Below are 192,012 nucleotides of genomic sequence, written 5' to 3' on the forward strand. Positions count from 1 at the left end.
GCCATGTATCCGCCCAGTGCTATCAGCCCGATGAAGAAGCAGCGCCGAAAAACCGCTTCGCTAATCGCGTGGCGCAGGCGTTGCCCTATCATCATGCCCAGCAGCGCGGGAATCAGCGCTAGCATCGACTGCCAGAGATTGATGCCCTGTAGCCCCATCCCCTGCATCAGCTGTAGCGCCAGCCCCAGCGTGGAGACGGTAAACGCCAGCCCCAGCGCCTGCACCAGATCGTTTTTATTGAGCCGCAGGCATTGCAGGTAAGGCACGGCGGGAATGACGAAGACGCCCGTTGCCGCCGTGATAGCGCCGGTGATATAACCCACCAGCGGCGACAGCCAGACTTCATGACGACCGGGCTGTGGCAAGGTGGTCGCTACGATGCCCCACAGGCCATAAACCACTAAAATGCCGCCAAGTGCCGCGCTGGTCCATGACGATGATGAGGTTAACGCCGGCAGACCATTCCAGAACGTCCCAATAATGATCCCGGCAAACAGCGTCCAAAACCGTTTAATCAGGTTGAGAAAGGCGGGGCCGCAGGCAAGTTGCCAGATGTTGGTCACTAGCGAAGGAACAATCAAGAGCCCCGCCGCGCTGGCGGCGGGCATCACCAACGTTAACAGGCCCATCGCGATGGTCGGCAATCCCAGACCAATTACGCCTTTCACCACGCCAGCCAGCAGGAACACCACCATCATCGTCGTCATTCATCGCCTCGGTTTGTTGCACCATAGTAGGAAGAACCCTACGCAGGAATAGTCTGATGAGGGCACTACTGGTGTCTATGCGGATTGTATTGAGGGTGATTCAGGGAAAATTTGAGGTAGGGGGCGGATTAAGAGTCTTGGAGTCACATCTTTATGCCGGCTCAGAGACCGTTTCGTGCGCAACAATACCGTTATTCTCATGCTACCTCGTAGCACGCGCCCGACATAGGGGGCTACGCCAGCCCCCTATGAACCCCGGCTTTTGGCGGAAATTATGCCGCTAAAGCGGTGCCATCGGTGTTCATGACCGCTAATCGAGCCACGAGTGACGCGTTTACTCGCCCCATAAATGAGGCTCGCCCTTCGGGCCAGCACAAGTGCTGTTCAAAAACGTCTCTGACGTTTTTGTCCGACGCGGCACTGGCTTTCGCGGCATCCGTGCCGCTCACTCGGCGGCCACGCCCACCGATGCATAATTTTTTACGCCCGATAACAGTCAATCCTGCTGGCATCCCACACCGTGTATAAGAAACAGCCCAGAGATTGTGGTCAGCCGTTATTAGCAAGCCACAAAATTTAGTAATTCTGGTTCTGTCGTGCGCGGCCTACGGCCTCACCCAGTTGCCATACGGCCATCGCGTAGTGGGTGCTGTGGTTGTAGCGCGTGATGGTGTAGAAGTTCGGCAGTCCGTACCAGTATTGGTAACCCGTGCCGATGTCCAGCCGCAGCAGGCTGGCTTCACTGTATCCCGCCAACGAATGCTGTGGCGTTAATCCCGCCGCCTGGAGTTCCGTGAGCGAGTAGCGGGTATTGAAACCGTTCGGGAGCAGCGGAGCCTGACCGTTTGCCTGCACCGCCACAGGCGCGCCTTTCACCCACCCGTGTGCTTTGAAATAATTGGCTACGCTGCCAATCGCGTCCACCGGATCCCACAGGTTGGTATGTCCGTTCCCGTCGAAATCCACCGCGTAGTTCTTGAAGGATGACGGCATAAACTGCCCATAGCCCATCGCGCCCGCGTAAGAACCGCGCAGGCTGAGCGGATCGTTGCCTTCTTTACGCGCCATCAGCAGGAAGGTTTCCAGCTCGCCCGCAAAGTAATCGGCACGTCGCGGGTAATCAAACGCCAGCGTGGCCAGTGCATCAATGATGCGCGTTTTCCCCATCACTCGGCCCCAGCGGGTTTCAACACCAATAATGCCAACGATGATCTCAGGCGGAACGCCGTAAATGTTCTGAGCGCGCTGTAGCGCATCCTGATATTGATTCCAGAACGCCACGCCGTTCTGCACGTTGTCTGGCGTAATAAACTGATTGCGGTAGCGGTTCCAGGCACCGTTCGGCCCTGAAGGCGGGCGCGATGTCGGGGCTTGTTTATCCATCAGGCGGATCACCCAATCCAGACTTTTCGCCTGCACCAGCACATCATGCAGCTGCTGGCGGTTAAAGCCATGCTCCAGCACCATTTTATCGACAAACCGCGCGGTAGCCGGGTTAGTCGCAAAATCACCGCCTAGCGGATGAACATTGTGTGCGGGTTCAAGCAGGAAGCCACCTTTAAAAGGATTACCTGAAGGCGCTTCTGCGGGAGGAGGGGCCGGCTGACTGCTACAGGCCGAGAGCAAAACGAGCAGAGGGAGAAAACGAACCAAATGACGCATCAGATATCCGTATAGCCAGGTAAGAAATCAATACAGGCTATGGTAAAGGATTGTCTGATGTGAAAAAACCAGCCAGAGGTGAAAAAAATGCCGCGCGCCGCTCAAATAGAAGGTCGACGCGCGCGTTATTACATCCGAATCAGTTTTTCTTCACGAACTCGGACTTCAGCTTCATCGGGCCGAAGCCGTCGATTTTACAATCAATATTGTGATCGCCTTCCACCAGACGAATGCCCTTCACACGGGTGCCGATTTTCAGCGGCGTTGAGCTGCCTTTGACTTTCAGGTCTTTAATGACCGTTACCGTATCGCCATCCGCCAGCAGGTTGCCGTTGGCATCTTTCACCACTAAAGCGTCATCCTGCGCTGGCGCATCACCTGCCGCCGACCACTCATTTCCGCATTCTGGGCAGTTAAGCATTTCGCCCTCTTGCCAAGTATATTCAGAACTGCATTTTGGACAATGAGGTAACTGTTGCATGATAAACTCCTGAAAAATTCACAATAAAAAAGCAATAAATATCATTAGGTAACTACCATATTTTCGATATTTTACCCTTTTATGCGTATTTTTGATAGTCAAGCCGCGTTTATCGTGACTTTACTGTCCTTCCAATACCGTTTCGCTTCTTGCCGCCAGAAACGCAAGCAAGTCTTCTTGCGTTAGCGCTTTGGAATACAGCCAGCCCTGCGCATAAGCGACACCAAGGCTTTTCAGATAGGCTTCCTGAGCCGGAGTCTCAATCCCTTCGGCAACAATATGCAGATTAAGGCAGTGCGCCATGCTGACAATATGAGACAGCACAATATCAGTCGGTGAATGGTCACTAATATTCCCGACAAAGGACTTGTCGATTTTAAGCTTGTTGGCTTTTACCCGCTCAAGATACGACAGCCCGGAATAGCCAGTACCAAAATCATCAATCGCGACATCAATGCCTTTTTGTTGATACAGCTCTACCATCGGCGCCGCTTTCTGGGGTTCGATCATCGATGATTCGGTTAATTCGACATTAACATTAGCACCGTCGAGCTCGTATATGGCAACCTGCTCCACGAGATAATTGAAAACATCAATATCTTCAAACTCCGCCGCTTCAAGATTGATAGAGACAAACATCTCAGGATAACGCTGTCTCAGCACGCTGGCCGTTTGTAGCGCCTCATTGATAACGAAAAACGTTAAGTCTTTCATTAGCCCAACCTGACGAATCATGGGAATGAAAGAATCCGGCGTAATCAGGCGTCCATCCGAATGACGCCAGCGTATCAGGGCTTCACACCCCACGACCTGAGCGGTATCCAATTTAATAATCGGCTGATAATGCAATTCAAACTCTTTTTGCCTCAGCGCCTGATTGAGAACATAGCGCGGGCTTTGAATGACCAGTGACTTTCTGGAGATAACCTCGGACAGCAGCAGGGAAATCAGCATAAAAATGGGCAAAGCAGAGAAGAAAATCGTTAGGTAGAATGAAAGTTTCACGGGTTTATCCGCCCTGACCATCAAAGCCAGATCGCTATCTGGCAGCGGTTTCAGGACGTAATATTTATCGTCAATATAAAATCTATCGGGATTATTTCCCCCTGCGGTCAAACGGGAATAAATAGAGCTACTCATCGAATCCGACAGAATAACCCGGCCGTCCAGCTTATTTTTCTCCAGTAATGCGTACCGGATATTATAGCTGTAGGAAGGCACATCCAGAAATGAGCGTGGATTCAACACCACAAGATGACGCGTGGCACCAACATAAATCATCGGCTTATTTTTATTCAGCGGACTTTCAACTTTATACCAGATGTTATAGATATCTTTATAACGAAAATCGGGTTCCGGAAGAAACATCGTATTAATGTCGTTCATCATCGAAGAACAGCGCGGCCGATTCCCATCGATATAGACTACATCCTGAATATAATCATTGTCGTAAGCCACCTTTCGCAATAAACCCAAATGAAAATTATCACAATAAGGTGGAAAGCCTTCTTCTAAAATATCAAGTGCGGAGGTGGCCTGCTGAATAATTCTCCCGGCATGTTCAACCGTAACGTTAGAAAAATCATCCACTTCGCGTTCAAACTGCCTGAGCGAAAACGTTGAATAAGCCGTAAGCACTAACGCAAAAAGCGCCACCAGAGTAAAAAACAGGCTGGAGGATAATAAGAAAAAGCTTTTCTTAAAATAGAGCGTTTGAAAATAGGCTAGCAGGCTTTTTTTCATAGGAGCGACGCATCATTATTATGAAGAATCCAACATAGCACACAACCCTCTCCCACAATGTATCGATATCTCAAATAATTCTGATTTTAAGACATCGGTAACCGTCGGGTTCCGCAGCGCCTCTCAGGCAAAGGCGACATCGCTATTTGCTTTTCTATTTGCTTTCCTATTTACCTTAGAAAACAGCCAGTTGCTTTCTATCACTTTTTTCTTATCACTATCGCGCTGTGATTTAATTGTAATGAGAACCATTATCATATTAACATAGCGCCCTATTATTGACCGTCGATACGTTTTTTCTATTTCTGCCCATGATATCTGACCACGCCACGCCCTCTGCTGAACTGACGCTCGAATCGCTCTATGGTTCGCATCATGGCTGGCTGAAGCACTGGCTAACGGGCAAGCTGCAATCCTCTTTTGACGCCGATGATATTGCTCAGGACACTTTTCTGCGCGTGATGAACGGCGAGTCGCTGACCGCAATCCGTGATCCTAAATCCTTCCTGTGTACCGTTGCCAAACGCGTGATGGTCGATCTCTTCCGCCGCAATGCGCTGGAAAAAGCCTATCTGGATAGGCTGGCGCAGTTGCCGGAGGCGCTTGCGCCCTCACCAGAGATCCAGCAACAGCAGCTTGAGACGCTCCAGCAGGTGGATCTCATGCTCGATGGCCTGAGCCACAAAGCACGACAGGCGTTTTTGCTTTCCCAGCTTGATGGCATGGCCTACGCAGAGATCGCCACACGGCTGAATGTCTCCGTCAGCTCCGTCAAAAAATACGTTGCCAAAGCCACGGAGCATTGCCTGCTGTTCCGTCTGGAGCACGGGCTGTGAGCCTGACGCTAACCGATTCCCAGCGTCAGGCCTTGCGCTCCGCCTCGCATTGGTATGCGGTACTGAACGACGAACGCGTGAGCCCTCAGCAAACTGAGAAATGGCAGCAGTGGTATGCGCAAAATCGGGATCACCAGTGGGCCTGGTCGCAGGTAGAAAATCTGCGCAGCCAGATGAACGTCGTGCCTGGCAACGTAGCCCACCGCGCCCTTCAGGATACGCAGCTTACTCGCCGCCGAGTGATGAAAGGTCTTTTGCTGCTGTTGGGCGTTGGTGGCGGGTGGCAGCTTTGGCGTTCCGACACCGGAACGGGCCTTCGCGCCGATTACACCACGGCAAAAGGGGCAATCCGTCAGCAGCGTCTGGAAGACGGCACGTTGCTTTCGCTGAACACCGACAGCGCCGTCGATGTTCGCTTCGATCCACAGCAGCGGCGTATTCACCTCTGGTACGGCGAAATCGCGATTACCACCGGACAGGATGCCAGCAGTCGCCCTTTCTACGTGCAAACACGACACGGGCAATTAACCGCACTCGGCACTGAATTTACGGTCCGTCAGGAAGCCGACAGCACGCTACTGAGCGTGCAACATCATGCGGTGAAAGTCGTACTGGCCGACGATCCGACCCAAGAGCGCATCGTGCATCAGGGCGAAAGCCTGCGCTTCAGCGCGCGGGCTCTGGGTGAAATCCAATCCGCAGAGGAAGAAGACAGCAACTGGGCGCAGGGCATTCTCAGTTTCAGCAATAAGCCGCTCGGAGACGTGATAGCGACGTTATCGCGCTATCGTCACGGCGTGCTGCGCTGTAGCCCAGAGGTCGCGACGCTGCGGTTAAGCGGCACCTTCCCGCTGAAAAATACCGATACGGTGTTACAGGTCATCGAGAAAACACTTCCTGTTAAAATTCAGTACATTACTCGTTACTGGGTCAATATCCTTCCCGCAAACTAAACGATAACGAAAAAAATTATCATTCTTGATTGTCCTTTTTCTCCCTCTCGTTCGACTTAGGTGCATAGAACAAAAATGATGATGGAGATGTTATGACGCTCTTACGCGCCTTTCGTAAAGCAACCCCTTTAGCCATGGCGATACAGCTCAGCCTGTTGTCGACGGTCGGTCTTACGACAGGGATGGCCCACGCCGCGACGGCTCCCACCACCGCACGCTACGATATTGCTGCTGGCGAGTTAGACAAAGCGCTCAACCACTATGCCGCCCGTAGCGGGATTACGTTGTCGGTCGATGCCAGCCTGACGCAGGGAAAACGCAGCAACGGCCTGCACGGTGACTACACCCTTGACGGCGGTCTGAAAGCCCTGCTAGCGGGTAGCGGTCTGCAACTCAAGGCGCTGGGCGATAACGCCTGGACGCTGGAACCGATCCCTACGGCAGCGGAAGAAACGCTGACGGTCGTGGGCGACTGGTTGGGGGAAGCGCGTGAAAATGACATCTTTGAACACGCCGGCGCACGCGATGTCATCCGTCGTGAGGACTTCGCCAAGACCGGTGCCACCACGATGCGCGATGTCTTAAACCGTATGCCGGGCGTGTATGCGCCGGAAAATAACGGCACGGGCAGCCACGATCTGGCCATGAATTTTGGTATTCGCGGTCTCAGCCCGCGCCTTGCCAGCCGTTCCACCGTGCTGATGGACGGCATTCCGGTGCCGTTTGCGCCCTACGGTCAGCCACAGCTTTCCCTCGCGCCCATCTCACTTGGCAATATGGACGCCATTGATGTCGTGCGCGGCGGCGGTGCCGTGCGCTACGGACCACAGAGCGTCGGCGGCGTCGTGAACTTCGTCACCCGGGCGATCCCGAAAGAATTTGGCATGAGCGCTGGCATAGAAGGTCAACACAGCCCGACGTCTTCACAGCACAACCCGAAAGAAACGCACAACCTGCTGGTTGGCGGCACGGCGGATAACGGTTTTGGTTCAGCGCTGCTCTATTCCGGCACGCGCGGCAGCGACTGGCGCGAGCACAGCGCGACGCGCATTGACGACGTGATGCTGAAAAGCCGCTACGCGCCAAACGACGTGCACACGTTTAACAGCCTGCTGCAATATTACGATGGCAGCGCCGATATGCCAGGCGGCCTGTCGCGTGCCGATTACAATGCGGACCGCTGGCAGTCAACGCGTCCGTACGATCGCTTCTGGGGGCGTCGTCAGCTCGCCAGTCTGGGCTATCAATACCAGCCGGATCAGCAGCATAAATTCAATATTCAGGGTTTCTACACGCGCACGCTGCGCAGCGGCTATCTGGAACAGAATTCCATCATTACCCTGTCGCCACGTGAATATTGGGTACGTGGCATCGAACCGCGCTACAGCCAAAGTTTTACCCTCGGCTCTTCCGCTCATGAAGTGGGCGTCGGCTACCGTTATGTCAGCGAATCCACCCATGAGGTGCGTTACTTCACCAGCACCGCCAGCAAGACGCTGCCAAGCGCCAGCAGCCCTATCGACCGCGAAACCCGTGCGGGTACAGAAGCGCACGCCTGGTACATCGACGACCGCGTTGATATCGGCAACTGGACGATTACGCCGGGAATGCGCTTTGAGCACATCAAATCTCATCAGGACAACACGCTGAAAGGCACAGGCGAAGCGGTCAGCTACAACGCCCCGCTGCCTGCCTTGAACGTGCTCTACCACGTTAACGAGAGTTGGAATCTTTATGCAAACACCGAAGGATCATTCGGCACCGTACAGTACAGCCGAATTGGCAAGGCTGCTCAAAGCGGCAAAGTGGAACCAGAAAAAGCGCGCACCTGGGAAGTCGGTTCCCGCTACGACGACGGCGCGCTGACGGCAGAAATGGGCGTTTTTCTGGTTAACTTCAATAACCAGTATGACTCCAATCAGACCAACAACACCGTCACCACGCGGGGAAAAACCCGTCATTCCGGGCTGGAAACACAGGCTCGTTATCATTTCTCCGAGCTGTCACCCCGCTTGGACGCGGTGTCAGTTTATGCGCGCTATGCCTATGTGAATGCTGAAATTCGCGAAGCGGGCGATACCTACGGCAATCAGGTGCCCTTCTCTTCAAAACACCGGGGAGGATTCGGCGTCGATTATCAGCCGGGCAACTGGACGTTCAACCTGAACAGCGAGTTCCAATCCAGCCAGTTCGCCGATAACGCTAACACCGTTGCCGAAAGCGCCGATGGCAGCGCCGGACGTATCCCCGGCTTTATGCTGTGGGGCGCACGCGCAGCTTACGACTTTGGCCCGCAGTTCTCCGATCTCAATCTGGCCTTTGGTGTGAAAAACCTGTTCGACCACGATTACTACACACGCTCGAACAGCGATGACAACAACAAAGGGATTTATGCCGGTCAGCCCCGCACCTTCTATATGCAGGGCTCGCTGAAATTCTGATCGCCATACGCGCTCGCCGGGCAGCCGCCCGGCCTGACTAACGATCATGACTTATTCGATCACGATAATGACCACTGTGGGGTTACGCTATGTCTGCTCTACTTCGCGTTGCACTGATTACCACGCTTTGCCTGTTCGGACTGGGCCGCGCCAATGCGGTAACCGTGCAGGATGAACAAGGTTCCTTTACGCTCGACACGCCGCCTCAGCGTATTGTGGTGCTGGAACTGTCTTTTGCCGATGCGCTGGCAGCAATAGATGTCAGCCCGGTCGGCATCGCCGATGACAACGATCCCGATCGGATCCTGACAGAAGTCCGCGAACACCTTAACCCCTGGCATTCCGTAGGCACGCGCGCACAGCCAAGCCTGGAAGCCATCAGCGCATTGAAGCCGGATTTGATTATCGCCGACAGCAGCCGTCATAGCGGCATTTACACGGCGCTGAAAGCGATTGCGCCGGTGCTGCTGCTGAAGTCGCGCAACGAAACCTATGAAGAGAACCTGCACTCAGCGGAGATCATCGGCAAGGTGTTGGGGAAAGACAGCGTGATGCAGGCTCGTCTGGCCCAGCATCGCGAGACGATGAAGGCCTACGCCGCCCAGCTTCCCCAAGGCACAAATGTGGTCTTCGGCACCTCACGCGAGCAGCAGTTTAACCTGTACTCCAGCGATGCCTACACCGGCAGCGTGCTGGCCGCACTTGGCCTGAACGTCCCGAAACCCATTAACAATGCGCCGATGGCTTCCATCAATCTGGAACAGCTGCTGGCGATTAACCCACAGTGGCTGATCGTGACGCACTATCGCGAAGAAAGTATTGTGAAACGTTGGCAGCAGGATACGCTCTGGAACCTGCTGGAAGCGCAGCAAAAGCAGCAGATTGCCGCCGTTGACAGCAATGCCTGGGCGCGGATGCGCGGTATTTTTGCCGCGGAACGCATCGGCAGCGATACGGTGAAAATTTTTAAGCACCAGCCCGTTAGCGTCAGCAGCGAGCAATGAGGCAAAGTTTTCACCCATTCTGGCGTTGGGGATTGCCAATAGCGGCACTGCTGAGCGTGTTCTGGCTTAGCCTGTTCTGTTATTCCGCGATCCCCATCCCTGCCTTGAGTGCCCTCAAGGCGCTGTTGACGGGATCGTCCTCTTCGCTCCCCGAGGCGCTCGTGCTCAACCTGCGCCTGCCACGCAGTCTGGTTGCCGTACTGATCGGCGCCAGTCTGGCATTGTCCGGTGCCCAGCTTCAGACGTTGACCCATAATCCTCTGGCTTCTCCTTCTCTGCTCGGCATCAACAGCGGCGCGGCGCTGGCAATGGCGCTGACCAGCGCATTCAGCTCTTCACTCTCCGGTTACCCTATCGCCTTTGTTGCCGCCTGCGGCGGCGGCCTGTGCTGGCTGATGGTGATGGCCGCAGGCGGCGGCTGGCGACAAACGCTCGATCGCAATCGGCTGATTCTGGCGGGCGTCGCGCTTTCCGCGCTGTGCATGGCCTTAACGCGGATTACGCTTCTGCTAGCGGAAGATCACGCCTATGGCATTTTTTACTGGCTGGCGGGTGGCGTATCGCACGCGCGCTGGGTGGAGTTCTGGCAACTCTTCCCGTTTGTCATCATTGTCACCCCGATTGTCCTGCTGCTGTCTAACCAGCTTAATCTGCTGAACATCGGTGACGTGAGCGCCCACACGCTGGGCGTCAACTTAGGTCGTCTGCGCCTGATCCTCAATCTGGCTGTGCTGATTCTGGTGGGTGCCTGCGTGAGCGTCTCCGGTCCGGTCGCGTTTATCGGTCTGTTAATTCCGCATCTGGCGCGTTTCTGGATCGGTTACGACCAAAGAAAGCTGCTCCCCATGAGCATGCTGATGGGTGCGGCGTTTATGTTACTGGCCGATCTGCTTGCCCGTGCGCTCGCCTGGCCGGGTGAACTGCCTGCTGGCGCGGTACTGGCACTGATCGGCGCTCCCTGTTTCGTGTGGCTGGCAAGGAGGCGAGGATAATGCGCCCCATGATTGTGTTCATCTCGATTACGCTGCTGCTACTCGCCACCAGCATTCTGTCGCTGCGTATGGGCGCGATTCCGCTGCCGTGGTCGGCGCTGATGAGCGGCTGGCACAACGCCAGCGAACACCACTATGTACTGACCCAATACCGTTTGCCCCGCGTGCTGCTGGCGCTGTTCGTCGGCGCAGCACTGGCTATTTCCGGCGTGCTGGTGCAAGGGATTGTGCGTAACCCGCTAGCATCGCCGGATATTCTCGGCGTGAACCACGCGGCGAGTCTGGCAACCGTCGGCGCACTGATGCTGGTGCCTGCGCTGCCCGTGATCTGGTTACCGCTGCTCGCGTTTATCGGGGGCATCGCCGGGCTGCTGCTCCTACGGATCATCGCGGGAACATCATCCCCGATGCGGCTGGCACTCATCGGCGTCGCGCTGTCTGCCACCTGGGCAAGCGTCACCGACTACCTGATTCTCTCCCGTCCGCAGGATATCAACAACGCGCTGCTGTGGCTGACGGGTAGCCTGTGGGGACGTGACTGGTCATTCGTCATGGTCGCGCTACCTGTCCTCTGCGTATTGATTCCGCTCAGCCTACGTTTTTGCCGCGATCTGGATTTGCTCGCGCTGGGCGACGACCGCGCCAGCACGCTGGGCGTGAATATCGGACGCATTCAGCTTTGGGGGTTAGCGCTCGCCGTCGCGCTCGCCGCAACCAGCGTGGCCGTGTGCGGGCCTATCGGCTTTATTAGCCTCGTGGTGCCGCATCTGATCCGCTATCTGGTGGGAGGGCGGCACCGTTGGCTCCTCCCAACTTCTGCCGTTGCCGGTGCGTTGGTACTGCTGCTGGCCGATCTGCTGGCGCGCACGCTAAACCCGCCGATGGAATTACCCGCAGGGGTGCTCACTGCCATTATCGGCGCGCCCTGGTTTTTTTGGCTTCTCGTGAGAATGCGCTAAATGGAACTGACAACACAAAACCTGACGGCGGGCTATGGCGACAAGCGTATTCTTGACGGATTGTCGCTGTCGCTGCCCGCCGGAAAAATTACCGCCCTGCTCGGCCCCAACGGCTGCGGCAAGTCAACGCTGCTGAAGTGTTTTGCCAAGCTGCTTACCCCGGAATCCGGCGCTATTCAGCTCGACGGCAAGCCGCTCTCTGCGTTTTCTGCCCGCCAACTCTCACGCCATCTGGCGCTGTTACCGCAGCAGCATTTGACGCCAGAGGGGATCACCGTGCGTGACATGGTGGCCTACGGGCGCAGCCCTTGGCTATCACTGTGGGGACGGTTATCGCAGGACGATCGCCAGCGCGTGCAGCTCGCAATGGAGAAGACGCACATCGTCGACCTCGCCGACAAACGGTTAACCGATTTGTCCGGTGGACAGCGTCAGCGGGCGTTTCTGGCGATGCTGCTGGCGCAGGATACGCCCGTCGTCCTGCTCGATGAACCGACAACCTACCTCGATATCAATCATCAGGTCGAGTTAATGAAGCTGCTGCATGAACTCAATCAGGCTGGCAAAACGGTCGTGACCGTCCTGCACGATCTGAATCAGGCCAGCCGCTACTGCGATCATCTGGTGATGCTGGCAGGTGGACGTGTGATGGCGCAGGGCTCACCGCACGAGGTAATGAAACCGGCATTACTACAGCAGGTGTTCAGCATTGATGCGGAGATCCACGCCGAACCCGTTTCAGGACAACCGATGTGTGTGGTGCGGTGATAGCGGGTCATGTTTTTTATCCAGCATTCGTGGGCATAACCATCTCATAAAAATATTTATGCCCCCTCAAAAATAGCCTTGTTAGCCGTGAGCCAGCAGAACCGCTACTCTGCCTGTGTGACATGCGATCAATACGCGTAATGGAAACAACATCATAGCGATCAGCTCAAACCATCAGGACTTAAGGAAGCGTGATATGGGATTAAAATTGCATCATCTTAATGATTCACGGTCTGTGCGTATCCTCTGGCTGTTTGAAGAAGCAGGGATACCTTATGAGCTTGTCAGATATCAGCGGGATGAAAAAACGCATTTAGCACCGGCCTCCTTGAGAGCGATCCATCCTTTAGGTAAATCACCGTTGATTGAAGAGGATGGCAAGATCATCGCAGAATCCGGCGCTATCGTTGAATACCTGATCAATCGCCACGCAAAACACCTGGCCCCGGATGCAAGCGCGGCCGAATACATTGACTACCTTCAATGGATACACTTTGCGGAAAGCTCCGCCATGCTCCCGGTTTTATTGAAGATCTTTGGCGAGTTTGAAAAGAATACCGGCACCACGCTGAATTTCCTCGAAGATTACGCTGACAACGAATTCGAGAAAGTCTTTTCATTCTTAGACGATGCGTTATCTTCACGGGAATTTATCGTGGGCGATAAGCTGAGTGGCGCAGATATTATGCTGGGCTTTGTTATTAACACCGTCGTGGAGAGACTCGTTCCCGGCACGCGCTTCCCGAATATTCAGCGCTACTCACAGCGCCTGAAAAATCTGCCGAGCTGGCAAAAAACTCAGGCCATTGAATCACGCGCAGAATAAGGGAGCAGCGCGAGGCATCACGCCATTGGGAATACTTGCGTACCGCCTCGCGCGACCAGACTATTGTGGAAAACTGGCCTCCACTTATCTTTTTCACACGGATAAATCAGCCCAATATAAAGAGTTGTATAGTCCTTCCCGCCCTCCTCTGATTAGTTAAGTTAAAAATAATTAGCATGTTAATCACCTCAGAAATCAATCATGGTAAGTGATATACACCATACGATAACCGCTATTGACTCATTGATTAAAAAATGCAGAAATTACCCACCCATAAGGAAAAAGGATTTATGGGGCAGGATTATGGATAACATTAGGGAATAAATAATGGCGAATTTGATCTATCTAAAACTCACTGGCATCAAACAAGGTCTTATCTCTGCGGGCTGTTCAAGTGCAGACTCCATCGGCAATAAATATCAGGCTTCCCATGAAGATGAAATTTTTGTTTATGAATTAATGAATCAGATAACGAGGCAAGATAACGTTTCTTTGTATCCCGTCGAAATAAGAAAGCCAATAGATAAAGCCACCCCACTTCTGGCTCAGGCATTAAGCGATAACGAAAAACTAACCTGTGAATTTCTGTTTTACAGAACGTCCCAATCCGGTGGCAACGAGCTCTACTTTAAAATGGTGCTGAGAGATGCAGTTATTACAGGTATACAATTTCATTATCCGAATTCATTAACACATAATGAGGTTCAACCTCATGAAAGCATTTCTTTTAAATTTGCATCAATCGAATGGGAGCATGTAGTAGCAAGAACCAGTTCTTACATTTTATGGGAAACAGTAAAATACTAACATCTGACAGTGAAATATTCTAAACATTGCTAATACCATTTAGAATATTTCACATATAAAAAAACAACAATAAATACCCATATAACGGTAAGACAGAATCCGCAGTTTGGAAAAAAACTAACAAAAAAAACACCACCTAAAACAATGGCGACAACAGGTACAAAATAAAAAAAAGACTGACCTAACCATTCAACAATCCATTTCATTTTTTTAAAACCTGGTTTAGCAAATAAATGACATCATCTTCATTATAATAACCGGAGTTAGTCATGTATATTATTTTTGACATTTCAGGTTCAATTAAAAAATACAATGACTCGATTTTTTCATTATATAACTCCCAATAATACTCTGGCTCTATATTTTTTAATCTTCTTGCTGCCATCGCTGCTTTTTGCATTTTTCCATAAAAACTTCCCACCTGTACAACAGCCAGACTACCTTTATTAATAATTTTAGTATGTGAATCATTAAAATCTCTCGATGTTCTGACTATTTTAGCGATTACATAAGCAAGGGATAATTTGCTAAATTTAATGGAGGCGTGTTCAGCTATTTTTTTTGCAACCTCCTGTAAAATACTATTTTGTTTTTCCTCGCTTATTCTCATTAGCTTTTTTTTGAAAAAAATCTCAACCATATCAAGAACAACATCATCTCTTAGATACACCTGCTTAACAGCAATAAGCATTCTGTAATCTTCTTTCCTTAACTGCCGACAAACATCTTTATAATCATCGAAAAGACAAGAACCATACCAACTTACTCTTTCTACTCCAGAATATAAGGTATCCGCAGTTTCCCTAAGATCCTGCTTAATTTCCACAAGTGCATTCTCAACTTTCAACGCAATAATTCGGTCTGCTTGCATTTTTTGTTTCAGATAAGCAATAGTCATCCCGTACCTCATAAAATTTGACTTTAAAATCCTTTTACTTAAAATGATACCTTATGTTGAGGAAAATAAGAAGGATGGATAAAGTGAAAAAAACAATTTTATTTTTAATAATTAGCGTGATATATATAATCTTTTTATTTGAGCTAGTGTTTAAATACTTACCTGAAAAGATTTACTTATTTATTGCAAAGCTAACCAACCCATTTAACATAATGAATTCGTCTTTAGATTCATTAATTATCTTCCTTGTATTAATAGCACTACTTTTATCATGGCTGACAACTAAATTAATAGTAAAAAAACTCACACCTAGGTAAAACCATTCACTATCTATAATGAAAACTTAAATGCAATTAACTTTACAACCGTAATCATGCGTATACTATAATAATTACTCTCAACTTTTAAAACGCAAAAAAATAATTATAGAAAAAAGAATAAAAACACTATTAAACTTGCAACTACATTTCCATTTTTATAAAAATCATAAACAGAAAAAAATAGGCTCATGAAGAAAGGAAGATACATTGCTTCCCAGCATAAACGTGCAACTATAAAAATATAGTCTGCAAAGGACTCGGCTTTCTTTGTTAGGGTATTAAATTTAAAATCATCGCTTTTGACATACACATAGTTATTTTTCAGACGAAGTAGCTCTCTGACAGTCAATCCTGATTTTAAGATTAGTGCTCTTTTATCCATCATCCATTCCCTTGGTTATCTGTTCTGCTAATCAGCTAAATTTTCGCCCTTTGGCCCAATTCCTGTTTGCGAAGCGCTTTACGGACAGATGACTTTAACGCGTTATCCAGGCTGAGACCTTCTTTTGCTACTGCAATCTTACCCTATGGTTGACTGCGGTATTAGGCAGAAATGTCACCCATTATAAGCTCAATAACATTGATTGTTCCCCGACTTGACTCAACCCTCACCTCATTGACCTTATACCTTTTCCAGGCAAACTTGCGAGCCGCCTCGCGCGCCTGAGCAATAGAGGAAAAATCGCATACGCATCCCGGTCCCAGTCTGGTAACGTCGTCTGACGCCAAATAACGGCCACCAGTGGTAAGATAGCGCATTCGTGGGTGATGTTTTTCATCCGTCAGTCAGTATACTTCTGGCATTCCATTTCAATGCTCAGGTGACGTGCCATCAGCAAGGTTTTTCATCAAACCCAGCGCCATCACCTGAACGAACAAAAGCGTTAAGACTGAGTAAAATCACTATGAAAGATTCTACCGACAAGGATTTCACTGCCCACACACCCATGATGCAGCAGTACTTTAGGTTAAAGGCTGAACATCCGGAAATCCTGCTGTTTTACCGCATGGGCGATTTTTACGAGCTGTTCTATGACGATGCCAAGCGAGCTTCTCAACTGCTGGATATCTCGCTGACGAAGCGCGGTGCCTCCGCAGGGGAACCGATACCGATGGCGGGCGTTCCTCACCATGCCGTTGAAAACTACCTTGCCAGACTGGTGCAAATGGGCGAATCCGTCGCTATTTGCGAACAGGTTGGCGATCCCGCCACCAGCAAAGGTCCGGTAGAACGCAAAGTTGTACGTATCGTCACGCCAGGAACCATCAGCGACGAAGCGCTATTGCAGGAAAAGCAGGATAACCTGCTAGCCGCAATCTGGCAGGACTGTCGGGGGTTCGGTTATGCCACTCTGGATATCAGCTCAGGACGTTTCCGCGTGAGCGAACCAGACGATCGGGAAACCATGGCGGCTGAGTTACAGCGCACCAATCCGGCAGAGTTACTCTACCCCGAATCTTTCGAGTCCATGGATTTGATCGAAAATCGCCACGGGCTGCGCCGTCGTCCGCTGTGGGAGTTTGAGCCCGATACCGCACGCCAGCAGCTTAACCTGCAATTTGGCACCCGCGATCTGACCGGTTTCGGCGTAGAGCAGGCCAAGCTCGCATTACGGGCCGCTGGCTGCCTGCTGCAATACGCAAAAGACACCCAGCGCACCTCGCTGCCGCATATCCGCGGGATTACCATGGAGCGCCAGCAGGACGGCATCATCATGGACGCAGCCACCCGCCGTAACCTTGAACTGACGCAGAATCTGTCCGGCGGCGTGGAGAATACGCTGGCCGCTGTACTGGACTGCACCGTGACGGCAATGGGCAGCCGAATGCTGAAGCGCTGGATTCATATGCCCAGCCGCGATATTGATGCGCTCAAACAGCGCCAGCAGGCCATCAGTGCATTGCAGGACATCACGCCCGATCTGCAACCCTATCTGCGACAGGTCGGCGATCTGGAGCGTATTCTGGCGCGACTCGCGTTGCGCACGGCACGCCCACGCGATCTGGCACGTATGCGCCACGCTTTCCAGCAGTTCCCCGATATTCGTGAGCAGCTTGCGCCACTGGATACCGATTCCGTTCGTCGTCTGGTCAGCCTGATTGGGCAATTTGATGAGCTACGTGATTTACTGGAGCGCGCCGTTGTCGAAGCACCGCCCGTGCTGGTACGTGACGGCGGTGTCATCGCGCCGGGCTACCATGCAGAGCTTGATGAGTGGCGCGCGCTGGCTGACGGTGCCAGCGATTATCTGGATCGTCTGGAAATTCGCGAGCGCGAAAAACTGGGGCTCGATACGCTAAAAGTCGGCTTCAACGGCGTACACGGCTATTACATTCAGGTCAGCCGTGGTCAAAGCCATCTGGTGCCGATCCACTATGTACGCCGCCAGACGCTAAAAAACGCCGAACGCTATATCATCCCTGAACTGAAAGAGTACGAAGACAAAGTTCTGACCTCGAAAGGCAAAGCGCTGGCGCTCGAAAAAGCACTCTATGATGAGCTTTTCGATCTGCTGTTACCTCATCTGGCTGAACTTCAGCAAAGCGCCGCCGCATTGGCAGAATTGGACGTTCTGACGAATCTGGCCGAACGGGCCGATACGCTGAATTACGTCTGCCCGACGCTGAGTGATAAGCCCGGCATCAAAATTACGGGCGGTCGTCATCCCGTTGTCGAGCAGGTGCTTCGTGAGCCGTTTATTTCGAACCCCCTATCGCTAGCACCACAGCGTCGTATGCTGATTATCACCGGCCCCAACATGGGCGGGAAAAGTACCTATATGCGTCAGGCCGCACTGATTGTACTGATGGCGCATATCGGCTGCTTTGTGCCTGCGGATCAGGCGGTCATTGGCCCCGTCGATCGTATTTTTACTCGAGTGGGTGCCGCCGACGATCTGGCTTCCGGCCGCTCTACCTTCATGGTGGAAATGACGGAAACAGCGAATATTCTGCACAATGCCACGGAAAACAGTCTGGTATTGATGGACGAAATCGGTCGCGGAACCTCAACCTATGACGGCCTGTCGCTGGCCTGGGCCTGTGCCGAAAATCTGGCGAACCGCATCAAAGCGATGACGCTGTTTGCAACGCACTACTTTGAACTGACCACTCTGCCGGAAAAAATGGAAGGCGTGGTGAATGTGCATTTAGATGCGCGCGAACACGGTGATACCATCGCCTTCATGCACAGCGTACAAGATGGCGCAGCCAGCAAAAGTTATGGCCTTGCCGTCGCCGCACTGGCTGGCGTACCGAAAGAAGTGATTAAGCGCGCGCGCCAGAAGCTGAAGGAGCTGGAAACGCTATCGAATAATGCTTCATCCAGCCATATCGATGGCGCGCAGCTAGCGCTGCTGAGCAATGACGAACCGTCACCGGTAATGGAAGCGCTGGAAGCCATCGATCCTGATGCGCTCACGCCGCGTCAGGCGTTGGATTGGCTTTATCAGCTAAAGAAAATGCTCTAACCCGTAATCGATACGAAAAAGGCACTGGAATCAGTGCCTTTTCTTTTTAACGCTGCGTTAGTCTATCTGTGTATCGCAGTTTGCTCGCGCGTTCATGCGGGCGTTATCGCTGCTGTTAGGCACCACCGCTTTCACCATCTGCCCTTCTTCCATTGATGGAATCACGGCAAAATGCGCGGTAAAGGAAACCAGCACCGGTTCACCTGCCGACGCCGTCGTACGAAGGTACAGCCTTTCCAGCACGGCATTACTCGCCACCACAAACGTTTTTCCGGTTGCGCAGTCAGAGAACGTTGCTGCATCAGCCAGATAGCGGTACATGCCCTTCATCGACATCGGCGTATCCGGCAATGCCTGCTCGGTTGCCGTCAGTTGGCGAGGAAGCGAAGAATTGATGGGCAACCCTTCCCGATCCAGCATTTCAAGAGAGTTATCAACCGGGCGGAAGTAACGTTTTTCGCCCACGCTATCCGTCAACACCAGCTTGTCTGCGGTGCGTCGCCATTGCCCATAGGACGCGAACGTGTTGTTGCCCTCTCGTGTCGTTTGATATTGTTCGCGAAGAACAAAAGTCCCGTCTTTTTCCAAAAACAGTGACGTATCAATCCCTCCGCAGTCCGCGCAGGGTAAAACGCCACGATAACTTTGTGCCATTGGTTTAAGGGGTTCTTCCTGAACTTGCGAGCGGGTATGACACCCGATCAACCCAGAAATCCCTGCAATCAACAGCACACCGATAGCCAGTTTTTTCATCATTATTTTCCTGCCGTCTCTGCCCTGTTTTTATCGTTCTTACTCAACGATCTGGAATATATCCAATCCGTTATCATCCCTGAGTCTGAGGAATTTTCCACTCAGAAAATGCTATTTCCAGACTATTCTTATCGTCAGACAACCAGATCGTGCCGTCCTGTATCGTTGCCTGCAATGACATCGTGCGTTGAACCAGTCCGGCAAGCTGAGCCAGCTGATTATCATCCAGACAACGAATAGCCAGATTCTTGTACCCAGAGACCTTGCCCGATATCGCACTCCACCAAACCTGTGCCGCACGCTCGCTGTAGGCGTACAACACCACGGCACGGGACTGATTGCAGGCCTTCTTGAGCCGTTTTTCATCCGGCAGGCCTAGCTCAATCCACAGTTCCAGTTCCATCGTATCGTTACGCCGCCAGATTTCCGGCTCATCATCTGCGCTGAGCCCTTTGGTAAAACGCAGGTTTTCATCAGCATGGCAAATCCACGCTAAAAGCCGCAGCATCATACGCTGCTCGGTTTCAGACGGATGCTGCGCTATCGTCAGGTTCGCGTCGTGAAAAAAATTCCGATCCATATCGGCAATATTGATTGCTGCTTTGTAAACCGTTGCTTTTAATGCCATCAGTAACCTCGTCTTTATTCCCTCCTAGTTTACTTGAGTTAGCGCCATCCTCACAGTAAAGGTGATATCTGCCACGTAACCGATAGATTAGGCCTCTAAGGACTACTGATATCCTGTTAGTGCCTATGCTATAGTCGGTTTGATAAATAGAGTTTATCTTCGTAGGCTTACAACATCGCGCACCGCAGCTAGTGATGATGCATGAATATCTACCGAGCTAAGCTTTTAAGGGAGGATATAGTGCAAGAATACTGTGAATTAGTACGTCGCTTATACGCAGAGATCGCCAGTGGCGATCTGGGCTATATACCCGATTCGCTGGGTTGTGTTTTAAAAACCCTGGATGGCATTGCCGCGAATGATGCGTTGCCATCCTCCGTCAGGGAACAGGCCGCTTTTGCCGCCGCTAACTTATTGGTGAGTGATTATGTCAATGAGTAATGAATATCAACCCATCAACTGTGATGATTACGACAGCCTGGAAGCCACCTGTCAGCAGAATTTGACGCTGACGCTGGAACTACGCAATGGTGAAGTTGTGACCGGTAAAGCCAGTGATATGATCTCACGTAAGCAGGTCGAATACCTGGTGATTGAAGCCTCAGGCACAACGCGCGAGCTACGTCTCGACCACATCGTCAGTTTCAGTCATCCTGAAATCGGGAAGGTCGTCGTCAGCGAATCCTGACAGACTTCTCCTTTCATTCAGCGGCAAACGCTGAACCAATGCTTCCCAAACGGACAACGCAGGTTGTCCGTTTTTATTTCAGCGCTAACGTCAGGCTTTTCCCTCAGCTTTTTTCCCCTGGCTTATTTTTCCCAAACTTACTTTTCCCAAACAATGCGCCATACAGGCTGGTTTTCTCTCGCCTGCCCTTCTCGCGTGACGAATCGTCCCACAGCCGCAATCAGTTGCTCGTTGTAGAACACCAGCGGCGTACGGTCGCGCCACCAGGGCGGAACGCCCAGCTCCTGCCAGAGTTTCTTGATTTGTCGCCCGTGGGCTCTGCCGACAATATGCACGGTTCCCTGGGTCGAAAAACGGATACTCACTGACTCATCTTTTTCCGGCGCGCGAACCGCCACGCCGCTCTCGGCCAGTGACAGCGTGCCCAGATTATCGGGTAGCGACAACGGGCATGACGGCGACGGCCACGGGATAATTTGGTCTTTTAGTGACGGCATCAGCGGCAGCAGATAGAGATGCTGACGAAAACGGCGAACCTGCATCTGATTCAGTTGTAATATTGGTTCTGCATCCTGACGGCTCGTCGCCACCTCATCCCAGAGTCGCTGTAGCTGTTCACGCGCGGGCATCATCGCCTCTTGCTGCGCCAGCCAGCGACGCAGGAGTGCAAAACGACGCACCGGACTTAGCGTTACCAGACCGTCAATATTCAGCGCGCCATCCGGCTGGCATAACGCCTGCAATGACTCCTCCAGCAGCTCATCTAGCAGCTGTTCCTGTTCGGCACAAAGTTGGGCGCTACGCGCTACGGCGGAGGAGAAATGCGGCCAGCGCTGCGTCAATCGCGGCAAGATCTGACGACGTAGAAAATTGCGGTCGAAACGTTCATTCTGATTGCTGTCGTCTTCAATCCAGTCAAGCTGGTGCCGCTGCGCATAGGTTTCCAACTGCAAGCGAGAAATGCCTAACAGCGGACGCACAAGACGATGATGACCGAGCGTACTTTGAGCCGCCATCGCAGATAATCCGGCAGGCCCGCTGCCGCGTTTAAGCGCCAGTAAAAATGTTTCGCTCTGATCATCCAGATGCTGCGCCGTCAGCAAGGTTTCCCCGTCTTGCAGATGCGCTTGCAGCGCCTGATACCGTGCCGTTCGGGCCGCAGCTTCGATACCGCCGTTCTGCGCTTCAACCGTCACCGACAGCGAGGCAAACGGCACCTGCCAGCGTTCACACTGCTGACGACAATGTTCAGCCCAGCTATCGGCCAGCGGATTTAAACCATGATGGATATAAGCCGCACGAATGGGTAGCCCAGAACGCTGACGCAGAGCCACCAGCAGATGCAATAGCACGCTAGAATCCAGACCACCGCTGTAGGCCAGCAAGATCGACCGGCATCCGGCTGTTTGCGTCGCGATCGTCTGGAGCAATCGATCATCAGGTTCGGTGCAGTCCACGGTATCAGATCTCATACAGTTCTAAAGGCAAGCCGTCAGGATCGGAGAAAAAGGTGAAGCGCTGCTGCGTTTCAGGATCGATCCGGACAGGTTCACAAATAACGCCAGCCTGTTCCAGCGAGGCAACAGCCTGTTCTATGTTAGCCACCGCAAAAGCCAGATGGCGCAGGCCGCAGGCTTCCGGGCGACTCACGCGCGCAGGTGGGTGAGGGAAAGAAAATAGCTCAATGGTATAACGCCCATTCAGCGAGAGATCCCCTTTCCACGACTGCCGCGCTTCACGGTAGATCTCGTTGTTCAACGTAAACCCTAGCACACCACAGTAAAACGCCTTGCTGCGTTCATAGTCAGAGGCAATAACCGCAATGTGATGGACATCAAGCAGCTTTAGCATGCTTCAAACCCTCATAGCAAAAAATCCGCTGTCATTTCTGACAACGGATTTTCAAAGTAACGCCAGAATCGCCTGATTGATAACACATCAATCAGACAATCTCCTTATCAGCAGTAGCCACTGTACTTAACAGTAACCATAGTTCATCAAACGCTGATAACGGCGGTTCAACAGCTCTTCTTCTGTCAGGCCGTCGAGGTCGAGCAGGTCGGCCAGCAGCTGTGCTTTCAGAGACTCTGCCATCGCTGGGACGTTACGGTGCGCCGAACCTAACGGCTCAGGGATCACGGTATCGATCAGCTTCAGCTCTTTCAGACGCGGTGCAATAATGCCCATGGCTTCTGCTGCCAACGGCGCTTTATCTGCACTCTTCCACAGGATAGACGCACAGCCTTCCGGTGAAATCACCGAGTAGGTGCTGTACTGCAGCATGTTGACCTTGTCGCCCACGCCGATAGCCAATGCACCACCGGAACCACCTTCGCCGATAACGGTACAGATGATTGGCACACGCAGCGTCGACATTTCACGCAGGTTGCGCGCGATAGCCTCAGACTGACCGCGTTCTTCTGCGCCCACGCCCGGATAAGCTCCCGGCGTGTCGATGAAGGTGATGATCGGCATCTTGAAGCGATCGGCCATTTCCATCAGGCGCAGCGCTTTGCGATAGCCTTCCGGTGCAGGCATGCCGAAATTACGGCGAATCTTTTCTTTGGTCTCACGCCCTTTCTGATGACCAATGATCATCACCGGACGCCCATCCAAACGAGCAATTCCACCAACAATGGCTTTATCATCGGCGTAGGCGCGATCGCCAGCCAATTCATCAAAGTCGGTAAAGATATGCTTAATATAATCAAGCGTATAAGGACGTTGTGGATGGCGCGCTAATTGCGCAACCTGCCAGGCACCCAAATCGGCGAAGATTTTGCGCGTCAGTTCAACGCTCTTCTCACGCAGGCGCTGGACTTCTTCGTCCAGATTAATATCTAATTTTTCGTCTTGACGGCTGACTGCGGTCAGCGAGTCAATTTTCGCTTCCAACTCTGCAATCGGCTGCTCAAAATCAAGAAAATTCAGACTCATAGTATTCCTATATTAGTCAAATTCCAGTTCCACCTGCTCATTACCCACTAATGTGCGCAGCTCGTTCAGTAGCGCATCGGCAGGCGTTACACGCCATGCTGCGCCGAAACGTAGTCGGGCGCGCGCATCTTCACGCTGGTAATAGAGATGCACTGGGATCGTCCCCGATCGGTGGGGTTCCAACGATTGGCGGAGACGGTTTAATAGCTGGTCATCAATTTGCCTGTCAGTCAGCGAGATAGCAAGCCCGCGCGCGTATTTTTCCCGCGCTTCACTGATATCCATTAACTCTCGGACGGTCATTTTAAGCCCGCCGCTGAAGTCATCAAAGCTGACCTGTCCACTGGCGATAAGGATACGGTCTTTCTCAAGTAAATGCTGATATTTTTCCAATGCATCGGTAAACAGCATTATCTCAAGACGACCGGAACGATCGTCCAATGTACAGACACCAATACGGTTACCCCGCTTGGTGACCATGACGCGGGCCGCCAACACCAGCCCAACGGCAGTGGTCATTTTACCCCGATCCGTCGGGTGCATATCTTTCAAACGCACGCCACCAGCATAGCGTTCAATTTCCTTAATATATTGCGTGATCGGGTGGCCGGTCAGGTACAGCCCCAGCGTTTCCCGTTCACCATCCAGCACCACCTGCTCCGGCCACGGCGGCACCGTGCTGTAGGATTGCTCAACCTGTTCAGGCGCATCGGCCAGCACGCCGAACATATCCACCTGACCAATCGCTTCCGCTTTCGCATGCTGATCGGCGGCCTTCAGCGCATCAGGCAATGAATTCATCAACGCGGCACGATGCGGCCCCAGACGGTCAAACGCCCCAGACATAATCAGCTTTTCCAGCACGCGGCGGTTCAGCTTTTTAATGTCGGTACGCGCGCAGAGATCAAACAGCTCTCTAAAATAGCCACCCTGATTACGCGCTTCGATAATCGCCTCAATCGGGCCTTCACCCACGCCTTTAATCGCACCGATGCCGTAAACAATCTCGCCATCGTCGTTAACGTGGAAGTGATACAGCCCGCTGTTGATGTCCGGAGGCAGGATTTTTAACCCCATCCGCCAACATTCGTCGACCAGACCGACCACTTTATCCGTGTTGTCCATATCGGCCGTCATTACGGCCGCCATGAATTCTGCCGGATAGTGCGCCTTCAGCCATAGCGTTTGGTAAGACACCAGCGCATAGGCCGCGGAGTGAGATTTATTAAAGCCATAACCGGCGAATTTTTCCACCAGATCGAAAATCTTAACCGCCAGTTCGCCGTTTACGCCGCGAGATTTGGCACCATCTTCGAAGCCACCACGCTGCTTCGCCATTTCGACCGGGTTCTTTTTCCCCATCGCACGACGCAGCATATCCGCACCGCCCAGCGTATAGCCCGCCAGAACCTGCGCAATCTGCATGACCTGTTCCTGATACAGGATAATGCCGTAGGTCGGCTCCAGCACAGGCTTGAGTGACTCGTGCTGCCATTCGATATCAGGATACGAGATCGCTTCACGGCCATGCTTACGGTCGATGAAGTTATCTACCATGCCGGATTGCAACGGGCCGGGACGGAACAACGCCACCAGTGCGATCATATCTTCAAAGCAGTCAGGCTTAAGGCGTTTGATCAGGTCTTTCATGCCGCGCGATTCAAGCTGGAATACCGCTGTGGTTTCCGAGCGTTGCAGCATGTCGAAGCTTTTCTTATCGTCGAGCGGAATCGCCGCAATATCAATCGGCTCCAGCCCTTGCTTCGCGCGACGGGCGTTAATCATTCCCAGCGCCCAGTCGATGATGGTCAGCGTACGCAGGCCAAGGAAGTCGAACTTCACCAGCCCGGCATATTCCACGTCGTTCTTATCGAACTGGGTAACCGGATGGTTGCCTTCCGCATCGCAATACAGCGGCGCGAAATCGGTAATCTTGGTGGGGGATATCACCACCCCACCCGCATGTTTACCGGCGTTACGCGTTACCCCTTCGAGCTTACGCGCCATATCGATGAGAGCCTTAACTTCCTCATCGGCTTCATAAATTTCCGGCAGTTGCGGTTCAGCAGCAAACGCTTTTTCCAGCGTCATGCCCGGATCGGGCGGCACCAGCTTTGAAATACGATCGACAAACCCATAAGGGTGCCCAAGCACGCGCCCTACGTCACGAATAACCGCTTTCGCCGCCATCGTACCGAAGGTGATAATCTGCGATACCGCATCACGCCCGTACATTTCCGCGACGTGATCGATGACCTTGTCGCGTTTTTCCATACAGAAATCGACGTCAAAGTCAGGCATGGAAACACGTTCAGGATTGAGAAAACGTTCAAACAGCAGGTCGAATTCCAGCGGATCCAGATCGGTGATTTTCAGCGCATAGGCCACTAACGAACCCGCACCGGAACCACGTCCCGGTCCAACAGGTACATCGTTATCCTTCGACCACTGAATAAATTCCATTACGATCAGGAAGTAGCCGGGGAACCCCATCTGGTTGATAACGCCCAGTTCAATATCCAGACGTTCATCATATTCAGGCCGACGCTCAGCGCGCACTTCCGGATCGGGGAACAGGAATTCGAGACGCTCCTCCAGCCCCTTTTTCGAGCACTGAACCAGAAAGTCTTCCGTACTCATGTCGCCCGTTGGGAACTGCGGCAGGAAATATTCACCCAAACGAATCGTTACGTTACAACGCTTGGCAATTTCAACGCTGTTCGCCAGCGCTTCGGGGATATCCGCGAACAGCTCGCACATTTCTTCTTCGGAACGCATGTACTGCTGTGGGCTGTAATTACGTGGACGCTTGGGATCGTCAAGCGTGTAGCCATCGTGAATGGCCACGCGGATTTCGTGAGCGTCAAAATCATCGGTGCTGATAAAACACACTTCATTGGTTGCCACCACGGGCACCCCGTGCTTCGTCGCCAGTTCGACGGCGGCGTGCAAATAGCTTTCTTCATCGGGGCGGGACGTGCGGATCAGTTCCAGATAGTAACGCTGGGGGAAGTGTTCCTGATAAAAGGCCAGACACTGTTCGGCCTGCGTCTGGTTACCACGCAGCAAAAATCGACCGACATCACCCCGGCGGCCGCCAGACAGTAAAATCAGCCCTTCCTGATGTTCAACAAGCCAATCCCGGTCAATCGTCGGCCCGGCAGCGCCATAGCCTCGTTGATAAGCGTGGGAAATCAGCAGCGTAAGATTCTGGTAGCCAGCATTATTCATGGCCAGGACGGTAAGATGCGCGAGCTCATCCCCCAATTCGTCGCTTTCGACACAGAAATCTGCGCCGATAATGGGCTTGATTCCCGCGCCATGCGCGCCGCCATAGAATTTAACCAGCCCACACAGGTTGGTAAAATCAGTAATCGCCAGCGCTGGCATGCCGAGTGCCGCCGCTTTTTTTACCAGCGGACCGACTTTGGCCAGCCCATCGATCATGGAATAGTCACTGTGAACACGCAGGTGAACAAAACGTGGTTCGGCCATCTCCAGATCCCAGAATTTATCGATTAGTCAGCATGGCAACGGCACGCTTACGTGCCCACGCCATACCGAGAGTTAATGATGATGTTTACGCCAGACCTAATGCACGTCTGACTGGCGCGAAGCTCCGACGGTGAAACTCAGTGGCACCCAGTGCGGCCAGTTTCTCCAGATGAAAAGCCGTTGGATAGCCTTTGTGTTGGGCAAAACCATAAGCAGGGAAGCGTTGATCCAACTCGACCATCTCACGATCGCGAGTCACTTTCGCCATAATCGAGGCCGCGCTGATTTCTGCCACGCGGCTATCCCCTTTTACGACCGCCTGAGCGGGCATCGGCAAAGCCGGGCAACGATTGCCATCAATGAGAACAAAATCAGGCACGACAGCCAACCCAGCAACCGCACGCTGCATTGCCAGCATGGTAGCATGCAGGATATTCAATTGGTCAATCTCTTCCGGTTCCGCACGGCCAAGGCTCCACGCCAATGCCTTCTCTTTGATTTCATCATAGAGCGACAGTCGACGTTTTTCACTCAGCTTTTTGGAGTCCGCCAGCCCGACAATTGGCCTAGTCGGGTCAAGAATCACCGCAGCCGTCACGACCGCACCAACCAGAGGGCCGCGGCCCACTTCATCAACACCAGCGATACAGCTCGCCTGCGGATAGACAAATATTTCACTCATGATCTTATTAACATGGTTTTATTAACACGGCTTGACTAATTCCAGCACCGCCTGAGCCGCTTGCTCATCGGCGTTACAGCGGATCTGCTGGTGCAAATCCACAAACGTCGCGCGTAGCTCAGCCATTTTTTCTGTATCGGCAAACAGAGGCAGCAGCGCAGCGGCCAGCTTGTCCGGCGTACAGTCCGTCTGTAGCTGTTCGGCCACCAGCTCACGTCCCGCCAGCAAATTCGGCAGAGACACCCACGGTGTTTTGACAAGGCGCTGCGCCAGCCAGAAGGTAAAGGGCTTCATGCGATACCCTACAACCATCGGACATTTAGCCAGCATGCACTCCAGCGCTGCCGTACCCGATGCCAACAGAGCGGCATCACTGGCAATCATGGCTTCTCGCGCTTGCCCATCCAGCAGATGTACGCGTAGATCGGGCGCCACGCTACTTTTTATCCGCTCGAACTGTTCACGGCGCTTGCTGTTGACCAGCGGAACCACGATTTCCAGATCGGTAAAATGCTGGCGTAGTAACACAGCCGTATTGAGAAAATCTTCGCTAAGCATTTCAACTTCTGCACCGCGACTGCCCGGCAGCAGCGCCAGACAAGGTACATCCGGTGCAATACCCAGCGTCGCACGTGCAGCCAGCTTATCGGGGTGCAGCGGCATCGCATCGGCCATCGTATGACCGATAAAGCGACAAGGTACATTGAAACGATCGTAAAACGCTTTTTCAAAAGGCAAAAAAGCCAGCACCAGATTGGTCGCTTTACCTATTTTGAAAACGCGTTTTTGACGCCATGCCCATACGGAAGGGCTGACGTAGTGAATGGTATTGATACCGCGCTTTTTAAGGTTGCCCTCTAGCGTGATATTGAAATCAGGTGCATCAATGCCCACGAAAACATCAGGTTGAAGCTCGCTAAAGCGCTGGGTTAAATCTCGCCGAATTTTCAGCAGGCGGGGAAGCCGTCCAAGCACCTCAACAATGCCCATGACAGCCAGTTCTTCCATCTCGTACCAGGCTTCACAGCCTTCGGCCTGCATACGTGGCCCGGCAACGCCGACAAACCGCGCATCAGGCACCTTTTCTTTAAGCGCCCGGATCAGGCCTGCGCCAAGGATGTCGCCGGAAGTTTCTCCGGCGACCAGCCCAATAGTCAAAGGACGTGATGACATGGATTAACGAATGATGCCGCGAGTAGAACGGGCAAAGAAATCGGTAAACGCCTGCACAGCCGGGTGTTCCGCCGCCAGCGCTTCAATTTCCGGTTTCACTTCGTCCAGTGTTCTGCCGCTGCGGTAGAGGAGCTTGTACGCGTTACGAATCGCGTGCAGGGTGTCTTTTTCGAATCCACGACGCTTCAGGCCTTCAATATTCAGGCCAAACGGCGTGGCGTGGTTACCCTGCGCGATCACATACGGCGGCACGTCTTGCGCTACACCGGAACATCCGCCAACCATGACGTGGGCACCGATAATGCAGAACTGGTGCACGGCCGTCATCCCACCGATAATCGCAAAATCATCGACGGAAACGTGGCCACCCAGCGTCGCGTTATTCGCCAGAATACAACGATTGCCCACTACGCAGTCATGTGCGATATGCGTGTTGATCATCAACAGGTTATCGCTACCGACTTTAGTCAACCCGCCGCCCTGTGTCGTGCCACGATGAATCGTGACGCTTTCACGGATGCGGTTACGATCGCCAATCTCAACGCGGGTCGGTTCCCCGGCATATTTGAGATCCTGATTCACTTCACCAATTGACGTGAACTGATAGATTTCGTTGTCGCGACCAATTTTAGTGACGCCATTGACGACGACATGTGATTTCAGCACCGTCCCCGCACCGATCTCAACCTGAGAACCGATATAGCAGAACGGGCCAATATGAACGCCAGCACCAATAATGGCACCGTCTTCAACAATCGAACTAGGGTGAATAAAGGCGGTTTGATCAATCACGTTATCAGGACTCCCGACGGCGAGCACACATCATTGACGCTTCACAGGCCACTTCGCCATCAACTTTGGCAACACCTTTAAAGCGCGCAACGCCGCGACGCTCTTTGATGAATTCAACTTCAAGGATCATTTGATCGCCTGGCTGCACGGGGCGCTTAAAGCGCGCTTCGTCTACAGCGGCGAAATAGTACAGCTCACCCGGTTCCAGTTTACCTACGCTTTTAAACGCAAGAATACCGGTGGCCTGAGCCATGGCTTCCAGAATCAGCACGCCGGGAAAAATCGGTTTGCCCGGGAAATGGCCCTGGAAGAAGGGTTCGTTGAAAGAGACGTTTTTCACCGCCCGCAGAAACTTCCCTTCTTCAAAATCCAGTACCCGATCAACCAGCAAAAACGGGAAACGGTGCGGTAATAATTCTAAAATCTCTTCAATATGCAGAGTATGAGTGTCAGTAGTCAAAATACTCTTCCTGTCCATAAAAACTGATGCCATCAACAACACGGCCTGCGCAGACCCTAAATTAGGTGTCTTCAGGCAGGCCGCAAATAAAACGCGAGTGATTAAACGTTATCGACTTTTCGTTCAACGGCTTTCAACCGTTTGCTTATCTCATCAATATTCATCACCAGCGCTGCAGTTTTGCGCCACACTTTGTTGGGTTGCAAAGGAATGCCCGAAGAGTATACCCCAGGTTCTGTGATTGGTCGCATGACCATCCCCATTCCCGTTACCGTCACTTTATCGCAGATCTCCATGTGCCCGTTAATCACGCTGGCACCACCGATCATGCAATAACGACCAATCTTCAAGCTCCCCGCCATAATGACGCCACCCGCTACCGCGGTATTGTCGCCAATCACAACGTTGTGCGCAATCTGACATTGGTTATCAATGATAACACCATTACCAATGACCGTATCATCCAACGCACCACGATCGATGGTTGTGCTCGCACCGATCTCAACCCGATCGCCAATTCTGACTGTACCCAGCTGTGGAATCTTCACCCAGTTACCGCGATCGTTAGCATAGCCAAAGCCGTCAGAACCGATCACCGTTCCCGACTGGATCAGGCAATGCTCACCCAGTTCAACGCGGTGATAAATCGTTACATTTGCCCATAAACGCGTACCGGCACCAATGCGGGCATCTTTACCGATAAAACAGCCAGGGCCAATGACAACGCCATCACCCAGCTGTGCGCCAGATTCGATAACGGCATTTGCACCAATAGACACGTTCTGGCCCAGCGTCGCGTCTGGAGCAATAACCGCACTCGGTGCAATATCAGTTGCTGGTTGCGGTGTCGTATCCAACAGTTGCGCCATACGCGCATAGGTCAGATAGGGATTCTTCACTACCAGCGCCGCAACCTGACAGTAAGGTAAATCCGCTTCCGTCAGCACGACCGCTGACGCTTGCGTCCCGGCCAGTTGCTCACGGTAACGACTGTCGGAAAGAAACGTAATTTGCCCAGTTTTTGCTGAATGCATAGAAGCAACACCGGTGATGACGATATCGCCATCACCGTGTAATTGTGCATCCAACTGTTGAGCTAACGCGTCCAGTCGAATTGAATACATGTATTATTTAACCTGTTTCAGCACATCGGCAGTAATGTCTTTCGCATTGGCGACATACGCAACTGCGTTAGCGTCAATCACAACATCATAACCTTCTTTGGTGGCAACGGCTTTCACCGCATCCTGAATACGGCTCAGGATTTTGTTACGTTCTTCCATCTGACGGCGGCGGTTGTCTTGATCAAAAGCCTGCGCTTTAGTCGAGAACTGCTCGCGCTGCGCCATGACGTCCTTCTCCATTTTGCTGCGCTCGCTCGCTTTCATGGTAGAACCATCACGTTGCAGTTTCTGCATCTTACCCTGTAAATCGTTTTCCATCGATTGCAGTTCAGAAGCACGACCTTTGAATTCGTTTTCCAGCTGTTTGCCAACGGTTTCACGCTGCGGCAGCTGTTGGAAAATGCTGGAAACGTTAACAACGGCAATTTTGTCAGCAGCCTGAACGCTGGCTGAAGCAGCCAATGCTAAACCGAGGCCTGCGGCACATAACCACTTTTTCACTATAAACTCCTCAACCTAACCTAATTTGTGTCTTAACACTTTAATTATGAGCATCGCGTCATGGTATGAAGGTCTTATGTTCGACCATTCATACCCATGAACTATTCATATCAACGAAAGGCTCGTCTCAACGAATCATGATGCGACATTCCCTGCATACGACCTATTGACGTCACACTACCAGGTTTTGCCAATGTTAAACTGGAATTGTTCCGACTTGTCTCCATCGTACTTTTTAACCGGCTGGGCATAGGAGAAGACCAATGGCCCAAGCGGAGACATCCATTGCAACGCGATACCGCTGGAAACACGGAAGTTACTCGCCTTGCTGTAATCCGGCACGCCCGCGGCAATCGTTGCAGGTGTATTTTTCCAGTTGGTATCCCATACCGTACCGCCATCCACAAAGAAGGACGTACGTACGGAGCTCGCATATTTATCGCTGATAAACGGTGTTGGCACGATCAGTTCCGCACTCAATACCGCCATCGCGTTACCGCCAACGGCATCATCCAGATTGGTCGAATCAATCGGACAATTGGAATAAGACGTCGCACCCGCAGCACACCGGTAATACGCCGCTTTAGGACCAATCGTATTCGACTGGAAGCCACGTACCGTACTGGAACCACCCGCATAGAAGTTGTCGTAGAACGGCACTTCTTTGCTACCGATACCATCCGCAAAGCCTGCGCGCGTACGGCCCATTACCACCCAGTTACCGCTATCGCTCAACGGGTAGTAGCTCGCCGAATCAAACGTCAGTTTGTAGTATTCGTTGTCCGAACCCGGTACGGCAATCTTGGCATTCGCAGACGCACGTGTGCCTTTCGTCGGGAAGTAGCCGCGATCCAGATTGTTATACGACCATCCGGTATTCAGGAAGAAATCGTTCGCTTTGAAGTCAGCGCTAGATTTATTCCCTTCCTGAACCACAGATGGATTAACGCCCACGGAATCCAGATAACGCCACATCGCCACCTGCGGTCTCATATCCGACAGATCGTTATGCACATAATCCAGACCGACACGCAGTGAGTTATTCTCGTTAATCGGGAAGCCCAAGGTGCTGCCAACGCCATAACTCACGTTAGTGTAGTCGGACAGATCGGCGTCTGATGCCTCAAATTTGTTATAGAATATGCGCCCACCGAGGCTAACGCCATCGACGGTAAAGTACGGGTCGGTCAGTGACAGCTCAACATACGTCTGGTAGTCGTTTTTAGTCCCGCTGATACCAACGGAGTTACCCGTTCCCAGCCAGTTGTCCTGCTGGACGCCAGCCTGGAAGCTCACGCCACTTTCTGTACCGAAACCGACACCAAAGTTGAATGTCCCCGTATTACGCTCTTTGACTTTATACGTGACATCAACCTGATCGGCCACGCCGGGAACACGCTGCGTTTCTACATCAACGCTTTCAAAGTATCCCAGACGGTTTAAACGCTCTTTGCCCTGCTCAACCAGATCGTTGCCTAACCAGGCACCTTCCATCTGACGCATTTCACGGCGCAGAACGGAGTCTTTAGACGTGTCGTTACCGTCAAAGCGGATATGACGCACATAGAAACGGTTACCGGCATCAACGTTGATGTTTAATTTCACCGTCTTGTCTGCGTCATTAATTTCCGGCTGTGTGACCACACGTGGATAGGCATAGCCATAACGACCCAGTAGCTTCTTGATGTCCTCTTCCATCCGGGTCACTTTCGTCCCGTTGTAGAGTTCACCCGGTTCAATCTTCGTCAACCCTTCGATTTCCGCAGAGTGACCAGCCAGATTGCCTTTCACCGCTACACCGGACAGCTTGTACTGCTCGCCTTCCGTCATATTGATGGTGATGTAGATGCCTTTTTTATCTGGCGTCAGGCTCACCTGTGTGGAATCGATGTTGAAACGCGCATAGCCGCGATCCAAATAGAAACTCCGTAACGTTTCCAGATCGCCAGACAGTTTTTGTTTCTGGTATTTACGATCGCCGACCACGTTCCACCACGGCACTTCATCACGCAGTTGGAAACGAGAGATCAATTCGTCGGAACTGAACGCTTTGTTACCGACAATATTAATCTGCTGGATCTTGGCGGAAACGCCTTCCGTGAAGACCAGTTTCAGGTCTACGCGGTTACGCGGGAGTGGCGTGACAACGGCTTTAACCGACGCACTGTACTTGCCCACGCTGTAGTAGAAATCTTCCAGTCCTTTTTCGATGCTGGTGAGCGCAGTGCGGTCTAACGCTTCACCGACTCGCACGCCAGAGGCCTCCAGGTTTTCTTTCAGCATGTCGTCTTTGACTGACTTATTGCCGGAAAACGTGACGCTGGCGATGGTTGGACGTTCTTTCACCTGCACAATCAGCGTTTCGCCATCGCGCAGGACACGAACATCTTCAAAATTTCCGGTCGCAAACAAGGCACGGATGGTGTTACCGATATCATCGTCACCGATGGTATCACCAACGCGGACTGGCATACTGAGTAATGCCGCCCCGACGGCAACCCTTTGCAGGCCCTCGAAATGAATGTCCTTCACTACGAACCCGTCTGCACCGTATACGGTTGCGCTGCTAAACAGCAGCGACGCTATGAGCAACTTTTTGATCGCCATCGTTGTTATGCGTTTTTCCTAACCTAATCCCGCGCCTAGAGACGAGAGAAATCATTGAAAAGTGCGAGTCCCATTAACAACATCAGCAACACTGTACCAATGCGATAGCTAACGTCCTGCACACGCTCAGAAACCGGCCTGCCCTTCAACTTTTCAACCGCAAGAAAGAGCAGGTGTCCACCATCCAATACCGGCAGAGGGAACAGATTGATGATCCCCAAATTGACGCTGATTAAGGCCAAAAACATCAGGTAATAAATCAATCCATAATCTGCTGACATTCCTGCGCCCTGAGCAATCGAAATGGGACCACTCAGGTTGTTCAGCTTAACATCCCCCATAACCAGTTTCCCTAACATACTGACGGTCAATTTCATCAGTTGCCAGGTTTTATCTGTTGCCTGGTAGATCGCACTGAACGGCCCATACTGGCGCACAGTCCTGTATTCTTCAGGCAGCGGCGTCACACTTGGCATAACGCCTGCCAGCCCTTCAACTCTGCCACTTCCCACAGATTTGCTGTCTGGCGTTAACGTCAACGGGACTGTTGAGCCGTTGCGCTCCACCTCCAGAGCAATAGATTGTCCGGGGTTGTCACGCACGGCGATAACAAAATCACGCCATTGCGCTAGCGCCTGCCCGTCGACTTTAACGATCCTATCTCCGACTTGCAAACCTGCTTTTTCCGCCGCCGACCCAGCCTGCACCTGATGCAGTACCGGCTCAATTTGCGGCCCACGCGGAATAATCCCGAGCGAAGCGGCAGGATCTTGCTTATCAGGCTCAAACTGCCACTCGCGTAAATCCAGCGTTTTCTGAACGACACGGTCAGAGCCTAAAGGTGCGGTTCCGATCACAACATCGCTATCGCCGATTTTACCGATCAGGGCCAGACGCGCAGTATCCCAATCAGGCGTTTCGATACCGTCAACGGACTTTAGTTCCGTTCCCGCCGACATTTCCGCCTGCGCCGCAATGGAGTTGGGCAGTATTTCACCCACTACCGGACGCACGCCCGGTACGCCGAGAATAAACACCAGCCAGTACGCCACAATGGCAAACAGGAAATTGGCAATCGGACCCGCGCTAACGATAGCCGCACGCTGCCAGACCGTTTTGCTATTAAATGATTGGTGACGAAATTCTGGCGCAACGGTGTCGACGCGCTCATCCAGCATCTTCACGTAGCCGCCAAGCGGGATCAGCGCAATCACAAATTCTGTACCGGTACGATCGCGACGACGCCATAGCGCGCGTCCGAAACCGACGGAGAAGCGTTCGACCTTCACACCACAGCGGCGCGCTACCCAGAAATGCCCAAATTCATGGACAGTGACCAGCACACCCAGTGCGATGATAAACGCGGCAAGATTCCAGAGAAAACTCAGCATAAATAGCTCTACCGCTTTATTCTAAGCCACTTTAAACAGCAGCAGCATCAGGCAAGAGAACACAGGAACCGCAGCAGTCAGGCTGTCGATACGATCGAGCACACCACCGTGCCCCGGAATCAAATGGCTACTGTCTTTGATGCCCGCCTCGCGTTTGAACATACTTTCCGTCAAATCACCCAACACCGAGGCCAGCGCAGCGGCGATAGAACATATCAACAACGTCGATGGCGCTACCGTTAATGGCGCATACAGGCTAAACAGCACAGAGATGAGCGCAGAGGTTGCCAGGCCACCGAGAAAGCCTTCCCAGGTTTTGCCCGGCGAAACTTTTGGCGCGAGCTTACGCTTACCAAACAGTTTACCGAACATGTAGGCACCGCTGTCCGCTCCCCACACCAGCAGCATGACGTACAGCAGCCACCAGGCACCAGCAAATGGGTTAATCGCGTAATTGTAATGACGAAGCGCGACCATGCCCCAGAAAAACGGCACGATCGTCATGATACCGAATACCAGTCGCAATGTACGCGAATGACGCCAGAATGAGGCGGAAGCCGGATAGAACAGCACCAACAGCAGCGCGACACCCCACCACACCAGCGATGACCAGAGCGCGATACTGATTTGCGGAATATGGACGGAATAATGGTAGGCCGGGAGTGATAACAGCATCAGCGCCAGCAAGAAACCACACAGGATCGCGAGCCACAGGCGTTGACCATAAGAGGCAAACCCTGCCAACTGACCCCATTCCCATGCCGCCAGCATACAGACAGCCAGCGTAACAAGCGTGAATCCCAGAGGAGGCAGCAAGAAAAGTGCTGCAATAACAATCGGGATCAAAATAAAAGCAGTAATCAGGCGATACTTCAGCAAAAGTTCCCCCTAGGATGCATCAGCATCGATAGGTGTTGTTCCCCCGAAGCGGCGCTCGCGTTGTGCAAAAGCATTCAGCGCACCTTCAAAGACTTGTTCATCGAAATCAGGCCAGAGGACATCAGTAAAGTAAAGTTCAGCATAAGCAATTTGCCACAGAAGAAAATTACTGATGCGGTGTTCTCCACCGGTTCTGATCACCAAATCAACCGGAGCCAGATCATGCAGACAGATGTACTGACATAATGACGCTTCATTAATGCTATCAGGGCGTAGAATGCCTTCCTGCACCTGCTCTGCAAGTTGCCGTACTCCCTGAATAATATCCCAACGGCCGCCATAATTCGCGGCAATATTCAGTGTGAGCCCCTGATTCTTTTCCGTCAGTGCTTCTGAACGGCGGATTCGCTCTTGTAAACGCGGACTGAAGCGGCCGATATCGCCAATCACCCGCAAGCGAACATTGTGCTTGTGCAGGCTTTTCACTTCGCTATCCAGCGCTCTGACAAACAGTTCCATGAGTGCGGAAACTTCCTGCGCCGGACGGTTCCAGTTTTCACTGCTAAATGCGTAAAGTGTCAGCGCGTCCAGCCCTTGGCTCACTGCAAAACTGACTGAACGCCGCACAGCCTTTACACCAGCCTGATGGCCAAAAATCCGCATTTTCCCCCGGCTTTTTGCCCAGCGACCATTGCCATCCATGATAATGGCAACATGCCGCGGCCCGGCGGGTGGCAGATCGTTAGTATTTTTTTGATTATCGGACGGCATAACGCGTACTTATTTCCTCAAGCAAGAAATACAACAGTCCTTCCGTAACATCAGACCCCGTTAGCGCAAAAAAAGCCGTGAACGATCACGGCTTAGCTTCACGGTCGATTAAACAACTTTCGCATAATCAACCATTGAGTGGCGCAGACTATACCACCTCCACCGCACATGAACAAATTGTGCCACGGCGCTATCCCGCTATCGCGCGTAATGTGTCAGGGTCTGTGTTGCGACCTGTCTGGCCCAGCGGTCAATAAACAGAACATCATCAACGCTGGTGGGTTCTGGTAATGTAAGTTGTTCAATAACATGCCGATTTACCGCCGCAATATCCGTAAAACGGATCTGCGACTGCAAAAATGCCGCTACCGCAATTTCATTTGCGGCATTTAATGTCGTAGTGGCCGACTGACCATGATTACAGGCATCAATAGCGAGCTGTAAACAAGGATAGCGTGCATAGTCCGGTGCCAAAAATGTCAGCGCGCCAATCTGGCAAAAATCTAACGCTTTTGCACCCGATGCCACACGTTCGGGATAAGCCATTGCATGGGCAATCGGCGTGCGCATATCGGGCGATCCCAACTGCGCCAGAACGCTGCCATCACGGTAACGCACCATCGAGTGAATCACCGACTGCGGATGAATAATGACTTCCATCTGTTCGGCAGAAGCATTAAACAACCAGCGCGCTTCGATGTACTCCAGCCCTTTGTTCATCATCGTGGCAGAATCGACCGAAATTTTGCGCCCCATTGACCAGTTTGGATGCGCACACGCCTGATCTGGCGTCATGTCTGCCAGCGCCGACACCGGAGTTTCACGAAACGGCCCACCGGAACCGGTCAGAACAATACGTTCGACCCCATGCTGCGACAATGAAGCGTAGCCTAATTGACGCTGAATTTGCTCAGGTAAACTCTGAAAAATCGCATTATGTTCGCTATCAATCGGTAAAAGCTGTGCGCCACTTTGCGCCACGGCGTCCATGAACAGACGTCCGCAGGTAACCAGTGATTCTTTGTTCGCCAGCAACACCTGTTTTCCGGCATGAATTGCCGCTAGTGTTGGCAATAACCCTGCCGCACCCACAATCGCGGCCATGACCTGATCGACACCCTCTAATGCAGCAAGGTCACACGCGGCCTGCTCGCCAGCCAGCACTTCCGTTTTGCAACCATATTCCGCCAACTGCTGGCGCAGGGCAGTTGCAGAGGCTTCATCAGCCATTGAGGCATAGGCGGGTTGGAAAGTGAGGCACTGCTCCAGCATCAATTTGACGTTGTACCCGGCGGATAACGCGCGTACGGCAAATTTATCGGGATTGGCTTTAATGACGGCCAGTGAACTGACGCCAATAGAGCCAGTGGAACCAAGAATTGTCAGTTGCTTCATTAAAAATGCTCTGAATAACCGGATTTGATGACAGGAAGGTACACGAGTCTGAGACGATTACCATGATATATCTCCGCTATCGATCACAGTCACGATAGCCGCAGACACATACACAGCAAAAAATTGTTTACTACCCAGAGGGGCTAGCCTTCACCCATTCCTTGTATAACCATAAAATAAAGCGCCGCCGGAAAAAGAGGGCAAGCCCACAAATTCCCTGCGACGCACTATTCAACAGGCTGATTAGAACTCCATCAGCTCCGCTTCTTTCTCTGCCAGAGCGACGTCCACTTTCTTAATGAAGTTGTCAGTCAGCTTCTGCACGTCGTCCTGAGCGCGACGTTCTTCATCTTCACTGATCGCTTTATCTTTCAGCAGCGCTTTCAGTTTGTCGTTAGCATCACGGCGCACGTTACGCACAGAAACGCGCCCCTGCTCTGCTTCGCCACGAACCACTTTGATCAGGTCTTTACGGCGCTCTTCCGTCAGCGGTGGCAGCGGAACACGGATTACGGTACCAGCAGAAGACGGGTTCAGGCCGAGGTCGGAAGCCATGATCGCTTTCTCAACTGCCGGGCCAAGTGAACGGTCGAATACGGTGATTGCCAGCGTACGGGAATCTTCTACGACAACGTTAGCAACCTGACGCAGTGGCGTTGCGCTGCCATAGTATTCAACCTGGATGCCATCGAGAATGCTAGGCGATGCACGGCCGGTACGGATTTTGCTGATCTGATTTTTAAACGCTTCAACACATTTGTCCATGCGCGTTTCAGCATCTTTTCTGATTTCATTAGTCACGTTGTGAACCCTTGAAAACTGGTTGCCTGGCAGGCCATGTCAGTACATGACCCGGTGAATAATTAATGCCAGCGCGCGGCTGGCGTATGGCGCAATACTGGGGAGTATAGTACCCCATAATTAGCGTGAGCCGTTATTACTGACTAATCAACGTCCCTTCTTTTTCACCCATGACAACGCGACGCAGTGCGCCAGGTTTGTTCATATTGAAAACACGGATGGGTAAATTATGGTCGCGTGCCAGCGTGAACGCGGCAAGATCCATCACTTTCAGCTCACGTTCTAACACGTCTTGATAGGTTAGCGTTTCGTACATCGTCGCTGAAGGATCTTTCACTGGATCGGCAGAATAGACGCCATCGACTTTGGTCGCTTTCAATACGACATCCGCTTCAATCTCAATGCCGCGCAGACAAGCCGCAGAATCCGTGGTGAAGAAAGGGTTGCCTGTTCCAGCGGAGAAGATCACTACGCGGTTATTACGCAGCAGGCTAATCGCCTCTGCCCAGCTGTAGTTGTCACAGACGCCATTCAGCGGAATAGCAGACATCAGGCGAGCGTTCACATAGGCACGGTGCAACGCATCACGCATTGCCAGACCATTCATGACGGTCGCCAGCATTCCCATGTGGTCGCCCACAACGCGGTTCATACCCGCTTTAGCCAGACCCGCGCCACGAAACAGGTTACCACCGCCGATAACCACACCGACCTGAATGCCTAACTCAACCAGTTCTTTCACCTCCTGAGCCATGCGATCCAGAATGCTCGCATCGATACCAAAACCTTCAGTTCCCTGTAAAGCTTCGCCACTGAGCTTCAGCAGGATTCGTTGATAGACGGGTTTTGCATTGGTTGCCATGGTGTTCTTATCCTACAGGCTGTCGTCGTATTGGGGGGTTGTAAAAATCAAAACTGTTCTACTCGGCTCCTATCTGAATGCAGGAAACCAAGCGAACTAAAACTCTTTGGGCTGGATAAAAAGGAACCGCCAACTGGCGGCTCTTTTTTTTGCTATTAAGACTGCTTACTCATTGCTGCAACTTCAGCAGCAAAGTCAGTCTCAACTTTCTCAATACCTTCACCCACTTCGAAACGGATGAAGTTAGTCACGTCAGCGTTGTGCTCTTTCAGCAGTTGACCAACAGACTTAGCTGGATCCATAACGAAAGGCTGACCCGTCAGAGAAACTTCGCCGGTGAATTTCTTCATACGGCCTTCAACCATTTTCTCTGCGATTTCTTTCGGCTTGCCAGACTGCATCGCGATTTCTAACTGAACCTGGTACTCTTTTTCTACCACTTCAGCAGATACGTCTTCTGGCTTAACGAATTCTGGTTTGCTTGCTGCAACGTGCATAGCCAGGTGTTTAACCAGCTCTTCGTCAGCGCCTTTAGCGGCAACCAGAACACCGATGCGCGCACCGTGTTGGTAGTTACCCAGAACTTCGCCTTCAAGAGCGGAAACGCGACGAATGTTGATGTTCTCACCAATTTTCGCAACCAGTGCAACACGCTCTTCTTCGAACTGTGCTTTCAACACGTCAACGTCAGTGATTTTGCCTGCAACCGCAGCGTCCAGCACTTTGTCAGCAAATGCCTGGAAACCACCGTCTTTAGCAACGAAGTCGGTCTGGCAGTTAACTTCCAGGATCACAGCGTAGTTACCGTCGATCTTAGTCTTGATCACGCCATCAGCAGCAACGTTACCTGCTTTCTTAGCTGCTTTAATTGCGCCAGATTTACGCATGTTTTCGATTGCCAGCTCGATGTCGCCGTTAGCTTCAACCAGCGCTTTCTTACATTCCATCATGCCCGCAGCGGTACGCTCACGCAGCTCTTTTACCAGGGATGCGGTAATTTCAGCCATTCTAAAATCCTCGGAAGATTTGTTCTGCCTGGTCGTCACGACCAAACAGCTTTAAAAGTGAAAAAGGGGCCATAAAAAGGCCCCTAACCAAACTAGTACTACCTGGTTAATAAGGGCTCAACGAGCCAGACTTATTATTCAGCTTCTACTAAGCCTTCTTCTGCCTGCACAGCCAGATCTTGAGAACGGCCTTCGCGGACAGCAGTAGCAACAGCGCTCAGGTACAGGCTAACTGCACGGATTGCGTCATCGTTACCAGGGATGATGTAGTCAACGCCATCTGGATCGGAGTTGGTATCAACCACTGCGAATACCGGAATACCCAGGTTGTTAGCTTCTTTGATTGCGATGTGCTCGTGATCTGCGTCGATAACGAACAGCGCGTCTGGCAGACCGCCCATATCTTTGATACCGCCCAGGCTGTTTTCCAGCTTGTCCAGTTCACGAGTGCGCATCAGCGCCTCTTTTTTGGTCAGCTTGTCGAACGTGCCGTCTTGAGATTGGGTTTCCAGATCTTTCAAACGTTTGATGGACTGACGAACGGTTTTCCAGTTAGTCAGCATACCGCCCAACCAACGATGGTTCACGAAGAACTGATCGCAGTTGTTGGCTGCATCTTTTACCGCTTCGCTTGCTGCGCGCTTAGTACCAACGAACAGAATTTTGCCTTTGCGAGAAGCAATTTTGCTCAGCTCAGCCAGAGCGTCGTTGAACATTGGTACAGTTTTTTCAAGGTTGATGATGTGAACTTTGTTACGTGCACCGAAGATGAATGGCTTCATTTTCGGGTTCCAGTAACGGGTCTGGTGACCAAAGTGTACGCCAGCCTTGAGCATATCGCGCATGGAAACAGTTGCCATGATTACCTCTATTAATTAAGTATGGGGTTATGCCTCCACATGTCCCATTGCGCCGACCCCATCCGGTGAAACACCTCAGGAGCACCCCGGCGAACGTGCCGACATGTGTGTGTTATTTACACAAAGTGAGTTTAGTCGATGTGGTTGAATACCGTATAACCGATATCCAGCCGGATCATCGGCGCGCTTTATACCATAAATCCCCCAGCGACACCAACATTTGTTATTCAATCGTCCACAAATCAGAATGATAGTTTGGCAAGCCAGCGGCATGGCTGGTAACATAAGTTATTAGTTATCGCTCTTAATTTTTGTGCTTAACAGGCACCTGCGGACAATCATCAATGGCAATTTCAATTAAAACTCCTGAAGACATCGAAAAAATGCGCGTAGCTGGTCGTCTGGCTGCCGAAGTCCTGGAAATCATCGAACCCCACGTGGTACCCGGCGTGAGCACTGCCGAATTAGACAGAATCTGTCACGATCACATCACCAACAAGCAGCAGGCCATTTCTGCTTGTCTGGGCTACCACGGCTTCCCGAAATCCGTCTGCATCTCCATCAACGAAGTGGTGTGCCACGGCATTCCTAGCGAAGAACGCATTTTGAAAGACGGCGATATCGTCAACATCGACGTCACCGTGATCAAAGACGATTTCCACGGCGATACGTCAAAAATGTTTATCGTCGGCAAACCCACCATTCTGGGTGAGCGCCTCTGCCGCATCACGCAGGAAAGCCTCTATCTGGCACTGAAAATGGTTAAGCCGGGCATTCGCCTGCGCACGCTGGGCAAGGCGATCCAGCAGTTCGCGGAAGGGAATAACTTCTCCGTAGTGCGTGAGTATTGCGGTCACGGCATCGGCAAGGGCTTCCACGAAGAGCCACAGGTGCTGCACTACGATGCAGACGACGGTGGCGTCGTGCTGCAAGCGGGTATGGCATTCACGATCGAGCCTATGCTCAATGCCGGTGATTACCGTATTCGTACGATGAAAGACGGCTGGACGGTAAAAACCAAAGATCGCAGCTTGTCGGCACAGTACGAGCATACTATTGTGGTAACCGATAACGGCTGCGAAATAATGACGTTGCGAAAGGATGACACCATCCCCAACATCATCACGCATGAACAGTAAACACTAAGCCGGCAGATGCCGGCTTTTTTATGGGCTGCGCTATGACAGATAACCGCTTTTCGCCAGACAGTACACCACCTGACGCTGCCTCATCAAACAGCCCTATAGACCCCATTGCACCCGCACAGTTGCCCGCTTCACCGCTGACCTACGCGGATGACATGCTCGATTGTCAGACGTTAAAACAGCAGTTGGAACTGTTTCAGCTTTGGCTCGGTTCAGAATTCCGCTCCGGAGTCAGCGCAGAAAAGCTGATTGATGCCAGAACCTTGTTCATCGATCGCCTGTTGCAGCGGCTATGGTATTTCTACGGCTTTGAAAATATCGCGCAAACGTCACTGGTCGCCGTAGGCGGATATGGCCGCGGTGAGCTACACCCGCTTTCCGATATCGACGTGCTGGTATTGAGTCAGACAGCGCTGAGTGAAGAACATTCCCAGCGCGTCGGCCAATTCATCACCCTACTGTGGGATTTGAAGCTGGAAGTCGGCCATAGCGTCAGAACGCTGGAAGAGTGCTTACAGGAAGGACGCGCAGATATTTCCGTCGCCACTAACCTGATCGAATCCCGCATGATATGCGGCGACGTTGCCCTATTTCTCTCGCTGCAAAAAAACGTATTCAGTGATGAATTTTGGCCGTCAGACACGTTTTTCCCGGCAAAAATCGCCGAACAGCAGGAACGCCATCAGCGCTACCACAGCACCAGCTACAATCTGGAGCCCGACATCAAGAGCAGCCCAGGCGGGCTACGCGACATTCACACGCTGCTGTGGGTCGCGAGACGCCACTTCGGCGCGACCTCGCTCAATGAAATGGTAGGTTTCGGCTTTCTAACCGAGGCGGAACGTAAAGAGCTGAACGAGTGCCAAAGCTTTTTGTGGCGAATCCGCTTCGCCCTGCATCTGATCCTGCCGCGTTACGACAACCGGCTGCTGTTCGACAGACAGTTGAACGTCGCACAGCTGCTGCAATATCAGGGTGAAGGCAACACGCCAGTCGAGCGCATGATGAAGGATTTCTACCGTATGACGCGTCGCGTCAGCGAGTTGAACCAGATGCTGTTGCAGCTCTTTGACGAAGCGATTCTGGCGCTGGACGCGAGTGAAAAGCCCCGCCCGATTGACGATGAGTTTCAGCTACGCGGCAATCTGCTGGACCTGCGCGATGAAAACCTGTTTATCAAAAAACCGGAAGCCATTATGCGCATGTTCTACCTGATGGTACGCAACCGTGACATCAGCGGCATTTACTCCACCACGTTGCGCCAGTTGCGTCATGCTCGTCGCCATCTCGCCAGCCCGCTTTGCACCATCCCAGAAGCGCGCCAGCTGTTCATGAATATTCTGCGCCACCCGCATGCAGTAAGCCGTGCGCTACTGCCAATGCATCGCCACAGCGTGCTGTGGGCATATATGCCGCTGTGGGGGAACATTGTCGGTCAAATGCAGTTCGATCTGTTTCACGCTTATACGGTGGATGAGCACACGATCCGCGTTCTGCTCAAGCTGGAGAGCTTCGCCGACGAGGATACGCGACCACAGCACCCGCTGTGCGTCGAGCTCTACCCTCGCCTGCCGCAGCCCGAATTATTGCTGCTGGCCGCGCTGTTCCACGATATCGCAAAAGGTCGCGGGGGCGATCACTCGGAACTGGGCGCGCAGGATGTGCTGGAGTTTGCCGCGCTGCACGGGCTGAACTCGCGTGAAGCTCAGTTGGTTTCCTGGCTGGTGCGCTGCCACCTACTGATGTCCGTCACCGCACAGCGTCGCGACATTCAGGATCCCACCGTCATTCAGCAATTTGCTACGGAAGTGCAGAGCGAAACCCGTCTGCGCTATCTGGTTAGCCTGACGGTTGCCGATATCTGCGCCACCAATGAAACGCTGTGGAACAGCTGGAAACAGAGCCTGTTGCGTGAACTCTATTTCGCGACGGAAAAACAGCTGCGCCGCGGCATGCAAAATACGCCAGATTTACGCGAACGCGTCCGGCATCACCGCTTGCAGGCACTGGCGCTGCTGCGTATGGACAATATTGATGAAGAAGCGCTGCACCACATCTGGAGCCGCTGCCGGGCCGATTATTTCCTGCGCCATTCGCCAAATCAGCTTGCCTGGCACGCGCGCCACTTGCTGGAGCATGATGTCAACAAACCGCTGGTGCTGATCAGCCATCAGGCCAGCCGTGGCGGTACAGAGATCTTTATCTGGAGCCCGGACAGGCCTTATCTTTTCGCGGCGGTCGCTGGCGAACTGGATAGACGCAACCTCAGCGTGCACGATGCGCAGATTTTTACCAGCCGCGACGGCATGGCGATGGATACGTTCATTGTGCTGGAACCGGACGGCAGCCCGTTGGCGCAGGATCGGCATGAAATGATACGCCACGCGCTGGAACAGGCGCTGACACATCGGCACTATCAACATCCGCGCGTGCGCCGACCGTCACCCAAGCTGCGACACTTCAGCGTACCAACCGAAGTCAACTTTCTGCCGACACATACGGACAGACGTAGCTACATGGAGCTCAGCGCGCTTGACCAACCGGGGCTGCTGGCACGTATCGGTGAAATTTTTGCCGATCTCAACCTGTCGCTGCACGGTGCACGCATTTCCACAATCGGCGAGCGGGTAGAGGATCTTTTCATTCTGGCCGACAGCGACAGGCGGGCATTAAAGCCGGATTTACGCCTTAAATTGCAAGAACGGTTGACAGAAGCCCTTAACCCAAACGATAAAGTACCATTGAGTTAATTTTTACAATCAGGAAAGAGAAATCAGGATGCACCAACAATTACAGAACATCATTGAGACGGCTTTCGAGCGTCGCGCTGAAATCACTCCGGCAAACGCAGACACCGTCACGCGTGAAGCCGTCAATCAGGCTATCAGTCTGCTGGATAGCGGCGCCCTGCGCGTTGCAGAGAAAATCGACGGCCAGTGGGTTACCCATCAGTGGCTGAAGAAAGCCGTGCTGCTCTCTTTCCGTATTAACGATAACCAGGTAATGGAAGGCGCAGAAACTCGTTATTACGACAAAGTGCCGATGAAATTTGCAAACTATGATGAAGCCCGTTTCCAGCGTGAAGGGTTCCGCGTAGTGCCTCCCGCCAGCGTGCGTCAAGGTGCGTTTATTGCACGTAATACTGTACTGATGCCGTCTTACGTCAACATCGGTGCTTACGTTGATGAAGGCACCATGGTGGATACGTGGGCAACCGTCGGTTCTTGTGCTCAGATCGGTAAAAACGTTCACCTGTCCGGCGGCGTCGGTATCGGCGGCGTTCTGGAGCCGCTGCAGGCTAACCCGACCATCATCGAAGACAACTGCTTCATCGGCGCGCGTTCTGAAGTGGTAGAAGGCGTGATCGTAGAAGAAGGTTCCGTCATCTCCATGGGCGTGTTCATCGGCCAAAGCACCCGTATTTACGATCGTGAAACTGGCGAAATCCACTATGGCCGCGTACCGGCTGGCTCCGTTGTGGTTTCCGGCAACCTGCCGTCCAAAGATGGCAGCTACAGCCTGTACTGTGCCGTCATTGTGAAGAAAGTGGATGCGAAAACCCGCGGAAAAGTGGGTATCAATGAGTTATTACGCACCATCGACTAAACTAGAAGCGGCGGGTTAATCACCCGCCGTTTTTTTATGTACGAACGATAAGTTATTTATATGTTCCCTAAATACTTCGGTATGGCGGGTATACCCTAAATAATTCGAGTTGCAGGACAAAACGTTAGCGTTTTGAACAACGCAAAGCGTTGGCCCACAGGGCGAGGCTCATTTATGCGCCTCGTAATGCGGCAAGAGAAGGAGTCCCGATGAGCTTACTCAAGTAAGTGATTCGGGTGACTGAACGCAGCCAACGCACATGCAGCTTGAAGTATGACGAGTATAAACAGCGTAGGTTCTCGCTGGCATGATAATCAGGACTATCTAAAAACCGAGAAGGTGACGCTATGTATGACAATCTAAAAAGCCTGGGCATTACCAATCCCGATGATATCGATCGCTATAGCCTGCGTCAGGAAGCGAACAACGACATCCTGAAGATCTATTTCCGTAAAGATAAGGGCGAGTTTTTCGCTAAAAGCGTGAAGTTCAAGTATCCGCGCCAGCGCAAGACCGTCGTGGCAGATAACTCTGGACAGGGCTACAAAGAGATCAACGAGATCAGCCCAAATCTGCGCTATGTGATTGATGAATTAGACAAGATCTGCCAACAGGAACAGGTTGAAGTCGATCTGAAACGCAAAATCCTTGACGATCTGCGTCATCTGGAAAGCGTCGTTTCCAACAAAATTACCGAAATCGAAGCGGATTTAGAGAAGCTGACCAAGAATCGCTAAGGCGATGATCTCCACAGGCCGCAAACGAAAACGGGAGCACGACAGGCTCCCGTTTGTCATTTCAGCACGGCATCACTGTGCGTCAACTAAATCAGCCCATGCTTCAACCCACGGGCATGACATCACTTCTGGTTCTGGATGCTCAACAGCATCAATTTCCAAAACATCACCCAGGCGCTTAGCACCGATTTCCTGCAATAGCGCATCGAAAAGATGGCCACCCGCGCAGAAGTTCGGGTAACTGCTGTCACCCAGCGCAATCACGCCATAGCGCAGCGCAGGCTGGTAACCGCCTTTTTCACGCAGTGCGGCGTAAAGCGGAACAATAGAATCAGGCAACTGGCCTTGTCCCGTCGTCGACGTGACAACTAAAACCGTCTGCTCGCGGTAGTCCAGCCAGGATTCCAGCGTCGCATCTTCAAAGACCTTAACCTCGTGCCCACGATCTCTGAGAATATTTTCGGCTTCTTCGGCCACCAGCAATGCATTCCCGTAGACCGTACCAACAAAAATACCAATCTGCGCCATGCTTCTGACTCCCTTTTTAATTCGATATATGTAATACAAAAATAAGACGGTGGTAATAAGACCGCTATTACTCGACGAAATGCTCGCTATCCTGACCTGAGTCGGCAGGAAACTCAACCCCTTCAAACTCAGGGAGAATCCCCTGCCAGCCAAACTGAGTCATCACCCCCTGCCACGGCGCATCCCAACGCGCCTGCAACGTCAATGGCTGCCCGCTCACCGGATGATTCAGCTGTAACTCGCTGGCATGCAGCATGAGCCTGCCGCAGGAGAAGTGCGATTCCATACCGCGATTGTGTCGCAAATCGCCGTGCGCGGTATCGCCGATAATCGGATGGTGGATATGTGACATATGACGGCGGAGTTGGTGCTTACGTCCGGTCTGTGGCTTCAGCTCCATCAGACTGTAGCGTGCCGTTGGGTAACGGCCGATGGCAACCGACATCTCGACCTGCGCCAAGGAACGGTAATGCGTAACAGCAGGCTGCGGTGCCTTATCAGGATTGGTAAACTTGTCGGCGATCTTGTCCAGCTCTTCGGTGAGCGCATAATCGATCACACCATCATCCAGCACATAGCCCCGCACAACGGCATGATACATTTTCTGCATCTGATGCGATTCAAACTGCTGGGATAACGCACGTGCGACCTCGCTGGACAGCGCGAGCAGCAACACACCGGATGTCGGCCTGTCGAGACGATGAACGGTATACACGTGCTGGCCGATCTGATCGCGCACGGTCTGCATCACCACGACTTTTTCTTTGCGATCCAGCCAACTACGATGGACTAACCAGCCGCTGGGTTTATTGACGGCAACCAGATGCTCATCCTGATAAATAATCTCAAGCATCGTGCGCTGCGCCATCCTGTGCATCCGGGCGGAACAGCTCATCAAGCAGCCCGATACGCAACAGAACCGCCGCCGTCTCTTCTGGCGACCCTTCCAGCGCTTCTTCAAAATAAGGCAGTAAAACCAGCTCAGCGGGCAGTGCTAGCTCGCTGTCCAATAAGGCATGCATGCGCGGCAAAAAGACCCACTGCAACCACTCTTCGGGTTTCATGGTATCGAGGCTGAAAGGCTCCGTGCTGTTAAACGCCTCCTCTTCCGGCGGAACAACCTGCCAGAAAGGGCTTTCCCTCAATGCGCGCTCAATATCGAATAATGACTGACGAACCTGGTTCTCTCTACTCATGCGGTTTCTCGCCCTTGACGCCTACAGTAATGGCGGCAAAGCATAGCACTGATATCAGCCTGACCCAATCGTCGCATTTTAGCTATATGCTATCGATGATAACCCCTCAATCCGATCGTCAGAGGCAAAAAATTGGGGGTACTGATTGCTCAGTACCCCCGGTTCGTTTTATAGCTATCCCGCTACACATTTGCATCCCTGCTCATCCGTGAAAACTTTTCCTTTTTGGTCGTCCTAACCCACAATCCTTGCTGGCGTCCCACTTTCGTCCTGACGTTTCCATCCTGTATCTTCCGTGATTCAATCCCTTTAGGCTCCTGCCCCACCGATATTCCTAATCGGCTCTCGGTCTCCTTCCTGGAGGTGTCCCTGATTTCATCCTGAAACCATGTTTCTTCCTGAAAACCGTTCTTCTTCCTGAAAACAACGCTTCTTCCTGAAGCGACTGTTTCTTCCTAAAACAGTGTTTATCCTTAAAACAGCGTTTCTTCCTAAAACAATGCCTCTTCCTGAAACAATGTTTCTTCCTGAAAATAACCCGAGTGCAGTAACGTTATTTTGTTACCTATAGTAACGGTTACACACACTGTAACCGGTTACTAACTTAAGTAATAAGATGTATTAATTGTCAGCTTTCAGCAAGGGGTAATTGACAGTGTTTCTCAACACCCCTTAAGTGACCTTGCGGATTTTTCTTATAATTAACTAATTAATAATGAAAAAATTAAAATGAAACATATTTTCAACATTAAAGATAAGACATTTCTTACAGAGAATGTAAGAGATCTCTCACAAAGCAGAAAGTGAAATTCGATTAACCATTAGACCGCTAATGGATTAAGGCCAGAAAGAAACACCGCTAGCGTTGGCGCTAAGGTCTGACGCTTTTTGGTGCCGAATTCTTCCAGGATGATTTCCCCGGAAACATTACACAGCGACACCATTGTCAGCTCTGAATCAGTCGTTGCTAAAAACAGCGTCGGCGTGAGCTTAAGGCGCTTCTGCGTTAATAAATGACCAATCAGATTCTCCTGCATCCGGGTGAAATCCTCTTCGCTCCACACCTGCAACAGCTGGCACGATAGCGAATCAAACTGCGCCGTCATATCCCCGGCATACTGCGCGGTGTAAAAAGCATGAACATCAGGATGCAGGCTGATTTCCAGCGCACGTTCCACACCATCCAATGCGGCTGAAGGCACAAAAGGCTGTGGCAACCAGTAAACCGTATCGTCATGATTCTCGACAATACACGGGGAAGGTATACCGTAAAGTGCTTCACTGGCGGGCAAATGCCCCTTTTCCTGCTGCCAGCAGGCAACATAGCGCTGGGTGAACGCCGTCAGCGCTGAAACAACCTCATGCTCCATAATTTTTCTCATCACTCTTTTAGTCAGGTTACACTATTCGCCATCACGCTTATCACATCAAGGTAACAGCATGTCCGTCTATGACAAGCATCAAGCCCTGAGCGGGCTGACACTGGGCAAACCCACTCCCTATCATGACCGCTATGATGCCGCACTTCTGCAACCCGTGCCACGTAGCCTGAACCGCGATCCACTCGGCATTTATCCTGACAGCCTGCCTTTTCATGGCGCGGATATCTGGACGCTCTATGAGCTTTCCTGGCTGAACAATCGCGGCGTGCCTCAGGTAGCCGTTGGTGAAATGCATCTCAATGCGGAAAGCCTGAATCTGATTGAATCAAAAAGTTTTAAGCTGTATCTGAACAGCTTTAATCAGACGGCATTCGACAGTTGGGAAAGCGTACGCGCAACGTTAGCCAAGGATCTGGCGCATTGCGCACAGGGGGATGTCAGCATCACGCTTTTCAAACTCAGCGAGCTTGAAGGCCAGCCGATAGCGGGATTCACAGGCGAGTGCATCGACGACCAGGACATTCAGATCGACAGCTACGACTTCAACGCCGACTATCTGGCGACCAACGAACAGGACGCACCAGTCGTTGAAGAAACGCTGGTCAGCCACCTGCTGAAATCCAACTGTTTGATCACCCATCAGCCCGACTGGGGCTCGGTACAGATTCAGTACTGCGGCAAGCGCATCAACCGTGAAGCGCTGCTGCGCTACATTGTCTCATTTCGTCATCATAACGAATTTCACGAACAGTGTGTGGAACGAATTTTTAACGACATCATGCGTTACTACCAGCCGGAAAAACTCAGCGTGTATGCCCGTTATACCCGCCGCGGCGGGCTGGACATCAACCCGTGGCGCAGCAACACCTCGTTTAACGCGCCAAATGGCCGCCTACCGCGCCAGTAACCGACCGATAAATCACAGCTCCGCACGATAAGATACCCTAAATAATTCGAGTTTCAGGCAGGCGGCAAGCGAAGGAATCCCGATGAGCTTACTCAAGTAAGTGATTCGGGTAACTGAACGCAGCCAACGCACATGCAACTTGAAGTATGACGGGTATATGCGTAGCGTCACGCAAGTTAGGGGAGAGACTGCCGCCAACATTGGAAAAAATGATGGCAGCGCGTTAAGGTGGTGTGCCAGACAACAAAAGATCCATAACGTCTGAACGGTGCTCAAGTAGGTTTCATTTAGGCCGCGGTATTTAACGCATGCGCGTAGCGCCTTAAATGAATGACATTCGTGCCGTGCTGCTGAAACGTCGAGCGTGTAACAATGGAACGTGCTCTCGGCAGCCAGCATGGCATCGCGAATTATATTGCGTTTCAAGGAGCAAAATTGATTACACATATCAGCCCATTGGGATCGATGGATTTGTTATCGCAGTTGGAAGTGGACATGCTGAAAAGCACAGCCAGCAGCGATCTCTACCGTTTGTTTCGCAACTGTTCCCTCGCCGTACTGAATTCCGGTAGCCAGACAGATAACAGCAAAGAGCTGCTGTCTCGTTATGAAGATTTTGATATCAACGTGCTGCGCCGCGAGCGCGGCGTCAAACTGGAATTGGTGAACCCGCCGGAAGACGCCTTCGTTGACGGCAACATCATTCGAGCCTTGCAGGCTAACCTGTTCGCCGTATTGCGCGACATTCTGTTCGTCAATGGCCAAATCGCCAGCGCAGGTCGCTATCAGAACCTGAATCTGGAAAATTCCGCCCATATCACCAATCTGGTGTTCTCTATCCTGCGTAATGCCAGAGCGCTCCACGTCGGGGAAGAACCGAACATGGTGGTTTGCTGGGGCGGCCACTCGATTAATGAAATCGAATACCAGTATGGCCGTAAGGTAGGCAGTCAGCTCGGCCTGCGTGAACTGAATATCTGCACGGGCTGCGGTCCGGGTGCGATGGAAGCGCCAATGAAAGGTGCCGCCGTCGGTCACGCGCAACAGCGCTATAAAGAAGGACGCTTCATCGGCATGACTGAACCGTCCATCATTGCCGCTGAACCACCGAATCCGCTGGTCAATGAACTGATTATCATGCCGGATATCGAAAAGCGTCTGGAAGCGTTTGTCCGTATCGGACACGGCATCATTATTTTCCCCGGCGGGGTTGGAACGGCGGAAGAGTTCCTCTATCTGCTGGGCATTATGATGAACCCGGAAAACAGCGAGCAGGTGCTGCCGATTATCCTGACCGGGCCGGAGGAAAGTGCAGACTATTTCCGCGTACTGGACGAATTCATTGTTAGCACGCTAGGCCGTCAGGCGCGTCGTTACTACTCGATCATCATTAATGATGCCGCAGAAGTCGCCCGTCAGATGAAGAAAGCGATGCCGCAGGTGAAAGAAAGCCGCCGCCACACGGGCGATGCCTACAGCTTTAACTGGTCACTGCGCATCGCACCCGATCTGCAACTGCCTTTTGAGCCGACACATGAAAATATGGCCGACCTCAACCTGCATCCTAATCAGCCCGCTGAAGAGTTGGCTGCCGCGCTGCGTCGGGCGTTCTCCGGCATTGTGGCTGGTAATGTGAAGGAAGTCGGTATTCAGGCGATTGAGCAACGTGGGCCGTACAAAATTCACGGTGACCCGCAGATGATGAAAAGCATGGATACGCTGCTACAGGGCTTTGTCGCACAACAGCGCATGAAGCTGCCCGGCAGCGCCTATATCCCCTGCTACGAAATCTGCTCCTAACGGTTTACCGCTCGGTCGTACCTCTGTGGGGAAGCCTGGCTTCCCCCTCTTATCACATCAGGAATTACGCGATGCCCGTCCATTTGCTGATTGTCGACGCGCTCAATCTGATACGTCGCATTCATGCGGTACAAGGTTCTCCCTGTATCACAGCATGCCAACATGCGCTGCATCAACTCATACAAAACAGTCAGCCTACGCATGCTGTCGCCGTCTTTGATGATGAAGATCGCGATACCAGCTGGCGCCACCAGCTCCTGCCGGACTACAAAGCAGGACGCACGCCAATGCCGGAGAATCTGAAGCAGGAACTCCCGCAGATTAAAGCGGCATTTGCCGCCGTTGGCGTAGCAAGCTGGCATAGTCCCGGCAATGAGGCCGACGATCTGGCGGCTACGCTGGCCGCCAAGCTATCATCCGCAGGTCATCAGGCAACGATCGTGTCGACTGACAAAGGGTATTGCCAGCTACTGGCACCACACATTCAGATCAGGGATTACTTTCAGAAACGCTGGCTGGATCTGCCGTTTATCGAACAGGAATTTGGTGTGTCACCGCAGCAGCTTACGGACTACTGGGGGCTGGCGGGCATTAGCAGCAGTAAGATTCCGGGCGTCGCAGGAGTCGGCCCTAAAAGTGCCACACAGCTTTTGCAACAGGCCGGGAGTCTGGAGGCATTGTATCAGCAGTTGGATACCGTACCAGAGAAGTGGCGTAAGAAGCTGGAACAGCATAAAGAAATGGCGCTGATCAGTCGTCAGGTCGCGACGCTACGTACCGATTTAACGCTTAATGGCAATCTACAACAACTGAGGCTGCCAGTGCAGAATAGCGCTCAGCCGCATTCTCACTAGCAGATAAATACGGATGCGTACCTGAGTGACTCCCAGATACGCACCAGATCGAGACTATCGCTCGTCGCGACGGCCGGGCACTGCGCTCCAGAAACGACGAACATGCACGGTGATTTCTTCACGGTCATGATACAAATGCTTGGCATGCACTTCAGCATTAACGCCATTTTCGCTTAGGCGTTCGCGCAGCACGGCAAGATTCTGCGATACCTCTTCATAGCGCTTCTTCATCGGCAACTTCAGGTTGAATATCGCTTCACGACACCAGCCTTTGATCAGCCAATCACTCATCAGGCTGGTGACTTTCGCCGGTTTCTCCACCATATCGCACACCAGCCAATACACGTTATTACGCGGTACCTCGAAGCGGAAACCATCCGCCTGATGGTGCATCACCTGTCCGGTGTCCATCAGGCTCGGTGCCATTGGGCCGTTGTCTACCGCATAAACCATCATGCTGCGTTTAACCAGTTGGTAAGTCCAGCCGCCGGGGCAGGCACCTAAATCCACCGCGTACATACCGCTGCCCAGACGCTCATCCCACTCGTCGGCAGGAATAAAGACGTGAAACGCTTCTTCCAGCTTCAGTGTCGAGCGGCTTGGTGCATCAGAAGGGAACTTGAGGCGTGGGATCCCCATATAAAACGGTGAATTGTTATTGCTATAAGAGTAACCTGCATAGCAGCAGCCGGGCGCAATGAACAGCACATGGAGCACCGGACGATCTGCTTTTTCATAACCCAGCAGAATTTTGTGTTCGCGCAATGCCGCGCGCAGCGGCACGGTGAATTTACGGCAGAACTTCATCAGCTCTTTGCTTTCATTGGTATCGGGAACTTCGACGCGAAGCTCTCCCGCGCGTTCAATCGCTCCCGTCAGCATACCAACGATCGGCGTGATGCGGTCTTCTGGCGGCAGGTCGCGTAGCAGTTCACCGCTCACGAACATCTGGCGAGCAAAAATCAGCTCATGAAACGGTAGCGTTTTGACCAGACGTTCGGCATCTTCATGCTGATAGCATTCAAACACGACGTAGCCACTATTCTCTTTTACCCGTGCGAAGCCGAACGCATTATGCTGCGTGGCTTTTTCCGTTATTTCTGCCGCACACTCTTTCTCAAACCCAGGACGGCAATACAAAATGACTTTATTCATGGCGTTCAGCCTTTCTCTTCAGACGCAGTGCGCCAATCAATAATAATATCCACCCCACCAGAAAACAGGCTCCGCCAATCGGCGTCACATAAACCCACAGTTTCAGGTGAGAAAGCGCCAGACAGTACAAACTTCCGCTGAAGAGTACCGTTCCCAACGCCAGAAAAACGCTGCTCCAGTAAAACCACAGATTGGTTCGCTGTTGCATCGCAACCGCTAGCGCCAAAATCGCCAGCGTGTGAAATGCCTGATATTCAAGGCCGGTTTTCAACCAACCCAGCTCCGTTGCACCCAGCGTTTTGCTGAGAACGTGAGAGCCAAACGCGCCCAGCGCGACAAAAGTGAAGCCACTGATAGCAGCAAACACCAGCATGAAACGACTATTCATCGTATTTACCTATCATCGTAGTTATCTACGTGAGTTATTCCGCCAATCTTCGACAGCCAGCTGACACGGCTTCAGCGCGTGCCGTTGTCATAGCGGAAGCGAAATTTTTCCTGTTCGCTGGCTGCCCGCGCCAGAATCCAATGGCGAAAGGCGGCTATTTTACCCAGTTCTGCCTGACTGTCATGACATACCAGATAAAAAGCATTCCGGCTGACCAACACATCGTTAAACGGACACACCAGTCTCCCCGCTTCGATTTCCGTCTGCGCCATCACATTATTTGCCAGCGCGACGCCCTGCCCGTGGATGGCCGCCTGCAACACCATCGCGCTGTGGCTAAAAATCGGCCCTTGCTGCACGTTAATCTGCACGCCAAGCTGGCGCGTATAGGACAGCCAGTCACGACGCGACGCATCGTGTAGCAGCGTATGTGCAACCAGATCGTCCGGCGTTTTTAACGGATGATTCCCCGTCAGCAGCACCGGCGAGCAAACTGGCAACAGATATTCGGCGTACAGCTTTTCTACCCGCAGCCCCGGCCAGTTTCCCCGACCGTAGAAAATCGCGACATCCACATCATCCGCCAGACGATCTTCATCGCGATCCACCGCCTGAATACGCACATCAATCCCCGGGTAGTCGGAGTTAAAACTCGAAAGACGCGGCACCAGCCAATGAATGGCAAAGCTGGGCAGCAGACTGACCGTTAACGCGCCTTTGGCGCTGCGGGATTGCAGCTTACGGGTTGCCTCATTCAAAGAGGAGAAGATCTCTTTGATATCAAGATAGTAACTTTGCCCCTCTTCCGTCAGTAGCAGGGAGCGATTACGACGGCGGAATAATTTAAGCCCCAGGAAATCTTCCAGTGACTTAATCTGGTGGCTGACGGCAGCCTGCGTAACAAACAGTTCTTCTGCCGCTTTGGTAAAACTTAAATGGCGAGCCGCCGCATCAAAAACGCGCAATGCGTTGAGCGGAGGGAGACGTTTTGACATGAATGAAATCTTTTGGTTTACGCTAAATCAGCGATTTATCAGGCACATTCGTACCCAATAACGCTTAAGATGCAGAAAGGCGACAATCGGAAATCGCCCCAGCCGATCCGCTGTCTACACGATCAAAATAATCGACAGCGACCAACCTCTCCACAACGAAAAGATGACGGGTACATATATTAGTTTTTGTAATCCGAGACATTATAATTTGTCCGTTGAGGATGTACCAGCAAATACCTATATTAGCGCAACTTCCTGGGCCGGAACGAAAAGTGCGGAGGGGTGACCTGAGGTGCTTTTGGCTTGTGGTTGTGATGTTGTGTTTGCTATTTGTTTGTCTGCCTTTTGCAGATGTGGTAGCGAGTCTACCCTATTCACTTCCTGTACATTTACCCTGTCTGTCCAAAGTGATTTTTTGTGTAGCACCGCAAATTGCGGTGCTTTTTTTTGCTTACGATTCACGCCTGAATGCCATGGCACGCTGATCTAGCATCTGGCACAGCTTAACAGGCAACGTGTGATGATGGGCAATCGGCACTATTTCCCTTTCGCCATTTCTTTCACATTATCACGGTTAATTTGCTGCTGCTGACCGTAGGCATCGGTATAGCTGATCATACCCGTCTCATCATCAACCTTCGGTTTCCCCTCTGCGACGATGGTACGACCGTCATTGGTATGCATGACGTAATTACTGGAACAGGCTGCCAGAGAAAACGCCATCACGATAGCGGCAAAAATAGAAATTTTATTCTTCATAGTTAACCCTCAATGAATTTAAATGTTTTCTAGTTAACCTTATTCATCAGGAAATCCTGAAAATTAACACTTTAAAGCGTAGCAATAGTTGCTTTTTTTTCCATAAAATCGCATTAGGCATAGTCCTAAACTTGTCTCTCTCGACAAAATGGGACAGGATCTGCCCTCCAAAAGAGGATGCTCATGACACCATTTAACCCCGCCACCTTTCGCCAACAGTTCCCCGCTCTCCAGCATTCAACTGTCTATCTTGATAGCGCCGCGACCGCACTGAAGCCGCAGCCCGTCATTGATGCTGTGCAGGCGTTCTATGGCAGCGAGAGTGGTACGGTGCATCGCAGCCAGCATCGCGGCGCGCAGGCGTTAACGCAGCGTTTTGAAGGCGCTCGTGAGCAAGTTGCCGCGTTGCTCCACGCAGACGATCCGCGTTCCATTGTCTGGACCAGAGGCACGACGGAAGCGATCAATCTGGTCGCGCAGAGCTATGCGCGCCCTCGCCTTCAACCGGGCGATGAGATCGTCGTGAGCGAAGCGGAACATCACGCTAACCTCATTCCGTGGCTGATGGTGGCGCAGCAAACGGGCGCGAATATCGTGAAGTTACCGATAGGCGCGGACTTGTTGCCGGATATCGAACAGCTCGCCACGCTGATCACGCCAAAAACCCGCCTGCTGGCGCTGGGACAGATGTCAAACGTGACGGGTGGCCAGCCCGATCTGGCGCGTGCGATTGCGCTGGCTCACCGCTATGGTGCGGTGGTGATGGTTGACGGCGCGCAGGGCATCGTTCATTGCCCACCCGATGTGCAGGCGCTGGATATTGATTTCTACGCATTTTCCGGACACAAGCTTTATGCCCCAACCGGGATTGGCGTGCTGTACGGCAAAACCGCCTTGCTGGAAAGCATGATGCCGTGGCAAGGCGGCGGGAAGATGATGACGCAGGTGTCCTTTGACGGTTTCAAACCGCAGGCAATTCCACAGCGCTTTGAAGCGGGAACCCCGCACATTGCCGGCGTGCTTGGACTGTCTGCGGCACTCGACTGGCTGACTACGCTGGATTGGCACGCCGCAGAGCAGCATAGCCAGCAGTTAGCGCAGCTTGCCGAAACGTATTTAGCGCAGTTCCCCGGCTTTCGCGGCTTCCGTAGCCCACATTCCAGCGTGCTATCCTTTGATATTGCCGACGTACACCACAGCGATCTGGTAACGCTATTAGCCGAAAGCGGCATCGCACTGCGTGCCGGACATCACTGTGCGCAGCCGCTCATGGACGCACTCGGTGTCAGCGGCACGCTCCGCGCTTCGTTTGCCCCGTATAACAACCAACAAGATGTTGCTGCGCTGATCGCCGCAGTGGGCAACGCCCTTGAATTACTGATCGACTAAACCATGACCCAGACAACTGACACCCCGCATCCTTTTGGCCACCACACCACTGTCGCCGACCTGCTGGCGCGCTTCGATGCCTGCCGCGCATGGGAAGATCGCTATCGGCAGCTCATTTTGCTGGCAAAAGCGTTGCCAACGTTGCCAGACGAGCTGAAAACCGAGGAGATTTCATTATCCGGCTGTGAAAATCGCGTCTGGCTGGGTTATCAACGTCAGGAAGACGGCAGGCTGCATTTTTACGGCGACAGCGACGGGCGCATTGTGCGGGGATTACTGGCGGTCTTGTTAACCGCCGTAGAGGGAGAAACGCCAGAAGCGCTATTGCAGCAGGATCCGCTGGCGCTGTTCGATAAGCTGGGGCTTCGCGCGCAGCTCAGCGCTTCGCGTTCAAGCGGACTGGCGGCGCTGGCCGCCAGAATCAAGGAGATTGCTGAACAAGAGGCTGCGGACAAATAGCGGCATTCGAGCTATTTATTTCTGCGGCGCAGACGCTCTTTCCCTTTTCGCTATCATCTTCTTCAGCGCATGAGATACCGCAACAAACCCAAAGGTTGCGGTGACCATCGTCGCAGCGCCAAAGCCTGACGCACAATCCATACGCATCACCCCATCAGCCGTACTGCGCGACGCGCAAACGGAACCGTCAGGCTGCGGATAAACCAGCGGTTCACTGGAAAACACGCAGTCGATGCCCAGCTTTCCTTTGCTGTTCTTCACCACGTTAAAATCGTGCTTTAACCGCTCACGCAGCTTAGCAGCTAGCGGATCCTGAATCGTTTTCGCCAGATCGACCACCTCAATGCGGGTCGGATCGATCTGCCCGCCCGCACCACCGGTTGTCACCACCGAGATCTTATAGCGGCGGCAGTAGGAGAGCAGCGCCGCCTTCGGACGCACGCTATCGATGGCGTCAATCACATAGCTGAAGTTCTGGTCGAGCAGCTCGGCCACATTTTCTGCGCTAATGAAATCATCCACGCAGGTGACGCGGCATTCCGGGTTGATCGCCAGAATACGTTCGGCCATCACTTCCGTCTTCGACTGTCCGGTGTGCTGACGCAGCGCGTGGATCTGCCGGTTGGTGTTACTGACACACACATCATCCATATCGATCAGCGTGATCGCGCCGATGCCGGTACGTGCCAGCGCCTCAGCCGCCCAGGAGCCAACGCCACCAATACCAATCACGCAAACGTGAGCCTGAGAAAACAGCGCCAGCGCCTGTTGACCATATAACCGCGCGGTGCCGCCGAAGCGTTGCAAATAGGCTTCGGATAATTGCGTACTCATTCAACCAACCTTACGAAAACAAAATCACAGGAAAATAAAACCGCGAGAAAAAGCGGCTCAGGATAGCGCTAAACCCGCACGACATCCACCAGACAGCTCATGGCGTTCGGTCCCTGCGTCAGCGGCGACGTGCCGATATCCAGCGTCAGTACATTCGCATTGCCTGATTGCTCAACCGGATGCCACGTTTTCTGGCCGAAGCCGGGCTCAAACCAGGCTCCGGTGGACATAATCACCACGCCCGGCGTGACGCCGTCGGTAATCTGTACGCCCGCCAGAATACGGCCACGCGCGTTTCTGACTTCCACCTGCGAGCGATCGACAATATCCCGCGCAGCGGCGTCCTGCGGGTGCATATAAAGCGTCTCTTTTCCTGCGGTCTTATTCGCGGCAACCTGCGGTGTAGCGGCCAGTTGGCTGTGCAAACGGTCGGACGGCTGAATGGAAATAAAGTGCAGCGGCCATTCTTCCGTGCTTTTGGCACCCAGCCATTCAACGGGAGGCTGCCATTCAGGATGCGGCGCAAAATCCGCATAGCCATAGCTGGCGATGGCTGAGCTAAACAGTTCAATTTTACCGCTTGGCGTGCTGAGCGCGTGCTGCTGCGGATCGCGGCGGAAATCCTCAAAGAACACAAACGGCTTTTCATCCATCGGGATTTCCACATGTCCCTGCTGCCAGAAATCCTCAAATGACGGCCAGCGGTCAGCGGCATCTCGCTGCCTTGAACGGCATTCCTCATAAAGGTGTTCTAGCCACTGCTGCTCACTGCGATTTTGCGTGAACGCGTCGCCATACCCCAGACGCTCTGCCAATTCGCTGAAAATATCCACGTCATTACGCGCCTGATGCTGCGGCGCAATCGCCTGATGCATGGCAAAGATAAAGCGATCGCGAGACGACCCACCGATATCATTACGCTCTAGTGTCGTGGTGACGGGCAGCACGATATCCGCCATCTGCGCCGCGGGCGTCCAGACGATATCCTGCACAATCACCGTATCCGGCTTACGCCAGCCGTCCACCAAACGGTTCAGTTGCTGGTGATGATGGAACGGGTTACCGCCCGCCCAGTGAATCAGATGGATATCGGGATAAGTATGGGTTTCGCCCTGAAAGGTATAAGGCGTTCCCGGATGTAAGAGCATATCGGCGATGCGCGCCACGGGGATCGCCTTCCCCGCGTTCGGGGTTGACGGAGAAGCCGGCGCAGGCGTTGAAATACGCTCGTTGCCGACGCTGTTCATCGAACCGTGGCCGAAGGAGAATCCGCCGCCCGGTAATCCCACCTGGCCCAGCATGGAAGACAGCGCAATCATCATCCAGTAAGGCTGTTCGCCACGATGGGCACGCTGCACGGAGTAAGAGCAGGTAATGAAGCTGCGTACGCCGATCAGTTGCTGCGCCAGACGTCTAATGCGCTCGGCGGGAATGCCCGTGATATCGCTGGCCCATTCGGGGGTTTTCACCACGCCGTCGCCACGACCATGTAAATAGTCACTCAGTTGTTCATAACCGACGCAGTAGCGTTGCAGGAAATCCTTATCGTCAGCGCCCAAACGCTGAATCTCATAGCCCAGTGCCAGCATCAAGGCGACATCGGTATTCGGACGGATAGGAATCCACTCGGCATTCACAAATTCAGGGCAGTCATCGCGCATCGGACTGATGTTGATGACCGGAATTCCTTTCGCCACCAGCGCTTCCAGCGCGGGCTTAAGCGTGTGGTGCCCGGCCCCGCCGGATGCCACCTGTGCGTTTTTCAGCGCCAGACCGCCAAACGCGAGGAAAATATCACAGTGTTCGGCGACGCTGCGCCATTCGGTGACCTTGCCCGTCAGCGGATGAAAGGTGCCAATCACGTACGGCAGGAAGAACTGCGCCGCACCCCAGCTGTAATTGCCCTGCTGGTCGACCGCGCCGCCGCCGGAGAAATAGAAGCGTCGAACCTGAGAACGCGCGTGGTGATAGCGCCCGGCAGACGACCAGCCGTAAGAACCGGCAAACATGCCGTCCGCACCGTAGCGATCGCGAATACGGCGATTCTCCTGCGCGACCAGATCGAGCGCGACGTCCCAATCCACTTCAACGAAATCTTCCCGGCCACGCAGCGTTCTGTCGCTGTTTTCGCGTTTCTGAAGCCAGGAGCGACGCACCGAAGGCCGACGGATACGTCGGTCGGAATACACCAGCGGCACGATGGAATCGAGCATGGCGGACGGTGCCGGATCGTCGGCAAATGGCTCGCAGCGAATCAGCTTGCCGTCTTCAACCACGGCGGTAAACGCGCCCCAGTGCGCAAGATGTGGATAACGTTTAATCGCCATGACAACCTCAGGATAAGTAATTAGCAGGCTGGATAATAACCCGAATTATCGGTGTCCCCAACAGCAAGAAGCGTGAATAGCTTATGCGTAATGTGACATTACTTATCCATATTTAAACGTTCGTTTAAAACACACGTTGGGCTAGGGTTTAACCAGAAAATAAAGAGGTGGTTCAGGATAATGCCGATCACTTAAGAACCGAGATACACGGAGCGACCACGGGGCGAGGTATCCCTACGGGAACCTCATCCCAGTGTTTCTCCTAAAATGAGGCTCAAGTGATCCGCCTTAAAATTCAGGCAGTTTTATTATTTTTTCGTTATTCAAACCAGGAACGCAGCATGAAACCCATTACGCCACACAGCAACGGTAATGACGTTATTTCATTACTGTCCCGATGTTGACTTAATTCAACCTGATTTCTCTTCATCCTGAAGAGAACGGTTTTTTTCACCCAAAACACATCACTCAAAACACGCCATTAAAAAAATAAAGGCGGAGCGCACAACGCTGCCCTCTGCATACGGATGGGAAATATGAAAAAAAATCTATTCTTATCAGCGTTGATTCTGACCTCCTCGCTCTTCGGCCTTGCCGCACAGGCAGAAACGTTGACGCCAAAGCGCGGCGGCACGCTGAACTTTTTGGCCGAGCCTGAACCGCCCGTATTAACCAGTCTGGTTAGCACCAGCGGCGCAGTGATGAAGGTCAACGCCAAGGTGATTGAAGGTCTGTTGAATTACGATTTCGATATGAAGCCGACCCCGCAGCTGGCAACCAGTTGGTCAGTAAGCCCGGACGGCAAACAATATACGTTCCATTTGCGTAAAGGCGTGAAATGGCATGATGGGCAAGACTTCACCTCTGCGGACGTCGCGTTTTCTATTCTGACCGTCAAAAAATACAATTCACGCGGTCAGGGCACGTTTGCTAACGTCACCGAAGTGAAAACCCCGGATCCGTATACCGCGATCCTGGAACTGTCAAAACCCGCACCTTACCTGCTGAGCGCGTTCTCCGCTAACGAAGCGCCTATCGTGCCGAAACACTTATACGAAGGCACAGACATTCTGTCGAATCCCCACAATACCGCACCGATTGGAACCGGCCCGTTCGTCTTCAAAGAATGGGTTCGTGGCAGCCATATCCTGTATGAACGTAACCCGAACTACTGGGACAATCCCAAGCCTTACGTCGATAAACTGGTGGTGAAGATTATTCCCGATGCCGCCACTCGTACGATTGCGCTTGAAACCGGCGCGCTCGATCTGGGAAGCGACTCTCCCGTTCCGCTGAGTGAAATTGAACGCATCAAGAAAAACCCCAAGCTGGGCATTGAAACCGCTGGCTACGGTTACAGCCCGACGCAAACCCGCATCGAGTTCAATCTGGATAACCCTTACCTGAAGAACCTGAAGGTCCGCCAGGCCATTGCGCACAGCATCAATATTGATGTGTTGAAAAATGTGGTGTGGTACGGCTATGCGGTCAGTTCACCGACGCCGATTACGCCAGAACTGGCGCAATTCCATGATGCAACACCGTCACCTTATGGCTTCGATATTGCCAAAGCGAACAAGCTGCTGGACGAAGCCGGCTTCCCACGTCAGGCAAACGGTATCCGCTTCACGCTGGTACATGATTTCATGCCTTATGGCGATAGCTTCAAACGCGTGGCGGAATACCTCAAATCCGCACTGGCCAAAGTGGGGATTGACGTCACCATTCGCTCACAGGATTTCGCCACCTTCGTTAAGCGCGTTTATACCGACCGCGACTTTGACTTCAACAATGGTTCCATCTCGAACCTGTTCGATCCTGCCGTGGGTGTGCAGCGCCTGTACTGGTCAAAAACCTATCAACCGGGCGTGCCTTTCGGCAACGGCTCACATTACAGCAATCCAGAAGTAGACCGTTTGCTTGAGCAGGCCTCGGTAGAAACCAACCCTGAAAAACGCGTGGAGCTCTACAAGCAGTTCCAGCGCATCATCGCCACGGATATTCCCGATTTGAACCTGCTCCAAATTAAGCGCCAGACGATTTACAACAAGCGCGTACATAACGTCGTCACGGATATTCAGGGCGTCAACGGCAGTCTGGCCGACGTGTGGCTGGATCAGTAATCGTAATACGGCATTCCCCTGCGCAGGCAGGGGAACTCTCATGAAGGTATGTGATGAATAAAGTAGAACGAATCGGGCGCGTACTGTGGCGTACCCTGCTTCACGCGCTGCCAACGGCGATTGGCATTATCATTCTGGTGTTTTTCCTGTTGCAGTTGGTGCCGGGAGACGCCGTTGATGTGCTGGCTGGCGAGGCAGGCAATGCAACCGAAGCGACCATGGCACACCTGCGCGCTCAGTTCGGTCTCGATCAGCCCATACTGCAACAGCTTTCGGTTTATTTGGGCAATTTGGCGCAGTTCAGCCTCGGCTTTTCGCCTCGCTACAACGCGCCGGTAATGGATCTGATCCTGTCACGGCTGCCGGGCACACTGTTCCTGATGCTGCTGTCACAGGTTTTCGCCATCATCATCGGCATAACGCTGGGAACGATCATGGCGGTGTGGGCGGGTAAATGGCCCGACCGCCTGCTCTCGCTGATCGCACTTCTGCTCTACTCCACGCCGGGATTCTGGATCGGCTTGATGACGCTGATTCTGTTTTCCGTACATCTTGATTGGCTACCAAGCGGCGGCAATATCACCATCGGCGCGAACCTCACTGGCTGGGCATATTTCAAGGATATGTTGCAGCATGCCATCCTTCCGGTTGTGGCACTGAGCAGCTTTTTTATCGCCATTTATGCCCGCCTGACCCGCGCGGCCATGTTGGAAATTGCCCAGCAGGATTTCGTGCGCACCGCTCATGCCAAAGGGCTGTCGCCGCTGTGGGTTACCGTCAGGCACATTCTACGCTGTGCGCTGCTGCCTATCACGACCGTTGCCGGTATGCACTTCGGCAATCTGCTGGGCGGAGCGGCGGTGGTCGAAACGGTTTTTAGCTGGCCGGGACTGGGCCGTCTGGCGCTGGAAGCGGTAATGGCACGTGACTTCAACGTCTTGTTAGGCGTCCTGCTGCTTTCCGCCTTCTTAGTCATTTTGGCTAACGTGCTGGTGGATTTACTGCAATCCTGGCTCGATCCCCGAATTAAGGCGCGCTGATATGAATCACCTTTCTCCTGAAAATCTCACACCAAAGAAAGCCGCAGCGGACGGCGTTAGCTCAGCAGCAACTCGCCCGTTAAAAATGCCTTTTCGCCTGTCACCCGAGGTGCGTGCATTTATCCGCAACCCCGCCGGGATGGCTGGCCTGCTGTTGCTGATTACGGTATTTCTGATGGCCGCTTTCGCACCGTTGCTGTATCCCGGCGATCCGCTGGATATGGTCGCTCAGCCTTTCTTGTGGCCGGGCGAAAATCCTGATTTCCCATTGGGAACCGATTCGATGGGCCGGGATGTCGCCGCCGGAATCGTCCACGGTTCACAGGTTTCTTTGCAGATCGGCTTCTCGGCGGTCATCGTCAGCCTGTTAATTGGCACCGTCGTCGGCGCGCTGGCGGGCTATTTTGGCGGTCGGGTTGATGACCTGCTGGTTCACATCACCGAACTGTTCCAGACCTTCCCGACCTTTTTGCTGGTCGTGGTGCTGGTCGCCATCGGTTCGCCCTCGGTGACGCTGATTTCTCTGGCCATCGGTATTGCCTCCTGGCCGACGATTGCACGTCTGGTGCGGGCCGAGTTTCGCTCGCTGCGTGAAAGCGATTTTGTATTAGCCGCACGCAGTCAGGGATTTTCCAGCCTGCGCATCATCTTTCAGGAAATGCTGCCGAACGCGCTGCCGTCGATCATCGTCACCACGTCGGTCATGGTCGCCTCGGCCATTTTGATTGAATCCGCCCTCTCCTTCTTAGGCTTTGGCGATCCGAACCGCGTGAGCTGGGGCAGCATGATCGGCGCTGGCCGGGAATCGCTGCGTACCGCCTGGTTTCTTACCGCCTTGCCCGGCACCGCACTGGTCTTAACCGTGCTGTCACTGAATCTGGTGGGCGACGCGTTGAACGATGCCCTGAATCCACGGTTACGGGGGAGAAGCGCATGAAACCGCTGGTCGATATTCAAGATTTACGCGTTGATTTTCCCGGTCATCAGGCCGTTCGAGGACTCAACCTGACGATTAACGCCGGAGAAACGCTGGCGCTGGTCGGCGAATCCGGCTGCGGTAAATCCGCGACGGCGCTGTCCCTGATGCGATTGGTCGCCGAACCGGGAACAATCAGCGGCCGCATCCTGTTTGATGGACAGGATCTACTTACTCTACCAGACCGGCAGATGCGCCAGCTGCGTGGTAATGCGCTGTCGATGATTTTTCAGGAACCGATGACCTCGCTCAATCCAGTACTTTCCATCGGGCAACAGATTAGCGAAACACTGCGGTTGCATGAAACGCTGACGCCCACACAAGCACGGACGCGCGCCATCGAGCTGTTGGATCTGGTCAAGATCCCTGAACCAGCGCGCCGGGTGGATGACTACCCACATAACCTGTCTGGCGGACAGCGTCAGCGCGTCATGATCGCTATGGCAGTGGCTTGCCGTCCGCGTCTGCTCATTGCCGATGAACCGACCACGGCGCTGGATGTCACTATTCAGGCACAGATTCTGGCGCTGCTGGATAACCTGCGTCGTGAATTCTCGATGAGCCTGCTGCTGATTACCCACGATCTTGGGCTGGTGGCGCAATGGGCCGACCGTGTAGCGGTGATGTATGCCGGGCAAAAGGTAGAAGAAGCACAGGCAGCCGACCTGTTTCAGTCATCCACACACCGTTTCGCCCCCAAGCACAGCTACACGCGCGGCCTGTTAGCGACATCGCTGCACATGGATCAGGACAGGCACTACCGCACCCATCGGCTGGCGGAAATCCATCACGCGCCAACGGATGAAGGCTTTACGCTGCTGACGCCGCCCACCTTAATTCACCGAGCCACCGATACGAACCAGCCACCGCTGCTCTCGCTGAAAAATATTCATACTCGCTATTCAACCGCGCAGGGCAAGGTGCTCGCCGTTGACGATGTGTCACTGACTATTTTGCCCGGAGAAACGCTCGGTCTGGTGGGCGAATCCGGCTGTGGTAAATCCACCCTGTCCAAAACCATTCTGCGCCTGCTACCGCCTTCACACGGGCAGATCGTGTTCGATGGGCAAGACATCACGACGCTAAAAGAATCACGGCTGAAAGCGCTGCGTCAGCGGGTACAGATGATTTTTCAAGACCCTTACGCGTCGCTGAATCCACGCCACAGCATTCAGCATATCCTTGAAACGCCGCTGATTGTGCACGGCCTTGGCGATCGTGCGCAGCGACAGCAGGCGATCAAAAATATCATCGATCGTGTTGGTCTGCCGCAAAGCAGCCTGAGCCGCTATCCCCATGAATTTTCCGGCGGGCAGCGCCAGCGTATCGGTATTGCCCGTGCGCTGGTGGTACGTCCTTCGCTGGTGATTTGCGACGAGCCGGTGTCCGCACTCGATGTCTCTATTCAGGCGCAGATCCTCAATCTGTTGGTTGAGTTAAAAAACGACATGGGCCTGTCGCTGCTGTTTATTTCCCACGATCTCGCGGTAGTACGCTATATCGCCGACCGGGTCATGGTGATGCAAAACGGGCGCTGCGTGGAAAGTGGCGATCACCACAGCATCTGGCATCAGCCACAGCACCCGTACACCCGCAAACTGATCGATGCCGTCCCCGGCGGCGGGCAGCGCGAAGCGTCTGTATCTCCACAACTGATGAGCAGGCAGGCGCATGGATAAGCACAGTGAACGCCAAGTGAGTACATCAATCGCTATTGACCAAGCAGCGATGGAATCGGTCATTCAGGATTTTTTACCTGAGCTGATTGCGATTCGGCACCATATTCATCAGCACCCAGAAATCGGCTTTGAAGAGATTTCTACCGCGCAACTGGTGGCAGAAAAGCTGACGGCATGGGGGCTTGCTGTCACCACCGGCATCGGTGGAACGGGGGTCGTCGCCACCCTACGTGGCCGTTATCCCAGTGAAGACAGCATCGGCCTGCGGGCAGATATGGATGCGCTGTATATCAATGAGAAAACGGACCTGCCCTATGCCTCGGTGCATGCTGGGAAAATGCATGCCTGCGGACACGATGGACACACCACCATGCTGCTGGGTGCCGCACGCTATTTGTCTCAGCACCCCGACTTTGCGGGCACGGTACATTTTATTTTCCAGCCCGCGGAAGAAGGATTAGGCGGCGGGCTTGCCATGCTCAATGACGGCCTGCTGACCAGGTTCCCCTGCAACCGGCTGTTTGGCCTGCATAACAAGCCCGGTATCGAGGTAGGTCAATTCGCGATTCGCAGCGGTCCGATGCTGGCGGCCAGCGACACCTGGCAGGTCACGTTTCACGGCACGGGCGGACACGGCGGTTCAGGCGTGCACCTTTCTATCGACCCGACGCTGCCCGCCGCGCAATTTATGCTTGGCCTGCAAACCATCGTCAGCCGCAACGTCCCTGCGACGGAGGCAGCGGTGCTCAGCATCGGTCATATTCAGGGCGGTGATATCCATGCCCCGAACGTTATCCCGGATAGCGTCGTCCTTAAAGGAACCGGACGGAGCTATTCGCCGAGCGTGCGCCACCTGCTGGAAACGCGCCTGCGAGAGCTGGCACACAGCACTGCACAGGGCTTTGGCGCAACGGCCGACGTGCATTATGAACGGCAGTATCCCGCGCTGGTTAACGACACGCACGCCACGCAGTTAGCCGTTAACGCTGCCGCGCAGGTAGTCGGATTCGAACAGGTTAACACCGCAATGACGCCGCTGCTGGGTGCAGAAGATTTTGCCTACATGCTGGAGCAACGCCCCGGCGCCTTCATGATGCTGGGGAACAGCGACAAAAATGCGCCCAACGTGCATCACCTACATACCCCGCACTACGACTTTAATGATGCGCTGATCCCATTAGGGATCCGCTATTGGGCGACATTGGTTTATCAAGAACTGGGTTTACCAAGGACTGACGTTATCAGGAACCGAGTCTAGCGGGAGCGCATTTCCCCACGGTCTCAATATAACAATGCATGACGTCGGTGCATCCGACGACGAGCGTGAGCAAAAAGGATGAATCATGGTGGCGTTATTGAAAACTAAAGATCAAAGCAAAGAAAAAGAGGCTGACATTAAGCAGCGCATCCTGCGTGAGGCCATCACGATCTTCGCCTGCAAAGGCAGTGAGCTAACGACGATTCGCGAAATAACGGAAGCCACCAACGTGAATGTGGCGTCGGTGAATTATTACTTTGGTTCGAAAGAAGGGTTACTGCGTGCCGTATTGGACAACGTTCTCGGCCCGTTAAATGACGAAAGAACGCGCCTGCTGGATGAGGTGGAAAAGGCTAATCACGGTGATGAACTGCCCGTTGCCGCGCTGCTGGATGCGCTTTTGCGCCCGCTGGTTAAAACGGCTCGCACGCCCGACGGCGGACGCATTGTCGTTCGCCTGTTACAGCATCTGCGGGCTACGCCGGGTCTGGAGGTCACAGCCCTGCTTTCGGCGCAGTTCGATCACGTCGCTCACCGTTTTATCGATGCCTTCTCCCGTGCGTTACCGGCGCTATCGCGCGCGGAGGTGATCTGGCGTTATGAATTTGCCCGCGGTGCCGCCATGCACGTGTTAACCGACGCCGATCCGCGTTCTGGCCGTCTGGCGCTGCTCTCCAAAGGGCTGTGTGACAACCGCGATGACGATCGCGTGCTATCGCACCTATTACGTTTTGTCGAGGCGGGTTTTACCGCCAAACCACTGACTGAGACATTCCTTCAGTCCTGATTTTTCGTTATTCGTAACACGTTTAAACCGACAGGAAACAGACATGAGCAGAGAAAAAATTGAAGGGTCATTCGTTGCCCTCATTACACCTTTCAATGACGATGGCAGCGTGGATTTCGGCGCATTTGAAGCGTTATTAAAATTTCAGGAAGACAACGGCACGGCTGCCGTTTTGATTATGGGCTCAACCGGGGAAGTGTCCATGCTGTCCCCAGATGAGAGAAAAGCGATCATCCGCCGAACCGCACAATACAGCACCAGAAAAATGAAGCTGTTCTATGGCTGTACCGGTAACAATACCGATACCACCATTGACTATGTGCGCTATGCACATGAAAACGGCGCAGACGGTGCCATTATCGCCGCCCCTGCCTATATCTGTGCCAGCGAGAGTGACATCGAAAGCTACTTTCTGGAAATTGCAGATGCGACCGATTTGCCATTAGGGATTTATAACAACCCACCACGTGTAAAAACGGATCTGCACTGGACATCGCTGCTGCGTATTTTCCAACACCCAAACTACGTCATTCATAAAGAATCCACCACCCGCGTGGGCCAGGTTGCACAAGTACTGGCAGGCAATCCCGATGTGTCGGTAATGTGCTGCGATTCGCCCAATCTGGGTTTAGTCGTGCCAACAATGTCACTGGGAGGCCATGGAACTGCCAACATGACGGGCAATATTGCACCGGCAGAACTGGCCGAAATTTCGCGCCCGTGGAAAAACGGCGAGGATGCAGAACGCTTCCGTAAGGCATATCAGCATTTGCTACCGCTGCTGCACTATACCTACTCGGCAATCAATCCCGTGGCGGTGAAATCGTTGATGAAGGCAGTCGGATTACCGGCAGGCAGCCTGCGTCGTCCATTGCGGGGCTTGCAGGGCGAAGCGTTGGAATCAGGCGTTCGTATCGTGAACGAATTAGGATTGAGCAGCAAATACGGCTTTAACCGCTGATTCTGTTCTGGCGCGTGGAGAGCAAGTGTTTCATCTCAGAAGTGGTTCATCCTAACACCACTTCTGAGATTTCAGACGAAAGAACGATTACTGTGGATTGTTGACTAACAGCGATCCTGAACTGTTCGTCGGGCTGCTTTGCGCGTTCTTCAACACCCAGACCCGGCCATAGTGGTTGTAGAAACCCGCCGAGTGACCTGCATCCGGCCCAATGCCCTGATACATATCGAAGTGCTGGCCTTTAATCGCCCCACCGACATCCAGCGCGATCATCAGGCGCATTTCATACTTGCCGGTGAATTTGCCAACGTTGTCCAGCAGCGGCACTTCCATTAACAGAGCCGTGCCTGCCGGAATCAGCGAACGGTCAGAGGCGACGGAGGCTTTCGCCACCAGCGGCACCGCGCTTGCCCCTTTGACGGGCGCAGACATCATTGGCTTAAAGAACACAAAGGAAGGATTCTGCTCAAACAGTTCACGCACTTCATACTCGGTGTGCTGCTCCGCCCACTTGCGGATGGCCTGCATCGACATCTCTTCACGCGGCACTTCACCACGGTCGATCAGCACTTTACCAATACTGCGGTAAGCGTGGCCGTTTTTGCCCGCATAGCCGAAGAACGTCAGCGGGCGTCCATCGCCAAAATCAATATAGGCGCTGCCTTGTACTTCCATCATGAAGTTATCGACCAGCGAATTGGTCCAGGCGAGAACCAGACGCTCATCCAGCGCACCAGCATAAATCCCGGCACGATCTGGCAGTCGGCGGTTCTTTTTGCCCTTTGGCGGCATAGCATATAAAGGATGACGGAATTCGCCCTGACGGGTATGGCGCGCCTGCAACACCGGCGTGTAGTAACCGGTAAACTGCACGTTACCAAAGTTATCAACGCCTTCCATCTGCCAGGCGTTCAGACCAAATTTACTCAGCTCGCGAGTATCGGCACCGGACATCATCCAGCTTTCAATCGCCTGAAAGGTCGTATTATTGCGCGAGTACAGACTAGGTGACGCCGACCGAATTTCAGAAACCTGAGTCATGAAATCCCGTGCGTTGACCGGTTTTCCTTTGGCATTAGGTTCATTCACCAATTCCAGAGGCTGGTTGAGGTGACCATCTTTATATTGCTGCCCGCGATCGGTTGGCCTGGATTGGCACCCCGCCAGAATGGCAATGACCACTGCGGTCAGCATGTATTTTCCCCACCGTCCCTTCATCTTTGCGCTCGCTTTTTACATCAAAAAATTTACCGTCGAACGATAACAAACGGCTATCGATAAAGGAATGGGACAGCATATAAATCCACGGTTCGAGCGTATGCCGTTCGGCACGCGGCGTAGCAAAATCCAGGAGTTCTGCTTATCGCCACACAGCGGTCATAAAACAACCTATCAGGTGGTAAATCAATCACCTGACAACCCAATGCCGCGCTTTTTATAGAAATAGGTTGCATCAATGCTCATGGAGAGTATAGTGCGCATCCACGGACGCGGGGTGGAGCAGCCTGGTAGCTCGTCGGGCTCATAACCCGAAGGTCGTCGGTTCGAATCCGGCCCCCGCAACCAATTGATGTGAGTCGTCCATCAAGAGATGTGAAAGCAGTAAAAATAAGTCATACGGACGCGGGGTGGAGCAGCCTGGTAGCTCGTCGGGCTCATAACCCGAAGGTCGTCGGTTCGAATCCGGCCCCCGCAACCAATTGATGTGAGTCGTCCATCAAGAGATGTGAAAGCAGTAAAAATAAGTCATACGGACGCGGGGTGGAGCAGCCTGGTAGCTCGTCGGGCTCATAACCCGAAGGTCGTCGGTTCGAATCCGGCCCCCGCAACCAATTAAGGTTCTTTAAATTAAGAACTGCGCGATAAAGCACCTTAACGGGTGCTTTTTTGTTTTCTACGCATTATCTGTTTCTACGAACTACCTATTTATACGTACCATGCCCCAGACATCATTCCTCTGAACCGCGCCAGTTAGGCGCGGTCATCGTGCGTTCTATATCTGCAACATCAACTACCGCTCAGCCTGACTGGCAAAGTAGGCTTTAATTCCTGCAAAAATGGATTCCGCAATTTGCTGCTGGAAATGGCTGGTACGTAGCTTGCGCTCTTCTTCCAGATTGCTGATAAATGCCGTCTCAACCAGAACAGACGGAATATCCGGCGCTTTCAGTACCGCAAACCCGGCCTGATCAACACTGTTTTTATGCAAACGATTCACCCTGCCCAGTCGGGTCAGGATCTCTTTACCAAACTTCAGGCTGTCGCCAATCGTTACGGTCTGCACCAGATCGAACATAGTGTGATCCAGATAGCGATCGCCACTCATGCTCACGCCACCGATCAAATCCGATTCGTTCTGGGTCTCTGCCAGGAATCTGGCAGCAGTACTGGTTGCCCCTTTCTTCGAGAGAGCAAAAACCGACGATCCTCTTGCCGATCGATTGGTAAACGCATCCGCATGAATCGAAATGAACAGATCGGCACGCTGCTTGCGCGCTTTCGCCACCCGCACGCGCAGCGGAATGAACACATCTTCATTACGCGTCATATAGGCTTTCATATTGGATTCATTGTCGATCAGCTTACGCAAGCGACGGGCAATTTGTAGCACGATGTCTTTCTCGCGCGTTTTATTCTTGCCAATCGCACCGGGATCTTCACCGCCGTGGCCGGGGTCGAGCATGATAATCAGCGGACGATCCCGCCCGGCTTTCCCGGCTTTCGGCGCTTCTGCTGGCAGCGTACGTTCCAGATCGCCTTTGTTGTAATCCTCCAGCAGCGCCAGCAGCGGATCGTCTTCGTTGTCGTAGCGCCCTGCGGCGGGATACAAATCCAGCACCAGTCGGTGCTTGAATTCAGCCACTGGCCCCAGCGTAAAGACTTTAGTCGTCGCCTGCTGCTTGAGCTCCAACACCAGGCGCACCGTGGTTTTATCAAACTGGCCGATGCGCGCTTCTTTAATCAGCGGGTCGTTATCTGAGTTAAACTGGCTGGCTATCTCCTTCAGTACGCTGTTCAGATGAACATTTTCGATATCCACCACGATGCGTTCAGGATTACTCAGACTAAACTGTTTATATTTCAGCGGGTGATTAGATTCCAATGTGACGCGGGTATAGGCGGAGGACGGCCAGACGCGCACGGCCACGACCTGCGTCGTCGCTGCTATTCCTACACCACTTACGCTTAACAGCCAGGTTGCTGCTGCGCTTTGTAATAGACGCCGTCGAGTCAGATGATGATTCGAATGAGACATGCCACTCCGATCTGATTGCTGTGCGCTATCCTGCATTGTTGTGTTGCGAATGCTCGGGATAAGCCATTAAAAAATGAATAAAGGTAAAAATTGTCAAAAACTTTAACGAATCTGCTCCACGCTGTCATGCAAAAATCCTTTGCATGCCCGTCATACTTCAAGCCGCATGTGCGTTGGCTTCTCTTGCTCACCCCAGTCACTTACTTATGTAAGCTCCCGGGGACTCGCGCGGTTGCCGCCTTCACGCAACTCGAATTATTTAGGGCATGGTAGCAAGATGAAACAGAATCCTGACTTTTCTGGTTAATACTTCCTCTTGCCTTTTACGCCATAAAGAATAAAAATACAGAAATTACGAATAAAAATGCAAAGAGGGCTCGCAGTGAAGGAACGGAGTACAGAACTGGTTCAGGGCTTCCGCCATTCAGTTCCCTATATCAATGCCCACCGTGGCAAAACGTTTGTCATCATGTTAGGTGGCGAAGCCATTGAACATGCCAACTTCTCTAGCATCGTAAATGATATCGGGCTGCTACACAGTCTGGGGATCAAGCTGGTGGTCGTTTATGGCGCTCGCCCGCAGATCGATGCCAACCTGACAACGCATCACTACGAGCCTCTCTACCATAAAAATACCCGCATCACCGACAGCACCACGCTGGAGCTGGTCAAGCAGGCGGCGGGAATGCTGCAGTTGGACATCACCGCCCGACTGTCGATGAGCCTGAACAACACGCCGCTGCAAGGCGCCCACATTAATGTCGTCAGCGGTAACTTTATTATCGCGCAGCCGCTTGGCGTGGATGACGGCGTGGACTACTGCCACAGCGGCCGTATTCGCCGGATTGATGAAGAAGCCGTTCACCGCCAGCTGAATAGCGGTGCAATTGTGCTGCTCGGCCCGGTTGCGGTTTCAGTCACCGGTGAAAGTTTCAATTTAACCTCGGAAGAGGTCGCGACCCAGCTCGCTATTAAGCTGAAAGCGGAAAAGATGATCGGTTTCTGCTCCTCGCAGGGCGTGACCAATGAAGAAGGCAACATCATTTCCGAGCTGTTCCCTGACGATGCGCAGCAGCGTATTGATGCACTGGAACAGGCTGGTGATTACCATTCGGGTACGGTCCGGTTCCTGCGCGGCGCGGTCAAAGCCTGCCGCAGCGGCGTACGCCGTAGCCACCTGATCAGCTATCAGGACGACGGCGCGCTGCTGCAAGAGCTGTTCTCACGCGACGGTATCGGTACGCAGATCGTAATGGAAAGCGCCGAGCAGGTTCGCCGTGCGACCATCAATGACATTGGCGGTATTCTGGAGCTGATTCGCCCGCTGGAAGAGCAAGGCATTCTGGTCAGACGCTCGCGTGAGCAGTTGGAAATGGAGATCGACAAATTCACCGTCGTGGTACGCGATAACCTGACTATCGCCTGCGCCGCACTGTATCCGTTCCCGGAGGAAAGCATCGGCGAAATGGCCTGCGTCGCGGTTCACCCGGATTACCGCAGCTCATCACGCGGCGATATGCTGTTACTACGCGTTGCCGCTCAGGCACGTCAGCAGGGTCTACAAAAGCTGTTCGTGCTGACGACACACAGCATCCACTGGTTCCAGGAGCGCGGCTTTTTACCCGCCGAAGTGGAAATGCTGCCGAAGAAAAAGCAGGCGCTGTATAACTACCAGCGTCGCTCAAAGATTCTGGTGCTAGATCTCTGAGTTATTCCACTCGATAACACTTCTCGTGGCCGATCGTAAAATCGGCCACGTTGTTTTCATTCGCTCACGCTGTTTTCATTCGCTCACGACGTTTTCATCCGCTTATGGCTGTTTGCCAAACTCACAGCTTAGCGTTGTCCACTTCCTTGCCTGTTCACTCAGCGTAAATCCTAACCCCAGACGATCGGATACCCACATGCGCCCATCGCGCAGCTCTAGCTGCTCGTTGAAGAGCGGATTCAGCCACTCGAAGTGTTCCAGCCAGGGCTCAATCGGATAGGCCGCCGCCAGATGCAAGTGCACTTCCATCGCAAAATGCGGTGCCAGTTTACGACCGTGCTTCGCGGCCAGATCCATGATTTTCAGGAAAGGCGAAATTCCCCCCACGCGCGGTGCATCCGGCTGGACGAAATCACTGGCGTTACCGAGGATCAGCTGTTCGTGCTCGCGGAAGCTGGTCAGCATCTCGCCAGTCGCAATCGGCGTATCCAGCGCCGCCGTCAGCGCCGCATGGCCTTCCACATCGTAGGCATCCAGCGGCTCTTCAATCCAGATCAGGTTAAAGGCTTCCATCTTTCTGCCCATCCGAATCGCCGTTTCACGATCCCACTGCTGATTGGCATCCACCATCAGCGGGAAGTCATCTCCCAGCGCTTCGCGCACCGCCGTGAGGCGACGGATGTCCTCCGCCGTATTCGGCTGGCCGACTTTCAGTTTGATCCCGCCGATACCGCTTTCACGGGAGATCACGACATTTTTTAATACCTGATCCAATGGCGTATGCAGGAAGCCGCCGGAGGTGTTGTAGCACTGCACGGAATCACGGTGTGAGCCGAGCAGCTTCGACAGAGGCAGGCCTGCACGTTTGGCTTTCATATCCCACAGCGCGATGTCGAGCGGAGAAATCGCCTGCACCGCCATCCCACTACGGCCAACCGATGCGCCAGCCCACAGCAGCTTGGTATAGATCTTATCGATATCGTTTGGATCTTCACCCAGCAGATTATCGGCAATCTCTTTCGCATGGGCATAAATGCCCTGTCCGCCCGCCCGCTTGGAGTAGCTGAACCCGACCCCTTCAAATCCATCACGACTGCGGATTTCCGCAAAAATAATGGCGACTTCGGTCAGCGGTTTCTGCCTTCCGGTCAGTACTTTCGCATCACTCACCGGCGTTGCCAGCGGCAAAAACGCCAGAGAGAGTTTTACCCATTCGATTCGATCGCCCGACTCGGCCGCCGTTCTGACGTTCGTGACTTTTGCATAGCTAACCGCTGCTGAATTTGCACTGATGGTCATGTCTCACCTCGTAAAATGATTGCGCTAACATTCATAAACAGAAGGAAGATAGCGATAAATGAAGAAAAAACATGCAATGCAGATCACATAATAATCATTATCACGATAAAACCATGCATCGAGAGACAAAATTAATGATTGCGCAATCACCACAAAAAGTAAGAGGATACAGCGGGAATACAGCCCAGCTAGCCCGAAAAGGCGAGACAATTCGGCAGGTTGTCAGAAACACAGGCGACTGGTAAACCGATGTGCCATCAACGATAATCCAGCGACATGTGAATGCGCGCGCAGCCTCAGAAGGGAACCCGTGATTGAAACGCGATAAGAACGCCAGCAGCATGCCGCCACGTGCTCCCACGCTTGAAGATGTGGCGCGTGCCGCAGGTATTTCGCCCATGACCGTCAGCCGCGCGTTGAACAATCCGAAGATTGTTCGTGCAGAAACCGTGAACAAGGTGATGGAAGCCGTCCGCGCCACGGGTTATATCCCCAATATGTTAGCGGGCGGGCTCGCCTCCCGACGCAGTAAGCTGATTGCCGTCGTGGTGCCGCAAATCAATAACAACATGTTCGTTGATACCGTTCAGGCGATCAGCGATGAGCTGGCCGCACGCGGTTACCACATGCTGCTGTGCGTCGCTGGCTATACCAATGAATCCGAGGCAGAGCTTGTCGCTACCCTGCTTTCTCGTCGCCCGGACGGCATCGTCCTCACCGGTATTCACCACACGCCCGAGCTCAAACGTCTTCTGCTCAACGCCACGATCCCCGTCGTCGAAATCTGGGATCTCACCCCGACGCCGCTCGATATGCTGGTCGGTTTTTCTCATGAAAGCATCGGGAACGCCATCGGGCATTATTTGCTGGGTAAAGGACATTCGCGCTTTGGCCTTGTCTGGACTGAAGACGCACGTGCCGGATTGCGTAAGAAAGGGATTTACGACGTCATACAAAAACAGCCGGGAAGCTACGTGCGTGAAGCCATTGCCCCGTGGCCTGCGACGATGGCGTTAGGGCGGCAAGGGCTGAGCGATCTGCTCGCCGATGGCGAGGACTTTGATGCCATTATTTGCAGTTCCGATACGCTGGCACAGGGCGTGATGATCGAAGCCGCCGTCAGAGGATTAGCCGTACCGAAGCAACTGGCAGTCATGGGATTTGGCGATCTCGATTTCGCTGCACACAGCACACCGACCATTACCACGGTCAGAGTCGATCGCTGGAAGATCGGCACCGACGCGGCGGCAATGCTGGCAGAAAAGATTGAGGGGAAAAGCGTGCCCTCCCCTATCGTGGATATCGGTTTTTCGCTGATTGAGCGCGAATCCGCCTGACGTTCTATTCATTTGACGTTCTAATCACCTGACGTTCTATCCGCCACACGTCAAACTGCATGTATGTTGGCTGCGCTTACCGACTCGGTCTGTCGTGGATCTTACCAGTCTGCAACGCAAATGCGTTCAGGTGTGTCGCCATTCAGTCAGTGCGCTAATTCTCTCTTCCAGGCCGCTATAGCGCTGCGTTGGCGTTTTCACCGCGCGACAGAGAATGCGGACATCGGTATAGAGTGACAAACGCTGGCGTGCACGCGTGATGGCGGTATACACCAGCTCTCGCGTCAGCACTGGTAAATAGTGGTTCGGCAGCACCAGCGCCGTATGATCAAACTCCGATCCCTGCGATTTATGCACCGTCATCGCATAGGCCGTTTCATGCGGCGGCAGACGGCTTGGCGTAACGTCTTTGGTTTCGCCATTTGGCAACGGGAAAAATACGCGCAGTTCCCCGTTGTCTCCCGTCATGGCAATACCGATATCCCCATTGAACAGGCCTAATGCGGCATCGTTACGTTCAATCATGACCGGTCGGCCGGGATACCAGCGGTTAAGCGGATTACGGCTACGCTGAATCAGCCCAGCCTGATGCAAAGCCTGCTCGATGCGCTGATTCAGCCCTGCGACGCCAAATGGCCCTTCGCGCAATGCACACAGTTGGCGATAGCGCTGGAAAGCAAGCAGCACAGCGTCCGGCGTGGCTCCCGCCGCCACAAGCTGTAGATAATCACGATACCCTTCGACGCACTGTGCCAGCATGGCCTGATACTCTTCAGCCTCGGTTAACGGGCTACAGGTAATGTCGGCAAACTCGCCGTTTAACACCGCACGCACACGAACATCATCGCCGCCGTTCACGGCTAGCGCCAGTTGGCCAATACCGGAATGCGGATCGAAACGGTAGCTCCGGCGTAACAGACAAATACTGTCACTGACTGTCGTTTGCCCTTCAGGACCGCTTTCATCCAGCTTACAACCCGTCAGCCGCTGCAATTGCTGCGCCCGTGCACGGCTATAGCCAGCCTCGGCAAAACGACAAATATCGCCCAACACCGCTCCCGCCTCGACGGACGCCAGCTGATCACGGTCACCCAGAAAGATAATTCTGGCGTGTGGCGGAAGTGCGGCGATCACATTTGCCATCATCGGCAAATCGACCATCGACGCCTCATCCACAATCAGCACATCCAAATGTAGCGGGTTCTCCTGATGATGACGCAGGCGCTGGCTGTCTGTCACTGCCCCCAAAAGCCGATGCAGCGTTGTCGCTTCCTGCGGAAACGCATCCCGCAACAAAGGATCCACCGCAAGACGGTGCAGAGCCTGTCCCAACGACTCCGTGAGCCGCGCAGCCGCTTTCCCTGTCGGCGCAGCCAGTTGAATACGTAACGTTTCTCCCGTATTCAGCTCAATTAGCGCCGCCAGCAATTTGGCCACCGTCGTGGTTTTCCCCGTTCCCGGCCCGCCGGAAATCACCGCAATGCGGCGCGTCAAGGCGACAGCCGCAGCGACCTTCTGCCAGTTAACTTCTTCGCCCACGTCAGGAAAAAGCCGATCCAGAACCGCTCGGATCGCAGGTTCATCGACGAGGACTGTATCGCGCTCGCTAGCGATAAAGCGCGCCACGCGCCCTTCACTCTGCCAGCTACGCTGTAAGTACAGCTTTTTTCCTTGCAGCACCAGCGGCGTCGGCTGGCTGCCGTCGCTGACGGCATCGGACGCCAGTAAGCGCTGCCGCCATGCGGCAACCGTGTTTAGCCCTGCCTCCGTGAGCAGCTGTTGGGCCAGCTCAGGCTCGCGGCCGTCAAACAGCGTCTGCGCCTGCAAGTTTTCCAGCGGCAAACACACGTGCCCCGCGCCCGAATGTGCACTCAGGCAGGCAGCGGCCAACAGCAGATCGGGCTTTGTCTCATCTGCCAGCATTCTGGCGAACTGAACATCCAGCGGGCGCAGTAACCGCCGCGCCAGTGCCGTTTCAAGTAACGCAATCATGAGGGAATTCCTGTATCAGCATCGTCAGGCGTCTTTCCCTTAAAGAGCGCATCAAGCCCGAAAACAAATTCAGCAGAGGGACGACAGGCAAAGATGCCATTGCCGGGGTGAGATTCTTCAACGCCGCGTAAAAACAGATAAAACACTCCGCCAAAGTGGCGCTCATAGTCATAATCCGCAATGCGATGACGCAGATAGCGGTGCAAAGCCAGCGTGTAGAGCTGGTATTGCAAGTCATAGCGATGTTCGGCCATCGACTGCATCATGGCCGTTTGGGTGTACGCACTGGCATCAGGGCCGAGCCAATTGGACTTATAGTCCAGCAGGTAATAGCGCCCTTCCCAGCGGAACACCAGATCGATAAACCCCTTCAGCATGCCTTTCACCTGCTGAAAAGAGAGAGCCGGACAGCGTGCAGATAGCGGGTCGTGATGTTTCGCCAGCCGATCGAGCTGCGCCGCCTGTATTGGCGCATCAATCGGTATATAGAACTGTAATTCGGCCTGCTTATCGGCGTTCGCCAGCGTCGATAGCGCGATCCCTTGCTCATTAAGCGGCGTATGCAAAAGCGTATCCATCCACGCCTTTAACACCGGGTGCCAGTGCGCTTCAAATCCTTGTAGCTGCAACTGCTCGGCTAGCCAGTCATCCTCAACGGGCTGAGTAAAATCCAGCGTTTCAAACAGGCTATGCAAAAACGTTCCCGGACTCGCGCCGCGCGGGAACGTATGGGGCGTCAGTTGGGTTTCATCCGCCTCCTGACGCTCGCCTATTGCTTCGATATCCAGACGCGGCACCAGATCCTGCGCGCTTGCAGAACCCTGCTGCTGAAGCCCCGAATAGCTGGTTACTCGCCAGCCGTCGCGCAGTTGGCGTTCGATGTGGCGAGCCCGCAGCTCCGCCAGTTTCGGTCTATCCGGCTGCCAACGCTGTTCTTCCGTCGCCTGTAGCGGCGTTAATGCGATACCGTCGCCAACCATGCCTTCCAGCTCGCTGACTAACGTGGCAGCTTCAGCTTCTTTACCGCGCTGGAGTAAATAGCCCAGCGCGCTCTGGTGCATATCGCTGCTGCCGTCTTTCTTACGCGATCGCTGAACCGGCGCAACGCCTACGCTACAGTGGTAGATAGAACGGGTTAGCGCGACATACAGCAAACGTAAATCTTCCGCCAGCCGCTCTTCTTCCGCTAGCGTCTGGCTTTCTTCATTGTTTTGCAGATCCAATACGGCCTGATAGCTCTCGCGATCGTGATAAATCCCCTGATCCTGCACGCGGAAGTTGCTGATGAAAGGTAGCCATACCAGCGGGTATTCGAGCCCTTTCGATTTATGGATCGTCACGATCTGCACCAGGTGACGATCGCTTTCCAGACGTAGTTGCTGATTCTCTGCCTGCGGATTAGGCTGAACAATCTGCTGTGATAGCCAGCGCACCAGCGCATGTTCGCTATCAAGGGTTGCGGAGGCATCCTGCAATAACTCACCGATATGCAGAATATCGGTAATGCGGCGTTCACCCTCCGCACTCGCCAGCAGGTTCTCCGCCAGCTGATGTTGGCTCATCAGCGCACGCAGCATCGGCAGTACACCGCGCTGACGCCACAGAGCACGGTAGCCTGCAAATTCATCGACCAACGCATCCCACACGGCTTCGCTTTGCCCTAATGCATCAACCTGTTCGGCATCCAGCCCCATCAGGGCCGTTGCCATCGCACTGCGTAACGTGCGCTCATGTTCCGGTGCCAGCACCGCCTGCAACAGCCACAACATATCGCTGGCTTCCGGCGTGCTGAATACGCTGTCGCGATTGGACAGATAGACAGAGGGAATGGACAAACGGCTCAGCGCGTCACGAATCAGCGAGGCTTCACGCCGGCTACGCACCAGCACACTCATGTCGGACGCCTTGACCAAACGGCGGGAGTCATCAGTAACCAGCCAGGCTTCATTGCGCTGACTGGCCGCCAGCCAGTCACGAATCTGCGCCGCACACTGACGCGCCATCTGCTGTTGATAATCTCCTACGCCAATCGGTTCTGAACCCGTTAGCCAGAATTGCAGCGCAGGCTGAGGTTGCCCCGCGACCTCAAACACCAAACCGCGCTTAGACTCAGCAGGCTTGACCGGCAGGAAAGGAATGTTTTGAAAAATAAAAGGAGAGTCGAGGCGTTCAAACAGACGATTAACGCCATGTACCATTTGGTGCGACGAGCGCCAGTTCGTACCCAGCGTATAATGCGCGGCGACTTCTCCGCGCGCGTGCATGTAGGTAAAAATATCCGCACCGCGAAACGCATAAATAGCCTGCTTAGGGTCACCGATCAGCAATAGCCCATACTGCGGCTGCCCGACGTATAGTGTTCGGAAAATACGGTACTGTTGAGGATCGGTATCCTGAAATTCATCGATCATCGCCACCGGATAGCGTTCGCGAATGGCGCTGGCAAGCTGTTCCCCGCCAGGCTGTTGCAACGCAACATCCAAACGGCTCAGCAGATCGTCAAACCCCAGTTCTGCTCGCTGTCGTTTTTCCTCACTCACCGACTCGCGGATCGCCGACAGCGCGCGAACAATGACTAAATCGCGCAGCGACAGCGGCGCTTCAAGCAGCCGTTCGGTCTCATCAAAGAGAGCATGAAAAGGTGGTTCGCCTTTCTTCGTTTTCTCGATTAGCGTTTGCTGGGAAAATCTCACCAGATCTTTCGGCAGTTGGTAATCCAGCGTCGGCTGCTCTGCCCACAGCGTGACTTTCTGTAGCCAGTTGGGAAGATGCTTACTGCTGTAGCTGCGTTTATCGACGCCAGAAGCACTAATCAGCGCTTCCAGATCCGCGGCTGACGCCTGCCAGCGTTGCTTGTACGCATCGATCGTCGCCACGATCTTCTCATGTCGACTCAGCAGCGTTTCGTCTTCTTCTGGCGGCAAGCGAAACGCAGGCGCTTCACCGTGCAGATAAGGCGCCAGATCGGCCAACAGGTTTTCCGGCCCTTTCCACTCCAGACCAACAATACGTGCGACCTCGACTGGTAGCGGATAGCAATAACGACGCCAAAAATCAGCGCAGGCCTGACGGCGCAGCGGCTGTTCATCTTCTATCAGCACCTGTTCGAAAAGCACGCCGGATTCAAACGCATTAGTACTGAGCATACGCTGGCAGAAGCCGTGGATCGTGTAGATCGCCGCTTCGTCCATTTGTCGTTCGGCCGCCAGCAATACGTCGGCCGCATCGCGGTGATCCGAAATCTCCGCCAGCAGCTGCGCTAGCGACGTATCTTTAGGCTTCTCTGCCTCTTCACCCTGCGCGCTTTTACGCAGGCAGGCGATGCGCAAAGCATGAATTCTGGCACGAATACGCTCCCGCAATTCTTCGGTCGCAGCCTCCGTAAAAGTCACAACCAGAATTTCCTCGACCAGTAGTGGACGTGGATACGCGGCTTGCTTCCCCAGCCCCAATAGCAGGCGCAGGTAAAGCGCAGCCAGCGTATAGGTTTTCCCCGTTCCGGCCGACGCCTCAATCAGCCGCTCCCCGAGGAGCGGCAACGTCATAACGTCTAATGATTGCGGCGCGGCATTTTTCATTCTGCTGAAACCTTACCGACCGCTGTCGATGCTGCTGGCGCAGGGATCATCGTAGGCGCTTTCTCACGCGGTAACGTTTTCTGCAATGAAGACGCATCCGCGTAGGTATGCCATCCTTTCGGTGCGGCATAGTCGGCTTTACCATGATGGCTGCCGGAAACCTGCGATAGAATCGCCAACCCTTCAGGCTTCAGCGCCTTCTGGAAGAAGTCTGCCAGCTGCGTGACCGTCAGCGGTTTGATTTGTTCGAGCAGTTTCTCGCGTGAATCAAAAGCGAAATTTTCCCGATCCAGATCGCGACGCAGTCGGCTAGCCTCTTCGCCTAAGGTTTGCGGACGCTGGTTCAGCTCATTCATCACGCCTTGCTTATACTGTGTGAACTCTTCTTCACTCATTTCACGCAGTCGTTTTTGCGCTTTCAGGTAAAAATCTTCATAGCGCTGATACAGATAAGCAGGCTGTTTGCTGTTACTTTGCAGCAAGAAGGCAATGCCCATCTGTCGGCCGACCGTCGTCGGGAAGGCAAACACCGCGTAACCCAGTTGCTCTTCCGTTCTCAGTTGGCTGTAGAACCAAGGCTGAACGATCTGCCCCAGCACCGAGCTATACGCCATGCTTTCCGTTTCCGAATACCCCGTCGGTACATACACCGCTGCTAACGCAGAATCCGTGCTGCTGCCCGGGCGCTGTAGATTAGCAAGCTGCGGCTTACTGACTTTGACATCATCGCTGCGCGACAGATTCTCACCACCAGCCTTCAGATGCGCCTTCAGCGTATTCGCCAGCTCGGTAACTCGCTCTGGTGCCAGATTGCCGACGACCAGCATTTCCGGTGTGGCTTTTTGCAGCAGGTCTTTGCGGTAGTTAACCACGTCCTGTAAACGGATATCCTTCAGCAGGTTACGACGTTCTGCGCGCTCAAAGTAAGGCAATTGCGATATCGCCTGAACCGGCTGTAACGCCTGTTCAAAAGCTTTTGATTTCTCTACCGCATCCAATTGCTGTATGTACCAGGATTTCGCCTGCTCCAGTTGTGCTTCCGTCGAGGTAAAGGAGGCGTAGCCATCCGCCAACGTCAGCAGTAACCGTGGCAAATGCTGGGTATAGCCATTGGCGCTAATCACCAGACCATCATTGCTACGGGTGGAGAAACTGATGCCACCGATCGAAGCCTGATAGCTGAGTTCATCCAGCGCCAGACCTGCCAGATAATCGTTTAACGCAAACAGCACCTGATTACGGGCGGTACTGCGCGCTTCCTGATTACGCAGGAACAGCGTGATTTCCGCTTTTGGCTCATCAGCGAAATAGTGGCTTGGCATATACAGCACGCGCAGCCCCGGCTGGTTCAGCAGAAGTGTCGGTTTAGTGATCGCCTTATCGGCTTTGATCAGGGAGAAATCATCCGGGATATAAGGGTTGATCGTCGGCAACGACAGTGACATTTTCTGCCCCAGCGTTTTCCATTTTGCGAATGTTGCTGACGGGATTTTATTCATCTCGTACGGCGCATCGACAAAATAGGCCACTTTATTATGCGGCTCATTCGGGCTGATGACCCAGACGCGCGCGTTCTGCGGCGTCATCTCGTCCAGTCGTGCGGCGATAGCTTTCGGATCGTAGCGATCGGCAACATACTGCGCATCCAGCGTATGTTCGACCGGCACGCGCAACATGGTATCAACCAACCATTCGATGTAGTCCATATCACGGCTGATGGACGGATAGCGGAAATCCAGATCCAGAACATGCGCGATCTCATCAAAATAGCGCTGCTGAATCCCTTCTGTGCGAATTTGTTGCAGGTAACGGAATATCGCAGCGATCACTTCATCACGCTGTGCCAGACCTTTATCGGTCAGCGAGGCTGAAATAGCGAACATGCCGCCATTACGGTCGATGATCGGCGAAGAACCCGCACCGATAGACTCAACCAGCCCTTCCTTTTGCAACCAGTCAGAGAGCGTATTCTGGCTGCGGTTGCCGAGCAGATAGCTTATGTAGGTATCCGTCTTGCTGCGAAATTCCTGGCTAATATCGCTGACGCGAAACTCAATGCGCAGCTGTTTTCTCGGCTGAGCAGGAACATAGTGAATCATTACGCCGCGCTGCTTTTCCGTCGTCACAGGAACGGTAACCGCAGGAACGCTGGCGTTGTGATTAGGAATGCGCCCGAAGGTATCAACCGCCAGTTTCGCCAGTTCAGGCAGAGGTTGATTGCTGTAAATCACCCCTTTCATCAGGTTGGCGGAGTAGTATTGCTGATAGAACTTCACCAGCTCATCATGCAGTTTGCTGCCGGGTTTATCGCTCAGGGTTTCAAGATTCCCCCCCGAAAAACGCGCGCTTGGGTGCGCCGGGTTCAGCGTTTCCGCCCCCACCTGCGCCATGCGGTGACCGTCGCGCGAACGCGCCATCGTTAATTCCGCATTGACCGCATTACGCTCACGATCGGCATTCACCGGATCGAGCAGCGGTTCCGCAATCGCGTCCGCCATCCGATCGACAGCTGGCCGCAGTGCGTCATTTTCCACTTCCAGATAAAACGCCGTGCGGTAAGACGCCGTGCTGGCATTGTGGCTACCGCCATGCTTTTTCAAAAACTCGGACAACGCCTCTGGCTCTGGGTAACGTTTCGATCCCATCAGCACCATGTGTTCGAGGTAATGCGCTAATCCTAGTTGATTATTGGGATCGTCAAGCGAGCCAATAGGCAACGCCAGTGATGCCAGCGATTTGGGTGCCTGTGGATCGGAAACCAGCAGAACGGTCATTCCATTATCCAGTTTGATCGCCTGATATTGCCGCGGATCTTTTTCGCTTTTTCGAATCGTCTGAGCCAGCGGCTGCCAGCCCGTCTCAGCCCAACTCGCCGGAAGCCAGAATGTGAATAAAAGAAACCACCCGGTAATCCAGACCCACTGTTTACGCATGCAATTCTCCAACCTCATATCCATCACTTTTCACGTTGCAGTGCGTTATCTTCTCGCACCTCGAAATCGACTCGGGCATTACCCAAAACAAACTCATCACGCCAGATTAGAGCGGAACGGTGGCAGTAGCCAGATTTGCGCCGCTTCAATCACCTCATTCATTCGCTTTTCATCCAACTCACGGATAATACGTTGCAGGTAATAATCCTCCCCCTCACCCCGCATTCCCATGTTGCCCTGCCAGGCTTGCAGTAAACGGGCGCGCGCTTTGTTCTGCGCCTCCTCATCCGACCGCAGGCTATCGCTTTCGCGATCATAACATTCAGCCAGCCAGGCACTCCCCGCTTTATTGAGCAATAACAGCGGCTTGCTCATTCCCTGACGATAGCCATCCAGCATGACAGATAAATGTTCTCTGGCCTGCAATTCCGACAAGGCAGCAAAGCGCCACGCCGTCTCTTCCCGCCCATACAGTCGACTTTCACCCTGCCCGCCCGTTGCACAGTAGGCCAGATGCTCCAACCACAGCGTAATGCCATCCTTCATCGAAAGCGTGCCCGGACGCCAGCGCAGCAAACCATCCGGCTGCACCTGATTCAGCCAGCCGCTGACGCGCACGCCGTCTAGGAGGATATCGACTTCCCGACTCACCGACAGCGACGGCGTTAATTCATCACGCACACGCGCAGCCAACTGCGCCATCTCCTGCTGCTGTTCCTGCCAGTAAATTTCGCCGAACGCGCCATAGGGCAACTCACCCGCGGCTCTGGCACGGCGATACAGTTTTTCGGTATCGCCTTCATTAATCAAGGTATTAAGCAACTCGCTATTCAACTGATAGCGGTTAAGGCTATCAACCACAAAGGGCTCTTCATCCAACAGTTCATCGCTGTGCAGCATAAAACTCACACCAAGCCGCAGTTGAAAAAAGGCTCGCACAGGATGACGATAAAAACGCTTCAAATCGTCCAGGCTGACATCCCTATCATTCGCTCTTGCGGACAGCGCTTCGCGATCGAAATCAGGCTGAGCCTCCCCTTGTCGGTTCGCCGCCGCCAGCCACTCGGCCGCAAAACTCAACGGCTGCGGTGCAGACAGGAAGTTATTCGCATCAAAAGGCATACGGCTATGTTCGCGGCAAAGGTGCTTCACCACGCGCTCCGCGCTGCTATCGATATCCAGCGCTTCATCACCCGGCAGGACGTAACTTTGTGCGATATATTCCGTCAGTTCGCTGACCAATACGGAAGGATAGCGACGCGTATTATCCTGAATCGAGCGCCCGATATAGCTGATATAGAGTTTGTGCTGCGCCGATAGAAGCGCCTCAAGAAACAGATAGCGGTCATCATCACGTCGGCTACGATCGCCGCGCTTGATTTTCCGCCCCATGAGATCGAACCCGAGCGGTGGCAGCGTTCGAGGATAAACGCCGTCATTCATGCCCAACAAACACACGACCTTGAACGGAATGGAACGCATCGGCATCAGCGTACAAAAGTTGATCGAACCAGCAAGAAAACGCTGGCTGAGCCGCTCCTGATCGAGACGCCGCGACAGGTCATCACGTAACCGGGAGATTGGCACCTGTTGCGGATAATGCGCCATCGTGCCCATACCAATCACGTACTGCCACTGTTTTTCAACTAATGCCAGCGCCGCTTCGGTTTCGCTGTCAGCATCAAAGAAGGTTTCGATCAGCTCTCGACACAGCGGTAGCCAGTCGACAAGCACGCGCGGCTGAGACAGGCGCTGGCGCCAGTGGTGGATCTGCATCAGCAGTTCGGCCAGTTGACCGGCCAGTTCCGCAATCAATCCGCTGGATTCATCATAAGGCAACACGCCCTGCCAGTCGCCGACCTGGCTGTCCATCGCATAGCCCAGCAGCATTCTCGTCAGGCCGAAACGCCACGTATGTTGCCCTGTTGGCGGCAGCATCAGATCGCGTACGTTGTCGTCATCCAGTCCCCAGCGCACGCCGGATTCCACCACCCACAGGCGCAGACGCCGTAGCCCTTCTTCCTGAATACCGAAACGCGCAGCCAGCGCGGGCACTTCAAGCAATGCCAAAACTTGTTCCGCCGTAAAACGGCTAGTCGGTAAATCCAGCAGGCTGATTACCGCCTGCAAGGCGGGATGCGCATGTCGCGCACGCTGATCGGAGATGGCAAAAGGCAGGTAGCGATTATCTGGCGCGTTGCCAAACACCGCCTGAATAAACGGCGTATAGCTGTCGATATCCGCCATCATCACAATGACATCGCGCGGCATCAGTTCAGGATCGTCAGCCATCATGGCCAGCAGCCGATCGTGAAGCACTTCAACTTCACGCTGCGGGCTGTGGCAGGCGTGAAAATCGATCGAACGATCGTCGAGAGCCAGCAAGCGTTTTTGCATGCTGGTGTTCTGCGTTTCGTGGCTGACGGCCACTACCGCGTGGTCTTCCAGCTCAAGAATGTCGCGCTGCAAGGTTTGCAGCAAATTTTCGCCATCCGACTCAACAAAAGCGTCGATCTCCTGCACGCTATCCAAATCAGCCAGCAGATACAGGTTATCGCGCCCCAGCTTTCCCCACGATGCCAGCAGCGGATTATTAATCGACTGTTTACCGTCGTCGTTGAACAACGTTTCTGCCTGTGAAGGATCGCGAAAGAGTGGGCGGGTTTCATCAGTCTGCTCGCCATCAAAGCGATGTAAGCGGCGGTTGCGGGCTTTTAGCTTCGCCAGAAATTTATAATCCTGAATGTCACTCCAGTAATGGCGACAAGGATTGGTAAATAACAGGTGCACATCAATATGACGCGCCAGCGCGTTCAACGCCTGTAAATAGATGGGGGGTAACGCCGAAATACCGCAGATAAAAACGCGTGGCGGCAGGCCTTTCGGGCACGTTTTTGCCTGTTCTAACGCAGTAATAAAGCGTTGATACAGAATCGCATGGTGCCATTCGGGCTGCGCCAGCTCGCGCGTATAATCCACCAGCGCACGCCACAGCGCGGACTGCCACAGCTGATTCCCGCCGAGATCGTCAACCTGTTTCCCTTCTTGCCATGCCTTGATCCATTCCGGGCGATAAATCAGGTATTGATCGAAAAGATCCGCTACGCGTCCGGCAAGCTGATGCAGCTTGCGCTGGTTATCGTCATCCTGCAAATAGTGGTTAAGGGCCGCAAAATCAGGCTGAGCCAACAAATCGGGAAGCAAATGCATGAGCTTCCACGTCATCGCATCCTTGCTGAAGGCGCTTTCTTTTGGAATATCCGGCAGCACATGGCGACACATATTCCACAAAAAAACACCGGGCAGCGGGAATTGAATATTGGCAGCAATCCCGAAGTGTCCAGCCAGTTCAATTTGCAGCCACTGCGCCATCCCCGGGCTTTGAACTAAAATCACTTCCTGCTGGAAGGGATCCGCAAGCGGCTGACGTTTTATCAACTCAACCATCAGTCTTTTCAAGATATCTAACTGATTAGAGTGATAGATTCTAAACATTCTGGCTCCTGCTCGCCGCGGCTTACGATTTATAGTTCATAGTTTACCCAGGTATGCCTACCCAACAGGCGATGACAGGCAAAACCAACGGTTTAGTGTAGCCTGATAGCGGCGTGGCGTCATGACTCTTGCCGTTACCTGACGGCATTCTCCATTCTGGAGCTGCTCTGACACACTAAACTGCCAGTTTTTACTCGCAAGAGGCGCGGTATTATCAATATCAGACGGATTATACCGTACACCCGCTTCATAGGCCTCCAACTGCTGCATCGCAAATCGCCAGGCCTGACGCTGCTGCAACTGGTGTTGAAATGACTGCTGCAAGATTTGGTGATATTGCAGTAGCCCCATCAGCGACACGGCAAACAGCAGCGCCGCCACCAGTGTCTCCGGCAGGCTAAAGCCGGATTGATGGCTCACAATCCCCTTGTTCAGTGCGCTATTCCGTTGCATCACAGCGTGTCACCTCCTTATCAGGACAAAAATCCAGCCAGCCGTTACCCAATGGTTGAATCGCAATCTGTCCCGACGACAGTGCCGAAAAGGACACCCGTTGGTACAACGTCAACGGACGCGCTGAAGCGGGAAGCGTTCCTTCTCCACGCAGTAATCCTTGATCCCCATCCGAGGCCGCACGCAGGCACACCACGAGCTGTTCTGCCGGCAGCCGCTGACACTGCCAGTTTTCCGTTAGCGTCCCCCACCGCTGTCCCCTTCCCCAATTCAGCGAGGACAATGCCTGATTGAACGCCCGCAAATAGTGCCGTTCATCGTTCCCCATCTGAATGGCAGCATCAAGCTGGCGCTGCAAACCAGACATCAACAGCAGGCCGATAATGGCGATGAGCAGCACCATAGCCAGCGTTCCACTTCCCTCCTGATGTCCTTTTCTCATTGGTTACGACCAAGAATAAGGCGGGTGGTATGCTGCCGAACGGCAGGACGCTTGGCCCAATAGCCAGCGAGCTGTAATTCATACAACGCCGCATCATTTTGTGCTGACAGGCGCTGTAACCGGAACACCGTGAGCACCACCTCTTGCGGATCAAACAGCTTCTCCCACCTGTCGCCCTGACAGTTATGCGCCCCACTCTGAATTTCCAACGACCGACCACGCAGGCGATAGCCAAAAGACTCAGCATCCTGCTGTTCCCCACCATCCCAAACCCCATTGCGGTTCAGATCGTAAGAGACATTCAGACAGCTGTTTTCCGCCTCGCCCGGATACATCCCTATGCTAATTGCCTTTCCCTGACAGGTTCCCGCACAAAAACCAGCACGACGGATATCTTTCTCAACCCCCATCGCCACCTGACTGAACAATTGCTCCAGCCGGAAAAGCTGTGCGCTGTCCTGACTTTGACTGCGCAGCAGAGGGTACAACTGCGCCGCCGACAGCATAATCAGACTCCCTAAACTCAGTGCTAACAGGATTTCTGGCAGAGTGAATCCACGCTGCTTATACTCCGGCCTTGGTTGCCTCAATGTTGTTTGTTTAAACACGAGCGGTTTCAGCATAGGGGAATCGCCAGGACAACCTGCGCCTCGCTGCACAGACGTATACGTCCTCTCACCGAGATGATGAGGCGTAGCTGACCCGCAGAATTTGACAACGAGATGTGCCCAGCCTGTGCCGCGTTACGCAAGCCAAAGAACGTAAAAACGTTGCTTGTGAACTTTGCCAGCACGACATCCTGCGTGCGGCGAACGAACTGCCCCGGATGGTTCTCACGGCACGTCTCCTCTGCCTGCTTTTCATTCTGCCCCGCCACCATGCACCATAGTTCTCCCTGCGGTATGAGCTTCACCGTACGGGTTTCGTTATGCCAGTAAGCATTCGCCTGAACCCGACTCAAAAAGTCCAGCAGTTGCTGCGCACTCTGTTCCAGACGGATTGCCTGCTGATACTGCATCCAGCCATGCAAACCACCGCCCGCCATTAGCGCCACAATCGTCAGCACCACCAATAATTCAAGCAAGGTGAACCCTCGCCGTTGTCGATTCCCTGTTTTCATGGCGTCAGGATAGTGAGTCTTATCTGTAAAAACAGCGTGTTAACCGCGTTATACGCGGCGGCTCGCAATGTTTTACTGCAACGGTGTAACAACAGAAAAAGCGTGCGGGGAGGTAGGGAAAATACAATGAAAAAACGGCGCCTGCTTGTATGGAAGACGCCGTCTGATAGGGTATATCGTTAAATCAGTGCTCGATACGCATCCAGTTCTTTTACCGTCATAGGTAACCCCTGACGCAGGAGACAATCCAGATACTCGTCCACATCAAATGGAGGCTTTCTGAAAGCTGTGCGCGAAGTTCGAACGGCTTTAAGTACCAGTGCAGAATTGAGATCAAATAAATCGGCAATAAACTCGTCTGGGTGCATGGCTTCCACCGCAAACTCGGAAAGTGCCGTTGCTGGAAAATCTTTCAGATTTGCCGTGACGATAACTTCTGCATTAGCGCGTATCGCAGCGGCCAATACATGTCGATCATCCGCATCAGGTAAAACCAGAGCAGGGATAAGTTGTTCGAAACCAGTCACATTGGCATCAGGTAATGCCTTATTCATCAAATGCTCAATGTTCCTGAGCTTATCCATCGTTACGTCTGCATTATTTAGCAACAAATTTCGCTGCCACTCTTCCTGAATTAGTGCCGTCCACTTTGGCTGATATAGCCCTGTTAAACCAAGATGCATGAGCAAATCCCGTAGCAAAGATGGATAAATGACACACGCATCAAGTACCACAGGATAGGGGGAGTGATTCATTAGTAAAACCCGAATTCCTGACTTCGGTCTGTCAGCTCCTGCATGGCTTGCATACTTTCATTTTCACGCTGTTCTTTGTATTGCATCAAATCAGCAAAAAGCACGCGGCGATGACGACCTGTTTTATGGAAAGGAAGATGGCCTTCTTCCAAAAGCTTCACCATATGTGGCCGTGAAACATTCAGAATATTTGCCGCTTCTTGTGTCGTTAACTCAGCCTGCACAGGGACAATCTGGACAGCATTACCCGCCGCCAGTTCGCCAAGGATACTCATCAAAAGCGTGAGTGCTGAGGTAGGCAACTCGATCCGATGGGCAATGTCGTGCGCATCCTGAATCGAAATTTCCTGTGTTTCCAGCTTCGTAGACAGGTAAGTTGCAAGCTGCCTTTGTCCACGGATAGCGGCCTCCATTTCTTTTGGAGCCGGAAGGCTCAAACTATTTAGAGGAGTATTTTTCATCAAGTATTCCAGCGTTCTTCGGTTCGTGAGTTTCTTAGTAGCAATATCAGCCCCAAGGGCTGACATCGTTAAAGCAAACATTAATCGAAATAAACGAAAATCGCAATATTCGAAACGATTAATTTTCACACATGGTAGGATCAGGAAGCGATAGGTTCGTTGCACGAAGAGAAATAGCAAAAAGGGCCGCATTACGCGGCCCTCGAAAACATGGGAGAGGCTTTAGATCGCAACCGGTGCTTTGATGGCGGGATGTGGATCGTATCCCTCGATTTCAAAGTCCTCGAAGCGGTAGTCGAACAGCGTATCCGGACGGCGCTTAATCACCAGTTTAGGCAGCGCGCGTGGTTCACGGCTCAACTGTAGATTCGTCTGTTCCAGATGGTTGTTGTACAGATGCGTGTCGCCGCCAGTCCAGACAAAATCACCGACATCCAGATCGCACTGCTGCGCCACCATATGCACCAGCAGCGCATAGCTGGCGATATTGAACGGCAGGCCGAGGAAGATATCGCACGAGCGCTGATAAAGCTGGCAAGAGAGTTTGCCATCCGCCACGTAGAACTGGAAAAACGCGTGGCACGGTGCCAACGCCATTTTGTCCAGTTCACCCACGTTCCAGGCAGACACGATAATACGGCGAGAATCTGGATCTTGTCTCAACTGGGTCAGAACATTCTTTAACTGGTCGATCTCACGACCGTCGGCAGCGCCCCACGAACGCCACTGTTTGCCGTAAACCGGCCCCAAATCACCGTTCTCATCCGCCCATTCATCCCAAATACTGACTTTATTTTCATGCAGATAAGCAACATTGGTATCGCCGTTCAGGAACCAGAGCAGCTCATGAATAATCGAACGCAGGTGGCATTTTTTGGTGGTAACCAGCGGAAACCCGTCCTGCAAGTTGAAACGCATCTGATGGCCGAAAATAGAACGCGTGCCCGTGCCGGTACGGTCGGCTTTCGGCGTGCCCTCTTCAAGCACTTTTTTCATCAGATCCAGATACTGTTTCATACTACCTCACCACAAATATTAAAGAAGGACGGCGGATTATTGCTGTGCAGGCTGACGGCGGTAGGCCCAGACCATCATCAGAATACCAGCGATCACCATCGGCAGAGACAGAATTTGCCCCATGCTGAACAGGCCACCGAACAGCCCCAGCTGCGCATCCGGCTGGCGGAAGAATTCAGTAATGATTCGGAACATGCCATAACCGATCAGGAAAAGCCCTGAAACGCTGCCCATCGGCCGAGATTTACGAATAAAGATATTCAGAATGATAAACAGCGCCACTCCTTCCAACATCATTTGATACAGCTGGGAAGGATGACGCGGCAGCATGCCGTACTGATTGAAAATCGCCTGCCATTGCGGGTTACTGACGGCCAGCGCCATATCTTCGCCGCGCGAACCAGGAAACAGCATGGCCCACGGCGTATCCGTCGTCACGCGTCCCCACAGTTCGCCATTGATGAAGTTGCCCAGTCGGCCAGCGCCAAGCCCGAAAGGAATCAGAGGGGCAATAAAATCAGCAACCTGGAAGAAATGGCGTTTGGTGCGATGAGCGAACCACAGCATGACGCAGATGACACCCATTAAGCCGCCGTGGAACGACATACCGCCATCCCAGACTTTGAAAAGATAGAGCGGGTTTTCAAGAAATGACGGGAAGGCATAAAACAGGACGTAGCCCAGACGCCCACCGACGAAGACCCCAAGGAACCCCATATACAGCAGGTTTTCGACTTCATCTTTGGTCCAGCCGCTCCCCGGTTTATTCGCCCGACGCACCGCCAACCACATGGCAAATACAAAACCCACCAGATACATCAGCCCATACCAGTGCAGCGCCAGCGGGCCGATTGAGAAAATCACGGGATCAAACTGAGGAAACGCCAGATAGCTTGTCGTCATCATTCACCACATATTTTATTGTGTTATCCCTACTTTTGGGATCGTCATTGATAGGCAAAAGGCAGGAGAATGAATCTGTTCCTGCGAACCGCGGTGGCGAATCATAGCATACGCGCCCACGCTCGTTGATCGCGGAGGGGAAAAGTTCTGTAAAACATTGAGTCGTTGTTAAACATTTACTCGCAATTAAATCTTGATATATCCGTCAATACCGCACCGCGACGGATTAGCGTCCGCCGCGAATCAAGCCGCCCAATCCGCGCTCTTCCATGAAGATCGCCGCCCACTGTCGGACTTCCGTCGCGCTCTGCGCACCGAGCAATTGCTTCACTAACGCCTGCGATTCCGCCAGCGTAATTTGGCGCAGCAGATATTTAATTCGTGCAACGCTACGTCCATTCATACTGAGCGAGCGATACCCCAGCCCGGTTAGCAGCAGTGCACCAAGCGCTTCACCCGCCATTTCACCACACACGGAAAGCGGAATATTATGCCGCTCACACTCGACGGCGATCATATTCAACGCCTGCAACATGGAAGGATGCAGACTATCATAAAGCGATGCTACATGAGCGTTGTTACGATCTACCGCCAGCAGATACTGCGTCAGATCGTTGGTACCAACCGAAACAAAATCGATGCGGGAAGCCAGATGAGGGAGCAGGAACAGCATCGACGGGACTTCAATCATGATCCCAATTCGCGGTTTGGGCTGCGGGAAGCCCAGCAATTCTTCTACTTCGCCCGCAGCCTGATCGATCAGGCGACGCGCTTCGCTGATTTCATCCAGACTGCTGATCATCGGCAGCAGGATATTGAGATTGCCACTATGCGCGTTGGCACGCAGCATCGCGCGCACCTGAATCAGAAAAATTTCAGGCTGATCGAGCGTAATACGAATGCCGCGCCAGCCAAGGCAAGGGTTCTCTTCGCTAATAGGCAGATAAGGCAACGGCTTATCTGCGCCGATATCCAGCGTGCGCAGCATCACGGGGCGCGTAGGGTAAAGCGCCAACATGCTTTGATATTGCGCCATCTGCTCATCTTCAGACGGAAATCCGCTTTGCAACATAAACGGAATTTCCGTGCGATACAGACCCACGCCATCAACCTGATTGATAAAGCGTTTTTCGTGTTCAGCGCTGAGCCCCGCATTCAGCATGACCTGAATGCGTTCGCCGCTTTTCAGTACAGCAGGCTGTTCCATCTCGCCTTCGGCCAGGCGAGTCAGCTCATTTTCTTCCGTCAACAGACGCTGGTATTCCTGTACCAGCACGGGTTCAGGATCGACCAGCAGCTCGCCGCGATAACCGTCGATAATCAGCTGTCGCTGATGCAACAGTTCGGGCTGGATGTCTGCGCCCACCAGCGTCGGAATGCCCATGGCACGGACGAGAATCGCCGCATGCGAATTCGCGGCACCGTCATAGACAACAACGCCCGCCAGACGCTCCGGCGGCAGTTCCGCCAGCAGCGTGGCGGTTAATTCATCCGCCACGAGGATAAAGCGCTCAGGCCATTGCCCCATGATTTGCGCGTTATCGTCGAGATGGAACAGCAGCCGCTGCCCCAACGCACGCAGATCGCCCGCCCGTTCGCGTAAATAAGTATCCTGCAAATTGGTGAACTGTGCGGCAAAGCGCTCGATCACCAGCTTCACGGCCCACTCGGCGGCATTGCCCGCATCCACTTCCTGAAAGAGTTCTCGCTTGAGCCGCGCATCGTTCAGCAAGTGCGAGTACAAATCGAAAATCGCCGCGCTCTCTTTCTGCGCGCTGGCGCTAAACCGCTTGCTGAAGCGACGGAATTCCGCCGTTGCCTCTTCCAGCGCCTGCGTTAAACGGGAGCGCTCACGCTCGCTGTCCAGACTCGATGCGGGGAAAACCTGTTCCAGAGAAGGCTGAGTACAATCCTGCCAGCCGGGGGCGATCGCCACGCCGGGTGCAGCCACCAGCGCCTTAACGCGCGTCTGACGGTATTGACCGAATAGCGTTTTTATCTGTGAAAGGGAAAGAATAGCGGCCATCTGCGTGGCCAGCGTCACCATGAACGATTCTTCGTTTTTATCAAACTGACGATGTTCACGCTGCTGCACCACCAGTACGCCCAGCAGGTGGCGACGGTAGATAATAGGAACGCCAAGAAAAGAGCGGAAATGTTGCTCTTTCACGGCGGGGATATATTTGAAACTAGGGTGTGCACGCGCATCGGCCAGATTGATGGGCTCAGCACGTTGCCCGACCAACCCGACAATACCTTGCCCAAACGCCAGCGTAACCGTGCGCCCGCGCGGCTTTTTCAACCCGCGCGTTGCCATCAGGTAATAACATTGACGATCGTGATCGGCCAGATAAATGGAACAGACTTCCGTGTCCATAGCCTGACAGGTCTCATTGACCAGAATGTCCAGCGCATCACTAAGGCGGGCCGTTGCCGCAACGTTTTCGACAATTTCTCGCAAGCGCGTGAGCATAATGTGCCTGAATTACCCTCTTTTTCGCCGAGGACCAGATGGGGTAACCACCCGAGCCGCAACACTCTCCTGAAGCAGTATCACCGGATTGATAAATTCCTTCATCACGCGACGATACACATCTCGCTTAAAAGAGACGACCTGACGTACCGGATACCAGTAACTCACCCAGCGCCAGCCATCAAATTCCGGCGTGCCGCTGCTCTGCATATTGATATCCGACTCATTACACATCAACTGTAGCAAAAACCATTTCTGCTTTTGGCCGATACAGACCGGTTTTGTATCCCAACGCACCAAACGCTTTGGTAATTTATAGCGTAACCAGTTACGGGTAGATGCCAATACGCGCACATCCTTTTTTCTTAACCCGACTTCTTCAAACAGTTCGCGGTACATCGCCTGCTCAGCACTTTCACCGGGGTTAATTCCCCCCTGCGGAAACTGCCAGGAGTGCTGACCATAGCGCCGGGCCCACATCACCTGCCCCTGCCGATTACAAATTACAATACCAACGTTTGGGCGGTAGCCATCATCATCGATCACCGACTACCTCGATAAACATCAATGCAAAGATGACCTGATTGTTTCACACTCCCGTCAGGTGGTAAACCACTGCTTAGAAAGCATGTGATACGAATAAAAGTAAGATAACCCACAGATAAGATCAAAGTTATAAACATGTGAAGACCGGAATCGGCAATTTATTCACTTTTTCTGTGGACATCTTTGTGCAGAACCCATGAAGAAGTGAGTAAAACTCATTTCTCATGAAGAAAAAATATTAATGCGAATTAAAAAATAATGCTTTCTATTCATTAAATTACAAACCATCTTACGTGAAACAGTAGACCCTTATTTTTTGTTCAAATGGCATACAACGCAAGATTGGCGAAAGATCGCACTATGACGATTTTATCCACAGGGAATGCCTCAAAGTCAGGCAATAAATAGGCAAAAACAGCAAAAAGGTCGGGAGTCAAGGCTGTAAATCGAACCAGTAATTCATGTTTATGTGGGTTATCCAAGAAATCTGTGGATAACCTAGTGTAAGATCCTGTTTATTGTCGGTGGCTATACGTGCACAGTTTGCAAAACGGTGTTAAGTGATCGCCATCACACTAAAAAAAAGCACTACGAATCATGCTATTATTGTTTTTCTCCACAGTCTTGCAGGCTGTGCACTGGTACTCTCTGTCTATTGTGTTTTTTTTGAGCGAAAAAATATCGAGCTATACGCTATGAATTCACCCACGGTTCACACGACTGCGCCGGCAAGTGAGCACACGTTGCTGGAACGCGCGCAATCCCTCGCGGGTTATAATCTCGCGGAATTAGCGGACATCGCTCGCCTGCCCCTTCCCGCTAACCTGAAACGCGACAAAGGCTGGATTGGTATCTTGCTGGAGCGTTTTCTGGGTGCAAGCGCAGGCAGCAAACCCGAGCAGGATTTCCCCGACATCGGCGTTGAACTCAAAACCATTCCTATTGATGAACAGGGCAAACCGCTGGAAACCACGTTCGTCTGCGTCGCACCATTAACAGGCAACAGCGGCGTGACGTGGGAAAGCAGCCACGTGCGACACAAGCTCGCGCGGGTCCTGTGGATTCCGGTGGAAGGCTCGCGGCACATTCCGCTGGGGGAACGCCGTATTGGCACACCGCTGATCTGGAGCCCCAATGAAGAAGAAGAGGAACAGCTGCGCTGCGATTGGGAAGAGTTGATGGATCTGATCGTGCTTGGCCGGGTAGAAAGCATCACCGCTCGGCATGGCGAAGTGCTACAGCTACGCCCCAAAGCGGCAAATAGCCGGGCATTAACCGAGGCGATTGGCGAATTTGGTCAACCGATTCTGACCTTGCCACGCGGGTTCTATCTGAAGAAAACCTTTACCGCGCCGCTACTGGCCCGCCACTTTATGCAGCTCAGCCGTTGAATTTCATTAGCGCGATGTTCTATTAGCACGATGCTTCATCAGCGCCCCGCTTCATCGTACACTAGCCTTATACGCCGCACTCTATTACGCAGCAATCGTGCGACAAGGGAATCGATCTGGGAAAAGCCTGACGCCACCCCAGATCAAAAGGGACGCCAGCACACGGCTGCAATGCGAAGTATGAACGTTATATCTCTACGACATCACACTTTCGCTTGCCTACGCCCCGAGCTGGCAGAGTATAATATCGTTTACGTTTCGTTTAAGGTGTATTGATATAATGTTTGATTGGATTGTTGATCCGAACGCATGGTTAGCATTGGGAACGCTGACTATTCTGGAAATCGTTCTTGGGATCGATAACATTATTTTCCTGTCTCTGGTTGTCGCCAAACTGCCTAAAGCCCAGCAAAACAAAGCTCGCCGCATCGGGCTGATGGGCGCGATGTTAATGCGTTTGGGACTGCTCGCTTCTATTGCCTGGGTCATGCGTCTGACCGACCCGCTGTTTACCGTCGCTGGCAATGAAATCTCCACACGTGACCTGATCCTGTTCTTCGGGGGACTCTTCCTGATCTGGAAGTCGAGTATGGAAATTCACGAAACCGTCGAAGGCGGTTCAGAAGACCATACTTCCAAGGTGTACTCTTTCTTTGGCGCGATTGTGCAAATCATGATGCTGGATATTATCTTCAGCCTGGATTCGGTGATCACTGCTGTCGGCCTGTCTGACCATCTGTTTATTATGATGGCAGCGGTCATTATTGCCGTTCTCGTGATGATGTTCTCTGCGCGCCCTATCGGCGAGTTTGTCGAACGCCATCCATCCGTCAAAATGCTGGCCTTGTCGTTCCTGATCCTGGTCGGGTTCACCCTGATTCTGGAAAGCTTCGACGTTCACGTACCGAAAGGCTACATCTACTTCGCCATGTTCTTCTCGATGTCCGTCGAGGCGTTGAACCTGCTGCGCAGTAAAAAAGAAAAAGCAGCACACTGATCGCCGCATAGCGAGCGTTCAAAGCGCTAGACGTCATAATCAGGCGGCGATCAGTCGCCTGATTACATAATATTAATTCCCTCCAAACACATTTTTTCCATTATTCCTACGTTATCCCCCGCAACCATTTGCTAGACTCACCTTAGATTTTGGCATTTATGAACGGGTTAATATGATGAAAGTACGGATGAAAATGGCAATCACACTGGCGTTATTATTCACTCTGGCAGGCTGTTCCAGTGACTACGTGATGGCGACAAAAGAGGGGCAAATGCTCCTGACGCAGGGAAAACCCGTGCTGGATAAAGATACCGGGCTGCTCAGCTATATCGATGAGCAAGGTAATCAGAAACAAATCAACAGCGATCAAATCTCCCAGATCGTGCAGCGCTAACGGCAACGTTAGCCCGATATTCACCCCATCGAATGACGCTCTTCGGCAAAATCCTGCTGAAGGGCAACAGAAGAGACTTCCCCACTCGCCACGGCTTCGTTTATAGTCGAATTCAGGTGTGTTTTCCCAAACTCATTGGAATCGCAGCAAATCATGCGGAAATGAGGGGAAATACGCCTGCTATTTTCAGACATAAGGAAGCTGGCAATGCAATATCACCGTATTCCCCATAGTTCTTTAGAAGTGAGCGTGCTGGGTCTTGGTACGATGACCTTTGGCGAACAAAACAGCGAAGCAGACGCTCATGCTCAGTTAGATCACGCCATTGCCGCAGGTGTTAACCTGATTGACACAGCAGAAATGTACGCCGTTCCCCCGCGCCCGGAAACACAGGGGCTAACCGAGAGTTATATCGGTTCCTGGCTGAAATCCCGTGGCGGACGTGAAAAATTGATTGTGGCCAGTAAAGTCTCCGGCCCCGTGCGCGGAAACGATCACAGCATCCGGCCACAGCAGGCGCTGGACAGAAAAAACATCCGTGCCGCGCTGGATGCCAGCCTGCAACGCCTGAATACCGACTATATCGATCTCTATCAGTTGCATTGGCCACAGCGCCAGACCAACTGCTTTGGCAAGCTGAACTATCAGTATACGGATGACAAACCGCAATATACTGAAGACAAATCGGTCGTCACGCTGCTGGAAACGCTGGAAGCGCTAAATGAACAGGTGCGTGCCGGTAAGATCCGCTACGTCGGCGTCTCCAACGAAACCCCGTGGGGCGTGATGCGTTATCTGCATCTGGCGGAAAAGCATGACCTGCCGCGTATCGTGTCGATTCAGAACCCCTACAGCCTGCTGAACCGCAGTTTCGAAGTCGGCTTAGCGGAAATCAGCCAGCATGAAGGTGTGGAACTTCTCGCCTATTCATCACTGGCATTCGGTACGCTGACGGGGAAATACCTGAACGGCGCGAAACCCGCTAACGCACGCAACACGCTGTTTAGCCGCTTCACCCGTTATACCGGCCCACAGGCTCAGGCAGCAGTTGCCGAGTACGTAGCGCTGGCGCAAAAGCACGGTTTGGATCCGGCGCAAATGGCATTGGCGTTTGTGCGTCAGCAGCCGTTCGTCGCCAGTACGCTGCTGGGCGCGACGACACTGGAACAGCTGCAAATCAACCTCGACAGCCAGAACCTGACGCTGGACGGCGAGATCCTCGACGAGCTGGAAGCCATCCATCGCCGGTTCACGTTCCCAGCGCCGTAAACGCCAAAATCGGGGCCACAGGGTTCATCGGCATTTTGCCGTGATCCGGCGTAAAAAATTATGCTGAGGAGATAGCTGGCTTCAGATGAGCCGCAGGACGCGGCGAAAGCTTGCGCCACGTCGGACAAAAACGTCAGAGACGTTTTTGAACAGCACTCGTGCTGGCCCGAAGGGCGAGCCCCATTTATGGGGCGAGTAAACGTGTCGCAAGCGGTCTGCTAAGCCGGATATCGACGAAGGTACCGCGCCAGCGGCATAATTCCCGCCGAAAGCCTGGGGTCACGGGGCGAGCGGCGTGTGAGCCGTCCCGTGTCGGGCGCGTGCTACGAGGTAGCATGAAAATGACGGTATTGTGGCGCACGAAACTGTCTCTCAGTTTGCATAGAAATATGGCTAAGAAACACTTAATCAAGGGTTGAACTATTTTTAGGCTGAAACAACGGAACGTCTTTACCGGTGATATAGCGCTTACGCAGCCAGGACGATATCCCATCCATAATCATCACTATCGAGACTAAAATCAGGGTGATAAACATCACCACATCCCAGTTCCATAAGCGCATATTCTCCGCATAAACCAGACCGATGCCTCCCGCACCGACAAAACCTAGCACGGCGGCAGAGCGGGTATTCGATTCAATCTGGTAGAGGCTGAGCGCCAGAATAATGGGGAACGACTGTGTGAAGATACCAAAGCGGTGTTTTTGCAGCGCAGTGGCACCTAGCGCGCTCAGGCCTCGTCCGGGTGAACGTTCGACGGCTTCATGCCCTTCCGCGTAGAGCTTGCCGAGCAGGCCAATATCCTGCATCACGATGGCCAACAATCCCGCCAGCGGCCCCAGCCCGACGGCTCGCACGAATATCAGCCCCCCAATTGCCATATCAATACCGCGCATCATGTCCAACAGACATCGCACCAGCAGCGCAATGGGCCGTAACCCGCGACGCTGCATGATGTTACGCGCCGCAAAGAAGGAAAGTAGCAGTGCGATACAGGTCGCGGTTACCGTCCCCGCAAACACGATCGATAGCGTGATGGCAATTTGCGACAGGTAGTAACCAAAGGGCCAATTGAGAAAATCATGCCAGACAAACATGCGTAAAAAATAGCGTCCCAGCTGCGCCGAGCCATTGACCCACTGCTGCCAGCTGATGCCAAAAGTCTGGAAAAAGAACAGGTAATACAGCGTGACCGCCAGCGCCAGCAGTGCAATTCGGCGTAGATAGCGCGACTGCATGCGAAACAGGTCGGGATGCTGCTGTTTCAATTTATCGACATCAGGCGACGTCACGGTTCTCATATCACTGTCCTTCTACCACGCGGCGGCGTAAATAGCCGGATAAACCATCCAGCAGCGAGACCACAACGAGAATCAGCAATAAGGTCATACTAACCTGATCGTAGCGATCGAGCTTAATGTTGGTCATCAGTTCCTGGCCGATGCCGCCCGCGCCAACCAGACCAAGAATCGTGGAGGAACGGAAATTAATCTCCATACGCATAAAGCTGTAGGAGAGAAAAATCGGCTTTACCTGTGGCCAGAAGGCGAAACGCATAATCTGGAGCTTACTGGCACCACAGCTTGCCAGACCGCGTACTGGCCGATCGGAAGCACTTTCCAGAGACTCATAAAACAGTTTGGTTAAGCTGCCGACGGTGTGCAGTGCCAGCGCAATAAAGCCGGGCATGGCTCCAATCCCAAAAGCCATGACAAACATGACCGCCCAACCCAGCTCCGGCATGGTGCGTAAAAACGCCACCAGCGCGCGAATAGCCACACGCAGTAACATCGAGCTTTGCGTATTCGCGGCGGCACAGAATGCCAGCATCGTGGCAACCGCCACCGCAACGATCGTGGAAGCCAGCGCCATTTGCAGCGTTTCCCAGATCAGCGGCAGCTGTATCGGCAGCCGATATCCCCAATAAGCCAGAGAGCCTTCGGTATGAGCGTTCGCCAGAAGCTGCTGCCAGTGCAGCACAGGTAGCGTATCGTGCAAGTAGCTGAAAAAACTCGGCAGAGAAGACCAGATGGTTGCGGGGCTGAATTCAGCGACCTTGCCCGCCCCCAGAAACAGGCAGGCCAGCAGCAAAGACCACAGTAGCGCCTCGCGCTTCTGTCGCCCTTTAATCTGTTGATAATATTGTTCAAAGTCATTCTTCAAAACAGTGTCCTGTTTATCGGGCGATATGTCATGCCCTGGCTTTGATGAGCGGACCGAAATGTTGCCGCCCGTTCGATGTCACGTCCGAACGGGCGTTTAGGGAACGGCGAAGCGCCTGTGCTCGATCAGCGATTGCCCTGCGTCAGTTCGCGCTTCATGTCGATGATGTGCTGGTAATCATTCAGGCTTGCCGGGCCGATATGCTGAGTCCCGCCCATCGCCTTGGTAAAGCATTCATGCTGATCTTTATCCAGCTTCATCACCGCAGTAATGACCTTCTGTTTGAAATCCGCAGGCAGCTTGTTGCTGACCAGAATCGGGCCGTTCGGGATCAGCGGGGATTGCCAGATAATCCGGATCTGCTGCATCAGGTTCGGATGATCCATACGAATCAGGCGGGTAAAAGCGCCGGCGGTGTAGCCAGTGTTGTAATCGCCCACCATTGATGTCCAGGCGACGGCACCGTCAAATTGGCCGTTCAATACGCCCAGAATGTCTTGCTCATGGCCGCCAGAAAACGTCACGCTGGAAAAGAAATTGTTGTATTTGTTGTCGTTATTCCCGCCAAATTTCTGTTTGAAAATCTGATTGGGCACCAGAAAGCCCGAGGTGGAATCGGGATCGGCAAAACCAAAGGATTTCCCTTTCAGGTCTTCCAGCTTTTTGTACGGGCTGTCGGCTTTGACCACCACCACGGAGTGGTAGCCGCGTGACAGATCTTTATCGTCAACGGCGATGCCGACGATATCCACTGCGTTAGGATCTTTCAGATAGACAGAGGCGAAAGCCGACGGCGACATACTCAAAACCAGATCGACTTTTCCCCCCAGCAATCCCTGAATGACGCCGGAGTAATCCGAAGCGTTACGCAACCGGGTCTCAACCCCCAGCTCTTTATCAAGGAACTGTTTGACGCACTGGTTATCACCGATCTGCTGTGTCGCATTTTGCCCGCCCAAAATACCCAAATTCAGCTCTTTGGGCGTCCCCGCCGCCGTCGCGCTGAAGACGGTCAGTGAGCTGGTTAACATCATCGCCAAACCAAAGATCTTGCTCATTGTTATCACCTGTTCTCGTGTCAAAGGCCATCGTGTTAAACGCACACCGTCTTAAATACACATCGTGTTCAATGCATATCGCATTAATGTGCGTTCAGTTCATCGCCATACAGCGTATGAAGCAGCGGCTCATCCAATTGCGTTGGATGCCCGTCAAAAACAATGCGCCCTTGGGCGATCCCGATAACCCGCGTGCAGTACTGCTTCACCAGATCCACCGAGTGCAGATTAACCATCACGCTAATCCCCTGCTGACTCACTTCCCGTAAAACATCCATGATGCGGCGGGTATTTTTGGGATCGAGCGACGCGACGGGTTCATCGGCCAGCAAAATTCTGGGCTGCTGCATGAGAGCCCGACAGATAGCGACACGCTGCATCTGGCCGCCAGAGAGGTTTTCCGCACGTTGTAACGCCTGCGGCAGCATATTTAACCATTGCAACAACTCGATGGCGCGAGCGCGGTCCTCGTCGGAAAACACACGAAAAAGTGACTTGAGCGTGGAGGTTTGGCTAAGGCGACCCAGCAAGACATTGGTGAGGACATCCAGCCGCGGCACCAGACAGAAATCCTGAAAAATCATGCCGCAATGGGCGCGCCATTGGCGTATCTGGCGCGAGCGTAGCTTGATAATATCCTGTGGCTGCTCACCGCTGTAATTGATGATTTCACCGCCAGAGGCTGAAATCGTGCCGTTTAACAAATGAAGCAGCGTCGATTTTCCCGCCCCGGAACGGCCAATGACGGCAACGAATTCTCCCGTGTGCAGATCGAAGTTAACGTCATCTAGCACCCGGTGTTGTGGAGACCACACTTTCCCCACGCCACGAACGGACAGAACCTTTTGTGGCCGAACGGGCTGCAACTGCGTTTTGAATTCGAGGCCAGATTTCAATTGTGCCTGTGCCATCTTGATATCCACTGTGGTGAGGTAGCCCCCTCATTAAGAACAGATGGCGTGATGGTTTAATGAACGCTAAATGATTAAATAATGACCAATTGAAACGATTTGTGAGGCTATCCTTAGCCGCGCCAACATCCGCTAATAAGCAAATCAATCGATTAGTACACCTTCTGCCCTTTTGCCCACACATGACGAATATGAACATGGCCGTGAAGCGTATGAGCCAGAACCAGATCGGCACGCCCTCCTTCAGCAATCACACCGCGATCGTGTAGCCCAATCGCGCGGGCGGGATTGCGCGTCAGCAAGGTGATAGCGCGCGGCAGGTCATAAGGATTGCTCTCATCCTGTGCCAGACGAAAGGCAGCATCAAGCAGGCTGGCGGGGTAGTAATCGGAAGAGAGAATATCCAGCAAACCCTGCTGCGCCAGCTGGCTGGCGGATACGTTGCCCGAATGCGAACCGCCGCGTACCACGTTAGGTGCGCCCATCAACACCAGCAACCCTCGGTCGTGTGAGTATCTCGCCGCCGCCTCAGTGGTGGGAAATTCAGCAATCGCACAGCCCACCTGAAGGGATTCGTTAACGTGTTCTACCGTGGCATCGTCATGGCTGGCTAATGCGATCCCTTTTTTACGGCAGAGTGCCGCGATCGCCAGCCGATTGGGCTGAGACCAGCAAGCGGCCAATCCCCTCTGTTCTTCTTCAAACGCGTCCATCTGTAGGTTACTGAGATGATATTTTCCCTGAAAATATTCGCGGTATTTCTGCAACGATGTGTACTGACGCTGGCCGGGCGAGTGATCCATCAATGACACCAGCAATAGGTCGGGGGTATTCATCAGTTTTTCAAACAGCGGCACCGTGGCGTCGTACGGCAGTTCGCAGCGCAGATGCAGCCAGTGCTCGGCGCGGTTTAGCCCTTTTTCCTGTCCCTGACGGATCGCCTCAACCATTTTGTTGAGATTATCGAAACGATGACCACCATCCCGCACGTCCCCCACGGCAATCGCATCCAGCACGGTGGTGATACCATTCGCCACCATCAGCGCATCGTGGCTGCTCATAGCCGAGTAGGCTGGCCAATCCACTTTTGGCCGCGGGGTAAAAAATTTATCGAGATTATCGGTATGCAGCTCCACCAGCCCCGGCAGCAGGAATCCCCCTTCGCCATCAAAAGCCCCAGGCTGCTGGCTACATGCGCTGCTGACGTGAACAATGACGCCGTTTTGCACGTCCAGCGATCCGTAAACCACCTCATTTTCCAATACCAAACGGACATTATTGATAATCATGTTGCTGCACCCCGGGATAAGGTTGCATAGCGTGTAAATGCGTGGCGAGCCGGTTACGCGCCGCACCGTCATGGAAAATACCGACAATCGCCGCCCCGCCCTCACGGGCTTCTTCAATCAGTTGAACCACCACATTGCTATTGCCGCTGTCCAGCGACGCGGTAGGTTCATCCAGCAGGAGAATGGGGTAATCGGCGATAAACCCTCGGGCGATATTCACCCGCTGCTGTTCTCCCCCGGAGAAGGTCGATGGCGGTAGCGACCAGAGTCGTTCTGGTACGTTGAGCCGCGCGAGCAACTGTCTGGCGCGATCCTCACACTCAGCACGCTTCAGACCGCGTTCCAGCAGAGGCTGAATGACGACATCCAGCGTAGAGACGCGGGGAATCCCCCGTAAAAACTGGCTGACCCAGCCAATGGTATCGCGGCGAATGGCAAGAATTTGCCGTGACGGAGCGTTCACTAAATCGACCCAGTGCTGGTGATGCTTAACCCAGATATGGCCGCTGTTAGGCTGGTAGTTGGCATACAGCGAGCGGAGCAGCGTCGACTTGCCACTGCCGGAATGACCATCCAGCACCACGCATTCCCCTGCCTTGACCTCAAAATTGGCGTCATGCAACACGGGCAAAGCGGCACCATGCTGATTGTGTAACACGAAGACTTTATAAAGATGCTCAACGCGAAGTTGTGTGTTCATGGCGTGTTCCGATTGATTACAACCTGATTCACCCGCGCTGGCGCGGGATTCGTGAGGCTTCCATCAGCTCAGGACTGACGAAACCAGCAGTTGCGTATAAGGGTGTCTGGGGTCGTCCAGTACGCGGTCAATCAGGCCGCTTTCGACAACCCGCCCTTGTTTCATCACGATCAGGTGGTGAGCCAGCATCCTTGCGACGCCCAAATCATGCGTCACGATCACCACCGCCAGATTCAGTTCACGCACCAGCGTCCGTAAGAGATCCAGCAAGCGAGCCTGTACGGAAACATCAAGGCCGCCGGTCGGTTCGTCCATGAAGACCAACTTAGGGCGCGTCACCAGACTACGGGCAATTTGCAGACGCTGCTGCATACCGCCAGAAAAGGTGGTAGGCAGATCGTCAATACGCGCGACGGGGATCTCAACGTCCTGTAACCACCGGCTTGCCTGCTGGCGAATCTCACCGTAGTGGCGCTGCCCGGCGGCCATCAGCCTTTCACCAATATTGCCGCCGGCCGAAACCTGCGGGCGCAGGCCATCAAGCGGATACTGATGCACCACGCCCCATTCGGTGCGCAGCAGACGTCGCCTCTCACTTTCGCTCAGGCGATATAAATCGCGTCCCTGATAGTTAATCGTTCCCTGCTGTGGCGTTAAACGTGCCGAGATAGCCTGTAATAGCGTGGTTTTTCCCGAACCCGATTCGCCGACGATCCCCAACACTTCCCCGGGAAAAAGCTCGAACGAGACGTCTTCAAAGCCCTTTTCCGGCGCATAAAGGTGCGTCAGGTTATTGACCGCCAGCAGCGGCTGTTCACTGCGATTCATGGTTTTGTTTCTCCTGCTGCTGACGGCAATAATCGGTATCGGAGCAGACAAACAGACGCGATCCTTCATCATCTATCACGATTTCATCAAGGTAGCTGTCATGCGACCCGCACAGCGCACAGGGCTGATCCCAGCGTTGTACGCAGAACGGGTGATCGTCAAAATCCAGACTTTTCACGTCACAGTAAGGAGGCAAGGCGTAAATGCGTTTTTCTCTGCCCGCGCCAAACAGTTGCAGCGCGGGCATCCGGTGCATTTTGAGGTTATCAAACTTGGGTATGGGCGAAGGATCCATCACATAGCGGTCGTTCACCTTCACCGGATACGCATAGGTTGTCGCAATATGACCATAGCGAGCGATATCTTCATATAACTTCACCTGCATGATGCCGTACTCTTCCAGCGCATGCATTTTGCGCGTCTCGACCTCACGCGGCTCAATAAAGCGCAGCGGATCGGGAATAGGCACCTGATAGATTAGGATTTGATCTTCTTTCAGCGGCGTTTCAGGAATGCGGTGGCGCGTCTGAATCAGCGTGGCCTCAACGGTGCGCTCGGTGGTCACCGCCCCGCTCACGCGCTGGAAGAAACGTCGGATAGAGACGGCATTGGTCGTGTCGTCCGCGCCCTGATCGATCACTTTCAGCACATCGTTTTCACCAATCAGACTGGCGGTGAGCTGAATGCCGCCGGTTCCCCAGCCGTAGGGCATCGGCATTTCCCGTCCGCCAAACGGCACCTGATAGCCGGGAATCGCTACCGCCTTCAAAATAGCGCGCCGGATCGTGCGTTTGGTTTGCTCATCAAGATAGCCAGGGTTATAGCCGCTTAATTCATGCATCTTTGCCCTCCTGATACTCCTGACGCAGACGTTTCAATAATTCCAGCTCGGCCTGAAAATCGACGTAATGGGGTAATTTGAGGTGGGAGACAAATCCCGCCGCCTCAACGTTATCCGCGTGCGACAGCACAAACTCCTCATCCTGCGCCGGGCTAGTTACCCGTTCGTGATGCTCTGCGGTTTGCAGCGCACGATCCACCAGAGCCATCGACATGGCTTTACGCTCCGCGCGCCCAAACACCAACCCGTAGCCTCGGGTAAAGTGCGGTGCTTCCTCATCCCTGTCGGTAAACCCGTTAACCATTTCACATTCGGTCAGCAGGATTTCGCCGATTTCCAGCGGAAAACCCAGCTCCTCCGGCACAATCTCTACCGTGACAAAGCCGGTGCGGATCTCTCCGGCAAAGGGATGAGTGCGGCCATAGCCGCGCTGTGTCGAGTAGCTCAACGCCAGTAGAAAGCCTTCATCTCCCCGCACCAGCTGTTGCAAACGTGCCGAACGCGGAGCGGGATAACTCGGCGGATCGCGGGTGATATCGCACGGTTCGCTGCCGTCATCCTCTTCCCTGACGGCAAAGCCTTCGCGGGTCATCAGATCAAATATCAGCGGACATGTTGCTTCCAGCGGTATCTCTGCCATGGACGGCGCGGGGGTATCACCGTTGGCAAGCAGCGTGAAATCCAGTAAACGGTGAGTGTAATCATAGGTAGGGCCGAGAACCTGACCGCCCGGCACATCTTTGTAGACCGCGGAAATGCGTCGCTCAATCCGCATGTTTGCCGTCATTAGCGGCAGGCTGTCCGCCAGACGCGGCAGCGTCGTGCGATACGCGCGCAGCAGAAAAATAGCTTCCACTATATCGCCACTGGCCTGCTTGATTGCCAGCGCCGCCAGTTCACGATCGTAAATACCGCCTTCGGTCATCACGCGAGCGACCGCCAGCCCGAGCTGTTGTTCAACCTGCTGGCAGTCAATTTCCGGGATATCACGATCCCCACGACGCAGATCCTCCTGTAAGCGATGGGCATTCTCTATCGCTTTCTCTCCCCCTTTCACGGCAACATACATCAGCAGACCTCCACATGGGTGGTGCGCGGTAATGCCATCAGGGCATCGGCACAGGTGAACATCAGATCGATACCTTGAGGAAAGGGATCGGGACGGTGACAGAGATAGCGCAGCATGTCCGGTGGCAATTGCGGATCAACGACGCGTGACGTTTCCAGCCCCGGCCCGCTCAGGCGCAGCGGCGTACCGCCGGTCAGGCCACTGACCTCGATGATGACCGTGGTACTCTTTTCCGGTGACATGACGTCACCCGCAGAAAACCGCGACAGCGCGATGGCTGACGAGACATGAAGCAAGGCGAAGGCCGCCGACTCATCGCGGGTCAATATCGCACCGGTATGAAAACGCAGGTTGCTACGGAGGGATTCATCATCCAATGCATCATCCAGCCAGAGCGGCGTATCGCGATCGACCAGCGTCAGCATCACCGCCGTCGAAGCGGGAGAGAGTCGCCCCCAGCCTTGCTGTAACGGTAAGGTCACCGTTACGCCCGGTTCGCTTACGGCTTTGAGGATGCGCCGAAAAGCACACTGCGCGTCAGCCACTGGCTGCGCAAAGCTCGCCTGTATAGACATCAGTTATCTCCGCGAACCAACGTGAAAAAATCGACCTTGCTGCTGGCGATTTCACGCGCGCGCTGTTCACACAGTTCGGCACGCTGCACCGCCAGAGGGGTGATGAGATGCTCTTGCAACCGATCGTGGTTTTCCGGCTGTTGCAACAGCGCATCAATAACGGCACAGCGCTCGGCATGGGCTTTATCGCGACCGGCCACATAGCTGTATCCACATGTACCGTCTGCCAAACGCACCACAGCACGGGTTATCGTCATATCTCCCAAAACAAAGCGCTTGCCCGTTCCCCCCATTCTCGCCTGTAGGCGAGTCAGGCCAATTTCAGCGGCGCGCAGCAGGGCGTACTGCGGGTGTAAATTGAGCGCGTGCCAGCGCTTTTCCAGCTCGACCACCGGGCTGAATGCCAGCACCGAGAGCCAGCGTTGACGGTGTGTTAGCGTATCCATCTAGTGCTCCAGCGTCAGTTCGATCATATCGCCGCGCGTCAGGCTGACGGAGTACTCGGCGATCTCACCGCTTGCGGTTTTATTCAGCGTGCGCAAGCACAGCAGCGGTGCCTGCGCGTCGATTTCCAGCAGCCGACTCTCTTTAGCCTGAGCCAGACGCGCACTGATGCGAGTCTGTGTGCGAACCAGCACCTGATTCAGTCGCTCGGTAATAAAGTCGTGCAGCGAGCCGCTATTGAACTGCTGTAAATGCGGCCACCAGGAAAGATTGGGCAGGAAATGGTTAATGACACAGACGGGAATACCGTTCACCCGGCGCAGCGTGCGCAAGTGGATGACGTTATCGCCTTCGCCACAGCCCAGCGTGGTGGCGATCTCCTGACTGGCAGGACTCAGCATCGCAAAGAGTCGTTCGCTGGAGGGATTACTGCCTTGATCCAGCAGGTTCTGGCTAAAGTGAGCCTGCGCATGCAGCGGGTAGTCATAAGGTCGCATCAGCACCAAAATCCCCACACCGTGACGACGTTGAACCAGCCCTTTTTTCACCAAATCATCTACAGCCCGGCGTAACGTATGGCGATTAACGGCGTAGTGCGTCGCCAGCTGCTTTTCAGAGGGAAGGTAGTCGCCACATTTGTAGCGTTCGCGTAGCGCTTCTTCTAACCGGGCGGCAATCGCCTGATAGAGCGTGGTCGGATGTCTGGACAACTGCATCATAAAAAATCTCCCAGAAACAAGGGGCATTAATACGATTCGGAAGGCGAATGCTGGAATGCATAAATATTGAACAATATTGGCGGGGGAACATGTCGATATCGTTAATCAGACATGGCACAAAAATGAACTTTTTTCGATAGGCTGCTAACGATGTATGGCTATCGGCAGCGCATTATTTCACTGGACGACAGCCCTGTATCAAACGCCCCACACACGGCTTTACCCGCGCGTGGGGGATGATTTTCAAGTATCAGAATGTGAGTCCAAACTGCATGTTGGCGCTGTTTTCGCTCATTTTATCGCTCACCAGGCCCTGGTAGCCCAGCAACAGCGTCGCATTCTGCCTAATCGCCAGCGTGACGCCCGCCCGCACTAGCAGCGCATCGCGATCGTCAGTGGCAGAGTGGACGGTATAAGCATCGCCGCCTTGCACAAAACTCAGCCGCGTTTGATTACGATCCGGCGTCAGGCGTCGCTGATAGCCCGCATCGGCATAAAGCCGAACAGGCGAGAGTGAAGACCAGCGCGCCTCACCGCGTAAGCCCAGCGTTGAGTATCCCGCCCCGCTGTCCTGACGTTCCCAGCGCAGCGCGGCGGCGCTACCGTGTTCCTGACCACCCGCGAGATCGAGCCAGGCATACGAGAGGTTGCCATAAGGCTCGACGCTTAAGCTGTCATTGAACGCAAACCGATGGCTTCCTTCTGCAAATCCCTGAAAAAGGTGCGCATGATAATCTGCCTGCGCGCGGCTCGTGAGTCCGGGCACCTGAATGTCTCGCTCGCTGCCCATATCCAGATAGCTGTAGACCAGACCGGAGCGCCATGCGATGCCGCTATAGCCCGTTCCCCAATAGCTGCCAACGTGATAAGCCGTCACATCGTTACTGGCGGCACGCGCATCGGTTTTGATCTTGCTTTTCTCTGCGCCGACAACGACACCCAGCGTGCTGCTTTCACCGACGGGGCTACCGTTACCGATTAAGAAGCCATAGCCGCTGTGGTTAACGCGTGAGGATTCAGCGGTCTCATCGAACTGACCTTTGTTCGCCCACGTACTCAGCCAAAGCGACTGTGCATTTTCATCGTGCAGTGCGCTGTTGATCTCGCCTCGCACGTACCGGCTACGCTGGAGCAATGCGGCACGCGAGGCGGCATAGATCTCGCCATCGAGGTTATCAAAGGCAGCTCGTGCGGTCGCTTCACTGCGGCTGTTCGCGATAGCAGAGAAAACCGGCCCACTATTCTGGCTCTCGATCGTCTGCGCAACGGCGCGTTGATTAAGACTGGTAGCAACGTCATTAAAGGCGCGATTATTGCGTACCACGTCCAGATAAGCCTGCTTGTTGCCATAGCTCAGCGTATCTTGCAGGAAAGGCTGGGTTGAGTTGGACGTTAAACCATCAAAGCTGCCGCTCAGGGTGCCACCGACATTCAAGAGGGTAAACCGATCGCCCAATGACTGCGAAGGCGCATCCAGCACCACGGTGCCCGCCAGTGTCGCATCCCGTGTAACATTCAGGCCATCGGCGTTCCCCTGCTCATCAATCTCATAGTGATAAAGACTGCCGGGCTGAAACACCACATTGCCGACCGTTAATGTGCCAACGGATGCGCCGGGCGAAAGCGTGGAGCCATTCTCAAGCGTGACGGTGCCGGCGATGTTGCCATGCCCGCCCAGCGTCGCCGCAGATTGCACCCAGACATCCCCCGCCAGACTGCCGCTCCCCTGCGCCACTTTGCCTACCACGACGCTGCCGCCTTCGACAATGGTCGGCCCGAGATAGGTGTTATTGCCCGTCAGATAAAGCGCCCCTGCGCCTTGCTTACGCAAGCCGACATCCAACTGATACAGAGGACTACTGCTGGTCGTATTTTTCACCTGTGCGATGTCATTGCTCCAGGTGCTGGAATATCCTTGCGTATCAACCCCGTAGATCGCGTAGTTACCGTTAAACGTTCCACTACTGAGATCGCTATTGCTTAGCCTCTGGGCATTCAATGCGCCCGGCCCCTGCACCGCTTTATACGCATTAACCATCCCCTGACCAAACAGCGACTGGTAATCCTCCGTCGTAAGCACATTGATATTTTGCGCACTGGCACGGGCACGAATCGCGCTGCGCACCTGTTCATCCGTAAGATTATCGAAGAACGCATCCTCTCTGACCCGCGCCAGAAAGACGGTCATTTCCTCATCGCTAAACGTAACGGCATTGCCCGTCGCGTAAACATTGAGGTCACTACTGAGATAGTTTTGATGGTCATCGTAATTCTTGTGAATGAGCAACACCGCACGCGGGGTGTTACTCCCCGTGAGCGGCGTCGCCGTAGACAAAAGAATATCAGCGAGCTGCTTACCGTTCAGATAGGGAAACGCCTCAGATGCCAGCGCGGCAACACCCGAAACATAGGGCGTCGAAAACGACGTGCCGCTGAATTTGTCAGTGGTGTTCGCATCTCTGGTAGAAACGATATTCACGCCCGGCGCAAGTAGCGTATAAGCCGATGCCCCAAGTCCCAGGTTACTAAATGATGCAATAAACGCCGCGCTGGAAGGACGCTGAGAAGGGTCGTAAGCCACAACACTTAGCCAGTTATTGGCAATCGTATTGTCAATGCCGTAGGCATCTAATAGCGTTGGCAGCCCAGCATTAATCGATGGCGTCAGATGGCCTTCGTTCCCGGCAGCAAACACCGTTAACTGGCCCTGTTTTGCCATCTCCGTACCAATCACCATATTGTTATTGATGATACCGTCCAGCAATTCAATCTGACGATCGGCGCTAAACGTCTGCACCGTGTCGTTAAATATGCTGTATCCCCAGCTATTATTGACGATCTTGATATCTGGACGATCGAGTACGCTAAGCTGGGCGTTAACCAATGTATCCGATGAAAAAGTGGTTCCTAACGGCAGCAGCGTCGCCTGATAGGCGATGCCGTGAATGCCGCTATCGTTTTTCGCCGCACCAATGACGCCCGCAACCGCGTAGCCATGAGATGTCCCATTCCATGGCGATGAGATCCACCCCGCGCCCGAATCCACCCGTCCGGCAAATTCATCACCGCTCAGTTCGCCGGTAGCATCAATGACCGCAACGCCAACGCCTTTCCCCGAGAAACCTAGACTGTAGGCTTCTGCCGCGTTGATCGAATCCAGTGCGGCACCGTTACGCTCATACTCCGCCGTGCGAAAATTATCCGCGCCCCATAATATTACAGGACAAAACAGCAGTAACCCCATCGCAAGCACGCGGTAACGAGCACCATCACGACCACCGTTCATACCGGCATGGCGCGACGTCGCCGCGATACATATTTCATTGTTTTTACATGAATTACTTTTAAAGAAATGGTTGTTAAAAGGATTATTTTTGAAAGGAGGGATTTTCCACATCGAGAGCATTAACGACACCCTGTTCGAACATAAATGTGATTGTCACTCTATGTTACTAGTACAAATAATCATAACGCATGAAGGTAACAATCAATGAATTTCATGAGGCATTCGGTTACAGGTAAAGCGGTCAGACCGAAAAGGAAAATACGGAGAAGGGGTGAGAGGAAAAGGACGATCAAAAAACGGGCCTCAGCCCGTTTCCTTAAGCGACGCCAGTTTACTTCAGCGTCTGCAACAGACTCTTGCGCTGGTTTTCCAGCGATGTGACGCGGCTACATACATCATTGCCGAAGCGCTGGAACTCCAGCTCCTGATTGTTCCACTCGGCCTGAATCGCTTTCTGCAAACCACCGAGGTTGCCCATCATCGCCTGTAGCGGGTTGCCGCCGCTGGACATCTGTTTCACGCCCATTTCGTTCAGGCTGTCCTGCAAGACGCCGCCCATGCTTTGCTGCACAAGCTGCTTGCCATCTTGCTCAACTTGCTTAATCGCCTGATGGTGAAACGTCAGGCCATCGGTGCGGTGTTCGATAATTCGGTTCATCTGCTGCTTGAGCTGTTTATCCAGCGTAGTCAGACGATTGCGCACATTGCTGTCGCTGCCAAGCTCCTGCACGATCACGTTATCCAGCGCGACCCGCGCTTTTTCAAGATGCTGCTGCGCGCCCTGATCGATCCACGGCAGCTGCTGGCGTAAATCTGCCTGATAGGCTTTGGCCTTCTGGCGCTGTTCGGCGTTCAGAGTCAGCGGCGTACCGTTACGGACGATATCGCCCTGCGGGGAGAGTTGTAAATTGCCGCTGGCACCCACGACCTGTACGTGTTGCGGACTGATAATAATGTCGTCCTGCGGGTTCACGTTGCACTGGTAGGCTGCCTGCGCTTGCCAGGACAGCAACATCAATAAACCCAGGGTTATTTTACGCGACATATTTTCTCCTGAAGAAAACAACGGCAGTAGCGGGAGAGCGGTAATCCGCCCGTTGAGGAGGCGGATAACGCCTGAGCCAGAATCAGCTCAGGCATGCCTTGATAAGACCAAGGATTACAGCAGGTGTTCTGGCAGATCCCACCAGATATCGAACAGGTTGCTGACTTTCACGTCAGTCAGTTTCTGCTCTTCCAACCAGCGGCTAACCAGTTGGCGATGCTCTTCGGTGCAGTGACCAATTTTTTGCAGACAGATCAGACCTTCCCAGAGCAAATAACCGCTGCCTTCAAATGCCAGTCCTTGTGGTTCAATGACGTCGTCAACGAACTTATCCATCAGCTGATCGATATCTTCTACGCTAGTGCCTTCTGGAAAGCGGAAGCTGACAGAAAAACCTAATTCCTGAAACTCATCGATATGAAGCTTTTTACGTAAACGACGGCTACGAGCTTGTGCCATTTTATTTTATCCTCTCAAACATCAGATCCCACACGCCATGCCCCAAACGCTGGCCACGTGCTTCAAATTTCGTCAGCGGGCGGGACTCCGGCCGCTCAACGTACTCATTATTATTGGAAAGATTACGGTACTCGGTGACAGAGGTCATCACTTCGAGCATATGTTGCGCATAAGGTTCCCAGTCTGTTGCCATATGGAACACGCCGCCGACTTTCAGCTTACTCCGTACCAGTTGGACGAAAGGTACCTGGACGATACGGCGTTTATTATGGCGGGCTTTATGCCACGGGTCTGGGAAGAAGAGTTGAACCATGGACAGTGAGCCATCCGGGATCATATTCATCAGCACTTCGACCGCATCGTGACACATCACGCGCAGATTGCTGATTCCCGCCTCCTGTGCGGCAGCGAGACAGGCCCCCACGCCCGGCAGGTGAACTTCGATACCGAGGAAATTCTGCTCAGGGTGCTGTGCCGCCATCGTCACCAGCGAGGCGCCCATTCCAAACCCAATTTCCAGCACTACCGGCGCGTCACGACCAAATAGCACGTTAAAATCGACCAGCTCGGTCTGATATTCCACGCCCATCACCGGCCAGTAGTTATCCAGCGCCAGCTGTTGCCCGTTCGTCAAACGCCCCTGACGGCGGACAAAACTGCGGATACGACGCATCGGGCGCCCATTTTCATCAAATTCCGGTGAAATGACGTTGTTAATCATAAAGAGTGCTTACTTGCTGTCCGATTTCATTAAGGAAACGCGCATTATGCAAGGATACCGTGGTTTAGCAAGCCCACTGCCTCGGAAAGTTCCGGTTTACAGCACATTCACTCTGTGCTGGAATCGCTGTCAAACTTTTTATCTGTCGGATAGTGACCCCATTTTATGATGCAAGCGCAACAGTTCGCCCATCAGGTGCTGGACTGGTATCAACGCTATGGCCGCAAAACCCTGCCGTGGCAGCTTGAGAAAACTCCCTATAAAGTATGGCTATCCGAAGTGATGTTGCAACAAACGCAGGTCACCACGGTTATTCCCTATTTCCAACGCTTTATGGAACGCTTTCCGAACGTAAACGCACTGGCGGCAGCCCCGCTGGACGAAGTGCTCCACTTGTGGACAGGGCTGGGCTACTACGCCCGCGCGCGCAACCTGCACAAAGCGGCACAAACTATCGTGTCACGTCACGGCGGCGAATTCCCTACCACCTTTGATGAAGTCGCGGCATTGCCAGGCGTCGGACGTTCCACCGCCGGCGCGGTGCTGTCGCTCGCTCTCGGCCAGCATTACCCCATTCTCGACGGTAACGTGAAGCGCGTGCTGGCACGCTGCTACGCCGTTGACGGCTGGCCGGGCAAGAAAGAGGTCGAAAAGAAACTGTGGGCACGGAGTGAAGACGTCACGCCAGCCGAGGGCGTCAGCCAGTTTAATCAGGCGATGATGGATCTCGGTGCGATGGTCTGTACCCGCAGCCGTCCCAAGTGCGAGCTGTGCCCGCTGAACACCGGCTGCATTGCCTACGCCAACCATAGCTGGGCGCAATACCCCGGCAAGAAACCGAAGCAGACGCTGCCGGAGAAAACCGGCTGGTTCCTGCTGATGCAACAGGGTTCTCAGGTCTGGCTGCAACAGCGCCCTGCCGTCGGCCTGTGGGGCGGGCTATTTTGCTTCCCACAGTTCAGCGAACGTCGGGAATTGGAACTCTGGCTGCAACAACGCGGTCTGAATCCTGATGGATTGCAACAGCTTGTCGCGTTCCGCCATACCTTTAGCCATTTTCATCTGGATATCGTTCCGCTCTGGCTGGGCGTATCGCAGACCGACCGCTCACAAAACCGGTCCTGCATGGATGACGATGCAGGTCTCTGGTATAACTTAGCGCAGCCGCCGTCTGTCGGACTGGCCGCCCCGGTAGAACGCTTGCTGAGGGAGTTGGCTCACCCGCAGTCAACACATTTGAAAGCCTGCGAAATTGATGAGGAAGAAGCATGAGCAGAACGATTTTTTGTACTTTTTTACAACGCGACGCCGAAGGGCAGGATTTCCAGCTCTACCCCGGCGATCTGGGCAAGCGCATCTATAACGAAATTTCCAAAGAAGCCTGGGCGCAGTGGCAAACCAAACAAACCATGCTGATCAACGAGAAAAAACTCAGCATGATGAATGTTGACGACCGTAAGCTGCTGGAACAGGAAATGATCAAATTCCTGTTTGAAGGGAAGGACGTACACATCGAAGGCTATACGCCTCCGAGCCACTGAGATTGCGGGCTTTCGGGCCCGCTTACGTCCCCATTCCGACACGGCTTGTTATATGAAGAAAATGTTAGCTCTGCTGGTGATTGCACCACTGCTGGTTTCCTGTTCAGGAAACAAAGGGAATGCCAACGACGAAGAGTTTCTCAAGGATACCAACGCCTTCGATATTTTGATGGGCCAGTTCGCCAACAACATCGAAAATATCTGGGGGATGAATGAAGTACTGATCGCCGGCCCGAAAGACTACGTCAAATACACCGATCAATATAAGACGCGTAGCCACATCAACTTTGATGCCGGTTCAATCACGATCGAAACCATTTCGGCCACCAATTCCGTTGCCAGCCTGCGCCAGGCGATTATCACGACCCTGCTGATGGGCGATGACGCCAGTAACACCGATCTGTATTCCGACGCTAACGATATTCAAATCAGCCGCGAACCGCTGCTGTACGGACAGGTGCTGGACAACACTGGACAGCCGATCCGCTGGGAAGGCCGTGCCGCCAGCTTTGCAGATTACCTGCTCCAGAACCGTCTGCAAAAACGCACCTCCGGCATGCACGTTATCTGGTCGGTCACGATGCAGCTCGTCCCTAACCATCTGGATAAACGTGCGCACAAATACCTGCCGCTGGTGCGTAAAGCCTCCGAGCGTTACGGTATTGAAGAGTCGCTGATTCTGGCGATTATGCAGACAGAATCGAGCTTCAACCCTTATGCCGTCAGCCGTTCCGATGCGCTGGGTCTAATGCAGGTGGTGCAACACAGCGCAGGACGCGACGTTTTCAAGATGAAAGGGAAATGGGGACAACCGAGCCGTAGTTACCTGTTCGATCCAGAACAAAACATCGACGCGGGTACCGCCTATCTGTCGATTCTTAAGAATAGCTATCTGGCCGGCATTGAGAACCCGACGTCGAAACGCTACGCCGTCATCACCGCGTATAACGGTGGCGCAGGCAGCGTATTGCGCGTCTTCTCCAGCGATCGCGATCGCGCCGTGGGCATTATCAACAACATGTCACCGAGCGATGTCTACCAAACGCTGACGACGAAGCACCCGTCTGGTGAATCACGTCGCTATCTGTACAAAGTGAACACGGCACAGAAAAATTACCGCCGCTAATTCACGCGCACCACAGAACGCCGCGCTACCGAGTTTACTCCGGCAGCGCGGTTTCATCAGACCAGATATCTACAGTAACGTTGTTGATAAACACAATGACCGCGATTCCTTTACCGTTTATTACCGCACTTCTGCTGGTTATTTTGTTTTTTCGCATCCAGTTTCTGGCTATTCACAACCATTCCCATAACAAGAACACCAAAAAACGCAGTGCAACGGCAGAAGCGGTACTCATCGGCGTAAGCTGTCTTGCCCTGACGCTGGTGGCGTTACGCTGGGGCAGTCATGTTGCCTTACCCGTGTTTATTCAACCCGCGATTGCCGCATTGATTCCGCCGCTGCTATGGCTGTGCCTTTTCCCCCACGGCAACAAGGCATCTGAGGACGTAACCCGCAGACATCGACGCGATCTCTGGCATCTGTTACCGCCTTTACTCATCCTTGGCGCAGGCGCCATCCAGAACAGAATAACCGTTCCGCTTATCGATCTGATGCTGGTGAGTATTTACTTCGGTTATGGGGCAGCACTGATTTACCGCGCTCGCCGTCTGCAAACGTCATTACCTAGATGGAAAAGCGCGCCGTTTATCGCCGGGCTGTATGTGCTTATCTCCGGCGCTATCGACACCGTCATTGCTCTGGATATCGCGTTCTACAGCGGCAATAGCGCGACAACCATCATCACCGCATTCCACATCATTATGCTGGTGATATTGACCCTGCTGATCGTCACATACCGCACGTCTGCGCAGGCAGGGCTTGTCGTTCCACCTGACCAGAAGCCTGAAGCCGTACCCGCCACCGAAGACGAACACCAGCTCGCGAAAGCGTTAGATGATTTCATCCGCACTCACGCGCTGTACACCGATCCGGGCATGACGCTTCAGCGCCTGAGCAGGCGTATGGGCATACCGCTCCGACGCCTGTCCGAAACCATCAACCGCGTTCACGGTCGTAATTTCTCGCAGGTGATGAACGAATATCGCATCGAGGAGGCTAAGCGCCTCCTCAGCCAAACAGATGATCGAATCACAGATATCATGCTGGCCAGCGGGTTTCAGACTAAATCAAACTTCAACCGCGAATTTCTGCGGCTAACGGGGGTAAGTCCGAGCGTCTGGCGTAGTCAGTACCCACTTCAGGAACAGACTACGGCTTCCGCCACGCCGCCTGAAGAAAATCGCTGACATCCTTCCCAACTTCCTGATGGATCTGCTCACGGGAACGCTCACCGCCGTCGAGACAAATCATGCCGTCGCCCGGGTTCTCGGCGTTGATGATTTCAACGGCGCCCGGTTTACAAAGCTGCATAAAACTAAAATGCGTTGCGTCGGCAATTTCTTTATACGCTGAATGCGCTGGTGACAGCTTCTGCGCCAGATCGTGGGATTCCAGCCTGGCGGGTAATTCCTCATTGGGATACCCCGCCGCCATAATCAGGACAGGAATGTTTATCGCCGCCAGACTCTCTGCGGTAAACCCTCGCGCCAGCCCCATATCCAGCGAAATCACGGCGCTAATACGTGGATCTGCGAGTGATTTATCAAGCTGCGCAGGCGATGCGGCATTTTTTGCAACCTGCATCTTTTCATACACCTTGCAGGACGCCAGCCCAGCGTGCGTCAGGCAATCCTTCTCAAATTGCTCCGTACTAAAGCGCCCACCAGCCATCTCAAGTACCGTCCATCCTCCCAATGAGTGACCCACGGCGGCAATACGCTTCGCATCAACCTGCCCCGTTTTTTCTGGCGTGGCGAGTAATGCCGTAATCACGCGACTGAGGTCATGAGGCCGTTGCCACAATGCCTGAGCCTTCTCAACTCGCATATCTTTAAAGGTGGTTCCGGGGTGGTTGGGCGCGGCGAGAATATAGCCTTGTTTAACCAACGCCTGTGCCAGCCAAAATTGATTAAACCAACTCCCGCCGTAGCCGTGTGAAACGACAATCAAGGGATGCTCACCGGACTCAGGCACGGCATTTTTACTCACGGCGATGCCGGGAAAAACAATATTTTCACCAATGGTTGTCGTCTCCGATGGTGATGAAGCCGGATAAAATACGGCGACGTCCAACGGCCTGTTAGTGGCCTCATCCGCTAACGTTATTTGTTGAAACCCAATGCCCGTGTTTGCCATCACAGCAAAGCTGAGTAGTAAGTTCGTAAGTAGTCCTATCGTGATACGCCATGTCATACCTATTTCTCCGAAGTTTCTGCACTGTGAAAAATAGCATTTATAACAATGACTTTCTTGCCGATGCGACCTAAAACGCCATTTAGTACCTCTGTTTAATACACAAAAAACTACGGCCAGCATGTGCTGGCCGCATTCCCTGATATTGGCGCAAAATTTACCCGCCTTCTTTCCTGCTTTAGGAAGTCCGTTGGGTATAGAACCAAAAAAGTCTGTTAACGCTTAATTTTTTTGAATTGCTGTGTAGTAGCCGTTAACGCGGTTTCTGTCGGCAGCCGCTCCATAGAGCTGGCACCGTAAAAACCATCGCACTGCGGGCAGTGATCCATAATGAACTGTGCGTCCTGCGGTGTTGAAATCGGTCCGCCGTGGCACAGCACAATCACATCCTTACGGATGGATTTCGCTTCATCCGCCCAGTGATTAATCAACGGCACGCAATCCGCCAGATTAAGTGCGGTTTCCGCCCCAATGTTGCCGCCGGTGGTTAACCCCATGTGCGGCACAATAATATCCGCCCCCGCTTTCGTCATCGCGACGGCATCTGCCGCACTGAACACGTAAGGCGTGGTCAGCATGTCTTTTTCATGCGCCAGACGAATCATGTCCACTTCCAGCGCATATCCCATGCCGGTTTCTTCCAGATTGGCGCGGAAATTACCGTCAATCAGACCAACGGTTGGGAAGTTCTGCACGCCAGAAAAACCCAGCGCTTTCAGGTCATCCAGAAACTTATCAAACTGACAGAAAGGATCGGTTCCATTTACGCCCGCCAGCACTGGCGTGTGCTTCACAACGGGCAGCACCTCTTTCGCCATATCCACAACAATCTCATTCGCATTGCCGTAAGCCAACAGGCCAGCCAGCGAACCTCGTCCCGCCATGCGATAGCGCCCGGAGTTGTAGATCACGATCAGATCGATACCGCCCGCTTCTTCACATTTCGCGGAAAGGCCTGTTCCTGCACCACCGCCGATAATCGGTTCGCGGCGCGCGATCATTTCGCGGAATTTTGCCAGCAGTTCCTGACGATTCATGCCTGACTTCATACTTTTTCCCTTCTTATTTCACTAATTCCCGAAACGCATCAACAGCGGCATGGGCAAATAAAGGATCGTTAATATGGAAAGGCAGACGAATAATCTGTCGTCTTGCCGTTTGCTGCACGACGCTCTCCAGCGTGCTGATAAACGCGTCGCGTGCTTCCGGGTGCCAGAATGCCTGATCCGGTGCATCCAGCGCGGAGAAGCCACCTTCCGGAATCAGGAAGCGCACCTCGCCTTCACAGCGGTTCAGCTTCTCCCCAATCCAGCGCGCCATCGCGATATTTTCATCTATCGTCGTCCGCATCAGGGTGACCTGCGCGTTGTGGTTGTAGAACAGGCGATGCGCGTATTTCTCCGGCACGCTGGCGGGAGAACCAAAATTCACCATATCCAGCGCGCCGCAGGACGCCACGTAAGGCACCTGCGTCTTGGCTATCGCATCAAACCGTTCCGGTCCGCAGGCCAGCACGCCATCAAACAGTAAATCGCACACCTCAGTCGTGGTGAGATCGAGCACACCAGTGAGCAAATGGCTGTCCACCAGCTTTTCCATCGCTTTCCCACCGCTGCCCGTCGCGTGAAAGACCAGACAGTCAAACTCCGCTTCCAGCAATGCACTGGCTTCCTGAATGCACGGCGTCGTGACACCAAACATGGTCAGGCCAATCGCGGGCTTATCGTCATGATGTTCCTGAATATGAAACTTCACGGCGCCGGCGATCTGGTGCGCGGCGTTGCCGAGAACCTGACGAGAAATGCGGTTCAGGCCCGCCACATCGGTAACGGAATACATCATGCTGATATCGCTGGCACCGATGTAACCAGAGATATCGCCGGAAGCCATCGTCGAGACCATCAGCTTCGGCATACCAATCGGTAACGCCTGCATCGCGGGCGTAATCAGCGCGGTTCCGCCGGAGCCGCCGAGACCCAGCACCCCGGCAATATCATCGCGGGACAGCATGAAGTGCTCAAACGCAACGGCCATGGCGCTAATTGCCTGCCCTCTGTCATGGCAAAACACCGCCGATGCGCCCTGCGGATGGTAAGAGGCCACCGTTGCGGCGCTGATATCTGTCGCCTCTGACACCCGTGTATCTGCTGACGGCGGTGTCGTTGACAGATCGACCGTGACGGTTTTTAAGCCCGTAGCGGCAATCAGATCGCGGACGTAAATCTGTTCTTTTCCTTTAGTATCAGCGGTACTTGCAATATAAACGCTGCCAACTTCACTTCCCACTTGGTATCCCTCCCACCGTTAGAAAAAAAATTAACAGATTGATATAAATGATAATTACAAGAAACAAAAAACAGATAAGATTAATTTGTCGCCATATTGAGACTTGAGTATCAGAAAGACAAACCATTAAATACCCAAATGAGACAAAAGTCTCAAAATGTTATGTATGGCATTACATTAACAGTAAGAAAGCTTGACGTGGCACAAGAATCACTCAATTTGCTATAGTTCAGGCGACAACGCCGTGCTGCCCGATAGCGTCCGGCCCGAAAATTCAATGAGGTCTATGTGATTGAACGGGATGAAAAACTGACATCAACACGGGCGAAAACCCGTCGTTTACTAATTGATACTGCCATGAATATGTTCGATCAAGGCATATTCCCTTCCATTACGGATGTTGCCGCTGCGGCTCAGCTTTCACGCGCGACAGCCTACCGCTATTTTCCGACGCAAAGTGCGTTAGTCTCCGCCGTTGTCGGTGAAAGCCTCGGTCCGATTCTGGCGTGGCACCCGACACAGCCGGATGCCAGCGAACGCGTTGCCGAACTGCTGCGCTTTGCTTACCCAAGGATGCTGGAACATGAAGGTGCGCTGCGTGCCGCACTGCATCTGTCACTGCAACAATGGGCCGATCGCCGCTCTAATCGCCTGCATACAGATACGCTGACGCGCGGCAATCGTAAACGCCTGCTCAAGATTGCTACTGAACCGCTGGAAGGGAAAATCACGCCGGAAGCACAACAGCGGGTGATTTATGCCTTATCGCTTATTTATGGTTCGGAGGTTTTCCTGGTGCTGAAAGATATCTGGCATCTGGAAGAAGATGGCATTCAGGATGTCACGCAGTGGGTCGCCAAAGCCATTTTACGGCAGGCGGAAGAAGACGCCGCACAGGCAGCTTCACAGAAAACCTAACGAACACATTTATGCTGCGTCCCGCCCTGTCACCGGATACGCAGCAACGGAAGAACACACGTTGCCAAGGGAACACATGATGCTGAAAGGTAAACGCGCGATTGTCACCGGCGGTGGCCGCGATTTTGGACAAGCGGTATCCGTCTGGCTGGCTCGCGAAGGGGTGAAGGTCGATCTTTGCGCCCGCAAACTGGCTGATGCGCAGGCCAGCGCCGACATCATTCATCAGGAAGGCGGCACGGCACGCGCGTATCAGTGCGATATTGCCAACCCTGATTCGGTCAGAGATTTTTCCGCACAGCTGCTGGAAGACAGCACGCCCGTCGATATTCTGGTACTCAGCGCCGCCCAATGGCTGGAAGGCGCATTGGGGGAAGAAGACACCGATACGGATATCGTCAGCACTATCAACTCCGGCCTGACCGGTTCTATCCTGCTCACCAAAGCGCTATTGCCAAGCTTACGCCGTTCACAGGGTGCCGACATTCTGGCGATGGTTTCCGTCTGCGGCATCCCGCAGTTCCACGACTCTATCGCCCACCCCGCCTTCTTCGCCGCCAAGCACGGTATGAGCGGTTTTAGCCAGAATCTTGCGCATCATGTCGCACAGGAAAATATCCGCGTGACGGGATTTTATCCACCAGATTTTGAGGTCACCGGCTTTGATGACAATCCCGCTAGCGGGGAAAAAATGGGCGAGCATCTGCTGAACGCCCGCTCGATATGGGAAACCATGCGTTTCGTGCTCATCCAGCCGCGCAGTTGCCATATCAACGCTATCCATTTTCAGGGGCCGACGCGCGCAGATGTAGGCGCGTAAACTGTCGCTTTTTTGCTTTTCCCGTCCTGGATTTGATCGCCTAACCGGGGCGGTAATATTTCCCGTCTGATACCCCGCACCCCACACCATCACGCTCTGACACACTTTCCTTCTCTCCATTTTTTGCCACAGCACACAGGAAAAGGTAGCATCGCTGCCGTTGTTTTCTGCCATGCGGCGGACAGGAATGTCCGACATAAAACAAATGTCACAGGCGAAAACATAACCAATTGAATTCGAAATAATAATAGCGAACGCATCGCCAAGAGATGCGTGATAGACAGGAAAGCACGGACACCAATGACACAACATTCCTCCCCTCATGGCGAGCGTCAGGCCGCCGAGCAACGTCTCCACGAAAAGGGTTATCACCAAAGTCTCGGCAATCGCCATGTGCAGATGATCGCCATTGGCGGCTCCATCGGCACCGGGCTGTTCCTTGGCGCAGGTGCGCGTCTGCAAATGGCAGGGCCAGCGCTGGCGCTGGTCTATCTGGTTTGTGGCATTTTCTCCTTTTTCATCCTGCGCGCGCTGGGTGAACTGATCGTGCATCGCCCCACCAGCGGCAGCTTCGTGTCGTACTCGCGTGAGTTTCTGGGGGAAAAGGCCTCCTACGTGGCAGGCTGGATGTACTTCCTCAATTGGGCGATGACCGGGATCGTCGACATCACCGCCGTCGCGCTCTACATGCACTATTGGGGCACGTTTGCCGATGTCCCGCAGTGGCTGTTCGCGCTGGGTGCACTGTCCATCGTCACGTTGATGAACCTGATTGGTGTGAAGTGGTTTGCCGAAATGGAGTTCTGGTTTGCACTGATTAAGGTCGCAGCCATCGCCATTTTTCTGGTGGTCGGCACGGTTTATCTCGGTACCGGCAGCCCGTTGGATGGCAACACGCCCGGCCTGCACCTGATTACCGATAACGGCGGCCTGTTCCCGCACGGCATTCTGCCCGCTCTGGTGCTGGTTCAAGGAGTAATATTTGCCTTTGCCGGTATCGAGATCATCGGCACCACCGCAGGCGAATGTAAAAATCCAGAGCAGGTGCTGCCGAAAGCGGTCAATAGCGTCATCTGGCGTATCGGTCTGTTCTACGTCGGATCCGTCGCGCTGTTGGTTTGCCTGCTACCGTGGAACGCGTATCAGGCAGGACAAAGCCCGTTCGTGACCTTCTTCAGCAAGCTGGGCGTTCCCTATATCGGCACGATCATGAATATCGTGGTGCTGTCCGCCGCGCTGTCCAGCCTGAATTCCGGTTTGTACTCGACGGGACGCATCTTGCGCTCGCTGTCGCTGGGTGGTTCGGCTCCCGCTTTCCTGTCGAAAATGAGCAACCAGTCCGTTCCCTATACCGGTATTTTAGTCACGGTCGGCATCCACATTATCGGCGTGGTGCTGAACTACGTGGTGCCGTCGCAGGTATTCGAGATTGTCCTGAATATCGCCTCGCTCGGTATTATCTGCTCCTGGGCATTCATCATTCTGTGTCAGATGCAGCTGCGCAAAGCGATTCGTCAGGGGAAAGCCAAGCCGGTGGCGTTCAAAATGCCCGGTGCGCCTGTGACATCATGGCTGACGCTGGCTTTTCTGGTGAGTGTGCTGGGATTGATGGCGTTTGATTACCCGAACGGTACCTGGACGGTTGCGACAATTCCGGTACTGGCGATCATGCTGATTATCGGCTGGCGCGCGCTGAAAAAGCAGCGTGAAGCCGTGAAGCTCGCCGACCCGCAGGAATCCAGCCTGCGTTAAGACAGAAAAAACTCAGGCTCGTTTCCGAGCCTGAGTGTCTTAGCTTACCGCTATCCGTAATTACTGTTCTACCACGTAACCGTACAGGCGCTTGCTGCCATCTTCTTCTGCGACGCTGTAAACGCCCTGCAATTCCGGCGAGAAGCCCGGCAGCAGGTTAATGCCCGCTTCCAGCGCCAGAAAATAGCGCTGTACCGCCCCGCCCCAGGTTTCCCCCGGCACGACACACAGTACGCCCGGCGGATACGGCAATGCGCCTTCCGCTGCGATACGCCCTTCTGCTTCGTCGATAGGAATCAGCTCGATATTCCCGCGCACAAATTCCCTGTTGGCATCCTGTGGCAACATCACCACGGATGGAAACTCGGTTTTGCGGAACATCGCTTTTTGCAGATCTTTCACGTTGTGCTGAGCGTAAAAATCATGCATTTCCTGACACAGCCGACGCAGCCGGTAACCGCGATAGCGCTCTTTGTATTTTTGATACAGGCTAGGCAGCACTTCACTCAGCGGTGCATCGCGGGCGATCAGCGTCTCGAAATGCACCAGCGCATTCACCAGTTCCTGCATTTTTGCAGCGTCTTCCGCTGGCGTTAGCAGGAACAGGATCGAGTTCATGTCGCATTTTTCAGGGATGATGCCGTGCTCGCGCAGGTAGTTGGCCAGAATCGTCGCCGGAATACCAAATTCGGTATAATCGCCGCTGATCGCATCAATACCCGGCGTTGTCAGCAGTAACTTGCAAGGATCGATAAAATACTGATCCTCCGCGTATCCTTCGAACGCATGCCATTTCTCGCCCGGCTCAAAATTGAAGAAGCGCACGTCCTGCGCGATGGTCTCCGTATCGTGATCCTGCCAAAGCGCCCCGCCCACCGTCACAGGCACGAACGGTTTGATGAGCGAACAACGCGTCAGCAGCTGCTTACGCGCCTCAATGCCCAGCTTCACGCAGTCCATCCACATACGACGCCCGCTTGCCCCTTCGTGCATTTTGGCATTGACGTCTAGCGCGGCGAACAGCGGGTAAAACGGGCTGGTCGAGGCGTGCAGCATAAAGGCGTTATTCAGCTGCTTATGGTTGCAGAAACGGCGCTGACCTTTGATGTGCGTATCTTTTTTGTGGATCTGCGAGGTCTGGGAGAAGCCGGCCTGCTGCTTATGTACCGACTGCGTCACGAAAATGCCCGGATCGTTCTCATTCAGATCCAGCAACAGCGGCGAACACTGCTCCATCATCGGGATAAACTGCTCATAGCCGACCCAGGCGGAGTCAAACAGAATGTAGTCGCACAGGTGCCCGATGCTATCGACGACCTGACGCGCGTTATAAATCGTGCCGTCATAGGTGCCAAGCTGAATGACGGCCAGACGGAACGGGCGCGGCTCGTTGGCGCGTTCCGGCGCGACTTCCGCGATCAGCTTGCGCAGATAGGCTTCATCAAAACAGTGCGCATCCACGCCGCCGATAAAGCCGAACGGGTTACGCACGGTTTCCAGATAAACTGGCGTCGCACCCGCCTGAATCAGCGCGCCGTGATGGTTGGATTTATGGTTGTTGCGGTCAAACAGCACCAGATCGCCGCGCGCCAGCAGCGCGTTCGTCACCACTTTGTTCGCCGAGGAGGTACCGTTCAACACGAAATAGGTTTTATCGGCATTAAACACGCGCGCAGCGTGCTTCTGCGCCTTCTTCGCCGCCCCTTCGTGGATCAGCAAATCGCCCAGTTTGACGTCCGCGTTACAGATGTCCGAACGAAACACGTTCTCACCGTAAAACTCAAAAAACTGACGCCCCGCCGGGTGCTTGCGGAAGAACTGACCGCCCTGATGCCCTGGGCAGGCAAACGTCGTGTTTTTCATGTTGACGTATTTGGTCAACGTATCGAAAAACGGTGGCAACAGCGTATCCTGATAGGCTTTCGCCGCTCGCTCCAGCACGTTGGCGTGCTCGCCGTCGTCATCAAGAACCAGCCATTCGCTGCCCGCAGGCAGAACATCCAGCTCTTTATCTTCATCAGGCTCTTCGACAAACGCCGGAATACTAAAACCGGTGTGCTGCAATATCGACAGAATACCGCTACGGGCTTCCTCAATAGAAACCACGACCGCCGCCACATCCGTGAAATCGGTCTGACTCAACGCGACAATCTCGCGCGTTGTGATTAAACGGGTGGCAACCGCTGCATTCGCCGCAATTTTTAACTGTTTCATGTAACCAAACCCAAACGGTTAAAGGTAAGTGTACGTGCCTGGAAGACACCGTTCAGGGATAACAATCCCGACCAATCACAATGCCAATCAATAACGACAAGCGTATGATCCCTACAGGTAAACTGTAGGCTAAGAATGGAAAAACTGGAGCCAGCACCATCCGATAGACATCAGTAAAAGCAGAGGCGTACTCTATTTTTACTCATGCCTAACAGCGAGCGAACGAACGCCTCACCGCATGGTGAAGGAGGATAATCGACGGGGAGAAAAGTAAACCGTGCAGCGGTGAGAAGAAGAAACGCGCAGCGACGTCATCAACGAACTGGCGCGAGCATGCGACACCATGAGCAATGAATCTGACATATCGGCGATCCTCTTTAGCTAACGCTAACTACGCTTAAAGGGGCGTTCAGGTGAACGAGACGTTAAAAACCGCGCAATAGTGGCATTATTCTTCATCAAATTCAACAATCCAGCCCGCACTCAACACGGTAAAAGTGCAACGAAACATGCCGCGCGAATCAGAAATAAACATTACCACGCTAAGCGTGCTGAAAGGATCGCCAGAAACTGGCGAGTAAATAATACAATTGCCTGAAAATAGCGCAGGCGCTCCGCTTTGTGACAGAAACCCATTGACGCCACGTGGCCAATACGGTTTAATGCGCCCCGTTGCCCGGATAGCTCAGTCGGTAGAGCAGAGGATTGAAAATCCTCGTGTCCTTGGTTCGATTCCGAGTCCGGGCACCACTAATTTAAAGAAACCAGCCTAACGGCTGGTTTTTTGCTTTTGGGGATTGGGTTCTGAACTGGGTCTCGTTCTCTACGAGCGCTATCTATCCCGCCTCCCCTTCCCCATGATTCGAGCCCATACTCTGATAGCGTGACGGCCAGATCTCCTCCGGCTGCTTTCCCAATGCGCAGGCAATTAATCTCTCACCTTTAGGCCAATGCCTTGTTAAGAAATTATCTATGGGGTTGAATCGATGGCTTCTGTTTACTCTGATGAATATCAAATCGTTATCAAGGCATTACGTGAAGCACGCATTGCCAAAGGGATCACGCAGGTAAACCTGGCGCTAGCGCTGGATCGCCCTCAATCGTTTATCGCCAAGGTTGAGAACGGGGAAAGAAGGTTAGACATTGTAGAATTCATCCATATCGCCCGTTTACTTTCTCTAGAACCCGCCAGCATTATTGCTAAGATCCCTGCAAAATATAAAGCGCTTGGTTAAAGAGGAACACGGCAATGAAACGCCGGATTAGCATTGCCGTGGGCAAAGACGATTATCAGGTTCTGAGTACTGCCGGAGTCAACATTTCTGGTCTGGTGAATAACGTCATAGGCAAAGAAGTCCGCCGCATCAAAACTGAAGTGTGGAAGAAGGAAAACCGCGAAGGAATGGGAGAAGTCGCCCAATTGATCGCACAAAATGGTTCCTTTGCGGATGAAAATAGGAACTGGTGATCGTGTAATTCGTTGCTTCTCAATATAAATGATCCAGCTATTACAAAGCGTTTGTCGATGTACAAAACGATATTTTCGAGACACCAAAGCGGCGTATAGTCATTCCGCTTATAGATGCACATCACCTGTCTGAGAAAGTGAATAAAACGTTGTTTCCTCTGATTCGCATCGACGGCGAAGATTATCAGTTGATGACCACTGAACTATCGAGCGTTCCCGTTGAGGTCATTGGTGAGGTTATCGCGGATCTTGGTGAGTATGCTGATGAGATTAAGGATGTGATTAATCTTATATTTTGGGGGATTTGAGATGCATCAATAGCATTTGAATCGAATCTTATGTGTAACGGTTCTGCGAAATGGACTTTCAGGCTATACATTAAAAATGTGAATAGTGCACACACGTTCACTTAGTCGCACACTGGAAAGATAAAATACCCTTTTGGTAAGAAAATGGTTTATTTAACTAATTTTTATTAAATAGCTCATGAAAAAACAAATCAAACAGTAAATTATAAATACATCAATTTATTTTTGTGATTTATAATTAATAAAATATTAAATTATTTATTAAAAACGATCTCTAGCAATTTAATTTTATTTAATATATAATTAGATTTTTAACAAAAAACAACTCATTCGAGAAATAATATTATGATGGATAACTCTAAATTGATTGAGTTAGTTTCTAGGAAATTATTTAATTGGATAGGCTATCCAATCTTTAAAGAACTATTCTTAGATAATAGCACAAGCCCTGTATATATATCCGGAGGAGCACTTCGGAATTCAATAATGAAAACCGATAATGAGATTAAAGACTATGATTTCTTTATTGACACTGAAGATTATTATGAAAAAATAAGAACACTTAAAAAATATGGTAAGGTTTTAGAAACCCCGTATGGAGCTCCTCGATGGTATCCTGAAAATTGTAGTATTTATGCCGATATAATGCCAATAAATTCATTTACCCCAGGTTTGTGGAAATGTTTAGACATTACAGATGTTCTCAATCAGTTTGATTTTACAATGAACGCGATTGCATTAGAATTGAGAACACTAAAACTATTTGATCCAGTTAATGGAATAAGAGACGCCTCGGAAAAAAAGCTTAAGATGGTTAGATTTGATTATCCCACAGGTCCTTTCCTTTATGGTCAGAAAATAGATAGGAATGCTGTATTATGGATACGAGCAATACATTACGCAAGTGTATACAATCTAGAAATTGAACCAATCACATTTTCATGGATGAAAAAAAATAGGGAATTTAAAGATAGCATACATCTTTTTTCGGAAGTTTTTTTCAAACCAGAACAAGATTTTTTGCTAAAAGGGCTAATCTGATCATGGAAAAGAAAATATTAAATAAACTTCCTCCATTTCCATGCCGTATTATTCCTGAAATAATACGGCATGCTACTGGCAAGGAAGTTATTACCTTCGAACCAATACCAATAGGCGTAATGACATATAAAACATTATGTAAAACAAAAGATAATTTTAAATATATTTTAAGAGTGTATCCTCATGGTAGAGAAGACGTGTTAGAAAAGGAATTACAGATAATAGCACGCTGTAGAGAATTAGGGTTATCAGTTCCTAATATTATAGCAACCTCTTTGAATGGTCCAGATATAGGGTTGAGGTATTTTGTTTACCCGAGAATAGAAGGAATGATGCTTTCATCATATCTTAAAACTAAAAACCCTCAAATTGATTACATAGGGAATCAGCTAATAGCCATATTTGACAAACTATCATCATTACAAATAAAAAATTCAGGGGAGTTGATAAATGGCTACAGTGCGAATTATTCATATTGGAGTGAATTTTTAGCAGACTCAATAGAAAATGGCCGAAATGCTTTTTATAATAGTAATTGCATCCCTAAAGAAAAAGTAAGACAAGTGGAAGATATGGTTATATCCTGTCTAAAAACCCCCATTACATCTGATAATTATTTTATATGGGGAGATACAGGCATTGACAATATACTAGTTGAAAAAAACGGAAAAATATCTGGACTAATAGATTTTGAAAGTTGCTTATCCGGCCCCAAAAATTGTACTCTTGGATATTTTTTGAATACACTAACACCTAAAATTAAAACTCATGAATCGCTAGCTAACCATTTAGTAAGTAAAAGCAATGCGTTAAATGAAGAAATTTATTCTTTTAGCCTATTGAGAGCATATAGATTAGCTAAATTCATTAATAGACCACTTCCTACAGGAATAAAAAGAGATCTTTTGATTGATATATTCCCGGGGTTAAAATGGGCATCTGATTTTTTCACTGACAAAATAGGTGTAGCATAAGAATGAGCGAATACTCAACTCAAAAAGAGAAGGCATCATTATATTTAATTTTATTATTCATAAGTATAGCTGTTGTTTATGGCACACTAAAATGCATAGAAATACTACAAAGCAAGCAAGTCGAGTTATTATCGGCACCTTTTACTCCTTCAGAAAATTTCGATTATTCAGCCATACCATCATTTATTTATTTTAATCATGATAAAAATGAATTTTTTATCAAAGGGGCATTAACAGGAGAGAACGAAGAAAAAATATTTATAATTGCCACATCTAAGTGTCAAGGAGATAAGATTCAGTGCATATCTTTTTCAATGTTTAAATCAGCATTAACATTAATCATTTCAAAATCAGATAATCTAAAAAACAAATTATCAGAGTTGATATTTTACATTGCATTATTAGGAGGGGCGTTGGGTTCTATCTTGAGGCTTTTTATAGATTTTGTTGGTAATGCCTCATATAAAAACACATTGGATTTTAAACGGTGGTGGCCACTATATTTTACGAGGCCAATTACAGGTTCAATCCTAGGATTAATAGTTGTAGTATTATTAAAATCAAATATAATTTCATTAACATTAAATACCAGCCACCCAGAGTCATTATGGTGGTTGGGTTTATCCATTATTTCTGGATTCGGTACAATTGATGCAACAGAAAGATTAAGATTGACTTCAAAAGCAATTTTTGGCGAAAATAAAAAAGAGTAATAGAGTAATAGAGTAATCAAACCCCCTCCTTCTGATATAATACATCACAAGGAGGATAATTTTAACTTAAAAAACCGCCAAACATCACCACCACAGAATAATCATGAATAAACGATGGTTTTCCCTGTAAAGTTTTTATTATACACCCCCAAAATATACGCATTATACTATCAAAAAAATAAAAATCACCACCGTATATATGAGTATTCAGCTCAACAGTAAGCATCCAATAAAACGAACCATTCATTTTTTGAGATTCACGGGCACAATATTAATGTCAAATTGATACCCCCCCACCAAATCCCCCAACGTTACCATCAACATCATCGGATCGATCGGCGAAGGTTCAAACCCCACGCGTAGGTAAAATTCCCGCGCTTCATCAGATAGCGCATGAACCAGCGTCCCGCGAATGCCGATAGTATCCGCCACCTGAATAACCCTCAGCCCGGCATCACGCACCAGCGCCCGGCCAACACCCTGACCATGCAATGATTTATCTACCGCCAGACGTCCCAGTACTACCACTGGAATCGGATCGGGCATATTGCGGCGAAAGCGTCCGGGGGCGGCATTCGTTGCCACAGCACGGGAAGCCAATGAGTAATACGCCAACACTTTTGAATCATCGCAACTGACGAAAGTTCATGATGCACCAGTGACCTGATTTTTCATCCCCCGTTGTTTTAGCCAGTTGTCCATGGACTCCACGCCACAGCAGAATGAGGAAAATTCATGCTTGGCATGAAATAGCTCAGGGACGGAGATCATTTTTTCTGTTCCCACGGATCGGGCGTTTGCATGGTTTTACGCAATGCAGCATTCGGTGAGGCGACCTGATCCAAGCGGGCGAGGAATTCCTGATAAGCGTCAGGATCAGCCATGATGATGCGCTGATCGATAAGGTCGCGTTCGGCAGGTTTGATGCATAAATTCAATGTTTCGCGTTTAACAGAAACGCTATTCGTGGCTGGCATGATGTTATCTCTGGCACACGATTTGGATATTAATTACACAGATAACGTAACACTAATGTCATTACGATTTATCGACGTCGCAGGAAATTGAACCGAAGGAACGAGCCGGACATTTCTTTATCGCATGTGGCCCATTATTTTAGTAGACAGCAGAAGGCGACCCGCTGTCACATGACATTCGCATAGAAATGAGCATACACACTCAATTCAATTCCCTGGTTCCATACCCTACGACCACCTTTCCGGCAGCAAGGCTTTTTGTTACCACGGTTCCCGCGCCGACTTTTACGTTATCACCTAATGTAATGCCGCCTAGCAGAATGGCATTGGCACCAAGCTCCACCTGATTACCCAGTACCGGGCTTTTGGTGACATGACCTTCACGGTTTATCACGCTACCAATGGTGACCCCCTGCCGTAATGTACAGTTCGCCCCGATGATTACATCGGAATTCACCACAATACAGTGCGGATGATATATTTTCAGCCCAAAACCGATTTGAGTTCTGTGCGGAATTTCCACACAGAACAGCCACTCATTAATCACTTTATTCAGGACAACAAAAGGAACGCTGATAATTTTCAGCAGCGCGTTTGATGACTGGTAAATGGTTGAAAGGCGAAACAGCAGTATGACTAGTTTAGCTTTAATACTGCCCGCCGCTTTTATTTCACACCATACATGGCCGATATTTTTCAGCATATGAATATCTATTCTTAATTCCGTGCTCAGCGCACCGTTACCGTGGAAATTCGATACCAACCGTCAGCTTGCTTGCCCTCGTTGGCGAGATTAATTCGCGATACTCCCTTTGCGTCCAGCATCGCCATTTCAATATTATACTGCCCAGCTGGCAGCGCTTCCGGCATCGCCAATTGGTAGACGAAGGTATGCTGCCCTGGCAACCAAGTGCGGATGTCATCAGCCGTTTTTCCCATACTCATTACGGTGTTGGCATCATTCACCACACGATAGGCCACATCATATTTCAGATAAATGGGCGCTACGCCGTCGTTAAACCACTGCTGGTTTAACGTCAGGCTCTGCCCTTGTGCCAGTTCAGACTCATGAGTTAACGAGGCCAGGCGAAAACGATAGCCGAGTTTGGTCAGCGCGTTATCCACAATGTCCCGATATTCCGTCGGCACGCTGCGCGATTTCAGATTAATGGTGCTGGCATGCTGTGCCAACGCCCAGTCAAAGGCCACCTGCACTTGCGCACGAGTATAGTGCTGCACGCTCTGCCACTCCGACATATGACCACAGATTTCCAGACTCACCGGCGCACGTTGCCACGCAGCGCTAAAATTGGGATAAAGCGCCTCCGCGTTTTGCAGCCGCTGCGGGTAATCATCTTGCATGTGGCTCCATGTAGTCGAAAAATTATGCCAGTCTCCCCAGCAATCCGCGCGCCATCCAGCACCTTGCTTCACTGCGTTGGCCAACGTGTCGCCGCCGTTAATGAGCATAATTTTTGGGCTGTTGGGAAACGCGGCAAAATACATTTCCACGTACTTATCCAACTGAGCTGATGTGTAGCGTTCAATCAGCGGCGTAATGGTCGGGAAATTGGTGTTGTGCCACTCGCCCCATGACCCCACCAACCCAATATCGATATAAGCCAAATTCGAATTACCGTCATAGCGCTGCCCAAAAGCATTAAGCAAACGCTGGCTGTATTCGATAAACACCGGGTCGTCCAGATCCGGCGCAAAGGTTTTTTTGTCCGGCGTCCATTCACCCTTGATGCCTTTTTGGATCAGCCAGTCAGGAATCTTTGAACCACTGGCAGGCTCATCAAGCGCCATAAAGCGCAACCCCACGTTCATCGGCGGTTGATGCTGGCTAGCCAGTTCGAAAATAACGTCCACAGCTTGAAAATTATATTGGCCTTCTACCGGTTCGAGTTCATTCCAGTACAAGCGATCGTATTCAATGCCGGTGTCGGGATAATCAGCCAGCGACAACGTTGTACCATTACCCTTGTTAAAGCTGGCGACGCCAGTACCTGGGTTCGTTAGCGGGCCAGTTAGCCCTCTGGGGGTGACGGTCGTCATCACGCCATCGGCCACACCCAATACAGAAAATAGCAAACCTCCTACAGCGATAATTTTACAATGCACTTATGACTCCTTATTTCCACATCAGCAGAAACCGGAGGTCAGTGATCCTTCAGGCTGAGCCACCAATCCCAAATTCCTAAGTGGAAATGTGGGAAAATATCAATACCCAAGGCAGACTTAATCATGTAAAGCATCAATAGCGCCGCAAGCATGCAGGACAAGCCAGTAAACAGAATCAACACAGTCAGCAGTATGCGAAATAGCGTTGACTCTTTGCGTGGACGCTTGCGGTGATCCAGACCGAACAAAAAAACGAAGTAATAGCGCCTGTTCAAAAAAGGGAAACTCTTACGCACGTCGACCCAATGCATTGAAGATGCCGTAATCGACATCACCGCCTGCTCAACAGCCAGCCGCTGTTCCGAGGTCAGCTCTGTATCGGTTTTTCCATCAAGGGCTTCATAGAAGCGCTCAATGACTAACGGGCGTTTATTCGATTCATTCACTATTAACCTATTGATTTGTTTACTGCGGTGTAAACGGTCATCGTTTTTTCCGCGATGTGTTGCCAATTATACCTTTGTAAATATTCAGAGTAATCAACAGATAACGATTTAGAGCGCAACGTGATTTTTTCGGATAAATCAGCCACATCTCCTACATTGAAATACGTTTCTGGCGCTAATTTCACCTCCAGATTGGCTGGAATATTGCTGACCACGACAGGCAATGAGAATGACATGGCCTCCAGCAACGCAATGGGTAACCCTTCATGATATGACGACATCACAAAGAGTGATGCCTGTGAGAAAACAGTTTGTAGTTCCTGGCCGGTTAAAAATCCGGTCAGGATCACATTCGGGGTTTCATGGGCTAACTGTTTTAATCGCATGCTATACGCAGTGGGGTGATCGGCATCGCCAACCAAAACCAGTGGCATCGTAACGCCCGATTGCCGATAGGCCGCGATAAGATCATGCAGGCCTTTTTCTTCCACGAAGCGGCCAACCGCAACCAAATAGTGTTGTGGCTGAAGAGAAAAACGCACCAATGTTTGATGGATAACGTCCGCAGTAAGTCGCTGGGGTAGATTCACACCGTTATAGATAAGATGGGCATCATTGCGACCATATTTCTGCTTGATCATATTATTAATCACTTCGGAGATCACAATCACTTCATTGGCATATTTCACGGCAACCTTTTCACCCAGCAATAAAACTTTCTTTGCCAGGAATCCCCATTTATGGCGGTCATAGTCTGGGCCATGATGAGTAAAAACCACTTTTTTACCCAGCAAACGCAAAAGCGGCACCACCAGACCCGGGCCAATAGCGTGAACATGCACCACCGTGGACTGATCAAAGCAGGTGATAAATGCCGCCAGCACCGAATGAACGATAGCCTCTAATGAACGCTTTTTCGGCGACAGTAAAGCGCGAGTCATCACGCCTCGATATTGTGATTTTTTATAATTCACATAAGGTGAACGTGCGAGAACGCAAATATCCACGTCGAATTGCTTTTTAATCGTCGGATATAAATTTTGGCAATGTGTTTCCACACCACCCAACACGTTTGGAATACCACGTGTTCCCAGAACGGTAATTTTCGTAGTCATATTATTTTTCGATTACTATTTCCCGATAAAGCGCCAATAGAGATTCTGTGTGTTTACGTAATGAATATTTTTCGCGAAGACGTTGGCGCGCATTTAATCCCATTTCTCTGGCTTTTTGCGGATTCACAGCCAGGTCATCCAGCACATCGGCTAATGCCTGCACATTGCCGGGTTCGAATAAAATGCCGTCTATCTTATCGCGAATTTGTTCAGGTATACCGCCAATACGCCCGCCTACCACCGGTTTAGCAAATGCCATCGACTCCAGTACCGACATTGAACAGTTTTCATAGTATTCGGAAGGAACCACCACCGCGCGTGCATATTTAATCAGCCGGTTAAGTTCTTCGCCCTGCTGTTTGTAACCCAGGAATTCCGCATGCGGAAATTGCGCGACCAAATCGTTATACAGCGGCCCGCTGCCCGCAATTTTTAACGGAATTTTATTCCGCATTTGCTGATGCGCCCTGGCAAGCGTAGCAACGCCTTTCTCCCGACTCAGGCGACCAATAAACAGCAAATAACCGTCGTCTTTAACATCCTCCGCCGGCAGGCTGTCATTAATGCCGTTCACAATCACGTCAATACGAACATTCGGCAGTTTGCGCATTAATTGGTTACGCAGAAATTCGCTGGGCGAAACGATCACATCCAGCGCCTGATAGTTTTTGGCAATATTCTGCCAGGCGCCTTCTAACGAAAGCAGCAGACTTTTCGATGCAGAACCTTGCTGGCACCGATATTTAAAAGCGTTAAATACCGAACCGGTTAAACACGCGTCACAGACTTTGCCATCGCGCAGCATGGTGTACGAAGGGCAGATAATCTTGTAGTCATGAGCCGTTAACACGGTTTTACACCCAAACTGACGGGCAATTTTAATCAACGACGGCGTGAGCTGGTGGTAGATATTGTGAAAATGAACAATATCCGGTTTTTCTTTACGCAATAACACCAGCAATTTATTACATGCCTCAGCATTATGAATAAAGTTAACCGCGGTTTTAATTGCCCCAATCGCGTTGCTGTTTTGATGATAATCCACATTACTGACAAAATAGGGCGCGTAGTCTGACGGGAAGTTATTTTCATGCTGCATAGAGAAAGCGATAACGTCAACGCCAGCCTTTTTCAACATATCAATCTCTTGAAAATAAACCGTTTCAGCGCCGCCCTTAATATAGAAAAATTTATTGACCAATAAAACTTTCATCATACCTGCCTATTCATGAATAACCTTGCTGCCTGGTGGTGTCATAGGGTCGCGCACGGGTCTGGTTAACCCTTTTATCAATCCCGCAGAAAACACAGCCAGGTTCACCACACTCTGCCCCCCGTTCAGCAGTGAACGGTTCTTAATCGTTTTTAATGCCACAAAAGCGAGTAACGGCAGCAACGCGATGCCAATAACAGCGGCGTTAAACGTCAATAAACTCATCAACAGCACCAGCAAATAAACCGCAAAAACTGCCTCGTTTTTAACGATATGCAATGCCTCACGGAAATAAGGCATCCCCCATGCGCTGCGTAAAAGCTCGCCCGGCGCCCAGAGAAAACCGTTCCGCCAACGATATTGCAGCATTTTATATGTTGGCATGGTGTACGACGTGTGACGGAAATAAGGCACATTAAGTCGATGTAATTTATAGTGGGCATAGCGCAGGCGAATGCCTAATTCAGCCTCTTCATAACCATGCAAGCTGCGGTTGGTGAGATAACCTATTTTTTCAATTGCCGAGCGGCGGTATAACCCCCCACCGCCTAAATGACCGCAGTCGCCCAACGGATATATTTTATGAAGGCGCTGTTTACGTGATGTAAACTCATAGTTCGCCGCGCCATCCATCTCTACCGTTCCAGCCACGCCGGCGTAATCTGGATATGCGGTTAAAAATGCGATGCCCTGCTCAATAAAGCCATCTTCCAGCTCCATATCGCCGTCCATGAGCAGTAAATAATCCCCCTGACTGTACAGGTAACCAAGCTGATGCCCCACACCGCAGCAGCGTTCGGACGGTTCAGTCAGCGACACCACGGTAACGCCTTTGGCGCTGGCAAGCTGCTGCGTGTTGTCGGTTGATAAGCTATCGGCAACAATGATTTTATGGGGGTAATCCACAATATGGCGACGAATACTGTCGATGGTTTTTTCGATGCATTCCGCCTCATTGAATGTCTTAATACTCACTGAAATAAAAGGTTTATCACTCATACAGTTTTCCGATATAACGGCGGACAGAATGGCGAATCACCAGACTTGAGCCCAGGGATAAATAAAATAGGAATTGCAGCATGGGAATAATCATCAGGATCTGGCTATAAGGCAGACTCAACAGGCACCCAACAGCAAAAACGTTAAAGGCCGGAGAAAAACTCAGCAGCTGCAGATCCTGTTGGTCTATTTCATTACGCTCCAGTACTGGCTTTGGTTGCGTAATCATTAAGATATAAATAATTAACCCGATGAAAAATAGCGTTCCAATCACGCCGACTTCCCATAGCAGCACACTTAATGAAGTTGAATCAATGATCAGGTTATAGATGATATTCAAAAAGCCGGGAGAGACAGCGCTGCCGCTATTTGTCGCATTTAATCCATAGCCAAACAACGTGCCGGAGATCCCCCACATATCGTGATTTTTCAGCCAGAAAAATAGCGTAGTAAGACGCCCAAGTTCCCCGGATTCCATAATGTAGCTGGTATCAAAAATATAATTCAATGAATCCAGAAATACGCTCATCGCGCTTTTCGTCGGGTCGCCACCAAACGCCGAGGAGTAACCCGAGGCCAAAATGGTAATCGCCACGGTAATCAGCAACGCCATGCCAGTGAAAATCAGCAAAATTGCTTTCAGGTTTACGCTATTCATGCCTTTGATGTAGCTCGGCATTAACCAAACCCAAGCCAGTAATAACGGTGAAATCAGGATCACAAATTTCACTTCCCCCAGGATACACAAGCTAAATCCCAAAACGATATGCAGCGCCGTGGATTTAAATGACGTCAGACCATGTTTAAATTCCGAGACTTTCAGCAGCATAATCAACAGGCAGAACAACCCCATCGCCGCAGTATTTCCCCCGCCCATCGGGTCGCCGCCGAAAGTGCCGACTACCGAGTCCCATTTTTCGTCTTCTCCTCGCAATGCTACCCGCCGCGGCAAAACAAACAACACCTGATAAATCACCACCGGGAACTGCGCGTAGAACACCCAATACAAACTGCGGGTCACGCGATAAATCTGTGATTCGCGGCAAAATCCCAGCAGCAGGCAAAACATCATCAGCGACAATGCAACCTCGTTTTTAAACCCAACGATAGTGACGGTTATTCCGCCCTGTAACAGGGTAGATAATCCCGCCATCGCCAGAAAAGAGAGGTAAAGCGTGAGAACCATCAATTCCTGCGTATCCAAATGCAATCTATCGTAGCGAGTCTGCATAATCAGCAACCCCACCATGTTCAGCGCCAAAATAAAGGGTAACCACAGCACCGCCAGCAAACCGGTGAAATACTGCGTCAGTCCGCAGAATACCAGCGTGATAACAACATAAACCTGTAGGTAAAGCCCGGTATTCAAGATCATGGTTCTGTCATCATATTTTTCAGTCCATTAGCACGTTTGTTTACTTTGAGATAAATAAACGCGTAACGTACAAACGTCAGCACAGAAAAAAGAATTATTGATGTGGCATAGTGATTATAAAAATAAGGTAAAATTACAAATGCGATTAATACCACACTCAATTGTTCTAATTGAATACGCAAAAAATAGCGATGAGAGCCAAATATTAGTTCAATCACCGTCAGCGGACACACCGCCAGCGCCGGAAATAAATAAGGCAACATATAGCGAGAGGTTGGAATGGAGTTAATCCACTCCTCGCTAAAAAAAAGATGCATCACCAACGGATAGAAAATAAACACGCCTAGCGTGCAGACCACCCCCGACATCAATAATACCAGACGAATTTTTTTGAACTCATCATAGTTAAAACGTTTGTTTCTGAAATCGGCAGACCAGTTTGAAAAAATAGAATGACGCACCGCATTACCGATGATCACCACCGGAGACAAACAAAAACGGCTCACCACCGAGAAATACCCAGCCGTCAACGCGGAAAACCAAAAGTTAATCAGCATAATCGGTAAATTGCTATTAACCATCGCCAACACTTCGGCGCTGCCAACGCGGGTGAGATGATGAGAATGTTGATGAAAGAAAGCCCTATTACGTTGCGGACTAAAATGTCCAAACGTAACGGTGCGAATATTGAACGAGAACAGAATACAGCCGCTAATCAGCACCATCATGGCGCAGGCCCAGGACCAATAAAACGCGGTGGTATGTGAAGTGAACACCAGCGAAAGCACGACCACCACCGAGACAGCGAGTCGCTGAAAGGCCAGAAAACGGTAGTTACCCTCGCGCAGCGACAAATTCTCCGAGATCAGCACCAGCGCATAGGACAGCGTGAGCAGATAGAGAAAGAACACATTTCGCTGAAACAGCCATGCGGTCAACATCGCATAGGGCACCGCGGTAAGCAGGCTTTGCAGTGTGCTGAACACCACACTCTGCGCCAGTTCACTGTCTTGCTGTTTCGGAATCAGCAGTTGCGATGCAAAGGTACAGACCTGCGCCCCCACCAACACGATGCTGTAACTCAGCGCGTAGATCCCCACCTCGGCCATGTTGTATTTATGCGAAATCAGCCAGATAGACAGCGCGCCAATTAGCTGTGAAACCACCGATGAACCCGCAATGGTAGAAACGCTTTTTAGTAAACTCATCTTTTTAATAAACTCACAGGTGACCAGTACTGTCGATTAGCGCATTCATACGATGGTTCAGGGAACGTATCCCCTCTTTGGTTTCGAGGTTTTTATCCGCAACCCGATTCATTACCGCGCCAATCAGCACCGCGCGGTGCTGTTTAACTTTCTCAATGGCATTAAGCACATCACCCGTACGCCACTCGCCGGCTTTCAGCACAAAAACCACCCCGTCTATTACCCGGCTAATGAGTTGACTATCCTGCGTTTGATTCACTGCGGCCACATCAACGATTATTCGCTGATAGCGAGTTCTCAGCTCCGCCATCAACGTCACGACATGTTCGGACGACAGCATCAGTAAAGAAGACATCAAGGCATTGCCACGCGGCAGGAAGCTCAAATTTTCACTGATTGTCACCAGTGCGGCATCCAACGGTGATTGCCCTTGCAGCAGTTCTGCCACACCGATAGCGGAAGGGGGCGCCAGGTCTTGCGTCAGCCCGTCGTCGTTAAAAAAATCCAGGTCGATAAGCAGCGTTTTTTGGTCAGCGCTAAAAGATGTCGCCAGCAAATGCGCCAGCAACGATCGCCCTTCGCCATGCTCTGCCGAGTTGATGGCAATGGCCTGGCAGGATGGATGCGATAACAAAATGTGGGTTCGCATGCTGTGGACAATATCAACGTACAGCGGCGCTTTGGTTATCAAACGCACAACCTGTGCGCGCTTCACGCCACTGGCGAAGATGCGAATTTCCCCCACCGGCGCCACATTCAGGCGCTTTTTCATCTGGCTGATACTGTTGATTGAATTATCCAGCGCAGCTCTCACGATGAAGTAAACCACCGAGAAAATCAGGGTTAGCATGACCACCATAACCAGCAGCATCGCTTTATTAGGTTTCGACGGGTGGTCCGCCGGTACGGCAGGGTCGTAAAGTACCGCGTCCGGTTCTAAATAGTTACCTGCCAGCGTCTGCTCTTTGGTGCGTTGATAGAGCGCCTTATACAGCTCTTTTGTTTTATCCAACGTGGTGATCAGGTTATTGTATTCATCACGTTTAGACGCCAGCGTTTGGAAATCCGCTTTCTGTTTCTCCAGTAGTTGCTGATAATATTTTTCATCCCTCAACGCCGCCTGATACTGCTTATTTAGCCCCGCTTCCAGTTCGAGTAACACGGTGTGGGTCTGCTCTTCAATCGCCTGAACCTGGGCTTCGGCTTCTAAAATTTTGGTATGCTTCAGCCCGTAGCGTTTCCGTAACTCGTATAAAGAACGCCGAGCCTGAATCAGCGCAATGCGCAAATCCTGAATTTGGGCATGATTAGAAATATCAGGCAGAGAAATGATGTTTTCCAGCGACGCATCCACGTTCAAACGCACGCTGTTGTAATTCGTTTCAGCCCTGATGCGACGTTGGGTGGCATCCGCTAACTTGGTGGTGACGATCCCCAGTTGTTCAGTTTCGAAGCCATCCACGCCGCGGAAAGTCAGCAGCCCTTCTTTCTTCAGAAATTGGTCGATGACGGCCTGTTGCTCGACGACTTGCTGCCACACCTCTTCCATCTGTTTTTGGTTCAACGTTTTGGCTTTCAGTGTCTTGAGGTGCTTTTGCCTGGCTGTATAGTCAATAAATGCCTGCGCCGCGCCGTTAGCGATGTCGGCCGCCAGCTCAGGCGACGCCGATTCGTATGAGATAGTGGCAAGGTGCGTGGTGCGAACGCCAGTGATAGTGAGGTTTGCCACTATCGAATCCAGTGCGTGATCGACCCGCTGTTGCGCATCGCCACGGTTATCCGCGTTTTTGTCTGTACCGCCGTTAAACGCTGGGTTTTGGTCCAGCTTGATGTCTCGCACGGCTTGTTCCAGCACAATACGTGACTGCATCAAGGCATACTGGGTTTCGTAATAGCCGCTACGGGTGGAATCATAACCATCGACCTGCGGTAAAGGCGAAACGTTATCCTGCTGCGCTTTAAGCAGTACCGTTGCGGTCGACACATATTTGGGCGTGATCATGCTAATCAGCGGGTAAGCCACTACCGCCATAACCAGGCCGGCCAGCATGATCTTCCAGCCGTTCTGTTTGATTTCTTGGGCAAATCTGGAGAAATCGATGATGCTTTCCAGTTTTCTGCCATTTTCCACGATAGATAGACTCATGGTCAGAAAAAGCTCATACCGACAATCACGGTATCGCCAGGATGAACGACGCGTCTTACATCAACATTTTCAATCAGTTGATTGCTATTCGATAGACGAATACCCACATCCTTGCGGTCTGCACGATCGGTAAATCCGCCGGCCAGCGCCAGCGCTTTTTCAACGGTTAAGCCCGGCTCGTAGACATACCCGTTCGGTTTCTCCACTTCACCAGTGATATAGAATTTCCGGAACTCGGCGATGCTGACCGTCACCATCGGATTTTGCAGATAGTCGCCGCGTAGGCGATTAGCCAACTCCTCGCCCACCTGCTCTGGCGTTTTCCCTTTCAACACCAGTTGACCAATGTAGGGGAAGGTAATCGCACCGCTTTTATCCAGCATGAACTTCATCGTCATATCCGGTTCGCCGTATACCAGAATATTGACAGCATCGCCTTCATCTAACGGATAACCGGTGGTTTCGCTTTCAGGTTTGTCCATTTGCCGCTGGCTCGGCGGGGAGCATCCCGCTAGCCAGACGCTGAGGCACAGAAAAATGCACAGTTTTATTATTTTCACGTTAGATCTGTACCTTAGCCGTAAACATAATCAGAGAGTTATCACGGCCCAGCATTCTGACGACCTGGCGATCGCCGTTAGGGCCAATAAAGAAAGAATCGCTATCTTGATTGGAACGTAGCGTGTTCCGTTGATACGTTAATTCAACGTTAATAGAGGGCCTGAAGTCATAACTCATAGCGAAGGCGAACGCCCTGTTTCTGTCTTTACGATCTCGCGGGTAATTCTTGTAAACATCCGTCAGGTATGAATAGTCAAACGTGGTGGAAAAACGATCAACGAGCCAAAAGTGCTGATAAGAGATGCCGTATTTAGAAGCCAGGATATAGCCGCCGATTTCTGACGGGTCTTTGATATACTGCGATGTATGTACGGTAAAAATGGATTGTTTAAGTGGTTTCCACTCCGTCTGAATATCCCAGTTTATCCCGCTAAAATCCCTGGCGTTCGGGTTATTATCGAATGTCTTGTAGAGCCAGGACACATTGGCATCAATACCGGTTTTTCCCGTAAGTTGCGATTTAATACCGTATTCCAGATAATATTCATCACTATCTTTTTGCGAATCGATTTCATAACGCCGCTGATTACCAATAAAACGGTAGCGAAAGCGCGTTGCCGACGAGTATTGGTCAGATAATTCGGCGATCAAACCGTTCTCGTGCCATTCCTGCCCAAGAACATAGTTATAAAAATCAATATCGGTATTTTTAATATCCTCCGTGCGGCCTAACCGCAGTTTTCTAAACAGCAGCGCGACGTCGGCTTTACCGCGCCCTTTCAGCGCGCCATAGCTATAACGCAATTCACTGTTGAAAAGTGCGGTACCCAACGGCGAATGAATACCGAAATCGCTGAACTGTTGTGGTCGAAAACCTTCGGTAATACCGCGCCCACGCATTTCGTGCCCAAGCGCCTCCTCAAGACTCAGCGTTAATCCATGCCTCAACCCGTAGCGCCATGCGCCATTAAAGCGAAAGAAATGGTCGGTGTAATTATCCGCCGGATCGCTGTCGTAACGACGATAATCACCGGAATACATCAACAGATATTGATCCTGATAACGCGCGCCAATGGCCTTAATCATTGGCCTGACGCTCTGAAAATGAGAACTCACCGCGTCCCGATCGTCAGCCTGATAGGTCACGTTATTCTCATGCCCATACTCCAGCCCCACCTGGCTTTGAAAATCAATACCGGCGACACCGATATGCGATTTCGGCATCAGGTCAGCCCAGGATGGTAGGGGGATTATCATTCCAGCGGCGATGATCCATTCAGTACGCATTTTCACCGATAAAGCCTTTGAAAATGGTTCTAAAGATAATTTTGATATCCAACCAAAGGGACCAACTCTGAATATAGGCAATATCGTAGTGAACCCGTTTTTCCATTTTATCGAGGGTATCCACTTCGCCGCGATAACCATTAACCTGCGCCAAACCTGAAATTCCAGGCTTCACTTTATGGCGAATCATGTAATTCTCGACTAGCTGGCGATACTGCTCGTTATGCACGACGGCATGAGGACGCGGGCCAATAATCGACATCGTCCCTTGCAATACATTGAAAAATTGCGGCAGTTCATCCAGCGAAGTCCGGCGTAAAAATGCGCCAAAACGCGTAACACGCGGATCGTTTTTAGTCGCCTGCGTCACGACGCCGGCGTTTTCCATCACGTGCATCGAGCGGAATTTCCACACTTTGATTTTATTGCCGCTCAGGCCGTAACGATCTTGCTTGAATAACACCGGCCCCCGTGACGTCAGTTTGATACCAATAGCAATCACCAGCAGCAATGGCGAAATCATCAGCGTAATAACGCCACCAATAACTAAATCCTCAACGCGCTTAATCACCGAGCCAATACCATCAAACGGCGATCTGAAAATACTGATGGTCTGAATGTTATTGATGGAGCGAAACTGCGATACGTATGAGCTGTAGGAATAAAGATCGGGAATGATATAGGTATCTACCGTCGTATCGGACATCATCGACAGAAAATAACGAATGCGTTGTAGCGCAACCATCGGCAGCGCAATATAAATCTCATCCACTCTGCCCGCTTTAGCTTCTTCAACCAGCTTACTCACTTTACCTTTAAATTGGCTCTTAAACAGATAGCCACAACGGGATGGGCTACGATCGTCGTAAAAAGCCAATTCTAACTGCATGTTGGCATACTCTTTAAGCAATGCTTTTTCCGCCGCTAACCCGCCGGGCGTTAATCCCACAATAGCAATTCGGAACCGTTTTTTAGTCGTAAATTTAAACGTAATTAAACGCGTGATATAGAGGCTACATAGCGAAAGAATATACCAGTACAGCGTTGCGGAAAAATAGATATTATCGAATTGATGCAAGAGACCCAGCGAGTACAGCGTACCGGCATAATTCCTGACTAACTCCACAAAGATGACCGAAAATAATGCGGAACCCCACAGTCTTCTCTGCCCACCGGCCTGCATATTTTTAAGGCCATGATGATATAAACCAGTATATTCTCCAATAAGTAAAAAAGAGGTTGAGAATAGCAGGCTAATCATAATGACATCATCGAAAGCGCCCATCATAAATAGACTGGCGCTGACTATTAATGTTAAATTGATTGATAAAAAGTCCATCAATTTAATAACAAAAAAATCATTTCCATAGGAAATATTTATCCGGTTAGTAGACACTTTTTTATCTTAATCCATTAAGTTTTTTATTATTGGCATTTCTCCGTGACGGATAATACATCACATAAAAAAATTTTAGAATAACAATCAGAGCAATCTTAAAGAAAATTTTGGCAAAAAACACAAAATGCTAGTACCCACAACCATAATAATTAATGTATAAAATATAATTTTCAAATCAATGATTTCTATAAAAATTCATTTTATCATTATTTAATTCTAAATATTTTTATTCTATAATTATTCCAATGTAGTGGATAAAGCGTAAAATTTCGCCGTTCAGGCAAATCTGCTCCTCTGTTTCTTGATGCAATAAGTTGACGTAAAGATCTTTTCCGATGCGTTTTGATTTATCCCTTCGTATCGGGGAATTTGTGGGTCAGATTGCGAATCATCCAGTTCGACGAACGGGAGTGATCAGTTCGCACCCGAACGTATAAAGATTGCCCTTCACTGACCGATATCTTTATTGTTTTGATGAGAAGCGATGCCCGATACCGGCCCACCGTATTCATCCAACGCTTTAAAAAAACTGCCAGAAGGAAGTTCAGGTATGATCAACCAGGTTGGAACCCCCTATAGCACCAGCACACAGGCCGCAGATCCCCAGCGCGCGGCAACCCAGTCTGCCACTGCGGATAGCATGACCGTAAACGCCGACGGCCAGACCAAACAAGAGGTGGTGTTTTCCTCTCTGGCGCAGCAATTAAGCGACAGCGCAAACCGTGCTGATGCCGAGTATGCGAGTCTCAGCAGAAAAGAGCTCGGCGCAAAAGCCACCACGTTGCTCAAAAAAATCACCGGGCCAGATTATGACGCTAACCGGGCGATTAATAACGCTGAAGTGCCCGATTCTTCCGAGCCTGAACGTTTGGGCAGGGCAGCAGACGCCACAAAATTTGTTAATGGTTCCGGAAAGAATCCGTTTGCCGGCCTTTCACGCGATCAGCTTGCTTTAATTACCTATGACGACAGTGGACTCTATACCACCAACGAAAGAAGAGCGGCATGGGAAGAGTCATACGATCAAGAATATGCATGGCGCCAAGAGGTGGTCGCCAAAGCGATGGCGGAATACAACAGCAGCGGGAAACTGACCGGTTTCTTTAGCGAGGTGCTGGACCACTATAAAACACTACCGGTTATCGAGCAGGCGCAATATCCAGAGAACTATGAAGCGAAATTGCAGAAATGGATTGATCTCGATTACAACTATTTTACCAATACCGTAGAAGGTAAAGGATCGCCGAACGATATTCTCTCGCTGCAAGAAAGCCTGAATATATTGCAACAATAGTCTGGATGGTTCGCTGTTGAAGTTTGGTTATGTGGAAAAATATGCCGTTGTTGATTAAACCAACGGCATTGCAGCTATATAGCCATAAGATTGATGGCGTCGCAAAACATTCAGGTTTTTAACCCCGATAAAAAATGACATATCGTTACATTACAATAATGACAATGGTGAGATGTAATTAACTCAGTAACGTTATCCAGCCACTGGGGATATCAGTAAAAAACGTGGCTTCCTGTATGGCAGTCCGTGTGTCAAACCTCCTCAGAAGCCTGGCTGATTTCCCGCAGCGTTCCCGGTGCATGGCCCACGATGCGTTTAAATGCGCGGCTGAACGCCGCCAGCGATCCGTAACCCAGACGTAGCGCCACCGTTTCAATCGGCTGATGTTCATGACGGATGTACTGAACAGCTAAGCGCATACGCAGCTCGCTGAGATATTTTACGGGCGTAGTCCCGGTTGCAGAGAGGAAGCGTTCGGCAAAAACCGAACGCGAGGTGCCCGCTTCTTTTGCCAGTTCCGCGACGCTCCAGTTGACGCCCGGATTCTGATGCATCGCGTAAATCGCCCGGCTCAGCCTCGGGTCACGCAATACCTGCACCCAGCCCGTCGCTTTACCGCAGCCGGCTTCAACCCATCCGCGTACGATGAGCGCCGCGACCACATCGGCCAGTCGCGCCAGAATGCCGGCAAATCCTACCTGGCGTGTCATCGACTCACGTTCCATGGCCGCAAGAATCGGATGGATTTCCGGCCAGGTCGACATCAGGCGGCTCACCATCATGACTTCCGGCATCGCTTTGATCAGCGGCTGCATTCCCCCCAGTTCAAAATCCATGCATCCACTGAATATCACCGTGTTTTCGGTGTCTGGGCAGGGTTCGCAGTCAATCGCACACACCGAATTGCAAATCGGTTCGCTGGGAAATGCAGACACCGGCGTGACGTCAGCCTTTTCATCAGAGAGCAATGCATGCGAATTTCCGTTGGGGATAAACAGCGCGTCCCCGCTTTTTAGCACAAACGTCGCGCCACTCTCCATGCGCAGCAGCGCCGTACCCTGGCTGACAAAATGAAACTGCGCCTTGCCGGGCACGTAGTGGAACGCCACACCAAAGGGAGCGTGGGTTTCAATTCGGCGATAGGTCACCCCGGACAGACGCATCCCACGCAGAAGCTCGCTGATCAAATCGGGTGACTGAACGGTCATGACGACAACTCCGGACGAATAATCAATAAGTGAAGAGTATATGTCATAGATCGTCCATGTGGAACGCTCTATGCTTCGTGACGGTTGTCACATTTTTCTAACGAGAGAGCAACAGATGAATTCATGTATAGCGGCAAGTGAGGCCATCGCGCCCGCAAAACCCGCCTGGCGAGCCGTTTATTCACTGGGACTGGGGGTATTTGGCCTGATTACGGCTGAGTTTCTACCAGCCAGTTTATTAACGCCGATGGCGGCAAGTCTAGGCGTTACAGAGGGAATGGCAGGCCAGGCGGTTACCGCAACGGCGCTGGTCGCGCTGGTGACCGGGTTGCTCATCACATCGGCAACCAAAAGCATCGACCGCCGTTGGGTGTTGATGTTTTTCTCGGTGCTGCAAATCATCTCTAGCCTGCTGGTGGCGTTTGCGCCCAATCTGCATGTGCTGCTATTCGGGCGCTTACTGCTGGGGATTGCCATTGGCGGGTTCTGGGCTATGTCCACCGCCACGGCGATGCGTCTTGTGCCCAAGGATAAAGTGCCTAAAGCGCTAGCGGTGATCTTCTCCAGCGTCTCGATTGCCACCGTGGTTGCCGCGCCGCTTGGCAGCTATCTGGGGAGTTTGATTGGCTGGCGAAACGTCTTTATTCTCTGCATTCTGCCGAGCGTTGTAGCGCTGTTTTGGCAGCTGTGGGTGTTGCCATCGATGAAGCCGGAAAGCAGCGGTAGCCTGGGAACACTGCTTCGCGTGCTGCGCCGTCCGGGCATGATCGGCGGACTGCTGGCAACCGTGCTGATCTTCAGCGGACATTTCGCGTTCTTTACCTACCTGCGCCCGTTTCTGGAAACCGTCGGGCAGGCAAGCGTCGAAAATATTTCCCTGATTTTACTCGGCTTTGGCCTCGCCAATTTTGTCGGTACTTCGATTGCCGGTTATCTACTGGCGCGAAACTTACGCCTGACGCTGGCACTTGTGCCCTTTGTGATGGGCGTTCTGGCACTGACCATGGCAGCCTTTGGACATCTGGCGATATTGGATGGTCTGCTGGTGGCAATGTGGGGATTTGCGTTTGGCCTGGTTCCCGTAGGCTGGTCAACCTGGCTTGCAACCACCGTACCGGACGAAGCCGAAAGCGCGGGCGGTTTACTGGTGGCATCGATCCAGTTTGCTATCGGGGCGGGTGCAGCGGGTGGCGGAGTGATATTTGACCTCAACGGAGCCAGCGGTGTGTTTGCTGGCAGCGGATTATTGCTGGTATCCGCAATGGTGATTGTTTTTGCGGGCGTGCGAATTCGCGCACAATAACACGTTATGCCACACCCAGCGCGGGTGTGGCATTTGTCACTTCCCTTCTTTTGAACTATTAGCGCCACCCAATCGACCAGACGATTCGAGAATCCTCAATAAGAAATCGACCTTTCCCCTCACCCAGCTATAAATCTTCCAGCAGATTTTTGGAAAGCTGTCGCAGCATATTCAGATCTTCATCGTTCATACGCATAGAGCAACGCATCTGATTTGGCAGGTCGACGATCCGTTCTTTCAACGCAAGCGCCTTATCAGTCAGCACCACTTTTTTCATCCGCTCATCACCCGCAACCGCAACCCGGTTTAAAAATTCCTTGGCTTCCAGCTTCTGGACAAGCGGCGTCAGCGTGCCTGAATCAAACAGCGTTTTCTCACTCAGCTCTTTGAGCAGGATATTGTCCTGATCGTACAGGGACAGAAGGACGACAAACTGCGGGTAAGTCAGATCGAATTCTTTCAGCAGCGGCCGATACTGACGGATCAGTGCATTGGCGACCGAATACAGAGAGAAGCACAGCAATTCACCCAGGGTACTGTTTTCTTTCATTTTAAATACTCCGTTACTCACAAGCTTAAAAAAAATTATAAATAACGTTTGACCAAAAGTAACTTGTGCGCAAGTATTGTTTACGCGATTCAATCGTGTAGTTATTAAAAGCACCCCGATTGAACCTATCAACCTCACGATTTTAAAAAGGGCCAACATCATGAAAACTGTCTCCACTATCCTGACTTCTGCCGTGTTCGCATCTATGACATCCGTCGCTTCTGCGCAGCCGATCAATGCCCCTGCACCGACTGCTGGTGTACAGGCATTTCTTGATGTCCTGAATTCCGGTAAGGGCAAACCGATAGAACAGATGACTCCGCAGGAAGCGCGTCAGGTTCTGATCGGCGCACAACAGGGCGTGAAACTGCCAGCCGCGCAGGTGTCTGAAAAAACCATCCAGGTGAACGGTCAGGCTATTAAGCTGAAAATTGTGAAGCCTGAAAATGCATCCGGTACGCTGCCGGTGTTCATGTTTTTCCATGGCGGCGGCTGGGTGTTAGGTGATTTCCCCACTCACGAGCGTTTAATCCGCGATCTGGTCAGGGCGTCTGGTGCAGCAGCGGTGTACGTGGATTACACCCCGTCTCCTGAAGCACGCTTCCCTGTAGCCATCAATCAGGCCTATGAAGCAACGCAGTGGGTGGCCGAGCACGGTCAGGAAATTGGTGTGGACGGTAGTCGTCTGGCGCTGGTCGGCAACAGCGTCGGTGGCAATATGGTCGCGTCTGTTGCCCTACAGGCTAAACAGTTCGGCGGGCCGAAAATTCGCTATAACGTCATGCTGTGGCCTGTAACGGATGCGAACTTCGATAACGCGTCCTACAACCAGTACGAAAAGGGCTATTTCCTGACGAAAAATATGATGAAGTGGTTCTGGGATAACTATACGACCCGTGCGGCAGACCGTAACAACATTCTTGCCTCCCCACTGCGTGCCAGTACTGAACAGTTGAAGGGTTTCCCGCAAACATTGATTCAGACGGCAGAACTGGACGTACTGCGCGATGAAGGCGAAGCGTTCGGACGTAAGCTGAATGCAGCAGGCGTACCCGTGACCGTGACTCGCTACAACGGCATGATCCATGATTACGGCCTGCTGAATCCGCTGAGCGAAGAGCCGACCGTCATCACCGCGCTGGAGCAGGCAGGTGCAGAGTTGCAAAAACACCTGAAATAACGGCTTGATATAGCAACGGTTCCAAATGATAAAAGCCCTGACTATATTAGCCAGGGCTTTTAAGGTACTGCAGATTTAAGATTTAACATTCATTGACTTAATAACATTTTACTACTATTGGTACTGCTTCAAATGTACACGTTTATAACAGATAATATTGGGTACTAAAATGAGCTAAACCTCCCTATATTTACTGATTTAAACAGTCTGCCAACCTTATCACCATTCAAAGATATGGCAGGTTAACAAGTACATCCCCCATCGCGATATAGACTCTTTGATGCGTGGCCTTACTCCCGTTGCGATATCTTTCACTCACTAAACCGATAACTAATCGCAACCAATCAAAACAAAATCATGGCCTTACATCATCGCGCTTTCACCCCATTTTTGCGATTGTCGGTACTGACTACGTGGCCTTAAAGCATCATCGATGTGAGAGTATGAATTTTTCTCAACATCGACTCCCCATACAAAAATATTTCGTGACCTGTATCGCAAAATAATTATTAAAGAACATATTCGATGTCTTTAACACCACAGCAAGCTAAAACTTTACTGCTGTTATTCCAATCTACGGATTTTAAAAACGGTGTCAATACTGTTTTTAATAACATGATTTTAATAACATGGCTTTAATAACAGTAGTCATTAGAAAGCCATGAGAAAAACACAGAGAAATAGAGCACTTGCAATATTCACCTCTGCGGCGCCGCGTTTAATTTAATCTCAACGACCGTATGACCAGTGGTTATTTTCTTTGTACCAACGATGATTAACAGCATCGAATTCGTAATTAATTTCGCGATTGATTTTAATATCTTCAGACAGAATTCATCGTTCCAGTTATGCAATATGTTTTTAAACAGATAGATATCATAACCAGAAGAAATCACCTCAAAGAAACTGCCCTTACAGGTCGTGCTTTTTTACGAGATTCAGATTTCTGCTCACTGGCAGGTCGCGTAGTAGGGACCTTTGAGCTCTTTCTTATATGAGAAAGCATGGCAGGTTTTGAGACGGGTATTAGGGTCTGTGGATTTATAGACGTAAGCCGTCACATGCTGCTTGCCCTTTATGGGCTCGACACCCCCAATGTGCCATAAGCTGCTTTTCAGATAGAGGTTAGTCTTAGCGGTGCTGTTATACCCATTAACAACACTCGCTTCGGAAGACTGACTGAGAGTCTGGCGAATGGTGGTGCCTTCTCCATCGGTAGACTTGGTATCAAGCTGTTGCTGGGTGATAGCCGTCCATTTGCTGCAATCGTCGTTACTACACACGAACACCGCCGCTAGCGAGTGGCTGGAAACTACGCTCAGACCCAATATTGATACCAGAGACAGCAGACAGGATTTGAATGTTTTCATTGGAGCCTCTTTTCGATAATTGTCAGTGATGATTACAACGTTAAAATGGCGGTTCCCGCATTGTTTCAAGGCTGAACCCGCCTTCTGCGTGCAGGGCCAGAAGCACGCATCCTTACAAATTAAACGCGATAACGTGATGCCGCAGCTTAATGAGGACTGAACGAACGTCTTCAAGTTCAGCGCCCTATCCTCGGAATTAACCTTTTCAGCACCTACCTATTCCTTTTTAATGCCCCCATCCTTTGCCATAGGAATTAAAGGTGAAGGTTTTATCCTTGGTAATATTCCCGCCAGGGTACTGTAGCCGCTTGTTAGTCTGGGTATGGAACTCAAGCCCTTTTGGCTCTTGTTTAATACCGTTTCCTTTACCGGAACCGCTCAGTAACGGAATAGGCTCCGACGCTAAAATGTTATTCACACCGGTCTGAACATCTGAATCACATTTATCCCAGGTGTCCTGAAGGATCTGGATCGTCACATCATAGGGTTTGCCCCCCAGCCCCTGAACCTTATATTTTTTGTTCACATAATAAGTCATGACGCATTCTCCTAAGTTCTGTGAATTAAGGTTAAACCACTCATAGCGCCGGGGCGATGTACTGCACCGGCAGGTACAAATCAGAGAGATTAAGCAACGGCATTGGGTTCACCGTCAGGTTCGACATAATAGTGACCTCAAATTCCAACCTGGCCTGTAGCGTTGAAGGATTGTACGTCTGCACCCAGTGAGTAATCGTCGCACTCAGGGTCGCCACCATGTCATGCAGCGTCAGCGTGCTAGTGCCTTTTCCGTCGATATTGACTGACAGCGGCGGCATTATTGCCAGTGGCAATGGAACAGACATCGCGGAAAGTTCGGTTGAGAGGCTGTAAATCCAGGTGGTATTAATCTGGATCGTGCTGTCCCCGCTAACGTTGATATCAAATAGTGCGTTAAACAAAGCGGTCAGATGCAGTTCAAGCGTGCGCGGTATCGGGTTCCCGTCCGGCGAATTCAGCGTAGCAATATTCACGGGTCGGTCAGAACGTAGCGTCGGATGCAGCGGGTTACCGAACGAGACTTCCGGTGTGGTGAAGACAAACGGCTGACTGATGTCGCCGCAGATATCCTCATTACGCGTCAGGTATACTGTCGAGATAGCATCCTGCCGTTCCAGAATCTGCATACCCGGCAGCAACACCGTACGCGCAGCCACACTTTGCGCAACTTCTGCAGTCAACGGCTGCTGCTTGCCATCCAGATAGTACCAGGCGTAGAGGCCAACGCTGGGATCGCTCATAGCCTCAATAGGTACCGCCGTATAGCCCTGAATATTTACGACGGGATCTTTCGCCATCCCGGTTGGCGCACCGTCGGTAGAGTTCAGCGTGACAACCCATACCGCTTGCTCCACCTTATCAATCTTGACGTTGCCAGTTTCCTCAGCAATCCAGAAGTGCCAGGTTGCCCCGCTCAACTGTGGTGCAGTTGGGGGAGCAATGCGTATTCCACCGGATCCGGCCTGAGTAGCAATATCAGTGACTATCTTCAGATAAGCCCCTAATGCCAGAGAAGCATCGTTAATCGTGTTCTGCTCGGTGGTGCGGGCATCAATCAAAGGCACCGTCTGGCCAATTAGCTGCGTCAGTGTTTTCTGGCTGCTCATAAACTGCGCTAGCCCCTGGAAAGCATCCATATAATCAGCCAGCCGTAACATACTGTTATCCCGAAGGTTATAAGAGACTTCGTTATAGATACGATCCTGCTCGAAATGGAAGTCCGTACTGTAGGTGTAGCTGTAATTCCACTGAGTTAACTGGCTTAGTTCGCTGGCCTGCGCGTTGGTCGCAACACCGTTTTGCGTCATCATGCGCGGCGTAGCAGGGAAATCACGTAGCAGTAGCGGCACAGTGAACTGTCCCAGATTACCGCTCAGCATCGCGTTGTTATCGGTCCAGATAGGTGACAGCCAACTGGACGCCAGATACCCCTCAATGCCCGGTATCGCCGACACCTGATGCTCAATCGATGCCCCCGTCCACGACAGATCCAACGTCACGCTATCAACCACTTCACCCTTCACTTTGATGTTACCGGGAGACGACATCAGGAAAGTGATAGGCTGATTAGTGCCATCCACCAGCGGCATCTTGGGCGACGTTAACGTCACCAAACTCTGAATTTCTTCACTGTCACTGTTCCAGGTCAGGTTGCCGAACAGTTGCGGATTATCCTCACCGACAAGCTGTGGAATATCTGCGCTCACGGTGGCACCAAAGGAGATGGCGGCACGTACCGTATAGAGATTAGAAAGCTTCACAAGCAGGCTCTGATACAATTCTTTCTGAGCAGACGCCAGTCGGGTACTACTCTGCCCGACATACACGGGGCCCATCAGTTTTGATGCAGCCTCAGCCAGCGAGTCCTTCTGCTTAGCCAGTTCCGCCATAAAGCTTTCTACACCCGCGGGCTTATTGGTCGCTTTAGCATCAATAACCAGAATCGATGAGGTAAATTCTGGCGAGAACAGCGTATCGAAGAAGCTGAAGAAGCTGTTCAGCCAGCTATCCATATCTGTGCCGGACCAGGTATTGCTGGCTGGCGTGGTGGTGAAGCTGTTGGTCGTCGGATCGAAGTCCGTCAATTTACTATATGGCCAGACCTGCGCATCCCGCGTGACAAGCGTGTTGGATACAGGCTCTGGGGCAAACAACTCTGGCGCTCCCTTATCGTTCGCCTGCCAGGCAATACCGTTACCAGAACCATTCACCGCCATACGCATCGCCCACACCGACGACTGGCTGACGCCAGCAGAAGGAAGATAGCGATCGGTTCCTTGTGCAATCACCAGCGCAAATGCCCCTTTCTCAGAAAGCGTCGCGTCGATATCGTGAGCGAAGCTTTGCAGGATATTTTGATTGCTACCTACTGACGAACGCTCGGTTCCCGCTTCAGTTTTTGCCGAAATAACAGACGTCACAGCCAGCGTCTCGCTGACAGCAGCGAAATCCCCTTCAGCGATACCGCCAGTGCGCTTAATGGTGACGCTCAGCGTCAGCGGGAACACACTCGCTGGGTTCAACGCCTGCTTTGCAGCAGTCACGAAAAGCATAAAACTCAGCGGTGTAGGATCAGGTAAGCTGGTGTTCCCCTGCGCTCTGGCGGCAAGGAATGTCTGAATACTCACCAACCATCCCGTCAGCGTGCCCGCTGCGCCATACTGGTCGCCGAGACCAATCTGTTCTGGGCTGATCTGCAAGCTGTCTGCCACCAGCGTGGTTTCCATGAACAGTGCAATACCGTTAGGATCGTCAAGCTGATACAAAATCGCGTTCAACGTCTGTAAAGACGAATTGGCACGGGATTGCCAGGCGTTAGCAGAGTCTTCCTGACTGGGGTTAAACGCGCTGGGATCGAAGGCACTGGTCAGTTGAATCTGGAAATTCTGGCCGACAGGTGCGGTATCGGCCACCGACCAACTGGTGGAGATGGAAGGCCACTGGGCAAGGGTCATCAGGTTATCGGTATATCCCGTCAGCGCGGGTGCGTTGTTATTCGCTCCCGCTACACTGTGATTATCATCCAGCGTTGAAACCATGCGGTTACCGTAGAGATCGTTCCAGCCGTAGCCAACCTGCAAAATACGACCATTGCCACTGTATGGATTCCCCGGATTGATGCTGTCCCGCACAAATTGGGTATACGGAATCGACGTCGAGTATGTCAGGTCATCTTCACGGGTCATTTCACGTACAAAACGCACCTTACCATTACCACTGGAAGCATCATCAGACTGCTGTCCTAACGGCAGCCCCACGTTACTGGCACTGAAATCGACATTCCCCTCCACCTGATACGCCAGTAGCGTAAAGTTGTTCAATAAGAAATCCGCCGCAAACTGAGGATTGGCCGGATCGGCTGGAATATCCGGCAGCCCGGCACGCGTAGCCAGAATAGGCTGCACTCCCGGAACCTCTGTCGCTGACTGCGATAACGGACCGCTCATTAGCGCCAGCGTCTGACCGGCGCTAAGCAAGGATGTGGTCGTGGCGTTCTGTCCAGCCAGTACCGTTACGCTGGTGCCATACCACGACGCAATTGATACCAGCGTCGTGCCACCAGGAGAACTGCCCACCGTAAGCACCACCGCAGGAAGGCGAATAGCAGTACCGTTTGCCAAGCCGCTGTTCCACTGAGTATCGGTAATTAGCGGGTTTGCTAATTTAATCGCAGCAGCATCCATATTGAACCAGTTGGCGATCGCGCTCAGCTGTCCGCCCGGCGCGCTGCCGTCAACGGGCACACGGTACAGGCCGTTGTTCACCGCCAGTTTTGCACCCGCCGTTAGCACAATCTCTCCGCCGGCAGCCAGCGTCTTATCCACCAACGACACCAGATTACTGAAATAGCGCGATGCCACCGCTGTCAGACTGTCACCAGCCTGCACTAAATGGCTGACCTCTTGTGAACGCGCCTTAGCAACTAACGTTGAACTGGAGGTATCGATGGCATCACCAGTCACTACTGCATTCATATAAGACTGCAGGCGTGGCTGTGGTGCATACATCACGATCAGATTAACGGTCGCTTCACCTTTGTCGTTAAAGGCAGCATCCGGCAGTCCCGCGCCGCTGTCGGCGTCGAAATAGTAGAGGAAGAACCCGCCGGAACGCGTAATGCTTGCCTCCCAAAGCAGGCGAACCAGCTCCGTTGGTTTATTGAGGATGTTGCTATTGGTTTCATCCTCAGTCCCCAAACGTGCCGCAGCCAGAAACGCAGACGGTGGCAGCGTGACGGTAGAAAGGTTGGTTTGCGAAATCCCGAAGGTGACGCCGGCTCCCGTGTCCGCAGAGAAAGTGGCCCCGCTACTGCTGCTAGCCGCCTGATACCCCACAACCATCGAGGCATAGTCAGCGTCATTCTGTACGTACTGCACCATACGTTCGAGGATCAGGGCATCGCTAGCGCTGGCCCCCATCACTTCATATGTACATTGACTGGCGCTGCTCGCCGTCCCGGTTGCAGCGAGTTTCTTCACCGTAAATTCTACGGAAGAGGCCCAGGCGACACGTTCTACCGGTGTATCTTCCACCTGTCCGGTGGCGACATTCATGCGCACTGCTTCGAGGTCAAAGTTCGGGCTGTTGACGGCCTGGAGATTTCCCGGTTCGGAAGCGCTCAGGCTGGTCAGAGCCAGCATGGAATCCGGCAACGACCAAATCTGTGTCTGCTCACCGATGGCGCCAGACGGGAAAATAATTGGATTGATACTTTGCCAGCGGATACCGTTAGAGAGCGGGTAGCGTGCAGGTTCATCGTCGACGGTGACCCAAGCATCAACCGTATCCGGCCCGGCAGGAAGAATCGTCGTCGTGGCATAGCTGTTCAGCGCGGCAATGCGCTGATAGTTAATATCCCCTAGCGTCTGCTGCTCATCCGGTGGCGCAACGGTAAAGGTTAGCGCGGACGCACCGTTGGCAAAGGAGAGCCAATCAACAGCGCCGCCCTTGCTCAGGGTAATCGTCAACGGTGAATCAGGTAGCGTGCTCAGTGGCAACTGTTGGCCGGTAAGCGCAAACAGGCCGGCGTAATCTGGCAGGCTTAACGCCCCAGTCTGAGTATTCTTCGTTACCCACATGCCCAGTTTGTTCGGCGTGATCTTGCTGGTCGGCAGACGCAGGCCATGGAAGTAGTAGCGTGACGCCATGCCGCTCAGATGGTTGATCGCATTCACCCGCTGGGCCTCAGCCAGCAACGCGGAGACCTGGAATTGCGGCAATTCCACCACATCCAGCAGTAGCGGATTTTGGTTCTCGTCCTGTGCAACAAACAGATCGATAATATCGCCGTTCTGCGTAGTAATCGGGTTGTCGACATCCTCGCGATCCACCCCGGCCAGATCCTTAACCGTGATACCGTAAGCCGTCGAGATATTCTGCAATGTATCGCCCTGTTCAATGGTATAGCCGAACGGCGGCACAGTCAGCGTGGCATTGGACTGGAAGAGGCTGGTAAGCGTCAGAATATCGCTGCTGGCAAACAGCTGTGCCAGAGAGATCCCTGCACCAATACGCGCGGCAAGCGACGTCAGGGTTTCCGATCCGGAAATAATATAAGGTGTGCCAGAGTAGGTCACCGTTGCACCAGAGAGCAGGATACCGGCAATATCGGCGTTGTTCGTCGCCAGCGCCGCCGCATCGAAGGCGCCGCCGTACTGACTCTGCGCGGCCACCGACGTAAAACTATCCGTCGCAGACAGCACGTAGCTGACCAGCGGTAGCTGCAGCGTTTTACCCGCAGTGAGCGGATGTGACTCGTTGCCTTTAAACAAATCGTAGAGGGAGAACAGTGTGTCATCCACGGTAGACAGTTGTCCCGTGGTGTTAACCCAACTAACAATGCTGTTGCCGCAATCGCCCGCCTCCAGAGGATAATTAAAGTCGCGCAAGCCATCGCGCATCGCCTGTAACATCTGGCGCATTATCAGTACAAAGTAGTCACTGAAGATAAAGGAAGCGACAGACAGCTCGCTGTTACGGTAAGCCGTGAATGCCTTCAGACCCGCACCATTGCTCTCCTGTTCTACCTGTACCGCCAGTTGGTTAAAGTATTCGCGCAGGAAGGTAACAAAATCATCACTAACGCTGTTGTAGTCAGCAAAGGTGTAGTCAATATCCGACTGACCACCCCAGCCCGGCATCGCGATGTTTAAATTCACCGCCATCGGGAAATAGGCCGCTTCGGCGGTGCCAGCATCGGTAGGTAGGCTGACAGTCAGGCGGAACTGATTATTCATAAACTGTTCGATGTCAGCCACGCTGAGCGGCATCGGTACATTTTCTGCGTCGTTCAGGTAGTTGATCAGCGCTACCAACGCCTCGTCGGTCACGATCGCTGCATCGACCTGTTCTGGCGTCATTGCTGCAGGCTGGATAGCCGCTACGGCCCAACGGGCCACCATCTTGGCTATTTTTTCAAACGACGTGTCCTGTGCATTACCCACCGCGCGCAGCAGATTGGTACTGTTATCACCGGTTGCCGAGCCGGGGGCATCAATAAACAGGCTGGCAACATAACAAGGGAACTGCTTGCTGATATCGACAGTAGGGCCAGCGAACGCATTATCTCCGGCGATGCCCGGGGCAAAGCCAAGATAGCCGATGAGGCTGTTATCGCCGCTCGTGCGCGTCAGCAGATTGCTCCACTGCGGCGTAATATTTTGTGCCGCCGCCGTAAAAGCTCGCAGCCGGGAATGGTTGGCTTTCATCGACAGTAAACGGCCGCCATCAGATTTCGCGGCCACCCGCCATGGTGCATCCTCGGGCCGTTGCAAATACCCCAGAGTGAACGATTCCTGAATGTGAGTAGAGAAACTGAAGCTAAGCGAAATCTTGAACAGTCCCAGATTGATCTCTGCTTTGGCGCTCACGCTTACCTCAACGGAGACGCTGACGGGAATGGGCGAGTAAGATGCCAGCGTGATCTGCGCATAGAGCTTCAGGTTGATATCAACCGACGCTTTAATAATCACAAAATCTACAGAGCCATAGAGGTGGCCGATGATGCCGAAAGTACCCCGTAGCTGAAAATAGTACTGCCCCTGCATGGTCATCGCATTACTGCTGCCGGTGTTGCTGACGTCGTAAGGGTTCCACTTGGCGAGGATCCCTTCAATAATGCCGAAAATGGTCAGGCTAAATCCGGCCTTCAGTATCCCGACGTCCAGCGACTTACCCAGGCCAATTTGTGCGCCGAAGCCAAACACCAGATTAGGATTAAAGAAACCGTTAGTTGCCAGCGGCAGTTGAGTCACCACCACGGCGGGCAGCTTGCCAAAATAGAAGCCGCCGGACCCTAGCGCGGGGATGCCTGGGGGGATAATGGCTTCCACCGAGAAAGAGCGAGAGAAATTCTGGTTCCATGGGAAACCGATATCAAATTTAAAGTCCCCGTTGGTATACACCTCAACGCCGAAGGTGGGTAGCGTGATGGTGACCGCCCCGACATCAATACGACGCATCAGCGTTGGCAGCGTGATTTCTGCCTGAAAGACACCTAGCCCATCGCTGATCTTGCGATAGATAATCTGGAAATCGAGGCCCGCAAATACCTTCGCCGCTTCGCCTTCTAGCGCAATACGCAACGCATAAAGCGTGGGATCGGTAAACACAACCTGCAGGGTAAAGACGTAGCCATTGCCATCATCATCCCCCTCATTTTTCTTGTCCTCGATCTTCAGTACGCCAAAATCGGTGGCGAACAGCCAGTTGTTGCCCGCATCAAAACCAATCTGCGGCACGCATTTACTGTCCGGTACTGGCAAAGCAGCCAGCAAGTCGATAGCCTCCTGCACGGAGGTGATACTTTGTAGCCCCGCAACCTGAACATGCTGCCCTGCTGCCAGCAAGCGCAGATCGAGATACTTATTACCGCTGCCGGGGGGCGCTGGCGTTGACGAAGGATCTGCCGCATTCCACGTCAACCCGCCATCGTCGGTTAACGCTCTGCTATCGTTGCCGATTTCCCACAGGAAATCGCCCTCCAGCGTGACGTGTACGCCCTTATTTTCCCCTTTTGGCTGATACTCCAGCGAAAAGCCGGTGATTTTGGCGAAGAGCAAATCTAGCGGGCCGATATCGACGCGGAATTTCACCGAGTTATCGTTGAAGTTCCAGATCAGCGAGAAATTGGCCAGCGTGATACTGTTCATCACATTCCACGGCGCGGCCAGACCAAAGGTAGAACCCGTCATCCAGGAGATAAATGTCTCTACCATCGATCCCAGCGAGGTGGAGTCGGTAAATTTCAGCGTGGCAATATTGGTCTTGTTGTCAACTTGAGCCGACAGCGGCCCCCAGAAAAAGCCGTAGGAGTTATAGCCCTTATCGTAGTTATAGAATACGGTGAGATCGATGTTGTTCCAGAGAATTTGGGCAGAGACGTTGCCATAGCTGGTGTCCTCATTCTCTGCCGCCGCCAGCAACAGTGGCTTGGGCTGCATCGGCACCACGACGCCGCTGTTGCTCAGCACGGGTACCAGTGCTTTCCCCACCAGCGCCGCATGTGCCTGCGCTTTTTCTTCTGCCGATCCCGTACCAAATTTACCCGTGATAATCGACTGAAAATCTTTGCCAAGTGGCGTATTCCATACGGTGATCGTTCCCCCAACCATATAGGATGTCGCCTTATCTGCATCCCCCTCACCGGCCGATTCTTTTGCCGATTCCACCTTAAAGATCAGCTCGGAAATATCCAGATTGGGCATACCGTCAACCCACCAGCCACTACCAAGGTAGGTCTGAATAATCTGTTTCACCTTAATCGCACTGTCACCCTGCTGGCCCGCAAATGACCAGGCACCGTCTCCGGCATAAATCGCCGTGACGCTCATATCCACAGCAATATCCGGCTGTTCAGAGAACAGCACGGTGGCAGCCGACAAGGTACCGGTCACTTCAGATCCCGTGCCTTCAATATTGATAAACAGATCGGTCAAACTAAACGTTGCCACTCCCAGCGACAGATCCCAGCTGTTCAGCTTAATGCCCGCGCTGATGTTATAAACGGACTCAGAACCTTTTTCACTCGGTACCACCGTCATCTCGAAGTTACCGAGATCGGCATTCAAATTGATCCCGTACTCAGGAGGAAGGAAGAAGAAGATAAGATCGCCAAGCGGAATCGGCTCGCTGTCCTCCGTCAAGCTAGCGGAAGCTGTCAGATTCGGGTAACTCACCGCCACATCAATACTGCCTGGCCCAATCGCGACCTGACTGCTGGCTTGCCAACTGCAACTACGGGAGCCGGTGGGTTCAGCGATCCCCATCGTAAATTGCAGATCTTTCAGGGTGAGCTTTGGAAACAATTCCCACGGCTGGTTGTTTACCAGCAAGAGTTCGAACGAGTCGATAGCAGACGTCGCGTAATCGTAACCAAACTTCAACCGCTGTAGTTCAATATTACCCGCACCGTTGATCGCCGCTGGCAGGGTATTCATAAAGTTGATACCGCCAAGCAGCGCAAACAGATCGTTAAGTGAAGGCGACTTGATAGAGAGATCGCCGTCGATAACGATCTTCCCTTCCGCTGAAGACGGAAAATCCATATTGAAATCGATGGGGTTACCACCCACTTTTACTTTACAGACCACGGCACCGGTAAGCCGCTCATCATTACCGGGGATGGTCGCATTAACGGTGACGCTATCGAGGGTAAACCACGCCACCGCGTTTAAATTCACATCGCCAAGTACCAGCGTAAAGGCGGTATCAATCGATTCGCCATCGGCGTTCATGGTGAATTCAATGTCAGTTTTCAGCGACATCCCAAGAAAATTGAGCGTCTGCCCGGTAACGGTAATCTTATCCCCGCCTTCTGGATAGTCGATCACAACCGACTGCTGCGCTGAACCAATAGTGAAGCTATTGCCACCAATAATGGTGGTGATAAATTTATTAAAAGAGCCCGAAGAAAATACGCTGGGGAACAGCGATAAAGCGCCTTTGGACGTCGCGTTTTGCAACTGCTGGTCGAGCTGATCGAGCGGTGTTTCATCGTCACCCTCGGCAGCAAACGCCCGCAGGCACAGCGCACTGCTGGATTGCGCTTGGGTCGGATTAACGCGCATCATCAGAAACATCAGCGCCTGCAAAAGCTTATCGTTAGCGCTGTCGCTAAACCAACGTTTCAGCCCTTCAAAGTAGAGCCGCCAGTCGCCGTCTTTCTTCGCATAGTCCCGAGCCTGCTCCACCAGCAATGCCGCCAGCCTTTCTGGTGGCATCTTCGTCTCAGCGCTATAACCGTTTTTAAACTCGTAGATACCAATCTGAATCAGGTCATAGGTGGCACGGAAAAGCTTATCGCTCAGTATGCTGGGCGTACTGGGCTGCTGCACGGCATTAACAGAGGAGGTGGCGTCGAGAAGTGGACTGCCGAAACTGCTGGGGTAGGGATTGATGCCCACCTTGGTCAACTTGAAGAAAGGCTTGCCGAGATTGAGCGCCAGATTAGCGGTCCCCTGTCCTTCAAATACGGAAGGCAGGGCAGCGATTTCATAGAAGTAATTAAACAGATCCTGCGGCAACCCAGGCAGGTTGATCACAATCACGCCGTGATTGGCGAGCTGTCCCACCAGCGAGTTAAGATCGCCAGCGGAAATATCAGGCTCGATATAGATATTCCCCGGCTTAGGTGACTGCGAGTTGGTATCAGGCTGATACAACCCTTTGTTGATGCACCAACGCTGGGTGTAGTAAACAATCTTCTCATCCTGATCCATATCGGCAGGATTGCCAGCTATCGGCTTGGCCGCGTTAATGGGAATAAAATCTTTTAGTGCATCGAAGGTCGTGGACTGCAATTGATTCAACAGAATAATCACGACCGGTTGGTTAAATGGCTTACCGGTTTTTTGCGCCAGCGCACAGGCTGTAGCCAGCTCAAACGGTATTTCTGACGCACCACCGAGGACCGGTTTGCGTCCCCAGGCAGAGTCATATAAGCCGTAAACAGGTAAGGTTTGCACCTTCTGTGCAATCACCAGATCAACTACCGCTTTCGCTCGGTTAATCACATCCTTATTGATATTGGGTATCTGTAGCAGCTGTGCCCAGTCGGGTTCCTGCGGTGTCGGCATGGCAAAAGCACGATAGGAAAATGCCCCCTGCTGCAAGCTCTGTTGTTTCGCCAGATCGATATAGCTATCGGCATCTTTTGGCAAAATCAAACTGAGGGGCTTATCCGATTCATTGACGATTTCCCACATGTAGGGCTGAAGTTGCAGGTAAAAATCCACCTGCAGCGCATTTGCCAGATTCTGTTTGGTAATGCTAGTGACTTCTGCCCCGCCGTTAATACACAGTGGCACCTGCCCGCTCAATCCAGTAACCGAACGACTCTCCCCGTCTCCGGACTGTTTTTCCTGATAAGGAAAGAAGGTAATCGTCACGCCGTTTAGCGTGTACGGCTGTGGATTCTTTGGATTCAGTCCAGGCAGCAGTACCGCCAGTTTATCGATGACCTCACTGCCGTTCGTCGCGTCATAAATCAGTTCAACGGGATTGGTAAAGCCGAGAGCAATCATGCGCTTGAGTAAATTCACCGTATTCGCCTGATTGCCAAAACCGGAAGAGCGATAGACAAAATAGCGCAGGGACTGGGTCGCCAGATACGTTTGCAGACGGGTGAGCCCCTGTGCGGTGATAATACCGTTGGTGGACTGAGCCGATACGGAGAAAGCATTGATCAAAGCAGCAAGGTTCTGTGCGCCACCGCCCGTCAGTGCGGCGTTAATCGGATGCAAAGGCAGGATCTGTTCACTCATTACCGGCACTCCCCTTCGTCAGTGAAGCAAGGCGCGCGCTGTCGTCGCCCTTGGTTTTCGGCTCATTGTTATAAACGGCATACCAGGCAAGGCCGGTTTTGGGCGCTGCGCCGCCGGTGGTACTGTCGGCGTCGCCGAACAGATAAAATGCGGTGCTACCGTTAGGTGGTATCTTCAACACACCAAGGAATTTGATAGCAATTTCATTGAGGACCAGCATGAACTGTTTGCCTGTGCCACCGGTGCTGTTCTGCGATGTCGTCGTCACTGCGCGGCCCGTTCGGTTCCCGTCATCATCGGCACGCCAGGTTAGCGGTTTCAGCGACGTGGGATGCAATAACGCTCCCGGTTTGTCGGTATACAGCAGTTGGATGGTGCCGTAAGACAGTGCAATCACGCTTTGCAGACTGATCAACGGTGCCCCATTGTTGGTGCCCGGCATTTTCAGTCCGGTGGTGGTCTGGTATCCATCTCCCTCACTGTCCGGCGACCACGCCAGCAGCAGATAGGCATTCAGCCCGGCTTTGCCCGCCAAATCACCGGCCGTCCCGAGGTTCAGTCTGAACTGTAGCCCGTTCCACTCCCCGCTAACGCCGCCCATGCGAATGTTGGTCACGACGTCCAAATAGCCGAGCGACGCAGGCGTCACCTCATCATCGCTGGCGCTAACCAGCCCCATCAGTTCCATAGAGAGTGAGTTATACAAGCTACCTGCGCGCGCAACGCTGGCCGCCATATTGAAGGCGATCTGGCTGCTGTCGAACGTTATCTTCCGGGTATTCAGGGGGGCGGGCGTGTCAAACGACATATTGAGGCCCAGATTGCTGTAGCTCAGGCCGGTGCGTGGTGTATAGAGGTTATCCTCTGGTCCGAAGGAGTAAAAATCAATCGCCGTACTCGTCTCTTCATCTAAGCAGGTGCAATCAGTGTCGCCATCATCCTCATCGTCCCCCTCATCTCCATCATCATCGTCTACGGCAATCAGCTTCAGGAAGCTCATATAGCCAGTCAGATCAAAGCGGATTTGAGTCTGAGCACTGTCGGAGCTTACGGTATTCATTGAAGCGGACAACGTCTCCACCGCGCAGAGCACATTATTGTTAAACAGGAAGCTGTAGTCGGAGAGCGTCTTCATGCCATAGGTAGGCCTGCCATTATTACTTTGGAAGGTACCCGACATAATGATGGAGTTGTACTGATTGCCCCCCTCCCCCATGTCTGTTACCGCACTGCCGAACACCTTGTTCAGCGTCAGTTGGGTATAACTAGAGAACTGTTTCACCGCCGTGTTTTCAAACAGTACCTTCAGCGTCAGGGTAATAAAGTCATAATCTTCCCCGTAAGCCGGGGTGACCGGGTTGCCTTCGCTACTGGTGTCATAGCTGTTGTCGACATAGTAGATCAGGCCGTACACCGAGCTCTGCTTATCAATCTGAATCCCCGTTCCTTGCGGATCGCTTTTAATCTGGCTGATCTGCACGGCCAAATGATGGGCGTAAAATCTATCAGGGTTACGGATACCGGCAGTAATCCCCGCCAGATCGTTCGGTACGGTGGCAATTTTGGCGCGTAATACCAGAATACCGGTCCAGTTGGGATCGGCAGCAATTCGACGGAAGTCCCCGAAGAATTCGTCATCTTCCTCCGCAAAAGCAGCGGTAAAATAATCCTGTAGCCACTGCGACAGATTGACCATCTGCTGCGCGTCCGGTGTATCGCCAGATTGCATGGTCGGCGCGGAAAACGTGTCTGCCTGAGTCCATTTCGACGGGCTGGCAACCAGATTATCGTCAACGTCTCCCTCGGGATCCCACAACGGACCGGCAATATTTTTTACGATCATCACATTGGTGTAATCGCCATAGTCGAGAGACGTTCCAACGTCGGCTTCAATCACCCAGCCGCCGATATTCAGTTGATTGCTGAACGTTCCGCCGCTGCGTACAAAATGCTGTGCGTTGGCTGCCACCAGAAATAATTGATTAGTCTGAAACGCCTGCTGTAATTCAGCACTGGGCTGATTAAACGCCAGCTCTCCCAGGTCGGGTGTCACCACCTGCCCCAGCAAAATCTTTTCCCATTCGCCGCCGGTGGATGAACTGTCCACGCTGGCAAGCACGCCCGACGGGGTCGTGAAATTTACTGTTCCTCCTGCCGCCTGCACTGCCAGACGTGACGGAAGACGGGCAGCGTGCTGTCGTGCAGACAGCGTCTGGAGCATATTTTTATTGCCTATAGCCTTACGGCGCGTCGGGCCCACGATCAGTGTTTCAAACTGACGGCTCTGCTGCTGGCTAAACAGGTTAACCCCGTCACCGGGCTGAAAACCGCCATAGGGTACCAGCGGGAAAGGTGCCGTTCCGCTATCCGGCAGTACATAGCCAGGATCGACATGCCCCAGCATTGACGGGTTTTTCTGCCAAACGTAATCGTCATAGCCAAACAGCGCCGCACCATCGGGCTGTGCCGCATAGGTATTCTGCTTGCCGGCAGGAGGCAGTACCGTCGCCCAGGAAGTGACATAGCTTTGATTAAGCAAGATATTGTTATCGGTTGGTGCCCCAGTTGGTGAGGCAGCAGGCGGAGGAAACGCCACCGCATAAGCCCCCATTTGGGAGATAAAGCGCAAGCAAGAGGCGCTTTCCACCGAGTCCCCGGGAATCACGGAGATAAACTCGCTGCCGGAAAGTCCGCACAGTATTTCAGCGGTAACGCCGTTCGGACCAGGTGGTGCACTAATCAAAAAATCACCAAAAGGCGCGGCATGAAAGTCTGTCACGCTGTCAGAAATACGGTGGCCGATGGCAAACACCAGCCCGGCGTTTTGGTAACTGTCTTCCTGCGTGGCGATAACCGGTGTCAGCGTCACAGCGTCGCCCGTGACCGTCACATAGAATGAATTTAGCTGGGTAGTGCGACCATCCTGATTCGTGCCGCCAAACAGCAACGCCGAACGATTGTTGTTTTGATTATTCAGGGTATTGATGGCGTTCAGTGGGTTAGCGGGGTCGATGTTGGCCTGAAAATTCAGCATATCAGTGGCACCGTCCGACTCCGAGGCCAGCGGCAACCATTCAGAAATCAGACCATCAAACGCCACACCATTGGTAAAGAGAAAATGGAACCCCCAATGCCAGCTGTTGTATAACGACGAACGCCGGATAGCGGTATCAAAAGCGATACAGCCGCGATTAGCGCCCGTAAACGGCAGCGTAGCCAACGATGCTGCTGTCATTTGTGATGGTGGTGGTGCCGAGGCGCCAGTAAAAGTCACGCTACCCTGACTCAGCGTCAACATATTGTTGCCGAGGCTAATCTTCATCCCGTTCTGGATCGAAAGCGCCATACTCGGCAGGATATTGGCGTTAGCCAGGCCGGATACCACCGATGAACCATCGCCCGCCAACCCCAGCCAGATTGGGGCATTAGACTGTGCCAACGCGACCGGATCGGGGGTAGATAACCAGAGAATGCCGCGCGAAGCAGCCTGACGTGCGGCGACATTCTGTACCGCGGTCACAAAGGCAAGCTGTACATCAGCATCGTCGTTAAAATTCAATGCCTGCGGACAGAAGACAAAAATACCCGCCAGACTGGTATTGGTGAGAGCATCGGAGAGTTCAATATCTTTCCCTGCCGCAGGCGCATTTACGCCCAGAACGAAGGCTAGCGCCCCCGTATTATTGCCATCATTATTGGCAAGATAGAGTGCGGAACTGGCTGCCTGTGCAAAAAAAGCCATTGAACATCCTCCGACGAAGAGACGTACGGTTTAAGCCAAAGGAAACGTTCCCTTTGGCCGTATTGTCTTTGCTATATGCGTAAGTCGGAATCAGACCGAGAAGGTGTGGGTTGCCGCCAGCGTGGTCTGTTTTAGCTGTGCGTCTTGAGCGGAGTAGCCAGAGGAAAATAGCCCCAGCGTATAGGTCGTACCGCGCGTCAGCAGGATATTATTGAAGGAAACCGTGCTCTTAGCGTTGCTGCTAGTCGCTGGCGAACGCCATTTAGGTTTCTGTTTATAGGATGCGGTCACCCCTTCCCATATCCCTACCCAGGTATTGGAATCCGCGGGGCTGAAACCTGGCAACATATTTATTTGCGCCACTAATGAGGTGGAACCACGCTTAAACACATCAACAGAGGATGTTAGCACTGTGTAGTCGTCATCGCTATCGGAGGGAACAAGCACGGAAGCAACAACGTTACTGTATTTTGACCCAGTACCGGATGTGTTCAGCGGGCCAACGCCATAGCCGATAATATAGGACAGCGTGGTGACATCCAGACCATCAAAAGACTGTGAACCAGAAGGACTATTACCAACCACTGAAGCGGAATCGATGGCATCAGTAGACCAGGGAATCTCATCACCTGATTGCCAGATATAGAGAATATTGCCATAGGTGCTGGGTTGGTTAGCGTTAGGCCCACTGTAATCAACACTGATTTGATTCGCCGTCACTGAGCTGGGATCGGTAGTCACAATGATATTTTGATCGGCAGTGGCAGAAAGACCGAGTTCGACCTGCAAGACTTTATCAACAGACATAATATTTTCCTAATATCAATACGATGATTCAGATAGCCATGGTCAGGACAATAAAAGAGCTGCATCATCCATATCCATACATGATGCCCCCAAAAGGTAAGGTAAACTTACTTTTATCAGAGGTGATCTTAAAATAGACCACTTTTTATACATAACTTTAGATTTCTTTAAAAAAAAGATATAGAGGTAGGAATAAGCAAAAAACAAAGTATAAAATAAATAAAAAACAGAAATTACTAGATTTAAAGATTGTAACTCTTAAAAAACACCATCTATATTGGCATTTTTACCGCCGATCATTATCTTTGAAACAGACCCTTTAACGGATCATAATAGTAAATTACACTAATTATTCTGATTATTATTTAACCTACTTGGTGTTTTCCCAGATCGATCAACTTGAGAAGGTGGCGGTACAGGCGAGGCGTTGCAGATCCAGCGTCAGAGCCTGAGAGCTGTAGCCGCTGGTGTAAAGTCCTAGGGTATATTTTTGTCCACTGACAATCGAAAGTTCATTGATTCCCGCCGTACCAGCATTGGTATCAATCGCAATAGCAGCAAACCACTTTGGCGGTGTCGTCCAGGAAATACTTTCTCCTTCCCATAGTCCGATCCAACTATTAGAAGCTTTGGCATTAAAACCAGGTAGAAACGCAAAATCGCAGGCAAGCGAACTCACGCCAACGAAAGTGGGTGTAATGCTGCATCTGTTCGGTACTGCCGCGCGGCGTTGCTCTCCCGGCAGTTGTGCCGGAATATAAGCGGATGCCACCACGTTCAGATAACGGGACCACTCCCCTTCCGCATGCTGCGGTCCGACGGCATAACCAAGAATGTAAGCCCCAGCGGATATCTCCACATTATCCAGATTTTGATCGCCATCGGGTAAGTCGAGCAAGATTGCGCTTTGCGCCACAGCAGGACTGCTCCACGGAACGTCATCGCTGGAAACAGACCAGAGAAAAACCTGATTTTGATAATCCGCAGGCTGATTGCCGCTCAGAGTGTGATAGCTGAAATTCAGTAGAGTACCAGCAACCAGATTGATGCCCAGCGTCGTCGTCTGCTGCGTAATCGCCGAGTCCGCCAGCAACACCATGGGCTCATTGCCGCTTTGCATGCTTAACGGCTGACGCAGAGCTATTGGCAATTGATTGGGTACCCGCTGTTTCATCGGTACCTCAGCTCGTGCATGAAAAGGCAACGACACCATCACTGCCACACCCCCAGCCAGAAAATCTCGTCGCTTCACTTTTTTCTCCCTGAGGCACGCCTGTTATGGCTATTGGCAGATAGGGCTCATCAAGTGAGTATTACATGGTTTTTAGTGATGGATTACCAACCAACCAAAATAGTTATCAAGCCTGACAAAGTCATATATAGCCTTGACAGAGAGATGGTGTACCTTTATCGAAGCATACTTAGTAATAAGAAAACAGGAAGCACCACAGTATTCACCTCTGCGGCACCGCGTTTAATTTAATCTCAACGACCATATGGCCAGAAGAAATAAGAGATTAAAGCAGCATAATTAAAAAACATTATGACTTTAAAAATAGGATTTTTTATCTACGGCTCAAAATAACGATGACTGGAAAATGCGGCCACCAATATGGCGTGCGGCATCGATACACGCCTCTGGCGTTCCCAACTCCGGCATCAACAGCATTTCAGACGTCAATACTGAAGCGCCGCAGTAGTCAAAAATCCCGTGATCGATCTGTGCATGAAAAGCATCCGCATAGCCACGCTTTTCAAATGTTCTCTGATTAGCGGCACCCAGCGCCACAAGATGCACCGGTAAATGTCCCAGTTTCTTTATCACATTCCCATCGGCAGTTTCTTCATAGGCCCAGCCGTTTGAAAACACGCGGTCGATCCACCCTTTCAACAGCCCCGGCATGGACCACCAGTAAATCGGGAACACCAGCACCAGCGCATCTGCGTGATCAATACGCGATTGCTCAGCAACGACGTCAGCCGGTGTTACTCCGGTACGCTGAAAAGCCGCTATATCTGACATAGAAAACACCGGGTTAAAGCCTTCCTGTGCAAGATCTGCGATTTCAAACGTATTTTCTGGGTTTGCCCCAGCGATCCCTTGCGCAATCGCGGTAGCGACACTGTGCGTTAGTGAGGTATGAACAGGATGAGAAACGACAAGTAATGCATGCATTCCGGGTACTCCCTATTGCTATAGAACGATGTCAGCGATAATCTAATATACTAACAGTAACCTACCATTGGTAAATTACTTTTGGTACATAAGAATGTCAACAGGATAATATTGCCAATGTCTAAACCACAGGCACGACAGCGTTTATCAAGAGAAGATCGCCATATACAGCTGATCAAAGCCGCCTGGCAGATTATTCGAGAGGAAGGTACTGAAGCGCTGACACTTGGGCATCTGGCGGAACAGGCAGGTGTAACGAAGCCGGTGGTTTACGATCACTTTACTAACCGTTCGGGGCTGTTGGCTGCACTTTATAAGGAATATGATGCTCGCCAGACGGCAATTATGGATGACATGATCCGTAAAACTGATCCCGTGCTCGATAAGCTGGCTGCGGTGATTGCCACCTCGTACATTGATTGCGTACTGCTTCAGGGCCGTGAAATGCCTAATGTTATGGCGGCGCTCACCGGAACCCCCGAGCTTGAACAAATCAGGCAGGAGTACGATGCCACCTTCACGGAAAAATGCCGCGATCTCTTTGCCCCATTCTGCGCAGGTAAACCTCTTCATGCTGCCGCGCTGCGGGCCATGCTCGGTTCCGCCGAAGGATTATCTTATGCCGCCGTTAAAGGGATTATTACGGAACAACAGGCTAAAGATGAACTGTTCCACGTGATTATTTCTATGGTGCAGCGGTGTAGCGCGGGACAGTAAAACTCCCGTTCCCGATTAGAGATAGTCGTAAAGGGTCAGCATGCCATCCTGACCACTTTACCACCCCGTTCTCAGAATGGTTCAGCAAAGCTTATTGAGCTGTGCCGATAAATCACACCATTCCCTCCGCTATTTCCCCTAGTCCCTTTTAATAATTTACAAACCAGAGTACCAGTTCTATGTTTTTTTAAGCGGGCCATTGTGATTTTCAATTTCTCAGCACGAATATGATTTTATACACCAACTATTATATACCTCAAGATATAAGGAATGTTCGTATGCCTAATGATGCACTAATAAATGCGATAGTCGCTAATACTAAGCTTATGGAAGTCGATCATTGTACCGGAGTTTCCACAACAATGAGTTGTGCTGTTTATGGCAAGACGCAGGATGACTCAGGCAGTGGCAATGTAATTGAAAATAACAAAGACATGCAGAAAAAAATTAATATTGCCCTAGACTTCCCCAGTACCGATTCAAAGACTTCAGTGTGGCATTTCCTGGTTGGGCCGACCGTGCATCACTTCGTCGTCATTCCCTGGTATCAAGACAGAATATCGCAAGAGCCCGTCTATACCGTCTTTATGGCGTATGAAAATGAATATTCCGTTGAAAAATATGTAAAACATACCGCACCAGCACCTTCGGGCGCTAAGGGTTACAAAAAAATATGGACAAAAAGCGATCTAAGCAAGATGTTTTCAGATCTATTGACGAGCGATACCGCATGGAAAGAATATTTTGGCCCAACCGGCAAGCCTAAAGCCCAAAAAATAACATACTGGAAATACAAGGTAATTCCCTTAGATACGGCAATCGCTAATGTAAATAATTATAGCTAGCAAAAAAAACCAAATACTTTAATAAAAATAGCGATTATCGCCAGTATCGTACTGGCGATAATATTTTAATTAATACACTAAAAAATAAAACCCAACGATTAGCGCAAGTTTTGAAGATACAATGGATGATTGCCCGTCTTATTTTCACTCTTAAAATATCCGGAGAGGTAGTTTTTATATTCCCCCAAAAACGATAAAAAAACATCAAGACCGTTTATTATTTTTTTATAACAATCGCTATCCATTCATTCTCAACAACGTATCCTCATCCCTGAGTCAGACCATCTCAGGGCTGGCGCTTACGCTGTCCAATACCGTGCCAATACGCAGGCCAGTGACTTTCCTCGGCATAGTTATTGATCACGGCGGCGATCGCCACCAGCACAATGCTCCCCAATAGAACGGGTGTGACTAAGAACTCAAACCCCACGGCGCTTTTCCCTGCCAGAATGATCACCAGCGGGTTGGCACCTGCTGGTGGGTGAACCGCGCGAAAATACTGCATCAGCATGATTGCTACGCCAACAGACAGTGACAGCACAACGAGAGTGTCGCCGAATCCATACAAAGCAATCAGACCCACGGCTGACGTAATGAAATGTCCTCCAATCACGTTCCTTGGCTGCGCGAATGGCGATGCTGACGCAGCAAATAAAATGACGCAGGTTGCCCCGAAGGGGGCCATCAACCAAGGTACACCGCTGGACTGCCCCAAATAGCTTAGGATCAGAATCCCTATGCTCCCACCCACTAACCCTTTCATTAGCTGGATAAATGTTGGCTTTGGTGGCAAAGCACCGCCCCCTCTGAGTCTCTTCATGGTCATCCCCGATAAAAAAACATGATGTTATGAAATTGCTGTGCTAGATTAAGTGTACAGATCTGTACACAACCAGGCGAAGAGTACAGATCTGTCCACGTAAAAACAACCCATCATTGATGAAGAAAAACGATGAAAGAGATCATGGGCAAGAGAGAGCACATTTTAGATATCGCGGAAGCGCTGTTTAATGAATTTGGCTATACCGCCGTTGGCGTTGATTTAATTAGAGATAAGGCGGGAGTCTCTAAAACATCCATGTATCGCCATTTCGGCTCAAAGAATAAGTTGATTGAAGCCGTGCTGGCTCGCCGACATACGCGCTTTGAGGAAGGGTTAGCCAGCGTGATATCTGGCGCTAACGACGCGGAAAGTCGTCTGGATGCCGTGATGGACTGGCATTTTTCCTGGTTCCGAACCGTCAACTTTAAGGGGTGTATGTTCATGCATGCGCTGGCTGAATTTAAAGGGCAAGACGAAGCCATTACAGCTCTGGCCCTGCGCCATAAAACCTGGATCAAGTCATTCTTGCTATCGATATTCACTGCCGAAGAACCGGAAAAAGAAGACAAAATCGAAGCTATCATGACGTTTATCGAAGGGATGATCGTGAGAGCGGAATTTACTGGCCTAACCCGTGGCGAGGATGTTTATCGCCGGCACGCGAGACAGTTAGCCTTCCCTCATCCTTCTCAGTAATCACTCGGTGTCTATCACACATCGGTAAAGCAAGCCGACGAACAAGCAGCCACTATTAACTTTATCTCTCATTGAGGAAGTAACCATGAACTCACCACTCACACAAGGCGTTCACCATATTGGTTTGACGGTATCAGCATTGGAAGAAAGCGCGCACTTTTTTACCTCGCTTCTGGGATGGAAAGAGGTAAAACGAAAAGAGGATTATCCCGCCATTTTTGTCAGCGATGGAACGATAATGCTCACGCTTTGGCAGGTACAAACCAGCGAGCCGGTTCAGTTTGATCGAAAAAGTCATGTCGGCTTGCATCATCTTGCCATTAAGGTTGATAGCAAAGCGGCGCTGTTTGAGATCGCTGAGAAATTATCAGCGCATAACATCAACATTGAATTTGCGCCCGCTCTGGCTAGTGGTGGCCCGGCCATGCATATGATGTGCTATGAGCCAAGCGGGATCCGCATCGAGCTTTACTGGTCAGGTCAGTAAGTGAGACCTAAGAACACCTGACTCATGCGCCACATCAATAATAGCGCTGATATCGCCGCCACTCACCCTGATTTAAAATTGACCAAAATCAATAAAAAATCAGTAAATACATTAATTTACCTTTCTATACTCCCCGTCTTTTGACCTTCCCGTAGGGGGAAGGTGTAACGTCATAGCCTGTGATTCCAGATGATGACTCTATTGAGGGGAAATGATGATGAAGCTAAAGATGATGGCGGCGCTACTCGGTCTGACATTAAGCGGTTCCGGTTTTGCAGCAACAGCTGACGCTAACGCGTTTCTGGCTAAACAAGGACTGGCGGGGAAAACGGTCGAGCAGATCGTCGATGTTATCGATCAATCGCCGCAGGCAAGACCGCTGCCCTACAGCGCGTCGATTACCAGCAAAGCACTGAAATTATCCGATGGGCAGCAGCAGTATAGTTATCCGCTGGGAAATAAATTCTATCTTTCATTCGCACCTTATATTCAGCAAACCCACCCTTGCTTCACTCACAGTTTATCCGGATGTCAGGGTGAGCTCGCTAATACCGCATTTGACGTAAAAATCACCGATAAAGCGGGTAATGTTATCGTGCAGAAAACACTGAGTAGCCACCAGAACGGCTTTGTTGGCGTATGGTTACCGCGCAATATTGAAGGAACGATTAATGTGACCTATCAGGGACGCGTGGCAAGCTCACCGTTTGCGACCTATGACGACAGTCAGACCTGCATGACGACACTGCCATTGAAAGAGGCGTAGCAGAAAGCCGGTCGCGAACACGGATTCAGCAACCCAGCGGCATCGCTGGGTTGCTTATTTCAACGGGAAACTGACGTATTACTGACTTCATCGCCCCCGCGATTCACTCGCACCACGCCCGTATCCACGCGCTTACCGATATCCTTTAGCTGCGAGTATTTTTCTAACAGGCTGGGTGCGTCATCCAGACTCATGGCAAACATCCACATGTAGGTCATCACCGAATAGATATGCCCCGCATTGGTTCCGCCGTTAAGCGTCATATACACAATCGTCAGTGAAAACAGGACCGCAGCAGCGGCCCCGATCGCCAGATAGCCCAGCGCCTCACGATCCGACAGGCGAATGCGCAGCCCAGCCAGCACATGGTAATGCTTGGTCAATGAAGCCGCCGTCGCGCTGCTGACAAAGCCAACCTCTTTTTCCAGACGGTTATTTAATTTGCCAAACAAGGCTTCATTCTTGCGGGTGTAACTTGGCAGGAACAACGCAAAAAACAGCAGAATGACAATGCAGGCCACGCCCGCCCAGGACTCAATCACCAGCAACATCACGGCTGCACCGATGATCGACGCCAGCGACGTGATCAGTACCGGAAGGTGGATTTCAAAAAAATCCACGAACTCGCGTGAGAGCGCCACCCGCGCAGCAATGGTTGAGTGGTTATGGTTTTCTTTTCTCTGCGCCAAAATCACGGGTACGGCCAGTGCCGCATAAATACGGGCAAACGTGCGGGTATCCACGCTGCGCCGTGCCGCGCCAATCGCCCACATAATGAAAACCATCAGCGCATACAGCACCGCGTGCCAAGGCTGTGCATTCAGAATCGCGTTAATGGCAAAACCCGCCATCAGGGGATAAAGCAGATAAGTCACATTCTCCGCCACCACCAGTAGCAGGGTGAGAATCAGTTTTTTGCCATGCAGCTTGCCAAGTTTTTTAAGGGTGACAGCGGCACTGTGCGAAACCTTGACCGGTTCGCTGATATTATGGGTTTGCATGAGAATCGTATTTAACAGAGTTATACTTGAGCGGTTGCTCAAGAACAAAAATTGTATTTGAGCACTTGCTCAAAGTCAACGCGGGGACGGTAATGAAAGAGACGACGAAAGCGCTAAAAGACAAAATCCTTGATGGCGCAATCGAGCTGTTTATTGAGAAAGGCATAGAGAAAGTGACAACGCGCGAGCTGGCGGAACACGTTGGTATTTCGCGTAGCCACCTTTATCACTACTTTCCTGACTGGCAGACGCTGTCGATTGAGGCGCTAACGGCGTTTATGCTGGCGGATTTGGAAGAGGTCGCGGCAGAAATCGCCACGTTACCGCCGAAAGAGAAACTGCATGCGCTGGTGAAGAATTACCTGCCGGACACCACGGATGTCATCTGGAATCTGTATGGATCGCTATGGCAGTTGGCCGTTCACAATATCGCTTACGCCGAACTCGCCCATGTCATGACAGCGAAATGGTCTGCCCTGTTGGAAGAGATCATCGCATCAGGCGTCGCGTCCGGTGTCTTTAAAAATACCGATACCCAGCGCGTCTCCCGCCAGCTAGATGCGCTATTAAACGGCTACTCTGACCATCTGATTATTAACCCATCCCCTGCCGATTTTCAGCAAGCAACTGAAGATATTGATGATTTTATACAACGAGTGTTGTGACGCGCATAAGCCGCACGCCCAGAATTGCGATTAATGTGTACATGCCGCCACAACACGCATTAATCGCGGATATTACAGGCCAATTTCGAGTGAACGGTACTAATCAGATAAGCATGCTTCATCAACATTTCAAACTGGATGACATCATTTTCAGCCAGAATGGGGATCGCCTCATCGGGGGCATTATCACTGGTATTCTTACTCATCGCGATATTGTTCACCACCAGACGGTTCCCCTCCCACACTGAATCAAAGCTGAATGTGCGCCGAATCGTCAGCGGCACGCCATCCTCGCCAATGTAAATGCCGTTGACTAAAACCAGCGCTCTGTTTTGTTTATTGAGATAAAAATAGACGTCATATTCCTTTCTGATTTTCCGATCTTCCAGGTAGTGCTTTACCTCAGCCTGACAGACCAGCGGCTTACTGTATAAATTGCTTTTTAAATAAAAAAAGATTCCCAGAATAAATGAAATGGAAAGCACCAATATAGTGCAAAAAATTTTCTTTCTGACTTTAATTATTAACATAAGTCACACATCCCTTCCCATCCTTCTTGCAGGAAATAACGATTTCACTTTTCTTATCCAGCATTTCAGATATAACGATTTTTTTCGACAGGAAGAATAATGTGTTATCTGAGCACAGGTTTTCATAGTCGGTCGGGAGGGGATAACCCACGCTGTCATATAAATAGAAAAGATCGCACTTCCCATCCATCTTCACATCGATAAGATACCGATACGGGAAACGGTTTGCGCTCTCCAGCGCAAGTAGAAAAACTCCGACTATCGTTATCCAGATGAGAAGGAACAGGATGTATTGCTTTTTTTTTACTGGCTCAGCTATGGCGCGATGTTTTACAGAAAACGGTTTTTTTTCTTCGAAATTCCCTTCTTCAATGTTGTCCTCATCTCCCTGATTTAACGCTTCTCTCTCTGCCTTTGCCCCTTCCTGCGCCGGATAGGGAACAATGCTTTCTACGTTAAAAACAATACCCAGCTTGGGGATAGTTACAATCGAATCAGAAAGATCAAACTCACGTAATACCTTCCTTAACAGAGATAAATAGTTGTTTAGATTATTAATAGAAGGACAAAGCGCGTGCTTTTCCAACGCCTCTTTTAACAAAAAATCGCGGCTTAGCGTTACCCCCTGATTCTCAATAAACAAACAGAACAATCGGGAAATAGGAAAATTCACAGAGATTGCTTCATTTTCACGTTCTATCCATGCAAGCGTTCCTTCTCCTTCATTAAAAATGATTAAGTCATTAATCAAATAAACCATACGTGCTTTTCCATCAAGATTAAGAAGCGCTATTCGTTTGTTATAATCAGCCTGATAGATACATCATTTATGATGATAAAACTTATGGAATAGTCTTAAAATCACCATGCTACAACAAAAAATACGTTATCTATAAAAGCAAAAACAATTATATATCTCAATTCACAGGCTCTATCTCAGAGCAAGGATAAAAACTTACCTATTTATTGTCAAAGATTATCTACCTTTCATTTACCCTCTATCTAAATAAAAAGACATTTCATTATTTTTACCAACCAATAGATATTCCGCACTAACACATGCCAAAGACGCTGAATAACAAGTAACACATTGAATTAAATAAATTATCTCGATAATTATATTTATAGCTTATAATTTCACGCTGGAACGTGAAAACAAAAAAACAGAACAAAAAACTAAATAAATGTAAATTTAAAACATTTAATCTAAATAAATATAATTAATTCAATATATTTGACCACAAAATCATTCAACACTACGATATCCCCAGTTTCAGCGTCGTTGGTTAGGCAAGCGGAAATATATTCACCGCATGAAACACGACGAACCACCAATCAGTCAGAAAAGACATTACAAAAGAGAAGGCATTACTCGTTATGCATGAATGCGTGAACATTCATGCGAGTCGTGCTCATTTTTTAAATAAAGTAACCAACCGAGAGAGCATAATATGAAATTATCAAAGATCACCCTGGCATCCCTCATCTCCGTGATATTTTCTGTCGGCGCACATGCAGCAGATTCACATAATGGATCGGTGACGTTTAAAGGAAAAATTATTGATACGCCCTGCTCAGTATCTCAGGATGATTTGCACCAAACGATCGAGTTTGGCGAAATCAGCAAAACGGTGTTGGAAAACGGCGGCACGTCAGAAATCAAACCGTTTGATATCACATTAAAAGATTGCAGCCTGGATACCGCAACCAGTGCCAAAATTGTTTTCTCCGGCGGCGTAGCATCTGGCACCAATAATGAACTGCTGGCATTAAACGGCAGTGCAACCGGTGCAGGTATTGCCGTAGAACGCGTCGGCGAAAAAATTAAATTCGACGGAACCACACCAGCCGTTCCTGCTACGCCGCTGGCAAATGGAGATAATATTTTCTCCTTCACGTCTTATGTTGCCAAACTGCCAACGCCACAGGAAGGGGAATCGCCAGTCATCACGACAGGTTCCTTCGCCAGCACGGCTAATTTTGTTGTGTCCTATCAATAAAATTCTATTGCGCTAACAATCTATTGCGCTAACAACAGGGTATCCGTAAAAACGGGGAGGCTTCCTCCCCTATTATCCTATTCATTCCACATGTCGAAATACATGAATGGATAACCACAACGCGACATCTTTTCAAGCACCTATTCCTATGGCAATGAAAAATATTACGTTCAAAGAAAAAATAAAACCCGCGCTATTTCGTTACGGTTTTTTTATTTTTTCTTTGAATACAACATCGCTCAGTGCAACGGAATTTAACGTTAACGTACTGGATGTCGACAATCGTAATGACATTGATCTTAGCCATTTTTCCGATCCCGAATATGTCACGCCCGGCACCTATCTTTTATCAATAAAAGTCAACGCGCGTGAAATACAGCAGCAGATGATTAACTACCTGCCGGAAGGCAATCATCGCGCTCGGCCAACAGCCTGTCTCTCGCCCGAACTCGTCGATAAACTGGCACTGAAAAAAGAGGCGCGTGACAAAGCCGAATTATGGAATAACGGCGCATGTGTCGATCTGACGCCTATTGCTGGCGTCACTGTCTCTAACCAGATAGGCATGGGAACGCTAAATATTACGATCCCGCAGGCCTGGCTGGCGTACAGCGATCGCAACTGGATTCCACCCGAACAGTGGGATCACGGCATCGGCGGTGCGCTGCTGGACTATAACCTCGTTGGGAACGTACGCCGTGAGACCAATGGCAGAGGCACATCACACTACCTCAGCAGCTACGGCACCACCGGATTTAATCAGGGAGCCTGGCGCTATCGTGCCGATTATCGCTATTTTCTACAAAAATCGCGCAACGCGAATCGCGATAGCTTCTCGTGGGATCAGTTTTACGCCTATCGTCCGCTGCCAACGCTTTCAGCCGATCTCAAGCTGGGTGAAATGTATTTCAGCAGCAACCTGTTCGATAGCTATCGCTTTACCGGCGTGTCATTAGCCAATAACGAGAACATGCTTCCCCCTTCGCTGCGCGGCTACGCGCCCGAAATTCGCGGCGTCGCCAAGTCCAACGCGACGGTAACCGTGACGCAAAATGGCAGGCTGATCTATGAAACCACCGTGCCTGCCGGCCCCTTTACCATTCAGGACATGAAGAACGGCGTCAGCGGTACGCTGGATGTGCGCGTGACGGAAGAAGACGGCACGGTGACGACATTCCAGACCGAATCGGCCAACCTGCCTTACCTGACGCGGCCGGGACACGTGCAGTACAAACTCGCCGCGGGTAAACCCTCGAATACCAACCATCGTCTGCAAGGCCCGGCCTTTTCTGCCGCCGAAGCCTCATGGGGATTATCCAACGCATGGTCGGTGTACGGCGGCAGCATATTATCCGATGGCTACCAGTCCTGGTCGGCAGGCATCGGAAAGAACCTCTACCTGCTAGGCGCGCTGTCGGCGGATATCACACAGTCACGCGCGACGCTGCCAGCAACATCCTCGTCGCAAATGGGACACGCTTTCTCACTTAACTGGTCTAAATACTTCAACTCGATCGATAGCCAGATCAGTTTTGCGGGCTACCGCTTTTCAGAAAAGACCTACATGAGCATGGCGCAGTATCTCTATGCGTTGAATCTCGATAGCCGCTATCGCAATGAAAAAGAGCGCTACACCATTACGCTCTCCAAAAACTTCGCGACGCGGGAATCATCTCCCCTGCTGAGCGGGCTGTCGACCTACGTGACCTATACGCGCCAAACCTATTGGAATGAAGCCGAGCAGGATCGCTATGGGATTTCGCTAAACAAGTACTTCGATATCGGCGCAGTTAAAGGTATTGCCGCGAACCTCTCGGCCTACCGCACTGAATTCAACCGCCGTACCGATGACAGCCTGTATCTGAGCTTTTCTATCCCGCTCGGCGAGAAGGATCGCCTGAGCTACAGCATGGGGCGCTATAACAACAGCAGCAATCAGGCGCTGACCTATTCCAATAACGCCGATCCGCGCCGCACCTGGAATCTGAGCACCCGGCACGACAGCAAAGAGAATACTTACCTGAGCGGCAACTATACCCATCTGGCACCGATGACTGACGCCACCGTGGGCGTCGCCTGGCAGCAGGATCGCTATACCTACCTGAACGGTTCACTGCGCGGCGGAATTACCGCTACTCGCCACGGCGTCGCTGCACACCCGAAAGGTAATCAGGGCGGCACCCGCATCATGGTCGATACCGAACAGGCCGGCGTACCGTTCACCGGTAGTCAGGTCGAGACCAACCGCTATGGGCTGGCCGTGATTGCTGGCACCAGCAGCTACTACGACGTATCGACCCGCATTGATCTTCAAAAATTACCGCAACACATTGAAGCGGTGACGACGGTCGTTCAGGGCACGCTGACCGAAGGTGCCATTGGCTACCGTAAATTCGACGTGGTGAGCGGGGCAAAAATCATGGCGCACGTCGCGCTGGCCGATGGCAAAAATCCCCCGTTCGCCGCCCAGATCAAAAACAAGAAAGGCCGCGATATCGCCATGATCACCAACGGCGGGCAGGCCTATATCACGGGCGTATCGCCTGACGAAACGCTGTCCGTCATCTGGGAGGGCAGAACACAGTGCGCCATCACCCTACCCGCCACCTTAAATCACCTTGATGCCCTGCTGCTTCCTTGTAAATAAGCGGCGCGAAGAAAGAGAAAAATCTGGAGAGTACGTTATGAAACACACATTTTATCAGCGAGCAGCAGGATTCCTCATCGGCTGCCTGTTTTTGATGCCCACAGCCTATAGCGCCCTGAGCCTCGATCGCACCCGCGTTATTTTTAACGATGAGGAGCAATCGGCGACGGTCATGTTGATGAACCAAAACGTGGAGAACCCGTTTCTGGCGCAGTCCTGGCTGACGGACGATCGGCACAATAAAGTGACGACGCCGCTGATGGTACTGCCGCCGCTACAGCGCATCGAAGCGAAAGGATATAGCCTGATCCGTCTGGTCAAAACAGAACAAATCAGCCAATTGCCAACCGACCGCGAATCGCTGTTTTACCTTAACGTCCGGGAAATTCCACCCAAGACGGACAAGCCCAACGTATTACAGATAGCCATTCAGTCTGAAATTAAGGTGTTCTTCCGCCCCCGTGGCGTAAAGCCAGCCAAAGACGAAATATGGCAGGAAAAACTGATCGTCCGCAAAACGGGAAACACCTTTCAGGTAGAAAACCCCACGCCGTACTACATCACGGTCAGCGGCATCTTGAAACAGCCCAAAGCGACGCGCGCCAACCCCACCAGCCTGCTGAAGGGAAACGCCTTTATGGTCGCGCCACGCTCGACGCTGTCGGTTGAGGTGAATGACGGCGCGGTCGATCGCTTCTATCTGTACTACGTCAATGACTACGGCGGCCATCTGGAGTTGCCTTTTACCTGCGCACAAAACCAGTGCCAGCCCGCTATCCGTAAATAAGCCACAGGGAACCGCTATGTCTTGGTTAGCTGCTCGTCAACATCGCCATGTCGCCCTCTGCGCGTCGCTCTTTTTCGGCTTAACGGCGTTTAACGCCAGCGCGCTGGAATGCCGGCTGGGCACCGTGACCGGCCCGGTAAACGATTATGAGGATATTGGTACGCTAAAAATCCCTGCGACCTTGCCGATTGGCAGCCGTCTGTGGACATCAAAACCCTATACCCGCAGCCTGGCCTGCTGGGCGTATCAATCCGTGCGCCCGCAGGGCGAAATGTCCTACTTCTATCCCAACCCTGAAGGCAAAGTCATCAGCCAAGGGGTCGGGATTGGCATCATCTATAACGGGCAGGATCTCGGGGTGATTACCAACGGCGGCACCACCGCATCCCGCGTCTCCACGGGGCAGTGGATCTTACCCGGTCCAAGCGGCTCGTCACCGCCGTCCAACCCGACCATGCTAAACGTTACGGTGCAACTCTACCTCGAAAAAACGGGAAATATCACCGATACCACAGCGGGCGTCGATTCGCTACGCGTCTTCCAGATCGACGGTGAAGGAGGCATCAACAACAAACCCAACAGCAACTATGGCCTCAGCCTGTCAGGACTACACGGCATCGACATTATGCAGTGCGCCGCGAAAATCAACGTCTCGCCCGACAGCTATGTCGATTTTGGTACGGTCCGAGCGTGGTCAGGTACGGAGGCTAACGTGCTGGCACAAACGGAATTCCACATCAACATATCGACCGACGGCGGAGAAGACTGCGGCAAGGGTTTCGATCTGGACATCAACTTTGATGCCTCGTCGCGGGGAAATTCACTCGTCGGGATAGACGGCATGAACATGGGAAATGGCGCTACGCTGAAGATCGAAGATACGCGCAGCGGCAATAACGTGGTGTTTAACCAGTTCATCGGTCTGGTTGACGGCCTGACGGCATCGAGCGGCCAGGTTGAACGGCGTTATACGGCTCGGCTCTATGCCGCCGGCCCCGCAGTGGTAGGCGATACCGAGAAAAATATTATCCTACGGTTTAATTATCATTAATCCGTCTTCCTACGCGAGATCGTAACGATGATAAAGAACAACAATACGGTAGCGAAAGCCACGTCGCGCGGCCCTCTACTCGCCTTCACACTTGGCATCATCGCGCTGTCTTCAGGTACATCCTTTGCGCAGCAGAGGACCATGCTGGACGATCACGAAGTGACCTTCCACGTTTTAGTCGTCAACGCCGCCTGTAATGTGAGTACGGAAAGCAAGGCGATTGTGGTGGACATGAGTGAAGTCTCTGACCGCACGTTAAAAGCCAATCGCTACGGCGACTGGCATGACTTCACGATTAACCTCACGGACTGCAATCTGGATACCTACCAAAACGTCACTATCCGTTTTTCAGGCAAAGAAGAACCGCTCTTGCCCAAGCGGCTGGCGCTGGATACGCCTTCCGGTGCCAAAGGCATCGCAGTTGGCATTTATCATGCGAACAAACTGGTCGGCATCAACAGCAGCACGGACCGCATTGTGCTGCAAAGCGGAGACAACACTATTCCCTTTTCGGCCCGCATCGAAAAGATACGCGACGATCTGATTCAGTCCGGCGATTTCATGGCAACGGCGAATTTTACCTTGAGCTATTTATAGCGGGTTGAGGGAAAAGTCGAGGCCGCCCCTGTTTTTTACCAAACACTGGCGGCACACGCATTATTCACTCACGGCTAAAGTGATTTGTTAGCCGCTCCCCCTATTCGCTAGCGGCTAAAAACCAGCGGAATTCTTTTTGAGAACAGGAAATAGGGGATCCAGACGACAATACTGAAAGCAACGGCAGAAAGAACACTGAACGCATTACCGTCCAACGCAATATTAAACAGCAGTGAAGGTAATAATGTCAGGCAACATGCCACAACCGCGTTAATGGCATAGTAGGCTACCATCATCATCTTTGTCCGCTTCTTGCTGTGAGTTCAACCGATGGATGCAACACATTGGTTAAAACGCTCTGCGGGTGATTCATAGTCTA

The 192,012-nt window shown here is 52.0% G+C and carries 162 protein-coding genes, 4 tRNA genes and 4 pseudogenes (1 of these 170 cut by a window edge); 65 read left to right on the forward strand and 105 right to left on the reverse strand.

Annotated elements, in window-relative coordinates:
• The 4 genes from ACIPUG_RS11255 to ACIPUG_RS11270 all read right to left on the reverse strand — a co-directional run.
• Window positions 1-707, reverse strand: partial view of a sulfite exporter TauE/SafE family protein gene (locus ACIPUG_RS11255; protein WP_400338434.1) — the 5' portion only. The gene continues 19 nt to the left of window position 1, outside the view; only the first 707 of its 726 coding nucleotides appear in the window; the start codon lies at window positions 705-707; the stop codon falls past the left edge of the window.
• 576 nt (window positions 708-1,283) lie between these two features.
• Entirely contained in the window at window positions 1,284-2,369 is a 1,086-nt protein-coding gene (gene mltB, locus ACIPUG_RS11260) for a lytic murein transglycosylase B (protein ID WP_039510987.1), read from the reverse strand.
• A 139-nt stretch (window positions 2,370-2,508) separates the two neighbouring features.
• Window positions 2,509-2,850 (reverse strand): zinc ribbon domain-containing protein YjdM, encoded by a 342-nt coding sequence (locus tag ACIPUG_RS11265; RefSeq protein WP_014914475.1) that lies wholly within the window; start codon window positions 2,848-2,850, stop codon window positions 2,509-2,511.
• A gap of 120 nt (window positions 2,851-2,970) precedes the next feature.
• Window positions 2,971-4,593, reverse strand: coding sequence for an EAL domain-containing protein (locus ACIPUG_RS11270; RefSeq protein WP_400338435.1), 1,623 nt, complete (start codon window positions 4,591-4,593; stop codon window positions 2,971-2,973).
• A gap of 314 nt (window positions 4,594-4,907) precedes the next feature.
• Here ACIPUG_RS11270 and fecI point away from each other — a divergent pair, with 314 nt between their 5' ends.
• The 9 genes from fecI to ACIPUG_RS11315 all read left to right on the forward strand — a co-directional run bounded on the left by fecI (window position 4,908) and on the right by ACIPUG_RS11315 (window position 14,179).
• Window positions 4,908-5,429, forward strand: a complete 522-nt coding sequence (fecI, locus tag ACIPUG_RS11275; RefSeq protein ID WP_094370026.1) for a ferric citrate uptake sigma factor FecI — start codon at window positions 4,908-4,910, stop codon at window positions 5,427-5,429.
• Complete coding sequence (gene fecR, locus ACIPUG_RS11280) at window positions 5,426-6,382, forward strand: ferric citrate uptake sigma factor regulator FecR (protein WP_400338436.1); 957 nt, start codon at window positions 5,426-5,428, stop codon at window positions 6,380-6,382. The genes fecI and fecR overlap by 4 nt, the downstream gene beginning before the upstream one ends.
• Window positions 6,383-6,474: 92 nt before the next feature.
• On the forward strand, window positions 6,475-8,823 hold the full coding sequence (fecA, locus tag ACIPUG_RS11285) for a TonB-dependent Fe(3+) dicitrate receptor FecA (RefSeq protein WP_400338437.1): 2,349 nt from the start codon (window positions 6,475-6,477) through the stop codon (window positions 8,821-8,823).
• Window positions 8,824-8,912: 89 nt separating this feature from the next.
• Window positions 8,913-9,827 carry a Fe(3+) dicitrate ABC transporter substrate-binding protein FecB gene (locus tag ACIPUG_RS11290; RefSeq protein ID WP_039284095.1) on the forward strand — a complete coding sequence of 305 codons (915 nt, stop codon included), beginning with the start codon at window positions 8,913-8,915 and terminating at the stop codon, window positions 9,825-9,827.
• Complete coding sequence (gene fecC / locus ACIPUG_RS11295; protein ID WP_400338438.1) at window positions 9,824-10,819, forward strand: iron-dicitrate ABC transporter permease FecC; 996 nt, start codon at window positions 9,824-9,826, stop codon at window positions 10,817-10,819. Before ACIPUG_RS11290 ends, fecC begins: the two co-directional genes overlap by 4 nt.
• Entirely contained in the window at window positions 10,819-11,778 is a 960-nt protein-coding gene (gene fecD / locus ACIPUG_RS11300) for a Fe(3+) dicitrate ABC transporter permease subunit FecD (protein ID WP_400338439.1), read from the forward strand. Before fecC ends, fecD begins: the two co-directional genes overlap by 1 nt.
• On the forward strand, window positions 11,779-12,546 hold the full coding sequence (gene fecE / locus ACIPUG_RS11305) for a Fe(3+) dicitrate ABC transporter ATP-binding protein FecE (RefSeq protein ID WP_400338440.1): 768 nt from the start codon (window positions 11,779-11,781) through the stop codon (window positions 12,544-12,546).
• A gap of 196 nt (window positions 12,547-12,742) precedes the next feature.
• Entirely contained in the window at window positions 12,743-13,372 is a 630-nt protein-coding gene (locus ACIPUG_RS11310; protein WP_400338441.1) for a glutathione S-transferase family protein, read from the forward strand.
• A 327-nt stretch (window positions 13,373-13,699) separates the two neighbouring features.
• Window positions 13,700-14,179 carry an Hcp family type VI secretion system effector gene (locus tag ACIPUG_RS11315; protein WP_039466971.1) on the forward strand — a complete coding sequence of 160 codons (480 nt, stop codon included), beginning with the start codon at window positions 13,700-13,702 and terminating at the stop codon, window positions 14,177-14,179.
• Window positions 14,180-14,381: 202 nt separating this feature from the next.
• Here ACIPUG_RS11315 and ACIPUG_RS11320 read toward each other — a convergent pair whose 3' ends face one another.
• Together ACIPUG_RS11320 and ACIPUG_RS11325 are read right to left on the reverse strand one after the other, a co-directional pair.
• Complete coding sequence (locus ACIPUG_RS11320; RefSeq protein WP_205532043.1) at window positions 14,382-15,077, reverse strand: hypothetical protein; 696 nt, start codon at window positions 15,075-15,077, stop codon at window positions 14,382-14,384.
• Window positions 15,078-15,500: 423 nt separating this feature from the next.
• A complete protein-coding gene (locus ACIPUG_RS11325; RefSeq protein WP_400338442.1) occupies window positions 15,501-15,782 on the reverse strand; it encodes a hypothetical protein in 282 nt (93 codons plus the stop codon).
• A gap of 520 nt (window positions 15,783-16,302) precedes the next feature.
• On the opposite strand from ACIPUG_RS11325, the gene mutS reads away from it, so the two are divergent.
• Window positions 16,303-18,867, forward strand: coding sequence for a DNA mismatch repair protein MutS (gene mutS / locus ACIPUG_RS11330; RefSeq protein WP_400338443.1), 2,565 nt, complete (start codon window positions 16,303-16,305; stop codon window positions 18,865-18,867).
• A gap of 57 nt (window positions 18,868-18,924) precedes the next feature.
• Here mutS and nlpE read toward each other — a convergent pair whose 3' ends face one another.
• On the reverse strand, window positions 18,925-19,620 hold the full coding sequence (gene nlpE / locus ACIPUG_RS11335; RefSeq protein WP_400338549.1) for an envelope stress response activation lipoprotein NlpE: 696 nt from the start codon (window positions 19,618-19,620) through the stop codon (window positions 18,925-18,927).
• A gap of 73 nt (window positions 19,621-19,693) precedes the next feature.
• On the reverse strand, window positions 19,694-20,248 hold the full coding sequence (locus ACIPUG_RS11340; RefSeq protein WP_400338445.1) for a YaeQ family protein: 555 nt from the start codon (window positions 20,246-20,248) through the stop codon (window positions 19,694-19,696).
• Between the two features lie 240 nt (window positions 20,249-20,488).
• Here ACIPUG_RS11340 and ACIPUG_RS11345 point away from each other — a divergent pair, with 240 nt between their 5' ends.
• Together ACIPUG_RS11345 and rof are read left to right on the forward strand one after the other, a co-directional pair.
• Entirely contained in the window at window positions 20,489-20,689 is a 201-nt protein-coding gene (locus tag ACIPUG_RS11345; protein WP_010285748.1) for a YaeP family protein, read from the forward strand.
• A complete protein-coding gene (gene rof, locus ACIPUG_RS11350) occupies window positions 20,676-20,936 on the forward strand; it encodes a Rho-binding antiterminator (protein ID WP_029367608.1) in 261 nt (86 codons plus the stop codon). Before ACIPUG_RS11345 ends, rof begins: the two co-directional genes overlap by 14 nt.
• A gap of 137 nt (window positions 20,937-21,073) precedes the next feature.
• On the opposite strand, the gene tilS is transcribed toward rof, so the two are convergent.
• The 19 genes from tilS to rpsB form a co-directional block, all read right to left on the reverse strand.
• Window positions 21,074-22,408 (reverse strand): tRNA lysidine(34) synthetase TilS, encoded by a 1,335-nt coding sequence (tilS, locus tag ACIPUG_RS11355; RefSeq protein ID WP_400338446.1) that lies wholly within the window; start codon window positions 22,406-22,408, stop codon window positions 21,074-21,076.
• Window positions 22,398-22,787 (reverse strand): VOC family protein, encoded by a 390-nt coding sequence (locus tag ACIPUG_RS11360; RefSeq protein WP_039497268.1) that lies wholly within the window; start codon window positions 22,785-22,787, stop codon window positions 22,398-22,400. Before ACIPUG_RS11360 ends, tilS begins: the two co-directional genes overlap by 11 nt.
• 126 nt (window positions 22,788-22,913) lie before the next feature.
• Complete coding sequence (gene accA, locus ACIPUG_RS11365) at window positions 22,914-23,873, reverse strand: acetyl-CoA carboxylase carboxyl transferase subunit alpha (RefSeq protein WP_010296434.1); 960 nt, start codon at window positions 23,871-23,873, stop codon at window positions 22,914-22,916.
• Between the two features lie 12 nt (window positions 23,874-23,885).
• The gene (gene dnaE, locus ACIPUG_RS11370; RefSeq protein WP_039467040.1) at window positions 23,886-27,368 is read right to left on the reverse strand and encodes a DNA polymerase III subunit alpha; all 3,483 of its coding nucleotides are present in this window, start codon (window positions 27,366-27,368) and stop codon (window positions 23,886-23,888) included.
• An 85-nt stretch (window positions 27,369-27,453) separates the two neighbouring features.
• Window positions 27,454-28,050, reverse strand: coding sequence for a ribonuclease HII (rnhB, locus tag ACIPUG_RS11375; protein ID WP_010284848.1), 597 nt, complete (start codon window positions 28,048-28,050; stop codon window positions 27,454-27,456).
• Window positions 28,051-28,071: 21 nt separating this feature from the next.
• Complete coding sequence (gene lpxB / locus ACIPUG_RS11380; RefSeq protein WP_014914454.1) at window positions 28,072-29,223, reverse strand: lipid-A-disaccharide synthase; 1,152 nt, start codon at window positions 29,221-29,223, stop codon at window positions 28,072-28,074.
• Between the two features lie 3 nt (window positions 29,224-29,226).
• Entirely contained in the window at window positions 29,227-30,015 is a 789-nt protein-coding gene (gene lpxA / locus ACIPUG_RS11385) for an acyl-ACP--UDP-N-acetylglucosamine O-acyltransferase (protein ID WP_010284845.1), read from the reverse strand.
• A gap of 4 nt (window positions 30,016-30,019) precedes the next feature.
• The gene (fabZ, locus tag ACIPUG_RS11390) at window positions 30,020-30,475 is read right to left on the reverse strand and encodes a 3-hydroxyacyl-ACP dehydratase FabZ (protein WP_010284842.1); all 456 of its coding nucleotides are present in this window, start codon (window positions 30,473-30,475) and stop codon (window positions 30,020-30,022) included.
• Window positions 30,476-30,576: 101 nt separating this feature from the next.
• The gene (lpxD, locus tag ACIPUG_RS11395) at window positions 30,577-31,599 is read right to left on the reverse strand and encodes a UDP-3-O-(3-hydroxymyristoyl)glucosamine N-acyltransferase (RefSeq protein WP_014914453.1); all 1,023 of its coding nucleotides are present in this window, start codon (window positions 31,597-31,599) and stop codon (window positions 30,577-30,579) included.
• Between the two features lie 3 nt (window positions 31,600-31,602).
• Window positions 31,603-32,100, reverse strand: coding sequence for a molecular chaperone Skp (skp, locus tag ACIPUG_RS11400; protein WP_014914452.1), 498 nt, complete (start codon window positions 32,098-32,100; stop codon window positions 31,603-31,605).
• A 177-nt stretch (window positions 32,101-32,277) separates the two neighbouring features.
• Window positions 32,278-34,707, reverse strand: a complete 2,430-nt coding sequence (gene bamA / locus ACIPUG_RS11405) for an outer membrane protein assembly factor BamA (protein WP_014914451.1) — start codon at window positions 34,705-34,707, stop codon at window positions 32,278-32,280.
• A 35-nt stretch (window positions 34,708-34,742) separates the two neighbouring features.
• Window positions 34,743-36,098, reverse strand: coding sequence for a sigma E protease regulator RseP (gene rseP, locus ACIPUG_RS11410; RefSeq protein WP_010284833.1), 1,356 nt, complete (start codon window positions 36,096-36,098; stop codon window positions 34,743-34,745).
• Between the two features lie 21 nt (window positions 36,099-36,119).
• Complete coding sequence (cdsA, locus tag ACIPUG_RS11415; protein ID WP_010296412.1) at window positions 36,120-36,977, reverse strand: phosphatidate cytidylyltransferase; 858 nt, start codon at window positions 36,975-36,977, stop codon at window positions 36,120-36,122.
• A 9-nt stretch (window positions 36,978-36,986) separates the two neighbouring features.
• A complete protein-coding gene (ispU, locus tag ACIPUG_RS11420) occupies window positions 36,987-37,748 on the reverse strand; it encodes a (2E,6E)-farnesyl-diphosphate-specific ditrans,polycis-undecaprenyl-diphosphate synthase (protein WP_014914449.1) in 762 nt (253 codons plus the stop codon).
• A gap of 198 nt (window positions 37,749-37,946) precedes the next feature.
• The gene (ispC, locus tag ACIPUG_RS11425; RefSeq protein ID WP_039525119.1) at window positions 37,947-39,143 is read right to left on the reverse strand and encodes a 1-deoxy-D-xylulose-5-phosphate reductoisomerase; all 1,197 of its coding nucleotides are present in this window, start codon (window positions 39,141-39,143) and stop codon (window positions 37,947-37,949) included.
• 243 nt (window positions 39,144-39,386) lie between these two features.
• Window positions 39,387-39,944: a ribosome recycling factor gene (frr, locus tag ACIPUG_RS11430; protein WP_014914447.1), complete on the reverse strand. Its 558-nt coding sequence runs from the start codon at window positions 39,942-39,944 to the stop codon at window positions 39,387-39,389.
• 136 nt (window positions 39,945-40,080) lie between these two features.
• Entirely contained in the window at window positions 40,081-40,806 is a 726-nt protein-coding gene (pyrH, locus tag ACIPUG_RS11435) for a UMP kinase (protein WP_010284821.1), read from the reverse strand.
• A 155-nt stretch (window positions 40,807-40,961) separates the two neighbouring features.
• The gene (tsf, locus tag ACIPUG_RS11440) at window positions 40,962-41,813 is read right to left on the reverse strand and encodes a translation elongation factor Ts (protein WP_010296401.1); all 852 of its coding nucleotides are present in this window, start codon (window positions 41,811-41,813) and stop codon (window positions 40,962-40,964) included.
• 134 nt (window positions 41,814-41,947) lie between these two features.
• Window positions 41,948-42,673 (reverse strand): 30S ribosomal protein S2, encoded by a 726-nt coding sequence (gene rpsB, locus ACIPUG_RS11445; RefSeq protein WP_010284816.1) that lies wholly within the window; start codon window positions 42,671-42,673, stop codon window positions 41,948-41,950.
• 344 nt (window positions 42,674-43,017) lie between these two features.
• Here rpsB and map point away from each other — a divergent pair, with 344 nt between their 5' ends.
• The 4 genes from map (at window position 43,018) to ACIPUG_RS11465 (ending at window position 48,161) form a co-directional block, all read left to right on the forward strand.
• Entirely contained in the window at window positions 43,018-43,812 is a 795-nt protein-coding gene (gene map / locus ACIPUG_RS11450) for a type I methionyl aminopeptidase (RefSeq protein ID WP_014914446.1), read from the forward strand.
• Between the two features lie 41 nt (window positions 43,813-43,853).
• On the forward strand, window positions 43,854-46,568 hold the full coding sequence (glnD, locus tag ACIPUG_RS11455) for a bifunctional uridylyltransferase/uridylyl-removing protein GlnD (protein WP_039502955.1): 2,715 nt from the start codon (window positions 43,854-43,856) through the stop codon (window positions 46,566-46,568).
• 28 nt (window positions 46,569-46,596) lie between these two features.
• Complete coding sequence (gene dapD / locus ACIPUG_RS11460; protein ID WP_039276072.1) at window positions 46,597-47,424, forward strand: 2,3,4,5-tetrahydropyridine-2,6-dicarboxylate N-succinyltransferase; 828 nt, start codon at window positions 46,597-46,599, stop codon at window positions 47,422-47,424.
• A 347-nt stretch (window positions 47,425-47,771) separates the two neighbouring features.
• Window positions 47,772-48,161 (forward strand): DUF3461 family protein, encoded by a 390-nt coding sequence (locus tag ACIPUG_RS11465; protein WP_010296391.1) that lies wholly within the window; start codon window positions 47,772-47,774, stop codon window positions 48,159-48,161.
• A 72-nt stretch (window positions 48,162-48,233) separates the two neighbouring features.
• Here ACIPUG_RS11465 and ACIPUG_RS11470 read toward each other — a convergent pair whose 3' ends face one another.
• From ACIPUG_RS11470 to syd, 4 genes are all read right to left on the reverse strand, one after another.
• Window positions 48,234-48,689, reverse strand: coding sequence for a flavodoxin (locus ACIPUG_RS11470; RefSeq protein WP_039284042.1), 456 nt, complete (start codon window positions 48,687-48,689; stop codon window positions 48,234-48,236).
• 67 nt (window positions 48,690-48,756) lie between these two features.
• A complete protein-coding gene (truC, locus tag ACIPUG_RS11475; RefSeq protein ID WP_349859557.1) occupies window positions 48,757-49,542 on the reverse strand; it encodes a tRNA pseudouridine(65) synthase TruC in 786 nt (261 codons plus the stop codon).
• Complete coding sequence (locus tag ACIPUG_RS11480; protein WP_039276076.1) at window positions 49,535-49,885, reverse strand: YqcC family protein; 351 nt, start codon at window positions 49,883-49,885, stop codon at window positions 49,535-49,537. Before ACIPUG_RS11480 ends, truC begins: the two co-directional genes overlap by 8 nt.
• 821 nt (window positions 49,886-50,706) lie before the next feature.
• Complete coding sequence (syd, locus tag ACIPUG_RS11485) at window positions 50,707-51,255, reverse strand: SecY-interacting protein (protein WP_039467062.1); 549 nt, start codon at window positions 51,253-51,255, stop codon at window positions 50,707-50,709.
• 70 nt (window positions 51,256-51,325) lie between these two features.
• Here syd and queF point away from each other — a divergent pair, with 70 nt between their 5' ends.
• The 3 genes from queF to xni all read left to right on the forward strand — a co-directional run bounded on the left by queF (window position 51,326) and on the right by xni (window position 54,828).
• Window positions 51,326-52,174 (forward strand): NADPH-dependent 7-cyano-7-deazaguanine reductase QueF, encoded by an 849-nt coding sequence (gene queF, locus ACIPUG_RS11490; RefSeq protein ID WP_119871831.1) that lies wholly within the window; start codon window positions 51,326-51,328, stop codon window positions 52,172-52,174.
• A 435-nt stretch (window positions 52,175-52,609) separates the two neighbouring features.
• Window positions 52,610-53,974 (forward strand): nucleotide 5'-monophosphate nucleosidase PpnN, encoded by a 1,365-nt coding sequence (gene ppnN / locus ACIPUG_RS11495; protein WP_010284789.1) that lies wholly within the window; start codon window positions 52,610-52,612, stop codon window positions 53,972-53,974.
• Between the two features lie 71 nt (window positions 53,975-54,045).
• The gene (gene xni, locus ACIPUG_RS11500; protein WP_400338450.1) at window positions 54,046-54,828 is read left to right on the forward strand and encodes a flap endonuclease Xni; all 783 of its coding nucleotides are present in this window, start codon (window positions 54,046-54,048) and stop codon (window positions 54,826-54,828) included.
• 54 nt (window positions 54,829-54,882) lie between these two features.
• Here xni and rlmM read toward each other — a convergent pair whose 3' ends face one another.
• The 4 genes from rlmM to ACIPUG_RS11520 all read right to left on the reverse strand — a co-directional run bounded on the left by rlmM (window position 54,883) and on the right by ACIPUG_RS11520 (window position 58,125).
• Window positions 54,883-55,983 (reverse strand): 23S rRNA (cytidine(2498)-2'-O)-methyltransferase RlmM, encoded by a 1,101-nt coding sequence (rlmM, locus tag ACIPUG_RS11505; RefSeq protein ID WP_010284783.1) that lies wholly within the window; start codon window positions 55,981-55,983, stop codon window positions 54,883-54,885.
• On the reverse strand, window positions 55,976-56,371 hold the full coding sequence (locus ACIPUG_RS11510) for a DUF423 domain-containing protein (protein ID WP_012773618.1): 396 nt from the start codon (window positions 56,369-56,371) through the stop codon (window positions 55,976-55,978). The genes rlmM and ACIPUG_RS11510 overlap by 8 nt, the downstream gene beginning before the upstream one ends.
• 71 nt (window positions 56,372-56,442) lie before the next feature.
• Complete coding sequence (locus ACIPUG_RS11515; protein ID WP_010296350.1) at window positions 56,443-57,366, reverse strand: transcriptional regulator GcvA; 924 nt, start codon at window positions 57,364-57,366, stop codon at window positions 56,443-56,445.
• 537 nt (window positions 57,367-57,903) lie between these two features.
• Window positions 57,904-58,125, reverse strand: a complete 222-nt coding sequence (locus ACIPUG_RS11520) for a YgdI/YgdR family lipoprotein (protein WP_005975888.1) — start codon at window positions 58,123-58,125, stop codon at window positions 57,904-57,906.
• 183 nt (window positions 58,126-58,308) lie between these two features.
• Between ACIPUG_RS11520 and csdA the strand changes: the two genes are divergently transcribed.
• Window positions 58,309-59,514 (forward strand): cysteine desulfurase CsdA, encoded by a 1,206-nt coding sequence (gene csdA / locus ACIPUG_RS11525; RefSeq protein ID WP_400338451.1) that lies wholly within the window; start codon window positions 58,309-58,311, stop codon window positions 59,512-59,514.
• A 3-nt stretch (window positions 59,515-59,517) separates the two neighbouring features.
• Window positions 59,518-59,973, forward strand: a complete 456-nt coding sequence (csdE, locus tag ACIPUG_RS11530) for a cysteine desulfurase sulfur acceptor subunit CsdE (protein WP_205537264.1) — start codon at window positions 59,518-59,520, stop codon at window positions 59,971-59,973.
• A gap of 15 nt (window positions 59,974-59,988) precedes the next feature.
• Here csdE and tcdA read toward each other — a convergent pair whose 3' ends face one another.
• A complete protein-coding gene (gene tcdA / locus ACIPUG_RS11535) occupies window positions 59,989-60,807 on the reverse strand; it encodes a tRNA cyclic N6-threonylcarbamoyladenosine(37) synthase TcdA (RefSeq protein WP_400338453.1) in 819 nt (272 codons plus the stop codon).
• Between the two features lie 68 nt (window positions 60,808-60,875).
• Window positions 60,876-63,134: a molybdopterin-dependent oxidoreductase gene (locus ACIPUG_RS11540; RefSeq protein ID WP_039510951.1), complete on the reverse strand. Its 2,259-nt coding sequence runs from the start codon at window positions 63,132-63,134 to the stop codon at window positions 60,876-60,878.
• Between the two features lie 536 nt (window positions 63,135-63,670).
• Between ACIPUG_RS11540 and ACIPUG_RS11545 the strand changes: the two genes are divergently transcribed.
• The 7 genes from ACIPUG_RS11545 to ACIPUG_RS11575 all read left to right on the forward strand — a co-directional run bounded on the left by ACIPUG_RS11545 (window position 63,671) and on the right by ACIPUG_RS11575 (window position 71,958).
• Window positions 63,671-65,257, forward strand: coding sequence for an ABC transporter substrate-binding protein (locus ACIPUG_RS11545; RefSeq protein WP_400338454.1), 1,587 nt, complete (start codon window positions 63,671-63,673; stop codon window positions 65,255-65,257).
• Window positions 65,258-65,310: 53 nt separating this feature from the next.
• Window positions 65,311-66,297, forward strand: a complete 987-nt coding sequence (locus ACIPUG_RS11550; protein ID WP_014914428.1) for an ABC transporter permease — start codon at window positions 65,311-65,313, stop codon at window positions 66,295-66,297.
• A gap of 1 nt (window position 66,298) precedes the next feature.
• The gene (locus tag ACIPUG_RS11555) at window positions 66,299-67,234 is read left to right on the forward strand and encodes an ABC transporter permease (protein ID WP_104213239.1); all 936 of its coding nucleotides are present in this window, start codon (window positions 66,299-66,301) and stop codon (window positions 67,232-67,234) included.
• Entirely contained in the window at window positions 67,231-68,952 is a 1,722-nt protein-coding gene (locus tag ACIPUG_RS11560) for an ABC transporter ATP-binding protein (RefSeq protein WP_400338457.1), read from the forward strand. The genes ACIPUG_RS11555 and ACIPUG_RS11560 overlap by 4 nt, the downstream gene beginning before the upstream one ends.
• Before the next feature lie 49 nt (window positions 68,953-69,001).
• Window positions 69,002-70,210: a M20 aminoacylase family protein gene (locus tag ACIPUG_RS11565; RefSeq protein WP_400338551.1), complete on the forward strand. Its 1,209-nt coding sequence runs from the start codon at window positions 69,002-69,004 to the stop codon at window positions 70,208-70,210.
• Window positions 70,211-70,295: 85 nt separating this feature from the next.
• Complete coding sequence (locus ACIPUG_RS11570; RefSeq protein WP_400338459.1) at window positions 70,296-70,997, forward strand: TetR family transcriptional regulator; 702 nt, start codon at window positions 70,296-70,298, stop codon at window positions 70,995-70,997.
• 43 nt (window positions 70,998-71,040) lie between these two features.
• The gene (locus tag ACIPUG_RS11575; RefSeq protein WP_400338460.1) at window positions 71,041-71,958 is read left to right on the forward strand and encodes a 4-hydroxy-tetrahydrodipicolinate synthase family protein; all 918 of its coding nucleotides are present in this window, start codon (window positions 71,041-71,043) and stop codon (window positions 71,956-71,958) included.
• A gap of 87 nt (window positions 71,959-72,045) precedes the next feature.
• On the opposite strand, the gene mltA is transcribed toward ACIPUG_RS11575, so the two are convergent.
• Complete coding sequence (gene mltA / locus ACIPUG_RS11580; RefSeq protein WP_400338462.1) at window positions 72,046-73,176, reverse strand: murein transglycosylase A; 1,131 nt, start codon at window positions 73,174-73,176, stop codon at window positions 72,046-72,048.
• A gap of 271 nt (window positions 73,177-73,447) precedes the next feature.
• On the opposite strand from mltA, the gene ACIPUG_RS11585 reads away from it, so the two are divergent.
• From ACIPUG_RS11585 to ACIPUG_RS11595, 3 genes are all read left to right on the forward strand, one after another.
• Window positions 73,448-73,524: transfer RNA gene (locus tag ACIPUG_RS11585), tRNA-Met, on the forward strand.
• Window positions 73,525-73,580: 56 nt separating this feature from the next.
• A tRNA-Met gene (locus ACIPUG_RS11590) sits at window positions 73,581-73,657 on the forward strand.
• Window positions 73,658-73,713: 56 nt separating this feature from the next.
• Window positions 73,714-73,790, forward strand: a tRNA-Met gene (locus tag ACIPUG_RS11595).
• Window positions 73,791-73,969: 179 nt separating this feature from the next.
• Here ACIPUG_RS11595 and amiC read toward each other — a convergent pair.
• A complete protein-coding gene (amiC, locus tag ACIPUG_RS11600) occupies window positions 73,970-75,214 on the reverse strand; it encodes an N-acetylmuramoyl-L-alanine amidase AmiC (protein WP_039283987.1) in 1,245 nt (414 codons plus the stop codon).
• Window positions 75,215-75,578: 364 nt separating this feature from the next.
• On the opposite strand from amiC, the gene argA reads away from it, so the two are divergent.
• Entirely contained in the window at window positions 75,579-76,922 is a 1,344-nt protein-coding gene (argA, locus tag ACIPUG_RS11605; protein WP_170310700.1) for an amino-acid N-acetyltransferase, read from the forward strand.
• Between the two features lie 102 nt (window positions 76,923-77,024).
• On the opposite strand, the gene ACIPUG_RS11610 is transcribed toward argA, so the two are convergent.
• Complete coding sequence (locus ACIPUG_RS11610; RefSeq protein WP_010286465.1) at window positions 77,025-78,221, reverse strand: L-talarate/galactarate dehydratase; 1,197 nt, start codon at window positions 78,219-78,221, stop codon at window positions 77,025-77,027.
• 314 nt (window positions 78,222-78,535) lie between these two features.
• On the opposite strand from ACIPUG_RS11610, the gene ACIPUG_RS11615 reads away from it, so the two are divergent.
• Entirely contained in the window at window positions 78,536-79,558 is a 1,023-nt protein-coding gene (locus ACIPUG_RS11615; RefSeq protein WP_400338464.1) for a LacI family DNA-binding transcriptional regulator, read from the forward strand.
• Between the two features lie 126 nt (window positions 79,559-79,684).
• Here ACIPUG_RS11615 and recD read toward each other — a convergent pair whose 3' ends face one another.
• From recD to rppH, 14 genes are all read right to left on the reverse strand, one after another.
• Window positions 79,685-81,550, reverse strand: a complete 1,866-nt coding sequence (gene recD, locus ACIPUG_RS11620) for an exodeoxyribonuclease V subunit alpha (protein ID WP_400338466.1) — start codon at window positions 81,548-81,550, stop codon at window positions 79,685-79,687.
• Window positions 81,547-85,128 carry an exodeoxyribonuclease V subunit beta gene (gene recB / locus ACIPUG_RS11625; protein WP_400338468.1) on the reverse strand — a complete coding sequence of 1,194 codons (3,582 nt, stop codon included), beginning with the start codon at window positions 85,126-85,128 and terminating at the stop codon, window positions 81,547-81,549. The genes recD and recB overlap by 4 nt, the downstream gene beginning before the upstream one ends.
• Complete coding sequence (ptrA, locus tag ACIPUG_RS11630; RefSeq protein ID WP_400338470.1) at window positions 85,125-88,061, reverse strand: pitrilysin; 2,937 nt, start codon at window positions 88,059-88,061, stop codon at window positions 85,125-85,127. Before ptrA ends, recB begins: the two co-directional genes overlap by 4 nt.
• A gap of 96 nt (window positions 88,062-88,157) precedes the next feature.
• Window positions 88,158-91,556: an exodeoxyribonuclease V subunit gamma gene (gene recC / locus ACIPUG_RS11635; protein WP_400338472.1), complete on the reverse strand. Its 3,399-nt coding sequence runs from the start codon at window positions 91,554-91,556 to the stop codon at window positions 88,158-88,160.
• A gap of 57 nt (window positions 91,557-91,613) precedes the next feature.
• Complete coding sequence (locus ACIPUG_RS11640) at window positions 91,614-92,009, reverse strand: prepilin-type N-terminal cleavage/methylation domain-containing protein (RefSeq protein WP_014914413.1); 396 nt, start codon at window positions 92,007-92,009, stop codon at window positions 91,614-91,616.
• On the reverse strand, window positions 91,996-92,451 hold the full coding sequence (locus ACIPUG_RS11645) for a YgdB family protein (RefSeq protein WP_349914598.1): 456 nt from the start codon (window positions 92,449-92,451) through the stop codon (window positions 91,996-91,998). The genes ACIPUG_RS11640 and ACIPUG_RS11645 overlap by 14 nt, the downstream gene beginning before the upstream one ends.
• On the reverse strand, window positions 92,448-93,074 hold the full coding sequence (locus ACIPUG_RS11650) for a prepilin peptidase-dependent protein (protein WP_400338474.1): 627 nt from the start codon (window positions 93,072-93,074) through the stop codon (window positions 92,448-92,450). The genes ACIPUG_RS11645 and ACIPUG_RS11650 overlap by 4 nt, the downstream gene beginning before the upstream one ends.
• Window positions 93,068-93,571 carry a prepilin peptidase-dependent protein gene (locus tag ACIPUG_RS11655; protein WP_205593190.1) on the reverse strand — a complete coding sequence of 168 codons (504 nt, stop codon included), beginning with the start codon at window positions 93,569-93,571 and terminating at the stop codon, window positions 93,068-93,070. Before ACIPUG_RS11655 ends, ACIPUG_RS11650 begins: the two co-directional genes overlap by 7 nt.
• Window positions 93,572-93,750: 179 nt before the next feature.
• Complete coding sequence (locus tag ACIPUG_RS11660; protein WP_039283954.1) at window positions 93,751-94,326, reverse strand: PIN domain-containing protein; 576 nt, start codon at window positions 94,324-94,326, stop codon at window positions 93,751-93,753.
• Window positions 94,326-94,787 (reverse strand): helix-turn-helix domain-containing protein, encoded by a 462-nt coding sequence (locus tag ACIPUG_RS11665; RefSeq protein WP_119871525.1) that lies wholly within the window; start codon window positions 94,785-94,787, stop codon window positions 94,326-94,328. The genes ACIPUG_RS11660 and ACIPUG_RS11665 overlap by 1 nt, the downstream gene beginning before the upstream one ends.
• 222 nt (window positions 94,788-95,009) lie before the next feature.
• A complete protein-coding gene (thyA, locus tag ACIPUG_RS11670) occupies window positions 95,010-95,804 on the reverse strand; it encodes a thymidylate synthase (RefSeq protein WP_039312476.1) in 795 nt (264 codons plus the stop codon).
• 36 nt (window positions 95,805-95,840) lie between these two features.
• The gene (gene lgt / locus ACIPUG_RS11675) at window positions 95,841-96,707 is read right to left on the reverse strand and encodes a prolipoprotein diacylglyceryl transferase (RefSeq protein ID WP_010286783.1); all 867 of its coding nucleotides are present in this window, start codon (window positions 96,705-96,707) and stop codon (window positions 95,841-95,843) included.
• A gap of 226 nt (window positions 96,708-96,933) precedes the next feature.
• On the reverse strand, window positions 96,934-99,180 hold the full coding sequence (ptsP, locus tag ACIPUG_RS11680) for a phosphoenolpyruvate--protein phosphotransferase (protein ID WP_104213225.1): 2,247 nt from the start codon (window positions 99,178-99,180) through the stop codon (window positions 96,934-96,936).
• Between the two features lie 12 nt (window positions 99,181-99,192).
• A complete protein-coding gene (gene rppH / locus ACIPUG_RS11685) occupies window positions 99,193-99,726 on the reverse strand; it encodes an RNA pyrophosphohydrolase (RefSeq protein WP_010282870.1) in 534 nt (177 codons plus the stop codon).
• A gap of 695 nt (window positions 99,727-100,421) precedes the next feature.
• Here rppH and mutH point away from each other — a divergent pair.
• The 4 genes from mutH to ACIPUG_RS11705 all read left to right on the forward strand — a co-directional run bounded on the left by mutH (window position 100,422) and on the right by ACIPUG_RS11705 (window position 103,777).
• Complete coding sequence (gene mutH / locus ACIPUG_RS11690) at window positions 100,422-101,117, forward strand: DNA mismatch repair endonuclease MutH (RefSeq protein ID WP_039467118.1); 696 nt, start codon at window positions 100,422-100,424, stop codon at window positions 101,115-101,117.
• A gap of 280 nt (window positions 101,118-101,397) precedes the next feature.
• The gene (locus ACIPUG_RS11695; RefSeq protein ID WP_010299690.1) at window positions 101,398-102,114 is read left to right on the forward strand and encodes a TerC family protein; all 717 of its coding nucleotides are present in this window, start codon (window positions 101,398-101,400) and stop codon (window positions 102,112-102,114) included.
• Between the two features lie 187 nt (window positions 102,115-102,301).
• On the forward strand, window positions 102,302-102,508 hold the full coding sequence (locus tag ACIPUG_RS11700; protein ID WP_275898963.1) for a YgdI/YgdR family lipoprotein: 207 nt from the start codon (window positions 102,302-102,304) through the stop codon (window positions 102,506-102,508).
• Window positions 102,509-102,715: 207 nt separating this feature from the next.
• Window positions 102,716-103,777, forward strand: a complete 1,062-nt coding sequence (locus ACIPUG_RS11705) for an NADP(H)-dependent aldo-keto reductase (protein WP_039283942.1) — start codon at window positions 102,716-102,718, stop codon at window positions 103,775-103,777.
• A gap of 404 nt (window positions 103,778-104,181) precedes the next feature.
• On the opposite strand, the gene phnE (ACIPUG_RS11710) is transcribed toward ACIPUG_RS11705, so the two are convergent.
• From phnE (ACIPUG_RS11710) to trmB, 16 genes are all read right to left on the reverse strand, one after another.
• Window positions 104,182-105,078 (reverse strand): phosphonate ABC transporter, permease protein PhnE, encoded by an 897-nt coding sequence (phnE, locus tag ACIPUG_RS11710; protein ID WP_400338477.1) that lies wholly within the window; start codon window positions 105,076-105,078, stop codon window positions 104,182-104,184.
• 1 nt (window position 105,079) lies between these two features.
• Window positions 105,080-105,940, reverse strand: a complete 861-nt coding sequence (gene phnE / locus ACIPUG_RS11715) for a phosphonate ABC transporter, permease protein PhnE (RefSeq protein WP_040043914.1) — start codon at window positions 105,938-105,940, stop codon at window positions 105,080-105,082.
• 125 nt (window positions 105,941-106,065) lie between these two features.
• The gene (gene phnD / locus ACIPUG_RS11720; protein ID WP_400338479.1) at window positions 106,066-106,998 is read right to left on the reverse strand and encodes a phosphonate ABC transporter substrate-binding protein; all 933 of its coding nucleotides are present in this window, start codon (window positions 106,996-106,998) and stop codon (window positions 106,066-106,068) included.
• Window positions 106,999-107,081: 83 nt separating this feature from the next.
• A complete protein-coding gene (phnC, locus tag ACIPUG_RS11725) occupies window positions 107,082-107,909 on the reverse strand; it encodes a phosphonate ABC transporter ATP-binding protein (RefSeq protein WP_039283926.1) in 828 nt (275 codons plus the stop codon).
• Window positions 107,910-108,061: 152 nt separating this feature from the next.
• Window positions 108,062-109,198, reverse strand: a complete 1,137-nt coding sequence (phnM, locus tag ACIPUG_RS11730) for an alpha-D-ribose 1-methylphosphonate 5-triphosphate diphosphatase (protein WP_014914399.1) — start codon at window positions 109,196-109,198, stop codon at window positions 108,062-108,064.
• Window positions 109,185-109,898, reverse strand: coding sequence for a phosphonate C-P lyase system protein PhnL (gene phnL / locus ACIPUG_RS11735; RefSeq protein WP_400338481.1), 714 nt, complete (start codon window positions 109,896-109,898; stop codon window positions 109,185-109,187). The genes phnM and phnL overlap by 14 nt, the downstream gene beginning before the upstream one ends.
• 63 nt (window positions 109,899-109,961) lie before the next feature.
• On the reverse strand, window positions 109,962-110,726 hold the full coding sequence (gene phnK, locus ACIPUG_RS11740; protein ID WP_100017449.1) for a phosphonate C-P lyase system protein PhnK: 765 nt from the start codon (window positions 110,724-110,726) through the stop codon (window positions 109,962-109,964).
• The gene (locus ACIPUG_RS11745; RefSeq protein ID WP_400338483.1) at window positions 110,713-111,567 is read right to left on the reverse strand and encodes an alpha-D-ribose 1-methylphosphonate 5-phosphate C-P-lyase PhnJ; all 855 of its coding nucleotides are present in this window, start codon (window positions 111,565-111,567) and stop codon (window positions 110,713-110,715) included. Before ACIPUG_RS11745 ends, phnK begins: the two co-directional genes overlap by 14 nt.
• Window positions 111,560-112,636 (reverse strand): carbon-phosphorus lyase complex subunit PhnI, encoded by a 1,077-nt coding sequence (locus ACIPUG_RS11750; RefSeq protein WP_400338485.1) that lies wholly within the window; start codon window positions 112,634-112,636, stop codon window positions 111,560-111,562. The genes ACIPUG_RS11745 and ACIPUG_RS11750 overlap by 8 nt, the downstream gene beginning before the upstream one ends.
• Entirely contained in the window at window positions 112,636-113,211 is a 576-nt protein-coding gene (gene phnH, locus ACIPUG_RS11755) for a phosphonate C-P lyase system protein PhnH (RefSeq protein WP_400338486.1), read from the reverse strand. The genes ACIPUG_RS11750 and phnH overlap by 1 nt, the downstream gene beginning before the upstream one ends.
• Window positions 113,211-113,657, reverse strand: coding sequence for a phosphonate C-P lyase system protein PhnG (gene phnG, locus ACIPUG_RS11760; RefSeq protein WP_400338488.1), 447 nt, complete (start codon window positions 113,655-113,657; stop codon window positions 113,211-113,213). The genes phnH and phnG overlap by 1 nt, the downstream gene beginning before the upstream one ends.
• The gene (gene phnF / locus ACIPUG_RS11765; protein WP_400338553.1) at window positions 113,658-114,371 is read right to left on the reverse strand and encodes a phosphonate metabolism transcriptional regulator PhnF; all 714 of its coding nucleotides are present in this window, start codon (window positions 114,369-114,371) and stop codon (window positions 113,658-113,660) included.
• Window positions 114,372-114,624: 253 nt separating this feature from the next.
• Window positions 114,625-117,660, reverse strand: a complete 3,036-nt coding sequence (locus ACIPUG_RS11770; RefSeq protein WP_400338490.1) for an autotransporter domain-containing protein — start codon at window positions 117,658-117,660, stop codon at window positions 114,625-114,627.
• Between the two features lie 331 nt (window positions 117,661-117,991).
• On the reverse strand, window positions 117,992-118,705 hold the full coding sequence (locus ACIPUG_RS11775; protein ID WP_010282855.1) for a DUF2884 domain-containing protein: 714 nt from the start codon (window positions 118,703-118,705) through the stop codon (window positions 117,992-117,994).
• A gap of 114 nt (window positions 118,706-118,819) precedes the next feature.
• The gene (locus ACIPUG_RS11780; RefSeq protein ID WP_014914389.1) at window positions 118,820-119,164 is read right to left on the reverse strand and encodes a YggL family protein; all 345 of its coding nucleotides are present in this window, start codon (window positions 119,162-119,164) and stop codon (window positions 118,820-118,822) included.
• A gap of 1 nt (window position 119,165) precedes the next feature.
• Complete coding sequence (gene trmB / locus ACIPUG_RS11785) at window positions 119,166-119,885, reverse strand: tRNA (guanosine(46)-N7)-methyltransferase TrmB (RefSeq protein ID WP_400338492.1); 720 nt, start codon at window positions 119,883-119,885, stop codon at window positions 119,166-119,168.
• 165 nt (window positions 119,886-120,050) lie between these two features.
• On the opposite strand from trmB, the gene mutY reads away from it, so the two are divergent.
• The 4 genes from mutY (at window position 120,051) to ACIPUG_RS11805 (ending at window position 123,739) form a co-directional block, all read left to right on the forward strand.
• Window positions 120,051-121,157 (forward strand): A/G-specific adenine glycosylase, encoded by a 1,107-nt coding sequence (mutY, locus tag ACIPUG_RS11790; RefSeq protein ID WP_400338494.1) that lies wholly within the window; start codon window positions 120,051-120,053, stop codon window positions 121,155-121,157.
• The gene (locus ACIPUG_RS11795; protein WP_005975842.1) at window positions 121,154-121,426 is read left to right on the forward strand and encodes an oxidative damage protection protein; all 273 of its coding nucleotides are present in this window, start codon (window positions 121,154-121,156) and stop codon (window positions 121,424-121,426) included. Before mutY ends, ACIPUG_RS11795 begins: the two co-directional genes overlap by 4 nt.
• Window positions 121,427-121,478: 52 nt before the next feature.
• Window positions 121,479-122,552, forward strand: coding sequence for a membrane-bound lytic murein transglycosylase MltC (gene mltC, locus ACIPUG_RS11800; RefSeq protein WP_010282844.1), 1,074 nt, complete (start codon window positions 121,479-121,481; stop codon window positions 122,550-122,552).
• A gap of 95 nt (window positions 122,553-122,647) precedes the next feature.
• A complete protein-coding gene (locus ACIPUG_RS11805) occupies window positions 122,648-123,739 on the forward strand; it encodes a helix-turn-helix domain-containing protein (protein ID WP_400338496.1) in 1,092 nt (363 codons plus the stop codon).
• Here the strand turns inward: ACIPUG_RS11805 and ACIPUG_RS11810 are convergent.
• From ACIPUG_RS11810 to ACIPUG_RS11820, 3 genes are all read right to left on the reverse strand, one after another.
• On the reverse strand, window positions 123,702-124,745 hold the full coding sequence (locus ACIPUG_RS11810; RefSeq protein ID WP_400338497.1) for an alpha/beta hydrolase family protein: 1,044 nt from the start codon (window positions 124,743-124,745) through the stop codon (window positions 123,702-123,704). The genes ACIPUG_RS11805 and ACIPUG_RS11810 overlap by 38 nt on opposite strands.
• Before the next feature lie 215 nt (window positions 124,746-124,960).
• Window positions 124,961-125,794, reverse strand: coding sequence for a phosphoenolpyruvate hydrolase family protein (locus ACIPUG_RS11815; RefSeq protein WP_014914381.1), 834 nt, complete (start codon window positions 125,792-125,794; stop codon window positions 124,961-124,963).
• Window positions 125,795-125,807: 13 nt separating this feature from the next.
• A complete protein-coding gene (locus tag ACIPUG_RS11820; protein ID WP_039525043.1) occupies window positions 125,808-127,031 on the reverse strand; it encodes a Tm-1-like ATP-binding domain-containing protein in 1,224 nt (407 codons plus the stop codon).
• Window positions 127,032-127,319: 288 nt separating this feature from the next.
• Here ACIPUG_RS11820 and ACIPUG_RS11825 point away from each other — a divergent pair, with 288 nt between their 5' ends.
• The 3 genes from ACIPUG_RS11825 to ansP all read left to right on the forward strand — a co-directional run bounded on the left by ACIPUG_RS11825 (window position 127,320) and on the right by ansP (window position 130,521).
• Window positions 127,320-127,949 (forward strand): TetR/AcrR family transcriptional regulator, encoded by a 630-nt coding sequence (locus ACIPUG_RS11825; protein WP_010282824.1) that lies wholly within the window; start codon window positions 127,320-127,322, stop codon window positions 127,947-127,949.
• Between the two features lie 79 nt (window positions 127,950-128,028).
• A complete protein-coding gene (locus ACIPUG_RS11830; protein ID WP_400338555.1) occupies window positions 128,029-128,769 on the forward strand; it encodes an SDR family oxidoreductase in 741 nt (246 codons plus the stop codon).
• Between the two features lie 300 nt (window positions 128,770-129,069).
• Window positions 129,070-130,521: an L-asparagine permease gene (gene ansP, locus ACIPUG_RS11835; RefSeq protein ID WP_400338499.1), complete on the forward strand. Its 1,452-nt coding sequence runs from the start codon at window positions 129,070-129,072 to the stop codon at window positions 130,519-130,521.
• Between the two features lie 60 nt (window positions 130,522-130,581).
• Here ansP and ACIPUG_RS11840 read toward each other — a convergent pair whose 3' ends face one another.
• Together ACIPUG_RS11840 and ACIPUG_RS11845 are read right to left on the reverse strand one after the other, a co-directional pair.
• On the reverse strand, window positions 130,582-132,735 hold the full coding sequence (locus ACIPUG_RS11840; protein ID WP_277455956.1) for an ornithine decarboxylase: 2,154 nt from the start codon (window positions 132,733-132,735) through the stop codon (window positions 130,582-130,584).
• 231 nt (window positions 132,736-132,966) lie between these two features.
• Entirely contained in the window at window positions 132,967-133,098 is a 132-nt protein-coding gene (locus tag ACIPUG_RS11845) for a hypothetical protein (RefSeq protein ID WP_275900134.1), read from the reverse strand.
• 311 nt (window positions 133,099-133,409) lie between these two features.
• On the opposite strand from ACIPUG_RS11845, the gene ACIPUG_RS11850 reads away from it, so the two are divergent.
• Window positions 133,410-133,485, forward strand: a tRNA-Phe gene (locus tag ACIPUG_RS11850).
• A gap of 86 nt (window positions 133,486-133,571) precedes the next feature.
• Here ACIPUG_RS11850 and ACIPUG_RS11855 read toward each other — a convergent pair.
• A pseudogene (locus ACIPUG_RS11855) lies at window positions 133,572-133,703 on the reverse strand (helix-turn-helix domain-containing protein); the annotation flags it as partial.
• Window positions 133,704-133,721: 18 nt separating this feature from the next.
• Here ACIPUG_RS11855 and ACIPUG_RS11860 point away from each other — a divergent pair.
• From ACIPUG_RS11860 to ACIPUG_RS11885, 6 genes and pseudogenes are all read left to right on the forward strand, one after another.
• Complete coding sequence (locus tag ACIPUG_RS11860) at window positions 133,722-133,970, forward strand: helix-turn-helix domain-containing protein (protein WP_400338502.1); 249 nt, start codon at window positions 133,722-133,724, stop codon at window positions 133,968-133,970.
• Between the two features lie 14 nt (window positions 133,971-133,984).
• Window positions 133,985-134,203 (forward strand): type II toxin-antitoxin system antitoxin CcdA, encoded by a 219-nt coding sequence (gene ccdA / locus ACIPUG_RS11865; protein ID WP_104213206.1) that lies wholly within the window; start codon window positions 133,985-133,987, stop codon window positions 134,201-134,203.
• A 32-nt stretch (window positions 134,204-134,235) separates the two neighbouring features.
• A pseudogene (locus ACIPUG_RS11870) lies at window positions 134,236-134,511 on the forward strand (CcdB family protein); the annotation flags it as partial.
• Between the two features lie 345 nt (window positions 134,512-134,856).
• Window positions 134,857-135,552 (forward strand): hypothetical protein, encoded by a 696-nt coding sequence (locus ACIPUG_RS11875; protein WP_400338504.1) that lies wholly within the window; start codon window positions 134,857-134,859, stop codon window positions 135,550-135,552.
• Window positions 135,553-135,554: 2 nt separating this feature from the next.
• Window positions 135,555-136,526, forward strand: coding sequence for an aminoglycoside phosphotransferase family protein (locus tag ACIPUG_RS11880; RefSeq protein ID WP_104213204.1), 972 nt, complete (start codon window positions 135,555-135,557; stop codon window positions 136,524-136,526).
• A gap of 2 nt (window positions 136,527-136,528) precedes the next feature.
• A complete protein-coding gene (locus ACIPUG_RS11885; RefSeq protein WP_146074767.1) occupies window positions 136,529-137,239 on the forward strand; it encodes a hypothetical protein in 711 nt (236 codons plus the stop codon).
• Between the two features lie 243 nt (window positions 137,240-137,482).
• Here the strand turns inward: ACIPUG_RS11885 and ACIPUG_RS11890 are convergent.
• From ACIPUG_RS11890 to ACIPUG_RS11955, 14 genes and pseudogenes are all read right to left on the reverse strand, one after another.
• Window positions 137,483-138,010: pseudogene (locus tag ACIPUG_RS11890) on the reverse strand (GNAT family N-acetyltransferase).
• On the reverse strand, window positions 138,007-138,216 hold the full coding sequence (locus ACIPUG_RS11895; protein ID WP_400338507.1) for a DUF1778 domain-containing protein: 210 nt from the start codon (window positions 138,214-138,216) through the stop codon (window positions 138,007-138,009). Before ACIPUG_RS11895 ends, ACIPUG_RS11890 begins: the two are co-directional and overlap by 4 nt.
• Window positions 138,217-138,418: 202 nt before the next feature.
• Window positions 138,419-138,919, reverse strand: a complete 501-nt coding sequence (locus ACIPUG_RS11900) for a serine acetyltransferase (RefSeq protein WP_039510887.1) — start codon at window positions 138,917-138,919, stop codon at window positions 138,419-138,421.
• Window positions 138,920-138,945: 26 nt separating this feature from the next.
• On the reverse strand, window positions 138,946-140,340 hold the full coding sequence (locus tag ACIPUG_RS11905; RefSeq protein WP_400338509.1) for a DUF4832 domain-containing protein: 1,395 nt from the start codon (window positions 140,338-140,340) through the stop codon (window positions 138,946-138,948).
• A gap of 38 nt (window positions 140,341-140,378) precedes the next feature.
• Window positions 140,379-140,786, reverse strand: coding sequence for a hypothetical protein (locus ACIPUG_RS11910; RefSeq protein WP_039461791.1), 408 nt, complete (start codon window positions 140,784-140,786; stop codon window positions 140,379-140,381).
• A 2-nt stretch (window positions 140,787-140,788) separates the two neighbouring features.
• Window positions 140,789-141,901: a glycosyltransferase family 4 protein gene (locus ACIPUG_RS11915; RefSeq protein WP_400338511.1), complete on the reverse strand. Its 1,113-nt coding sequence runs from the start codon at window positions 141,899-141,901 to the stop codon at window positions 140,789-140,791.
• A 1-nt stretch (window position 141,902) separates the two neighbouring features.
• Entirely contained in the window at window positions 141,903-143,114 is a 1,212-nt protein-coding gene (locus ACIPUG_RS11920) for a glycosyltransferase family 4 protein (protein WP_400338557.1), read from the reverse strand.
• 9 nt (window positions 143,115-143,123) lie between these two features.
• Entirely contained in the window at window positions 143,124-144,113 is a 990-nt protein-coding gene (locus ACIPUG_RS11925) for a glycosyltransferase family 2 protein (protein WP_400338513.1), read from the reverse strand.
• Window positions 144,106-145,488 (reverse strand): capsular biosynthesis protein, encoded by a 1,383-nt coding sequence (locus ACIPUG_RS11930; protein WP_400338514.1) that lies wholly within the window; start codon window positions 145,486-145,488, stop codon window positions 144,106-144,108. Before ACIPUG_RS11930 ends, ACIPUG_RS11925 begins: the two co-directional genes overlap by 8 nt.
• Window positions 145,485-146,696: a lipopolysaccharide biosynthesis protein gene (locus ACIPUG_RS11935; RefSeq protein ID WP_400338515.1), complete on the reverse strand. Its 1,212-nt coding sequence runs from the start codon at window positions 146,694-146,696 to the stop codon at window positions 145,485-145,487. Before ACIPUG_RS11935 ends, ACIPUG_RS11930 begins: the two co-directional genes overlap by 4 nt.
• Window positions 146,697-146,709: 13 nt before the next feature.
• The gene (locus tag ACIPUG_RS11940) at window positions 146,710-148,842 is read right to left on the reverse strand and encodes a GumC family protein (RefSeq protein ID WP_400338517.1); all 2,133 of its coding nucleotides are present in this window, start codon (window positions 148,840-148,842) and stop codon (window positions 146,710-146,712) included.
• A 2-nt stretch (window positions 148,843-148,844) separates the two neighbouring features.
• A complete protein-coding gene (locus tag ACIPUG_RS11945; protein ID WP_400338519.1) occupies window positions 148,845-149,402 on the reverse strand; it encodes a polysaccharide biosynthesis/export family protein in 558 nt (185 codons plus the stop codon).
• Window position 149,403: 1 nt separating this feature from the next.
• Window positions 149,404-150,690, reverse strand: a complete 1,287-nt coding sequence (locus tag ACIPUG_RS11950; RefSeq protein ID WP_400338558.1) for an outer membrane beta-barrel protein — start codon at window positions 150,688-150,690, stop codon at window positions 149,404-149,406.
• Window positions 150,680-152,029, reverse strand: a complete 1,350-nt coding sequence (locus ACIPUG_RS11955) for an undecaprenyl-phosphate glucose phosphotransferase (RefSeq protein WP_400338521.1) — start codon at window positions 152,027-152,029, stop codon at window positions 150,680-150,682. The genes ACIPUG_RS11950 and ACIPUG_RS11955 overlap by 11 nt, the downstream gene beginning before the upstream one ends.
• 544 nt (window positions 152,030-152,573) lie before the next feature.
• On the opposite strand from ACIPUG_RS11955, the gene ACIPUG_RS11960 reads away from it, so the two are divergent.
• Window positions 152,574-153,383 carry a hypothetical protein gene (locus tag ACIPUG_RS11960; RefSeq protein WP_400338523.1) on the forward strand — a complete coding sequence of 270 codons (810 nt, stop codon included), beginning with the start codon at window positions 152,574-152,576 and terminating at the stop codon, window positions 153,381-153,383.
• A 251-nt stretch (window positions 153,384-153,634) separates the two neighbouring features.
• On the opposite strand, the gene ACIPUG_RS11965 is transcribed toward ACIPUG_RS11960, so the two are convergent.
• Window positions 153,635-154,591 carry an AraC family transcriptional regulator gene (locus tag ACIPUG_RS11965; protein WP_039461818.1) on the reverse strand — a complete coding sequence of 319 codons (957 nt, stop codon included), beginning with the start codon at window positions 154,589-154,591 and terminating at the stop codon, window positions 153,635-153,637.
• 115 nt (window positions 154,592-154,706) lie between these two features.
• On the opposite strand from ACIPUG_RS11965, the gene ACIPUG_RS11970 reads away from it, so the two are divergent.
• Window positions 154,707-155,894: an MFS transporter gene (locus ACIPUG_RS11970; RefSeq protein WP_400338525.1), complete on the forward strand. Its 1,188-nt coding sequence runs from the start codon at window positions 154,707-154,709 to the stop codon at window positions 155,892-155,894.
• A 127-nt stretch (window positions 155,895-156,021) separates the two neighbouring features.
• On the opposite strand, the gene ACIPUG_RS11975 is transcribed toward ACIPUG_RS11970, so the two are convergent.
• Complete coding sequence (locus ACIPUG_RS11975; protein WP_039283843.1) at window positions 156,022-156,444, reverse strand: MarR family winged helix-turn-helix transcriptional regulator; 423 nt, start codon at window positions 156,442-156,444, stop codon at window positions 156,022-156,024.
• A 160-nt stretch (window positions 156,445-156,604) separates the two neighbouring features.
• On the opposite strand from ACIPUG_RS11975, the gene ACIPUG_RS11980 reads away from it, so the two are divergent.
• A complete protein-coding gene (locus ACIPUG_RS11980) occupies window positions 156,605-157,624 on the forward strand; it encodes an alpha/beta hydrolase (RefSeq protein ID WP_039461826.1) in 1,020 nt (339 codons plus the stop codon).
• A gap of 698 nt (window positions 157,625-158,322) precedes the next feature.
• Here the strand turns inward: ACIPUG_RS11980 and ACIPUG_RS11985 are convergent.
• The 8 genes and pseudogenes from ACIPUG_RS11985 to ACIPUG_RS12020 all read right to left on the reverse strand — a co-directional run.
• Window positions 158,323-158,529: pseudogene (locus ACIPUG_RS11985) on the reverse strand (methyltransferase); the annotation flags it as partial.
• Between the two features lie 45 nt (window positions 158,530-158,574).
• The gene (locus ACIPUG_RS11990; RefSeq protein WP_039461833.1) at window positions 158,575-158,994 is read right to left on the reverse strand and encodes a hypothetical protein; all 420 of its coding nucleotides are present in this window, start codon (window positions 158,992-158,994) and stop codon (window positions 158,575-158,577) included.
• Between the two features lie 226 nt (window positions 158,995-159,220).
• On the reverse strand, window positions 159,221-159,532 hold the full coding sequence (locus ACIPUG_RS11995) for a hypothetical protein (RefSeq protein ID WP_039461835.1): 312 nt from the start codon (window positions 159,530-159,532) through the stop codon (window positions 159,221-159,223).
• 40 nt (window positions 159,533-159,572) lie between these two features.
• Window positions 159,573-171,296 (reverse strand): LysM peptidoglycan-binding domain-containing protein, encoded by an 11,724-nt coding sequence (locus tag ACIPUG_RS12000; RefSeq protein WP_400338527.1) that lies wholly within the window; start codon window positions 171,294-171,296, stop codon window positions 159,573-159,575.
• Entirely contained in the window at window positions 171,289-175,038 is a 3,750-nt protein-coding gene (locus ACIPUG_RS12005; RefSeq protein WP_400338529.1) for a hypothetical protein, read from the reverse strand. Before ACIPUG_RS12005 ends, ACIPUG_RS12000 begins: the two co-directional genes overlap by 8 nt.
• 90 nt (window positions 175,039-175,128) lie before the next feature.
• Window positions 175,129-175,845: a hypothetical protein gene (locus ACIPUG_RS12010; protein ID WP_039461837.1), complete on the reverse strand. Its 717-nt coding sequence runs from the start codon at window positions 175,843-175,845 to the stop codon at window positions 175,129-175,131.
• Window positions 175,846-176,239: 394 nt separating this feature from the next.
• Complete coding sequence (locus tag ACIPUG_RS12015) at window positions 176,240-177,097, reverse strand: hypothetical protein (RefSeq protein ID WP_339096812.1); 858 nt, start codon at window positions 177,095-177,097, stop codon at window positions 176,240-176,242.
• 324 nt (window positions 177,098-177,421) lie between these two features.
• The gene (locus ACIPUG_RS12020) at window positions 177,422-178,021 is read right to left on the reverse strand and encodes an NAD(P)H-dependent oxidoreductase (protein ID WP_205560405.1); all 600 of its coding nucleotides are present in this window, start codon (window positions 178,019-178,021) and stop codon (window positions 177,422-177,424) included.
• 117 nt (window positions 178,022-178,138) lie between these two features.
• On the opposite strand from ACIPUG_RS12020, the gene ACIPUG_RS12025 reads away from it, so the two are divergent.
• Window positions 178,139-178,738 (forward strand): TetR/AcrR family transcriptional regulator, encoded by a 600-nt coding sequence (locus tag ACIPUG_RS12025; protein ID WP_039497157.1) that lies wholly within the window; start codon window positions 178,139-178,141, stop codon window positions 178,736-178,738.
• A 278-nt stretch (window positions 178,739-179,016) separates the two neighbouring features.
• On the forward strand, window positions 179,017-179,583 hold the full coding sequence (locus ACIPUG_RS12030; protein WP_039497155.1) for a hypothetical protein: 567 nt from the start codon (window positions 179,017-179,019) through the stop codon (window positions 179,581-179,583).
• 286 nt (window positions 179,584-179,869) lie between these two features.
• Here ACIPUG_RS12030 and ACIPUG_RS12035 read toward each other — a convergent pair whose 3' ends face one another.
• Entirely contained in the window at window positions 179,870-180,403 is a 534-nt protein-coding gene (locus tag ACIPUG_RS12035; protein WP_039283836.1) for an HPP family protein, read from the reverse strand.
• A gap of 132 nt (window positions 180,404-180,535) precedes the next feature.
• Here ACIPUG_RS12035 and ACIPUG_RS12040 point away from each other — a divergent pair, with 132 nt between their 5' ends.
• From ACIPUG_RS12040 to cueP, 3 genes are all read left to right on the forward strand, one after another.
• Window positions 180,536-181,102, forward strand: a complete 567-nt coding sequence (locus ACIPUG_RS12040; protein WP_080163952.1) for a TetR/AcrR family transcriptional regulator — start codon at window positions 180,536-180,538, stop codon at window positions 181,100-181,102.
• 85 nt (window positions 181,103-181,187) lie between these two features.
• Window positions 181,188-181,589: a VOC family protein gene (locus ACIPUG_RS12045; protein WP_400338532.1), complete on the forward strand. Its 402-nt coding sequence runs from the start codon at window positions 181,188-181,190 to the stop codon at window positions 181,587-181,589.
• A 214-nt stretch (window positions 181,590-181,803) separates the two neighbouring features.
• Window positions 181,804-182,355: a copper-binding periplasmic metallochaperone CueP gene (gene cueP / locus ACIPUG_RS12050; protein WP_400338534.1), complete on the forward strand. Its 552-nt coding sequence runs from the start codon at window positions 181,804-181,806 to the stop codon at window positions 182,353-182,355.
• A 59-nt stretch (window positions 182,356-182,414) separates the two neighbouring features.
• Here the strand turns inward: cueP and ACIPUG_RS12055 are convergent, their stop codons facing one another.
• The gene (locus ACIPUG_RS12055; RefSeq protein WP_400338535.1) at window positions 182,415-183,356 is read right to left on the reverse strand and encodes an ABC transporter six-transmembrane domain-containing protein; all 942 of its coding nucleotides are present in this window, start codon (window positions 183,354-183,356) and stop codon (window positions 182,415-182,417) included.
• Window positions 183,357-183,448: 92 nt separating this feature from the next.
• On the opposite strand from ACIPUG_RS12055, the gene ACIPUG_RS12060 reads away from it, so the two are divergent.
• A complete protein-coding gene (locus ACIPUG_RS12060) occupies window positions 183,449-184,021 on the forward strand; it encodes a TetR/AcrR family transcriptional regulator (protein WP_400338537.1) in 573 nt (190 codons plus the stop codon).
• 59 nt (window positions 184,022-184,080) lie between these two features.
• On the opposite strand, the gene ACIPUG_RS12065 is transcribed toward ACIPUG_RS12060, so the two are convergent.
• Together ACIPUG_RS12065 and ACIPUG_RS12070 are read right to left on the reverse strand one after the other, a co-directional pair.
• Window positions 184,081-184,551: a FidL gene (locus ACIPUG_RS12065; RefSeq protein ID WP_400338539.1), complete on the reverse strand. Its 471-nt coding sequence runs from the start codon at window positions 184,549-184,551 to the stop codon at window positions 184,081-184,083.
• On the reverse strand, window positions 184,538-185,311 hold the full coding sequence (locus ACIPUG_RS12070) for a transcriptional regulator (protein WP_400338541.1): 774 nt from the start codon (window positions 185,309-185,311) through the stop codon (window positions 184,538-184,540). The genes ACIPUG_RS12065 and ACIPUG_RS12070 overlap by 14 nt, the downstream gene beginning before the upstream one ends.
• A 691-nt stretch (window positions 185,312-186,002) precedes the next feature.
• Between ACIPUG_RS12070 and ACIPUG_RS12075 the strand changes: the two genes are divergently transcribed.
• From ACIPUG_RS12075 to ACIPUG_RS12095, 5 genes are all read left to right on the forward strand, one after another.
• A complete protein-coding gene (locus tag ACIPUG_RS12075) occupies window positions 186,003-186,551 on the forward strand; it encodes a fimbrial protein (protein ID WP_010282767.1) in 549 nt (182 codons plus the stop codon).
• Window positions 186,552-186,699: 148 nt separating this feature from the next.
• A complete protein-coding gene (locus tag ACIPUG_RS12080; RefSeq protein ID WP_400338542.1) occupies window positions 186,700-189,198 on the forward strand; it encodes a fimbria/pilus outer membrane usher protein in 2,499 nt (832 codons plus the stop codon).
• 37 nt (window positions 189,199-189,235) lie between these two features.
• Window positions 189,236-189,985: a molecular chaperone gene (locus ACIPUG_RS12085; RefSeq protein ID WP_014914337.1), complete on the forward strand. Its 750-nt coding sequence runs from the start codon at window positions 189,236-189,238 to the stop codon at window positions 189,983-189,985.
• 16 nt (window positions 189,986-190,001) lie between these two features.
• Complete coding sequence (locus tag ACIPUG_RS12090; RefSeq protein ID WP_400338544.1) at window positions 190,002-191,036, forward strand: hypothetical protein; 1,035 nt, start codon at window positions 190,002-190,004, stop codon at window positions 191,034-191,036.
• Window positions 191,037-191,063: 27 nt separating this feature from the next.
• Entirely contained in the window at window positions 191,064-191,633 is a 570-nt protein-coding gene (locus tag ACIPUG_RS12095) for a fimbrial protein (protein ID WP_039557036.1), read from the forward strand.
• Between the two features lie 107 nt (window positions 191,634-191,740).
• Here the strand turns inward: ACIPUG_RS12095 and ACIPUG_RS12100 are convergent, their stop codons facing one another.
• A complete protein-coding gene (locus ACIPUG_RS12100) occupies window positions 191,741-191,932 on the reverse strand; it encodes a DUF2569 family protein (RefSeq protein ID WP_400338546.1) in 192 nt (63 codons plus the stop codon).
• Window positions 191,933-192,012 lie beyond the last annotated feature (80 nt).

Source organism: Pectobacterium sp. CHL-2024 (genome assembly GCF_044751765.1).
Lineage (GTDB): Bacteria > Pseudomonadota > Gammaproteobacteria > Enterobacterales > Enterobacteriaceae > Pectobacterium > Pectobacterium brasiliense.

Excerpts from the sequence above, each read along its gene's own strand:
- ACIPUG_RS11885 (WP_146074767.1), top strand. The coding sequence starts at position 136,529 with ATGAGCGAATACTCAACTCAAAAAGAGAAGGCATCATTATATTTAATT.
- ACIPUG_RS11310 (WP_400338441.1), top strand. The coding sequence starts at position 12,743 with ATGGGATTAAAATTGCATCATCTTAATGATTCACGGTCTGTGCGTATC.
- dapD (WP_039276072.1), top strand. The coding sequence starts at position 46,597 with ATGCACCAACAATTACAGAACATCATTGAGACGGCTTTCGAGCGTCGC.
- ACIPUG_RS11510 (WP_012773618.1), bottom strand. The coding sequence starts at position 56,371 with ATGAATAGTCGTTTCATGCTGGTGTTTGCTGCTATCAGTGGCTTCACT.
- ispU (WP_014914449.1), bottom strand. The coding sequence starts at position 37,748 with ATGCCGTCCGATAATCAAAAAAATACTAACGATCTGCCACCCGCCGGG.
- ACIPUG_RS11325 (WP_400338442.1), bottom strand. The coding sequence starts at position 15,782 with ATGATGGATAAAAGAGCACTAATCTTAAAATCAGGATTGACTGTCAGA.
- cueP (WP_400338534.1), top strand. The coding sequence starts at position 181,804 with ATGATGAAGCTAAAGATGATGGCGGCGCTACTCGGTCTGACATTAAGC.
- ACIPUG_RS11770 (WP_400338490.1), bottom strand. The coding sequence starts at position 117,660 with ATGAACGGTGGTCGTGATGGTGCTCGTTACCGCGTGCTTGCGATGGGG.
- ACIPUG_RS11560 (WP_400338457.1), top strand. The coding sequence starts at position 67,231 with ATGAAACCGCTGGTCGATATTCAAGATTTACGCGTTGATTTTCCCGGT.
- ACIPUG_RS12095 (WP_039557036.1), top strand. The coding sequence starts at position 191,064 with ATGATAAAGAACAACAATACGGTAGCGAAAGCCACGTCGCGCGGCCCT.
- ACIPUG_RS12025 (WP_039497157.1), top strand. The coding sequence starts at position 178,139 with ATGTCTAAACCACAGGCACGACAGCGTTTATCAAGAGAAGATCGCCAT.
- ACIPUG_RS11810 (WP_400338497.1), bottom strand. The coding sequence starts at position 124,745 with ATGACATGGCGTATCACGATAGGACTACTTACGAACTTACTACTCAGC.
- ACIPUG_RS11930 (WP_400338514.1), bottom strand. The coding sequence starts at position 145,488 with ATGATCTTGAATACCGGGCTTTACCTACAGGTTTATGTTGTTATCACG.
- ptsP (WP_104213225.1), bottom strand. The coding sequence starts at position 99,180 with ATGCTCACGCGCTTGCGAGAAATTGTCGAAAACGTTGCGGCAACGGCC.
- ACIPUG_RS12005 (WP_400338529.1), bottom strand. The coding sequence starts at position 175,038 with ATGGCTTTTTTTGCACAGGCAGCCAGTTCCGCACTCTATCTTGCCAAT.
- ACIPUG_RS11470 (WP_039284042.1), bottom strand. The coding sequence starts at position 48,689 with ATGGCGCAGATTGGTATTTTTGTTGGTACGGTCTACGGGAATGCATTG.
- ACIPUG_RS12100 (WP_400338546.1), bottom strand. The coding sequence starts at position 191,932 with ATGATGATGGTAGCCTACTATGCCATTAACGCGGTTGTGGCATGTTGC.
- ACIPUG_RS11980 (WP_039461826.1), top strand. The coding sequence starts at position 156,605 with ATGAAAACTGTCTCCACTATCCTGACTTCTGCCGTGTTCGCATCTATG.
- rlmM (WP_010284783.1), bottom strand. The coding sequence starts at position 55,983 with ATGAATAAAGTCATTTTGTATTGCCGTCCTGGGTTTGAGAAAGAGTGT.
- ACIPUG_RS12035 (WP_039283836.1), bottom strand. The coding sequence starts at position 180,403 with ATGAAGAGACTCAGAGGGGGCGGTGCTTTGCCACCAAAGCCAACATTT.
- recB (WP_400338468.1), bottom strand. The coding sequence starts at position 85,128 with ATGAAAAATGCCGCGCCGCAATCATTAGACGTTATGACGTTGCCGCTC.
- phnG (WP_400338488.1), bottom strand. The coding sequence starts at position 113,657 with ATGGATACGCTAACACACCGTCAACGCTGGCTCTCGGTGCTGGCATTC.
- ACIPUG_RS11565 (WP_400338551.1), top strand. The coding sequence starts at position 69,002 with ATGGAATCGGTCATTCAGGATTTTTTACCTGAGCTGATTGCGATTCGG.
- tcdA (WP_400338453.1), bottom strand. The coding sequence starts at position 60,807 with ATGAGTACGCAATTATCCGAAGCCTATTTGCAACGCTTCGGCGGCACC.
- truC (WP_349859557.1), bottom strand. The coding sequence starts at position 49,542 with ATGCTTGAGATTATTTATCAGGATGAGCATCTGGTTGCCGTCAATAAA.
- ACIPUG_RS11695 (WP_010299690.1), top strand. The coding sequence starts at position 101,398 with ATGTTTGATTGGATTGTTGATCCGAACGCATGGTTAGCATTGGGAACG.
- ACIPUG_RS11925 (WP_400338513.1), bottom strand. The coding sequence starts at position 144,113 with ATGAGTGATAAACCTTTTATTTCAGTGAGTATTAAGACATTCAATGAG.
- ACIPUG_RS11875 (WP_400338504.1), top strand. The coding sequence starts at position 134,857 with ATGATGGATAACTCTAAATTGATTGAGTTAGTTTCTAGGAAATTATTT.
- pyrH (WP_010284821.1), bottom strand. The coding sequence starts at position 40,806 with ATGGCAACCAATGCAAAACCCGTCTATCAACGAATCCTGCTGAAGCTC.
- rpsB (WP_010284816.1), bottom strand. The coding sequence starts at position 42,673 with ATGGCAACTGTTTCCATGCGCGATATGCTCAAGGCTGGCGTACACTTT.
- mltC (WP_010282844.1), top strand. The coding sequence starts at position 121,479 with ATGAAGAAAATGTTAGCTCTGCTGGTGATTGCACCACTGCTGGTTTCC.
- ACIPUG_RS11610 (WP_010286465.1), bottom strand. The coding sequence starts at position 78,221 with ATGACCATCAGTGCAAATTCAGCAGCGGTTAGCTATGCAAAAGTCACG.
- ACIPUG_RS11845 (WP_275900134.1), bottom strand. The coding sequence starts at position 133,098 with ATGTCAGATTCATTGCTCATGGTGTCGCATGCTCGCGCCAGTTCGTTG.
- ACIPUG_RS11780 (WP_014914389.1), bottom strand. The coding sequence starts at position 119,164 with ATGGCACAAGCTCGTAGCCGTCGTTTACGTAAAAAGCTTCATATCGAT.
- ACIPUG_RS12010 (WP_039461837.1), bottom strand. The coding sequence starts at position 175,845 with ATGTCTGTTGATAAAGTCTTGCAGGTCGAACTCGGTCTTTCTGCCACT.
- thyA (WP_039312476.1), bottom strand. The coding sequence starts at position 95,804 with ATGAAACAGTATCTGGATCTGATGAAAAAAGTGCTTGAAGAGGGCACG.
- tilS (WP_400338446.1), bottom strand. The coding sequence starts at position 22,408 with ATGAGATCTGATACCGTGGACTGCACCGAACCTGATGATCGATTGCTC.
- ACIPUG_RS11655 (WP_205593190.1), bottom strand. The coding sequence starts at position 93,571 with ATGAAAACAGGGAATCGACAACGGCGAGGGTTCACCTTGCTTGAATTA.
- ACIPUG_RS11515 (WP_010296350.1), bottom strand. The coding sequence starts at position 57,366 with ATGTCAAAACGTCTCCCTCCGCTCAACGCATTGCGCGTTTTTGATGCG.
- ACIPUG_RS12030 (WP_039497155.1), top strand. The coding sequence starts at position 179,017 with ATGCCTAATGATGCACTAATAAATGCGATAGTCGCTAATACTAAGCTT.
- ACIPUG_RS11965 (WP_039461818.1), bottom strand. The coding sequence starts at position 154,591 with ATGACCGTTCAGTCACCCGATTTGATCAGCGAGCTTCTGCGTGGGATG.
- fecA (WP_400338437.1), top strand. The coding sequence starts at position 6,475 with ATGACGCTCTTACGCGCCTTTCGTAAAGCAACCCCTTTAGCCATGGCG.
- phnL (WP_400338481.1), bottom strand. The coding sequence starts at position 109,898 with ATGAACACACAACTTCGCGTTGAGCATCTTTATAAAGTCTTCGTGTTA.
- ACIPUG_RS11570 (WP_400338459.1), top strand. The coding sequence starts at position 70,296 with ATGGTGGCGTTATTGAAAACTAAAGATCAAAGCAAAGAAAAAGAGGCT.
- ACIPUG_RS11805 (WP_400338496.1), top strand. The coding sequence starts at position 122,648 with ATGACCGCGATTCCTTTACCGTTTATTACCGCACTTCTGCTGGTTATT.
- ACIPUG_RS11775 (WP_010282855.1), bottom strand. The coding sequence starts at position 118,705 with ATGTCGCGTAAAATAACCCTGGGTTTATTGATGTTGCTGTCCTGGCAA.
- ACIPUG_RS11970 (WP_400338525.1), top strand. The coding sequence starts at position 154,707 with ATGAATTCATGTATAGCGGCAAGTGAGGCCATCGCGCCCGCAAAACCC.
- ACIPUG_RS12040 (WP_080163952.1), top strand. The coding sequence starts at position 180,536 with ATGAAAGAGATCATGGGCAAGAGAGAGCACATTTTAGATATCGCGGAA.
- ACIPUG_RS12090 (WP_400338544.1), top strand. The coding sequence starts at position 190,002 with ATGTCTTGGTTAGCTGCTCGTCAACATCGCCATGTCGCCCTCTGCGCG.
- ACIPUG_RS11575 (WP_400338460.1), top strand. The coding sequence starts at position 71,041 with ATGAGCAGAGAAAAAATTGAAGGGTCATTCGTTGCCCTCATTACACCT.
- amiC (WP_039283987.1), bottom strand. The coding sequence starts at position 75,214 with ATGTCTCATTCGAATCATCATCTGACTCGACGGCGTCTATTACAAAGC.
- rof (WP_029367608.1), top strand. The coding sequence starts at position 20,676 with ATGTCAATGAGTAATGAATATCAACCCATCAACTGTGATGATTACGAC.
- phnM (WP_014914399.1), bottom strand. The coding sequence starts at position 109,198 with ATGATTATCAATAATGTCCGTTTGGTATTGGAAAATGAGGTGGTTTAC.
- ACIPUG_RS11915 (WP_400338511.1), bottom strand. The coding sequence starts at position 141,901 with ATGACTACGAAAATTACCGTTCTGGGAACACGTGGTATTCCAAACGTG.
- fecC (WP_400338438.1), top strand. The coding sequence starts at position 9,824 with ATGAGGCAAAGTTTTCACCCATTCTGGCGTTGGGGATTGCCAATAGCG.
- ACIPUG_RS11955 (WP_400338521.1), bottom strand. The coding sequence starts at position 152,029 with ATGGACTTTTTATCAATCAATTTAACATTAATAGTCAGCGCCAGTCTA.
- mutY (WP_400338494.1), top strand. The coding sequence starts at position 120,051 with ATGATGCAAGCGCAACAGTTCGCCCATCAGGTGCTGGACTGGTATCAA.
- rnhB (WP_010284848.1), bottom strand. The coding sequence starts at position 28,050 with ATGAGTGAAATATTTGTCTATCCGCAGGCGAGCTGTATCGCTGGTGTT.
- ACIPUG_RS11465 (WP_010296391.1), top strand. The coding sequence starts at position 47,772 with ATGTATGACAATCTAAAAAGCCTGGGCATTACCAATCCCGATGATATC.
- ACIPUG_RS11975 (WP_039283843.1), bottom strand. The coding sequence starts at position 156,444 with ATGAAAGAAAACAGTACCCTGGGTGAATTGCTGTGCTTCTCTCTGTAT.
- ACIPUG_RS11705 (WP_039283942.1), top strand. The coding sequence starts at position 102,716 with ATGCAATATCACCGTATTCCCCATAGTTCTTTAGAAGTGAGCGTGCTG.
- nlpE (WP_400338549.1), bottom strand. The coding sequence starts at position 19,620 with ATGAAAAAACTGGCTATCGGTGTGCTGTTGATTGCAGGGATTTCTGGG.
- ACIPUG_RS11540 (WP_039510951.1), bottom strand. The coding sequence starts at position 63,134 with ATGGCGATTAAACGTTATCCACATCTTGCGCACTGGGGCGCGTTTACC.
- ACIPUG_RS11895 (WP_400338507.1), bottom strand. The coding sequence starts at position 138,216 with ATGCCAGCCACGAATAGCGTTTCTGTTAAACGCGAAACATTGAATTTA.
- ACIPUG_RS11520 (WP_005975888.1), bottom strand. The coding sequence starts at position 58,125 with ATGAAGAATAAAATTTCTATTTTTGCCGCTATCGTGATGGCGTTTTCT.
- ansP (WP_400338499.1), top strand. The coding sequence starts at position 129,070 with ATGACACAACATTCCTCCCCTCATGGCGAGCGTCAGGCCGCCGAGCAA.
- phnC (WP_039283926.1), bottom strand. The coding sequence starts at position 107,909 with ATGGCACAGGCACAATTGAAATCTGGCCTCGAATTCAAAACGCAGTTG.
- ACIPUG_RS11860 (WP_400338502.1), top strand. The coding sequence starts at position 133,722 with ATGGCTTCTGTTTACTCTGATGAATATCAAATCGTTATCAAGGCATTA.
- ACIPUG_RS11665 (WP_119871525.1), bottom strand. The coding sequence starts at position 94,787 with ATGAAAAATACTCCTCTAAATAGTTTGAGCCTTCCGGCTCCAAAAGAA.
- phnF (WP_400338553.1), bottom strand. The coding sequence starts at position 114,371 with ATGCAGTTGTCCAGACATCCGACCACGCTCTATCAGGCGATTGCCGCC.
- csdE (WP_205537264.1), top strand. The coding sequence starts at position 59,518 with ATGACCCAGACAACTGACACCCCGCATCCTTTTGGCCACCACACCACT.
- ACIPUG_RS11940 (WP_400338517.1), bottom strand. The coding sequence starts at position 148,842 with ATGAGTCTATCTATCGTGGAAAATGGCAGAAAACTGGAAAGCATCATC.
- ACIPUG_RS11830 (WP_400338555.1), top strand. The coding sequence starts at position 128,029 with ATGCTGAAAGGTAAACGCGCGATTGTCACCGGCGGTGGCCGCGATTTT.
- phnH (WP_400338486.1), bottom strand. The coding sequence starts at position 113,211 with ATGTCTATACAGGCGAGCTTTGCGCAGCCAGTGGCTGACGCGCAGTGT.
- ACIPUG_RS11545 (WP_400338454.1), top strand. The coding sequence starts at position 63,671 with ATGAAAAAAAATCTATTCTTATCAGCGTTGATTCTGACCTCCTCGCTC.
- accA (WP_010296434.1), bottom strand. The coding sequence starts at position 23,873 with ATGAGTCTGAATTTTCTTGATTTTGAGCAGCCGATTGCAGAGTTGGAA.
- ACIPUG_RS11265 (WP_014914475.1), bottom strand. The coding sequence starts at position 2,850 with ATGCAACAGTTACCTCATTGTCCAAAATGCAGTTCTGAATATACTTGG.
- fecE (WP_400338440.1), top strand. The coding sequence starts at position 11,779 with ATGGAACTGACAACACAAAACCTGACGGCGGGCTATGGCGACAAGCGT.
- syd (WP_039467062.1), bottom strand. The coding sequence starts at position 51,255 with ATGGAGCATGAGGTTGTTTCAGCGCTGACGGCGTTCACCCAGCGCTAT.
- rseP (WP_010284833.1), bottom strand. The coding sequence starts at position 36,098 with ATGCTGAGTTTTCTCTGGAATCTTGCCGCGTTTATCATCGCACTGGGT.
- mltB (WP_039510987.1), bottom strand. The coding sequence starts at position 2,369 with ATGCGTCATTTGGTTCGTTTTCTCCCTCTGCTCGTTTTGCTCTCGGCC.
- ACIPUG_RS12085 (WP_014914337.1), top strand. The coding sequence starts at position 189,236 with ATGAAACACACATTTTATCAGCGAGCAGCAGGATTCCTCATCGGCTGC.
- ACIPUG_RS11645 (WP_349914598.1), bottom strand. The coding sequence starts at position 92,451 with ATGAGAAAAGGACATCAGGAGGGAAGTGGAACGCTGGCTATGGTGCTG.
- ACIPUG_RS11340 (WP_400338445.1), bottom strand. The coding sequence starts at position 20,248 with ATGGCATTAAAAGCAACGGTTTACAAAGCAGCAATCAATATTGCCGAT.
- ACIPUG_RS11750 (WP_400338485.1), bottom strand. The coding sequence starts at position 112,636 with ATGTATGTTGCCGTGAAAGGGGGAGAGAAAGCGATAGAGAATGCCCAT.
- ACIPUG_RS11270 (WP_400338435.1), bottom strand. The coding sequence starts at position 4,593 with ATGAAAAAAAGCCTGCTAGCCTATTTTCAAACGCTCTATTTTAAGAAA.
- ACIPUG_RS12020 (WP_205560405.1), bottom strand. The coding sequence starts at position 178,021 with ATGCATGCATTACTTGTCGTTTCTCATCCTGTTCATACCTCACTAACG.
- ACIPUG_RS11995 (WP_039461835.1), bottom strand. The coding sequence starts at position 159,532 with ATGACTTATTATGTGAACAAAAAATATAAGGTTCAGGGGCTGGGGGGC.
- ACIPUG_RS11960 (WP_400338523.1), top strand. The coding sequence starts at position 152,574 with ATGCCCGATACCGGCCCACCGTATTCATCCAACGCTTTAAAAAAACTG.
- ACIPUG_RS11290 (WP_039284095.1), top strand. The coding sequence starts at position 8,913 with ATGTCTGCTCTACTTCGCGTTGCACTGATTACCACGCTTTGCCTGTTC.
- phnK (WP_100017449.1), bottom strand. The coding sequence starts at position 110,726 with ATGAATCGCAGTGAACAGCCGCTGCTGGCGGTCAATAACCTGACGCAC.
- ACIPUG_RS11555 (WP_104213239.1), top strand. The coding sequence starts at position 66,299 with ATGAATCACCTTTCTCCTGAAAATCTCACACCAAAGAAAGCCGCAGCG.
- ACIPUG_RS11650 (WP_400338474.1), bottom strand. The coding sequence starts at position 93,074 with ATGCTGAAACCGCTCGTGTTTAAACAAACAACATTGAGGCAACCAAGG.
- ACIPUG_RS12000 (WP_400338527.1), bottom strand. The coding sequence starts at position 171,296 with ATGAGTGAACAGATCCTGCCTTTGCATCCGATTAACGCCGCACTGACG.
- recC (WP_400338472.1), bottom strand. The coding sequence starts at position 91,556 with ATGTTTAGAATCTATCACTCTAATCAGTTAGATATCTTGAAAAGACTG.
- ACIPUG_RS12045 (WP_400338532.1), top strand. The coding sequence starts at position 181,188 with ATGAACTCACCACTCACACAAGGCGTTCACCATATTGGTTTGACGGTA.
- glnD (WP_039502955.1), top strand. The coding sequence starts at position 43,854 with ATGACAGATAACCGCTTTTCGCCAGACAGTACACCACCTGACGCTGCC.
- lpxD (WP_014914453.1), bottom strand. The coding sequence starts at position 31,599 with ATGTATTCAATTCGACTGGACGCGTTAGCTCAACAGTTGGATGCACAA.
- ACIPUG_RS11900 (WP_039510887.1), bottom strand. The coding sequence starts at position 138,919 with ATGCTGAAAAATATCGGCCATGTATGGTGTGAAATAAAAGCGGCGGGC.
- phnD (WP_400338479.1), bottom strand. The coding sequence starts at position 106,998 with ATGAGCAAGATCTTTGGTTTGGCGATGATGTTAACCAGCTCACTGACC.
- mltA (WP_400338462.1), bottom strand. The coding sequence starts at position 73,176 with ATGAAGGGACGGTGGGGAAAATACATGCTGACCGCAGTGGTCATTGCC.
- ACIPUG_RS12070 (WP_400338541.1), bottom strand. The coding sequence starts at position 185,311 with ATGGTTTATTTGATTAATGACTTAATCATTTTTAATGAAGGAGAAGGA.
- ACIPUG_RS12055 (WP_400338535.1), bottom strand. The coding sequence starts at position 183,356 with ATGCAAACCCATAATATCAGCGAACCGGTCAAGGTTTCGCACAGTGCC.
- csdA (WP_400338451.1), top strand. The coding sequence starts at position 58,309 with ATGACACCATTTAACCCCGCCACCTTTCGCCAACAGTTCCCCGCTCTC.
- ACIPUG_RS11360 (WP_039497268.1), bottom strand. The coding sequence starts at position 22,787 with ATGCTAAAGCTGCTTGATGTCCATCACATTGCGGTTATTGCCTCTGAC.
- recD (WP_400338466.1), bottom strand. The coding sequence starts at position 81,550 with ATGATTGCGTTACTTGAAACGGCACTGGCGCGGCGGTTACTGCGCCCG.
- ACIPUG_RS12060 (WP_400338537.1), top strand. The coding sequence starts at position 183,449 with ATGAAAGAGACGACGAAAGCGCTAAAAGACAAAATCCTTGATGGCGCA.
- tsf (WP_010296401.1), bottom strand. The coding sequence starts at position 41,813 with ATGGCTGAAATTACCGCATCCCTGGTAAAAGAGCTGCGTGAGCGTACC.
- ACIPUG_RS11480 (WP_039276076.1), bottom strand. The coding sequence starts at position 49,885 with ATGAGTAGAGAGAACCAGGTTCGTCAGTCATTATTCGATATTGAGCGC.
- ACIPUG_RS11795 (WP_005975842.1), top strand. The coding sequence starts at position 121,154 with ATGAGCAGAACGATTTTTTGTACTTTTTTACAACGCGACGCCGAAGGG.
- argA (WP_170310700.1), top strand. The coding sequence starts at position 75,579 with ATGCAAAGAGGGCTCGCAGTGAAGGAACGGAGTACAGAACTGGTTCAG.
- ACIPUG_RS11840 (WP_277455956.1), bottom strand. The coding sequence starts at position 132,735 with ATGAAACAGTTAAAAATTGCGGCGAATGCAGCGGTTGCCACCCGTTTA.
- ACIPUG_RS11990 (WP_039461833.1), bottom strand. The coding sequence starts at position 158,994 with ATGAAAACATTCAAATCCTGTCTGCTGTCTCTGGTATCAATATTGGGT.
- fecD (WP_400338439.1), top strand. The coding sequence starts at position 10,819 with ATGCGCCCCATGATTGTGTTCATCTCGATTACGCTGCTGCTACTCGCC.
- ACIPUG_RS11550 (WP_014914428.1), top strand. The coding sequence starts at position 65,311 with ATGAATAAAGTAGAACGAATCGGGCGCGTACTGTGGCGTACCCTGCTT.
- ACIPUG_RS11880 (WP_104213204.1), top strand. The coding sequence starts at position 135,555 with ATGGAAAAGAAAATATTAAATAAACTTCCTCCATTTCCATGCCGTATT.
- ACIPUG_RS11920 (WP_400338557.1), bottom strand. The coding sequence starts at position 143,114 with ATGAAAGTTTTATTGGTCAATAAATTTTTCTATATTAAGGGCGGCGCT.
- ACIPUG_RS11950 (WP_400338558.1), bottom strand. The coding sequence starts at position 150,690 with ATGCGTACTGAATGGATCATCGCCGCTGGAATGATAATCCCCCTACCA.
- ispC (WP_039525119.1), bottom strand. The coding sequence starts at position 39,143 with ATGAAGCAACTGACAATTCTTGGTTCCACTGGCTCTATTGGCGTCAGT.
- ptrA (WP_400338470.1), bottom strand. The coding sequence starts at position 88,061 with ATGCGTAAACAGTGGGTCTGGATTACCGGGTGGTTTCTTTTATTCACA.
- ACIPUG_RS11700 (WP_275898963.1), top strand. The coding sequence starts at position 102,302 with ATGAAAATGGCAATCACACTGGCGTTATTATTCACTCTGGCAGGCTGT.
- ACIPUG_RS11815 (WP_014914381.1), bottom strand. The coding sequence starts at position 125,794 with ATGAAGTCAGGCATGAATCGTCAGGAACTGCTGGCAAAATTCCGCGAA.
- ACIPUG_RS11315 (WP_039466971.1), top strand. The coding sequence starts at position 13,700 with ATGGCGAATTTGATCTATCTAAAACTCACTGGCATCAAACAAGGTCTT.
- mutS (WP_400338443.1), top strand. The coding sequence starts at position 16,303 with ATGAAAGATTCTACCGACAAGGATTTCACTGCCCACACACCCATGATG.
- bamA (WP_014914451.1), bottom strand. The coding sequence starts at position 34,707 with ATGGCGATCAAAAAGTTGCTCATAGCGTCGCTGCTGTTTAGCAGCGCA.
- queF (WP_119871831.1), top strand. The coding sequence starts at position 51,326 with ATGTCCGTCTATGACAAGCATCAAGCCCTGAGCGGGCTGACACTGGGC.
- ACIPUG_RS12065 (WP_400338539.1), bottom strand. The coding sequence starts at position 184,551 with ATGTTAATAATTAAAGTCAGAAAGAAAATTTTTTGCACTATATTGGTG.
- lgt (WP_010286783.1), bottom strand. The coding sequence starts at position 96,707 with ATGACGACAAGCTATCTGGCGTTTCCTCAGTTTGATCCCGTGATTTTC.
- map (WP_014914446.1), top strand. The coding sequence starts at position 43,018 with ATGGCAATTTCAATTAAAACTCCTGAAGACATCGAAAAAATGCGCGTA.
- phnE (WP_400338477.1), bottom strand. The coding sequence starts at position 105,078 with ATGAGAACCGTGACGTCGCCTGATGTCGATAAATTGAAACAGCAGCAT.
- mutH (WP_039467118.1), top strand. The coding sequence starts at position 100,422 with ATGAATTCACCCACGGTTCACACGACTGCGCCGGCAAGTGAGCACACG.
- ACIPUG_RS11320 (WP_205532043.1), bottom strand. The coding sequence starts at position 15,077 with ATGACTATTGCTTATCTGAAACAAAAAATGCAAGCAGACCGAATTATT.
- ACIPUG_RS12075 (WP_010282767.1), top strand. The coding sequence starts at position 186,003 with ATGAAATTATCAAAGATCACCCTGGCATCCCTCATCTCCGTGATATTT.
- ACIPUG_RS11935 (WP_400338515.1), bottom strand. The coding sequence starts at position 146,696 with ATGAGTTTACTAAAAAGCGTTTCTACCATTGCGGGTTCATCGGTGGTT.
- xni (WP_400338450.1), top strand. The coding sequence starts at position 54,046 with ATGCCCGTCCATTTGCTGATTGTCGACGCGCTCAATCTGATACGTCGC.
- ACIPUG_RS11660 (WP_039283954.1), bottom strand. The coding sequence starts at position 94,326 with ATGAATCACTCCCCCTATCCTGTGGTACTTGATGCGTGTGTCATTTAT.
- lpxB (WP_014914454.1), bottom strand. The coding sequence starts at position 29,223 with ATGTCATCACGTCCTTTGACTATTGGGCTGGTCGCCGGAGAAACTTCC.
- ACIPUG_RS11745 (WP_400338483.1), bottom strand. The coding sequence starts at position 111,567 with ATGCATGAATTAAGCGGCTATAACCCTGGCTATCTTGATGAGCAAACC.
- ccdA (WP_104213206.1), top strand. The coding sequence starts at position 133,985 with ATGAAACGCCGGATTAGCATTGCCGTGGGCAAAGACGATTATCAGGTT.
- ACIPUG_RS11640 (WP_014914413.1), bottom strand. The coding sequence starts at position 92,009 with ATGCAACGGAATAGCGCACTGAACAAGGGGATTGTGAGCCATCAATCC.
- ACIPUG_RS12080 (WP_400338542.1), top strand. The coding sequence starts at position 186,700 with ATGGCAATGAAAAATATTACGTTCAAAGAAAAAATAAAACCCGCGCTA.
- dnaE (WP_039467040.1), bottom strand. The coding sequence starts at position 27,368 with ATGGCCGAACCACGTTTTGTTCACCTGCGTGTTCACAGTGACTATTCC.
- trmB (WP_400338492.1), bottom strand. The coding sequence starts at position 119,885 with ATGATTAACAACGTCATTTCACCGGAATTTGATGAAAATGGGCGCCCG.